The 227,732-nt window shown below is 73.3% G+C and carries 203 protein-coding genes, 1 tRNA gene and 2 pseudogenes (1 of these 206 running past the window's edge); 109 read left to right on the top strand and 97 right to left on the bottom strand.

The features are described 5' to 3' along the window. The 3 genes from ACZ6TV_RS28395 to ACZ6TV_RS28385 all read left to right on the top strand — a co-directional run. Nucleotides 1-1,061: the 3' portion of a ricin-type beta-trefoil lectin domain protein gene (locus tag ACZ6TV_RS28395; RefSeq protein WP_465300331.1), read on the top strand. 550 nt of this gene lie to the left of the window's left edge; 1,061 of the gene's 1,611 nt are visible here — the last part of the coding sequence; its start codon lies beyond the left edge, outside the window; the stop codon is at nt 1,059-1,061. A gap of 38 nt (nt 1,062-1,099) precedes the next feature. Next, a complete protein-coding gene (locus ACZ6TV_RS28390) occupies nt 1,100-2,830 on the top strand; it encodes a carbohydrate-binding protein (protein WP_465300330.1) in 1,731 nt (576 codons plus the stop codon). A 197-nt stretch (nt 2,831-3,027) separates the two neighbouring features. Next, entirely contained in the window at nt 3,028-4,491 is a 1,464-nt protein-coding gene (locus tag ACZ6TV_RS28385; protein ID WP_465300329.1) for an RICIN domain-containing protein, read from the top strand. Nucleotides 4,492-4,526: 35 nt separating this feature from the next. Here ACZ6TV_RS28385 and ACZ6TV_RS28380 read toward each other — a convergent pair whose 3' ends face one another. Further along, complete coding sequence (locus ACZ6TV_RS28380) at nt 4,527-5,552, bottom strand: LacI family DNA-binding transcriptional regulator (RefSeq protein WP_354788585.1); 1,026 nt, start codon at nt 5,550-5,552, stop codon at nt 4,527-4,529. A 146-nt stretch (nt 5,553-5,698) separates the two neighbouring features. Between ACZ6TV_RS28380 and ACZ6TV_RS28375 the strand changes: the two genes are divergently transcribed. The 6 genes from ACZ6TV_RS28375 to ACZ6TV_RS28350 all read left to right on the top strand — a co-directional run bounded on the left by ACZ6TV_RS28375 (nt 5,699) and on the right by ACZ6TV_RS28350 (nt 12,686). Then, a complete protein-coding gene (locus ACZ6TV_RS28375) occupies nt 5,699-7,015 on the top strand; it encodes an extracellular solute-binding protein (RefSeq protein WP_465300328.1) in 1,317 nt (438 codons plus the stop codon). Next, the gene (locus ACZ6TV_RS28370; RefSeq protein ID WP_465300327.1) at nt 7,012-7,902 is read left to right on the top strand and encodes a carbohydrate ABC transporter permease; all 891 of its coding nucleotides are present in this window, start codon (nt 7,012-7,014) and stop codon (nt 7,900-7,902) included. The genes ACZ6TV_RS28375 and ACZ6TV_RS28370 overlap by 4 nt, the downstream gene beginning before the upstream one ends. Continuing rightward, entirely contained in the window at nt 7,902-8,795 is an 894-nt protein-coding gene (locus ACZ6TV_RS28365; RefSeq protein ID WP_465300326.1) for a carbohydrate ABC transporter permease, read from the top strand. Before ACZ6TV_RS28370 ends, ACZ6TV_RS28365 begins: the two co-directional genes overlap by 1 nt. 43 nt (nt 8,796-8,838) lie before the next feature. Then, a complete protein-coding gene (locus ACZ6TV_RS28360; protein ID WP_465300325.1) occupies nt 8,839-10,419 on the top strand; it encodes a glycoside hydrolase family 43 protein in 1,581 nt (526 codons plus the stop codon). 172 nt (nt 10,420-10,591) lie between these two features. After that, nucleotides 10,592-10,849: a hypothetical protein gene (locus tag ACZ6TV_RS28355; protein WP_465300324.1), complete on the top strand. Its 258-nt coding sequence runs from the start codon at nt 10,592-10,594 to the stop codon at nt 10,847-10,849. A 37-nt stretch (nt 10,850-10,886) separates the two neighbouring features. Beyond that, nucleotides 10,887-12,686 (top strand): diguanylate cyclase domain-containing protein, encoded by a 1,800-nt coding sequence (locus ACZ6TV_RS28350; protein WP_465300323.1) that lies wholly within the window; start codon nt 10,887-10,889, stop codon nt 12,684-12,686. A gap of 22 nt (nt 12,687-12,708) precedes the next feature. On the opposite strand, the gene ACZ6TV_RS28345 is transcribed toward ACZ6TV_RS28350, so the two are convergent. Beyond that, nucleotides 12,709-13,122 (bottom strand): ATP-binding protein, encoded by a 414-nt coding sequence (locus tag ACZ6TV_RS28345; RefSeq protein WP_465300322.1) that lies wholly within the window; start codon nt 13,120-13,122, stop codon nt 12,709-12,711. Nucleotides 13,123-13,292: 170 nt separating this feature from the next. On the opposite strand from ACZ6TV_RS28345, the gene ACZ6TV_RS28340 reads away from it, so the two are divergent. Further along, the gene (locus tag ACZ6TV_RS28340) at nt 13,293-13,598 is read left to right on the top strand and encodes an STAS domain-containing protein (protein WP_465300321.1); all 306 of its coding nucleotides are present in this window, start codon (nt 13,293-13,295) and stop codon (nt 13,596-13,598) included. 88 nt (nt 13,599-13,686) lie between these two features. Then, nucleotides 13,687-14,889, top strand: a complete 1,203-nt coding sequence (locus tag ACZ6TV_RS28335; RefSeq protein ID WP_465300320.1) for a PP2C family protein-serine/threonine phosphatase — start codon at nt 13,687-13,689, stop codon at nt 14,887-14,889. A gap of 5 nt (nt 14,890-14,894) precedes the next feature. On the opposite strand, the gene ACZ6TV_RS28330 is transcribed toward ACZ6TV_RS28335, so the two are convergent. Continuing rightward, nucleotides 14,895-15,149 carry a hypothetical protein gene (locus ACZ6TV_RS28330; protein WP_465300319.1) on the bottom strand — a complete coding sequence of 85 codons (255 nt, stop codon included), beginning with the start codon at nt 15,147-15,149 and terminating at the stop codon, nt 14,895-14,897. 22 nt (nt 15,150-15,171) lie between these two features. On the opposite strand from ACZ6TV_RS28330, the gene ACZ6TV_RS28325 reads away from it, so the two are divergent. Then, nucleotides 15,172-15,585 (top strand): ASCH domain-containing protein, encoded by a 414-nt coding sequence (locus ACZ6TV_RS28325; protein WP_465300318.1) that lies wholly within the window; start codon nt 15,172-15,174, stop codon nt 15,583-15,585. Nucleotides 15,586-15,589: 4 nt separating this feature from the next. Here the strand turns inward: ACZ6TV_RS28325 and ACZ6TV_RS28320 are convergent, their stop codons facing one another. Then, nucleotides 15,590-16,183: an HIT family protein gene (locus ACZ6TV_RS28320; protein WP_465300317.1), complete on the bottom strand. Its 594-nt coding sequence runs from the start codon at nt 16,181-16,183 to the stop codon at nt 15,590-15,592. 27 nt (nt 16,184-16,210) lie between these two features. Between ACZ6TV_RS28320 and pyrF the strand changes: the two genes are divergently transcribed. Next, a complete protein-coding gene (pyrF, locus tag ACZ6TV_RS28315; RefSeq protein ID WP_465300316.1) occupies nt 16,211-16,942 on the top strand; it encodes an orotidine-5'-phosphate decarboxylase in 732 nt (243 codons plus the stop codon). Between the two features lie 15 nt (nt 16,943-16,957). Here the strand turns inward: pyrF and ACZ6TV_RS28310 are convergent, their stop codons facing one another. Continuing rightward, entirely contained in the window at nt 16,958-17,728 is a 771-nt protein-coding gene (locus ACZ6TV_RS28310; protein ID WP_465300315.1) for a GAF and ANTAR domain-containing protein, read from the bottom strand. A 141-nt stretch (nt 17,729-17,869) separates the two neighbouring features. Here ACZ6TV_RS28310 and ACZ6TV_RS28305 point away from each other — a divergent pair, with 141 nt between their 5' ends. The 3 genes from ACZ6TV_RS28305 (at nt 17,870) to ACZ6TV_RS28295 (ending at nt 18,982) form a co-directional block, all read left to right on the top strand. Then, complete coding sequence (locus ACZ6TV_RS28305; RefSeq protein ID WP_465300314.1) at nt 17,870-18,217, top strand: hypothetical protein; 348 nt, start codon at nt 17,870-17,872, stop codon at nt 18,215-18,217. An 86-nt stretch (nt 18,218-18,303) separates the two neighbouring features. After that, on the top strand, nt 18,304-18,528 hold the full coding sequence (locus tag ACZ6TV_RS28300) for a hypothetical protein (RefSeq protein ID WP_465300313.1): 225 nt from the start codon (nt 18,304-18,306) through the stop codon (nt 18,526-18,528). 67 nt (nt 18,529-18,595) lie between these two features. Further along, on the top strand, nt 18,596-18,982 hold the full coding sequence (locus ACZ6TV_RS28295; protein WP_465300312.1) for a YnfA family protein: 387 nt from the start codon (nt 18,596-18,598) through the stop codon (nt 18,980-18,982). Between the two features lie 4 nt (nt 18,983-18,986). Here ACZ6TV_RS28295 and ACZ6TV_RS28290 read toward each other — a convergent pair whose 3' ends face one another. Both ACZ6TV_RS28290 and ACZ6TV_RS28285 read right to left on the bottom strand, forming a co-directional pair. Then, nucleotides 18,987-19,214, bottom strand: a complete 228-nt coding sequence (locus tag ACZ6TV_RS28290) for a hypothetical protein (RefSeq protein ID WP_465300311.1) — start codon at nt 19,212-19,214, stop codon at nt 18,987-18,989. Between the two features lie 41 nt (nt 19,215-19,255). Next, complete coding sequence (locus tag ACZ6TV_RS28285; protein ID WP_465300310.1) at nt 19,256-19,771, bottom strand: P-loop nucleotide/nucleoside kinase family protein; 516 nt, start codon at nt 19,769-19,771, stop codon at nt 19,256-19,258. 118 nt (nt 19,772-19,889) lie between these two features. On the opposite strand from ACZ6TV_RS28285, the gene ACZ6TV_RS28280 reads away from it, so the two are divergent. Then, complete coding sequence (locus tag ACZ6TV_RS28280; RefSeq protein ID WP_465300309.1) at nt 19,890-20,846, top strand: NAD(P)H-dependent flavin oxidoreductase; 957 nt, start codon at nt 19,890-19,892, stop codon at nt 20,844-20,846. Here the strand turns inward: ACZ6TV_RS28280 and ACZ6TV_RS28275 are convergent. Both ACZ6TV_RS28275 and ACZ6TV_RS28270 read right to left on the bottom strand, forming a co-directional pair. After that, complete coding sequence (locus tag ACZ6TV_RS28275) at nt 20,843-21,301, bottom strand: hypothetical protein (RefSeq protein WP_465300308.1); 459 nt, start codon at nt 21,299-21,301, stop codon at nt 20,843-20,845. The two genes, ACZ6TV_RS28280 and ACZ6TV_RS28275, sit on opposite strands and share 4 nt — an antisense overlap. Nucleotides 21,302-22,712: 1,411 nt before the next feature. Next, nucleotides 22,713-24,986, bottom strand: coding sequence for an ATP-binding cassette domain-containing protein (locus tag ACZ6TV_RS28270; protein WP_465300307.1), 2,274 nt, complete (start codon nt 24,984-24,986; stop codon nt 22,713-22,715). A 91-nt stretch (nt 24,987-25,077) separates the two neighbouring features. On the opposite strand from ACZ6TV_RS28270, the gene ACZ6TV_RS28265 reads away from it, so the two are divergent. Next, a complete protein-coding gene (locus tag ACZ6TV_RS28265) occupies nt 25,078-25,218 on the top strand; it encodes a hypothetical protein (RefSeq protein WP_465300306.1) in 141 nt (46 codons plus the stop codon). Here ACZ6TV_RS28265 and ACZ6TV_RS28260 read toward each other — a convergent pair. Continuing rightward, entirely contained in the window at nt 25,175-25,909 is a 735-nt protein-coding gene (locus ACZ6TV_RS28260; RefSeq protein WP_465300305.1) for a GNAT family N-acetyltransferase, read from the bottom strand. The genes ACZ6TV_RS28265 and ACZ6TV_RS28260 overlap by 44 nt on opposite strands. Before the next feature lie 71 nt (nt 25,910-25,980). Between ACZ6TV_RS28260 and ACZ6TV_RS28255 the strand changes: the two genes are divergently transcribed. Together ACZ6TV_RS28255 and ACZ6TV_RS28250 are read left to right on the top strand one after the other, a co-directional pair. Then, a complete protein-coding gene (locus ACZ6TV_RS28255; RefSeq protein WP_465300304.1) occupies nt 25,981-26,658 on the top strand; it encodes a DUF4184 family protein in 678 nt (225 codons plus the stop codon). Beyond that, nucleotides 26,634-27,314 carry a DUF4253 domain-containing protein gene (locus ACZ6TV_RS28250; protein ID WP_465300303.1) on the top strand — a complete coding sequence of 227 codons (681 nt, stop codon included), beginning with the start codon at nt 26,634-26,636 and terminating at the stop codon, nt 27,312-27,314. The genes ACZ6TV_RS28255 and ACZ6TV_RS28250 overlap by 25 nt, the downstream gene beginning before the upstream one ends. Here the strand turns inward: ACZ6TV_RS28250 and ACZ6TV_RS28245 are convergent. Next, nucleotides 27,271-28,311 carry a zinc-binding dehydrogenase gene (locus ACZ6TV_RS28245; RefSeq protein WP_465300302.1) on the bottom strand — a complete coding sequence of 347 codons (1,041 nt, stop codon included), beginning with the start codon at nt 28,309-28,311 and terminating at the stop codon, nt 27,271-27,273. The genes ACZ6TV_RS28250 and ACZ6TV_RS28245 overlap by 44 nt on opposite strands. A 115-nt stretch (nt 28,312-28,426) precedes the next feature. Here ACZ6TV_RS28245 and ACZ6TV_RS28240 point away from each other — a divergent pair, with 115 nt between their 5' ends. The 3 genes from ACZ6TV_RS28240 (at nt 28,427) to ACZ6TV_RS28230 (ending at nt 32,579) form a co-directional block, all read left to right on the top strand. Further along, the gene (locus ACZ6TV_RS28240) at nt 28,427-29,503 is read left to right on the top strand and encodes an AI-2E family transporter (RefSeq protein ID WP_465300301.1); all 1,077 of its coding nucleotides are present in this window, start codon (nt 28,427-28,429) and stop codon (nt 29,501-29,503) included. 94 nt (nt 29,504-29,597) lie between these two features. Continuing rightward, on the top strand, nt 29,598-31,103 hold the full coding sequence (locus ACZ6TV_RS28235) for an alkaline phosphatase PhoX (RefSeq protein WP_465300300.1): 1,506 nt from the start codon (nt 29,598-29,600) through the stop codon (nt 31,101-31,103). 60 nt (nt 31,104-31,163) lie between these two features. Beyond that, nucleotides 31,164-32,579: an alpha,alpha-trehalose-phosphate synthase (UDP-forming) gene (locus ACZ6TV_RS28230; RefSeq protein ID WP_465300299.1), complete on the top strand. Its 1,416-nt coding sequence runs from the start codon at nt 31,164-31,166 to the stop codon at nt 32,577-32,579. Nucleotides 32,580-32,608: 29 nt separating this feature from the next. Here the strand turns inward: ACZ6TV_RS28230 and ACZ6TV_RS28225 are convergent, their stop codons facing one another. The 3 genes from ACZ6TV_RS28225 to ACZ6TV_RS28215 form a co-directional block, all read right to left on the bottom strand. After that, nucleotides 32,609-33,358, bottom strand: a complete 750-nt coding sequence (locus tag ACZ6TV_RS28225) for a tetratricopeptide repeat protein (RefSeq protein WP_465300298.1) — start codon at nt 33,356-33,358, stop codon at nt 32,609-32,611. A gap of 215 nt (nt 33,359-33,573) precedes the next feature. Further along, on the bottom strand, nt 33,574-34,857 hold the full coding sequence (locus ACZ6TV_RS28220) for an EAL and HDOD domain-containing protein (protein WP_465300297.1): 1,284 nt from the start codon (nt 34,855-34,857) through the stop codon (nt 33,574-33,576). A 21-nt stretch (nt 34,858-34,878) separates the two neighbouring features. Beyond that, on the bottom strand, nt 34,879-35,088 hold the full coding sequence (locus ACZ6TV_RS28215; protein ID WP_465300296.1) for a hypothetical protein: 210 nt from the start codon (nt 35,086-35,088) through the stop codon (nt 34,879-34,881). Here ACZ6TV_RS28215 and ACZ6TV_RS28210 point away from each other — a divergent pair. Further along, on the top strand, nt 35,072-35,413 hold the full coding sequence (locus tag ACZ6TV_RS28210; protein ID WP_465300295.1) for a VOC family protein: 342 nt from the start codon (nt 35,072-35,074) through the stop codon (nt 35,411-35,413). The two genes, ACZ6TV_RS28215 and ACZ6TV_RS28210, sit on opposite strands and share 17 nt — an antisense overlap. A gap of 62 nt (nt 35,414-35,475) precedes the next feature. On the opposite strand, the gene ACZ6TV_RS28205 is transcribed toward ACZ6TV_RS28210, so the two are convergent. Next, entirely contained in the window at nt 35,476-37,401 is a 1,926-nt protein-coding gene (locus tag ACZ6TV_RS28205) for an amylo-alpha-1,6-glucosidase (protein WP_465300294.1), read from the bottom strand. Continuing rightward, complete coding sequence (locus ACZ6TV_RS28200; protein WP_465300293.1) at nt 37,398-40,001, bottom strand: MGH1-like glycoside hydrolase domain-containing protein; 2,604 nt, start codon at nt 39,999-40,001, stop codon at nt 37,398-37,400. Before ACZ6TV_RS28200 ends, ACZ6TV_RS28205 begins: the two co-directional genes overlap by 4 nt. A gap of 537 nt (nt 40,002-40,538) precedes the next feature. On the opposite strand from ACZ6TV_RS28200, the gene ACZ6TV_RS28195 reads away from it, so the two are divergent. Then, the gene (locus tag ACZ6TV_RS28195; RefSeq protein ID WP_465300292.1) at nt 40,539-44,414 is read left to right on the top strand and encodes a ThuA domain-containing protein; all 3,876 of its coding nucleotides are present in this window, start codon (nt 40,539-40,541) and stop codon (nt 44,412-44,414) included. Nucleotides 44,415-44,489: 75 nt separating this feature from the next. Here the strand turns inward: ACZ6TV_RS28195 and ACZ6TV_RS28190 are convergent, their stop codons facing one another. Beyond that, nucleotides 44,490-45,116, bottom strand: coding sequence for a DUF998 domain-containing protein (locus ACZ6TV_RS28190; RefSeq protein WP_465300291.1), 627 nt, complete (start codon nt 45,114-45,116; stop codon nt 44,490-44,492). Nucleotides 45,117-45,170: 54 nt separating this feature from the next. On the opposite strand from ACZ6TV_RS28190, the gene ACZ6TV_RS28185 reads away from it, so the two are divergent. Both ACZ6TV_RS28185 and ACZ6TV_RS28180 read left to right on the top strand, forming a co-directional pair. Further along, nucleotides 45,171-46,145, top strand: coding sequence for a serine hydrolase domain-containing protein (locus ACZ6TV_RS28185; RefSeq protein ID WP_465300290.1), 975 nt, complete (start codon nt 45,171-45,173; stop codon nt 46,143-46,145). A gap of 23 nt (nt 46,146-46,168) precedes the next feature. Next, the gene (locus tag ACZ6TV_RS28180) at nt 46,169-46,843 is read left to right on the top strand and encodes a hypothetical protein (protein ID WP_465300289.1); all 675 of its coding nucleotides are present in this window, start codon (nt 46,169-46,171) and stop codon (nt 46,841-46,843) included. Nucleotides 46,844-46,952: 109 nt separating this feature from the next. Here ACZ6TV_RS28180 and ACZ6TV_RS28175 read toward each other — a convergent pair whose 3' ends face one another. From ACZ6TV_RS28175 to ACZ6TV_RS28140, 8 genes are all read right to left on the bottom strand, one after another. Further along, the gene (locus ACZ6TV_RS28175) at nt 46,953-48,518 is read right to left on the bottom strand and encodes a TIGR03086 family metal-binding protein (RefSeq protein WP_465300288.1); all 1,566 of its coding nucleotides are present in this window, start codon (nt 48,516-48,518) and stop codon (nt 46,953-46,955) included. Nucleotides 48,519-48,557: 39 nt separating this feature from the next. Next, on the bottom strand, nt 48,558-49,100 hold the full coding sequence (locus ACZ6TV_RS28170) for a uridine kinase family protein (protein WP_465300287.1): 543 nt from the start codon (nt 49,098-49,100) through the stop codon (nt 48,558-48,560). Beyond that, a complete protein-coding gene (locus ACZ6TV_RS28165) occupies nt 49,097-49,471 on the bottom strand; it encodes a hypothetical protein (protein WP_465300286.1) in 375 nt (124 codons plus the stop codon). Before ACZ6TV_RS28165 ends, ACZ6TV_RS28170 begins: the two co-directional genes overlap by 4 nt. A 103-nt stretch (nt 49,472-49,574) precedes the next feature. Beyond that, nucleotides 49,575-50,063 (bottom strand): TolB family protein, encoded by a 489-nt coding sequence (locus tag ACZ6TV_RS28160; protein WP_465300285.1) that lies wholly within the window; start codon nt 50,061-50,063, stop codon nt 49,575-49,577. 97 nt (nt 50,064-50,160) lie between these two features. Continuing rightward, a complete protein-coding gene (locus ACZ6TV_RS28155) occupies nt 50,161-51,321 on the bottom strand; it encodes a GNAT family N-acetyltransferase (RefSeq protein WP_465300284.1) in 1,161 nt (386 codons plus the stop codon). A 99-nt stretch (nt 51,322-51,420) separates the two neighbouring features. After that, nucleotides 51,421-52,296, bottom strand: coding sequence for a septum formation family protein (locus ACZ6TV_RS28150; RefSeq protein ID WP_465300411.1), 876 nt, complete (start codon nt 52,294-52,296; stop codon nt 51,421-51,423). An 81-nt stretch (nt 52,297-52,377) separates the two neighbouring features. Beyond that, on the bottom strand, nt 52,378-53,046 hold the full coding sequence (locus tag ACZ6TV_RS28145; RefSeq protein ID WP_465300283.1) for a hypothetical protein: 669 nt from the start codon (nt 53,044-53,046) through the stop codon (nt 52,378-52,380). Next, nucleotides 53,043-55,835, bottom strand: coding sequence for an AfsR/SARP family transcriptional regulator (locus ACZ6TV_RS28140; protein ID WP_465300282.1), 2,793 nt, complete (start codon nt 55,833-55,835; stop codon nt 53,043-53,045). The genes ACZ6TV_RS28145 and ACZ6TV_RS28140 overlap by 4 nt, the downstream gene beginning before the upstream one ends. A gap of 106 nt (nt 55,836-55,941) precedes the next feature. On the opposite strand from ACZ6TV_RS28140, the gene ACZ6TV_RS28135 reads away from it, so the two are divergent. After that, nucleotides 55,942-56,502, top strand: a complete 561-nt coding sequence (locus tag ACZ6TV_RS28135; RefSeq protein WP_465300281.1) for a DUF4386 family protein — start codon at nt 55,942-55,944, stop codon at nt 56,500-56,502. 16 nt (nt 56,503-56,518) lie between these two features. Here the strand turns inward: ACZ6TV_RS28135 and ACZ6TV_RS28130 are convergent, their stop codons facing one another. Next, nucleotides 56,519-57,025, bottom strand: a complete 507-nt coding sequence (locus ACZ6TV_RS28130) for a GNAT family N-acetyltransferase (RefSeq protein ID WP_465300280.1) — start codon at nt 57,023-57,025, stop codon at nt 56,519-56,521. A gap of 20 nt (nt 57,026-57,045) precedes the next feature. Beyond that, nucleotides 57,046-57,984 (bottom strand): GlxA family transcriptional regulator, encoded by a 939-nt coding sequence (locus ACZ6TV_RS28125; RefSeq protein ID WP_465300279.1) that lies wholly within the window; start codon nt 57,982-57,984, stop codon nt 57,046-57,048. 95 nt (nt 57,985-58,079) lie between these two features. Between ACZ6TV_RS28125 and ACZ6TV_RS28120 the strand changes: the two are divergent. Both ACZ6TV_RS28120 and ACZ6TV_RS28115 read left to right on the top strand, forming a co-directional pair. After that, nucleotides 58,080-58,767: pseudogene (locus ACZ6TV_RS28120) on the top strand (DJ-1/PfpI family protein); the annotation flags it as partial. Beyond that, a complete protein-coding gene (locus ACZ6TV_RS28115) occupies nt 58,757-59,053 on the top strand; it encodes a hypothetical protein (protein WP_465300278.1) in 297 nt (98 codons plus the stop codon). The pseudogene ACZ6TV_RS28120 and the gene ACZ6TV_RS28115, both read left to right, overlap by 11 nt. Here the strand turns inward: ACZ6TV_RS28115 and ACZ6TV_RS28110 are convergent. The 6 genes from ACZ6TV_RS28110 to ACZ6TV_RS28085 all read right to left on the bottom strand — a co-directional run bounded on the left by ACZ6TV_RS28110 (nt 59,034) and on the right by ACZ6TV_RS28085 (nt 63,742). Continuing rightward, nucleotides 59,034-59,846 carry an SIR2 family NAD-dependent protein deacylase gene (locus ACZ6TV_RS28110; RefSeq protein WP_465300277.1) on the bottom strand — a complete coding sequence of 271 codons (813 nt, stop codon included), beginning with the start codon at nt 59,844-59,846 and terminating at the stop codon, nt 59,034-59,036. The genes ACZ6TV_RS28115 and ACZ6TV_RS28110 overlap by 20 nt on opposite strands. 41 nt (nt 59,847-59,887) lie before the next feature. Next, complete coding sequence (locus ACZ6TV_RS28105) at nt 59,888-60,982, bottom strand: ABC transporter ATP-binding protein (protein WP_465300276.1); 1,095 nt, start codon at nt 60,980-60,982, stop codon at nt 59,888-59,890. Then, nucleotides 60,979-61,788: an ABC transporter permease gene (locus ACZ6TV_RS28100; RefSeq protein WP_465300275.1), complete on the bottom strand. Its 810-nt coding sequence runs from the start codon at nt 61,786-61,788 to the stop codon at nt 60,979-60,981. The genes ACZ6TV_RS28105 and ACZ6TV_RS28100 overlap by 4 nt, the downstream gene beginning before the upstream one ends. 13 nt (nt 61,789-61,801) lie before the next feature. Further along, nucleotides 61,802-62,611, bottom strand: a complete 810-nt coding sequence (gene modA, locus ACZ6TV_RS28095; protein ID WP_465300274.1) for a molybdate ABC transporter substrate-binding protein — start codon at nt 62,609-62,611, stop codon at nt 61,802-61,804. Continuing rightward, on the bottom strand, nt 62,608-63,033 hold the full coding sequence (locus ACZ6TV_RS28090; protein ID WP_465300273.1) for a TOBE domain-containing protein: 426 nt from the start codon (nt 63,031-63,033) through the stop codon (nt 62,608-62,610). The genes modA and ACZ6TV_RS28090 overlap by 4 nt, the downstream gene beginning before the upstream one ends. 109 nt (nt 63,034-63,142) lie before the next feature. Beyond that, entirely contained in the window at nt 63,143-63,742 is a 600-nt protein-coding gene (locus tag ACZ6TV_RS28085) for a TetR/AcrR family transcriptional regulator (RefSeq protein WP_465300272.1), read from the bottom strand. 88 nt (nt 63,743-63,830) lie between these two features. On the opposite strand from ACZ6TV_RS28085, the gene ACZ6TV_RS28080 reads away from it, so the two are divergent. Next, nucleotides 63,831-64,778 carry an NADP-dependent oxidoreductase gene (locus tag ACZ6TV_RS28080; protein WP_465300271.1) on the top strand — a complete coding sequence of 316 codons (948 nt, stop codon included), beginning with the start codon at nt 63,831-63,833 and terminating at the stop codon, nt 64,776-64,778. A gap of 3 nt (nt 64,779-64,781) precedes the next feature. Here the strand turns inward: ACZ6TV_RS28080 and ACZ6TV_RS28075 are convergent, their stop codons facing one another. Beyond that, nucleotides 64,782-66,269, bottom strand: a complete 1,488-nt coding sequence (locus tag ACZ6TV_RS28075) for a TerD family protein (protein WP_465300270.1) — start codon at nt 66,267-66,269, stop codon at nt 64,782-64,784. A 92-nt stretch (nt 66,270-66,361) separates the two neighbouring features. On the opposite strand from ACZ6TV_RS28075, the gene ACZ6TV_RS28070 reads away from it, so the two are divergent. After that, nucleotides 66,362-66,967 (top strand): VOC family protein, encoded by a 606-nt coding sequence (locus ACZ6TV_RS28070; protein WP_465300269.1) that lies wholly within the window; start codon nt 66,362-66,364, stop codon nt 66,965-66,967. On the opposite strand, the gene ACZ6TV_RS28065 is transcribed toward ACZ6TV_RS28070, so the two are convergent. Further along, on the bottom strand, nt 66,957-67,598 hold the full coding sequence (locus tag ACZ6TV_RS28065; protein WP_465300268.1) for a maleylpyruvate isomerase family mycothiol-dependent enzyme: 642 nt from the start codon (nt 67,596-67,598) through the stop codon (nt 66,957-66,959). The genes ACZ6TV_RS28070 and ACZ6TV_RS28065 overlap by 11 nt on opposite strands. Further along, entirely contained in the window at nt 67,595-68,176 is a 582-nt protein-coding gene (locus ACZ6TV_RS28060; protein ID WP_465300267.1) for a TetR/AcrR family transcriptional regulator, read from the bottom strand. The genes ACZ6TV_RS28065 and ACZ6TV_RS28060 overlap by 4 nt, the downstream gene beginning before the upstream one ends. Nucleotides 68,177-68,328: 152 nt before the next feature. On the opposite strand from ACZ6TV_RS28060, the gene ACZ6TV_RS28055 reads away from it, so the two are divergent. After that, the gene (locus ACZ6TV_RS28055) at nt 68,329-71,064 is read left to right on the top strand and encodes a beta-L-arabinofuranosidase domain-containing protein (protein WP_465300266.1); all 2,736 of its coding nucleotides are present in this window, start codon (nt 68,329-68,331) and stop codon (nt 71,062-71,064) included. A gap of 93 nt (nt 71,065-71,157) precedes the next feature. After that, the gene (locus tag ACZ6TV_RS28050; RefSeq protein ID WP_465300264.1) at nt 71,158-72,231 is read left to right on the top strand and encodes a DUF2855 family protein; all 1,074 of its coding nucleotides are present in this window, start codon (nt 71,158-71,160) and stop codon (nt 72,229-72,231) included. Between the two features lie 1,129 nt (nt 72,232-73,360). Here the strand turns inward: ACZ6TV_RS28050 and ACZ6TV_RS28045 are convergent. Genes ACZ6TV_RS28045 through ACZ6TV_RS28035 form a run of 3 tightly spaced genes read right to left on the bottom strand, consistent with a single transcriptional unit; the run spans nt 73,361 to nt 80,286 of the window. Continuing rightward, entirely contained in the window at nt 73,361-76,879 is a 3,519-nt protein-coding gene (locus ACZ6TV_RS28045; RefSeq protein ID WP_465300263.1) for a DUF4132 domain-containing protein, read from the bottom strand. A gap of 33 nt (nt 76,880-76,912) precedes the next feature. Continuing rightward, complete coding sequence (locus ACZ6TV_RS28040; protein WP_465300262.1) at nt 76,913-79,252, bottom strand: ATP-binding cassette domain-containing protein; 2,340 nt, start codon at nt 79,250-79,252, stop codon at nt 76,913-76,915. Next, entirely contained in the window at nt 79,249-80,286 is a 1,038-nt protein-coding gene (locus ACZ6TV_RS28035; RefSeq protein ID WP_465300261.1) for a helix-turn-helix transcriptional regulator, read from the bottom strand. Before ACZ6TV_RS28035 ends, ACZ6TV_RS28040 begins: the two co-directional genes overlap by 4 nt. Nucleotides 80,287-80,346: 60 nt before the next feature. On the opposite strand from ACZ6TV_RS28035, the gene ACZ6TV_RS28030 reads away from it, so the two are divergent. Both ACZ6TV_RS28030 and ACZ6TV_RS28025 read left to right on the top strand, forming a co-directional pair. Beyond that, entirely contained in the window at nt 80,347-80,883 is a 537-nt protein-coding gene (locus tag ACZ6TV_RS28030) for a mycothiol transferase (RefSeq protein ID WP_465300260.1), read from the top strand. A gap of 108 nt (nt 80,884-80,991) precedes the next feature. Beyond that, the gene (locus tag ACZ6TV_RS28025) at nt 80,992-82,335 is read left to right on the top strand and encodes a hypothetical protein (protein WP_465300259.1); all 1,344 of its coding nucleotides are present in this window, start codon (nt 80,992-80,994) and stop codon (nt 82,333-82,335) included. On the opposite strand, the gene ACZ6TV_RS28020 is transcribed toward ACZ6TV_RS28025, so the two are convergent. Then, complete coding sequence (locus ACZ6TV_RS28020; RefSeq protein ID WP_465300258.1) at nt 82,332-83,441, bottom strand: hypothetical protein; 1,110 nt, start codon at nt 83,439-83,441, stop codon at nt 82,332-82,334. The genes ACZ6TV_RS28025 and ACZ6TV_RS28020 overlap by 4 nt on opposite strands. Beyond that, nucleotides 83,438-83,941, bottom strand: coding sequence for a SigE family RNA polymerase sigma factor (locus ACZ6TV_RS28015; RefSeq protein WP_465300257.1), 504 nt, complete (start codon nt 83,939-83,941; stop codon nt 83,438-83,440). The genes ACZ6TV_RS28020 and ACZ6TV_RS28015 overlap by 4 nt, the downstream gene beginning before the upstream one ends. A gap of 181 nt (nt 83,942-84,122) precedes the next feature. Between ACZ6TV_RS28015 and ACZ6TV_RS28010 the strand changes: the two genes are divergently transcribed. Next, nucleotides 84,123-86,153, top strand: a complete 2,031-nt coding sequence (locus ACZ6TV_RS28010; RefSeq protein WP_465300256.1) for a UbiA prenyltransferase family protein — start codon at nt 84,123-84,125, stop codon at nt 86,151-86,153. Here ACZ6TV_RS28010 and ACZ6TV_RS28005 read toward each other — a convergent pair. From ACZ6TV_RS28005 to ACZ6TV_RS27995, 3 genes are all read right to left on the bottom strand, one after another. Next, on the bottom strand, nt 86,132-87,583 hold the full coding sequence (locus ACZ6TV_RS28005; protein WP_465300255.1) for a hypothetical protein: 1,452 nt from the start codon (nt 87,581-87,583) through the stop codon (nt 86,132-86,134). The two genes, ACZ6TV_RS28010 and ACZ6TV_RS28005, sit on opposite strands and share 22 nt — an antisense overlap. Then, on the bottom strand, nt 87,580-88,821 hold the full coding sequence (locus tag ACZ6TV_RS28000; protein WP_465300254.1) for a hypothetical protein: 1,242 nt from the start codon (nt 88,819-88,821) through the stop codon (nt 87,580-87,582). Before ACZ6TV_RS28000 ends, ACZ6TV_RS28005 begins: the two co-directional genes overlap by 4 nt. A gap of 522 nt (nt 88,822-89,343) precedes the next feature. Further along, complete coding sequence (locus ACZ6TV_RS27995) at nt 89,344-90,321, bottom strand: LacI family DNA-binding transcriptional regulator (protein WP_465300253.1); 978 nt, start codon at nt 90,319-90,321, stop codon at nt 89,344-89,346. A gap of 242 nt (nt 90,322-90,563) precedes the next feature. Here ACZ6TV_RS27995 and ACZ6TV_RS27990 point away from each other — a divergent pair, with 242 nt between their 5' ends. The 6 genes from ACZ6TV_RS27990 to ACZ6TV_RS27965 all read left to right on the top strand — a co-directional run bounded on the left by ACZ6TV_RS27990 (nt 90,564) and on the right by ACZ6TV_RS27965 (nt 100,285). Continuing rightward, nucleotides 90,564-91,844 carry an ABC transporter substrate-binding protein gene (locus ACZ6TV_RS27990; protein WP_465300252.1) on the top strand — a complete coding sequence of 427 codons (1,281 nt, stop codon included), beginning with the start codon at nt 90,564-90,566 and terminating at the stop codon, nt 91,842-91,844. Further along, the gene (locus tag ACZ6TV_RS27985; protein ID WP_465300251.1) at nt 91,841-92,707 is read left to right on the top strand and encodes a carbohydrate ABC transporter permease; all 867 of its coding nucleotides are present in this window, start codon (nt 91,841-91,843) and stop codon (nt 92,705-92,707) included. Before ACZ6TV_RS27990 ends, ACZ6TV_RS27985 begins: the two co-directional genes overlap by 4 nt. Continuing rightward, nucleotides 92,704-93,525 (top strand): carbohydrate ABC transporter permease, encoded by an 822-nt coding sequence (locus tag ACZ6TV_RS27980; RefSeq protein WP_465300250.1) that lies wholly within the window; start codon nt 92,704-92,706, stop codon nt 93,523-93,525. Before ACZ6TV_RS27985 ends, ACZ6TV_RS27980 begins: the two co-directional genes overlap by 4 nt. Continuing rightward, on the top strand, nt 93,522-96,113 hold the full coding sequence (locus tag ACZ6TV_RS27975) for a laminin G domain-containing protein (protein ID WP_465300249.1): 2,592 nt from the start codon (nt 93,522-93,524) through the stop codon (nt 96,111-96,113). The genes ACZ6TV_RS27980 and ACZ6TV_RS27975 overlap by 4 nt, the downstream gene beginning before the upstream one ends. 38 nt (nt 96,114-96,151) lie before the next feature. Then, entirely contained in the window at nt 96,152-98,929 is a 2,778-nt protein-coding gene (locus ACZ6TV_RS27970) for a discoidin domain-containing protein (protein WP_465300248.1), read from the top strand. Between the two features lie 87 nt (nt 98,930-99,016). Beyond that, entirely contained in the window at nt 99,017-100,285 is a 1,269-nt protein-coding gene (locus ACZ6TV_RS27965) for a WD40/YVTN/BNR-like repeat-containing protein (protein WP_465300247.1), read from the top strand. Here the strand turns inward: ACZ6TV_RS27965 and ACZ6TV_RS27960 are convergent. Then, nucleotides 100,278-101,303 (bottom strand): synaptic vesicle VAT-1 family membrane protein, encoded by a 1,026-nt coding sequence (locus ACZ6TV_RS27960; RefSeq protein ID WP_465300246.1) that lies wholly within the window; start codon nt 101,301-101,303, stop codon nt 100,278-100,280. The two genes, ACZ6TV_RS27965 and ACZ6TV_RS27960, sit on opposite strands and share 8 nt — an antisense overlap. A 57-nt stretch (nt 101,304-101,360) precedes the next feature. Here ACZ6TV_RS27960 and ACZ6TV_RS27955 point away from each other — a divergent pair, with 57 nt between their 5' ends. Then, nucleotides 101,361-101,756: an MmcQ/YjbR family DNA-binding protein gene (locus ACZ6TV_RS27955; RefSeq protein ID WP_465300245.1), complete on the top strand. Its 396-nt coding sequence runs from the start codon at nt 101,361-101,363 to the stop codon at nt 101,754-101,756. Here the strand turns inward: ACZ6TV_RS27955 and ACZ6TV_RS27950 are convergent, their stop codons facing one another. Continuing rightward, on the bottom strand, nt 101,757-101,924 hold the full coding sequence (locus ACZ6TV_RS27950) for a hypothetical protein (protein WP_465300244.1): 168 nt from the start codon (nt 101,922-101,924) through the stop codon (nt 101,757-101,759). Between ACZ6TV_RS27950 and ACZ6TV_RS27945 the strand changes: the two genes are divergently transcribed. Continuing rightward, nucleotides 101,923-102,666, top strand: a complete 744-nt coding sequence (locus tag ACZ6TV_RS27945) for a helix-turn-helix transcriptional regulator (protein WP_465300243.1) — start codon at nt 101,923-101,925, stop codon at nt 102,664-102,666. The two genes, ACZ6TV_RS27950 and ACZ6TV_RS27945, sit on opposite strands and share 2 nt — an antisense overlap. 9 nt (nt 102,667-102,675) lie before the next feature. Here the strand turns inward: ACZ6TV_RS27945 and ACZ6TV_RS27940 are convergent, their stop codons facing one another. Beyond that, nucleotides 102,676-103,809, bottom strand: coding sequence for a hypothetical protein (locus tag ACZ6TV_RS27940; RefSeq protein WP_465300242.1), 1,134 nt, complete (start codon nt 103,807-103,809; stop codon nt 102,676-102,678). An 85-nt stretch (nt 103,810-103,894) separates the two neighbouring features. Next, complete coding sequence (locus ACZ6TV_RS27935; protein ID WP_465300241.1) at nt 103,895-104,695, bottom strand: class I SAM-dependent methyltransferase; 801 nt, start codon at nt 104,693-104,695, stop codon at nt 103,895-103,897. Nucleotides 104,696-104,782: 87 nt separating this feature from the next. Between ACZ6TV_RS27935 and ACZ6TV_RS27930 the strand changes: the two genes are divergently transcribed. Then, nucleotides 104,783-105,238: a tellurite resistance TerB family protein gene (locus ACZ6TV_RS27930; RefSeq protein WP_465300240.1), complete on the top strand. Its 456-nt coding sequence runs from the start codon at nt 104,783-104,785 to the stop codon at nt 105,236-105,238. 74 nt (nt 105,239-105,312) lie between these two features. Here ACZ6TV_RS27930 and ACZ6TV_RS27925 read toward each other — a convergent pair whose 3' ends face one another. Continuing rightward, complete coding sequence (locus ACZ6TV_RS27925; RefSeq protein ID WP_465300239.1) at nt 105,313-106,332, bottom strand: DUF4331 family protein; 1,020 nt, start codon at nt 106,330-106,332, stop codon at nt 105,313-105,315. A gap of 158 nt (nt 106,333-106,490) precedes the next feature. Here ACZ6TV_RS27925 and lepB point away from each other — a divergent pair, with 158 nt between their 5' ends. After that, on the top strand, nt 106,491-107,042 hold the full coding sequence (gene lepB, locus ACZ6TV_RS27920) for a signal peptidase I (RefSeq protein WP_465300410.1): 552 nt from the start codon (nt 106,491-106,493) through the stop codon (nt 107,040-107,042). 7 nt (nt 107,043-107,049) lie between these two features. Here the strand turns inward: lepB and ACZ6TV_RS27915 are convergent, their stop codons facing one another. Next, on the bottom strand, nt 107,050-107,820 hold the full coding sequence (locus ACZ6TV_RS27915) for a hypothetical protein (protein ID WP_465300238.1): 771 nt from the start codon (nt 107,818-107,820) through the stop codon (nt 107,050-107,052). A 287-nt stretch (nt 107,821-108,107) separates the two neighbouring features. Between ACZ6TV_RS27915 and ACZ6TV_RS27910 the strand changes: the two genes are divergently transcribed. Further along, nucleotides 108,108-108,554 carry a hypothetical protein gene (locus ACZ6TV_RS27910; protein ID WP_465300237.1) on the top strand — a complete coding sequence of 149 codons (447 nt, stop codon included), beginning with the start codon at nt 108,108-108,110 and terminating at the stop codon, nt 108,552-108,554. 20 nt (nt 108,555-108,574) lie between these two features. After that, nucleotides 108,575-109,165: a hypothetical protein gene (locus ACZ6TV_RS27905; RefSeq protein WP_465300236.1), complete on the top strand. Its 591-nt coding sequence runs from the start codon at nt 108,575-108,577 to the stop codon at nt 109,163-109,165. A gap of 55 nt (nt 109,166-109,220) precedes the next feature. Here the strand turns inward: ACZ6TV_RS27905 and ACZ6TV_RS27900 are convergent, their stop codons facing one another. The 5 genes from ACZ6TV_RS27900 to ACZ6TV_RS27880 form a co-directional block, all read right to left on the bottom strand. Next, nucleotides 109,221-110,360: an RNA polymerase sigma factor gene (locus ACZ6TV_RS27900; protein WP_465300235.1), complete on the bottom strand. Its 1,140-nt coding sequence runs from the start codon at nt 110,358-110,360 to the stop codon at nt 109,221-109,223. Then, the gene (locus tag ACZ6TV_RS27895) at nt 110,357-110,767 is read right to left on the bottom strand and encodes a YciI family protein (protein WP_465300409.1); all 411 of its coding nucleotides are present in this window, start codon (nt 110,765-110,767) and stop codon (nt 110,357-110,359) included. Before ACZ6TV_RS27895 ends, ACZ6TV_RS27900 begins: the two co-directional genes overlap by 4 nt. Nucleotides 110,768-110,843: 76 nt before the next feature. Beyond that, nucleotides 110,844-111,356 carry a hypothetical protein gene (locus ACZ6TV_RS27890; protein WP_465300234.1) on the bottom strand — a complete coding sequence of 171 codons (513 nt, stop codon included), beginning with the start codon at nt 111,354-111,356 and terminating at the stop codon, nt 110,844-110,846. Next, complete coding sequence (locus ACZ6TV_RS27885) at nt 111,353-112,102, bottom strand: hypothetical protein (protein WP_465300233.1); 750 nt, start codon at nt 112,100-112,102, stop codon at nt 111,353-111,355. Before ACZ6TV_RS27885 ends, ACZ6TV_RS27890 begins: the two co-directional genes overlap by 4 nt. Beyond that, nucleotides 112,102-112,806, bottom strand: a complete 705-nt coding sequence (locus ACZ6TV_RS27880) for an ABC transporter ATP-binding protein (protein WP_465300232.1) — start codon at nt 112,804-112,806, stop codon at nt 112,102-112,104. The genes ACZ6TV_RS27885 and ACZ6TV_RS27880 overlap by 1 nt, the downstream gene beginning before the upstream one ends. A gap of 112 nt (nt 112,807-112,918) precedes the next feature. On the opposite strand from ACZ6TV_RS27880, the gene ACZ6TV_RS27875 reads away from it, so the two are divergent. From ACZ6TV_RS27875 to ACZ6TV_RS27850, 6 genes are all read left to right on the top strand, one after another. After that, the gene (locus ACZ6TV_RS27875; RefSeq protein WP_465300231.1) at nt 112,919-113,761 is read left to right on the top strand and encodes a sensor histidine kinase; all 843 of its coding nucleotides are present in this window, start codon (nt 112,919-112,921) and stop codon (nt 113,759-113,761) included. A gap of 14 nt (nt 113,762-113,775) precedes the next feature. After that, nucleotides 113,776-114,423, top strand: a complete 648-nt coding sequence (locus ACZ6TV_RS27870; protein ID WP_465300408.1) for a response regulator — start codon at nt 113,776-113,778, stop codon at nt 114,421-114,423. A 54-nt stretch (nt 114,424-114,477) separates the two neighbouring features. Next, entirely contained in the window at nt 114,478-115,695 is a 1,218-nt protein-coding gene (locus ACZ6TV_RS27865; RefSeq protein WP_465300230.1) for a sugar efflux transporter, read from the top strand. 63 nt (nt 115,696-115,758) lie between these two features. Further along, entirely contained in the window at nt 115,759-116,439 is a 681-nt protein-coding gene (locus ACZ6TV_RS27860; RefSeq protein ID WP_465300229.1) for a GOLPH3/VPS74 family protein, read from the top strand. A gap of 152 nt (nt 116,440-116,591) precedes the next feature. Then, a complete protein-coding gene (locus tag ACZ6TV_RS27855) occupies nt 116,592-117,749 on the top strand; it encodes a winged helix DNA-binding domain-containing protein (protein WP_465300228.1) in 1,158 nt (385 codons plus the stop codon). 15 nt (nt 117,750-117,764) lie between these two features. Next, nucleotides 117,765-117,911 (top strand): hypothetical protein, encoded by a 147-nt coding sequence (locus ACZ6TV_RS27850; protein ID WP_465300227.1) that lies wholly within the window; start codon nt 117,765-117,767, stop codon nt 117,909-117,911. Between the two features lie 8 nt (nt 117,912-117,919). On the opposite strand, the gene ACZ6TV_RS27845 is transcribed toward ACZ6TV_RS27850, so the two are convergent. The 3 genes from ACZ6TV_RS27845 to ACZ6TV_RS27835 all read right to left on the bottom strand — a co-directional run bounded on the left by ACZ6TV_RS27845 (nt 117,920) and on the right by ACZ6TV_RS27835 (nt 121,542). Beyond that, nucleotides 117,920-119,158 (bottom strand): MFS transporter, encoded by a 1,239-nt coding sequence (locus ACZ6TV_RS27845; protein ID WP_465300226.1) that lies wholly within the window; start codon nt 119,156-119,158, stop codon nt 117,920-117,922. After that, a complete protein-coding gene (locus ACZ6TV_RS27840) occupies nt 119,152-120,345 on the bottom strand; it encodes a cytochrome P450 (RefSeq protein WP_465300225.1) in 1,194 nt (397 codons plus the stop codon). The genes ACZ6TV_RS27845 and ACZ6TV_RS27840 overlap by 7 nt, the downstream gene beginning before the upstream one ends. Before the next feature lie 90 nt (nt 120,346-120,435). Continuing rightward, complete coding sequence (locus ACZ6TV_RS27835) at nt 120,436-121,542, bottom strand: hypothetical protein (protein ID WP_465300224.1); 1,107 nt, start codon at nt 121,540-121,542, stop codon at nt 120,436-120,438. A gap of 117 nt (nt 121,543-121,659) precedes the next feature. Here ACZ6TV_RS27835 and ACZ6TV_RS27830 point away from each other — a divergent pair, with 117 nt between their 5' ends. The 3 genes from ACZ6TV_RS27830 to ACZ6TV_RS27820 are packed head-to-tail and all read left to right on the top strand — an operon-like array spanning nt 121,660 to nt 124,038. Continuing rightward, nucleotides 121,660-122,280: a hypothetical protein gene (locus ACZ6TV_RS27830; protein ID WP_465300223.1), complete on the top strand. Its 621-nt coding sequence runs from the start codon at nt 121,660-121,662 to the stop codon at nt 122,278-122,280. 23 nt (nt 122,281-122,303) lie between these two features. After that, nucleotides 122,304-122,837 carry a SigE family RNA polymerase sigma factor gene (locus tag ACZ6TV_RS27825; RefSeq protein WP_465300222.1) on the top strand — a complete coding sequence of 178 codons (534 nt, stop codon included), beginning with the start codon at nt 122,304-122,306 and terminating at the stop codon, nt 122,835-122,837. After that, entirely contained in the window at nt 122,830-124,038 is a 1,209-nt protein-coding gene (locus ACZ6TV_RS27820; protein WP_465300221.1) for a hypothetical protein, read from the top strand. The genes ACZ6TV_RS27825 and ACZ6TV_RS27820 overlap by 8 nt, the downstream gene beginning before the upstream one ends. On the opposite strand, the gene ACZ6TV_RS27815 is transcribed toward ACZ6TV_RS27820, so the two are convergent. Then, a complete protein-coding gene (locus ACZ6TV_RS27815) occupies nt 124,039-126,270 on the bottom strand; it encodes an ATP-binding protein (RefSeq protein ID WP_465300220.1) in 2,232 nt (743 codons plus the stop codon). A gap of 161 nt (nt 126,271-126,431) precedes the next feature. Between ACZ6TV_RS27815 and ACZ6TV_RS27810 the strand changes: the two genes are divergently transcribed. Beyond that, nucleotides 126,432-126,881 (top strand): carboxymuconolactone decarboxylase family protein, encoded by a 450-nt coding sequence (locus tag ACZ6TV_RS27810; protein ID WP_465300219.1) that lies wholly within the window; start codon nt 126,432-126,434, stop codon nt 126,879-126,881. Nucleotides 126,882-126,892: 11 nt separating this feature from the next. Beyond that, the gene (locus ACZ6TV_RS27805; protein ID WP_465300218.1) at nt 126,893-127,330 is read left to right on the top strand and encodes an iron chaperone; all 438 of its coding nucleotides are present in this window, start codon (nt 126,893-126,895) and stop codon (nt 127,328-127,330) included. A gap of 23 nt (nt 127,331-127,353) precedes the next feature. Here the strand turns inward: ACZ6TV_RS27805 and ACZ6TV_RS27800 are convergent, their stop codons facing one another. Continuing rightward, the gene (locus tag ACZ6TV_RS27800; protein WP_465300217.1) at nt 127,354-127,935 is read right to left on the bottom strand and encodes a hypothetical protein; all 582 of its coding nucleotides are present in this window, start codon (nt 127,933-127,935) and stop codon (nt 127,354-127,356) included. Nucleotides 127,936-127,953: 18 nt separating this feature from the next. Here ACZ6TV_RS27800 and ACZ6TV_RS27795 point away from each other — a divergent pair, with 18 nt between their 5' ends. Both ACZ6TV_RS27795 and ACZ6TV_RS27790 read left to right on the top strand, forming a co-directional pair. Further along, nucleotides 127,954-128,310: a hypothetical protein gene (locus ACZ6TV_RS27795; RefSeq protein WP_465300216.1), complete on the top strand. Its 357-nt coding sequence runs from the start codon at nt 127,954-127,956 to the stop codon at nt 128,308-128,310. Nucleotides 128,311-128,427: 117 nt separating this feature from the next. After that, complete coding sequence (locus tag ACZ6TV_RS27790; protein WP_465300215.1) at nt 128,428-129,237, top strand: phosphotransferase family protein; 810 nt, start codon at nt 128,428-128,430, stop codon at nt 129,235-129,237. Nucleotides 129,238-129,597: 360 nt separating this feature from the next. On the opposite strand, the gene ACZ6TV_RS27785 is transcribed toward ACZ6TV_RS27790, so the two are convergent. After that, on the bottom strand, nt 129,598-130,230 hold the full coding sequence (locus ACZ6TV_RS27785) for a superoxide dismutase family protein (protein ID WP_465300214.1): 633 nt from the start codon (nt 130,228-130,230) through the stop codon (nt 129,598-129,600). Between the two features lie 461 nt (nt 130,231-130,691). Here ACZ6TV_RS27785 and ACZ6TV_RS27780 point away from each other — a divergent pair, with 461 nt between their 5' ends. Beyond that, a complete protein-coding gene (locus ACZ6TV_RS27780; RefSeq protein ID WP_465300213.1) occupies nt 130,692-133,757 on the top strand; it encodes an ExeM/NucH family extracellular endonuclease in 3,066 nt (1,021 codons plus the stop codon). Between the two features lie 53 nt (nt 133,758-133,810). On the opposite strand, the gene ACZ6TV_RS27775 is transcribed toward ACZ6TV_RS27780, so the two are convergent. The 7 genes from ACZ6TV_RS27775 to ACZ6TV_RS27745 form a co-directional block, all read right to left on the bottom strand. Further along, nucleotides 133,811-134,956, bottom strand: a complete 1,146-nt coding sequence (locus ACZ6TV_RS27775; RefSeq protein ID WP_465300212.1) for an endonuclease — start codon at nt 134,954-134,956, stop codon at nt 133,811-133,813. A gap of 101 nt (nt 134,957-135,057) precedes the next feature. Next, nucleotides 135,058-137,064, bottom strand: a complete 2,007-nt coding sequence (locus ACZ6TV_RS27770) for an Hsp70 family protein (RefSeq protein ID WP_465300211.1) — start codon at nt 137,062-137,064, stop codon at nt 135,058-135,060. 97 nt (nt 137,065-137,161) lie between these two features. Next, nucleotides 137,162-137,671, bottom strand: coding sequence for a hypothetical protein (locus tag ACZ6TV_RS27765; RefSeq protein ID WP_465300210.1), 510 nt, complete (start codon nt 137,669-137,671; stop codon nt 137,162-137,164). 240 nt (nt 137,672-137,911) lie between these two features. Beyond that, nucleotides 137,912-141,163 carry a tetratricopeptide repeat protein gene (locus tag ACZ6TV_RS27760; RefSeq protein ID WP_465300209.1) on the bottom strand — a complete coding sequence of 1,084 codons (3,252 nt, stop codon included), beginning with the start codon at nt 141,161-141,163 and terminating at the stop codon, nt 137,912-137,914. An 890-nt stretch (nt 141,164-142,053) separates the two neighbouring features. Continuing rightward, the gene (locus ACZ6TV_RS27755) at nt 142,054-144,438 is read right to left on the bottom strand and encodes an ATP-binding protein (RefSeq protein ID WP_465300208.1); all 2,385 of its coding nucleotides are present in this window, start codon (nt 144,436-144,438) and stop codon (nt 142,054-142,056) included. 258 nt (nt 144,439-144,696) lie between these two features. Beyond that, nucleotides 144,697-147,882, bottom strand: a complete 3,186-nt coding sequence (locus tag ACZ6TV_RS27750; protein WP_465300207.1) for a hypothetical protein — start codon at nt 147,880-147,882, stop codon at nt 144,697-144,699. Next, nucleotides 147,879-149,231: a DprA-like winged helix domain-containing protein gene (locus tag ACZ6TV_RS27745; RefSeq protein ID WP_465300206.1), complete on the bottom strand. Its 1,353-nt coding sequence runs from the start codon at nt 149,229-149,231 to the stop codon at nt 147,879-147,881. The genes ACZ6TV_RS27750 and ACZ6TV_RS27745 overlap by 4 nt, the downstream gene beginning before the upstream one ends. Nucleotides 149,232-149,297: 66 nt before the next feature. On the opposite strand from ACZ6TV_RS27745, the gene ACZ6TV_RS27740 reads away from it, so the two are divergent. Next, nucleotides 149,298-149,372, top strand: a tRNA-Arg gene (locus ACZ6TV_RS27740). 27 nt (nt 149,373-149,399) lie between these two features. After that, nucleotides 149,400-150,947, top strand: a complete 1,548-nt coding sequence (locus tag ACZ6TV_RS27735) for an ankyrin repeat domain-containing protein (RefSeq protein ID WP_465300205.1) — start codon at nt 149,400-149,402, stop codon at nt 150,945-150,947. Nucleotides 150,948-150,953: 6 nt separating this feature from the next. Here ACZ6TV_RS27735 and ACZ6TV_RS27730 read toward each other — a convergent pair whose 3' ends face one another. From ACZ6TV_RS27730 to ACZ6TV_RS27715, 4 genes are all read right to left on the bottom strand, one after another. Next, nucleotides 150,954-151,313 carry a hypothetical protein gene (locus ACZ6TV_RS27730; protein ID WP_465300204.1) on the bottom strand — a complete coding sequence of 120 codons (360 nt, stop codon included), beginning with the start codon at nt 151,311-151,313 and terminating at the stop codon, nt 150,954-150,956. Nucleotides 151,314-151,347: 34 nt separating this feature from the next. Further along, the gene (locus ACZ6TV_RS27725) at nt 151,348-151,827 is read right to left on the bottom strand and encodes a hemerythrin domain-containing protein (RefSeq protein ID WP_465300203.1); all 480 of its coding nucleotides are present in this window, start codon (nt 151,825-151,827) and stop codon (nt 151,348-151,350) included. A gap of 96 nt (nt 151,828-151,923) precedes the next feature. Continuing rightward, complete coding sequence (locus ACZ6TV_RS27720) at nt 151,924-153,108, bottom strand: NAD(P)-binding domain-containing protein (protein ID WP_465300202.1); 1,185 nt, start codon at nt 153,106-153,108, stop codon at nt 151,924-151,926. Between the two features lies 1 nt (nt 153,109). Beyond that, the gene (locus tag ACZ6TV_RS27715) at nt 153,110-153,658 is read right to left on the bottom strand and encodes an OsmC family protein (protein WP_465300201.1); all 549 of its coding nucleotides are present in this window, start codon (nt 153,656-153,658) and stop codon (nt 153,110-153,112) included. Nucleotides 153,659-153,753: 95 nt separating this feature from the next. On the opposite strand from ACZ6TV_RS27715, the gene metX reads away from it, so the two are divergent. The 3 genes from metX to ACZ6TV_RS27700 are packed head-to-tail and all read left to right on the top strand — an operon-like array spanning nt 153,754 to nt 156,742. Further along, on the top strand, nt 153,754-154,956 hold the full coding sequence (gene metX, locus ACZ6TV_RS27710; RefSeq protein ID WP_465300200.1) for a homoserine O-acetyltransferase MetX: 1,203 nt from the start codon (nt 153,754-153,756) through the stop codon (nt 154,954-154,956). Then, a complete protein-coding gene (locus ACZ6TV_RS27705; protein WP_465300199.1) occupies nt 154,953-156,269 on the top strand; it encodes an O-acetylhomoserine aminocarboxypropyltransferase/cysteine synthase family protein in 1,317 nt (438 codons plus the stop codon). Before metX ends, ACZ6TV_RS27705 begins: the two co-directional genes overlap by 4 nt. Then, nucleotides 156,269-156,742: a CoA-binding protein gene (locus ACZ6TV_RS27700; protein WP_465300198.1), complete on the top strand. Its 474-nt coding sequence runs from the start codon at nt 156,269-156,271 to the stop codon at nt 156,740-156,742. The genes ACZ6TV_RS27705 and ACZ6TV_RS27700 overlap by 1 nt, the downstream gene beginning before the upstream one ends. 3 nt (nt 156,743-156,745) lie before the next feature. Here the strand turns inward: ACZ6TV_RS27700 and ACZ6TV_RS27695 are convergent, their stop codons facing one another. Then, entirely contained in the window at nt 156,746-157,012 is a 267-nt protein-coding gene (locus ACZ6TV_RS27695) for a hypothetical protein (RefSeq protein ID WP_465300197.1), read from the bottom strand. 120 nt (nt 157,013-157,132) lie between these two features. On the opposite strand from ACZ6TV_RS27695, the gene ACZ6TV_RS27690 reads away from it, so the two are divergent. Together ACZ6TV_RS27690 and ACZ6TV_RS27685 are read left to right on the top strand one after the other, a co-directional pair. Then, on the top strand, nt 157,133-157,834 hold the full coding sequence (locus tag ACZ6TV_RS27690; RefSeq protein WP_465300196.1) for an ABC transporter permease: 702 nt from the start codon (nt 157,133-157,135) through the stop codon (nt 157,832-157,834). Next, entirely contained in the window at nt 157,827-160,568 is a 2,742-nt protein-coding gene (locus ACZ6TV_RS27685) for a dipeptide ABC transporter ATP-binding protein (protein WP_465300195.1), read from the top strand. Before ACZ6TV_RS27690 ends, ACZ6TV_RS27685 begins: the two co-directional genes overlap by 8 nt. A 25-nt stretch (nt 160,569-160,593) precedes the next feature. On the opposite strand, the gene ACZ6TV_RS27680 is transcribed toward ACZ6TV_RS27685, so the two are convergent. From ACZ6TV_RS27680 to ACZ6TV_RS27655, 6 genes are all read right to left on the bottom strand, one after another. Beyond that, nucleotides 160,594-161,406, bottom strand: coding sequence for an alpha/beta fold hydrolase (locus ACZ6TV_RS27680; protein ID WP_465300194.1), 813 nt, complete (start codon nt 161,404-161,406; stop codon nt 160,594-160,596). Between the two features lie 90 nt (nt 161,407-161,496). Next, nucleotides 161,497-162,192, bottom strand: a complete 696-nt coding sequence (locus ACZ6TV_RS27675; protein ID WP_465300193.1) for a phosphoribosyl-dephospho-CoA transferase MdcG domain-containing protein — start codon at nt 162,190-162,192, stop codon at nt 161,497-161,499. 78 nt (nt 162,193-162,270) lie between these two features. Then, on the bottom strand, nt 162,271-163,179 hold the full coding sequence (locus tag ACZ6TV_RS27670) for a triphosphoribosyl-dephospho-CoA synthase (RefSeq protein ID WP_465300192.1): 909 nt from the start codon (nt 163,177-163,179) through the stop codon (nt 162,271-162,273). A gap of 64 nt (nt 163,180-163,243) precedes the next feature. Next, nucleotides 163,244-163,687: an RDD family protein gene (locus ACZ6TV_RS27665; RefSeq protein WP_465300191.1), complete on the bottom strand. Its 444-nt coding sequence runs from the start codon at nt 163,685-163,687 to the stop codon at nt 163,244-163,246. A gap of 60 nt (nt 163,688-163,747) precedes the next feature. Then, on the bottom strand, nt 163,748-164,497 hold the full coding sequence (locus ACZ6TV_RS27660; RefSeq protein WP_465300190.1) for an SDR family oxidoreductase: 750 nt from the start codon (nt 164,495-164,497) through the stop codon (nt 163,748-163,750). A 23-nt stretch (nt 164,498-164,520) separates the two neighbouring features. After that, entirely contained in the window at nt 164,521-164,928 is a 408-nt protein-coding gene (locus ACZ6TV_RS27655; RefSeq protein WP_465300189.1) for a cupin domain-containing protein, read from the bottom strand. Nucleotides 164,929-165,048: 120 nt separating this feature from the next. On the opposite strand from ACZ6TV_RS27655, the gene ACZ6TV_RS27650 reads away from it, so the two are divergent. Then, a complete protein-coding gene (locus tag ACZ6TV_RS27650) occupies nt 165,049-165,618 on the top strand; it encodes a hypothetical protein (protein ID WP_465300188.1) in 570 nt (189 codons plus the stop codon). Nucleotides 165,619-165,658: 40 nt separating this feature from the next. Further along, nucleotides 165,659-166,447, top strand: a complete 789-nt coding sequence (locus ACZ6TV_RS27645; RefSeq protein WP_465300187.1) for a hypothetical protein — start codon at nt 165,659-165,661, stop codon at nt 166,445-166,447. A 111-nt stretch (nt 166,448-166,558) separates the two neighbouring features. Here ACZ6TV_RS27645 and ACZ6TV_RS27640 read toward each other — a convergent pair whose 3' ends face one another. From ACZ6TV_RS27640 to ACZ6TV_RS27630, 3 genes are all read right to left on the bottom strand, one after another. Continuing rightward, on the bottom strand, nt 166,559-167,329 hold the full coding sequence (locus tag ACZ6TV_RS27640) for a phosphotransferase (RefSeq protein WP_465300186.1): 771 nt from the start codon (nt 167,327-167,329) through the stop codon (nt 166,559-166,561). Between the two features lie 5 nt (nt 167,330-167,334). Continuing rightward, nucleotides 167,335-168,282: a methylenetetrahydrofolate reductase gene (locus ACZ6TV_RS27635; protein ID WP_465300185.1), complete on the bottom strand. Its 948-nt coding sequence runs from the start codon at nt 168,280-168,282 to the stop codon at nt 167,335-167,337. A gap of 68 nt (nt 168,283-168,350) precedes the next feature. After that, on the bottom strand, nt 168,351-170,027 hold the full coding sequence (locus ACZ6TV_RS27630; RefSeq protein WP_465300184.1) for an MFS transporter: 1,677 nt from the start codon (nt 170,025-170,027) through the stop codon (nt 168,351-168,353). Between the two features lie 236 nt (nt 170,028-170,263). Here ACZ6TV_RS27630 and ACZ6TV_RS27625 point away from each other — a divergent pair, with 236 nt between their 5' ends. Further along, nucleotides 170,264-170,974 carry a YcnI family protein gene (locus ACZ6TV_RS27625; protein WP_465300183.1) on the top strand — a complete coding sequence of 237 codons (711 nt, stop codon included), beginning with the start codon at nt 170,264-170,266 and terminating at the stop codon, nt 170,972-170,974. 3 nt (nt 170,975-170,977) lie between these two features. Here the strand turns inward: ACZ6TV_RS27625 and ACZ6TV_RS27620 are convergent, their stop codons facing one another. Further along, nucleotides 170,978-171,493, bottom strand: a complete 516-nt coding sequence (locus ACZ6TV_RS27620) for a hypothetical protein (RefSeq protein ID WP_465300182.1) — start codon at nt 171,491-171,493, stop codon at nt 170,978-170,980. A gap of 68 nt (nt 171,494-171,561) precedes the next feature. Here ACZ6TV_RS27620 and ACZ6TV_RS27615 point away from each other — a divergent pair, with 68 nt between their 5' ends. Together ACZ6TV_RS27615 and ACZ6TV_RS27610 are read left to right on the top strand one after the other, a co-directional pair. Further along, nucleotides 171,562-172,416, top strand: a complete 855-nt coding sequence (locus ACZ6TV_RS27615; protein ID WP_465300181.1) for a LysR family transcriptional regulator — start codon at nt 171,562-171,564, stop codon at nt 172,414-172,416. A gap of 137 nt (nt 172,417-172,553) precedes the next feature. After that, nucleotides 172,554-174,137: a pectate lyase family protein gene (locus ACZ6TV_RS27610; RefSeq protein WP_465300180.1), complete on the top strand. Its 1,584-nt coding sequence runs from the start codon at nt 172,554-172,556 to the stop codon at nt 174,135-174,137. Between the two features lie 68 nt (nt 174,138-174,205). On the opposite strand, the gene ACZ6TV_RS27605 is transcribed toward ACZ6TV_RS27610, so the two are convergent. The 5 genes from ACZ6TV_RS27605 to ACZ6TV_RS27585 form a co-directional block, all read right to left on the bottom strand. Continuing rightward, the gene (locus tag ACZ6TV_RS27605) at nt 174,206-175,552 is read right to left on the bottom strand and encodes a WD40 repeat domain-containing protein (protein ID WP_465300179.1); all 1,347 of its coding nucleotides are present in this window, start codon (nt 175,550-175,552) and stop codon (nt 174,206-174,208) included. Beyond that, the gene (locus tag ACZ6TV_RS27600) at nt 175,549-176,049 is read right to left on the bottom strand and encodes a SigE family RNA polymerase sigma factor (protein WP_465300178.1); all 501 of its coding nucleotides are present in this window, start codon (nt 176,047-176,049) and stop codon (nt 175,549-175,551) included. Before ACZ6TV_RS27600 ends, ACZ6TV_RS27605 begins: the two co-directional genes overlap by 4 nt. A gap of 95 nt (nt 176,050-176,144) precedes the next feature. Then, nucleotides 176,145-177,419 (bottom strand): calcium-binding protein, encoded by a 1,275-nt coding sequence (locus ACZ6TV_RS27595; protein WP_465300177.1) that lies wholly within the window; start codon nt 177,417-177,419, stop codon nt 176,145-176,147. Nucleotides 177,420-177,501: 82 nt separating this feature from the next. Further along, nucleotides 177,502-179,931 (bottom strand): SpoIIE family protein phosphatase, encoded by a 2,430-nt coding sequence (locus tag ACZ6TV_RS27590; protein WP_465300176.1) that lies wholly within the window; start codon nt 179,929-179,931, stop codon nt 177,502-177,504. Nucleotides 179,932-180,068: 137 nt separating this feature from the next. Continuing rightward, on the bottom strand, nt 180,069-180,731 hold the full coding sequence (locus ACZ6TV_RS27585) for a class I SAM-dependent methyltransferase (protein ID WP_465300175.1): 663 nt from the start codon (nt 180,729-180,731) through the stop codon (nt 180,069-180,071). 156 nt (nt 180,732-180,887) lie between these two features. On the opposite strand from ACZ6TV_RS27585, the gene ACZ6TV_RS27580 reads away from it, so the two are divergent. Continuing rightward, nucleotides 180,888-182,612: a S8 family serine peptidase gene (locus ACZ6TV_RS27580; RefSeq protein ID WP_465300174.1), complete on the top strand. Its 1,725-nt coding sequence runs from the start codon at nt 180,888-180,890 to the stop codon at nt 182,610-182,612. Nucleotides 182,613-182,699: 87 nt separating this feature from the next. Here ACZ6TV_RS27580 and ACZ6TV_RS27575 read toward each other — a convergent pair whose 3' ends face one another. Beyond that, nucleotides 182,700-183,488 carry a hypothetical protein gene (locus ACZ6TV_RS27575; protein ID WP_465300173.1) on the bottom strand — a complete coding sequence of 263 codons (789 nt, stop codon included), beginning with the start codon at nt 183,486-183,488 and terminating at the stop codon, nt 182,700-182,702. Nucleotides 183,489-183,552: 64 nt separating this feature from the next. Further along, nucleotides 183,553-183,705: a hypothetical protein gene (locus ACZ6TV_RS27570; protein ID WP_465300172.1), complete on the bottom strand. Its 153-nt coding sequence runs from the start codon at nt 183,703-183,705 to the stop codon at nt 183,553-183,555. Between the two features lie 365 nt (nt 183,706-184,070). Between ACZ6TV_RS27570 and ACZ6TV_RS27565 the strand changes: the two are divergent. Continuing rightward, nucleotides 184,071-185,084, top strand: a pseudogene (locus tag ACZ6TV_RS27565) (extracellular solute-binding protein); the annotation flags it as partial. Here the strand turns inward: ACZ6TV_RS27565 and ACZ6TV_RS27560 are convergent. Then, complete coding sequence (locus ACZ6TV_RS27560; RefSeq protein WP_465300171.1) at nt 184,990-185,235, bottom strand: hypothetical protein; 246 nt, start codon at nt 185,233-185,235, stop codon at nt 184,990-184,992. The pseudogene ACZ6TV_RS27565 and the gene ACZ6TV_RS27560 sit on opposite strands and share 95 nt — an antisense overlap. A gap of 163 nt (nt 185,236-185,398) precedes the next feature. Here ACZ6TV_RS27560 and ACZ6TV_RS27555 point away from each other — a divergent pair, with 163 nt between their 5' ends. Continuing rightward, nucleotides 185,399-186,934 carry a methyl-accepting chemotaxis protein gene (locus ACZ6TV_RS27555; protein ID WP_465300170.1) on the top strand — a complete coding sequence of 512 codons (1,536 nt, stop codon included), beginning with the start codon at nt 185,399-185,401 and terminating at the stop codon, nt 186,932-186,934. 50 nt (nt 186,935-186,984) lie between these two features. Here ACZ6TV_RS27555 and ACZ6TV_RS27550 read toward each other — a convergent pair whose 3' ends face one another. After that, nucleotides 186,985-187,131, bottom strand: a complete 147-nt coding sequence (locus tag ACZ6TV_RS27550; protein ID WP_465300169.1) for a hypothetical protein — start codon at nt 187,129-187,131, stop codon at nt 186,985-186,987. 108 nt (nt 187,132-187,239) lie between these two features. Between ACZ6TV_RS27550 and ACZ6TV_RS27545 the strand changes: the two genes are divergently transcribed. Further along, entirely contained in the window at nt 187,240-189,348 is a 2,109-nt protein-coding gene (locus ACZ6TV_RS27545) for an Hsp70 family protein (RefSeq protein ID WP_465300168.1), read from the top strand. A gap of 69 nt (nt 189,349-189,417) precedes the next feature. Here ACZ6TV_RS27545 and ACZ6TV_RS27540 read toward each other — a convergent pair whose 3' ends face one another. Further along, nucleotides 189,418-190,863: an aldehyde dehydrogenase gene (locus tag ACZ6TV_RS27540; protein ID WP_465300167.1), complete on the bottom strand. Its 1,446-nt coding sequence runs from the start codon at nt 190,861-190,863 to the stop codon at nt 189,418-189,420. Between the two features lie 201 nt (nt 190,864-191,064). Between ACZ6TV_RS27540 and ACZ6TV_RS27535 the strand changes: the two genes are divergently transcribed. From ACZ6TV_RS27535 to ACZ6TV_RS27450, 18 genes are all read left to right on the top strand, one after another. After that, nucleotides 191,065-192,642, top strand: a complete 1,578-nt coding sequence (locus tag ACZ6TV_RS27535; protein WP_465300166.1) for an ABC transporter substrate-binding protein — start codon at nt 191,065-191,067, stop codon at nt 192,640-192,642. Nucleotides 192,643-192,718: 76 nt separating this feature from the next. Beyond that, nucleotides 192,719-193,585 (top strand): ABC transporter ATP-binding protein, encoded by an 867-nt coding sequence (locus ACZ6TV_RS27530; protein ID WP_465300165.1) that lies wholly within the window; start codon nt 192,719-192,721, stop codon nt 193,583-193,585. Further along, nucleotides 193,582-194,586, top strand: a complete 1,005-nt coding sequence (locus ACZ6TV_RS27525) for an ABC transporter permease (RefSeq protein ID WP_465300164.1) — start codon at nt 193,582-193,584, stop codon at nt 194,584-194,586. Before ACZ6TV_RS27530 ends, ACZ6TV_RS27525 begins: the two co-directional genes overlap by 4 nt. After that, nucleotides 194,586-195,491 (top strand): ABC transporter permease, encoded by a 906-nt coding sequence (locus ACZ6TV_RS27520; RefSeq protein WP_465300163.1) that lies wholly within the window; start codon nt 194,586-194,588, stop codon nt 195,489-195,491. The genes ACZ6TV_RS27525 and ACZ6TV_RS27520 overlap by 1 nt, the downstream gene beginning before the upstream one ends. Then, nucleotides 195,488-196,309: an ABC transporter ATP-binding protein gene (locus tag ACZ6TV_RS27515; protein WP_465300162.1), complete on the top strand. Its 822-nt coding sequence runs from the start codon at nt 195,488-195,490 to the stop codon at nt 196,307-196,309. The genes ACZ6TV_RS27520 and ACZ6TV_RS27515 overlap by 4 nt, the downstream gene beginning before the upstream one ends. After that, on the top strand, nt 196,302-197,810 hold the full coding sequence (locus tag ACZ6TV_RS27510; protein ID WP_465300161.1) for a GMC family oxidoreductase: 1,509 nt from the start codon (nt 196,302-196,304) through the stop codon (nt 197,808-197,810). Before ACZ6TV_RS27515 ends, ACZ6TV_RS27510 begins: the two co-directional genes overlap by 8 nt. Continuing rightward, a complete protein-coding gene (locus tag ACZ6TV_RS27505; RefSeq protein ID WP_465300160.1) occupies nt 197,807-198,994 on the top strand; it encodes a CaiB/BaiF CoA transferase family protein in 1,188 nt (395 codons plus the stop codon). The genes ACZ6TV_RS27510 and ACZ6TV_RS27505 overlap by 4 nt, the downstream gene beginning before the upstream one ends. A 19-nt stretch (nt 198,995-199,013) precedes the next feature. Further along, the gene (locus tag ACZ6TV_RS27500; RefSeq protein ID WP_465300159.1) at nt 199,014-200,165 is read left to right on the top strand and encodes an acyl-CoA dehydrogenase family protein; all 1,152 of its coding nucleotides are present in this window, start codon (nt 199,014-199,016) and stop codon (nt 200,163-200,165) included. 83 nt (nt 200,166-200,248) lie between these two features. Beyond that, entirely contained in the window at nt 200,249-200,965 is a 717-nt protein-coding gene (locus ACZ6TV_RS27495; protein WP_465300158.1) for an isochorismatase family protein, read from the top strand. Continuing rightward, entirely contained in the window at nt 200,952-201,836 is an 885-nt protein-coding gene (locus ACZ6TV_RS27490; RefSeq protein ID WP_465300157.1) for a polysaccharide deacetylase family protein, read from the top strand. Before ACZ6TV_RS27495 ends, ACZ6TV_RS27490 begins: the two co-directional genes overlap by 14 nt. A gap of 82 nt (nt 201,837-201,918) precedes the next feature. Continuing rightward, on the top strand, nt 201,919-203,646 hold the full coding sequence (locus ACZ6TV_RS27485) for a thiamine pyrophosphate-binding protein (protein ID WP_465300156.1): 1,728 nt from the start codon (nt 201,919-201,921) through the stop codon (nt 203,644-203,646). A gap of 5 nt (nt 203,647-203,651) precedes the next feature. Further along, complete coding sequence (locus tag ACZ6TV_RS27480) at nt 203,652-205,742, top strand: acetate--CoA ligase family protein (protein ID WP_465300155.1); 2,091 nt, start codon at nt 203,652-203,654, stop codon at nt 205,740-205,742. Further along, nucleotides 205,742-206,797: an LLM class flavin-dependent oxidoreductase gene (locus ACZ6TV_RS27475; protein ID WP_465300154.1), complete on the top strand. Its 1,056-nt coding sequence runs from the start codon at nt 205,742-205,744 to the stop codon at nt 206,795-206,797. The genes ACZ6TV_RS27480 and ACZ6TV_RS27475 overlap by 1 nt, the downstream gene beginning before the upstream one ends. Continuing rightward, the gene (locus ACZ6TV_RS27470) at nt 206,784-207,587 is read left to right on the top strand and encodes an amidohydrolase family protein (protein ID WP_465300153.1); all 804 of its coding nucleotides are present in this window, start codon (nt 206,784-206,786) and stop codon (nt 207,585-207,587) included. Before ACZ6TV_RS27475 ends, ACZ6TV_RS27470 begins: the two co-directional genes overlap by 14 nt. Before the next feature lie 17 nt (nt 207,588-207,604). Continuing rightward, nucleotides 207,605-208,756 (top strand): acyl-CoA dehydrogenase family protein, encoded by a 1,152-nt coding sequence (locus ACZ6TV_RS27465; RefSeq protein ID WP_465300152.1) that lies wholly within the window; start codon nt 207,605-207,607, stop codon nt 208,754-208,756. Then, a complete protein-coding gene (locus ACZ6TV_RS27460; protein WP_465300151.1) occupies nt 208,753-209,580 on the top strand; it encodes an acyl-CoA dehydrogenase family protein in 828 nt (275 codons plus the stop codon). Before ACZ6TV_RS27465 ends, ACZ6TV_RS27460 begins: the two co-directional genes overlap by 4 nt. Next, nucleotides 209,577-210,410 (top strand): enoyl-CoA hydratase/isomerase family protein, encoded by an 834-nt coding sequence (locus ACZ6TV_RS27455; RefSeq protein WP_465300150.1) that lies wholly within the window; start codon nt 209,577-209,579, stop codon nt 210,408-210,410. The genes ACZ6TV_RS27460 and ACZ6TV_RS27455 overlap by 4 nt, the downstream gene beginning before the upstream one ends. A gap of 85 nt (nt 210,411-210,495) precedes the next feature. Then, a complete protein-coding gene (locus ACZ6TV_RS27450) occupies nt 210,496-211,404 on the top strand; it encodes an SDR family NAD(P)-dependent oxidoreductase (protein WP_465300149.1) in 909 nt (302 codons plus the stop codon). On the opposite strand, the gene ACZ6TV_RS27445 is transcribed toward ACZ6TV_RS27450, so the two are convergent. From ACZ6TV_RS27445 to ACZ6TV_RS27435, 3 genes are read right to left on the bottom strand one after another with little or no spacing between them, the layout of a single operon-like run. Beyond that, nucleotides 211,399-212,181 (bottom strand): enoyl-CoA hydratase-related protein, encoded by a 783-nt coding sequence (locus ACZ6TV_RS27445; RefSeq protein WP_465300148.1) that lies wholly within the window; start codon nt 212,179-212,181, stop codon nt 211,399-211,401. The two genes, ACZ6TV_RS27450 and ACZ6TV_RS27445, sit on opposite strands and share 6 nt — an antisense overlap. Then, complete coding sequence (locus ACZ6TV_RS27440; RefSeq protein ID WP_465300147.1) at nt 212,178-213,389, bottom strand: acetyl-CoA C-acetyltransferase; 1,212 nt, start codon at nt 213,387-213,389, stop codon at nt 212,178-212,180. The genes ACZ6TV_RS27445 and ACZ6TV_RS27440 overlap by 4 nt, the downstream gene beginning before the upstream one ends. A 21-nt stretch (nt 213,390-213,410) precedes the next feature. After that, the gene (locus ACZ6TV_RS27435) at nt 213,411-214,658 is read right to left on the bottom strand and encodes a CoA transferase (protein WP_465300146.1); all 1,248 of its coding nucleotides are present in this window, start codon (nt 214,656-214,658) and stop codon (nt 213,411-213,413) included. Nucleotides 214,659-214,742: 84 nt separating this feature from the next. Here ACZ6TV_RS27435 and ACZ6TV_RS27430 point away from each other — a divergent pair, with 84 nt between their 5' ends. From ACZ6TV_RS27430 to ACZ6TV_RS27410, 5 genes are read left to right on the top strand one after another with little or no spacing between them, the layout of a single operon-like run. After that, a complete protein-coding gene (locus ACZ6TV_RS27430; RefSeq protein WP_465300407.1) occupies nt 214,743-215,321 on the top strand; it encodes a flavin reductase family protein in 579 nt (192 codons plus the stop codon). After that, the gene (locus tag ACZ6TV_RS27425) at nt 215,318-216,814 is read left to right on the top strand and encodes a 4-hydroxyphenylacetate 3-hydroxylase family protein (protein WP_465300145.1); all 1,497 of its coding nucleotides are present in this window, start codon (nt 215,318-215,320) and stop codon (nt 216,812-216,814) included. The genes ACZ6TV_RS27430 and ACZ6TV_RS27425 overlap by 4 nt, the downstream gene beginning before the upstream one ends. Then, nucleotides 216,814-218,202, top strand: coding sequence for a UbiD family decarboxylase (locus ACZ6TV_RS27420; RefSeq protein ID WP_465300144.1), 1,389 nt, complete (start codon nt 216,814-216,816; stop codon nt 218,200-218,202). Before ACZ6TV_RS27425 ends, ACZ6TV_RS27420 begins: the two co-directional genes overlap by 1 nt. Then, complete coding sequence (locus tag ACZ6TV_RS27415) at nt 218,199-219,665, top strand: aldehyde dehydrogenase family protein (RefSeq protein ID WP_465300143.1); 1,467 nt, start codon at nt 218,199-218,201, stop codon at nt 219,663-219,665. Before ACZ6TV_RS27420 ends, ACZ6TV_RS27415 begins: the two co-directional genes overlap by 4 nt. After that, a complete protein-coding gene (locus tag ACZ6TV_RS27410) occupies nt 219,662-220,120 on the top strand; it encodes a hypothetical protein (protein WP_465300142.1) in 459 nt (152 codons plus the stop codon). Before ACZ6TV_RS27415 ends, ACZ6TV_RS27410 begins: the two co-directional genes overlap by 4 nt. Here the strand turns inward: ACZ6TV_RS27410 and ACZ6TV_RS27405 are convergent. Then, complete coding sequence (locus ACZ6TV_RS27405; protein WP_465300141.1) at nt 220,114-220,857, bottom strand: maleate cis-trans isomerase family protein; 744 nt, start codon at nt 220,855-220,857, stop codon at nt 220,114-220,116. The two genes, ACZ6TV_RS27410 and ACZ6TV_RS27405, sit on opposite strands and share 7 nt — an antisense overlap. A gap of 81 nt (nt 220,858-220,938) precedes the next feature. On the opposite strand from ACZ6TV_RS27405, the gene ACZ6TV_RS27400 reads away from it, so the two are divergent. From ACZ6TV_RS27400 to ACZ6TV_RS27370, 7 genes are all read left to right on the top strand, one after another. Further along, entirely contained in the window at nt 220,939-221,544 is a 606-nt protein-coding gene (locus tag ACZ6TV_RS27400) for a MarR family winged helix-turn-helix transcriptional regulator (RefSeq protein ID WP_465300140.1), read from the top strand. An 83-nt stretch (nt 221,545-221,627) separates the two neighbouring features. Further along, nucleotides 221,628-223,736 (top strand): MmgE/PrpD family protein, encoded by a 2,109-nt coding sequence (locus ACZ6TV_RS27395; protein ID WP_465300139.1) that lies wholly within the window; start codon nt 221,628-221,630, stop codon nt 223,734-223,736. Next, nucleotides 223,733-224,383: a cysteine hydrolase family protein gene (locus tag ACZ6TV_RS27390; RefSeq protein WP_465300138.1), complete on the top strand. Its 651-nt coding sequence runs from the start codon at nt 223,733-223,735 to the stop codon at nt 224,381-224,383. Before ACZ6TV_RS27395 ends, ACZ6TV_RS27390 begins: the two co-directional genes overlap by 4 nt. Continuing rightward, a complete protein-coding gene (locus ACZ6TV_RS27385) occupies nt 224,383-225,147 on the top strand; it encodes an SDR family NAD(P)-dependent oxidoreductase (RefSeq protein ID WP_465300137.1) in 765 nt (254 codons plus the stop codon). The genes ACZ6TV_RS27390 and ACZ6TV_RS27385 overlap by 1 nt, the downstream gene beginning before the upstream one ends. 11 nt (nt 225,148-225,158) lie before the next feature. Continuing rightward, nucleotides 225,159-226,022 carry a polysaccharide deacetylase family protein gene (locus tag ACZ6TV_RS27380; RefSeq protein WP_465300136.1) on the top strand — a complete coding sequence of 288 codons (864 nt, stop codon included), beginning with the start codon at nt 225,159-225,161 and terminating at the stop codon, nt 226,020-226,022. Further along, on the top strand, nt 226,019-226,819 hold the full coding sequence (locus ACZ6TV_RS27375; protein ID WP_465300135.1) for an HpcH/HpaI aldolase/citrate lyase family protein: 801 nt from the start codon (nt 226,019-226,021) through the stop codon (nt 226,817-226,819). Before ACZ6TV_RS27380 ends, ACZ6TV_RS27375 begins: the two co-directional genes overlap by 4 nt. Continuing rightward, nucleotides 226,812-227,636 (top strand): HTD2 family dehydratase, encoded by an 825-nt coding sequence (locus ACZ6TV_RS27370; RefSeq protein WP_465300134.1) that lies wholly within the window; start codon nt 226,812-226,814, stop codon nt 227,634-227,636. The genes ACZ6TV_RS27375 and ACZ6TV_RS27370 overlap by 8 nt, the downstream gene beginning before the upstream one ends. The last annotated feature ends 96 nt before the right edge of the window (nt 227,637-227,732 follow it).

The following is a 227,732-nucleotide window of genomic DNA, read 5'->3' as shown; positions in this document are numbered from 1 at the left end:
GGCAGGACAACGTCACCTACGTGTTCCACCCGGTCCGCGGCGAGTACGAGCAGATGTACCCCGGCGACGCCGTCACCGACTGGGTCGGCGTGTCCGTGTTCGCCCACGAGCTGTGCATGCCGATCTACGACAACGGCTACCTGTACAACGGGACGCCGCCGCAGAACTACGACACCGCCGCCCTGCAGTGCCGCAACGCCTACATCGGTACCGACTCGTCCGGAAACCAGGCGGCGATCTGGAAAAACTGGGACTACGACGGCAACGTGCTCAAGATGATGAAGTTCAGCAAGGACCACGGCAAGCCGATGATCGTGTCGGAGTCCGGGATGATGAACTTCACCGACAACGGCGGCGACACGGCCGGCATGGAGGAGACCCGCGGCGACATGTGGGTCAAGCGGCTCTTCGGCCTGATGAACTACAACGGCCCGATCCCGAACCTGTCCGGCAACTACGACCTGCGTGACGTCATCAAGGCCGCCGTCTACATCGACCTCGACTTCCGCTACGGCTGGGACGGGATCCAGGACGGAAGTTTCGACTTCCCGGTGAACTCCACCTGGTTCGTCGACGGGCGGCTGTCCCGGTACGGCGCGGCGAAGGCCTCCTTCTGCCAGGGCCTCACCGACCGGAGCTTCGTCACCACCTGCTCCGGCGGCAGCACCGGCACCGTCAACCGGATCATCGGGCAGGGCTCCAACCGCTGCGTCGACGTCAGCGGCGGCCGGACCACCGACGGCGCCGCCGTGCAGCTGTGGGACTGCCTCGGCAACGGCGCGCAGCAGTGGCGCCGCAGCGGCAACACGTTCGTCAACCCGCAGTCGGGCAAGTGCCTCGACGCGGCCGGCGCCGGCACCGCCGACGGCACCGTGCTGCAGCTGTGGACCTGCCTGAACAACAGCGCCCAGCAGTGGGTCGTCAACGGCAACGGCACCATCACCAACCCCGCCTCCGGCAAGTGCATCGACGCCACGGCATGGGGTACCGGCAACGGCACCCGCCTGCAGCTGTGGACCTGCGGCGCCGGCCAGTCCAACCAGAACTGGCGCCTCGCGTAACACACCCCCGAAAACAGTACGAAAGGGAAATCCGCCAAATGTCCCGAAGATTCAAGATCGGCCTGGGCATCTTTGCCGCGACCGTCGTCGCCGTGCCCCTCATCACCGCCGTGACCACGGGCTCCGCCAGCGCCGTGGCCGGTCGCAACCTCCCGCCCAACGGCAAGGTCATGTTCCTCGCCGGTCAGACCACCCCCGACCTGACCGCGTACAAGTCTCAGGTGCTCGACGTCGACGCGTCCTTCCCCCGGCCGGGCGGCGTCACGCTGTACACCAACATCTCGCCGAACGCGTGCAACGGCCTCACCGCCACGTGCAACCTGAACGGCAACATCTTCAACTTCAACCAGACGCTGTCGGAGTACCCCGGTGCCGCGCTCGCCGTCGGCCTGTACCTCGCCGACAACCCCGGCTGCCAGAACCAGCCGCTGCGGGCGATCATCGGCCGGCAGGACGCGGACATCGCCGGCGCGCTGGGCCAGCAGTACCGGCAGAACCTCGACAACCTGATCGTCTACCTGCGCAACACCAACCGGTCGGTCTACCTGCGGGTCGGCTACGAGTTCGACGGCCCGTGGAACTGCTACAACTACGACTTCTACAAGGCCGCGTTCCGCGTGGTGAAGCAGCGCATCGACGCCCTCGGCGCCACCAACGTGGCCACCGTGTGGCAGAGCGCCAGCTACGCCAAGGACGGCGACGCGCAGTACAAGTTCGACTTCAGCAACCCGAGCCACCTGTCCGACTGGTACCCCGGCGACGACGTCGTGGACTGGGTCGCGCTGAGCACCTTCTACTGGGACGCCAACTACCGGCAGTACCAGTGGGCCTGCGACAACCCGACCAGCAGCCCGAAGGTCCTCTACGACCGGGTCCTCAACTTCGCCCGCAGCCACAACAAGCCGGCGATGATCTCCGAGTCGACCCCGCAGGCGTACCGCACCGCGAACCTCGACGCCAGCTGCACCAACGTCAACAACCGGGTGTCGCTCAACGGTGACTGGACGAAGATCGGCACCTGGTACAACGAGTACTTCAACTACATCAACAGCAACGCCGACGTGCTGCGCGGCGCGGCGTACATCAACAGCAACTGGGAGGCCATCGCCCAGTTCGCCTGCCCGCCCGGTGCGTCCTCCGGCCAGCCGGGCTGCTCCGACGGGTACTGGGGCAACAGCCGCATCCAGGACAACGCCAACATCAAGTCGAACTTCAAGCGGGAGCTGCAGAACTCGCTGTTCGTCAACGGCACCATGACCGGTCGCGGCGCCAACTGGGGCGGCGGCACCGGCCCGACCACCCAGCCGCCGACCAGCAACCCGCCGACGTCCGGCGGCCCGACCGGCAACCCGGGCAACCGCAACGCCTTCGCCACCATCGAGGCCGAGTCGTACAACAGCCAGAGCGGCATCCAGAAGGTGACCACGTCCGGCGCCAGCGGCGGCCAGGAGGTCGGCTACACCAACAACGGTGACTGGATCAAGTTCGACGGCGTCAACTTCGGCGGCCGCAACCCCAACCAGGTCGTGTTCCGCTACTCCTCGGCCCGCCCGACGAGCCAGGCGTTCACCCTGGAGTTCCACGCGGGCTCGGCGACCGGCCCGGTCATCGCCGCACCCGGCATCCTCGGCACCGGCAGCTGGACGACGTACAAGGAGATCGCCTTCAACGTCAGCAACCTGCCGGCCGGCACCACCTCCATCACCGCGGTGATCCGCTGCAGCGACAGCGCCGACGTGATGGACATCGACTGGTTCCGCTTCCAGTAGCGGACCAGGCAGGACCCGTGGCGGCCGTCGGCGTCGGCTGCCACGACCCAGCCCGGCGGCGGTGAGCAGGGGTGCCCACCGCCGCCGGACCCTGCGTTCGTGGAAACCACGTGTAAACAATCGAAAATCATCGAAACCGCTCGGTGCGTCGCCCGGCGGAAACCTACCTTGAGGGCCTCAACCCCCAAGGAGGCTCGATGAAGGCAACCGTCCGCCAACGGCGGCCGCTCCTCATCGTCGGATCCGCGCTGCTCATGGCCCTCGCGGGCCTGGGCGGCGCGGCCGACGCGCATGTGCCCGGCGATCAGGCGGCGCAGGTGTCGGTGTTCGGCGCCGGCGCCCGCGCGATCGCGCAACCGGCCGACGACGCGGGCCGCGGACTCGTCCACCGCGGCCTCGTCGCCGACAAGGCCGGCGCGTGCGTCGGCGGCCTGCGGGTCACCGGCGTCAACCCGGTCATGTGCACCCACGGACCCGACGCACCGCCCAACGGGCTCAGCGTCAAGCAGCAGGTCGCCGCCGCTCCGGCCGCGGCCGCCGCCGTCGCCGCGCTGCCCGTCTGCGAGGGCGACGGCGTCTCCGGGCGCCGCGTGGAGATCCTCTACGTGCACGGCAACACCGACCGCTTCGGCCAGTTCCTGGAGACGTTCCGCCAGATCGGCGAGGGCGTCGACGTCATCTACAACGAGAGCGCCAAGGAGACCGGCGGCGAGCGGCACGTCCGCTTCGTCACCGAGAACGTCGGCGGCCAGTGCCGTCCGGTGGTGCGCAACGTGCGGGTCGCGGACTCCGCGCTCGGCGAGTTCGGCGCGAGCGTCAACGCCGTGAAGGCGCTGGGCTACAACCGCACCGACCGCAAGTACATGATGCTCACCGACGCCAACGTGTACTGCGGCATCGGTGGTTTCGCCGGCGACACCCGCAAGAGCGACGACAACCGCTCGAACTTCGGCCCGGAGTTCGGCCGGTCCGACAACGGCTGCTGGAACGCCGCCGTCGCCTCGCACGAGCTCGGGCACAACCTCGGCGCGGTCAACAACAACGCGCCGAACGCGTCCGGCGGCGCGCACTGCACCGACGAGTACGACGTCATGTGCTACTCCGACGAGCCGAACCACCCGCCGATGCGGTACATCTGCACCGACCGCAACCACGAGAACCGGCTCGACTGCGGCCACAACGACTACTACTCGACGAACCCGCCGCCCGGCTCGTACCTGGCGAACAACTTCAACGTCGCGGACAACCTGTTCCTGATCCGCGGCGGGCAGTCGCCGGTGCGCACGATCGTCGGGGTCGGCTCCAACAGATGCCTGGACGTGTCCGGCGGCAGGACCGCCGACGGCACGGTCGTGCAGCTGTGGGACTGCCTCAACAACGGCGCCCAGCAGTGGCGCGTGGACGGCAACGCCCTGGTGAACCCGCAGTCCGGCAAGTGCCTGGACATCGACAGGGCGGCCACCGCGAACGGCTCGAAGGTCCAGCTGTGGACCTGCTACGGCAACACGGCCCAGCACTGGGTGATCCGCGCCGACGGCTCCATCTTCAACCCGCCGTCGGGCCGCTGCCTGGACGCGTCCGGCCGCGGCACCGCCAACGGCACCCCGATGATCATCTGGGACTGCCTCGGCCTGCCGAACCAGCTCTGGTCGGTCCGCTGAACCGTTCGTAGATCGTTGTGAACCGCCGCGGGTCCCTAGTGGGCCCGCGGCGGTGCCGTGCTCTCCCTGACCACCAGGTCGGTGGCGAGCTCGATGCGGGTCGACTCGAGGCGCTCGCCGTTGACGATGCGCAGCAGCGTCCGCGCGGCGACGACGCCCATCTCGTGCAGCGGCTGGCGCACGGTGGTCAGCGGCGGGGCGGTCCACTGCGCGAAGTTCAGGTCGTCGAAGCCGACCACGCTGATGTCGCCGGGGATGGTGAGCCCGGCCCGGCGGACCGCCTCGTAGACCCCGGTCGCCTGCTGGTCGCTGCCGGCGAAGATGGCCGTCGGCGGGTCGGGCAGCTCCAGCAGCGCCTGCGCGGCGTGCAGGCCGCCGTCGTGGTGGAAGTTTCCGTACCGGATCAGCCGACGGTCCACCGGCAGCCCCGCGGACTCCAGGGCGGCGCGATAGCCGGCGATGCGGGCGCGGGTGCACTGGAACTGCTCGTGGCCGCCGATCGCGGCGATGCGCCGGTGGCCGAGCGCGGCGAGGTGCTCGGCGGCGCTGTAACCGCCGGCGAAGTTGGTGGCGCCGATCGCGGGCGTGCCCGGCGGCGGCTGGTTGACGGCGTCGACGATGACGAACGGCAGGTTGCGCCGGGTCAGGTCGTCGTGCTGGCGCTCGGCGAGCTCGGACAGCACGAGGATCGCGCCCTCGGAGCCGCGGGCCAGCAGCGACTCGACCCAGCGGCGGGTCAGCGACTGCCGATTGTGCACGGCGGAGACGACGAGCGCCAGCCCGGCCTCCTCGACGACCTCCTCGACGCCGGTGAGGATCGACAGCCCCCACACGCTGTCGAGCTCGTTGATGACGAGATCGACGAGGTCGTTGCGGCGCCGGCGGCCGTTCTTCGCCGCTCGCGGCCGCTGGTAGCCGCGCTCGGACATGAGCCGTTCGATGGTTTCGCGGGTCTTCGCGGCGACGTCGGTGTGGCCGTTGAGCACCTTGGACACGGTCGAGATGGCGACGCCGGCCTCCTGGGCGATCTCCGCCATGGTCGGCCCGGTTTTCATCGTCATGGGGCACCTGTGTTTCGAAAACGATTGTCGAACCTGCGGGGCGTGGCTTGTGATCGGCACCGTACACCCCACACCCCCATTCCGAAACATTTCCCGAAATATTCGGAAGATGTACGGATTGTTTCGATGGAAGGACGGTACGGCGCATGCGCCGTTCAGCGCAGCTTCGCCGAGTCATCACAGGGATGCTCGCCGCCACCACCGCAGTGGCGCTCACCGCCGCCTGCGGCAGCTCCGGTCCGGGCACCTCGAAGCCCGGTGAACCCAGCAAGGTCTCCGTCTGGGCCCTGCAGGACGCCGCGGTCAACCCGATCGCGACGGCCAGCATCGACGCGTACAACAAGGCCAACAACACCAAGATCGAGCTGGTCACGTACGTCAACGACGCCTACAAGCAGAAGCTCCAGGTCGCGATGGGCTCGCCCGCCGCGCCGGACGTGTTCTTCAACTGGGGCGGCGGCAACCTGGCCGAGTTCGTCAAGGCCAACCAGGTCGCCCCGCTCGACGACGCCCTGGCGAAGAACCCGGAGCTGAAGGCCAAGTTCCTGCCCAGCGTCCTGGACGTCGGCAAGGTCGACGGCAAGCAGTACGGCCTGCCGATGCTCGGCGTGCTCCCGGTCGTGCTGTTCATCAACAAGGACGTCTTCGCCGCCGCCGGCGTGCAGCCGCCGAAGACCTACGCCGACCTGCTCAGCCTGGTCGACACGTTCAAGGCCAAGGGCATCACCCCGATCGCCCTCGCCGGCTCGCAGGGCTGGACCGAGCTGATGTGGCTGGAGTACCTGCTGGACCGCATCGGCGGCGCCGACAAGTTCGCCAACATCGCGGCCGGCAAGGAAGGCGCCTGGCAGGACCCGGCCGTCGTCAAGGCCCTCGGCGAGATCCAGACCCTGGTGAAGCGCGGCGCGTTCGGCACCAACTTCGCCAGCGTCAACTACGACAACCAGGGCGCCTCGAAGCTCTTCGCGACCGGCAAGGCCGCCATGCACCTCATGGGCACCTGGGACTTCTCGGTGCAGAAGGAAGCCAACCCGGACTTCATCAAGAACGGCAAGCTCGGCTTCAGCGCCTTCCCCGCGTACGAGGGTGGCGCCGGTGACCCGAAGTCCGTCGTGGGCAACCCGAGCAACTACTACTCGGTCAACGCCGCGTCGAAGAGCAAGGACGCCTCGATCGACTTCCTGACCAAGGCGCTCGCGTCCGACCAGTACATCAACGGTCTCATCGAGGCCGGTCAGGTCCCCGCGGTCAAGGGCGCCGACACGCTGCTGAAGTCCAAGCCCAACGCGGACTTCACCGGCTTCACCTACGACCTCGTGGCCAACGCGCCCAGCTTCACCCAGTCCTGGGACCAGGCGCTGACCCCGTCCGTGAGCACCGAGCTGCTGACCAACCTGCAGAAGCTCTTCCTGAACCAGATCACGCCCGACGCCTTCGTGGCCAACATGGCCAAGGCGAAATGACGACGTTCAAAGCGGCGGCGCGGCCCGGAATCATCTGGGCCGCGCCAGCGGTCCTGTTCTTCGCAGCGTTCGGCATCCTGCCGGTCTTCGCGGTCGTCTACCTCAGCTTCACGAAGTGGAACGGCCTCGGCGACCCGGTCTGGGTCGGGATGAGCAACTGGACCGCCCTCTTCGACGACAGCGAGCTGTTCAACGGCATCGGCAAGACCCTGATCCTGACCGTCGTATCCTGGATCGGGCAGACCCCACTCGCGCTGCTGATCGGCGTGTGGGCGGCCGGGCCGCAGCGCAGCCGGGCGGTGCTGTCGACGCTGTTCTTCCTGCCGCTGTTGCTGTCCACCGCCGCGATCTCCGTGACCTTCGTGTCGCTGCTCGACCCGAACTTCGGCCTCGCCGCCGACTACGGCAAGTACCTCGGCGTGCCCGACGGCAACTTCCTCGGCTCGCCCGAGAAAGCGCTCTACGTCATCGCCTTCGTCATCGCCTGGCAGTTCGTGCCGTTCCACACCCTGCTGTACCAATCGGCGACCCGGCAGATCCCGGTCTCGCTCTACGAGGCGGCCCAGCTCGACGGCGCGACGGGGGTGCGGCAGTTCTTCTCCATCACGCTGCCGCAGCTGCGCAACACGATCATCGCCTCCTCGGTCCTCATCCTCGTCGGCTCGCTCACCTACTTCGAGATGATCCTGCTGATGACCAACGGCGGACCCGGCACCGCGACGCGGGTCCTGCCCCTGCACATGTACATCAAGGGCTTCGTCGGCTTCGACATGGGCTACGCCAGCGTCCTGGCCGTCCTGCTCGTCACGCTCGGCACCGCCCTGTCGGTTGTCGTCGTCAGGATCACCGGCTACCACCGGATGGCCAGCGACCGGGAAGGTGCCTGATGAGCCTCGACCTCGCCCGCCGGCCGGCGCACCGCAACCGGCCGACCGTCTCGCTGCCACCGCCCGGCCCCCGCCGGCGTGGCCGGCCCAACATCCCGGCCGGGATCGCCGCCACGCTGTGGCTGCTGATCGTCGCGGTCCCGGTGTACTTCGTGGTCATCACCGGGTTCCGGACGCCGGAGCAGTACATCGACCAGGGTCCGCTGGACCTGCCGACCAGCCCCACGTTCGACAACTTCCTGTCGCTGTGGGACCTCGGGTTCACCAGCTACCTGACCAACAGCCTCATCGTCGCGTTCGGCACGGTGGCGCTGGTGCTCGTGGTCGCGCTGCCGGCCGCGTACGCCATCGTGCGCAACCCGAACCGCACGGTCCGCTCGATGTTCAACGTGTTCCTGCTCGGCCTCGCCGTGCCGGCGCAGGCGGTCATCGTGCCGATCTACCTGATCATCACCCGCCTGCAGATGTACGACACCCTGCTGGCGATCGTGCTGCCGACCGCGGCGTTCTCCCTGCCGATCGCGATCGTCGTGCTCACCAGCACGCTGCGCGACATCCCCAACGAGCTGTACGAGGCGATGACGGTCGACGGCGCCACCGCCGGGCGGATCTTCGGCCGCCTGGTGCTGCCGCTGGCCCGGCCGGGCCTGGTCAGCGTCGGCATCTTCGTCGGCCTCGGCGCCTGGAACGGGTTCCTGTTCCCGCTGGTGCTGACGCAGAGCGACGAGCAGCGGGTGCTGCCGCTGGGCCTGTGGAACTTCCAGAGCCAGTTCGGGACCAACGTGCCCGGCCTGATGGCCGCGGTCGTGCTGTCCGCGCTGCCGGTCCTGGCGCTGTACCTGTTCGGCCGCCGTCATCTGCTCAGCGGCCTCGCCGCGGGCTTCGGCAAGTAGCACGCCGCACTTCGGTGCGCACCACGATCACGAGGGACGACCAATGACTGCCGGCTCCATCCGAAACCCGGTCCTGCCCGGTTTTCACCCAGACCCGTCGATCCTGCGGGTCGGCACCGACTACTACCTCGCCACGTCGACCTTCGAGTGGTACCCGGGCGTGCGCCTGCACCACTCGAAGGACCTGGTGCACTGGCGGCCGATCGGTGGTGCGCTGGACAGCGTCCGGCTGCTCGACATGACCGGCAACCCCGACTCCGGCGGCGTCTGGGCGCCCTGCCTGTCCTATGTGGACGGACTGTTCCATCTCGTCTTCACCGACGTGAAGTCCTACTCCGGCTTCTGGGACACCCCGAACTTCCTGGTGACCGCGCCGGCCATCGACGGGCCGTGGTCGGCGCCGGTCCCGCTGCACGCGCAGGGCTTCGACCCGTCGATGTTCCACGATCTCGGTGGTGACGGCCGCAGCTGGCTGCTGTCCAACCGGACGGACTGGCGACCGGGCCACGCGTGGGCCAACGGCATCATCGCCCAGGAGTACGACCGCAACGCCCGCAAGCTCGTGGGCGACCCGGTCGACCTCTACACGGGCACCGCCGCCGGGATGACCGAGGGACCGCACCTGTACCAGCGTGACGGCTGGTACTACCTGGTCACCGCCGAGGGCGGCACCGAATGGTTCCACCAGGCGACCGTCGCCCGGTCCCGGGACCTGTTCGGCCCCTACGAGTCGGACCCGGCGGGCCCGCTCATCACCGCCGTGCACCGGCCCGACCTGGCGCTGCAGAAGGCCGGCCACGGCAGCCTCGTGGAGACCCCGGACGGCGAGTGGTTCTTCGCCCACCTCACCGGCCGGCCGCTCAGCCCGCGCGGGCGCTGCGTCCTGGGCCGGGAGACCGCGATCCAGCGGGTCACCTGGACCGCCGACGGCTGGCCGCGCATCGACGGCGGCGTCCCGCACGACGTCGTCGAGGGCCCCGACCTGCCGGCGCACCCGTGGCCGGACGAGCCGGAGACCGACGACTTCACCGGGCCGGTCCTCGGTCAGCAGTGGAGCACGCTGCGCCGCCCGGCGGACAACACGTGGGTGTCCACCCACGCGCGCCCCGGGCACCTGCGTATCCACGGCGGCCGCTCGGCGGGCGCCACGTCGGGGGAGAGCCTCGTCGCCCGCCGGGTCCAGCACTCCCGGGCGACGTTCGAGGCGACGGTCGAGTTCGCGCCCACGCACTTCCAGCAGATGGCCGGGATCACGGCGTACTACAACAGCCGCAACTGGTTCCTGTTGCGGGTCGGGTTCGACGAGGTCTCGGGCGCGTTCGTCGACGTGCTGTCCAGCGACCGGGGCAGGGTGCTCGCGCACGGCCCGGCCGTCCCCGTCGCCGGTCCGGTCCGGCTGCGGCTCGACCTTGACGGCGGGGTGCTGCGCGCCTCGTACGGCGAGGTCGAGTGGGGCCCGTTCGACGCCAGCATCCTGTCCGACGAGTACGCCCAGGAGTCCGACAACGGCGTACCCCGGGCGTGGGGCTTCACCGGTGCGTTCTTCGGCCTGTGGGTGCAGGACATGACCGGCGGTGGCCGGCCCGCGGACTTCTCCGCCGCGACCTACAAGCCGCAGCGCTGAGCCGTTGTCACGGGGTCCTCCCGCCGCCTGCGGGAGGACCCGGGCAGCGTTACTCAAGCGGTTCCTTCGCGGGGTGATGAGACTACTTCATCTGCCGCTCGACCCCTTCCACTCGGGAATGCGCGCCATAGGATGCATCTGCACGTGCATCTGCGCATGAGAGGGGGTTCGCGTGACCGAAAATGACCAGGCTCTGCTGCGGGAGGCGCCCTCCCTGTTCGGGATCGTCGCCGACCCCGAGGACGACGGCCATCCTTGCGTCGTCGCCTGGGGCCACCAGCTCGCCGACAGGGTCGTGACCAGCTGGTTCCTCGCCGACGGCAGCCTCGAGGTGGCCGTGTTCGGCTCCGCCGAGGCGGCCCTGGAGACGGCCGAGGCGCTGTATCCGGCCAGGCTCGTCTGGGTGCCACCGGGGTGCCCCGCGGTCTGACCGCTTATGCCACCACCGCGCCCGCCGATGGCCCGTCATGGCGACAATCAAGCGGGACCCGGTGCTGCTCGGCTTCGGCGGGCTGACCGTCGCCGTCGTGCTGTGGTTCCTCGCCGGCCCGGGTGACAGCAGGTCGTCCTGGCTGATCCAGACGGGTCTGGACGTGTCGCTGGTGTGGTTCGCCCGGCGCCTCATGCACCTCAACGCCACCAACCGGCCCGCGCGCCGCTTCTGGCGGTCGATGGCGGTCACCGCCCTGTGCTGCGCGGTCGGCGACGGCTACCAGTCCTTCCTGGTGCTGCGGCACCCCGTGGCCGAGGTCAGCATCGTGCAGGCCGGCCTGGTCGTGCTCGGCATGACCGTCATGGTCGTCACGATGCTCCTGCACCCGCTCGGCGCCGCCGGCCGGCAGCGGCTGCGGCTGTGGCTGGACGCCACCACCGTCCTGGCCGGTGTCGCGGTGTTCCTCTGGTACTTCTCGATCGGCGCGCAACTGGGTGCCGGCGACGTCGTGGACCGGGTCACCGCGGCCGCCATCTCGGCGGTCATGCTGGTCATCGTCCTGGGCGTGCTGAAGCTCGTCCTCAGCGACACGGCGCCGTTCACCATGGCGGCCGGCATCGCCGGCAGCGTCGGCACGGCCGGCACCGCCGTCGGCACGTCCGTCGCCACCGTCCTCACCGGCGCGTCGAACCCGGCCCTCATGAGCGTCGCCCAGCTCATCCCCTGCATCCTGGTCGCGTTCAGCCTGCGGCTGCAGGAGCTGCAGACGCTGCGCCGCGACAGCGCCTGGACCGGCGGCACGCGGCGCCGCTTCAGCCTGATGCCCTACCTGGCGGTCCTCGCCACCCAGGTCCTGCTCGTCGCCGCCCTCGTCGAGGTCCGCCCCGACGTGCGGATCTGGGGCGTGACCGCCGGTGTCGTGATCATCACCGTGCTCGTGCTGACCAGGCAACTCGCCGCGTTCCACGACAACGACCAGCTCCTGACCGACCTGGACCGCAGCATGCTCGACCTGCGCAGCCAGAAGGAATGGTTCAGCTCCCTGGTCCTGCACGCCTCCGACGTCACCATCGTCGTCGGCGCCGACGACACCGTCACCTACGCGAGCCCCGCCGCGATCCGCGTCCTCGGCGAGGACCCGTCCACGGCCCTCGGCGCGGTCCTGCGGCAACGCGTGCACCCGTCCGACGTGGCGACGTTCGACGCCTTCGCCGCCGGTTCGTCCGCGGCGTCGGTGCAGATCCGGCTCCGGCACACCGACGGCAGCTACCGGTGGCTCGACGTGGTCGGCGCGGACCTGCGCGACCACCCGAGCGTGCGCGGCGTGGTGTACAACGCCCGCGACATCACCGAGGCCCGCGCCCTGCAGGACAAGCTGCGCCACCAGGCGACCCACGACGCCCTGACCGGCCTCGCCAACCGAGCCCTGCTCGGCGAGCACCTGCAGCGCCGCGCCGATGCCCGCACCGGCGTGCTCGTCATCGACCTCGACGGCTTCAAGGAGATCAACGACGGCCACGGCCACCACGCCGGCGACCACGTCCTGACCACCGTCGCGGCCCGGCTCACCGCCCTGCTGCACCCCGGCGACCTGGCCGCCCGCCTCGGCGGCGACGAGTTCGCGGTGCTGCCCGCCGACCCGGACCGCGCCGAGGCCCTCGCCGCGCGGATCGTGGCCGCCCTGTCCGCCCCCATCGACCTCGACGGCGTGCCCATGCGCATCGGCGCCAGCGTGGGCGTCGCCATCGGCCCCGCCGGCGACCCGGACCGCCTCCTGCGCGCCGCCGACGACGCGATGTACCGCACCAAGCAGCACCGCAAGGCAGGTGTCTGAGCGCCGGGCCGGCGGGGCAGGTCTACCGGTGGTCGGCGGAGGCGGTCAGGCGGACCAGGCGGCCGGTGGCCCGGGAGTCGACGGTGAGCTCGTCGGCGAGGTTGGTCGCGAGCCACAGGCCGCGCCCGTTGACCTGGTCGGGTGGGGGAGCGGCGGTCGGCAGGTCGGGCTGCCACGGCTCGGTGCCGGTGTCGGCCACCTCGACGACCAGCCTGTGCTCCTGCAGGATCAGGGTCACGGCGGCGGTCCCGCCGCCGTGCTCGACCGCGTTGATGACGATCTCGTTGACGGCGACGGTGAAACCGGACACCCGATCGGGTGACAGGCCGACCTGGCGCGCGGCCTCGGTCACCCGGCGCCGGACCTCGGCGACGCCGGACACCGTCACCGGCGGCAGCGCCACCAGGACCTGGGGTGTGTCAGGGTCGTCCCGCATGTCACATCCACAACATCGTGCGTCGCCCGCGGCGGTCCCGTCGGCGGTCAGGGCCGCAGGCGCCGTCGTCGCGCTCTCGTCGAGTCACCATATATGGTCAGCGGGTAGCTGTCGTCTCGCGCCCGGAGCGCTGGGGAAGCGCCGGAGGGCCGGAAGGCCGGGAGGGGCCCATGACGTTGTCGTTGTCCACGACCCGTGACGCCGGGACGTGCACCGTCAGCATTGCCGGCGACGTGGACCTGGCGACCGTCGCCGACCTCGACCGTGCGGTGGCCGCCGCGGTCGGCAGCGACGCCGAGACCGTCGTGGTGGATCTCGCCGCCGTGACGTTCATCGACTCGGCCGGCATCAACGCGCTGCTCAAGGGCAGGCGGATGGCCGACGAGCGGGGTCGGCGCTTCCGGGTCGCCAATCCGGCCGGGGTGGTGCACGACGTGCTCGACATGACCGGCGTCCTGGCGCACCTGTCCGGCTGAGACACGGGCGGGCGGCGCGGGCATTGATCCGACACTGAGCGTGCGAGAGGCAGGGACGCGGGTGCCGAGGCGCGGCGGGAAGGCGTTGGTGGACAGCGAGGAGAAGGTCCGCCGCCTGCAGGCGGTGACCGATGCCGCCCTGTCGCAGCTCGGCCTCGAGGACCTGCTCCACGAGCTGCTCGAGCGGACCCTGGACATCCTGCGCGCCGACAGCGCCGCGGTGCTGCTGCTCGACCAGGACGGCACGGAGCTCGTCGCCACCGCCACCGCGGGCCTCGACCGGGCGCCGCGGCTCGAGGTCCGGGTGCCCGTCGGGCACGGGTTCGCCGGTGCCGTCGCCGTCCGTGGCGAGCCGGTCGCCGTCGAGCGTTTCGACCGGGCCGGCGGCGGTGCCACCGACTTCGACGCGGCGCTGGTGCCGGCGCGGACCGCCTCGCTCCTCGGCGTGCCGATGCTCAGCAGCGGCCGGGTCATCGGCGTCCTGCACGTCGGCACCCTGCGGCCGCGGTCGTTCACCGCCGACGACATCGAGCTGCTGCAGCTGGTCGCAGACCGGGCCGGGCTCGCCACCGAGGCCCGCCGGTCGCACCTGGACCGGGCCGCCGCCGTCGCCCTGCAGCGCAGCCTGCTGCCGGCCCGCCCGCCGACGATCCCCGGCCTGGACGTGGCGGTCCGCTACGTGCCCGGCGCGCAGGTCGGGGTCGGCGGCGACTGGTATGACGTGTTCGACCTGCCGTCCGGTCACGTCGGCATCGTCATCGGCGACATCGCCGGCAGCGGCCTGCACGCCGCGGTGGTCATGGGCCGCATCCGCAGCGCGCTGCGGGCGTATGCGATGGAGACCGACGACCCGGCGGACGTGCTGACCCGGCTCGACCGCAAGGTGCAGCGCTTCGAGCCGGACGCGATGGCGACCGCCGTCTACGCCGTCCTCGCCCCGGGGCTCGACACGGTGACCCTGTCCGTCGCCGGTCACCTGCCCCCGGTGATGATGCGCCCGGACGGGCCGAGCGAGCTGCTCACGATCCGCCCCGACCTGCCCCTCGGCGCATACCGCGACGCCTGCCGGCACAACACGAGCATCCCGCTGGAGCCGGGGCAGGGGCTGTTCCTCTACACCGACGGCCTGGTGGAGCGCAGGGAGCGCGGGATCACGCCCGGACTGCGGCGGATGGTCACGGTCCTGGCCGCGGCCGGCTCCGCCGACGCGACCTGCAACGCGGCGATGAAGCTGCTGGACAACGCCGCCCCCACCGACGACGTCGCCGTCCTGGCCGTCCGCCGCGACTGACGCCGTCAGCCCGCGGCGGCGCGGATCGCTGGGTCGAGCACGCCGGTCGGGTCCCAGCCGTCGCCGGTGCCGGCCGAGGTGGCGGCGAGGAACGCGGTCTCGACCGGGCGCAGGTCCTGGATCAGCTCGCCGACCGGGTGCCGTGCGGTGAAGCGGGCGCCGCGCGGCCGACCAGGAGCACCGCGAGGGGGCCGTCGCCGGTCCGCGACATCGGCATCCGCGTCGCCAGCATGTACGAACGACCACCCACGCCCAGACAACAGCGGCGGCTACGGTGGCAGGGTGACGGAGCTTCCCGCGTTTCAGTTCGCGTTCCCCGGGCCGCTGCGCGACGCGCTGGTCGCCGCGGTCCTCGACGGGACGAAGACGACGACGACCGGCCTGGTCCAGGACTGGGTGCTCGACGGTGACCCGCTGCCCGCCGAGGGCGACCGCGCGGCCGTGGTCGACTCGGACGGCCGTCCCGTCGCGGTGATCGAGCTGACCCACGTCGAGGTCCGCCGCCTCGGCGACGTCGACGCCCGGCACGCCCGCGACGAGGGCGAGGGCCACGACACCGTCGCCGCCTGGCGGGCGGGGCACGAGGAGTTCTGGCACGGGGACGACTACCGGGGCTGGCTCGGCGACCCGGCGTTCACCGTCGACGACGACACGGCCGCGGTCCTGCAACGCTTCCGGGTGGTCGAGCGGCGGTGACCCGTCAGTACACCTTGCCACCGTCGACGGCGAGCGCGGCCGCGACCTCCGAGAGGACCGCGCGCCACTGGGACTCGTCCTGCCTGGGCAGCACGTCGTCCCACAGGACCAGGCAGCTGCCGCGCAGCTGGGTGAGGCCGGCCGGGCGGCCCATGAACCACAGGTGCAGATGCGAGGCGCCGTCACCGATCTTCGACGCGTGGACCCTGGCGATGCCGCCGACGGACATGATGGCCCGCTCGACGCGTTGCAGCATCGGGCCGATCTCCGCGGCCCGCTCCGGCGGCAGGTCGCTCAGGTCGTAGTGGCCGATCGGGCACAGCAGCACCACGACCGGGATCGCGCTGGGCCCGCCGGCGTGCCGCAGCATCCAGTGCTCGTCGGCCCAGACCGCGTTCGCCGGCCCTTCCCGGCAGATCCCGCACGAATCGGGGCCGTCCTCACCGTCGCGCGGCGGCTCGGGCAGCTGCGGCGGGTCGAGCGCGCGCACCCGCAGGTCGCCGTCGAACGGGAACGTGTCCCACCCCGGGATGCCGCTGCCGTCGAACGGCACGGCCGGCCCGCCGATGGGCAGGTGCGTGAGGAAGCGGTCGCTCATGCCGCCGATCATGCCAGGATGACGGTCATGGATCTGTCCCGTCGGGTCGTCGTCGCGCTCGACTTCGACGACGCCCGGGCCGCCGCGGCGGTCGTCGAGCGGCTCGGGGACGCCGCGCGGTCGTACAAGGTCGGGCTGGAGCTGCTGACGGCCGCCGGTCCGGCGTTGGCCGCCGGGCTCGCGGACGCCGGCAAGGACGTCTTCTTCGACCTGAAGCTCTTCGAGATCCCGTCGTCGGTCGCCGCCGCGGTACGGGCCGCCGGCCGCCACGGCGCGACGATGGTGAGCGTGCACGCGACCGCCGGTGCCAGGATTCTCGAGGCCGCGGTGCGTGCCGCCGCCGAGTTCCCCCGGCTGCGGGTCGTCGCCCTGACCGTCGTCACCAGCCTCACCGCGGCGGACCTCGCGGAGGTCGGCGTCGGCGGCACGACCGAGGAGCAGTCGGCGCGCCTCGCGCTGCTGGCCCGGCGCTCGGGCTGCCACGGCGTCATCGCCGCGCCCCACGAGGCGGCGGCGCTGCGCCGGCTGCTCGGCCCCGGCCAGCTGATCGTCACGCCCGGCGTCACCCTGCCCGGCGGGCCCGGGGGCGCCGACCACGCCCGTCCCGCGCATCCGGTGGCGGCGGTGCGGGCCGGCGCCTCGCACGTCGTCATCGGCCGCGCGCTGACCAGGGCCCCGGACCCGGCGGCGGTCCTCGCGGGCATCGTCGCGGACCTGCGGGCAGCCTCGGACTTACCCCTGGACCGACCCTCGGACTGACCGGATTCGAGCGGGTCAGATGCCGGAGATGTCCTCGGGCGGCGCTGGCCTGAACGGGGGCCGGGGCGCGGGCGGGGCGCCGCTGACCTTCGTGATGATGTCGGCCGCGACGTCGCGCAGCTTGCGGTTGCGGTTCTGCGAGGCGCGGCGCAACAGGTCGAAGGCGGTCTCCGCGGTGCAGCGCTGCTGCACCATCAGGATGCCGATGGCCTGGTCGATGACGCTGCTGGACACCATGGCCTCGGCGAGCTGGTCCAGCAGCCGCGACTGCCGGACCTGGCGCACCGCGACGGTCAGCGCTTCGCTGCACCGGGCCCCGAACTCGGCGGCCTGCTCGCGCACCGGGCCGGTGAACGCGGACTCGCGCGTCGCGTACAGGTTCAGCGCGCCGAGGCACTGCCCGTCGACGAGCAGCGGCAGCGACAGCGAGCTGGCCACCCCGTAGGCGACGGCGTGCGGCCGGTACTTGTCCCAGCGCTGCTCGTGCGCGAGGTCGTCGACGACGACGGTCTCGCCGTCGAGCAGCGCGTCCAGGCAGGGGCCCTCGTCCGCGACATACTGGATCTCGTCCACCTGTCCGGCGAGGTCGTTGCTGACCGCCACCGAGAACGGGCGGCCGTCCCTGCGGACCGTGACGCCGCACGCCACCGCGGGGGTGACCACGGCGCCGGCGAGGTGCACGATCTGGTCCAGGAAGTCGTCCAGGTCAGGCGCCTGCACGAGGAGCCCGAGGAGATGTCCCGCGGTCGAGTTGACCGAGTTGATCGTGAGCGGTTCGTCGGCCACGGTGCGTCCGCCTCCCTCGCCGGATCCATCCCAGTATGCCCGCTCGCGGCGGGTCTCACTCGCGACCGCGGTTTCGGGCTTGCATCCGGTACCCGGGTACGGCCCTACCGTCGTGGAGAACCCGACCCAAGGAGGCTCACCATGTCGATGCTGATCCCGGACGCGTGCACATTGCCGACGGCCGAGCGGCCGTTGCGGCTGGCCGAGTTCGACGCGTTGTTCGCCACCGCCGTGCGGGCGGTCGAGCCGGTGTCGCCGACGCACGTACGGCTGCGGCTGGCGGGCCGTGCCGGCGTGGAAGCGTCGGTGCGCGACCTCGCCGCCCGGGAGACGGCGTGCTGCTCGTTCTTCACGTTCACCGTGACGGGGGAGCCGGCCGCGGAGGGGGAGGCGCTGACGCTGGACGTCGAGGTCCCGGCGCAGTACGCGGACGTCCTGGCGTCCCTGGCCTCGCTCGCCACCCGGGCCGCCGCCGGGGACCTGCGGTGAACCTGCCCGTGAAGCCCGTTCCCGGACAGGCCAGTCCGCCGGCCACTCCGCCGGCCAGTCCGCCGACCCGGAGCAAGGTCAGCGGGGTGCTCGCGGCCGTGGCCTGCGCGGCCTGCTGCGCCCTGCCGCTGCTCATCGCCGCCGGGGTCCTCACCACCGCGGGCGCCGCGATCGTGGAGAAGACGCTGCTCGCCGTCTCCGCCGGGCTCGTCGTCCTCGCGCTGGGCATGTGGTGGCAGCACCGCCGCAGTGCCGCCCGCCGTTCCGCTCACAGTGCCGCGGGCGCGAGCTGCGGCTGCGGCGGCTGCTGAGCCCGGTGCGGTGGTGCGGCCCTGCCCCGGCGGTGCCGCACCGCCGCCGCTGTGCTGCCATACGCCCATGACAGTCGTCCGGTCCATCGTGCTGTTCCTCGTCGCCGCGCTCGCCGAGATCGGCGGTGCCTGGCTCATCTGGCAGGGCGTCCGGGAACACCGGGGACTGCTGTGGATCGGCGCCGGGATCGCCGCCCTCGGCGCGTACGGGTTCGTCGCCACCCTCCAGCCTGACGCGAACTTCGGCCGCATTCTCGCCGCCTACGGTGGGGTGTTCGTCGCGGGGTCGCTCGCCTGGGCGATGCTCGTGGACAGGTTCCGTCCCGACCGCTACGACCTCGCCGGCGCCGCCATCTGCCTGATCGGTGTCGCCGTCATCATGTACGGCCCGCGCCCCGCCCCCGAACCGGCCCAGCCGACCCCCGGCGGCCCGGAGTCCGTGGCGCCACGCTAGCCGCTCACCTGCGCCGGTTGCGTGGATGGTCGCGAGCGGTCCGCTCGTTGCCGTGCTTGTAGTTGCCGGTCAGCCGGGCCATCAGCTCCTGCGGATCCTGGTTGTCCACGTCGGCCAGGAAGCGGGCCGCCGCCGCGTCGCGGAGCACCCCCGCGGGGCGGCCGTGGTGCAGCAGCTCGATGTCGCCGCTCTTGCGGACACGGTAGGTGAACCCTTTAGGCGCTCCACTCATCCCCGCATCGTGCCCAAGCCCGGCGGTTTCCACGACCGATTTCAGCAGCTCTTCCCGACGTACGCCAGGGCGCGGGCGACGTTGTCGGGGACGTCGGCGACGGAGTCGAGGACGAGCCGGTCGTCGGTCCAGCCGACGAAGCCCTCTCGGCGCGCCTCGACCGACTCCCAGGTCGGCTCGGCGGCGCCGGCGATGTCGTTGTCGGCGCGCTCGGCGAGGCGCCGGCGGTGCAGGGCCTCGTCGGAGCAGACGACCTCGACGAAGCGGAGCGTGACCTCGTGCCGGGCGGACAGGTCGCGCCACTGCTGCCGGGCGACCTCCGCGTCGTTGACGGCGTCGACGATGACGGTCTGACCGAGCCTGAGCATGTTGCCGGCGAGGGCACCGACGACGACGAACGCGGCGAGGCCCGTCGGCTGGTCCCGGTCGACGCCGGCGGCCCACATCGCGAGCTCGACCGGGTCGACGGGCAGCACCGGCGCCGGCAGCCGCAGCCCCAGCTGCGCGGCGATCGTGCTCTTCCCGGTCCCTTGCAGGCCACACATGACGATCAGCACCCAGACAGCGTGCCACAGCCGTCAGTCGAACGGGTCCCAGTGCCCGGCGTACCGCAGCAGCGCCCGCGCCAGTACCGGCGGTACGCGAACAGCATGGCCGCGACAGTACCGTGCGAGGATGCTATCGACGCCGTTCACGCGCCTCACCGGAGTCCGGCACCCGATCGCCCTCGCCCCGATGGGCGGCTCCGCCGGCGGCGCCCTCGCGGCGGCGGTCTCGCGCGGCGGCGGCCTCGGGATGCTCGGCGCCGCCGACGGCAACCCCGAGTGGCTGGAGCGGGAGGCCCCGACCGTCGCCGGCACCGGCCTGCCGTGGGGCATCGGGTTCCTCACCTGGATGACCACCACCGACGCCGTGCGGCGCTCGCTCATGTACGAGCCGCGCGCCGTCATGCTGTCGTTCGGCGATCCCGGCCCGTACACGCGGATCGTCCGGCAAACGGATGCCCTGCTGATCCTCCAGGTCACCGACCTCGAAGAGGCCCGCCGCGCCGTCGACCTGGGCGCCGACGTCATCGTGGCGCAGGGCACCGAGGCCGGCGGTCACGGCGCCCTGCGGGGCCGCTCGACGCTGCCCTTCGTGCCCTTGGTCGTGGACCTCGCCGGCGACGTGCCGGTCCTCGCCGCGGGCGGGATCGCCGACGGCCGCGGCGTCGCGGCGGCCCTCGCCCTCGGCGCGTCGGGCGCCCTGATCGGCACCCGCTTCCAGGCGACGGCCGAAGCGCTCGTGGACCCGCGCATCACCCGGGCGATCCTCGCCGGTCGCGGCGAGGACACCGAACGCAACCGGGTGCTGGACATCGCGCGCGGTTCACGGTGGCCGTCCCGGTACGCCGCCCGCACGCTCGGCCACCCGTTCCTCGACCGCTGGCGCGGGCGGGAGGACGAGCTCGCCGCCTCCGCCGAAGCCCTCCGGGACTACCAGCAGGACGTGACCAGCGGCGCCGTCCCGCCACTGCCCGTCTGGGCCGGGGAAGGCGTCGACCTGGTCACCGACCTGCCACCGGCCGCCGACCTCGTGTCCGCACTGGCCGCCCAGGCATCGTCGGCGCTCTCCCGCGCCGGCCGTTCCTAGACCGCCACGCCCCAGCTGTCGAGGAACTCTTTGACGGTGAGCTCGTCGAGCTGGCGCCGCACGTACCCCAGATAGTCGGCGTCAGGCTCATCCACCGCCGGCCGCAACGACAGTTCCACCCGCAGCACCGTCTCCCCGGTGTCCCGCCGAGTCACCACCAGAAACCCGTCCAGCGACGGCGTGCGGGGATTGTGACCGAGGTCGTCGAAGATCGAATACAACGTCGCCGCCGCAAACAACCTCACCGCCGCCCACCGTCCGGCTTTCGGCGGCACCACGATCTCAGCCTCAAGCACCTCACCCGCCCGCACACTGAGATCCAGCTCCACGAGCGTCCCTTCCCCCTCAAGCCCGCCGACCGCCGCGCCCAGAGTATCCGCCACCCGCTCCTCGAACTCCCCGGACGATGGCGCCGTCATACAGACCCGAAGCCGCTCGTCATCGCCGTCGTCCACCGCCGGAGCCCACGCGCCGGGTCCGGGCTCGGCATTCTCACCAACGGGCGCCAGGTCCACCGATCCGAAACAGGCGGCGCTCGAACTCCCGGCTCCAATTCCGGAACTCTCGGCATCCGAAGCCCCGAAGGTCCGAAGGTCCGAAACCAAGTCCGTCAATCCGCTGCCCGGACTCCGAACTCGACGCGCCGCTGTTCCCCTGGAGCCGCCACGCCCAGTGCCCTCTCCGGAACCGATACGGTGCCCCTGCGGTCGATGTGCCGGTGTCTCTGGGAGCCGACGTGCCGATCAGCCCGGTGCCCTGGGGCAGCCGTGCCGCCCGGAGCAAGGGGGAGGGCGGCGGACTCACCAGGCCCGTGCCGACGTACTCAGGTGTCTGGAGCCGACGTGCGGAGGCCCGGGCGCACTGAGGCGTCGTGTTCCGAGCCGACATGCCCCCGGTGTCGGGGTGCCCCTGGAGCAAGGCGCGGAGGGTGGTGGACTCACCGGGCCTGCGCTGACGTGCTGAGGTGTCTGGAGCCGACGTGTGGACGCTCCGGCGCGACGTTCCCCGAGCGTCGTGTTTCCGTGCCGCCGTGCCCTGGTGCCCCCTCGGAGCAAGGCGGGGTGGTGGATTCACCGGGCCCGTCCCAACGTGCTGGGTATTTGGAGTCGACGTGCGGAAAACTCTGGCACGCCGAGCCGTTGCGTCCCGAGCCGACGTGCGCCGGTGCCGCCGTGCCCGGGTGGCCCCCTCGGAGCAAAGCGGGGAGGATGGTGGATACACCGCGCCCGTGCCGACGTGCTGAGGTGTCTGGAGTCGATGTGCTCGGTGTTCGGAGTCGACGTGCGGAAATTCCAGCGCACCGGGACGACGTGCCCACGAGCCGTCGTGTTCCCGAGCGGACGTGCCCTCGTGCTTGGGTGCCCCCGGAGCCTGCCGGGGAAAGTGGTGGGCTCGTCGTGGAGTCGTGGAGTCGTGGAGTCGTGCAGTCGTGCAGTCGTGCAGTCGTGCAGTCGTGCAGTCGTTCTCGGAGTGTTCGGAGTCGACGTGCGGAACCCCGGCGCACCGAGCCGTCGTGTCCCGAGCCGTCGTATCCCGAGCCGACATGTCCCCCGTGCCCGGCTGCCCGCCGGAGCAAGGCGGGGAGGGTGGTGGACTCGCCGTGCCGGTCCGAACGTGCTGAGGTGTCTGGAGTCGACGTGCGGAAATCCAGCACGCCGGGGCGACGTGCCCTCGAGCCGTCGTGCCCCGAGCCGACGTGTCGAAATGGGCATGGCGCGTCGAGATGACGAGTCCGGCGCCCCACGGTCGACGGCCGGAGCCGTGGAGCCGTGGAGCCGTGGAGCTCAGACTTCCGGCCCGGGGCCGGCGCGGGGCGGGCGGTCGAGCCGCCCGCCGCACGCAGCAGGCCCGGGACGGAAGGGGTGGTTACGCGCCCACGTAGGTGGCGAGGTGTTCGCCGGTGAGGGTGGAGCGGGCGGCTACCAGGGCGGCGGGGGTGCCTTCGAAGACGAGGCGGCCGCCGTCGTGGCCGGCGCCCGGGCCGAGGTCGATGATCCAGTCGGCGCGGGCCATGACGGCCAGGTGGTGCTCGATGACGATGACGGACTTGCCGGAGTCGACGAGGCGGTCGAGGAGCTTCAGCAGCTGCTCGACGTCGGCGAGGTGCAGGCCCGTCGTGGGCTCGTCCAGGACGTAGATGCCGCCCTTCTCCGCCATGTGGATGGCCAGCTTGAGCCGCTGGCGCTCGCCGCCGGACAGGGTGGTGAGCGGCTGGCCGAGGGTGACGTAGCCGAGGCCGACGTCGGCCATGCGGTGCAGGATGGCGTGGGCGGGGGCCGACTTCGCGTGGCCCGCGGCGAAGAACGCCTCGGCCTCGGTCACGGACATCGCGAGGACCTCGCTGATGTTCTTGCCGCCGAGCTTGTATTCGAGGACGGCCGCCTGGAAGCGTTTGCCCTCGCATTCCTCGCAGACGGTGGCGACGCCGGCCATCATGGCCAGGTCGGTGTAGATGACGCCGTTGCCGTTGCAGTTGGGGCAGGCGCCGGCCGAGTTGGCGCTGAAGAGGGCCGGTTTCACGCCGTTGGCCTTGGCGAAGGCGGTCCGGATCGGGTCGAGCAGGCCGGTGTAGGTCGCCGGGTTGCTGCGCCGGGAGCCGCGGATCGCGGTCTGGTCGACGGAGACGACGCCGGCGCCCTTGGGCACCGAGCCGTGGATCAGTGAGCTCTTGCCCGATCCCGCGACGCCGGTGACGACGACCAGGACGCCGAGCGGCACGTCCACGCTCACGTCCTGCAGGTTGTGCCGTGTCGCGTTGCGGATCGGCAGGGCGCCGGTCGCGGTGCGGGGCTCGGCCTTCAGGGTGGCCCGATAGTCGAGGTGGCGCCCGGTGAGGGTCCCGCTGGCGCGCAGGCCGTCGACGGTGCCCTCGAAGCAGACGGTGCCGCCCGCGCCGCCGGCGCCGGGGCCCAGGTCGACGACGTGGTCGGCGATCGCGATCGTCTCGGGCTTGTGCTCCACGACGAGGACCGTGTTGCCCTTGTCCCGCAGCCGGACGAGCAGCCCGTTCATCCGCTGGATGTCGTGCGGGTGCAGGCCGACGGTCGGCTCGTCGAAGATGTAGGACACGTCGGTCAGGCTCGAACCGAGGTGCCGGATCATCTTCGTGCGCTGCGCCTCGCCGCCGGACAGTGTGCCGGAGGGCCGGTCGAGGGACAGATAGCCCAGGCCGATCTCCACGAACGAGTCCAGCGTCTGCTGCAGCGTCGCCAGCAGCGGCGCGACCGCCCGGTCCTTGATGCCGCGGACCCAGTCGGCGAGGTCGCTGATCTGCATCGCGCACGCGTCGGCGATGTTGATGCCGTCGATGCGGGAGTCGAGCGCGGCCTTGTTGAGCCGGGTGCCGCCGCACTCGGGGCACGCCGTGAACGTGACGGCCCGCTCCACGAACGCCCGGAGGTGCGGCTGCAGCGCTTCCTTGTCCTTCTGCAGGAACGACTTCTGCACCCGGGGGACGAGCCCCTCATAGGTCATGTTGATGGAGTCGATCTTGATTTTCACCGGCTCCTTGTACAGAAAGTCGTGCAGCTCCTGCTCGGTGTAGTCGCGGATCGGCTTGTCGGCGTCGACGAACCCGGACGCGGCGAAGATCCGCACCAGCCACCCGTCGACGCTGTAACCCGGGATCGTGATCGCACCCTCGGACAGCGACTTGTCCCGGTCGAACAGCTCGTCGAGGTCGATGTCGTTGTTGGTGCCCATGCCCTCGCAGCGGGGGCACGCGCCGGCGGGCACGTTGAAGCTGTAGTGGAACGACGGCCCCGCGCTCGGCACGCCGAGGCGGCTGAACACGATCCGCAGCATGGCGTTGGCGTCGGTGGCGGTGCCGACCGTGGACCGGGAGTTGGCCCCCATCCGCTCCTGGTCGACGATGATCGCCGTGGTGAGCCCTTCGAGCAGGTCGACGTCGGGCCGCCCCTGGCTCGGCATGAACCCCTGCACGAACGCGCTGTAGGTCTCGTTGATGAGTCGCTGCGACTCCGCGGCGATCGTGCCGAACACCAGCGAGCTCTTGCCCGACCCCGACACGCCGGTGAACACCGTCAGACGGCGCTTGGGGATGTCGACGCTGACGTCCTTCAGATTGTTTTCCCGGGCCCCGTGGACCTTGATCAGGTCATGACTGTCTGCGACATGCACCGGGCAACTGTAGAGGACACGTATGACACTTTCGGCCGTTCACGCGGGGACGGCGCCGCCCGGACGATCACGGTTGTGACATCGTTGCGTGATGTACGAGGACATGGTGTGGGACTCGGTGCGGCTGCCGGACGGGCACCGCCCCACCGACGAGCAGGCCGAGGCGCTCGGCGAGTCGTGGTGGTACCTCACCCTGTCGACGACCGCCACGTCGACGGCGCCGCCACGGTGAAGCCCAGGGACTCGTACAGCGGCACGCCGAGCCGCGACGCCGTGAGCGTCACCGGCAGGTCCGCCAGCGGCGCGAGGGAGCCGAGCATCACGGCCCGCCCGACGCCACGGGACCGGAACGCGGGCGGCGTCCCGACCCAGTAGTGGCTGCCGAGCCCGTCGTCGACGACCGTCACGCACGCCCCGGCGACCTCGCCGTCGAGCCGGGCGACGTACACCTCGACGCCGGGCTGCTCGATCAGCGCCGCCGGGAACAGCTCGCCGCCGCGGTGCGGCTCGAAGCGGGTCAGCCCGAACCCGCCGATCACGGCCCGCTCCGCCGCGTGCAGGTCCGCCTCGTCGCGGGCCCGGGTCACCGCCATCGCCGGCGCGTCCACCGGGGCGGGCGGGCGCAGCATGACCGGCATCTGCCAGGTGCGCATGCCGAGATGGGCCAGGTCGGTCGCGCTGAACGGGTCCTCGATGTCCACGGGCCCGGCGGCGCCGCCCACCAGCGCGGTGACCTCGGCGACCTCGCCCGCGTCGAGGCCGGCCCGCTGGATCAGGACGCGCAGGCCCGCGCGCTCGTCGCCGGCCACGGCGAGGTACCCGGGGCGGCGGATCACCTCGTGGCCACGCGCGACACCGGTCGCCGCCCAGAACGCGGCGGAGTTGCGGGCCTGGCGCAGCGGCGCGTCGGCGATGCTCGTCATGGTGGCCATCCTCCCCGTATCTCCACGCCGGCGGCACCCGCCCCCCACGGGCCGCCGTTAGCGTTGCCCCGGTGCCCCTGACGTTCCCGTCCCATCCCGCCGCCGTGCTGCCGCTGAAGGTGTGGCGGCCACGCTGGTTCGACGGCGTCGCGCTCGTGGCCGGCTCGACGGCGCCGGACCTCGCATACATCCTGGACGGCTCCGGCCTGCCGGTCTGGCCGCTGTCCCACCAGTGGCCGGGGCTCGTCGCCTGGTGCCTGCCGGTCACCGTCGCCGTCGCGTGGCTGACCCGCCGGGCGGCGCCGGTCCTCGCCGCGCACCTGCCGGGACTCGCGGCCTTCGGTGCGCTCGGCCGGTGGCCCGCCTGGCCGGTGACCGTGTCGTCGGCGCTGCTCGGCGCGGCCAGCCACCTCGCCCTGGACCGGGTCGAGTTCGTCCTGCCGTGGTCCGAGTACGTCATGCACGCGCTGGGGGCGTTCGGCTTCGTCGCGGCCGTCGCGCACATCGGCCGGCGGCGGCTGCTGCGCGCCTGGCACGGCGACCCGCCGCCGCGCGCCCGCCACCCGGCGTTGTTCTGGACCGTCGCCGCCGCCGTCACGCTGCCCCTGATCGCGGTCACGCCGTTCCTGCCCGGCGCTGAGCCGGCCCACACCACCGGCGTGCGGCTGCTGTGCGCGGCCGCCGGGGGCCTCCTCGCCGCGTCGTGGGCGGTATCTTGCCGGTCATGGCTTCGCTCCGGCTCCTCATGACGACGCCGGCGGGTGTACCGGTGTGGGGCTTCCCCGCCGGCGACGACCCCCTGCTGTGCTGGTGGCGGCTGCGCGTACAGCACGACGGCACCGGGCTGTGGCCGCTGCTGATGCCGGCGGCCGCCCCTGAGGAGTTGCGACCGTGCCCGCTGGACGAGGCGGCCCCGCGGCTCGACGGCGCGTCCGTTCTGGCCGATCGCATCGCGGCCCGGCTCAGGATCTACGGCGCGCACGCCGACACCGTCCGTGCCGAGCTGCGTGGTGAGGGGGAGTGGCGGGCCCGGCCCGAGCCGCCGGGCTTCGGCGTCGCCCACTACGACGAGGTGGTCGTCGCGCTGGTCCCCGCCGCCGCGCCGTGGCAGGTCCCGCTCGTGCTGCAGCACGGCGGCTGGAACGAGTACCCGTCGCCGGCCGAGCACGCGGCGATCCTGCGGTACTTCCACGCCCGCTACGGCGCCGAGCTGGTCGCGATGACGACGGACAGCGCCGAGTTCACGGTGCGCCACCCGCCGCTGGACCGGGCCGCGGCGCTCACGCTCGCCATGGAGTACCAGGTGTACAACGACGGCGCGTACGACAACTACTTCGCGGACACGCTGACCGACCTGGCGGTCAGCCTGGGCGGTGAGCCGGTGTGGCGGGTCTGGTGGGACTGAGCCCCGTGCGCGGCACGGTCAGCACGACCCGGCCGATCTGGCCGCCGGCCTCGAACCCGCGCAGCGCCGCCGCGGCGTCCGTCAGCGGGTGGGTCGCGGCGACGTAGGGACGCAGGCGCCCCTCGGCCGCGGCCGCGAACAGTCCACTGAGGACGGTGTTCGCCGGCGGCCCGTCCGTGAACAGGCCGGCGGTGACTGCCCGCCGGCCCGGCGACGCGGCCATCCACGCGCCGAAGCGGTCCCGCAGCGCGGCCGGGTCGGCGACCGTGTCCCGCGTCGCGTTGTTGCCGTACGAGACCAGGATTCCGGACGCGTTGAGCTGCTCCCACGAGTCGGCGAGGTTGGGCCCGCCGATGTTGTCGAAGACGGCGTCGGCGCCGCCGGGCGCGAGCTGCAGCACCCGCGCGGTGACGTCCTCGGTCCAGTGGTCGACCGGGGCGAAGCCGAGGTCCGTGGTCCCGGCCAGCTGCCGGGTGCTGGAGATGCCGATGACCCGCGCGCCGGCCTGCCGGGCGAGCTGCACGAGCGTCGTGCCGGCCCAGCCGGGCGCGCCGGGCACGACGACGACCTGCCCGGGCCGGACGCCGGCGACGTCGTGCAGCAGATGCGAGGCGAGCACCCCCGGATAGGCCAGGGCGACCGCCTCGACCGGGCCGAGCGCCCCGGGCACCGGCGTGAGCGCGTCCACGGCGACGGTGACGTGCGTGGCCCACGCGCCACCGGGCACGACGGCGGCGACGCGCCGGCCGACGAGTCCCGGGTCGGCGGCGGCGCCCACGGCGGTCACGACGCCGGCCAGGTCGCGGCCGGGCACCATCGGATACGTGCGCCGGTCGAGGCAGGCGCCGCGCCGCATGAGCATGTCGTCGAAGGACATGCCGGCCGCCTCGACCTCGACGAGCGCCTCGTGCGGCGCCGGCACGGGCACCGGCTTCCGTTGCGCCAGCAGGCCTTCGGGCTCGACGGGACCGGGCAGGACCATCTCGAGGGCGGGCACGCGGCCACCGTACGCGAGTGGCATCCGTCCGGAAAGCGCCCTCCATCGATACTCCAGCGCCGCTGTAGTGACCGTGACGTGTGTGCCGCGGAACCCGCCCGGGTACAGACCGGCCATGACGCCGGATCGTGGCACGGGAGTTTGGCGGGCGCTGCCCTGGTCGCTCAGGTACGCGGCGGCCGCGGCGGGCTGCGCCCTGGTGGTCGCCGCCGCGGTGTACCTGGCGCTGCGCCTCGCGGTGCTGGTCGCGCCGCTGACCCTCGCGGTGGTCGTCGCGCTGCTGCTCACCGCGCTGCTCCAGCCGGTCACCGAGTTCGTCTGCCGCCGCGGCGCGCCACGGGCGGTCGGCGCGCTCGCCGGCGTGTTCGTGCTGCTGGTCGTGCTGGTCGTGCCGGTACTGCTGATGTGGCAGGCGGTCGCCGCCCAGGCCGGCGAGCTGCCCGGCGAGCTCGGCCAGGGCTGGGAGCGCACCCGTGACTGGATCGCGAGCACGACCGGGGTCAGCGACCGCCAGCTCGACGCCGCCGTCGAGCAGGGCGGCGAGCGGGTCCGCAAGGCCGTCGCGCCGAACGCCGCGGCGTACGCGATGAGCGCCGTCGAAGCGTTCGGCTCGGCGCTGCTCGCCCTGATCCTCGTGTTCTTCCTGCTCAAGGACGGTCCGTCGATCGCCGGCTGGACACGGGACCGGCTGCCGGAGCACAGCCGCGACCGGTGGAGCGAAGCCGCCGGCAACGGCTGGCGGGCGCTGTCCCGCTACGCCCGCGGCACGGTCGCCGTCGCCGCCATCGACGCCGCCGGCATCGGCGCGGCGCTGTTCATCATCGGCGTCCCGCTGGCGCTGCCGCTGACCGTGCTGACGTTCGTCGCCGCGTTCGTGCCGGTCCTCGGCGCGACCGTCGCCGGGGCCGTCGCGACCCTGGTCGCCCTCGCCGCCGGCGGACCGGTCGACGCGCTGCTCGTCCTGGCCGCCGTCATCGTCGTCCAGCAGGTCGAGGGCAACGTCCTCGAGCCGCTCATCATGGGCAAGGCGCTGCGCCTGCACCCCGCGGTCGTCCTGGTCGCGGTCACCGCCGGGGCGCTCACCGGCGGTGTCGCCGGCGCGGCCGTCGCCGTCCCCCTCACGGCCGTGGTGTACCAGGTCACCCGCACCGCCCTGCGAGATCGTAGGGACGCGGACGTCAGCTCAGCGTGAGCTGTACGCCCCACGTTTGCCGGATATTCACCGACGTCTCAGAGGCTCCTGGATGACCGCGCAATGCGTTCATCATCCAGGGAGTGATGTGAGCATGACCGTTTCCCGTCGGCAGATTCTCGCCGGTGGCACCGCGGCAGGTGTCGGCCTCACCGTCGCCGGCGCGCTGCCGAGCCTCGCCGAGCCGGCCGCCGCGCACGAGCAGGGCCGTCCCGGTGGCGGTGGCTCGGGCGGCGGGCGTCCGTTCCCGCCGCTCAAGGACGACCCGAACGGCATCCTCGCGCTGCCCGAGGGCTTCTCGTACACGATCGTCACCCGCGAGGGCAGCACGGAGATGTCGGGCGGCCAGGGCAAGACGCCCGGCTACCACGACGGCGCCGGTGTCGTCGCCGACGGCCACAACAAGCTGGTCCTGATCCAGAACCACGAGCTGAACCCGCACCAGCTCGTCTACGGCGTGCCGCACATCGAGGGCACCGTCTACGACCCGGGTGCGCCCAACGCGGGCGGCTGCACCGTCATCACCACCGACGGCCGCGGCCGCCGGACCGGCGAGTGGGTCGGCATCTCCGGCACCGTGCGCAACTGCGCCGGCGGCGTCACCCCGTGGGGCACGTGGCTGACCTGCGAGGAGACCACCATCAACGCGGGCGCCACCTGGAGCGCGGGCGGCCAGACCGGCACGTACCAGAAGAACCACGGCTACGTCTTCGAGGTCTTCCAGAGCGAGTCGAAGAAGCAGCTGCCCAAGCCGATCAAGGCGTTCGGCCGCTACGACCACGAGGCCCTCGCCGTCGACCCCGACCTGCGGCACGTGTACCTGTCGGAGGACGCCAGCGGCCCGAACGGCCTGTTCTACCGGTGGAGCGCCACCGACGGCAAGCGGCTCGGCCCCGGCATCGCCAACACGCTCAGCGACACCGCGGGCAAGCTCGAGGCGATGCAGATCCGCCTCGACGACGGCAGCATCCTGCCCGACGTCGCCTACCTCACCTCCGCCCAGATCGGCCGGCCGTTCAAGGTGACCTGGATCGAGGTCCCGGACCGGGAGGCGACCACGAAGTCCGTCCGCACCCAGTTCGCCGACGGCGAGGTCACCCGCGGCAAGAAGTTCGAGGGCGTCTGGAGCACCCGCAAGGGCTGCTACATCGTCAACAGCTTCGCCTTCGGCGCCAACGACCTGCCCGCCGACGCCACCAAGCACGACGGCATGGTCTGGTTCTACGACTACAGCGACCAGACCATCACGCTGGTCACCTACTTCCCGCACAACGCGGCCGCCGAGGGTGAGGGCCCCTCGCCGAAGTACGCCGACCTGACCTTCGACGGCCCCGACAACGTCACGGTCACCCCGTGGGGCACCCTCGTGCTCGCCGAGGACGGCGTGCGCGCCTCGCACGTGCTCAGCTCCGTCCCCGGCGGCCCCACCTACGCCATCGCCCGCAACATGCTCAGCAACGGCACGTCCAACGGCGCGCCGACCTACTCGGAGTTCACCGGCCCGACGTTCTCCCCGGACGGCAAGGTCCTGTTCGTCAACATCCAGGTCCCCGGCATCACCCTGGCCATCACCGGCCCGTGGGAGAAGTACCTCGGCTGACCTGCCCGGCGTCAGCCACACCCTTTGGTTTGTCTCGGTGCCGCTGGGTAACCCGAGGGTGTGGCTGACGGATACTCCTTTGTCGTGGTGGCGAACCGGCTGCCCGTCGACCGCACCACCGACGACAACGGCGAAGCACAGTGGACCCGCAGCCCAGGCGGGCTGGTCAGCGCCCTCGAGCCGATCGTGCGCAGCTCCGGCGGCGCCTGGGTCGGCTGGACCGGCGCGCCCGACGACGACACCGGACCCGCCGAGGTCGACGGGATCCAGCTGCAGCCGGTCCCGCTGAGCTCCGGGGACATCGACCGCTACTACGAGGGCCAGTCCAACTCGACGATCTGGCCCCTGTTCCACGACCTCGTCGAGCCACCCGTGCACAAGCGGGAGTGGCGGCGGGCGTACGAGGACGTCAACCGCCGCTTCGCCGAGGCCGCCGCCACAGTGGCTGCCGAGGGCGCGGCCGTGTGGGTGCACGACTACCAGCTGCTGCTCGTCCCGGCGATGCTGCGCGCGCTGCGGCCCGACCTGCGCATCGGGTTCTTCCTGCACATCCCGTTCCCGCCGGTGGAGCTGTTCATGCAGCTGCCCCGCCGGGCCGAACTGCTGCGCGGGCTGCTCGGCGCCGACCTCGTCGGGTTCCAGCGGCCGCTCGCCGCGCAGAACTTCCTGCAGCTGACGGGCCGGCTCCTCGGCCTCTCGCCGCAGGACGACTCGGTGGTGTACGAGAACCGCACCGTCGTCGCACGCGCCTTCCCCATCTCGATCGACGTCGCCGAGATCGACCGCATCGCCGCCTCGCCGGAAGCGCAGCGGGAGGCCGAGCGGCTGCGCGCCGAGCTCGGCGGCGACCGGCGGCTGCTGCTCGGCGTCGACCGGCTCGACTACACCAAGGGCATCGAGCAGCGCGTCGAGGCGTTCGGCGAGCTGCTCGCCGAGGAGGCCGTCTCCAACGACGAGGTCGTCCTCGTGCAGGTCGCCACCCCCAGCCGGATGCGGGTCGCGCAGTACCAGCAGCTGCGCGAACGCGTCGAACGGGAGGTCGGCCGGATCAACGGCGAACACGGCGCCGTCGGCAAGGTGCCCGTGCACTACCTCTTCCAGTCCCGCTCACGCGAGGAGCTCGTGGCCCTCTACCTCGCCACCGACGTCATGCTCGTCACCCCGCTGCGCGACGGCATGAACCTCGTGGCGAAGGAGTTCGTCGCCGCCCGCCGCGACGAGCTCGGCGCCATGGTCCTCAGCGAGTTCACCGGCGCGGCCGCCGAGCTCGACGACGCGTTCCTCGTCAACCCGCACGACGTCGAGGACCTCAAACGCGCCATGGTCGCCGCCCTCGCCGCCCCACCCGACGACCGCTCCGCCCGGATGCGCCGCATGCGCGCCCACGTCCAGGCCCACGACGTCGACCACTGGGCCCACGAGTTCCTCGACGCCCTCGGCGTCCCCGTCACCACCGGCTCGGCGTCAACCGGCTGACCGCCACCAGCGCGTGGCGGGCGACACGGTCAGGCCCGTCCCTTGCCGTCCAGGAGGTCGCCGAGCGCCGACATGGCGCGGACGTTGCCTGCCTCGGCGGCGCGGCGGAGCCAGGGCTCGGCGCCGGCGGGGTCGCCGTGGTCGCGGAGGAGCTCGCCGAGGCTGCACATGGCGAAGTCGTTGCCCGCGTCGGCGGCGCGGCGGAACCACTGCTCCGCCTCGGTGAGGGCGCCGCGGGCCTGGAGCAGGTCGCCGAGGCTGTCCATGGCGTACGTGCTGCCGGCGTCGGCCGCGCGGCGGAACCAGGTCTCGGCCCGGGCGGTGTCGCCGAGGCGGGCGAACAGGCTGCCGAGGCGGCTCAGCGCGTATTCGTCGTCGTCCGCGCGCCGGTACCACGCCTCGGCGCCGGCCGGGTCGTCGCGGGCCAGGCACAGGTCGCCGAGGTTGCAGATCGCCACGACGTAGCCGGTTTCGGCGGAGCGGGCGTACCAGGTCTCGGCGCCGGGCAGGTCGCCGCGGTCGCGGTGCAGGTCACCGAGGGTGCTCATGGCGAACTGGTCGCCGGCGCCGGCGGCGCGGTGGTACCAGAACTCGGCCTCCTCCAGGGCGCCTCGCCCGCGCAGCAGGTCGGCGAGCCGGACCATCGACAGGGTCCGGGCGGGGTCGGCGGCGACGGCCCGGCGGTGCCATGCCTCGGCTTCGTGCGGGTCGGCCGGCGGCTGCCCCGGGCCGGTGGGGGCGGCGGGCCGCCGCCAGGGGCGCCAGAAGGATCGGCTCACCCGGCCATGGTCGCGCAGCCGCGCCAGCCCCAGCGCTCCCGGGCGACGCGGCCCTGCACGAACGGCCCTGCACGAACGGCCCTGCACGGCGCGGTCCTAAACGGCGCGGTTCTAACGGCGCGGTCCGGGGCGGCGCGGTCCGAAGCGGCGCGGTCCGAAACGGCGCGGTCCGAAACGGCGCGTTTCGAAGCGGCGCGTTTCGAAGCGGCGCGGTCCTACAAGGCGAGGTCCTGGGCGGCGCGGTCCGGCGCGGGCGGGCGCAGTTCGGTGGACAGGTCGCTCAGGGTGGCGTTCGCCCAGCGCACGGCTGCCAGGTAGTGCGATGCGAGCGCGCCCGGATCGGCGGGCGGGTGCCCGGCGGGTTCCGCGGACGGTGCGGTGTAGGCGCGGACCGCGGTGAGCACCTCGCCGAGCGGGCCGCTGCCGGTGACGAGCGCGTCGGTCAGGGTCCGGTCCAGGGGTACGCCGTTGAGGATCCGGTCGGTCGGCTCGCCGAACAGGTCCGCGACGGCCGACAGCAGCCCGCCGATGTAGGCGGGCTCGCCCGGCAGCGCCGCGGCCTCGGCCAGCAGCTGGCAGCAGCGGGCCCGGATCAGCAGCCGGCTCAGCTGCTCCGGGTCGGCCTCGGTGATGTCGGCGACGACCATGAGTGTCACCCACTGCCGCAACCGGCCCAGGCCCAGCGCCACGACCGCGTCGCGGATCGACGACACGGTCCGGTTGAGGCCGAACGACGCGGCGTTGGTGGCGCGCAGCAGCCGTACGCTGAGGGCCGCGTCCTGGCCGACCATGGCGACGAGCCCGTCGATGTCGACGTCGTCGGTGCTGAGCTCTGCCATGATCCGCAGGCGGGTGAGGCGCGACGGGGCGAGCGCCACGGTCGAGCTGACGTGCGGGCGGCCCAGTACGTGACCCTGGAAGAACTCGAAGCCCAGCGACATCGCCAGGTCCAGCGCCTCCGGGGTTTCCAGGCGCTCCGCGACGAGCTGCAGGTGCGCGTGCCGCCGGCAGCGGGTGACCGTCGCGCGGACGTCCTCCTCGGTCGCGTCCAGCATGTCGATCTTCACGTACGTGGCGACGTCGAGCAGCCGCTCGTGACTGGCGCCGAACACGAAGTCGTCGAGGGCGATGGTGTACCCCTGCTCCGCGAGGGACGCGACCCCGGCCAGGACGTCCTCGTCGACGTCGGTCGTCTCCAGCACCTCCAGGACCGCCTGGCTGCAGTCGAACGGCAGCGGCAGGTGCCCGGTGAGGAAGTCGCGGGTCAGGTTGATGAAGCAGACGTGCCCGTCAGCGATCTCCTCCAGCCCGAACTCCGTGAACGCCGCGACCAGCACCCGGGCGGTGGCGTGCGCGTCACGGCGGGATGCGGTGGCGGCGGTCGCCCCGGCGCGGAACAGCAGCTCGTACGCGATCACGACGCCGTCGCGGTCGTAGATCGGCTGCCGCCCGACGTGGACCACGTGATCGTCGTCAGGCCCTCCCGTTTCCTGGCTCACACGGAAATGATCGCCCGAAAATCACCCGACTACCGCAAAACGGCGGAATTCGGACCTCCGGTGGCCTGCCAGATCCGCTCGCCCTCGACCATCCGGTCGCGACGAGATCTGCGGCACGAGCCGCGGCGTCGAGAATTCGCCCCCGGCATCCGTCACATCGCCGCCGCGGGCCACGTCAGTACCGATGAGGACCCACAGCGAAAGGGAGCGGACGATGAAGATGAGCAGCATCTCGGGCGTGGTCTGTCACGTCAAGGACCTGGACGCGACCGCCGCGTTCTACGAGAAGCTGGGCTTCCGTCTCAAGCGCGAGCCGGCCCAGCTGACCGCCTACGTCAACTGGTTCTGGATCATCTTCCGCCCGCAGGAGGCCGGCGCCGTCACGCACGCCGGCAGCCACCTGTACATCAAGGTCGAAGACATCCAGGCCTTCTACGAGGGCGTCCAGGACCTCGGCCTCAAACCCGCCACCGAACCGACGAAGAAGTCCGGCATGATCGAGTTCGAGCTCCCCGACCCCGACGGCTACATTCTGGTCTTCTTCTGGAAGAAGTGACCCACGACCTACGATCCGCCGCCGGTCAGCGCCATGGCGGCCGGCGCGGGCCGGTAGGACGGTCAGGTCGACCGCTTCCCCGGCATCGCGGGTGCCGGGTCCGTGTGCTGGAGCGCGCGGGCGCGGAAGAGCTCGGCGACGGACCAGGCCTGGAACGGGCAGCCGGTGGCCGTGTGCGGGGCGTCGCCGTCGGTGGTTTCGGAGACCGAGCCGAGCCCCCATTCGCCGAGGTGGAGTTCGAGGCCGTCCAGGACGCCGGTGGTGTCCGCGCCGACGCGGCGGGCGGCGTCCACGAAGGGGCCGATGAGCCATGGCCACACGGTGCCCTGGTGGTACGCGTGGTCGCGGTCGGACGAGCTGCCGCGGTGCACGCCGCGGTAGCCCGGTGAGCCGGGGGCCAGCGAGCGCGGGCCGAGGGACGTGAGCAGCGTGGCACGGCAGAGTTCGACGATGCGTGGATCCGCCGCCGGCACGGACGGCAGCGCCGCCGCCAGGAGCTGGTTGGGCCGGATCGACGGGTCGTCGCCCGCGGGGCCGTCGACGACGTCGTAGAGGCCGAGGCCGTCGGGGCGGGGGAAGCGGGCCGAGAACGAGGCCGCCGCGCGGGCCGCGAGGGACGCCCAGTCGTTGCGGCGGGCGATGCGGTCGAACAGCGCGGCGGTGCCCGCCAGGCCCGAGATCCACAGGGCGTTGATCTCGACGGGTTTGCCGTGCCGGTCGGTGACGGGGATGCCGTCGACGCGGGCGTCCATCCAGGTGAGGGCGAAGCCGGGTTTGCCCTGGTTGAGCAGGGCGTCGGCGGGGTCGGCGGCGATGCCGTAGCGGGTGCCGCGCAGGTGGTGGTCGAGGACCTCGTGCATGGGTTCGGCGAGCGCGGCGACGACGTCCAGGTCGCCGGTCACCGCGACGTACCGCCCGGCGGCGTGCAGGAACCAGAGCGCGGCGTCGGCGGTGTTGTACTCCAGCGTGCCGGTGTCGGCGGTGTTGGCGAGCATCCCGTCGGACACGGTCGCGCCGGCGCGGAGCAGGACCCTGCGGGCCTCGTCGTGGCGGCCCGTGGTGAGGAACAGGCCTTCGAAGGACGTCATCAGGTCGCGGGACCACTCGCCGAACCACGGGTAGCCGGCGACGGCCGACGGGCCCGTGGGCGTGTCGATGACGAACTGGTCGGCGGCGACGGCCAGCTGCCGGCCGATGGCGTCGCCCGCGCCGGCGAGCCGGCCGAGCGACCGGGCGCGCTCGCGGGCGGCGGCGACGATGTCGACGCCCGTCGACGTCTCCTCGCCGACGGAGGCGGTCACGGCCGTGGCGGCGCCCGGCGCGAGCGTGGCGGTGAAGCGGCCCGCGGCGAAGAGGTCCTCGGTCGGGTTCAGCCCGCGGGCGGCCTCCTCACGGGCGTACACCCCGCGGAACCATTCACCGCCCGGCTGCCACGACGGGCCGGTCACCCGGTAGGCGCCCTCGAACTCGAAGCCGCCCGCGACCGGGGTGAGCTGCGGGGCGCCGTACGCGTTGCGTTCGCCGTGCGCGTCGCGCCACGTGCACAACGGGGTGAGGTCGAGCGAGATCGGGTGCGGCGCGCGCAGGACGCGGAACACCACGCCGACCGCGGACCGGCCGTGGGCCATCGCGATCTCCCGCTCCAGCACCACGTCGCCGAGGTCCCAGCGCCACGACGGTACGCCGTCGGACAGGCTGAACTCGGCGAGGTGCACGTGCCCGGCCGGGTCGACGGTGCCGCCGGCCCACTCGTCGGTGGCGAGCCGGACCACCCGGTCGCCGATCCGCACGACGGGGTCGAGGGCGGCGAGGCCGAGCCGGCGGGATGCCGCGCCGGGCAGGGCGACCACGAGCAGCCCGTGGTACCGGCGGGTGCGCAGCCCGGCGACGGTGCCCATCGCGTAGCCGCCGAGCCCGTCGGTGACCAGCCACTCGCGGCTGGCCGCCGACTCCAGCGAGCCGCACACCTGGCGGCCGAACGTGATCATCGGGCCACCGCCGGGCGCGCGACGAGCTCGGCCAGCAGGCCCGTCCAGCCGGTCTGGTGCGTGGCGCCGAGACCGGCGCCGTTGTCGGCGTGGAAGTACTCGTAGAACAGCAGGTTGTCCCGCCAGTGCCGGTCGTTCTGGAAGCGGTCGATCCACCCGAACGCCGGCCTGCGGCCGTCCGGGCCCCGCCGGTACAGCGACAGCATCCGCTGCCTGAGGTCCTCGGCGATCTCGCCGGCGGTGCACTGCCGCCCGGAACCCGTCGGGTACTCGATCTTCACGGCGTCGCCGAGGTTGGCGTGATAGTCCTCCAGGGTGCGCACCACGAGGTAGTTCAACGGGATCCACAGTGGACCGCGCCAGTTGGAGTTGCCGCCGAACATGCCGGTGGTGGACTCGGCGGGCTCGTAGCCGACCGTCGCCGTCCAGCCGGGCAGCTGCACACTGAAGGGGTTCGAGGCGTGCCATTTCGACAGGGCGCGCAGCCCGTACGGCGAAAGGAAGCTCTCCTCGTCGAACAGGTGCGGCAGGATGCGGCGGGCCCGGCCGTGCGCGGCCACACCGACGCCGACCATCCCGTCGGTCCCGCCGAGCACCTGATGCTCGGGCATCGCGGCGAAACTCTTGCACAGCCGGCGGACGCGGGCGAAGTCCTCCTGCGACAGCACCTTCGTGGCGAACAACGGGATGATGCCGACCATCGACCGCACCCGCAGCGGCGCACTGCTGCCGTCGGGCCCGCGCAGCATGTCGTAGTAGAACCCGTCCTGCTCGTCCCACAGGTCGTTGCCCTGCATCGCCTCGGAGATGAGGGCGAAGTGCTCGAGGAACTTCACGACGAGGTCGTCCAGCGCCGAGTTGTGCGCCGCGAGCTCGCGTGCCATCTCGAGCAGGTTGAGGCAGTAGAACGCCATCCAGGCCGTCGCGTCGGACTGCTCCAGCCGGTACCCCGGCGGCAGGTGCGAACGGTCGATGGGGCCGATGTTGTCCAGGCCCAGGAACCCGCCCTCGAACAGGTTGCGGCCCTGGGCGTCCTCCCGGTTGACCCACCAGGTGAAGTTCAGGACCAGCTTCGAGAAGACCCGGGTGAGGAACGCGAGGTCGCGGCGACCGTCCACGTTGTACACCTGCAGGGCGGCCCACGCCTGCACCGGCGGGTTGAGGTCCTCGAACGCCCACTCGTAGGCGGGGATCGCGCCGTTGGGGTGCTGGAACCATTCGCGGCACAGCAGGACCAGCTGGTACTTCGCGAACGCCGGGTCGAGGCGGGCGAGCGCGACCGCGTGGAACGCCGAGTCCCACGCGGCGAACCACGGGTACTCCCACGGGTCCGGCATCGACATGATGTCGGAGGCGTCCAGGTGCCGCCAGCCGGCGTTGCGGCCGTGCTGCCGCCCGGGCGGTGGCGGCGGCTGCGCGGGATCACCGGCGAGCCACCGCGCGACGTCGTAGTTGTAGAACTGCTTGCCCCAGATCATGCCCGCGAACCCCTGCCGCATGATCATGGCGTCCTCGGCGCTGGTCCCGGCCGGGGTCAGCTCGGCGTAGAACGCGTCGGCCTCGGTCCGGCGCTGCTTGAGGACCTTCTCGAAGCCCGGCCCGAACGCGCGCTTGTCGACTTTCGGGGCCAGCCGCAGCGACAGCTCCACCGTCTCGCCGGGCTGGACGGTGCACTCGTACCAGAAGGCCGCCTTCGTGCCCTCCTGGGCCGGGTTCACGGTCGCGGTGCCGTGCACCACGTGGTCGTTGATCCCGTCCTTCGGGAACGGCGTGACCGGCGGCGCCCCGAAGAGCCGTTCCGCGTTGGTCTCGTTCTCGCAGTACACCTGCCGCGGCATCGACCCGTCGGGGCCCGGCGCCGCCTGCAGCACCATCGACCCCAGGCCCTCGTGCTCGATGCCGATCGAGTCGTCCTTCCTGGCGAGCCGCGGCTTCGTGCCGCCGCCCTCCCACGACCAGGTGTTGCGGAACCAGACGGTCGGCAGCACGTGCAGCGTCTCCGCCTCCGGCCCGGGGTTGGTGACCCGCAGCCGGATGCGCAGGTCGTCGGGGTCGGCCTTGGCGTAGTCCGCCTCGACGATCCAGAACCGGTCCTCGTCGAACACGCCGGTGTCCAGCAGCTCGAACTCCGGCTCCTCCCGCGAGCGCCGCCGGTTCTCGCCGACGAGCTGCTGGTAGGGGAACGCCCGCTGCGGGTAGTGGTACCGCCAGCGCAGCCACGCGTGGCTCGGCACCGCGTCGAGGTACCACCAGTACTCCTTGGCGTCCTCGCCGTGGTTGCCCTCGTTGCCGGTGAGGCCGAAGATGCGTTCCTTGACGATCGGGTCGCGACCGTTCCACAGCCCGAGGCTGAAGCACAGCCGCTGCTCCGCGTCGCTGATGCCCGCCAGGCCGTCCTCGCTCCACCGGTACGCCCTGGACCGTGCGTGCTCGTGCGGGAACGCCTCCCACGCGGTGCCGTCGCCGCTGTAGTCCTCGCGGACCGTCCCCCAGGCGCGCTCACTGAGGTACGGTCCCCACCGGTACCACGGGGTGGCGTCGGCGAGCCCGTCCTCCGGCCGTCCGAACGACTCCACCCGCTCCCGCTCCGGATTGCTCATGCCGCCAGCCCACCACCGTCCAGGGCGACAGAACGTCACCCGGGCCGCATGACCGGTCGCCGGCGGATTCGTGCCGTGAAACGGCAGGCTGTCGTGGGCGGCGGGGCGGGGGTCACGCACGTGATCGTGGTGCTCGATTGCTCGGATAAATGGTGGTCGATGCTGAGACCGTTGCCAGCGGGTGGGGAGTCTGCTTAACTGGTCGGCACCTCGATGAGAGAGCGCTCTCTGGAGTTGCTGGTCGAGGTGGAAGGAGACCCCGCCCCCGCCCCCGCCCCTGAAATGCCCGGATGCCGCCGCCAACGGTGCCGGGCCGCCGAACGGCACCGCGCGACCTTCGGCGAGGCGCGCGACGCCGCACATCCGCGTGGCACCGAAGCCCGCGCGACATCCCCCATCCACCCGCCGGAGCGGGCGGCGCACAACCGTGCCCGCGTCCGGGACCCGACCGCGGGGTCACCAGACCGCGGCCAACGATCGGACGTGATCGGCGCACGTCGTTCGCTGCTTTCTTCCGTAGGAGAGGTGCAACCGATCATGTTCCGCAGAGTGCTGCTCTGCGTCGCCCTCGTGCTGGCCGCGGCAGGCTTCAACATTGCCCCGGCGTTCGCGGCCGACTTCTCGGTGCTGATCTTCAGCAAGACCGCGGGGTTCCGGCACGACGCGATCCCCGCCGGGATCACCGCGATCCAGCAACTGGGCACGCAGAACAACTTCACGGTCGAGGCGACCGAGGACGCGACGCAGTTCAACGACACCAACCTCGCCAGGTTCAAGGCGGTCATCTGGCTGTCGACGACGGCCGACGTGCTCGACGCCAACCAGCAGGCCGCGTTCGAGCGCTACATCCGCGCCGGTGGCGGCTACGTCGGTGTGCACGCCGCCGCCGACACCGAGTACGACTGGCCCTGGTACGGCAACCTCGTGGGTGCCTACTTCTCCAGCCACCCGGCGATCCAGCCGGTGACGGTCCGTATCGAGGACACCGCGCACCCGTCCAACGCGGGCATCCCGGCGAACTGGAACCGCACGGACGAGCTGTACAACTACCGCACCAACCCGCGCTCGCAGGTGCACGTCCTGGCCAACCTGAACGAGGCCACGTACACCGGCGGCACCATGAACGGCGACCACCCGATCTCCTGGTGCCGCGCGTATGACGGCGGGCGCTCCTGGTACACCGGCCTCGGCCACACCCAGGAGAGCTACGCCGAGGCGAACTTCCGCACCCACCTGCTCGGCGGCATCAAGTACGCCGCGCAGAACATCGGCAACTGCTCCGTGCAGTCCGCCGTCGGCACGTTCAACCAGGTGAACCTTGCCAAGGGCGTGGCGGAGACCGGCGAGCCGATGGGCCTCACCGTCCTGCCGAACCGCGGCGTGCTGCACACCTCGCGCGACGGCGTCGTGCGGTACACCGACGTCAACGGCAACACCAAGGTCGCCCTGACGCTGCAGGTCTACACCCACGACGAGGAGGGCCTGCAGAGCATCAAGGCGGACCCGAACTTCGCCACCAACAAATGGGTGTACATGTACTACGCGCCACCGTTGAGCACGCCGGGCGGCGACGCGCCGTCCACCGGCACGGCGGCGCAGTTCGCCCCGTTCAACGGCTCCAACAAGCTGGCCCGCTTCACCGTGCGGGACGACAACACGATCGACCCGAACTCGATGGTGACGATCCTCGACGTGCCGACCAGCCGCGGGCTGTGCTGCCACGTCGGCGGTGACATCGACTTCGACGCCGCCGGCAACCTGTACCTGTCCACCGGCGACGACAGCAACCCGTTCGACTCCGGTGGCTACGCGCCGCTGGACGAGCGGGCCGACCGCAACCCCGCCTACGACGCGCAGCGCACCTCGGGCAACAGCAACGACCTGCGTGGCAAGGTCCTGCGGATCAAGCCCGGCGCGACCGGCGGCTACACCATCCCGGCCGGCAACATGTTCGCCCCGGGCACGGCCAACACCAAGCCCGAGGTGTACGCCATGGGCTTCCGCAACCCGTTCCGGATGAGCGTGGACAAGGCCACCGGGGTCGTCTACCTCGGTGACTACGGCCCCGACGCCGGCTCCGCCGACCCGAACCGCGGGCCGGCCGGCACGGTCTCGTTCGAGCGGATCACCAAGCCGGGCTTCTTCGGCTGGCCGTACTGCTCCAACTACAACACCCCGTACCAGGAGTACACGTTCCCGAGCGGGCCGTCGTCCGGGGCGTACAACTGCGCCGGTGGGCCGACGAACAACTCGCGGAACAACACGGGCATCACCACCCTGCCGGCGTCGCAGGCCGCCTGGCTGCCGTACGGCGGTCAGGGCCCGTGGCGGCCCGAGCTGGGCGGCGGCGGTCCCATGGCCGGCCCGGTCTACAACTTCAACCCGAACCTGGTCTCCGACGTGAAGTTCCCGGCCTCGTACAACGGCCAGGTCATGCTCGGCGAGTTCACCAGCCGCTGGATCAAGGCGGCCACCATCAACGCCAACGGCACGGCGGGCACGATCACGCCGATCCCGTGGACCGGCACCGCCATCATGGACATGGAGTTCGGTCCGGACGGCGCCCTGTACGTGCTCGACTACGGCACCACCTGGTTCGGCGGCGACGCCAACTCGGCGCTGTACCGCATCGAGTACAACAGCGGCGGCAACCGGGCACCGATCGCCCAGGCCGCGGCGACCCCGTCCTCCGGGGCGGCACCGCTGACCGTGCAGTTCAGCTCGGCCGGCAGCAACGACCCCGACGGCGACGCGATCACGTACGCCTGGGACTTCACCACCAACGGCAGCACCGACTCCACCGCGGCCAACCCGACGTTCACGTACCCCACGAACGGCGAGTACACCGCGACGCTGACGGTGCGGGACACCGGCGGCAGAACCGCGACGGCCAGCGTCGTCGTCGGGGTCGGCAGACCGACGATCCAGCTCATCGCCCCGGCCGACGGCTCGGTGTTCCAGTTCGGCGACCTGGTGCCGTTCGAGGTGCGGGTCACCGACCCGAACGCCGGCACCATCGACTGCAACCGGGTCGTGGTCAACTACGTCCTGGGCCACGACAGTCACGGTCACCCGATCACCAGCAAGAACGGCTGCACCGGGTCGATCCAGACCACAGTGGACGGTGAACACGACCCCAGCTCGAACATCTTCGGGGTCATGGCCGCCGTCTACACCCCGGTCAGCGGCACCGCGGTCCAGGACCAGCACCAGCTGCAGCCGCGCACCCGGCAGGCCGAGCACTACAACACGATGAACGGCGTCCAGCTCGCCGCCAAGCCCAGCGCACACGGCGGCAACGCCGTCGGGTACATCGAGAACGGCGACTGGATCTCGTTCAACACGTACAACCTGGCCGGCGTCAACAGCTTCAAGGCGCGGGTCGCCTCGGCCGGCACCGGCGGCACGATCACCGTGCGGACCGGCTCGCCGACCGGCCCGGTGGCCGGCACGGTGCAGGTCGCCCCGACCGGCGGCTGGGAGACCTGGGCCGACGTGACCGGGTCGATCAGCCCGCCCGCCGGCACGTCTTCGCTGTACCTGGTGTTCACCGGTGGCGCGGGGTCGTTGTTCGACATCGACGACTTCACGTTCAACTCCGGCACCACCCAGCCGCCGTCGTCGAACCTGGCGCTGAACAAGCCGGCGACGGCCTCCAGCGTCGAGAACGCCGGCACCCCGGCGTCGGCGGCCGTGGACGGCTCGGGCACCACCCGGTGGGCGAGCACCTTCTCGGACCCGCAGTGGATCCGGGTCGACCTCGGCCAGTCCTACGCCATCAACCGGGTCAAGCTGACCTGGGAAGCGGCGTACGGCTCCGCGTATCAGATCCAGACCTCGGCCGACGGGACGAACTGGACGACGATCAAGACGGTGACCGGTGAGAACGGCGGCGTCGACGACCACACCGGGCTGACCGGCACGGGCCGCTACGTACGCATCAACGGCACGGCGCGCGGCACCGCGTACGGCTACTCGTTGTGGGAGTTCGAGGTGTACGGGGGGACGAGCACCCAGCCGCCCGCCACCAACCTCGCGCTGAACAAGACCGCGACGGCCTCCAGCGTCGAGAACGCCGGCACCCCCGCGTCGGCGGCCGTGGACGGCTCGGGCACCACCCGGTGGGCGAGCACCTTCTCGGACCCGCAGTGGATCCGGGTCGACCTCGGCCAGTCGTACTCCATCGCCCGGGTGAAGCTCACCTGGGAAGCGGCGTACGGCTCGGCGTATCAGATCCAGACGTCCGCCGACGGGACGAACTGGACGACCATCAAGACGGTGACCGGCGAGAACGGTGGCGTCGACGACCACACCGGGCTGACGGGCACGGGCCGCTACGTGCGCATCAACGGCACCACCCGAGCCACCGGCTACGGCTACTCGCTGTGGGAGTTCGAGGTGTACAGCAGCTGACCCACTGAACGGCACAACAGGGCGCGGGGATCGTCGGCGGTCCCCGCGCCCACCCGTGTCAGCAGGGTCATCGCGTCAGCGGGTGCGGGGGGTGCGGGCGGCCCACCATGCCAGCAGCAGTACCGTCGCGACCTCCGCGAGGCCGAGCAGCCGCTCCACCCCGCCGAGCGGGATCGCCCGCCACCAGCGCACGCCGGTCCACGGCTCGGACACCAGCGCCCACAGGATGGGTGAGAAGCACAGCAGCGACACCACCCCGCCGAGCGCGACGAGCCGGGCCGGGGTCGCGCGCAGCCACGGCGCCGCGGCCAGCAGCGCGCCCGCCGGCAGGCTCAGGAACGCGACCAGGCTCGCGACGCGGTGGATGTCGCCGCTCATCGACGGGCCGGCCGCCCAGTTGTGCTTCTCGAACCAGACCACGCCGACCAGGCCGGCGACCCACAGCAGCAGCGCCACCGTCGCGCCCGGGCGGAGCAGCAGCCCGGCCGACCGCAGCGCGGCGACCACGGTCAGGGACCCGGCGGCGAGCAGCAGCGTCGCCACGTCGAACACCCAGCCGTTGGACAGCAGCGCGTACTGACTGATCGTGCGGCTCGTCCAGTCCAGCTGCGCCGACGGCTGGAGCACGTGCAACAGGCCGTACATGACGATCGACACCGCCACGCACAGCACACCGACACCGGACAACGCTCTGCTGTTCATCCCGTCCAGACTGCCACGTCGCGGACGGCGGCGGATTTGTGCTAGTCAGGAGCGATGACGGACGGGTTGCGGGGGCGGCTGGACGAGGCGATCGCGGCCGGGCACCTCGACGGGCTGCACGGGGTCGTGGCGGTGCGCGGCGGTGAGACGGTCCTGGAGCACTACGGCACGGGCCCCGACTGGACGTGGAACGTCCCGCTCGGCGTGGTCGAGTTCGGGCCGGACACGCTGCACGACCTGCGGTCGGTCACGAAGAGCGTGACGGCGCTGCTGTACGGTGTCGCGCTCGGCGAAGGGTGCGTGCCCGACCCGGCGGCGCCGCTGCTGGAGCAGTTCCCGCAGTATCCGGACCTGGCCGCCGACGCCGCCCGCCGCGAGCTCACCGTCGGGCACGCGCTGACGATGTCGCTCGGTCTCGAATGGCGCGAGGAGATCCCGTACGACAGCCCAGACAACGCCGAGATCGCCATGGAGCTGGCCGCGGACCGGTACCGGTACGTGCTGCAACGGCCGATCGTCGAGGAGCCCGGCACCCGGTGGAGCTACTGCGGCGGCGCCACGGCGCTGCTCGGCAAGCTGATCGCCGACGGCACCGGGTGGTCGCTGCCGCAATACGCGCGCGCCAGGCTGTTCGAGCCGCTGGGCGTCGAGCACTTCGGGTGGATCGAAGGCGCGGACGGGGTCGCGTCGGCGGCGTCCGGGCTGCGGCTCGCCCCGCGCGACCTGGCCCGCATCGGCTCGGTGCTCCTCGCGGGCGGCCCGGACCTCGTCCCCGCGGACTGGATCAGCGCGATGCTCACGCCGCGCCTGACGACCGACTGGGACGCCATGTACGGCTACCAGTGGTACCTGGAGACGCTGGCGGGGCGTCCGATCGTGATGGCCGCCGGCAACGGCGGGCAGCGTCTCGCCGTCGTGCCCGAGCTCGACCTGACGGTGGCGGTCACCGCCGGCAACTACGACGACCCCGAACAGTGGCGGACCCCCGTCGCCGTGCTGGAAGAGGTGATCCTGCCCGCCCTGGCGTGACGGACCCCGGCTATCCTCCGGCTGTGTCGGAGCGTCACGTCATCGGTTTCCTGGTCTCCACCGAGCTGCTGTGGGACCTTGTCGGGTCCGGCCTCGCGCCGGGCGACCTGCTGCTCGACGAGTCGGCCGGTGAGGTCGTCGAGCTCGACTTCCACCTCGCCCGCAGCTGGCCGGGCATGACCGTGGAGCGGCTCGCGCGCGACGTCCTGGCAGGGCAGCTGGACGAGGCGAACGCCACCGACGTGGTCCGCCTGCTGGCGCCGCTGCTCGACGCCGTCGCGCTGCCGGTGCACGGCGAGCAGGCCATCTGGATCCAGGAGACGATGGCGCTGGACTGGACGCCGACGCTGACGGCGCTGGGCCTGCCGACCCTCGCCGCCCACTGGGAGCGGAGCAGCATCGCCTGGCCCTGGCCGCGCGGCAGCGCACCCCGGGCGTCGTGGCCGATCGTGACCGAGCTGCCGCCCGCCGTCCTCGATGCCGTGCGGGCCGAGTTCGCGGCGTCCGGCTGGCGCTCGGCCCTGGAGAGCCTGCCCTATGACGCACTCGACGTCGACGACCCCGAAGACGTCCAGGAGGAGCTCGCCGAGAACCTCGAGCAGCTGGCCGCCTGGCTCCTCGTCGCCCCGGAGCCCGGCCACCGCTGCGTCGCCCCGGACGGCAACTCGCTCGTCCTCATCATGGACGGCGATCTGTGACGGCGCGACCGAGCAAGGCGGCATCACCGACGGCGACCTGTGAGGGCACGACCGAGCAAGGCGGCATCACCGACGGCGACCTGTGAGGGCACGACCGAGCAAGGCGGCATCACCGACGGCGACCTGTGACGGCGCGACCGAGGTAGGCGGCGAGCCGGTCCGCTGCCGTCGCCGTGCCCGGCCAAGGCTGTTCCGGCCCGAACGACCCGCCGGCGGTCCGGGGAAGCGTGCCGTAGATCGCCCGCACCGCCTCCAGCGTGCGCCTGGCGACGTCCGGGACGAGGTCCGTGCCCGCCCCGGTCGCCGTGGCCAGGTCCCAGCCGTGCACCAGCATCTCGATGACGACCTGCTCGACCATCCGCCACCCCGGCGCCGGCCCGAACCGCTCCCGCAGCAGACCCGGCCGCCGGAACGCCGCCAGCGTCGCCGCCGCCGCGGCCCGGAACGCGGCCACATGGTCGTCGCCGAGATGATCGGCGTCGAAGTCACTCCGCGGCGCGCCCGTGGCCAGGCCGGTCCACAGCAGGTTCTCCCAGACGAGATGGTTCAGCAGCTCCCGTACGTCCCAGCCGGCGCACGGCGTGGGATCGCCGAACCGGCCCACCTCCGTGGCGGCGACGAGCGCCCCCACCGCGGCCAGGACCCGCTCGCAGTCGGCCAGCACCTGCTCGGGATCGCCGCCGTCGTCGGCCATCGCGGCGATCCCGGCGGCCCGGCCGCCCGGCACCGGGTTCGCCCGCAACGCCGTCATCAGCCAGGCGCCGGGTTCGGCGAGGCTCGGCCGGACGGGCCAGCCGTTGATGACGCACAGCAGCTGCCAGTACCGCTCGACGCCCCGGTCCGAGGCGACCTCCAGCTGCTCCAGCAGCCTCCGCCGGGCCTCCGCACCGTCCCGCTCGAGCCCCAGGTCCGTGCCGTGCTGGGTCGGGATCCACGCCTCGACGATGCCCGCCACGACCGGGTCCGCCGCCGGTGAGTCGGGCATGACGCCCCGGTCCGCGGCCTCGGTGACCCGCCGCACCCACAGGTCCGTGAGCCGCTCGACCGCCGCCACGTCCCGGTCGCCGGGCTCCCCGGGCGCGTGCTCGGCGGCGTACCCGGCCATCCGCTCGAACGCGGCCCGCAGCCGCGGCTCCCGCACCAGCCCGGCCAGCTCGATCCACGCGTCGAGCTGCTCGTCGGTCGGCCGCTCCGGCAGGTCCGGCGTCGCCGCCAGCAACCCGTCCCGGTACGCCGGCACGTCGAGATCCCCGACCGCGTCCACCACGAACCGCTGCACGATCGCGGTGCGCTCCTGCGCCGACAGCCGCGCCAGCCGGGTCAGCTCGGCCAGCTCCTCCGCGGTCGCGTCCCGCCGCGCCACCGACCGCAGCACCGCCTGCTGCAACCGCAACGCCCGGACCTGCGCCTCGATCGCGTCCGCGTGTACCGCCGCCGCCTCACCGAGCCCACGCTCCCGCTGGACCACCTCCCGGATCGCCGCCATCCCCAGCCCCAGCTCCCGCAACGTCCGCGCCAGCTCGAGCCGCGCCAACGCCCGCGCGTCGTACCGCCGGTACCCGCCCCCGCTGCGCTCCGTGGGCGGCACCACCCCGATGTCCGACCAGTGCCGGATCACCTTCACCGGCACCCCGGTCCGCCTCGCCAGCTCCCCGATGCTCAACAGCTCGTCCACTCGCACACCCCCACCCTGGCGTCTCCCACCATGGGAGAGTCAACTCCCCGGCGGTTGCGAAAGGTGCCGGGCGATCCGCTCGGCGGAGGCGGTGACCGGGGCGGTGCCGTCGAGGATCAGGTCGGCGAGGTGCCTGGTCGGGGCGATGTGGCCGGTGTACGCGCCGCGACCGTGCTCCAGATAGCCGCGCAGCACGAGGGCCGGGTCGCGGCCTTCGGTGATCTTGCGCAGGGTCTTGCGGGCGATGGCGACGTCCGGGGGAGTGTCGACGTAGACCTTCCAGCGGGCGGTGGCCAGCGGCGGCAGGGCGAGGGCGAAGATGCCCTCCACGACGACCAGCGGCACGTCCCGGTGCGCGGCGAGCCGGCGCCGGAGCCGGTCGGGGTCGATGGCGGCCGGGTCGCTGACGTTGACGACGCGGCCGGGGCCGTCGTACCGCGGCAGGCTCGGCGCCAGCGCGGGATCGTCGTGGTAGCAGTCGTCGAGGTGCACGACCGGGGCGCCGAGGAGGGCACCGAGGGCGGCGGCGATGCTGGTCTTGCCGGAGCCCGCCGGGCCGCCGAGGGCGAGGACCGCGGTCAACTCTCCACGGCCACGCTGTCGACGGTGCCCGTGGCGTCGAAGGTGACCGCGACGACGTGGTCGGTGAGGTGCCGGCCGAGCGTGTAGTCCAGGACCGCGCGGGTGCCGGTCTCGCCGGGGTACAGGCCGACGCGGGCCAGCCGCAGCGCCGCGACGAAGGTGGCGGTGTCGGCGTGGAACAGGGCGCCAAGCACGTCGGCGGCGCCGTCGAAGTCCAGGTAGTCCTCGCGCGGCGAGTCCTCGCGCATCGCGTGCCGGGCGCGTTCGTCGAAGCGGGCCAGGTCGCCGGCGACCGCGGTGACGTCGTCCGGCGTGCCCCCGTCGAACTCGACGGTGCCCAGCACGGGATGGTCGGCGCTGCGGGCGGTCACAGGTCGGAGCCGTCGTCGCGGGTGGGGCGGACCAGGTCGGGCACGTCGGCGACGGTACCCGATGCGGGTGGCCACAGCCGGGGTAGGGCCGGGGGTGGGGAGCTTACCGCGCGGGGGTGTCCTCGCCGGGGACGTCGGTGATGTAGCCGACCTGCGGGGCGGCCTGGTCGCGGCACGCGGCCGGGGTCATCGGCTCGGAGGTGGCGCCGCCGCGGGTGCCGACGCGGAACGTGCCGGGCGCGCCGGTGCAGGACTCGGCCGTGTAGGTGATCGTGGTGCCGTCCGGTGACCAGACGGGTGCGGTTCCGGTGCGGTCGCTGACCTGGTGCTTGCCGGCGCCGTTCGCCTTCATCACCCAGACGGTGTTGTTGTGCACGTACGTGATGCGCGTGCCGTCGGGGGAGAGGCTGGGCTGCGAGTTGACCTGGTCCTCGGTGAGCCGGACGGTGCGGTCGCCGTCGACGGAGTAGATGACGCCGCCGCGGGCGTAGACGTCGGTGCCGGAGGCGTGGGCGGCGGTCCCGCAGAGCAGGCCGGCGACGGCGGTGCAGCCGGCGAGCGTGAGCGCCTTCGTGATCGTCGAGCGGTTCATCCGTGCCCCCTGTGGTCCGTCGCGTCCGTGTGACGCTGAGACCATCGGCGCAACCGTCCGGCACCTGAACGGTTCCCGGCCGGAAATTGTGCGGGGTTCAGGGCAGGTAGAACGTGAGCAGGTCAGCGGTGACGGGTGGGAACAGCGCCCGCATCAGGTCGGCGTTCGGGCCCGGGTACACGTCGGGGTGCCGCGCGGTCAGGCCGGCGATGCCGTGCGGGCCGAACAGCAGCGGCGCGACGAGGTCCGGTGCGACGCCCGCACCGCCGTGCGACGCCGGCGCCTGCATCGGGCCGCCGGCGACGACCTCGGTCACGACACCGCCGGCGCGCCGGAGCCGTACATGGTGACGGAAGAACGAAACGACGACGTCGTCGTCGGAGGCGAAGCCGGACAGCCGCGCCGACAGCAGGGGGCGCAGGTGCGTCAGCAGCGCCGGCACGTCGGGGACGCGCACGTAGTACTCGGCGGCGCCCGGCTCCGGCGGTGCCAGGTGCGCGGCGAGCAGCTCCTCGCGGTCCTTCGCCTGGAACTCCTGGCCACCGGCCAGCCCGGCGGCGTGGGCGAGCAGCGCCGCGACCGCGGCCGGCTCGTCCGCCGCGACCTCGGCCAGCACGACGCCCTCGGCGGGTGGCGTGACCCTGCCGGTGCCGATCGGCCGGCCGGCCCGCTCCACGACGACCTGGGTGCTGCCGGAGCGGGCGACGAGCGCGCGCCAGCACATCGGCGAGTGCGGCATGCTCAGCTCGTGCCGCCGCTGGACGGCGTCCTGCAGCCCGGCCATCGCCTCGATGTCGTCCGGCCCGGCGGCCCGCACCGTGCAGCCGTCGGGCATGTCCGGCACGGTGTGCACGGCCCTGTTCTGCGGGATCGGGATGGCGTACTGGTAGCCGAACTGCCGGTAGAAGTACGGGATGCCGACCATCACCTGCATGAGGTGCCCGCGCCGGGCGGACCGCTCGTGCGCCCACTCCATCAGGGAGCGGACCAGGCCGCGGCCCTCGTAGGCCCGGTCGGTGGCGACGAGCTCCACCTGCCCGGCGGGGATCGGCACGCCGCCGAGCACGACGGTCTCGTCGAGCAGCGTCGCGGTGGACACGACCCGGTCACCGTCGACGACGACCGCGCACGAGTCATAGCCGCCGCCGGGATCCCCCACGACGAGCCGGTGGTCCTCGGCGTCGGCGGCCTCGCCGCGGTCCGTGAGCAGCGCCCCGATCTGGTCGAGGTCGGCGGGCCGCGCCGCGCGCAGTTCCATGCCGCGATTGTCCACAGCCGCGCGCGGGCCGTCGAAGCATTTTCCGGTCCACACCGGCGACGCGTCCGGCTGTTCCAGCTCGGCGTCACGGACTGACCGTCAGATCGGCGCGGACCCCAGCCCGCGCAGCGACTTCGTGACCGGGCGGTGGAAGATGACGACGCAGCGGGCGGAGCGTTCACCGGCGTCCCAGTTGATCGTCGACACCCGCCACCAGGTGATGCCGGACCCCTGGCGCCTGGTCAGCTCGGCGAGCGGCTGGTTCACGTAGGCGGCGGCGGCCCGCTGGCAGCCGTCGAGGAACGCCTTGTCGCTGCCGGTGCCCACGGCCGATCCGGCCGGCGCGCGGAACGTGCCGACGTATTCGGCGTTGTGCTCCTGCTCGCACGCCGCCGGCAGCAGCAGGCGCGGGTTCTTGTCCGTGTTGAACTCCGCGGTGCCGCACCCCAGCCCGACCGGCCGGGTGCCGCGCAGCCCGTCCTTCAGCGAACCCGACCGCGGCAGCGCGTCGCCGAGGACACCGCGCAGCTCCACGAGATCGCAGCGGAACGTGCGTGTCCCCTCGGCCCACTGCGCGGCCGTCGGCGGCAGGAACAGCAGGGCGAGCCGGCCGTCGTGCCAGTCCGCGCCGAGGAAGTCGCCGGCCCGCTGCTCGCACTCGGCGTAGGCGGCCTGCCGTCCGGCGGGTGCGGGCGGTGCGGCCGCCTGCGCCTGCGCGCCGGTGAACGTGCCGACGTGGACCGTCTCCGTCAGGTGCCTGGCCGAGCAGTCCGCGACGAGGTGCAGCTCGCTGACGGTGAGCCCGGAGACGGTGTCGTACCCGTACGTGGTCGTGTACGTCGACGAGCACGTCCCCGCCGTGGCGGCCGCCGGCAGTGTCGCCGACGCCGAAGGGCTCACGGACGCGGACGGCGACGGGGCAGGGGGCGGGGCCGGCTTGTCACAGCCGGCCAGCACCGCACCGGCCACGAACATTGTCAGCACACGCCAAATCCACGTCATCGACGCCACCCCCGTGACGCACCACAGTGCCCGATGTCGATCGGTTGTGCAAGGTCAGCCGACCTTGAACCAGGACCGCAGCAGGGGGTCGTCGGTGCGGCGGTCGACGAGGGCGCGCCAGGCCCGCCACGCCTCGGCGCCGGCGGTCTCCTTCAGCGCGGCCGACGGGGTGCCGTCGGCCCACCACCGCTCGACGGGCACGGCGGCGCGCACCTCGCCGGTGAAGGCGTCCAGCAGCGCCGGGTCGTCCGTCAGCAGCAGCCCGAGCGTGAGGAACGGCCGGGATCCGGGGTTGTCCCGCCAGCCGCCGGGCTCGTGCAGGCGGCACCAGGCGAGGAAGCGCGCGGCGAGGGCGGCCGGCTCGGGGCCGAGGTCCAGCGCCGACCCGACCAGCCCGGCGACGGGCCCGGCCGGGTGGACGGCGTCGCCGGTGCGGGTGAGCGCCAGGCAGGAGAAGAGCCGCGCGACGTGGCCGCGCCAGCCGGCCGACCCCGGCACCGGATCGTGTTCGGTGACGACCGTGTGCGCCGACAGCTCGAGGACCTCGCGCGGCGTCCAGTCGAGCGCGTCCGGCAGCCGCCGCGCGACGAGCAGCTCCTCGATGGCCCGGCGGTGCTCGTCGACCCGCATGCCGTAGTCGAGGCTGGCGAGGTCCCGCACGATCGAGGCGTTGAGCCGGGTCCGCACCCAGTCCCGCAGCGCGAGTTCCGAGGGCTCCGTCACGGCAGGGCCGCGATCAGCTCGTCGAGCACGTCACGCATGTACCGCAGCGCCTCGTGATCGTCGATCCGGGGTCCGTCGTGGACGGTCAGCCGGGCGGCCCGCGGGATCAGGGTGCGGGCGGCCATCGCGCCGAAGTCGTTCGCGGCCGAGAGGTAACCGAACATGTGCGACGCCTCGGCGGTCCGGTCGAGGGCGGCGGTCATGTTGACGAACTCGATGCAGACCACGCTGGCCGCGACGGCGTTGCCCGTGTCGATGAGCTCGCTGACGTACGAGCGCAGCAGCCGCAGCGCCCGTGGCCGCTCGCCGCGCCGGAAGGCGGCCCGGGCCTCGGCGGTCGTGTTCGCCGACAGCGTGCCGGGTGGGACGTCGACGCTGGCGGCCTCGTCGAAGCGGCGTTCGGCGTCGGTGGAGCGGCCCTGGAACGCGGCCGAGTACGCGAGGGTCTGCAACGCCCAGTGCAGCAGGGTCGGCGGCCCGCCGGCGCGGTGCCGGTCCGCGAGCGCGCCGACCGCGGCGTCGACGTGCGCGAAGCCCCCGATGCCCAGCAGCGTCCCCGCCGACGCCAGCTCCAGGAACGCCGCCAGGTCGGGCTCGCCCTGCCGGTGCAGGTCCGCGACCGCGCCGGGCAGGCACCGCCGCAGCGTTTCGCCGTCGCCGCCGCAGTACGCGTCCGCCCAGCGGCGCAACGGCCCCTCGGCCGCGCCGTAGCGGTCGGCGACCTCGCGGTAGCCGCCCGGGTTCGCGTTCTGCGTGTGCCGCTCCGCGACCCACAGCAGCCAGAACGCGCGCAGGTCCGGGTCCGCGGCGGTCGTCATCGCCAGGATCAGCTCGGCCCAGTCGCCGAGTTCCTGCCGGCCCCGCAGCGGCAGCTCGGTGACGAGCGGCCGGACCAGCGCGTCGGCGAGGTCGGCGTCCCCGGTCGTTCGTGCCCACATGACCGCGGCGCGGAGGTTCGGCCACAGCTCGGCGAGGCGTTCGACGCCGCCCGCCTCGCCGGGACCGGCGAGCATGCCGTGGATGCGGGCCACCTCGCCGGTGCACCACCGGGCGTGCCGGCCGGCGACGACGTCGGCGGCGCCCCGCTCGCGCAGGTGCCCGGCGGCGAACTGGCGCACGGTCTCCAGCAGGCGGAACCGCCGCCCGGCCGGCCCGAACGCGACGGTGACCATCGACCGGCCGACGAGGTCACCGAGCACGCCGTCGGCGTCGGGCACCCCGGTGACGGCCTCGGCGGCGCGCAGGTCGAAGGGGGCGGCGAAGACCGACAGCTCCCGCAGGAGCGTCTGCTCGTCCTGGGTGAGCAGGTCGTACGACCACTGGATCGCCGCCCGCAGCGTGCGGTGCCGTGCCGCGCCGGCCCGGCGGCCGCCGATCCCGAGGAGGTGGTCGTCGAGGCGGGCGACGAGATCCTCCGGGCGGTGGCTGACGGTGCGGGCCGCGGCCAGCTCGATGGCGAGGGGGATGCCGTCGAGCCGGCGGCACAGTTCGCCGACGGCCGCCCGGTGGGCCGTGGGGTCATAGGTGCGGTCGGCGGCGGCGGCCCTTGCGTCGAAGAGCTCCGCGCCGGCGGCCGCGTCGAGGGGCCCGACGACGAGGACCTGCTCACCGGCGACGGCGAGCCGCTCCCGCGCGGTGGCCAGGACCGTGACCTGCGGGCAGCCGGCGACGACGGCCTGCGCGAGGGCGGCCGCGCCGTCGACGACGTGCTCGCAGTTGTCGAGGACCAGCAGCGCCGGCCTGGCCCGCAGGGCGGTGACGATCGACTGGGTCACGCTGTGCCCCGGCCGGTTGGCGGCGCCGATCGTGTCGGCGACCGCGACGGGTACGTCCGACGGCGCCGCGATCCCGGCCAGCTCGACGAACCACGCCTCGCGCTCCTGCCTGCGGGCGGCGGCGAGCGCCAGCTGGGTCTTGCCGATCCCGCCCGGCCCGACGAGGGTCACGACCGGCGCCCGCGCCTCGGCGACCGCGCGCAGGTCCGCGTCGCGGCCGATGAGCCTGCCGGCGGCCAGCGGCAGCGCCGGACCGGGTGCCGCGGGCTCGTGCGGGACCGGACGGGCCGGCTCCTGCGCGGCGGCGGGTGGCGGGTCGAGGAGGGTGGCGTCGTGGCCGAGGATGCGGGCCTCGAGGTCACGCAGGGCCGGTCCCGGCTCGACCCCCGCCTCGGCGACGAGGTGGTGGCGGGCGCGCCGGTACGCCGCGAGTGCGTCCGCCTGACGGCCCAGCCGGTACAGCGTCGTCATCAGCAGCCCCCACGCGCTCTCCCGCAGCGGGTGCTGCTCGGCGAACTCGGCGAGCGCCCCGGCGGTCCCGCGCGGGTCGGCCCCGGCGCGGCGCTCCAGGTCGGTCTCGACGGTCGCCAGCCACTGCTCGGTGAGCCCCGCGACCGCGGCGGCCAGCCCCGGCGCGTCCAGGCCCGCCAGGGGAGCCCCGCCCCAGTGGGTGAGCGCGGTGCCCGGGTCGCCGTCGCGGGCGTGCCGCTGGAACCGGGCCACGTCGACCGAGTCGGGTGCCACGTCGAGCCGGTACGCGTCGCCGACCCGGGCGATCGCGCCGGCGCCGAGGCCCTTGCGCAGCTGGGCGATGTGCCACTGCAGGGTCTTGTGCGCGGTGCGGGGCGGCTCGTCACCCCAGACGAGGTCGATCAGGCGGGCCTGCGGCAGCGGCGTGCCCGGGGACAGCGCCAGGGCGGCCAGGAGCGTCTGCGTCTTCGCCGAGCCGACGTCGACCGGCGCGCCGTCACCGGTGGTGACGCGGACACCACCGAGCAGCCTGATCCGCACCACAGCGCGAGCTTGGCACGCCCCGCTCACCGCGGGCAAGCCCGTTCCCAACCAGCCGCACACCGGCGGCGGCTCTACTCGGTGCCTGCATCGGACAGAGGGAGTGGACATGGACCGAACGACCGCGCGGGTGACCGGCGGCCTCTTCATCACCGCGACGGTCGCGGGCGTGCTCAGCGCCGCGCTGCTGGACCGCTCCGCCGGTGGGAGCGCGCTGATGGTGCTGGTGATGGGCGCCGCGATCGTGATGATCCCGCCGGTGCTCTTCCCGGTCCTCAAGGCGCACGGCGAGGCCCTGGCGGTGGGCTACGTCGCGGCGCGGGCCGTCGAGGTGGTCCTGCTGGTGCCCGCGACGCGGCCGGACTTCGACTACGCGCCGCACGCGTTCTTCTTCTGCCTGAGCGCGCTGCTGCTCAACGTCCTGCTGTTCCGCTCGCGCCTGGTCCCCCGGTGGATCTCGGGCTGGGCGGTGGTCGCGGTGGCACCGTACCTGGTGGACGCGGTCCTCGTCCTGCTCGGCGTGCTCACCCCGGACTCGACCGTCCACGGCCTGCTGGTCGCCCCGCTCGGGCTCAACGAGATGGTCCTCGCGGTGTGGCTGCTGGCGAAGGGTTTCCGCGCCCGGCCGGCCGGGCAGCCGCGCCGCGAGGAGGTGCCCGCCGCCCGGTAGCCGGTGCGGGGCCGGGTCACCGCAGCTCCTTGCGGAACACCACCTCCCGCGGGGAGTAGCCCATGCGCTCCCCGTAGAAGGGCACCGACGTCGGGTTGGCGAGGTTCGTCTCCAGCGTCACCACCGTGGCGCCCTGCTCGACGGCCCACCGCTCGACCTCGGCCATCAGCGCCGCCCCGACCCCGGTGCGGCGGGCGGCGCCGATCACGGCGAGGGCGTCGACGTGGACCCTGCGGTGCGCCAGGTCCCGCTGCAGCTGCCAGCGCGCGGACGGCAGCGGCTCGTGGACCTGGGCCACCACCGTCCCGACGATCTCCCCGGCGGTCTCGGCGACCAGCATCAGCACCGCCGGGTCCGCCGCGTGGCGCTCGCAGAGGTCCTCGTGCCACTCCACGAGCCCGTCCGGATGCGGCTCCTGCGCGATGCCGGGCTCCAGGGCGGCGAAGAACGTGCCCGCCTCCTGCCACACCCTGGCCCGTCCCGGCCCGTCTCCCGCCCGCACCGGGCGTATCACTGTCGACATCGTCCCATCCTGCACCCGTGTCAGCTGAACGAGTGGCGGTAGGCCTGCGGGCTTACGCCGGTCGTGCGCTTGAAGCGGTCGCGGAACGCGGTCGGGGAGCCGAAGCCGACCTGGGCGCCGATCTGCTCGACGGACTGGCGGGTGGTCTCCAGCAGGTGCTGGGCCCGGCGGACGCGGGCACGGTGCAGCCACTGCAGCGGGGTCACGCCGGTCTGGTCGCGGAAGCGGCGGATCAGGGTGCGGGTGCTCATCCCGGCCTCGGCGGCGATGCCGGCGAGGGTCAGGTCGAGGTGCAGGTTGGCCCGCAGCCAGGTGAGCAGCGGCTCGAGTTCGGCACCTTGCGGGGTCGGCTGGTGGTCGTGGGCGATGAACTGCGCCTGGCCGCCCTCGCGTTCCAGCGGTACGACGGACAGCCGGGCCGCCGCGGCGGCGACGGCCGAGCCGTGGTCCCGGCGGATCAGGTGCAGGCACAGGTCCAGCCCGGCGGCCGCGCCGGCGGAGGTCAGGATCTGTCCATTGTCGACATACAGCACGCCGGGGTCGACGTCGACGGCCGGGTGGGTGGCGGCGAGCAGGTCGGCGGCGACCCAGTGGGTGGTGGCCCGCAGCCCGTCGAGCAGCCCGGCCGCGGCCAGCAGGAAGCTGCCCGAGCAGATGGAGGCGATCCGGGTGCCGTTCGCGGCGGCGGTACGCAGGGCGGCCCGGACGGCGGGGGTCAACGCGGCGTGGAGGACGGCGGTGCCGGGCACGATGATCGTGTGCGCGTCGCGCAGCGTGTCGAGCCCCCACGGCGCGCGCAGCGTGAACGCGCCCGCGTCGACCTCGGGGTGCTCGGCGCAGACGCGGACCTCGTAGCCGGGGCGGCCGTCCGGCAGGGTCGTGCGGGCGAACACCTCGATCGGGGTGGCCAGGTCGAAGGGGATCACCTGGTCCAGGGCGAGCACGGCGACGATGTGCATGGCGGGAACCGTACCCGCACGGTTGGCGATTTCCCGTTGGAAGTGGTCACGAATGCCACTGGGGCCCGTCCGCGGACCCGCTTAGCGTGAGCGGCATGCACGCGCAGATAGTCCTGTTCGACGGCTTCGACCCGTTGGACGTCATCGCACCGTACGAGGTGCTGCACGCGGGCGGGGCCGCCTCCGGCGGTGCCGTCACCGTCGAGCTGGTGTCGGCGGAAGGGCCACGCGAGGTGGTCAGCGGCACGGGCGGGCTCGCGCTGCGGGCCACCGCCGCGCTCGACCCGGGCCGCGCCGGTCTCGTCCTCGTCCCGGGCGCCTCCGGCCGCGTCGGGGAGCCCGACCTCGACGCGGGCGAGGGCGACGACTTCGTCCCCGTCCTGCTGGGCCGCACCCTCACCACCGAGCTGCCCGCGCTGCTGAAGGCGGCGATGGACAACCCGTCGGTGACGACGGCCGCGGTGTGCGGCGGCTCGCTCGTGTACGCCCTCGCCGGCCTGCTGGAGGGCCGCCACGCCACCACCCATCACCTGGGCCTGGACCTGCTCGACGCCACCGGGGTCACCGCGGTCCGCGCCCGGGTCGTCGACGACGGTGACTTCGTCAGCGGCGCCGGCGTGACGTCCGGCCTGGATCTCGCCCTGTACCTGCTGGAACGCGAGGTCGGCCCGCGGATCGCGCACGCCGTCGAGGAACTGTTCGCCCACGAACGGCGCGGCACCGTGTGGCGCGCCGCCGGGCCGCCGCCCACCGACTTGTGAAAGGGCCCGCCATGTCCGCGGAAGGCACCTGGGACCTCGTCATCGCCACGCCCATCGGGCGGATCGACGCCACCACCGTGATCCGGCGGGAGGGCGGCGTCCTGACCGGCACGGCCGCCGGCGCCGGCGAGGAGGTCCCGCTCACCGACGTCACCCTCGACGGCGACCGGATCACCTGGCGGCAGGCCGTCACCAGGCCGATGCGCCTCAACCTCGCCTTCGACCTGACCGTCGACGGCGACACGCTGACGGGCACCGCCCGGGCCGGCCGGCTGCCCGGCTCGAAGGTCACCGGCCGGCGCCGCTGACCGCCTCGACGATCGCCGGCAGCAGCTCGGCCGCGGTGCCGCGCAGGTTGACGGTGCAGACCACGTCGAGCTGGGTCGGCTCCGGGTTCACCTGGATGACGGTGGCGCCGGCGCGGGCGGCCAGCCGGGGGAGCTCGGCCGCCGGGTACACCACCCCGGACGTGCCGACCGTCAGCAGCACGTCGCAGCCGACGGCGGCCTCCACGGCGGCGGCCAGCGCGGCGCTCGGCAGCGCCTCGCCGAACCACACCACGCCGGGCCGGACCAGCGCGCGGCACACGTCGCAGCGCGGCGGCGGGATCCGGCCCGTGTCCCCGGCCCCCGTGTCCCCGGCCCCCGTGTCCCCGGCCCCTGTGTCCCCGGCTTCGGGGTCCGGTGCCGCGAACGGGTGGGCGCCGGTGCCGATGCAGCGGGGCGCGAACAGGCTGCCGTGCAGGTGGACCGGCGCCCGCGAACCGGCCCGCTCGTGCAGGTCGTCGACGTTCTGGGTGACGATGACCGTGCCGGGGACCAGCTCCTGCAGGGCCGCCGCGGCCAGATGCCCGGCGTTCGGGGAGGCTTTGCGGACGCGGGCGCGGCGCCACTCGTACCAGCCCCAGACGAGGTCCGGGTCGGCGTGGAACGCCTCGGGCGTGGCGAGCTGGTGGGCGTCGAACCGGGACCACAGGCCGGTCAGGTCGTCGCGGAACGTCGGCACCCCGCTCTGCGCCGACATCCCCGCCCCGGTGAACACGACGATGCGGGTGGCGGCGGCGACGCGCTCGGCGACGTCGGGTGGCAGGACCGGCTGCATGCGCCGGATCCTGCCACGCCCGCGCTGTGGTCGCGGTCCGGTCAGGCGGGATACGCGTGGGTCTCCGCCGCCTTGACCGCCGCCCACACCTGCTGGCCGGGGGACAGCTGCAGGTGCGCGGCGGCGGCCGGGGTGACGTCGGCGGCGGCGGTGACCGGGCCGGTGAGCTGGATGCGCAGGTTGTCGCCGTGCCGCTGGACACCGGAGACCGTCGCGCTCCACGTGTTGCGCGGGCTGCCGTCCGGGCGGCTCGGGTGCAGGGCGACCGCGGACGGGCGGAACACGACGAACGCGTCGCCGTCGTGCCGGTCGGCGGCCTCGAGGCTGAACCCTCCGGCGAGGTGGACGGTGTGGCCGTCGGCGCGCCCGCGGTACAGGTTGAGGCCGACGAGCCGGGCGACGTAGTCGGTGCGGGGGCGCGCGGTGATCGTGGCGGCGTCGCCCTCCTGCACGACCCGGCCGTCCTCGACGATGACCAGCCGGTCCGCGAGCACCAGCGCGTCGAGCGGGTCGTGGGTGACGAGCAGCGCGGCGCCGGCGTGCTCGGCGAGATGCCGTTGCAGCTCGGCCCGGGTGTCGAGCCTGGTCCGGGCGTCCAGGGCGGCGAGCGGCTCGTCCAGCAGCAGCAGCGCCGGGTGTACCGCCAGCGCCCGCGCCAACGCGACCCGCTGCGCCTGGCCGCCGGACAGCTGGCGGGGCTTGCGCCGGGCGTGCTCGGCGAGCCCGACCCGGGCGAGCCAGCCGGCGGCCTCCTCACGCGCGGCGCGCCGGTCGGCCCCGTGCCGGCGCGGGCCGAACGCGACGTTGTCCAGCGCCGACAGGTGCGGGAACAGCAGGTAGTCCTGGAACACGACGCCGATCGGCCGCCGCTCCGGTGGCGTGAACCGGCGCCGGTCGGGCCGGTCGAGGTCGGCGCCGTCGACGGTGACGTGCCCGGCGGTGAGCGGCTGCAGCCCGGCCAGGGCGCGCAGGGCGGTGGTCTTCCCGGCGCCGTTCGGCCCGAGCAGCGCCACGACCTGCCCCGGGTCGATCCGCAACTGGACGTCGAGGCGGAACGCCCCCCGGTCGACGACGACGTGCGCGTCCACGAACGCCTCGCCGTCCGGCTTGCCCAGCTGGACCTCGGGCGCGGTCATGGGCTGGTGATCCAGCGGTCGCGGAGGCCGGCGAGGATGCCGACGGACACGGTGAGCAGGATCAGGCTGAGCACGATCGCGGCGTCCAGGTCGGTCTCCAGGGCGAGGTACACGGCCAGCGGCATCGTCTGGGTCGTGCCGGGGTAGTTGCCGGCGAACGTGATGGTGGCGCCGAACTCGCCGAGCGCCCGCGCCCAGCACAGGATCGCGCCCGCGGCGACGCCGGGCGCGACGAGCGGCAGCGTCACGTGCGTGAACGTGGTCCACCGGCCCGCGCCGAGGGTCGCGGCGGCCTCCTCGTAGCGGCTGTCGGCGCCGCGCAGCGCCCCCTCGACGGCGATGATGAGGAACGGCATCGCGACGAACGCCTCGGCGATGACGACGCCGGTCGTGGTGAAGGGCAGCGTGATCCCGAACGTGGTGTCCAGCCACTCGCCGAGCAGGCCGCGCCGGCCGAAGACGAGCAGCAGCGCCACGCCGCCGACGACCGGCGGCAGGACGAGCGGGACGGTGACCAGCGCCCGGACGAGGCGCCGGCCGGGGAACTCGGCCCGGGCGAGCAGCCACGCGAGCGGCACGCCGAGCAGCAGGCACAGCAGGGTCGCGAGGGTGGCGCACTGCAGCGACAGCAGCAGCGCGGTCAGCACGCCGGGCTCCGTCATCCGCTGCGGCAGCGTCGACCAGGGTGCCCGCACCAGCAGCCCGAGCAGCGGCAGGACCAGGAACAGCAGCCCCAGCCCGGCCGGCACCAGCAGCCCGGCCGGGACACGGTGACGCAGGGGCGCGGCGGCCCCTGCGTCCTTCACGATCGGCATGGTCCTACGGTGCCTGGAATCCGGCCTCGGTGAGCACCGTCTTGCCCTTGTCGGACAGGATGTAGGCGACGAACGCCTCGGCACCGGCCTTGTTCGGGGCCTTCTTCAGCACGATGATCGGGTAGTCGTTGATCGCGCCGGCCGACTCGGGGAACTCGACGCCGTCGACGTCCGTCGCGGCGGCCTTGGCGTCCGTGCGGTAGACCAGTGCCGCGTCGACCTCGCCCAGCTTCACCTTCGACAGCGCGCCCTTGACGTCCTGCTCCAGGGTCACCGGGGTCACCTTGGCCTTGGCGGCCTCGATGGCCTTCTTCGCGGCGGCGCCGCACGGCACCTGCTCGGCGCACAGGGCGACCTTGATGCCGGGCTGCGTCAGGTCCGTCAGGGACTTGATGCCCTTCGGGTTGCCCTTCGCCACGGCGATGACCAGCTGGTTCTTCACGAACGTGGTCGCGGTGCCCTCGCCGCCGCCCGCGTCGGTGACGGTCTTCATGTTGGCCGGCGCCGCGGACGCGAACACGTCGGCGGGCGCGCCCTGGTTGATCTGCGTCGCGAGGGCGGAGCTGCCGGCGAAGTTGAACTTGACGGTGGAGCCCGGGTTGGCTGCCTCGAACTCCTTGCCGAGCTTGGTGAACGACTCCGTCAGCGACGCGGCCGCGAACACCGTCACGGTGCCGGTCACCTTCGCGGCGGCGGCGCTGCTGGCGCCGCTCGTCGCCGGTGGTGTGGTCGCGGTGTCCGAGCCGCTGCCGCAGGCGCTGACGGCCACGGCGACGATCGCGGCCAATGGGACATGTATCCAACGGGCTCTCACGAGCTGGTCCTCCCCTTGTGCACAACGGACGGGGTGGAACGCTCCACCACGACCGTGGTCGATTTGATCACTGCGATGGCCACCGACCCGACCTGCAGGTCGAGCTCGTCGACGGCCTCCCGGCTCATCAGCGACACGATCCGGAACGGGCCCGCCTGGATGTCGACCTGTGCCATGACCGTGTCCTTGACGACCGCGGTGACGATGCCGCGCAGCCGGTTGCGCGCCGAGGACTCCTCGGCCCGGCCGTCCGGCTCGGTGCTCTGCGCCCGGACGAACTGGGCGAGGTCGACGCCGTCGACCAGGCGGTGGCCGTGCTCGTCCCGGGTGGCGGGCAGCCGGCCGGCATCGACCCAGCGCCGGACCGTGTCCACGCTGACGCCCAGCAGCTCGGCCGCTTCACTGATCCGGAACACGGTCACGCGGTCACGGTAGCCTGCCGCACCTGCCGCCCGAAACCGCCCATCGGGCTCGCTTCCGCGAGACTCTGGTCTCAATCGGGCCGCATCTGCGTGACGGACACCGGGCGGCTCAGAGCGCGGCGGGCGGTGGCTCGGGGAGCGGGTGGGCGCCCTGCGGGCGGAGCCCGTCGAACAGGATGCCGAGATAGCGCCGCCACAGGTCCGGTGACGCGCCCGGCGCGTAGCTCGCCACGTAGTTCGGCGCGCACATCAGCAGGACGACGTCGGTGCCGGTGACGTCGTCGCGCAGCGCGCCGTGCTCGCGCGCCCGGGCGACCAGGTCGTCGACGGTGCGGTGCATCCGGTCGCGGGCCTCGGTCACCGCCGGATCGACGTCGCCCGCGCCGTGCAGGAACGACAGGTCACGCTGCTGCCGCTGATGCGCGGCAATAGTCAGGAACTCCAGCAGCGCGGCGCCCGGATCGGCCGCGTCGCGGAGCCGCTCGCCGGCGGTCGTGAGCTCGCCGACCCGGTCGAGCACGATCGCCGCGATCAGCTCGTCCTTCGTCGCGAAGTGCCGGAACACGGTGCCCTTGCCGACGCCCGCCCGGCGCGCGATGTCGGCGACGGAGGCGTCCAGCCCCCGCTCGGCGAACTCGTCGGCGGCGGCCGCCAGCAGTGACGCCCGGTTGCGCGCGGCGTCGGCGCGCAGGGGCCGGCCGGTCGTCATGACGCCCATCCTACAAGTTGACCGCGCGGTCCGTTTATGGCAGCCTCGACGCAGAACATGACCGACCGGTCCGTTTAGGGGAGGCGCAGTGCGCGCAGTCGTCGTCGGTGACTACGGCCCACCGGAGCAGTACACGGTGGGCGACCTTCCGGTGCCCAGGCCGGGACCGGGGCAGCTCCTGGTGCGCGTCGCCGCCGCCTCGGTCAACCCCGGCGACATCGTCATCCCAGGCGGCCGGTTCCGGGACTTCGCCGCGCTGTCGTTTCCGCACGTACCGGGCAACGACTTCGCCGGCACGGTCACCGAGGTCGGGCCGGGCGTGACCGGCTACGCCGAGGGCGACGAGATCTTCGGCTTCGCCGCGCCGCGGGCGATCCGCGCCATGCTCGGCCCGCGGCCGTCGATGAGCACCGGCGCCTTCGCCGAGTTCACGGTCGTCGAGGCGGACACGCCGTTCGTCGCGCACCGACCCGCGGGACTGCCGGTCGAGCAGGCCGCGGCGCTGCCCACCGCCGGGCTGGCCGCCCGCGCGCTGATGGCCACCGCCGGGGTGCACCCCGGCGAGCGGGTCCTGGTGGTCGGGGCGACCGGCGGCGTCGGCACGACCCTCCTGCCGCTGCTCGCCGCCGCGGGGGCGAGCGTCGTCGCGACCGCCACGGCCGAGGACGCCGACCTCGTCCGGCGGCTCGGCGCCACGGACGTCATCGGCTACACCGGCTACCCGGAGGGCGTCGACGCGGCCTTCAACCTCACCCTGCCCGGCGACCGGCTCACCGGCGTCGCCGCCGCGGTCCGGCCCGGCGGGCGCCTGCTCACCATCACGTATCCGGTGCCGGAGCAGGCCGGGATCGGCCGCGACGACGTCGAGCTCAGGTTCGTCCTCGACATGGAGGGCGCCCACGGCGGCGTGCGCGAGCTCGCCGAGGACGGCCTCCGGGCGACGGTCGGCCGCCGCTACACCCTGGAGGAGGGCGCGCGGGCATGCGTCGACTTCGAGCGCCGGCACACGACCGGCAAGCTCGTCGTCGTCATGTGACCGTCAGGTCTTGGGCGCCGCGGCGACCCACTCCAGACCCCAGTTGTAGGCGAGGTCGACGGCCTGGTTCCGGAACTGGCCGGGCGCCGGGATGATGTAGCGCGACTCGCGCCGCACGACGAGCTCGCCGTTGATGTTCTCGATGAGGAACAGGACACCGGCCCGCGACATCACCGTGCACTCGTCGAGCCGCATCTCGATCGGGGCGCCGTGCTGCGGATACAGGGTCGCGACCGCGTCGAGCCCGGCGAACGAGTCGGCGCCGTCGTAGATGTTGGCGTAGATGAGGATCCGGCGGAACTTCGCCGTGTGGTCGAGGTTGATCGTCAGGTTCTCGCCGGCCTCGTTGGCGCCGGTGCGGTCGTCGCCGTCGAGCATGATGTACGGCGCGTCGTTGAGCTGCCCGAACATGTTGTCGAGCGGGTGGACGATGCCCTTGCGGCCGTCGACGAGCTCCCACAGGCAGCACAGGTCGAGGTCCAGGTCCGGCAGGTGGGCCGTCTTCTGCTTGCCGAACAGGCCGCGCTTGCCGAGCGACCGCATGCTCCAGTTGAGGTTGACCCGCATCGCACCCGACGAGCCGCCCTGCTTGGCGAGGGACACCGTCGGCGCCTGCTTGGTGAGCGTGACCTTGGACAACCGCACCGGCCCGGTCGGCGCCGGCGGGGCCATCGGCAGGTTCGACGTGGGCGGGGCCATCGGCGCGGCCGGCGGTGCCATGGGGGCGGCGTGGGGCGCGACCGGAGGGGCCATCGGAGGGGCGGGATACGAGACCGGCGGTGGCGGGACCGCGGCGGGCGGCACCGGCGGGGCCATGGGCGGCGGGGCGACCGGCGGGGGGACGGTGGCGGGCAGCCCGATCTGCTGCGGCTGCCCGTTCGGGCCGGTCACGGTCACCGACGGCCACCCCTGCGTGGCCGCCGGTGCGGGTGCCGGTGCGGGTGCCGGTGCGGGTGCCGGTGCGGGCGCGTCGTCGACGGAGATGCCGAAGTCGCGGGCCAGGCCCGCCAGGCCCGAGTCGTAGCCCTGGCCGACCGCGCGGAACTTCCACTGGCCGGCTCGCCGGTACAACTCGCCGAAAATGAACGCCGTCTCGGTCGTGGCACCGGGGCTGTCGAAGCGCGCGACCTCGGCGCCCGTCGCCGCGTCCAGGAGCCGGATGTGCAGGCCGGGGACCTTGCCGAACGTCCCGCCGTCGGCGGACGCGGCCAGGACGATGCGCTCCACCGCCGGCTCGACCCGGCTCAGGTCGACGAACACCGTGTCCGTGACCAGGCTGCCACTGGTGGTCTTGCCCTCGTGCCGGACCGCGCCGGCCGGATGCGCGGGCTGGTTGTAGAAGACGAAGTCGTCGTCGTTGCGGACCTTGTTGCTGACCAGCAGCAACGCCGACCCGTCGGCGTCGGGCACCCCGGGCCCGGTCTGCCATCCCAGCACTGCCCGGACCACCGGCGCCTGCACCGGCAGGTTCGCACCCTTGAGCATCGACATACGACCATCCTCCCCGTCAATGCCCCACAATACGGCGCGCCCGGTCGGGTGGGGGACGGTAGATGTGCCCCGGAATGGGCAGTGAGCCGCCCATGGTGGACCTGAAGATTGAGATCGTCGTGCTGCCGGTCGCCGACGTCGACCGGGCGAAGGCGTTCTACCGCGGGCTCGGCTTCCGGGAGGACGCCGACTTCTCCGGCGAGGGTGGCTTCCGGGTCGTGCAGGTCACCCCGCCGGGGTCGACCACGTCGATCATCTTCGGCAGCCGGGTCACCGACGCCGCGCCCGGCTCCGCGCGGGGCGTGCACATGGTCGTCGACGACGTGGTCGCCGCGCAGAAGGAACTGGCGGCCCGTGGGGTGGCCGTCAGCGAGGTGTTCCACGACGCGGGCGGCGTGTTCCACCACGCGGGCGACGAGGCGCGGGTGCCGGGACCGGACCCGCAGCGGCAGTCCTACGCGTCGTTCGCCTCGTTCACCGACCCGGACGGCAACCTGTTCGTCCTGCAGGAGATCACCCGTCGGCTGCCGGGCCGGGTCGACCACGCCATCTACGGCTCCGTGGGCGAGCTCGAACAGGCGCTGCGCGACGCGGCGGCGGCACACGGCCGGCACGAGCAGGAGCTGGGCCACGCCGACGAGAACTGGCCCGCCTGGTACGCCCGGCACATGGCGGAAGCGGCCGGCCTCAAAAGCTGAGGCGTTCGGTGAGGGCGGCGGCGCCGTCGCCGGACAGCTGCGGCAGCGCGGTCAGGCGCCCGCAGACGAGCAGGAGCAGCGCCGCCATCGGCGCCCGCACCTGCGGGCCCTCGCCGGCCGTCCACGACGTGTCGGTGGCGGTGAGCCGGAACCCCGCGACCCGCTTCACCGACGGCAGCGGTGGTGGAAATTTCATCGTCAGCATCCGGGTGGCCGCGATCGCCGCCGCGTCCACCGGCGTGTCCAGCTGCCGGCCGAGCGGCACCGCGATGTCCTGGCCGTGCACGAGGATGTCGGTGAGCGTCTCCAGGTGGGTGACGCCGAAGTTGTGCCTGCGGGATCCGGCGGCACCGCGGACGCCGGCGACGATCTGCGCGGTGGTGAGCGCGGCGGCGCGCCGGACGGCCGCGTGCTGGATGGTCCGGTCCATGCTGCCGCGCCAGTGCCGCAGCATCCCGAGCGCGGCGGCGGGTCCCATCTCCTGCAGCGTCAGGTGCGCGGCGACGTCGCGGACCGTCCAGCCCTCGCACAGCGACGGCTGCCGCCACTGCTCGTCGGTCAGGGTCCCCAGCAGCGCGGCGACGGCCGTGCGCTGGGCGTCGATGGCGAGCCGGATCCGGTCACGGTTCATGATGCCGGCACCTCCGCGGCGCGGGGACGGATGACGGTGGTGACGAGCGCGGTGATCTGCGCGGACGGGTCGAAGGCCGGGTCCGGCACGGCGAGCTGGTGCAGCACGACGCCGGTCCAGTGGTTCATGATGATCGGCGCGTCGCGCCCGGGGTCGGCCGAGCCGGCGGTGCGGATCCAGTTGAGGAACCAGGCGTTGACCCGGCCGCCGGTGGCGAGGAGCTGGGCGCGCAGCGAAGGGCGGATCGCGGCCTCGACGAGGATCACGTGCCGCGCCAGGGTGAGCGTGCGCTGCGGCCCGGTCTGCCGGTGCGCGAACTCGGTCAGCGCCCGGGCCAGCTCGAGCGGGGTGGTGGGTGCCACCCGGGACGCGATGTCCTCCCAGTCGGCGCGCTCGCGGGCGGCGAACCGCTCGACGACCGCGTCGAGCAGCGCGTCCCGGGTGCGGAAGTGGTTGGACGTGGAGCCGGTCGGCAGTCCCGCGGCCGTGTCGACGGCGCGGTGGGTGAGCGCGTGGATGCCCCGCTCCCCGAGCACCGTGATGGCGGCGTCGAGCAGGTCTTCGCGGCGGCTTCCCATGCCCGGATACTACGATGGTAGTGCCTAGAACTACAACTGTAGTTCCTCTTGAACTGCCGGGGCTTCTCTGGCACGCTCTGCCGAAACATGTGAGCGCTAACACTCCCCGCCGTTGATGTGAGCGCTAACACGCCTGAGAGGACCACACCCCCATGGCCCACCACCTCAGCCGCCGCCGGCTGCTGCAGACCACCGGCGCCGTCGCCGCGGCCACCGCGGCCGCGCCCCTGATCGGCGAGGTCACCGCCGCCGGCGCCGCCCTCGCCCCGGCCCGCGCCGACATCGGCGTCTCCGCCTACGCGTTCGACCTCGGGCAGGTGCGGCTGACCACCGGCCGCTGGCTGGACAACCAGAACCGCACCCTCGCGTACCTGCGGTTCGTCGACGTCAACCGGCTCGTCTACAACTTCCGGGCCAACCACCGGCTGTCCACCGGCGGCGCCGCCGCGACCGGCGGCTGGGACGCGCCGACCTTCCCGTTCCGCACCCACATGCAGGGCCACCTGCTCACCGCGTGGGCCCAGGCCTACGCCGTCCTCGGCGACACCACCTGCCGGGACAAGGCCAACGCCATGGTCGCCGCCCTCGCGGCCTGCCAGGCCAACAACGCCACCGCCGGCTTCAGCACCGGCTACCTGTCCGGCTTCCCGGAGTCCGACTTCACCGCCCTGGAAGCGGGCACCCTGAGCAACGGCAACGTCCCCTGGTACTGCATCCACAAGACCCTCGCGGGCCTGCTCGACGTGTGGCGGCTGATCGGCACGACCCAGGCCCGCGACGTGCTCCTCGCCCTCGCCGGCTGGGTCGACTGGCGCACCGGCCGGCTCAGCGCCGCGCAGCAGCAGACCACGCTGAACGTCGAGTTCGGCGGCATGAACGCGGTCCTCGCCGACCTGTACCAGCAGACCGGCGACAGCAGATGGCTCACCGCGGCGCAACGTTTCGACCACGCCGCGGTCTTCAACCCCCTGGCCTCGAACTCCGATCAGCTCAACGGGCTGCACGCCAACACGCAGGTGCCGAAGTGGATCGGCGCCGCCCGCGAGTACAAGGCCACCGGCACCACCCGCTACCGCGACATCGCCGTCAACGCCTGGAACATCACCGTCGGCGCGCACACCTACGTCATCGGCGGCAACAGCCAGGCCGAGCACTTCCGCGGCCCGAACGCGATCGCCGGATTCCTGACCAACGACACGTGCGAGCAGTGCAACTCGTACAACATGCTGAAACTGACGAAAGAGCTCTGGCTGCTCGACCCGGGCAACGCCGGCTACTTCGACTTCTACGAGCGCACCCTGCTCAACCATCTCATCGGCGCGCAGAACCCCGCCGACAGCCACGGCCACGTCACCTACTTCACGCCCCTGCGGCCCGGCGGGCGGCGCGGCGTCGGCCCCGCCTGGGGCGGCGGCACGTGGAGCACCGACTACGACAGCTTCTGGTGCTGCCAGGGCACCGGCGTGGAGACCAACACGAAGCTGATGGAGTCCATCTACTTCCACAACGGCACCACGCTGACCGTGAACCTGTTCACGCCGTCGGTGCTGACCTGGTCGCAGCGCGGGATCACGGTCACCCAGACCACCACGTACCCGGTGAGCGACACCACCACGCTGCAGGTCACCGGCAGCGTCAGCGGCTCCTGGACCATGCGGATCCGCATCCCGTCGTGGACCTCGGGGGCGACGGTCAGCGTCAACGGCACCGCGCAGGGCATCGCGACCACGCCCGGCACGTACGCGTCGCTGACCCGGTCGTGGACCTCCGGCGACACGGTCACCGTGCGGCTGCCGATGGCCGTCGCGGTCCGCCCCGCCAACGACAACGCCAACGTCGTCGCCGTCACCTACGGCCCGGTCGTCCTCGCCGGCAACTACGGCAACACGACCCTGTCCGCGCTGCCCGCGCTCACCACGTCGTCGGTCACCCGCACCGGCAGCGGGTCGCTCGCCTTCACCGCCACCGCCGGCGGCGCGACCGTCGCGCTCAACCCGTTCCAGGACGCGCACGGCTACAACTACACCGTCTACTGGAGCGCGAACGGCGCCGCCTCGGGGTCGAACTACCGCCTCGTCAACGCCGCCAGCGGCCTGGTCCTCGGCATCCAGAACATGTCCACCGCCGACGGCGGGCTCGCGCTGCAGTGGACGGACAACGGCACCCCCGACCACAACTGGGAGCTCGTCGTCGACGGCACCGCCGTCCGCCTGCGCAACCTCAACAGCGCCCGGGTGCTCGGCATCCAGAACATGTCGACCGCGGTCAACGCCGTCGCCCTGCAGTGGGCCGACAACGGCACCGCCGACCACCGCTGGACGATCGTCGACAACGGCGACGGCAACCACAAGCTCCGCAACGTCAACAGCGGCCTGGTCCTGGGCATCCTGAACAACTCCACCGCCAACGGCGGCCAGGCCGTGCAGGCCGCCGACGACGGCAGCACCGACAACCTGTGGCGCCTGCTGCCGGGCGGCGCCCGCCGCATCCAGAACCTGGGCAGCGGCCTCGTCCTCGGCGTCACCGACATGTCCACCGCGAGCGGCGCGCTGGTCCTGCAGTGGGGCGACACCGGCACCGCCGACCACCTGTGGACCGCCGTCGCCGACTCCGGCGGCTACCTCCGGCTCCGCAACGCCAACAGCGGCCTCGTCCTCGGCGTCGAGAACGCCGGCACCGGCAACGGCGCCCGAGCCGTCCAACTCGCGGACACGTCGTCCGCCGATCGTCGCTGGCGGCTGCGGTACGGCACAGGAGGCTACTTCCGGATCCAGGCCGCCAACGGTGGACGGGTCCTCGGCGTCAACGGCGCGTCGACCGCGCAGGGTGCCCAGGTCCTCATCTGGGACGACAACGGCACCAACGACCACCTCTGGCGCTTCGTGTAGTTGGTCTCACCGCGCCCCCACGGAGTCCCTTTCCGGGCGGCGGGATGGCACATGTCACCCGCCGCCCCGCCGTTTCGTTGCTACCGTCGCGCCATGTCAGGTTGGACGCTTGCCGTGGCCCGTGACGACCTCGCCCGCACGACGCTGTCCTCGGATCCGGACCCTTCGGCCGCCTCCGCTGCCTCCGCCTCCCTCGCCGGCGGCGAGGCGTTGCTCCGGGTGGACCTGGTCGGGATGACCGCCAACAACGTCACCTACGCGGTCCTCGGCGACGCGATGCGCTACTGGCAGTTCTTCCCGACCTCCCCGGGCCTGGGCCTGGTGCCGCTGTGGGGCTTCGCGTCGGTGGTGGCGTCGACGGTACCGGGCGTCGAGGCCGGACAACGCGTCTACGGCTACCTGCCGCCGGCCAGCCACCTCGTCGTGCGGCCCGTCCGCGTCGACGGCACCGGCTTCCGCGACGGCTCCCCGCACCGCGCCTCGCTGCCGTCGCCGTACAACGCGTACCGGCTGACGACCGGCGACCCTGTCCACCGCGCCGACCAGGAAGACCTGCTGGTCCTGTTCCGGCCGCTGTTCTTCACCTCGTTCATGCTCGCCGACCGGTTCCTCGACAACGACTGCTACGGCGCGACCTCACTGTTGTTCTCGTCGGCGTCGAGCAAGACCGCGTACGCCGCCGCATTCGAGCTGCGCGGCCGCGGCCCGCGCCTGATCGGCCTGACGTCGCCGGGGAACGTCGCCTTCACCGAGTCCCTCGGCTGCTACGACCGGGTCGTGCCGTACTCCGGCATCGCCACGCTCGACGTCGAACCCGCCGCCTACCTCGACCTGTCCGGCGCCTCGGCCACCCGGGCCGCGATCCGGTCGCACTTGGGCCCGTCGCTGGTCCGGGACGTCGCCGTCGGCCTCACCAGCCAGGTCCCCAACGCACTCGCCGCCGGCGAGGTGTTCTTCGCCCCCGACCAGATGCGCAAGCGCGGTGCCGACTGGGGCCGCGACGGGCTCGAACAGCGCTTCGCCGAGGCGTGGCAGCGCTTCGCGGCCGTGGTCCGGGACTGGGTCGACGTCGAGACCGGCGAAGGCCCAGAGGCGCTGCGCGCCGCCTGGCTCGACGTCCTCGCTGGCCGTACCCCGCCCCGGGTGGGCCGCGTCATCCGCTTCTGAGACCCATTTTGCGGCTTTTTGTTTGCGGTGCATCGTTTGCGCTCACTCTTTTCGGATCAGGGTTACGCCGTCGTCCAGGGCTCGGCCGTCCCGCGCGGCGCTGACCTGCTCCGTCGCTCCACCAATTGATGAGGTGGCGGTTGTTCCCCGTGCGCGGCCGTCTCGTCCGCTGCTGTCGAGTCCGCGGTGTTTCCGTGCCCGGCCGTCCCGCGTGTCGTTGTTCCGGCTTCACTGCTCTGCGTGCCGTGGCGCCGATCCGTTGTTCGTCTGCCGTCGACCCTCGCGATTGTTCCGGGCATGGCTGTCGCACCCGCCCGATTGCGTGCACAGTCCGCCGCTGCTCCGTGCACAGCCGCTCCGCGCGTGGCAGCGTCGATCCGGATCTCGCCCACTACCGAGCCATCCACGGCCGAGCCGCGCGCTGGTGAACCGCCGCGTTGGACTGCAGATTTGACCGCATGGTTGGACCGCGGCGGTGGACCGTGGTGCACGACCGTGCGACGCCGTTCCGCAGGACCTTGGGCTGGACGGTGGTGCTTTGCCCGCGCGGTGCTCGACGTGGTGCTTGACCGCGTGGTGCTCGACGGTGGTGCTCGGCCGCGTGGTGCTCGACGGTGGTGCTCGGCCGCGCGGCGTCAGGGCGTGGGGCCGGGTCGCGCGGGTGCTCGATGGTGGTGCCGAGCCGCGCGGCGTTGGACCGTGGTGCGGTGCCGCGCGGCGCTCGACGGTGGTGCGATGTCAGTGGTGGGCACCTCCGCGGACGGCCGCTGCCCGGTGGGTCGTGCTGCGTCAGGGCGCTGTGCCGGTTCGCGTGGCGTCAGGGCATGGTGCCGGTTCGCGCGGCGTCAGGGCTTGGTGCTGGGTCGCGCGGGTGCTTGATGGTGGTGCCGAGCCGCGCGGCGTTGGACCGTGGTGCGGTGCCGCGCGGTGCTCGACGGTGGTGCGATGTCAGTGGTGGACACCTCCGCGGACGGCCGCTGGCCGGTGGGTCGTGCTGCGTCAGGGCGCTGTGCCGGGTCGCGTGGCGCTCGGCGGTGGTGCTGGGCCTTGTCGGTGCAGGGCCGAGCGGGCGTTGGACTGTGGTGCTGGGGCGGTGGCCGGGGGGCGGTGGCCGGGGGAGGTGGGCAGGCTACGGCGTGAGGATGTCGGTCAGGTCGCGGAGCATTTCCGAGGCGGTGACGTCGTCGAGGGCGCCGAACGTGCGGGTCGGGTGGCGCGGATGCCAGGTGCCCCAGGGGTGGTCGTTGAGCCAGACGGTGGTGATCTCCTGTTCGCTGAAGATGTCGTGGGCGCCGATCGGGATGCCGGGGTTGAGGTCGATGACGATGGCGCGGCCGTCGCCGGTGGGGCGCCAGATCCAGCACTGCACGCCGGCGTCCTGTGGCTCGCCGCGGTGCCAGCCGCGGCGTTCGAGGCCGAGGAGGGTCTTCGTCGGTGCCTTCAGTCCGGCGAACCTGGCCAGGCCCGGTGCTGCCTTCTCGGCCGCGGTGAGCGTGTGGACCTGGCGGCTCAGCTGGGCGAACGGCTGCAGGATCTCGTAGTCGGCGAACACCTCCGCCCAGGCGGGCAGGTGCGTGCCGAGCAGCCGGGGGTGGGCGAGGCCGACGAGCGCGGTGGGCGGCAGGGTGAAGGTGTCGTCGTCGACGTCGGCGAACGTGCCGTCCTCCGCCACCCGGAATGCCACGGGGGCGCCGCCGTCGGTGTCGGCGGTCCACACCAGGCGCCGGGCGATGTGCCGCAGCAACGGGTGCGCCACGATATGGTCCTGGAACGACGACGCCGTCCACCGCCGCTGGGTCACCATCGCCGTCTCCAGGCGGCGGATCTGGTCGCCGGCGATGGTGCGGACGTCCTTCTTCAGGGCGCTGTAGCGCTGATAGGCCGCGGGCGCCAGCTCCTGGTCGTCCCGCACCCCCGGCTTCGGCAGCTCCTTCCGCCGCCCACCGCCCGCTCCACGCCCACGCCCCGCACCGCCCCCGCCGGGCGAAGCCGCCGCACCGGCCGCACCGTGCTCGCCCGCTGAAGCCGCCGCGTCGCCCGCTGAAGCCGCCTCGTCGGACGCTGGAACCGTCGCTCCGGACGTTGAAGCCGCCGCGTCGGACGCTGAGGTCGCCGCGTCGGACGCACCGTGCCCGCCCGGCGAAGACGTCGAGGTCGCCGTGCCGGTCGGGGGTGCGTCCAGGACGAAGGGCTTGAGCTGCTCGTCGAAGCCGACCACGAACTGGCGCGGCCCATAGTCCAGCAGCAGGGAGCCGGAAGCGTCGAGGCCGAGGTCGGGCACGAGGCGGTCGGCGAGCTGCTCCGCGGTCAGGTCCAGGGCGGCGGCGACCTCCGCGACCTTGTCCGTGGCCCTGTCCTTCAGGCCCTTGAACTTGGCCTTCTGCGCGATGCCGCTCAGATGTGTCAGCGCGAGGTCTGAGCCGATGCCGGCCAGGACGTCGAGGCCGGTGACGGCCTTGGCGTGGCCGCCCTCGCCGGGCCAGGCGCGGATCACCGGGGACAGCCGCCGGACCGTGTCGTCGTCGCCGAGCCACTGCAGCGAGACCAGTGGCCACGGCTCCTTCGGCGGGGCGCCGACCGACTGCCACTGGGTGAACATCGCCCACGCGAACTCGGCGAGCGACCGCCGGTCGAGCTCGTCGACGACCAGGGGCACGCCGGCATAGATCTCGCCCTGGCGGGAGATGGCCAGCATCGTGCACAGGTGCCGGGTCGGCTCGTCGCCGAGCGCCGCGGAGCGGTCCTTGAGCAGGATGCGCGGCATGAGGCTCGGGTCGGCCCAGGGCGGCAGCGAGGGCATCTTGGCCGGCAGGACGTCGAGGGTGCTGCCGCCGAGCAGCGTCTCCAGCGCGGCCTTCGCGGCGGGGCCGTGCGCGTCGCCGGCGGCGAGGACCGAGGAGCGGTGCCGGACCGCGACCAGTCGCAGCGCCTCCTCGGCGGCCTTCCGCGCGGGTCCCGCCGGGCCGACCGCCGCGGGGGTCAGCGCCGACGCCACGTATGCCGGGTGCCGGTCGAGCCAGGCGAGGACGACGGCGCGCAGCGACTTCAGCTTGACCAGCGAACGCGCCATGTGGGTGGCGACCTCGGGACCGGCGAACGGCAGCAGCAGCCCCGTGCAGCCCGCGGGGTCCTTCGTGGCCAGGTGCAGGGCGGCCGGCAGTGCCGCGAGCCCGAAGCGGGCGGCAAGCTGCGGGAACCATTGCGGCGCGTCCCAGATCCGCCTGGGGCGCCAGTCCGGCAGGAGCGCGGCGACGACGTCGTCGGGGGCGGTGCGCATGAGGGTGACCTCATGATGGCCCTGCAGGTGGCCGGCCCGGTAGTGCTCGAGCGCCGTCCCGATCGGCGTCTCGAGCTCCCACCACTTCGCGTTGGGCGCGCGCATCGCCGCCCACGCGTCCTGCTCGCCGGGTGCCCAGACCAGCAAGGGTGGGGCGGTGAACGTGAGGCCGGGCACGACCGGCGGGCGGGTCTGTGTGCGGCCCTTGGACCACGGCGGCGTGACCAGCAGCGGCGGCAGCGCCGACGGTGGGGCTTCGGGCACGGCGCTCTGGTCGGTCAGGATCGCCTCGACCCGCTCGCGCGACGCCGGCGGCAATGCGGCGGCGACCACGGCGGCGAGGTCCCGGTCGGCGAGGACGTGGACCCGCAGCAGCTCCCGCGCGGCGCGGCTGTCGGAGGCGGCGAGCAGCCGCAGCGCGCGCTCGGGGAAGCGGCGGGCGGCGTCCAGCGCGGCGAGCGGCACGTATTTGCGGTCGAGGCGGTCTATCAGCGCCCCGAGCGCCTCGTCGGTCGGGAAGAGGGCGAGGGCGCCCAGGAACCGCTGCTGGACGTCGGCGACGAGGTCGCCGTCGAGCCGGGCGACGATGAGCGGGATGACGGCGGTGCCGACGCCGTCGACGACGGTCGCGAGGGACTCGACGTCGTAGCCGAGCCACCATGCGCCGGCTGGGGCGACCTGGGCCAGCTGGTCGGCGGTGGAGACCGACGACCACAGCAGTTTGCCCAGCGAACGATCGGTGGAGCCGGCCAGCTCGGCGCAGTCGTGCTCGACCCATGCGCGCTGTGTCGGGACGAGGAAGGACGTGGCCGCCCGCCGCTGCTGCGATCCCGCCCGGTGCTCGGCGAGCATCGCGACCGCGGCGGAATAGTCGTCGTCGGACGCGACGGCGAGGGCGGCCCGGACCCGCCCGGCGAGCGCCACCCAGTGCGGGAAATAGCCCCAGGCGCTGCCGGCGCGCCACGTGAGCCGGGGCGGGACCTGCCGGCCGTGCTGCCGATGGCCGCCGGTGTCCAGGCCGACCGCCTCCACGGCGGCCGCGGCGGCGAACACGACACCGCGCGACGCGATCCACAGGTCGGCCAGCTGCGCCGTGCGGCTCAGGTCCTTCCACGGCAGATAGTCCGCCACCAGGGCGGCGACGACCCCCGCGCCCGCGACCGGGCCGGACGAGGGGTCTGCGAGATAGGCACGGGCGGCCGCGACGAGCCCGGGATCGCTGTCAGGATGCTCCAGCCGGGACTGGATCACAGGAGCCGCCGAGGCCACCAGCGCGGTGCCCTTCGAAGCGTCGTGCTTCAGTGCCGGCCCGGGTGCGCCGTTTCGCCGCGGGATGAAGACCTTGCGCCAGGCAACCGGGAAATCGTCCACGGCGACACTGTAGCCACGACCACCGACAAAAAATCATGCTCCGACGTAGTCGGCCAGGTGCGTGCCGGTGAGCCCGGACCGCGAGGACACCAGGTCGGACGGTGTCCCGGTGAACACGACCTGACCGCCGTCGTGACCCGCGCCCGGCCCGAGGTCGATGATCCAGTCCGCGTGCGCCATGACGGCCTGGTGGTGTTCCACCACGATCACCGACTTGCCCGCGTCGACGAGCTGGTCGAGGAGCCCGAGCAGGTGCGCGACGTCCGCGAGGTGCAGGCCCGCGGTCGGCTCGTCCAGGACGTACACGCCGCCCTTCTCGCCCATGTGCATGGCCAGCTTCAGCCGCTGCCGCTCACCGCCGGACAGCGTCGTCAGGGGCTGACCCAGCGTGAGGTACCCCAGCCCGACGTCGACGAGCCGGGTGAGGATGGCGTGCGCGGGCGGGGTGTGCGCAGGGCCTTCGCCGAAGAACGCCGCAGCGTCGAAACAGGACATCGCCAGCACCTCGCTGATGTCCTTCCCGCCGAGGTGGTGCTCCAGGACCGACGCGTCGAAGCGCTTGCCCTCGCAGACCTCGCAGACGGTGGCGACGCCCGCCATCACGACCAGGTCGGTGTAGATGACGCCGTTGCCGTTGCAGTTGGGGCACGCGCCTTCGGAGTTCGCACTGAACAGTGCGGGCTTCACCCCGTTGGCCTTGGCGAAGGCCTTCCTGATGGGTTCGAGGAGGCCGGTGTACGTGGCGGGATTGCTCCGCCGGGAGCCGCGGATCGGGCCCTGGTCGACGGACACCACGCTCTCCGACGCCGGGATCGACCCGTGCACGAGCGAGCTCTTGCCCGACCCCGCCACCCCGGTGACCACGACCAGCACGCCGAGGGGGATGTCGACGTCCACGGAACGCAGGTTGTGCGTGTCCGCCCCGCGGATCTTCAGGTGCCCGCGCGGTGCGCGCACGGACGGCTTCAGCGAGACCCGGTCGTCGAGGTGCTTGCCGGTGAGGGTGCCGCTGCGCCGCAGCCCGGCGAGGGTCCCCTCGTAGCAGACCTCGCCGCCCCCCGCGCCCGCGCCCGGGCCGAGGTCGACGACGTGGTCGGCGATCGCGATCGCCTCCGGCTTGTGCTCCACGACCAGCACCGTGTTGCCCTTGTCGCGCAGCCGCACCAGCAGGTCGTTCATGCGCTGGATGTCGTGCGGGTGCAGGCCGATCGTGGGTTCGTCGAAGACGTAGGTGACGTCGGTCAGCGGCGAGCCGAGGTGCCGGATCATCTTGACCCGCTGCGACTCGCCGCCGGACAGCGTGCCCGACGTCCGGTCCAGGGAGAGGTAACCGAGCCCGATCTCCACGAACGAGTCCAGGGTGTGCCGCAGCGCCGCCAGCAGCGGCGCCACCGACGGCTCGTCGAGGCCGCCGACCCACGCGGCCAGGTCGCTGATCTGCATCGCGCACGCGTCGGCGATGTTCTTGCCGTCGATCTTCGAGGAGCGGGCCTCCTCGCTGAGCCGGGTGCCGCCGCACTCGGGGCAGACCCCGAACACGACCGCCCGCTCCACGAACGCCCGCACGTGCGGCTGCAGGGCGTCGACGTCCTTCGACAGCATCGACTTCTGGATCTTCGGGATGATCCCCTCGTACGTCAGGTTGATCCCGTCGACCTTGATCTTCGTCGGCTCGCGGTGCAGGAGGTCGTTGAGTTCGCGCTTGGTGTACTTGCGGATCGGCTTGTCCATGTCGAAGTAGCCGCTGCCGCTGAAGATCCGGCCGAACCAGCCCTCCATGCTGTAGCCGGGGATGGTCAGCGCGCCCTCGCTGAGGGACTTGCTGTCGTCGTACAGCTGGGCGAGGTCGATGTCGTTGACCCTGCCCCGGCCCTCGCACCGCGAGCACATGCCGCCCGTGATGCTGAACGTGCGGCGCTCCTTGACGGTCTGGCCGGCCTTCTTGACCGTGACGGCGCCCGCGCCGCTGATCGACGCGACGTTGAACGAGAACGCCTGCGGCGAGCCGATGTGCGGCTGCCCGAGCCGGCTGAACAGGATGCGCAGCATCGCGTTGGCGTCGGTGGCGGTGCCGACGGTCGAGCGCGGGTCGGCGCCCATCCGCTGCTGGTCGACGATGATCGCGGTGGTCAGCCCCTCGAGCACGTCGACGTCGGGCCGGGCGAGCGTGGGCATGAAACCCTGCACGAACGTGCTGTAGGTCTCGTTGATCAGCCGCTGCGACTCCGCGGCGATCGTGCCGAAGACCAGGGAGCTCTTGCCCGAGCCGGACACGCCGGTGAACACCGTCAGCTGCCGCTTCGGGATCTCGATGCTGACGTCCTTGAGATTGTTCACGCGCGCGCCCCGCACGCGGATCAGCTCGTGGGTCATCGTGTCTCCGTCCTCGTCCGGTTGCCGTCCACGCTATCCGGCGGGCGAGGACCGCTGCTTCTTGATTCGTGATCACCCGCCGGAAGAGCCCCGCCGGCGGCGGCGAGCAGGCGCCGGCCGACGGCTCCGGCGGTGTGCCGCAGCTCCGGCCCGCCGACGATCCGGAACGCGCACGGCAGCGCGGCGAGCTGTTCCGCGGCCCACCACGGGTTGCCGGTCGAGCCCACCAGGCGGCACGAGGTGTCGTCGACGGCCTCGAGTTTCCCCAGCGTCGCCGGTACGCACGCGGCCACGCGGGACAGCGGCGCGTCCAGGACGAGCTCGACGGTGTACTCCCAGCCGGCCGCGAGGTGTTCCTCCAGCACTGCGACCGGGTCGAAGGCCGCCGGCGGCTCGAACCCCGCAGGCAGCGCGGCGACGGCGCGCACCCGGTCGACCCGGTACGCCCTGCGCTCGCCCGACGCGTGCGACCAGCAGATCAGATACCACCGGCCGTGCCGCACGACGACCGCCCACGGGTCGACCTCGGCGTCCCACTGGGTGCCGGACTCCCCGCGGTACGACACCCGCAACCGCCGGAAGTCGGCGCAGGCCTGCACGAGGGCCGTCGTGATCTGCGGGTCCGGCCGGGCGGCGGCGCGGTCGGGGGCCGGCGCCGTTGTGCGCCGCACCGCCTCGGCCTGCGCGGCGACGTGCTCCGGCAGCGCCCGCACCAGCTTGCCGAGCGCGGCGCCGACCGGGCTCGCCGGGTCGCCGGCGGCGTGGTGGCCGTCCAGCACCGCCATGACCAGGGCCAGGGCCTCCGCGGCGGTGAACGTCAGCGGCGGTAGCCGCAGTCCCCGGCCGGCCCGGTAGCCGCCGTACGGCCCGCGGACGGACTCGATCGGGATGCCCGCGTCGCGCAGCACGCCGATCGAGCGACGGGCGGCGCGCTCCGACACGCCGAGCCGCGCCGCCAGCCGCTCGGCGGTGATGCCGGGGCTGGCCTGCACGATCTCCAGCGCGAGCAGCGCCCGCGCGGCGGGACTGTCCATCGGCGCCCTTCCGGAGGTTCCGGACGCGAAACGTCCGGAACGCAGCCTAGCGTGGCCGGCATGATGTCGAATGAGCCGTCGGCGACCGCCGGCGAGGCCGAGATGCTGTTGTTCGCTCTCGAACGGTCCCGGGCCCAGTTCATCTGGAAGTGCGGCGGCCTGGACGAAGCGGGCCTGCGCCGCCCCCAGCCGCCCTCGGCGCTGACGATCGCCGGGCTGCTCAAGCACATGGCGCTGGTCGAGGAGCTGTACACCATCGACTTCAGCGGCAAGGCGCCCGGCCCGCCGCTCGACGCGCCCGAGGCGGCCACCGACCTGGACTGGGTGTGGCGCAGTGCCGCCACCGACTCCGCCGAGTACCTGTACGGGCTGTGGCACGGCGCGGTCGAGCACTCCCGGCAGGCGATGGCGGCGGCCCTGGCCGACGGCGGCCTCGACCAGCCGGCGAAGTACCGCAGGTTCGACGACGGGGTCGCGCCGAACCTGCGGCGGATCGTCGTCGACCTGCACGACGAGTACGCCCGCCACGTCGGCCACGCCGACCTGCTGCGCGAGGCGATCGACGGCCTGGTGGGGGAGGACCCGCCGCTTTCCTGATCCTTTGGTCTTCCTGAAGACTTCGCAATGCGCCGTCACATGAGTTGCCGAAAAGGTTTTCAGGCGCGAGTGTGTTCGGACATGCGGATCACAGCAAGGCGTCGCCTGATGGTCGGTGTCGTCGCCGGTACGGTGGCGGCCGTCGCGCTCACCGCGAGCGCGTGCGCACTGAAGGGCGGCGACGCGCAGCGGCCGCCGGTCCAGGCCGCGCAGCAGGGCGACGGACCGCCGACCTCGGCGGACGCCGCCGGCCAGGGCGCAGGTCAGGGCGCTCTGGGCAGCGCTCCGGCGTCCGCGAGCGGTCCGTGCGCCCGGCCGGCCGGCGCGTCGCCGGTCGTGAAGGTCACCGACGTCGCCACCGGGGTCCGCGTCACCGGGTACGGCCGTGAGGGCGACACCGACCCGCTGCCCATGGCGATCGCGGCGGCCCCCGACGGCGGCTCGTGGCTGGCGTGGCTCGGCACCGACGGCCGCGTTTACCTGGGCCGGCTCGGCTGCGACGACAAGCTCGTCGGCACCCCGACCAGCTTCACCGGCATCGACCTGCAGGACGTCGCCGCCGACGCGAACGGCGGGGTCCTGCTGCTCACCCGCAAGGGCAACTGTGGCGGCGGGACGCTGTGCGGCGGCTCGTCCAGCCCGTGCAACACCATGCACATGATCCGCTTCGACACGTCCGGCAAGCAGGTGTGGGAGCGGCAGGTGACGAACCTGACCGGCACCCGCACCGGCTACGACGACGGCGCCAGGTTCGTCTGGTGGTACCAGCACCACGGCCGCCTCGCGTACGACGGCACGAACTACGCGGCGTACTTCGGCGTCGCGATCACCGTCAGGAACGGCGCCTGCGTCGACATCCACGAGGGCGACCGGATGCAGGTCGTCGGCCCGGGCGGGGCGCTGGTGCCCGGCAACGGCAGCTTCGAGGTCGGGTGCAGCCACAGCTGGACGACCCGCATCACCTGGGACCCGCGGGTCAAACGCTTCGCGATGGTCTGCGCCACCGACAACGCGTGCCGGATCGCGCAGCCGAGCCCGTACAGGACGGTCGCCTCGGGCACGTGCGACGGCACCCTCTTCGGCGGTGACCTGGTCCTCGCCGCCTCGAAGGGCTACTGGACGGCGTGGAGCCAGGGCGGCAAGGCCCGCCTCGACCGCTTCAGCACCGGCGCGTCCGAGGCGACCGTCACCACCGCGGCGAAGACCGGCCACCCCCACCTCGTCGCCTACGGCGCGGGGCGCATGCTGCTCGCCTGGGAGGCCGGCTCGTCGATGCAGGCCCAGGTGTACGACACGAGCGCCGCGAAGACGGTCGGCGGGTCCTTCACGGTCGCCGCGAAGGACCACGCCTATCAGGCGTTCAAGGCGTACGCCGACGGCAGCGTGGCCTACGCCGCCGCCGGCGCCGACGCGACGACGATCAGGATCGCCCGCGTCCTGCCGCTGCGCTAACCGACCGCCCGGACGGGCCAGGAGGACAGGTCGGCGAGGTCGTCGCTGAACTGCGCCGAGCCGGCCAGCGCGAGCGCGTCCTGATCGGTGGCGCTCTCGCCGTGGACGCCGACGAACAGGTTGCGCCGGCCCTCGCCGGGCACCGCGAGCTGCCACCCGTCGCCCTCGAACCACATCGCGGGCCGGCCGTTGACGGTGCGGTTCGGCACGAACTTGTCGCCGTCCGCCGCGTCGTCGCTGTAGTTGCCGTAGTGCAGGCTCAGCGTGCCGCCCTCGGCGTTGCGGAAGGACAGCGCCGCCGTCTGCCACGACCGGCCGGTCGCGTCGGCGGGTTCCAGGCCCGTCTCGCAGCCCTCCCATTCGAACCCGGCGGGCGGCCGCGCGATCCGTACCGGCACCGCGCACCGCTGCGACCGGTCGAACCGCACCGCTTCGGCGGCGGCGACCACCTCGGCCTGGTCCGTGGCGTCGATCGTCAGGACCGCCCACAGACCGTCGACGGGCTGCCACGACAGCTCCCACATGGACCTGTCGACGGCCTGCACACCGGGGAACTCCTGCACCTGCCCCGCGCGGCCGCCGACGCTCACCGCGACGGGTCCGGACCGCGCCGGCGAGCCGGACCTGCTGATCGCACGTTCCTTCGCGGTGTCCTGGCTCTGGCTGATGACCACCGACGCGGTGTTGCGGGACTCGGCGCCGAAGCCCGTCCAGATCTCGCCGCGTTCGACCCCGGGGCCGGTCCGCCACCACGTGCCGGTGGCCCCGAACGCGGCCAGGTCGACGTCGAAGTGCAGCACGGCCGGGTCCCCGCCCACCGTGTCGGGCCGCTGGGCGGCGCCCGGCGCGTCCGACGCCGGCAGCGCCGTCGCCCGGGTCGTGCTCGGCGGCGCGCCCGCCTCCGGCTTCCGCCCGTCCGCGGGCAGCAGGTTCGCGACGATCAGGCCCACCGCCACCACGACGGCCGTTCCCGCCGCGACCCTCCTGCGCCGCGCGGCCCGCACCCGGGTCATCGTGCCGGCCCGTAGCGCCGCCACGTCCACGTCGCCCTCGCCGCGCGGGCGCAGCGCCCCGGCGACCTCGTCCGCGAACTCGGTGTGGTTCACGTCTGCGTCCTCCCCGTCAGTGCCGGCTCGGCCACACCGAGCCGGATCCGCAGCGTCTGCAACGCCCTGGCCGCGTGCGTCCGCACGGTGACCTGGCTGCAGCGCAGGATGTCGGCGATCGTGGCGTCGTCGAGGTCCTCGTAGTACCGCAGGACCAGCACGGCCCGCTGCCGGTCCGGCAGGCGGCAGATCTGCCGCCACATCGCGTCCCGCTCGACGGCCTCGGCCGCCTGGTCGCCGGCGGCGGGCCCGTCCACCGGTTCACCGACCGGTGGCTCCCGGTTGCTCCGCCGCCGCCACCATGAATGCGACGCGTTGGCGATCACGCGCCGCACGTACACGTCGGGCTGATCACTGCGCAGGATCCGCCCCCACCGCGGGTACGCCTTCGCCAGCGCCTCCTGCACCAGGTCCTCGGCTCTGTGCGGATCCCCGGTCAGCACCCTCGCGAACCTGATCAGGCCCGGCCCACGCACCGCGATGTACTCCTCGAACGTCACGCTGGGAACCCCCCTTCCCGGGTCCAGACGCCCCCGGCGCCCCACCCCGTTGACACGACTTTCCCCAAACGCGAGCGGCCCGCCGGAGTGGAAAGATACGGGTGGACCAATGCCGGACGATTAGTCTGTCGGCGATGTTCAGCCAATGGATCTGCGCTCGAGGATTTCGATGGGTGGTCACATGCTGACCGGTCTGCTGCGCAGGAACCGCCGCGCGGCGCATGAGGATCCGGCCCGGGCCGCCGAGGAACTCACCAGAAACCTCCGGAAGGAGTACAAGGCGGAGTTCACCAAGCTGATTCCGGGGGCGACGCCGATGAACGTGACGCTGGAGTCCGAGTACAGCGCACAAAACTCCAGCGGAATGCGAGGGGCGACGTTCAGTGAGCTGGGATCGTCGTTCCTGCGGATCAGCTCCAGGCGAATGGTCATTCTCGGCGCGGGCGGGTCCGGCAAGTCGGTCATGCTCCTGAAGCTCGCGCTCGACCTGCTGGAGGCTCGGGACAATGACCCGCTCGTACCGGTTCCGGTGCGACTTTCGCTGCCGAACTGGGACGTGATGCGCCAGCCGTTCGACAAGTGGGTGATCGCCGAGCTGGAAGCGGTCAAGTTCGCTCCGGCACGCACGCGGCTGCTGCTCGACGCCGGCCTTCTGCTACCCCTGCTGGACGGACTGGACGAGATGGATCCGCCGTCCGGGACCACAGAGCTGGCCGGTCCCCGTTCCAGGGCCGCACTCGTCGACCTGCGCAGCAAGGTGCGGCCGCTGGTGCTGACCTGCCGGAGCGCCGTCTACGAAGAGATCACCGCCGAGCAGGGAGAGCTCCAAACGGCATTCACCGGACGTATCGCCGATCTGACGGAGGGGGAGATCGTCAACCGCCTCACCGGCAATCATGACGTCCCGCCGGGCTGGTGGGACCCGGTGCTGTTCGCGCTCTCCCGACCAGACAGTGACGTGGTGACCGAGCTGGCCACTCCCTGGCGCTTGGCGATCGTGATGGAGCTGTACGGCAGCCCCAAGCACCCGGAACGCAGTCCAAAGACACTTGTCGACGACATTCGCGAGCCCGAGCGGCTGGTCGGCCGCTTCGCCGAGCAACTGCTCGCGAACAGCCGGCGCCCTCGAAGGCTGGGCCGGACGCTGCACACGATCGGGCGTCATCTTGCCGAGAACCAGGATGCCGGTCGGCGAGCTCTGCCGGAGATCGCCGGCAGAGCGCTCTCGGCGACTGATTTCGTGACTCATCAGATGTGGCCCATCAGCGGACGCCACTTGCCACGCGTGGTCAGCGTCCTGCTCGCCGTTGCCTTCTGGCTGCCGAGCCTCGTCGCGACCGTCTGGGTGCTCGCACATACCGACTTCGGCGCTCCGCTGCGGATCATCGCGTTTCTGTTCATTCTCGGGTTGGCGGTCGGGTCGGCATACACGGGCTCGGTCCCCTGGACACATCCCCGCCGCATCGAGCTTTCCCGCTTCACGACCGCGCGAGGCTGGATCCGGATCGCCGCTGCCGCCGGGACCGCGATCGTGCTGGCATTGGAGACAAGCATCCTCGGTCAACCGTCATTCGGGTTCGGCCTGGCGATCGGTTTCCTGGTCTCCTACGGGATCGGCTCGTGCCTCGCGGTACGCGACACATTGGCGCCCCAGGCGCTGGTGCTGGTCTCCACCGTCATCGGCATGATTCTCACCCTGGCCGGGTGGGCCCTGGTCGGCGCCCGCGGAACGCAGATCGGCGTGGTGGCCGGTCTGGCGGTCGGCGGGTTCACATTGGTCACATCCGTGCCGTTTGCCCTTCGCAGGACCGGTGCGCCGCCCGGGTACGTCGCGAATCCGGTGTTCCGCGAGTTCGTCCGGGACGACTGGGTGGTGGGACTGTTCAGCGGGGCGTTCTCCGCTGCGGCCATGTACCTGCTGCTGACGTCGCCGCACGGCTTCGACCTCGACTGGGCCGAATCCGCATGGGCCGCGCTGGCGGTCTGCGTCTCGATCGGATTCGGCACGGTGGCGGAGACGTCGCGGCGATACCTGGCCATGTGGCTGTGCCGCCCGCGCTCACTGTCGCTGTTCCTCGAACCGACGCTGAGGCGCGCCTACGATCACGGTCTGCTGCGCCGGAGCGGGATCGCCTATCAGTTCCGGCACGTCGAACTGCGGAACTATTTCGCGGGTGGGCGGACCGAGCTCTACGGCCGGCGCGCCTCATGAGCATGCTTGGTGGCGATCCGAGCCGCGAGTTCGGCACCGACTGTGCCGGTCGAGTCCGTCAGCGATCGCCACGAGAGCGTGTCTTCGCCGGGCACCCGCACGGAGGGCGGGAATTGCGGCCCGAACGGGGAGTGGCCGTCACCGAGGACCGCGACGAGCTGCGCCGGTTCCAGGCCGATCGCCAGCGCGACACGCTCGGGGTGCGGCGCCGGCAGTGCGGTGAGCAGGCGGATCAGGTCGCGAACCTGCCTGGTGATCTCGTCCCGGTCCAGTACCCAGACGTTGTCACGCCGGCCGAGCGGTCCCCAGGCCGAGCGTTGTCCCCCACGGGTCACCGCCAATCCCGGGACCTGGCCGAGCATGTCACCGACGACCAGGCATCGCACGTCGTCGACGCTGGTGAGCGGCGGCGATGCCGTGGGGAGCAGTCCGGCATCCCGGGCCTGCCCGGCCAGAACGTCCTTGAGTCGCTCGAGCTCCAGCATCGACAGGCGTACCGGGTCGTCAGCGGTCGGCACCAGGTGCACTTCGAGCGCCGGCGGTCCACGGCGGGTCACGTTCCGATCCAGTTCGTCCCGCCAGAGCACCGCGGGCTGTACCGTGACCGGCCGCCAGTCCGGTCCGGTCGCACCAGCGGGGGCGATCAGCCTGGTGACTGAAGCGCCCTGGTCGTCCTCGTACCGCACCTCGATGGGCTGACCCGCGTCGGGAATGTCCGGGGCCGACCGGCGGATGTGCTCTTCCACCCGGCGCGACAGGGTGGTGAAGTCCGGCGGCCACCGGTTGTGGGGTTCCTCGGCCAGCACGCCGAGCAGTGCGGCGGTGAAAACGCCGCCGCCCAGTTTGGCGAGGTGCACGGCGCGCCGGCCGCGGGGTGAGGCGAAGAGCACGTGCGGTGCGGAGCCGGGTATGAGCGAGGTACCGACCGGCACCGGGATGGAGTCCGGCAGCCGCATCCGCCGGTCGGCGTACGTCTGGCACGCGTCGATGGTGAAGACCTTCCGGCCCAGTCGGCCCGCGAGGTGCGAGCCGTACAGCGTGGCGAGCCGGTCCAGGTTGAGGTTGCGCAGGTTCCCGGCGGTGGCGTTGGTGAGGAACAGCCGCCGGCCCTGCTCGTCGACCTGGCCGTGGCCGGCCCAGTGCAACCAGAAGAGGTCGCCTTCACGGGTGAACATCTGCTCGTGCAACAGGTCCTCGACCGCGGAGGTCGAGGCGAGCAGGTTCGTGAACCCATCGGGTTCGGCCAGCAGCGGCGCGGTCAGCAGCGTGATGTTGGCCGCCGGCACACCCCGGCCGCGAAGCCACCGCGCAAAGGCGAGTGCCTGGGCTGCCAGGCCGGCACGATCCGAGCCGAACCCGTACTGGTCCACGCCGACCACGACCGCGTGTGTCCGGGCAGGGTCTGCCCGGCGCGCGTCGTCCGATCTCACCGCGGCAGCTTCTTTCCCAGTTGCTCGTAGAAGGCCTTGTTCGTGAAGTAGGCGCTGTGCGAACGGGGGAACGGCGCACCACTGGGCACGGGCAGGTCGGTGACCGCCGCACCGAAGACCGGCTCGGCGACATACGAGAGCAGGTCCTTCGGGTCGTAGACGTTGATCCAGTCGGGTAGACGACCCGCGGTCACGACACCGTCCGGCGCGCTCGGCAGCGCACCGAGGCCATGGAGGTACGCGCCCTGCGAGCCGACGGTGACGAGCAGGTCCGCCTCGGCCATGCCCAGGTGCAGCAGATCCAGGCACGCGATCCCGCCGAGGCTGTGGCCGAGCAGGACGACCGGACCCGGGACCGATCGCACAGTTTCGGCGATGAACGTCCGTACAGCGTCGCCGTGGGCCAGGTAGCGCAGGACGTCGCCGGCGAACGGGGTGACCCCGTCCATGATCATGCCGCGGCGCCGCTCGACCGCCCCGGCGATACCCATACGCAGGACGAGTTCGCCGCTGACCTGCAGCAGGCGCTTGCCGAGACCGAGGTTGCCGCCGTACAGCTCGTCGAGCACCGCGGCCGTGATCCGGTCCCGGCCGACCGCGTCGAGCGGGAACGCGCCGGGCTCTCCGTCGTCGGCGGCGATGAGCGTCGCCGCGATCACCGCACGAGCCAGCGCCTCGCGGAGCTCTTCGTCACCGTCGCCGGTCCCGCCGGTGACCTCGACAGCGTGCTGGACCGTCGTCGAATCGAACACCGTCCGGACGCCTGCGGTGAATGCGTCGCGGGGCACGCCCACCTGGTCCAGGGTCTCAGCGAGCGCGGCCGCCGTCTCGAACTTGCCGGGCAGCGTCAGGTACCGCTTGATCCGTTCGGGCCCGCTTTCCTGGCCGGGCAGCACCACCACTTCGCGTTCGGCGTAGGTCACTTCGATCAATCGAATTTCGTACAGCGGGTCTGCCTCCAGCAGGATCCATCGCTCGTCGCGCCAGTCGTCGACCGGCCGGTGGCCACCACCGGTCATGTCGTAGTCCGGGACGGATGCGGCCGCCGCATCGACCGGGACTCCCAGCTGGTCGCCCCAAAAGCACGGCCGCACATCGATTTCCCCCCAGTGCTTCGTGGCCATGCGCCGGATCAGCTCGTATTGATCCGCGTAGCGCTTCTCCCGAACTCCGGTGCCGTGCACGAAGATCACTGTGGTCACGGGCGATAACCTGCCTTTGTCGTCGAGGAGGGCCATCCACACATGTACGGCATGAAGGTACAGCGATCGAATAGACCGCTGGACCGATTTTCGGCCTGAAAGCGCTATGGCACTCCGTGCCGGTGGATCAACGGCGGTTGTTGTATTGATTGATGGCGATGAAATTGGAGTGCGTGACGTGCCCCGGCGCGTGATCGCGCGGCGGTGGACCTCGTTGAATGCGTGCATCGACATAGGTGCAATTCAATTGATGCGCGGCCGGTGCAGATTTGCTTCCCCGACCACGACGATCGTCAGGTCGGCACCGCCCCGGCCGGCCAGCGGCACCGTTCCGAGGTCAGGGAGTTTCGTCTGTGGGGCGGTGCGCGGGCAGCTGAGACTTGCGGCATGAGCACCAGTCGTCCGGCACGCGGTGCGGGCGGAGTCGCACGGCGGCGACATCGCGGCGGCCGGTGCGGTCAACCTGCTGGGCGTCACCACACCGCCCAGTGGACGGTCGAGAAGGCGCAGGCCGCCGACACCTTCACGCACTCCGGGCAGACCCGCTGACCCGCGCCGCTACGTCGCCGGTGGCCGCTCGCCGGAGCCGCGCACGACGAGCCGCACGCCGACCGTGACGGTCTGCACCGGCCGGGTGTGGTCGGTCATGCGCTCCCGCAGCAGCTCGACGGCGGTGCGGCCGATCGTGTCGCTGTCCTGGGCGACGACCGTCAGCGCGGGCCGGAGCAGGTCGGCGAGCGCGAAGTCGTCGAACCCGACGATGGCCAGGGTCGCGGCCGCGGCGCCGAGGTGGCGCAGCACCTCCTGCGTGGTGGCGGCGTTGCCGGTGATGAGCGCGGTGGCGGGATCGGGACCGTGCAGGACCGCGTCGAGCGCGGCGGCGATCCTGCCGGGCGCCACGACGCCGGGATGGACGAGGCCGGTGACCGGCTCCCCGCTCGCCGCCGTGCACGCGCGGAACGCGGCCGCCCGCTCGTGGCCGGTGAAGATGCGCTCCTCGTCGCCGAGGTAGGCGATCCGCCGGTGCCCGTGGCCGCGCAGGTGCCGGAACGCGGTGCCGATGCCGGCGGCGTTGTCGGAGACGACCGTGTCGACCATGATCCCGCCGGCGGGCCGGTCGAAGGCCACGACGGGGGTCCCGGCGGCGAGCTCCGGGGTCAGGTACTGATGGTTGTCGCCGACCGGCTCCAGGACGATGCCGTCGAGGTGGCGGCCGCACATCGAGAGCACGACCTCCCGCTCCCGGTCCTCCTCGTCGGCGGTCGCGGTGGCGAGGACCGTGAGCCCGTGCCCGCGCGCCACCGCGTCGAGGGCGCCGAGCACCGGGTGGCCGGCGGAGAGGTTGCGCACGGCGGCGCCGACGAGTCCGCTGCGGCCGGCGCGCAGGTGCCGGGCACGCTCGTCAGGGGTGTAGCCGAGGGCGGTGATGGCGGCCTGGACCCGGTTGGCGAACGCGGTGCCGACGGTCGGGTCGTTGTTGACGACCCGTGACACGGTGCGCAGCGCGACGCCGGCGTGCTCGGCTACGTCGATCATGGTCGGCCGCTTCCGGCGCGTCATGCCACTCCCTCCGGCCCGGCAACCGGTGTCAGCCTACCGGGCGGGCGCATTCATCCCATGACTGTGTGCGGGGCCAGAGCATAGCCCGAGTCGAGTCGATCGAGATAACGTTATTCCGCGCCTTCTGAAGTGTTGACATCCGATGTTTGGCGGTCGTATGGTCGGCGCCACCAACCGCCGGGTCCATCGTTATCTCGCCCTTCCGCCAGGAGGCCCCCGTGCACCGCACCCGCCGCTCGGCCCTGCTCTGCGCCATCTCCACGGCCGCCTTACTCGCCGTCGCCGGCTGTTCGCCCGGCGAGTCCGGCAACGGCGGCGGCACCACGCTGACGTTCCTCACCTTCGAGACCCCCGCGCTCACCGCGAAGTTCTGGGACGACTCGATCACCGACGCCACCAGGCAGCTCGACGGCGTGACGGTCAGGAAGATCGTCGCGCCCACCAGCGACCGCAACGCCTACGCGAAACAGCTGCAGGCGTCCGGGCAGTTCCCGGACGTTCTGGCCTCCATCAACCCCAAGGACTTCCTCGACGCCGGGCTGCTGCAGCCGTTCGACCAGGCCTGGCTGGACGCCAACTTCCTGCAGCCCGGCGGCAACGCCATCGACGGCAAGACCTACATCCCGCCGACCAACTCGCAGATCCTGCCGATGGTCTTCTACAACAAGGACATCTTCGCCAAGCACAACCTCACGGTGCCGACCACCTGGGCGCAGTTCGCCGACGTCGCCGGCAAGCTCAAGGCGGCCGGCGTCACCCCGATCCAGCTGGCCGGCGCCGAGCCCTGGTCGGCGAGCATGCCGCTGGTCGGCCTGGTCAGCGCCGACGTCCTCGGGCGCAACCCCAACTGGATCAAGGACCGCTACGCGGGCAGGGTGAAGTTCACCGACCCCGACGTCGTCGCCGCCGTCACCAAGCAGCGCGACCTGGTGAAGGCCGGCGCGTTCGGCAGCGGCGCGCTCGGCGTCAACTACGCCGACGCCAACAAGCAGTTCCTCGACGGCAAGGCCGGCATGTACCTCATGGGCAGCTGGTTCATCGGCCAGATCAGCGCCGCGCAGGCCAAGAGCTTCGGCGGCTTCCTGCTGCCCACCGACGACGGCAGGCAGATCGTGCCGTTCAACGTCGGCGGCACCACCAGCGTCAACGCGAAGTCGCCGAACGCCGCGAAGGCCGCCGAGTTCGCCAAGGCATGGTCGCTGTCGCCGGCCAACCTCAAGACGCTCATCGAGACCGACGGCGCGTTCCCGATGCTCAAGACCGTCAAGCTGGAGGACTTCGGCGCGACCGTCACGCCCGTGTTCACCGACTGCTACCAGTACGTGCAGGCCAACAACACCAAGGTCAGCTCGATCGGCTGGGTCAACAACGACGACGCCCTGCCGCCCGGGGTCGCCGACCTGTTCTACGCGCTGTCGCAGCAGCTGTTCACCAACGACGACGTCAGGACCCAGCTCGCCGCGCTCGACACGGCCTGGGACAAGGCCGTCAAGAAATGACCAGGCGATCCGGCCTCGCGCCGATCGCCTGGCTCGCGGTCCTGCTCTACGTGCTGTTCCTGCTGTACCCGCTGGGCCGCAGCCTGGTGCTGAGCTTCACCGACCGCAACCCGCTCAAGCCCGGGAGCTCGTTCGTCGGGCTCACCAACTACATCGACATGCTCGACGATCCGCGGCTGCTGGGGACGCTGCGCTTCACGATCCTCGTCGTCGTGGCGGTGACCGCCGTCGCCAACGTGTTCGGGCTCGCGTTCGCGCTGCTGCTCGACCGGCAGAGCACCGGCTTCCGGGTGATGCGCACGCTGGTGTTCATCCCCCAGGTGCTGTCCGGGGTCATCGTCGCGTTCATCTGGCGCAGCATCCTGACGCAGAACGGCCTGCTCAACGCGGCGCTCGCCCGGACCGGCATGACGCCCGGCACCGCGTGGCTCGGCAGCACGGACCTCGCCACCTTCTCGATCTGCGCCGTGGTCAGCTGGATGACGATCGCGTTCGCCACCGTCGTGTACTCCGCGGCGCTGCGCACGGTGCCGCCGGAGCTGTACGAGGCCGCGCGGGTCGACGGCGCCGGCGCGGTCGGCCGCTTCCGCGCCGTGACGCTGCCGATGATCGCTCCGGGCGTGACCATCAACGTCGTCCTGTGCCTGATCACGACGTTCAAGCTGTACGACGTCATCGCCGTGCTGACCGGCGGCGGGCCGGCGAACACGACCCAGTCCACGGCCTACTACCTGCTCGAGGTCGCGTTCACGCAGAACCTCTTCGGCTACTCCTCGGCGATCGCGATGCTGCTGCTCGCGCTCACTGCCGGGATCGCTTACACCGTCACGTTCCTGCTGCGCAAAAGGGAGGCCCGGCTGTGATCCGCGGACGGCTCCACACCGGCCTCGCCTGGCTGGCGACGCTGCTGTTCTGCCTGCCGATCTACCTGGCGCTCGTCAACGCGTTCAAGGACCAGCGGCAGATCCTCGCCAACCCGGCCGCGCCGCCGGTGCCGTTCACGCTCGGCAACATCACCCGCGCGCTGCAGCGGCCCGACATGCTCGTGCAGGCCGGCCTGATCAACTCGGTCGTCGTCACGGCTGCGTCGGTGCTCGTCCTGGTGCCGCTGTCCAGCGCGGTGTCGTTCTACATCTCGGAGCGCTCGCCCCGGTGGAAGGCGGCGCTGCTGGCCATGTTCGCGCTCGGGCTCATGGTGCCGCCGCAGGTGGTGCTGCTGCCGATCGTCGGGCTGCTGCAGACCGCCGGGCTGCAGCACACGTACACCGGGCTCATCCTCGCCAACGTCGGCGGCGGGTACCTGTCCTTCGCCGTGTTCGTCTACGTCGGCTTCCTGCGCGGCGTGCCCCGCGAGATGGTCGAGGCCGCCCGCGTCGACGGCGCCTCCGACCTGCGCGTCTGGTGGCAGGTGGTGTTTCCGATGGTGCGTCCCGCCACCGCGACCGTCGCGATCTTCCTCGGCCTGTGGGTGTGGAACGACTTCCTCAACCCGCTGTTCATCCTCGGACCGCTCAAGGGCCAGACCATCACCACCGGGGTCTACCTGTCCGTCGGCACCTACTCCACCGACTACGGCCAGCTCTTCGGCATCATGTTCCTCGCCGCGATCATCCCGGTGGTCGGCTACCTGGTCAGTCAGCGCGAATTCATCCACGGACTGATGTCAGGAGCCTCCAGGTGATCCCCCCGCTGGACGACCTCGCCGGTGACTGGCTCGACCGCGGCGAGCTGGCGCACCTGCCGTCGCTGCGCAACCAGTGGGGGCAGGCGCACGTCAACGACGACCTCACCTCCGTCTCGTGGCTGGCGATGCCGCCGTACAGCGGGGGCTACCACACCGGCGTGCTGCGGGTCGACGGCCGTGCGGTCCGCGCCGACCGGCTGCGGTGGGCGCCGTGGGGCGTGCGCCGCGCCGGCACCGCGAGCGGCCTCACCGTGGAGACCGACACCCGTCTCGGCTACGAGCAGCACGCCGTGTACTGGCGGACCCGGCTGGTCAACCGGTCCGCGGCGCCGGTCACCGTCACCGTCGAACAGGAGCTGTTCGCCCCGATCGCGGACAGCCCCGTCGACTGGGGCTGGCTCTACGGCACGCCGTGGAGCGCCGGGCACCACCACGACTACTTCACCACCGAACGGATCCGAGCCGAGGTCCTCGCGTGGGTGCCGCGGCACGTGCACCTCCTCGCGGCGGACCCGCGCCGGATCCGGCTCGGCAGCCCGCGGATCCCCGGAATCCAGCGCGACGAGGACACCGCGCCGATGCTCCTGGAGTCGGAGCTGCCGGACCACTCCACATCGGACAGCGGCCGCACCCGCGCCCCGTCCGCGCTCGGCACCGTCCGCGGCATCGCCGTCGAGGTGGACGGCGGCGCCCCGACGGGCGTCGCCGGGGCGTTCGAGCTGACCGGCCCGTCCGCGGAGCACCGGCTCGAGGCGGTCGCGCTCGGCGCCGGCGCGTCGCTGCGCCTGGAGTTCCGGCCCGCCACCGCGGAGCAGACCGGCGTCGTGCTCACCCACGGCAACCACCCGGACTCCGTGCAGGTGGGGCTGACCGGCGGCCGGCCGTGGCTGCGCGTCGCCGGGGAGCTCGTCACCGCCGGCCCGCCGCTGCGCGCCGGCCACTGGCACCGGCTCGAGGTGCGGATCACCGGTGACGGCGCCTCGCTGACGGTCGACGGCGCCCGGCCGGCGTGGACGCAGCCGTGGTGGGGCGCGCACCGCTGGACGTCCACCGTGGACGCGGGCCGGGTCGTCGTCACCGACCGGTCCAGTCCCGCCGTGTCCGTCTACGCCTTCGCGGCGCCGCCCGACGAGCTCGAACCGCACGGCGGTGGCGCGGTCGCCAGGTGGACCCGCACCATCGCCCCGGGGGCCGGCCTCGAGCTGGGTGTCGTGCTGGCGTTCTCGTCGGACGGCGCACCGGCGACGGCCGACTTCGACTTCGACGAGGCGTTCGAGGCGGTCGCCGACCGGTGGCGGGCCACGTGGGCGAGCGCGTTCACGCCCGGCAACACCGAGTTCTCCGGGCACCTGCCGGTGCTGCGCGACGCGCCCGAGGGGCTGGCCCGCACCTACCACCTGGGCGTGCTGCTGGCGATCTACCTGCGCAACACCGGGGTCAGCCCGATCGGCCCGGTGTTCCTCACCGGCGGCCCGCGGCTCGGCCCGACGACCACGTACTTCTGGGACCAGTCGGAGTGGGCGCACACCGCCGCGATGCTGGAGCCGGTGGGGGTGCGGGCGTGGATCCTCGCCGCCCTCGCCCAGCCGTACGAGCACTGCCACTCCTTCGACACCCGCAACCTGCTGCCCGTCGGCAACCACTACGCCGCCAACGACCACGCGCTCTTCCGGACCGTCCGGGCGTACCTCACCGTCACCGGCGACCTGGACCTGCTCGCCGAGAAGGCCGGGACCGCCACCGTCCTCGACCATCTGCGGGCCATGGCGTACCGGCCCCGCGAGCGGCGGGCCGGGTTCGGCGCCGGGGTGCTGGCGGACCTGGGCCGCGACGCGTGGGAGCTGCTCGAGTGCGTGCCCAACTACCGCGACGCGGTGGTGTCGTTCAACGCCGGCTACGCCGGCATGCTGCGCTCCCTCGCCGGGCTGCTGCGCCGGCTCGACCCGTCGCTGGCCGAGGAGGCCGGCCGGGCCGACGCCGACGCGGACGCGCTGACGGCGGCGGTCCTGGGCCAGTACGCCGGCGGTGGCCGCTGGAACATCGCGCACCCCGAGGGCGACGAGACCATCGGCCACGTCCTCGACTTCGTGTTCGTCGCCGCGGAACTCGCCGAACACCTCGGCGAGGACGTGCGGGCCGAGATGGTCGAGTTCGTCACCGGGCACCTGCTGGACGGCGACTGGATGCGGGCCCTGGCCCCCGACGACCCGGTCGCGCCGCGTTCGGACCGGCCCGACCACGGCGCCGCCGGCGCGTTCGGCGCGTGGCCCGGCGCCACCGCCTACGGCCTGTGCCGGCTCGGCCGGCCGGACCTCGCCGCGGACCTGCTGTCCCGCATCCACGCCAGCGCCTCCGGCGCCGTGTGGGGGCAGGCGATGGAGTCGGTCGGCGGTGGCCGCTTCCGGGTCGCCGAACGCGGCGTCGCCAACCGTGACAGCCTCGCCGGCGCAGCCGCCACCGAGGCGATCCTGGTCGGGCTCTTCGGCCTGTACGCCGGCGGCCACCACGGCCCGCCGGCCAGGCCCGCGACGCCCGGCATCGGCACCCTGCACCACGTGGCCCGTCCTCGTCACCCCGCCACGTGACCATCCCGTCATCCCGCCAGATGAAAGGATCGACGCACATGACCAGAACCCGGGGCGGCGCGACTCTCGCCGCCTTGCTGACCGCCGCGGTCGCCGCGGTGGTCGTCGTCGCCGCGTCCCCCGACGCGCGTGCCGCGACCCCGACGCCGGCCCAGCAGTGGACCGACGTGCAGAACCTGATCGGCCCCATCCGGGGCGTGTGGACCAACCAGAACTACCCGGGGGCGGTCAGCCGGTCGATGCCCGACACGGCGCTGCTCGGCAACGGCGACATCGGGGTCACCTCCGGCGGCGGCCCCGGCTACAAGACCTTCCACGTGTCCAAGGGCAACTTCTGGGCCGGCAACCCCAACCCGTCGTTCGTCGCGCTCGGCGGCGTCACCATCGCACCCGCCGGCAGCACCCCGACGGGCAACCTGGCGCTCGGCGCGGCCGCCACCGCCTCCAGCTCCCACGGGGACTTCCCGCCGCCGCGGGCCGTCAGCGGCCAGTGGGGTCCGGGATACGAGGGCTGGGTCTCGCAGATCGGCAAGCCGCAGACGCTCACCCTGGACCTGGGCGCGGCGAAGACGTTCAACCGGTACCTGGTCCGGCACGACGCCGCGGCCCGCCCGGCGGAGACGGCGAACAACACGAAGAACTTCACGCTGCAGGTGTCCGGCAACGGATCCAGCTGGTCCACCGTGGACACCGTCACGAACAACACCGCGGCGACGACCGACCGGACCGTCGCGTCGCAGAACGTGCGCTACGTGCGGCTGAACATCACCGAACCGACCCAGGGCACCACCGCCGACTCGCAGACCAACCCCCGCGCCCGGATCGGCCAGATCGAGCTGTACGGGCCGGGATCCGGGCCGACGACCCCGCCAACCGGCGCGTTCCGCGAGGAGCAGAACATCCTCAAGGGCGACGTCGACACCACCATGACCATCGGCGGGCAGCCGGTCACGATGAAGACCTGGACCGCCGCCAACGACAACCTCGTCGTCACCCAGCTCCGGTCCACCGGCACCGGCACCGTCGCGCTGAAGGCCGAGACGTACGCCGGTGCCGCCGACGCGCGCGGCGGCTTCACCAACACCGCCGGCGCCAACGGCCAGACCACGTGGGCGACCCGCCGCACGCCGTCCGGCGGGCGCTGGGTGTCGGAGGCGTCCCTCGCCACCCGGCTGATCGGCGCCACCGGGACGGCGAGCGCCGCCGGCGCGACCGCCAGGCTCACCTTCGACCTCGCACCCGGCCAGACCGTCCAGATCGTCACCGCCGTCGCCGGCGGCGGGCAGAATCCCACCGGCACGGCCGGCCCGGCCCAGACGCTCGCGAACGCGCAGACCGGCGCGACCGTCGACACGCAGTACAACAGCCATGTCGAATGGTGGAAGCAGTACTGGCTGAGGTCCTACCTCAACGTCGGCGACGACGTGCTGCACCGCTACTACTACGGCGCGCTCTACCTTCTCGGCTCCTCGATCCGCGCCGGCAAGATGTCGCCCGGCCTCTACGGCATCTGGGCGACCAGCGACTCACCGCAGTTCAGCGGCGACATGCACCTCAACTACAACTTCATGGCCAACTTCTACGGCGTGTACTCCACCAACCGCACCGACCTGGCGCTGCCCTACTTCGACCTGATCGGCGCGTACGTGCCGGAGGCGCGGCGGCGCGCGCAGCAGGACCTGAACCGCGTCAAGCCCGACTACGTCGGCCGCCGGTTCCCCTCCGGTGGCGTGCCCGGCGGGCTGCTGTTCCCGGTCGGCATCGCACCCTACGGCTCGACCGCCGACGACAACTACCACCAGCAGGTCGGCAACTCGCTGTTCGCGGCGACGCAGTACATCGCCTACTACGACTACACGCGCGACCGGGCGTTCCTGCAGAACACCGCCTACCCGTTCCTGAAGGAGGTCGCGGCGTTCTTCCAGCACTGGCTCGAGCTCGACCCGGCGACGCAGCGCTACCACCTGTGGTCCGGCCCGCACGAAGGACTGTGGGGGCGCAACTCCAGCCCGGACCTGGGCCTGCTGAAGTACGTGCTGTCGGCACTCGTCGACGCCTCGGCGGAGCTCAACACGGACGCCTCCCTGCGCGCCACCTGGCAGAACATCCTGTCCCGCCTGCCGGCGACGCCGACGACCGTCGTCAACGGGCAGACGGTGTACGCCCTCGCCGACCCCGGCACGATCGCCGGCTCCGACACCCGGCCGATCCACCCGGGCGACAACACCGTCAACCTCGAGTTCGTCCACCCCGGCGAGGTGCTCGGCATCGGCTCACCCGCGGCGGACCGGCAGATCGGCGTCAACACGCTCAACGCCATGAACTCCTGGGGCCAGGACAACAGCTTCCCCAAGGTGTTCACCCAGGCGGCCCGGGTCGGCTACCCCGCGCAGAACCTCATCGACCAGCTCAAGAACCAGATCAACCAGAAGCTCGGGCCGAACCTGCGCATCGTCGACCCGTTCCACGGCCTGGAGAAGTCCGGCGCGGTGGAGGCCGTCGACAACCTGCTGCTGCAGAGCGACAACGGCGTCATCCAGGTCTTCCCGGTCTGGCCGGCGGCCCGCGACGCCCAGTTCGTGAACCTCCGCGAGAAGGGCGCGTTCCTGGTGTCCAGCCGGATCACCGGCGGCCAGGTCAGCTACGTCGACGTCGTCAGCCAGGCCGGCCGCCCGGTCGCGCTGCGCAACCCGTGGCCCGGGCGGACGGCGACGGTCACCCGCGTCGGCGGCGGCACCGTCGGCCACACCACCCCCGACGGCACCATCTCCTTCCCCACCCAGGCCGGTGCCGCGTACCAGATCACGCCGAACTGACCCGCGCGCGCCGCGGGCGGGTCGGTCCCCGCCCGCGGCGCCCCGCACGGGGCAGTGGGGTTTCCGCCGGCCTGGGAGGATTCGGGGATGTACCGGGCCGTGCGGGGTGTCGTGATGGTGGCGTTGCTGGCGGGTGTCGCCGCGTGCGGGGCGAAGGGCGGCGACGGCGGCGACGGCGGGTGGTCGGCCGACACGGACGGGCGCAGAGGGCTGGGCACGGTGCCGGCGACCACGCTCGGGTTCGTGCGGCACGCCGGGGCGGTCGACTGGCCGGCGGTGTCGGACTGGATCCCGCAGGGCAGCGGGCTGAAGGTGCTGCTGCCGGTCGGGGACTGCGTGCTCGGCATCGGCAACTACCAGAACGGCTTCCGGTCGGTCGGCGCGAACTGGACCGGCGACGCCGCGTGCGACCGGCTGCGGCTGGACCCGGCGCCGAAGGATGGCGACGGCAAGGACCGGGTGCCGAAGGGCAACGGCTGGGACGGCGGCGGGGTCGGCGGCGAAGGGTTCGTCGTCGAGGCGGAGGGCAGCATCCTCGCGGCGGGCGGCTCCGGCCTGTACCGCTACCGCGACGGCGAACCGGAACAGCTGGCGAGGATCGACCTGTCCACCACCGGGTTCGAGGGGCAGGGGTCGCGCAGCCTGGTGAAAGGCATGGTCAGGACGGGCAGTGGACGGATCGTCGTCAACGCCGACCTGACCACGGAGCCGGCGCGGCCGCCGGCGGTGCTGGTGTCCGACGACGCGGGCAGGACGTTGCGCCGGGTGGACCTTCCGGCGGCGCCGCGGCAGAGCGGGACCGGGCGGCAGCTGCTGGCCGTACTGGCGGCGGACGGCGACACCGTGGTGGCGATCGGCTACGGGACGGACCGTCCCGGCGCGTGGCGATCGACGGACGCGGGCCGGACGTGGCAGGTGTCCACAGTGGACGGCCTGCCGCCCGGCGTCATGCTGACCCGGCTGGTCCGCGCGCCCGACCGGTGGCTCGCGTTCGGCGGGGTGGAGTCCGGCGGCGGCACGGCGCAGGACTCCACGTTCGTGCTCGCCAGCACCGACGGGCTGGCGTGGACGGCGGCGCCGGCCGAGGGCATGGGCGCCGGGCGGGTCTCCGACGTCACCGTCGACCGGGACGGGACCGTCGTGGTGACGGGCATCATCGACGACTCCCGGCCATACGTCGAAGGTCGCCGCACCGACTACTGCGGCGTCGTGTGGGTCCTCGGCGACGGGCGGTGGTCGCGCGGCGAGCTCGGCTGCGGCGACGCCCCGCCGCAGGCCGTCGCGACGCTGCGGGACGGCCGGGTGGTCATCGCCGGGAACCGTGACCTGTGGGTGCGCGGCGCCGGCGTCACGTAGCGGGCACCAGCAGCACCTTGCCGACGTTGCGGCGCTCGCCGAGGCGGCGGTGGGCGTCGGCGGCGCGGTCGAACGGGTACACGCCGTCGATGCGGGGCCTGATGTCGCCGGCGTGCCACAGGTCCATGAGGGCCGCCAGCTCCTCGCGGAGCAGATCGGGGCGGTCCCACAGGTGGCCGAGGTTGACGCCGCTGACGGTGCGGTTGTCGCTCATCAGGCCCAGCGGCGTGAGCAGTGGCACGCCGGACGCCTGCCGGGCGAGCCGGACGACGCTGCGCCGCTCGCCGCCGGCCAGGTTCGCGAAGCCGTACGCGATGAGCTGCCCGACCGGGCGCAGCAGCCGCAGGCCGCGTTTCCAGTCGCGCCCGCCGAGCGGATCGAGGACGAGGTCGACGCCCTCCCCGCCGGTGAGCGCACGGACCCGGGCGGCGTAGTCCTCCGTGCGGTAGTCGACCGGGTGGGTGCAGCCGTATTCGCGGAGCACGTCGTGCTTGGCGGCCGACGCGGTCCCGAAGGTCACCACGCCGGAGACCGTGCGGCACAGCTGCAGCACCGCCAGCCCGACCCCGCCGGCCGCCATGTGCACGAGGACCCGCTGCCCGGCGCGGAGGTTCGCCACGCGGAAGAGCATGTGATAGGCGGTGAGGTAGTTGAGCGGGATGGCGGCGGCCTCCTCGAAGCCGAGCCCGTCGGGCAGCTCGACGACCTGCGCCACCGGTGCGCACACCAGCTCCGCGTGGCCGCCGAAGTGCACGAGCGCGAGCACCCGCGTGCCGGCCGCCGGGCCGGTGACACCGGCGCCGAGCGCGTCGACGACGCCCGCGACCTCGTAGCCGACCACGCACGGCAGCCTCGGCGCGTCGGGATACAGCCCCTGCCGCGCCATGACCTCGGCGAAGTTGAGACCGGCGGCGTGCACCCGGATGCGGACCTCGCCCGGCCCGGGCGACGGGTCGGCCGTCGTGCGCACCTCGAGGACCTCCGGCCCGCCCGCCCTGGTGATCCAGACCGCTCGCATGCATCGACTCTAATGTTTTCGGGTCGGGAGGCGGTGGAGCGCCGCTATGGTGCTGGGGTGGCACATCCCATCATGTTCGACGACACCGACCCGGTCCTGGCCCAGGTGCGGACCCTGGCGCTCGCGCTGCCGGACGCCGCGGAGAAGATCTCCCACGGCCACCCCGCGTTCTACACGACGAAGGTCTTCGCGTATTACGGCGGGTCCGTCAAGGTCGACGGCGTCTACCAGCAGCACGAGCACTCGGTGATCGTGCTGGTCGACCCGGCCGAGCGGGAGGCGCTGCTGGAGGACGCCCGCAGCTACGTCCCGGCGTATCTCGGCCCGAGCGGCTGGATCGGGGTCGACCTCGGCGACGACACCGACTGGGCCGAGATCGGCGAGCTCCTCGACGCCAGCTACCGCCGGACCGCCGGCAAGCGCAGGGTCGCCGCCCTCGACGCCCGGGCCTGATCAGGCCGTCTCGAAGATGCGGGTGCTCGGGTCGCCCGCCAGCGCCGGCGCGTTGCGCGGGCTGGACCACACGCTCGTGCGCAGGAACCGCAGGAACGCCTCGGCGGCGTCGGTGGTGGGGAAGTCCAGGTCGACCGCGACGTAGTGCTCGTCGTCGACGGGGCGCATGACCACCGCCGCCCGGCTCGCGGTGCCCGGCGACAGCGTCATGTGGCGGGAGCTGCTGTCCGGGCACGGCGTCACCGACATCGCCTCGACGGTGTTCCGGGACCGGCACGGCTGCTGGGCCTTCCTGGACCTGTGGCGCACCGGCGGCGCGTTCACCGGCGCCGAGCTCGCGTTCCTCGACGACGTCACCGGACAGCTGACCTCGGACCTGCGCCGGTGCCAGGCGGCCACGTTCACGCCCGGCGCCGGACCGAGGTCGCCCGGCCCGGTCGTGCTGCTGCTCACCCAGGACCTGCGGGTCGTCGAGCAGACCCCGCAGACCCGCGAACACCTGCTGCGGCTGCTGCCCACGGACGCCGGCAGGGACCCCGTCCCGGCCGCCGCCTACAACGTCGCCGCGCAGCTCCTCGCCGACGAGGCGGGGCCGGCGTGGGCGAGGGTGCACCTGGCCGGCGGGCGGTGGATGACGCTGCGCGCCGCCCGGCTCGGCGCGCACATCGCCGTCACGATCGAGGAGTCCTCACCCGGCGAGCGGACCGCGGTCTTCGCCCGCGCGTGCGGCCTGACCCCGCGCGAGACCGAGCTGCTCACGCACCTGGCGGCCGGCGCCGACACCCGGACGGTCGCCGCGGGCATGGTCCTGACCGCGAACACCGTGCAGGACCATCTGAAGTCCGTCTTCGCCAAGACCGGCACCAACAGCCGCCGCGCCCTGCTGTCCCGCGCGCTCGGCACCGGCTGACCGGCGACCTCACGACGAGCGGAGCCACAGGGTCGTGCCGCCGGCCGCGGCGACGCGGCCGTCGGCCAGCTGGGCCAGCGCGGCCGGGACGCCGTGGCAGCCGAGCGGTTCCGCGACCCAGGCCGCCGCGGTGCGCCGCCACACGGTCGCGCAGTCACCGTCGGCGCTCACCGCGTAGACCGAAGGCGGCGGCGCGGGCGGACCGCCGAAGTCGAGGCCGCGGGCACGCTGCGGGCGCAGCGCGAACAGCGAACGGAACGGTGCCGCAGCGGCCGGCCGGGGATCCCGCTGCCAGGCAACCCCGTCCGCCGACGTGAGGACCACACCACCGCCGGTGGCGACGAACGCCGAGCCGTCCCAGACGACGTCGACCAGCTCGGTCGCCTCGGGATGCGTCTGTACCGTCCAGGTGCCGCCGCCGTCGGCGCTCGACCAGGTCACGGCGACGCCGCCCGCCCGGCCGACCACGACGGCGGGCCCGGTGCCGAGGACGAAATGGCCGTCCGGGGAGACGGTCAGCGGGTCCGGGGCGCCGGCGACACCGAGCGGCTCGGCCGTGCCGCTGCCGGGCACCGGCAGCGCCCGGTCCCACCACGAGCCGTAGCCGGGCGACAGGTACACCGTCGCCTCGCCGCCGTGCAGGCCGGCGACCACGAACTGGTTGTGCACGACGCCGATGGCGACCGGCACGTCACCGCGGTCGTCGAGCGGCTCGCGGAGCCTCCCGGACGTCCCGCCCGCCGGGCCGCCGCGCACCGTGTCGCCCCACGGGCGGCCGCCGGCGGTGCTGGCGATCACCGTCATCCAGGTGCCGTCCAGGTCGGCGGCGTCCACGACGGTGTTGCGCTCGGTGATGTCGGGGTTCGTCGGTGGTACCTCGACAGGCCACTCGAGCCGGACCGTGTCACAGGCTCCGGTGGCGACCCAGGTGCCGGTGTGCCGGCGGATCCCGGCGTCGACGGTGCCGCTCGCGGTGAAACAGCCGTCCGCCGACGGGTAGAGCAGCACCGCGGCCACCGTGGCACCGGGCGGCGCCGCGAACGCTCCCGGGACGCGCCGCCACAGGGGTGCCGAGGGCTGGGCGGCGCAGCCGGCGAGGACCGTCAGCGTCGCCGCGCCCACCCCCGCCAGTCGCCATCGCATACCCGACGGTACCGGCAGATCAGGCGACGAAGGTGCGGAAACGGTTGACCGGCCCGGGGCACCGCCTCGTCCACTGTGGACCCGCTCAGGTGGGCCGGGCGGTGCGGCGGGCGACGAGGTGCCGGGCGCTCGGCCGGTGCCGCAGCTCGCCGCCGGGGGAGCGGCGCACGAACTCGGCCCGCAGCCGCGCGGTGAACGCCTCGCCGCGGGCGGTGGCCAGAGGCCGCATCGGCCCGTCGCGGGTGTGGGCGGCGAAGAAGGTGGCCGCGTCCGGGTGGGACATCGGGTGAGCCAGCGGCGCGTCCCGCTCGACGGCGGCGCCGGCCGCCGTCAGCGCCGGGACGAGCCGGTCCTGCCAGGTGTCGTCGCCACCACCCGGCACGAGCGAGCCGATCAGGGCGAACGGCCCCTCGTCCTCGGTGTGCCGCGGCCAGAACACGACCGACAGCAGGCCGCCCGGGCGCAGCGCCGCCGCCCAGGACGCGACGGCGGCGTCGGGCTCGGGGAGCTGCTGCAGGCCGAACACGGACACGACCGCCGCGCACCGGCCCGTCCACCGCGGGTCGAGCGTCGACGCGTCGCCCTGCTCGACGGTGACCCCGGGCCTGCCGGCGGCCCGGCGCCTCGCCAGGCCGACCATGCCCGCGGACAGGTCGATGCCGGTGAGGTCCCGGCCGGGCAGAGCGGCGGCGAGCGCGTCCAGCTCGGGGAACGTGCCGCAGCACGGCACCAGCACCGGCCCGTCCGGCAACGGCTCAACCGTCACGGCGGCCACGGCCGTCGCGACCCACGGGGCGAAGCGCGGGACGTAGTACGCCTCGTATCCCTCGGCCGCCTCATCCCACCCACGGGCGGTCCGGGCGAGCCGCTCAGGCAGCGCGTTCACAGCTGATGTCCAGGCGGCGCGGGTAGGCTTGCCGCGCGGGTCGCTCTGGTGGGGATCGGGCGTCCGCCCACGTGATGGGGGAATGACATGGGCTTTTTCGACCAGCTCAAGAGCCGGACACAGGAGATGAGCGGCCAGCTCAAGACCCGGGCCGGCCAGTTCAAGAGCAAGGAGTTCGCCAACGCGAGCATGGCGATGTGCGCGCTCATCGCCGCGGCCGACGGCAGCATCGACCCGGCCGAGCGGCAGCGGACCGAGGGTGTGATCACGAGTAACGACATCCTGTCCATCTTCCCGCCCGACGAGCTGCGGCAGAAGTTCGCCTTCTACGCCGACCGGCTGATCCGCGACTTCGAGTTCGGCAAGGTCGAGGCGATCGCGACGATCGCGAAGCTCAAGTCGAAGCCCGACCACGCCCGTGCGGTGATCCAGATCGGCATCATCATCGGCGGCGCGGACGGCAACTTCGACGACAACGAGAAGAAGGCCGTCCGGGAGGCGTGCTTCGCCGTCGGCATCGCGCCCGGCGAGTTCGACCTGTAGACCGCCGCGGCGCTCCGTGCCCCCGTTCAGGTGTCTCTGTTCAGGTGCCTTCGCTCAGGTGCCGGAGCGCCGCGCTACACGGTGGCGGTCGGGCCGGCGGCCTCGGGCATGTAGGGGAACTGCCGCCGCGGCGGACTGGTGACCGACTCCCGGCCCAGGCCGATCGTCACCGGCGTGTTGGTGGCGAGGGAGAACATCACGTCCGGCGCGTTGTCGGTCAGCGCCCGGCCGTTGAAGCCGTAGTTCGCCGCAGTCCCGACCGTGTAGGGCAGCACGTCCGGCAGCAGCCGCGCCGCGACGGACGCCCCGTAGGCACCCGGATCCGTCGCCGTGCCGTAGGCCGCGACGACCGCCGCCACCGCGTCGGCGAAGAGCTTGCCGTAGCCGGCGGCGTCGTCGGCCGGCTCGGCGGCGTTGAACTCGTCGCCCAGATCCTCGTTGAACTGGGTGAACAGCGGATGGATCATCGGGTGACCGGCCCGGTTGACCTGCCGCCAGCCGCCGGCGTCGGTCGCGAGGTTCGTCCGGGCCCAGACGTTCACGCTGTGCGGATACGGCAGCTGCCGGTCCGGTAGCTCCAGCACGATGCTGTACACCGTGTGACCGGCGAACAGGTTCCGCGCCTGCGCCGGGCCCGGCAGGTCGGCGCGGGTGCCGTCGGTCAGGGCGTGGCCGATCGCGTGCAGGACGCCGGGCTCGATCCAGAACGGGTCGCCGGCCCTGCCCGTCCACAACCGCAGCCCGTCGGGGCCTTCGACGGCCGTGCCGACGACGCCCTCGGCCAGCAGGGTTCCCCGCGCCTCGGGCTGCGTGGCCTGCGCACCGGCGAGCCCGCGCAACTGCAGCGCCCGGCCGTCGAAGGTGAACCGGAAGGTGAGGTCCTCGATCGCGTCGCCGTTGGTGTCCACCTTGAAGTCGTACTGCGCGTCCGGGTGGAACCCCGCCGGCACCTGGTGGCCGGTGACCTCGGTGGCGATCGAGTGGTTGACGTTCATGACGAACACGGTGCCGCGCTCGCCGCGGAAGACGTACAGGTCGCTGATGTCCAGGCGGACGTCCCGCCTGGCGGCGGGGGAGTCGAGATGGTGCGACATCGCGATCGCTCCTTGGTCCGGGGCTCTTGCGGGACCCGGTCAGATGCCCGCGCCCGCGGGCTCTACACCATCCACTGGCATCGACGATGTACGCTGCGTGCGTGCCTGCAACGGGGAATGTGAAGAGCGGGCGGTCGCGCTGGACGTCGAACCTCGTCATGCTCGTGGTGGCGGCGCTGATCGCGGTCGTCGTGAGGACCTTCCTGATCCAGACGTTCTTCATCCCGTCCGGCTCGATGGAGCAGACGCTGATCATCGACGACAAGGTCATCGTCAACAAGGTGCTCTACCGCTTCCGTGACCCGGCCCGCGGCGAGATCATCGTCTTCCGCCCGCCCGCCGAATGGTCCGCGGGCACCGACGAGGACTACATCAAACGCGTCATCGGCGTCGCCGGCGACCGCGTCATCTGCTGCGACGACCAGCACCGCATCACCGTCAACGGCGCCGCCCTCGACGAGGACTACCTCTACCCCGGCGACGTGCCCTCCACGACCCCGTTCGACGTGACGGTCGCCGCCGGCCGCCTCTTCGTCATGGGCGACCACCGCAGCGCCTCCGCCGACTCCCGCGCCCACCTGCCCGCCGCCAACGGCACCGTCCCGGTCGACCGCGTGGTGGGCCGCGCCTTCGTCACCTGCTGGCCGCTGTCCAGATGGCGCAGCCTCTCGGTCCCGTCGACGTTCGCGGGTGTGCCGGACGCCCACTGACCGTCTGTCAGGGCTGGCCTTCGGTCGCCGCGTACGACCGGCACACCCACCCGATCCGCTCCCGCAGCGCGTCCATGTCCGCGCCGGGGCGGTGCCGGGCACCCCAGATCTCCGCCTCCAGCGCGACGGCGACCTGCTCCCATGGCCGCTCCACCGTGTTGTTGACGCTGCGCCCGATTCGCCGCCCGTGGGCGTGCCACGCGACCCCGTAGAAGCCGACGACCTCGCGCCACGGCGATGCGTCAGGGTCGATCCAGGTCGGCTCCGGCTCGGTCGCCGCCGCCAGCCCGAACGCCGGCAGCAGCCACAGTGGCACCACGTCGTGACCGAAAACGCCCCGCAGGCGGAACGTCGCGACCGTCCGGACCGCCTCGAGGTCCGGCACCAGTCCGGCCGCGCGCGCCCACCGTACGAGATCCGCGGTGACCGCCCCGACCGACCGGGCCTCCGGTTGGGGCCGGTGCTCGTAGCCGCATTCCGACAGGTCGGTGGGCAGGTGGAACGACGTCGGCGGGCCGTCCGGCGTCAGGCCGTGCACGCCGTGACAGTGGTTGTCGCTGACATACGCGGCGAGCACCGCCCGCCCGGTGGCCGCGACGAACCGTTCGGCGGCCTCGGCGAGGTCCGGCGGGTCGAGCAGTCCCCTGGTCACCAGCAGCTGCCACTCGCCGCCGACACGGAACAGCCGGTCGTGCTTGAACCCGAAGCCGAGCACCGCCTCCTCGTCGGTGAGCGGGCGCGCCGACCGCGCCAGCAGGTACGTGCCGAAGAAGCCCATCCAGGGACTTTAGGGCCCTCGGCCGGGTCCGATGATCCGCGGGCGGCTGTCGCGACGGGGGTCGGTGGGCGGCTGTCCGGTTGCGGCGCTTTTCGGTTGAGTGGTTGCATCGTGTGGCGTGAATCACATCGATGGAGAGGTCTACTCCGATGCGGCGTCACGTGCTCGTTCTCCGTGACGTGGCCGTGACGGTCGGCGGCGGGTGGAGATCGCGGCATTGCCAGTTGCCGATGAGCGGCTCTAGGTTGCGGTCACCAACGTTTCGATGATCACGGGGGATCGACCCGATGCGTATTCTGGTTTGGCGTCAGCGTGCCCTTTTCGCTGCCGCCGCCTTACTGCTGGCCACGTCCGCCGCGGTGCTGCCCGCGGTCTCCGCCGCCGCCGCACCCGTCCAGCAGCAACAACCCGACTGTCCGGCGAACGCGGCCACCACCGCCGCCGCGACCGCCGCCGCCCGGGCCTGCGGGCGCCGGGTCGAGGCGATGTCGGAGCGCACCGAGCACACGCAGGTGTTCGCCAACCCGGACGGCACGTTCACCAACGAGCAGTCGGTCCGGCCGCGGTTCGCCAAGACCGGCGGCGGGGAGTGGGTCGACGCCGACGCCACGCTGCGCCGTAACGCCGACGGCAGCATCGCGCCCGTCGCGCCGATCTTCCCGATCGCCCTGTCCGCCGGCGGCGCCGCCACGCCGCTGGTCTCCGCGAGCAACGGTGCGGCCGGCTGGAGCTGACCTGGCCGGGGACCCTGCCGGTGCCGGTCCTGTCCGGCAGCACCGCGACCTACCGCGACGTCCTGCCGGGCGCCGACCTGGAGGTCACCGCCTCCGTCGACGGGTTCAGCCACGTCCTGGTGGTGCGCAACGCGGCCGCCGCGGCGAACCCGGCGGTCCGCGCGCTGAAGTTCGGGCTGCGCGGCACCGGCGTGCGGGTGGTGGCCAACGCGAACGGCAGCATCACCGCCACCGACGCGGGCGGCAAGGAGCTGTTCGCCGCGTCGTCGCCGCTGATGTGGGACGCGCGGACCGTGTTCGGCGCGAAGCTCAGCACCGGGCGCCTCCTGGACGCCGAGCCCGCCGCGCCGAGCACGGCCGGCGGCATCGCCATCGACTACTTCTCCGGCAAGCTGATTCCGGGCATGCGGCTCACGCGTCAGACGAGGTCCGGCGCGGAGGTCAACATGACCTGGGCGCAGCAGATGTTCAACAAGCAGAACATGGGGGCCGGATACAAGGCGCTCGGCGGTCAGGCCGCCTGGTACGCGGCGTCCGCTCCCGGCACCTACTCGCCGTGGCAGAAGGCTGTGCCGCTCACCGACCCCCAGGAATGGAACTGGCTGGACTGATAACCGGCGCGTCATCATCGAGGGCCCGGCGCGCTGTGCGCCGGGCCCTCGTGCGTCAGTGGTGCCGGACGCGGGCGGCCTCCCGGGTGAGGTGGTCGCGCTCCGGCACGCTGGTGGCGAGGCGGGCGGCCGCGGCGTACAGCTCGGCCGCCCGTCCGGTGTCGCCGGCCCGTTCGTGCAGATACGCGGCCGCCGCGGCGTACCGGGGGACGGCGGGGTCCACATCGGACAGTGCGGCGAGGCCGGCGCGCGGGCCGTCCGCCTCGCCGACCGCGACCGCCCGGTTGAGCCGCACCACGGGACTGTCGCCGCTGAGGGGGAGCAGCTCGTCGTACCACTCGACGATCTGGACCCAGTCGGTCGACTCCGTCGTGCGGGCGTCGGCGTGCAGGGCGGCGATCGCGGCCTGCGCCTGATACTGGCCGAGCTGGTCGCGGGCCAGCGCCGCCTGCAGGATCGTCACGCCCTCGGCGATCAGGGCGGTGTCCCAGCGGGACCGGTCCTGCATGCCGAGCGGCACCAGGCGGCCGCCCGGTCCGGTCCGGGAGGCGCGCCGGGCGTGGTGCAGCAGCATCAGCGCGAGCAGGCCCGCGACCTCGGGGGCGTCGGTGAGCGCGGCCAGCTGCCGGGTGAGCCGGATCGCCTCGGCGGCCAGGTCGACGTCGCCGCTGTAGCCCTCGTTGAACACGAGGTACAGCACGCGCAGCACCGTCGCGAGGTCGCCGGGGCGGTCGAGCGGATCGCCGGCGATGCGGCGCTTCGCGCGGCTGATCCGCTGCGCCATGGTCGCCTCGGGGACGAGGTAGGCGGAGGCGATCTGCCGCGTGGTGAGCCCGCCGACCGCGCGCAGCGTGAGCGCGACCGCCGCCGCGGGCGCCAGGTCGGGGTGCGCGCACAGGAAGTAGAGCCGCAGCGTGTCGTCGGTCTCCGGCGCCGGCCCGGCGGGCGGCTCGACCTGCACGGCGACCTCCCGGCCGCGGCGGGACGCCTCGGCGCGGGCGGCGTCGACGAACTTGTGCCAGGCGGCCGTGACGAGCCACGCCTTCGGGTCGCGGGGCGGGTCCTCCGGCCACACCTGCAGGGCGCGGATCAGTGCCTCCTGCACGGCGTCCTCGGCCGACGCGAAATCCGCTCCGCGCCGGACGAGGACCCCGATGACCGCGGGCACGAGCTCCCGCAGCAGCGACTCGTTCATTCGGTGGCGTTGAAGGACTCGGAGAACAGCGGCCGGACCTCCAGCCACTCGCGGACCGGGCGGCCGCGGTACCCGGGCGCGGCCGACAGCTCGCCGGCCAGCTCGACTGCCCGGTCCCACGACGCCACGTCGATGATCATCCAGCCGGCGATGAGGTCCTTCGTCTCGGCGAACGGCCCGTCGGTCACCGGCGGGCGGCCCTCCCCGTCGTGGCGGACGAAGGCGCCCTCGGCGGTCAGCGCCCGCTCGTCGACGAACTCGCCGGACTGCTGCAGCCGGTTCGCGAAGTCGCGCATGTACTGGATGTGCGCGTCGACCTCGTCAGGTGCCCACTGGTCCATGGGCGGGTAGTCCTCGACCGGGGTGGGACCGCCACGGTAGTGCTTCAGCAGCAGGTACTTCACGATGTGCTCCTTCGGTGTCGTGACCGTGTTGTCCCGCTGGGACGGAGCCGACACCACATTCTCGACAGGCTCGCCGAAATTATGCGTCGCGCCGGTGGAACACGTACCCCGCGAGGGTGACGGCGCCGGCCGTGCAGGCCGCGGTGGCCGTCGACGACGGCGGCCAGCCGCGCAGGAGCAGGCCCGGGACGTAGCACCCGGCGAGGACCAGCACCGTGGCCGCCTCCGCGCGGCGGAGCAGGGTGCCGGCGGCGCTGCCGAGCAGTGTGGCGAGGACCAGGTGGCCCGCGTGCCGGGGGTCCGCGAGCAGCGCGACCGGTGCCGTTGCCAGGATCAGGGCGGCGATCTTCGCGGCGTACAGGCGGAATCGGCGCGGCACGGCGAGCAGCGTCGTGCGGATCTGGTCGCCGCCCTGGTGCTCGGACGCCGCGGCGAGGACGCCGAGGACCAGGAACCCGGCCTGGACGTATCGGAGCGGTTGCGGCGCGTCCAGGTACGCCAGCAGCAGTGCGGCCAGCAGCGTCAGCAGCGCCGTGAGCCGCAGCGACGGCAACGTCACCAGCTTGCGCAGCTCGGCGTGCAGCGGCGTCACGCGTCGCGCCGCTGGAACAGGACCGCGCCCACGGCGAGCAGCGCGGCGATCCACGCCGTCATGACCAGGCCCGCGGTGACGGGGGCGATGCGGACGGGGAAGTCCGGCGTGTGCAGGAACATCTGCGCGCCGACGATGTCCGGCAGGTACGCCGCCGCGTCGGTGACCTTCGTCAGCAGGTATGAGACGGACACCACGGTGCTGTTCACGATGAGGAACGTGAGCGGCACGACGCCGTTGCGGGTGATGAGCGTGATGGCGAACGAGAGCAGGGCGATCAGCGTCCAGTACAGGACGGCGGCGGCGACCCGTCCCGGCGCCGGCGCGGCCACGCGGTCGCCGTGCAGGACCTCGGTGAGGGTGAGGGCGGCCGTGGCGGTGACCGCGGCCTGGACCGCGGCGACGAGCACGAGGGCGGCGGTCTTCGCGGCGAGCAGGCGCAGCCGGCCGGGCATCGCGGCGAGGGTCGCGGTCAGCTGGCGGGCCCGCGGCGCGTCGTGGCCGGTGTTGGTGTACTCGCTGCTGATGACGACGACGCCGAGGACCATCGGGCCGATGAGGCCGACGCCCAGGTCCTGCAGGCCCAGGTCCGACGTGTCGGTGATGGTGCCGTCGTCGATGCCGCGGCGGATGTACGGCGCGTTGAGCAGCACGACCGCCGGGGCGAGCAGGGTGCCCAGGACGATGCCGATCCAGGCGGTCGGCAGGCCGAGCAGCTTGCGGAGCTCGGCGTGCACGCCGGTCATCACGGCGCACCGCCGGTGGTGAGGGCGAAGAACGCGTCCTCCAGAGTGGCGTGCTCACCGGTGACCTCGGCGAGCCCGCCCTGTGCCACGATCCGGCCCTGGTGGATGACGACGACGTCGTCGGCGGTCTCGGCCAGCTCGCCTATGAGGTGGCTGGACAGCAGCACGGTGCGCCCCCGCGCGGCCTGGTCGCGCAGGAACTGCCGCATCCAGCGGATCCCGGCGGGGTCGAGGCCGTTGACGGGCTCGTCGAGGACGAGCACCGCCGGGTCGCCGAGCAGCGCGGTGGCCAGGCCGAGCCGGCGGCTCATGCCGAGGGAGTAGCGGCCGGCCCGCTTGCCGGCCGCGCCGGTCAGCCCGACGGTCTCCAGGACCTCCGCGACGCGGGAGCCCGGCAGGCCGTTGCTGGCCGCGACCCAGCGCAGGTGGGCGCGGGCCGTGCGGGCGCGGTGCGCGCCGCTGCCGTCCAGCAGGGCACCGACGGTCGTGAGGGGGCGGTCCAGGTCGCGGTACGGCCGCCCGCAGACGAGCGCGGCGCCGTGCTCGGGCCGGTCCAGGCCGAGCAGGACGCGCAGCGTCGACGTCTTGCCGGCGCCGTTCTGCCCGAGGAACCCGGTGACCCTGCCGGGGCGGGCCTCGAACGTGACGTCGTGCAGGATGCGCGTCCCGCCCTTGCGTTTGCTGACGCGATCGATCGTGATCATAGGGGGAGTCAACCGGCGTCCGTGCGCGCGGGCATCGGCCCGGGCTCCGATCGTCGGGGCGGGCTACGACCGTGGGCCGTCAGACCCTGGTCCGAGAACTACAGTCGGCGTGATGAGCGCCCATCCGCGTCCGTCGGGACGTCCCAGCGCCCTGCCGGTGCTCGTCGCCGTGGGCGTGGTCCTGCTCGCCGCGATGTGCACGATCGGCGGGGACGGGCCCGGCGCGGTCGTGCTGCCGTGGGTCCTGGTCGCCGGGGCACTCGCCGCCGCCTGGTGGGCGGTGCGCCGCTCGCGGGCCGACCGGGCCGCATACGAGTCGCGCCTCACCGCGTGGGCGGCGGCGGAGGCGGTGCTCGCCGAGCGGCTGCGGATCGCCGGCGACCTGCACGACATCATCTCCCACGGGCTCGGGCTCATCACGGTCCGTGCGGCGTCGACCCGGCACCTGCCGAAGCCCGCCGAGGTGGAGGCGGCGCTGACCGACATCGAGGACGCCAGCCGGCACGCGACCGCGGAGCTGCGCCGGATGCTGACCGTGCTGCGCTCGCCGACCGCCCGGGCGCCGCTGGACGGCCTCGGCGACCTGCCGGCGATCGTGGCCGGCGCGGCGGTCGCCGGGCTGCGGACCCGGCTCACCGTCGACCCGCACCTCGGCGAGGTGTCGCAGGGCGGGCAGGTCGCCGTGTGCAAGACCGTGCGGGAAGGGCTCAGCAACGCGGCGCGGTACGCGGGCCCGACCGACGTCCAGGTGACCGTGCACCGGGACGGGCGCTTCGTCGTGGTGGCGGTGACCGACGCGGGCCCGTCCGATGCCGGGTGGCGGGCGGCGCCAGGTGCCGGGCACGGCCTCGCCGGGCTGCGGGAGCGGATCCGCGGTCTCGGCGGCGTCCTCGTCGCCGAACCGGTCGACGGGGGCTTCCGGGTGACCGCCCGCATCGCGGACGACGCCGCGTGAGCGCCGTCCGGGTCATGCTGGTCGACGACCAGCCGCTGCTCAGGCACAGCCTCGCGATGATCATCAACAACGAGCCGGACCTGCTGGTCGTCGCGGAGGCCGGCGACGGCGCCGACGCCGTGCGGCAGGCGAGGCCGGCCCGCCCCGACGTGATCCTGATGGACGTGCGGATGCCGCGCCTGGACGGCCTCGAGGCGACCCGCCGCATCTGCGCCGATCCCGCGCTGGCCGGCGCGCGGGTGCTGGTGCTGAGCATGTTCGAGCTCGACGAGTACGTCTACGAGGCGTTGCACGCGGGCGCGTCCGGCTTCCTGCTCAAGGACGCCCGCCCGGCGGAGCTGCTCGAGGCGATCCGCCGCACGCACCGCGGCGAGTCGCTCTTCGCGCCGTCGATCCTCACCCGGCTCGTCGCGCACTACGTCGCCGCGCCCCGCCCGGACCGGCCGACGGCGGCGCTGCGCCGCCTCACCGGCCGGGAGGTCGAGGTGCTGACCCTCATCGGCGGCGGCCTGTCCAACGACAAGATCGCCACCGCGCTGATGATCTCCGTGAAGACGGTGAAGTCGCACATCACGCACCTGCTGGCGAAACTTTCGGCCCGCGACCGGGCCCAGCTGGTGATCGCCGCGTTCGATGCCGGTCTCGTGCGGCCCCGCCCGTGAAAGACGCGTGAAACCGGGTCGCGCGACACGGATCTGTAGCGGTACAGTGCCGCCATGACCTTGGCCGCACCGCCGCGTCAGCGGCCGCTCGTCGCCGCCCTCGTGCCGCTCGGGCTGATGTTCCTCGCCGTCGGCATCTCCGTCGCCGTCGTCTTCCCGTTCCTGGCGCTGTTCCTCAGCACCGCCGTGCACGCGAGCCCGGTCCAGGTCACCGTCTTCCTCGTCGCCTCGCCGCTCAGCGGCGTGCTGGTGGCCTCGGTCATCGGCCGGGCGTCGGACCGGTGGCCGATCCGCCGCAAGCTCCTCATCGCCGGTGCGGCCGCCGGCATCGCGGGCAGCCTGGCGGCGATGTTCGTCCGCGACTACTGGGTGCTGCTCGCAGGGGTCATCCCCGCATACGCGGTCGCCGGCTGCCTGTTCCCGCAGTCGTTCGCCTACGCGCGGCAGATCCTCGAACGCGACATCCCCGGCCGCGCGGCCATGGGCATCAGCGCCATGCGGACCGTCTTCTCCCTCGCGTGGGTCGGTGGCCCGGCCCTCGCGGCCGTGCTGCTCGACGTCGGCGGCTTCCGTCTCGTGTACGGGCTGGCCGCCGTCACGTACGCCGTGGCGGCGCTGATCGCGGTGCTCTGGCTCGACGACATCGACACCCCCGCCACGGTCGCGGAGGTGCCCGCGACCGCACAGGACGCCGCGGCGGTGCCGGCCCAGCCGCCGCACCGGTGGGTGCTGCCGCTCACCATTGTCGCATTCGTCCTGGTACAGGTGCCGATGACGCTGGGCGTCCAGGCGCTGCCGCTGTTCGTCGACCAGGACCTGCACAGCGACGCCTCCAACGCGGGGCTCATCCTCGGCCTCTGCGCCGCCCTGGAGATCCCGCTGATGCTCGGCCTGGGCGCGTTGACGACCCGCTTCCGCCTGCGGCCGCTGATCCTCATCGGCGCAGCGTGCGGGGTCGCCTACTATGCGATCGCCTTCGTCGCGCCGAACATCTGGGTCCTCGCCTCCGCCCAGATCATCAACGCGCTGTTCATCGCCGCGATCTCCGGCGTCGCCATCACCTACGTGCAGGACCTGCTGCCCGGCGAACCGGGCCGGGCGACGACGCTCTACACCAACACGTTCCCGATCGGTGCGATCATCGCGGGCCCGCTGTTCGGCGTGGCCGCGCACTTCGGCTACCGGTCCGCCTACGGCATGGGCGCCGCCCTCTGCATGGCGGGCCTGCTGCTCCTGCTGGCCACCGGCACCCGGTCCCGCGTCCGACCCTAGCGCCGTGCAACCTGACCGACACGGTAATGCGGGACGAGCGCACGCGCGCTACCGTTCCGAGCCATGAGCTCCGTTGCACTGGCGGAGGAGCTGCTGCTCCTCGCCTACGATGACGACACCGGCAAGGCCACCGGTTCCCACATCGGCCTTGACCTGGGCATGGCCGCCGCGGTCCTGGTCGATCTGGCGCTCGCCGGACGGCTGGCGTACGCCGGCGGGATGATCGTGGTCGTCAAGGACACGCCGACCGGCGAGCCGATCGCCGACGAGGTGCTCACGCGCGTCGTCGCCGACACGCCGCACACGCCGTCGTCGTGGCTGCAGCGGCTCCGCCACGGGCTGCGCGACCGGGTCCTCGCCGACCTGTGCGGCCGCGGGATCCTCGTGGACATCGACGAGACGACGCTCGGCTTCATCCACATCCACCGGTATCCGACCGCCGACGCCACCGTCGAGACCGAGCTGCGCGCCCGCCTCGGCCGCGCGCTGACCGGGGACGACATTCCCGACGAGCGCACCGCGGCACTCGCGGCGCTGGTCGCGGCGGTGCGGATGGAGCCCGCGCTCGGCCTCAGCGGCGCCGAAGCGGCCGCGGCCCACGACCGTCTGCAGCAGATCAGCGACAATGCCGGCTTCACGGGCGCGGTCAGCATGGAGGAGTCCTCGATCCGGCCGTCGGTCGCCCTGGTGGTCAGCGTTCTCGTCCAGGCCATCCAGACCGCCCTCGGCACCGCCCGCGCCTGACGTCCCGACCGTCGCCGCGTGGGCCGTCCCGCGCGGCGGCGGGCCTGGTCCGCCGTCCTGGTCCGCCGTCCTGGTCCGCCGTCCTGGTCCGCCGTCCTGGTCTGCCGTGGCGGCGGGCGTCGTGTCCGCCGCGCTGTGGCAGCATGTCCGGGATGCGCCACGTGTCCGACGACCAGCGCCGCGCCAGGCTGGCGGTCCGGCACGCGCTCGCGCCGGCGTTCCGGGCCGCCTCGCCCGAGGCCGTCACCGAGGCGATGACGGTCCTGCACGCCACCGAGCCGGCGACCGTCCACCTGTCCTGCCACGCCCGGTCGGCGTCGGTGCTGCCCGCCGACGTGGACCGCGCGCTCTATCGGGACCGGTCCCTGGTCAAGCAGCTCGCGATGCGCCGGACACTCTTCGTGTTCCCGCGCGACCTGCTGCCGGCCGTATGGCCGAGCGCCTCCGCTCGCGTCGCCACCGGCGAGCGGACCCGCCTCGTGAAGGACGTCGTCACCGCGGGCCTCGACACCGACGGCGGTGCCTGGCTCGACCGGGCCCGCGCCGCCGTCCTCGACCTCCTCGCCGGCGCGCCCGACGGCCTGCAGGCCACCGAGATCCGCCGCGCGGTGCCGATGATCGACGTCACGATGGAGATCACCACCGCCGACCCGCGCGCGGCGACCCGCGTGCTGACCTACCTCAGCGCCAGTGGCGACGTCGCCCGCGGGGTCAACACCGGTGGCTGGCACGTCTCCCGGCCACGCTGGACACCGATGCGGACCTGGCTCGCCGCCGATCCCGCGTGGTGGACGGCCGCCGACGGCTACCGCGAGCTCGTCCGGCGCTGGCTCTTCACCTTCGGCCCCGGCACCGAGGACGACCTCGTCTGGTGGTTCGGCGCCACCAAGGCCATCGTCCGGGCCGCCCTCGCCTCCCTCGGCGCGGTCGCCGTGTCCCTCGACGGCGGCGGCACCGGGTGGCTCCTGCCGGACGACCTCGACGACGTCCCCGACCCGGGCCCGTGGGCCGCGTTGCTCCCGGTCCTCGACCCGACGGTGATGGGCTGGCAGCACCGCGACTTCTACCTCGCTCCGCACCGCGCGGAGGTCTTCGACCGGCGGGGCAACGCCGGCACGACCGCCTGGGTCGACGGCCGCGTCGTCGGCTGCTGGGTCCAGGACCCGGCCGGCGTCGTCGAGGTCCGCCTGCTGCAGGACGTGCCGCCCGCCGCCCGCCGTGCCCTGGACCTCGAGGCCGCCCGGCTCACGGACTGGTGCGCCGGCTTCCGGGTCCCGTCGGTGTACCACTCACCGGCCATGCGCGCCTGAACCCGCTTCGATACGGTGTGCCGGTGGACGAGCCGGCCGCTGCCGGTCGGGCTGTCGGCGGTCACCGCGGACGGTGTGCGGCGCCCGGTGACGGCGGCGATCGAGGTCGGCGGCAGCTCCTGGTCCGAGCTGGTGCGCCGGGTCCGCGGGCGGTCCGTCTGAACGGGAGGTCAGTGACCGGCTTCCGCGTTGCCCGTTGAGCCGTGCCGCAGCGGCGACAGCGTGAGCCACAGCGTCGACGCCGCGAGTCCGGCCGCGCCCGCGAGGAGCGCGCCGCGCGGTCCGGCCGAGGCGCCGACCGCGCCGCCGAGGAGCCCGCCGAGCGGCATCGTGCCCCAGGCGAGGAAGCGGTTGCAGGCCTGGACCCGGCCGAGGAGATGGTCGGGGACCGCCGCCTGCCGGTAGCTGACCTGGGTGACGTTGTACAGCGCGCTGCCGAAGCCGACGACCAGCCAGCCGGCGCCGGCCAGCAGCAGGAGCGCGCCCGGGCCGGCGAGCGGCAGCAGCAGCGCGAACGGCTGCGTCACCAGCAGCGACAGCCAGATGGTGCGCGCCTGGCCCAGCGCGGCGACCCAGCGCCGGGCGGTCGCCGCGCCGAGGATGCCGCCGGCGCCGGACGCCGCCACGAACAGGCCGACGGCGAGCGGCGGGAGCTCCAGCACCCGGACGAGGAACACCACGAGCTGGCTGACGATCGCCATGACGAAGAGGTTGGCGCTCGCCGTGCACAGCGCGATGGCGCGCAGCACCGGGTCGGTGAGGACGAGCCGCATGCCCTCGCCGATCTCGGTCACCATGCGCCGCAGCGGCGCCGGCGGCACGGCCGGCTCGGTGTGGCGGATCCGGCGCAGCGTCGAGAACGACACCACGTACGTGCCGCAGGTGAGCAGCACGGTGCCGGCGGCGCCGAGGACGCCGGCCAGCCCGCCGGCGATGCCCGGCCCGGTCGTGACCGCGACGGCGTTGCCGGTCTGCAGCCGCGAGTTCGCCTCGACCACCCGGCCGGTCCCGACCAGCCGCGGCAGGAAGGCCTGCTGGGCGAGCTCGGCGCACGCGGTGGCGACGCTGAGGGCGAGCACCAGCGCGAACAGCGCGCCGAGGGTGAGCAGGCCGGTGAACGCGCCGATCGCCACCACGGCGAGCAGCGCCGCCCGCGCGGCGTCCGCGCCGATCATCAGGCGCCGCCGCCGGACCCGGTCCGCGAGTGCGCCGACCGGCAGGCCGACCAGCAGGACCCCGGCGCTCTGGGCGGCGTTGAGCAGGCCCATCTCCCACGGCGACGCGGCCAGCGTGCCGACGGCCAGCAGCGGCAGCGCCACGGTGCCGATCCGCGTGCCGAACTGGCTCGCCGTGCCGGCGGTCCAGAAGAGGCGGAAGTCGACGCGCTCCCGCCCCGCCGCGATCACCATGTGACCGGCAGCTCTGCCGGCGCGCGGGCGAGCAGTCCCGCTTTCCAGCGCAGCCGCGTGGCGGGTCTGGCCAGCCGGAGCGCCGGCCAGCGGCGGGCGACCGCGCCGATGACGATCTGCAGCTCGGCCCGCGCCAGCGAGGAGCCGAGGCAGTGGTGCGTGCCGGGGCCGAACGCGAGGTGCGGGTTGGGGTTGCGCGACAGGTCCAGCGTCTCCGGCTCGGGGAACACGGCGGGGTCCCGGTTGGCGGTCGGCAGCGAGACCACGACCGGCGCGCCGGCGGGGATCTCGACCCCGGACAGGGTCACGGCGCCGGTCGTGACCCGCGCGAAGCTGACCCCGGTGCCCTGGGCGAGGTACCGCAGCAGCTCCTCCACCGCGTCGCCGACGATCGCCGGCTCGGCGCTCAGGCGGGCCCAGTGCCGCGGCTCACCGAGCAGCGTGACCAGCGCGTTGCCGATCATGTTCGCGGTGTTCTCGTGGCCGGCGATGAGCAGGGTCCCGGCGAACGTCACCAGCTCCAGCTCGCTGAGCCGGCCTTCGACGTCGTGTGCGTGGACCAGCGCGGAGAGCAGGTCGCCGGACGGGCGGGTCCGGCGCTCCTCGATGAGGTCGCAGATGTAGTCGGAGAAGTCGTCGAGGGCCTGCCGGATCTCCGCCGGTGGGTAGGCCGTGCTCGACATGATCGGGTCGACCCACCGGCGGAACGTGGCGCGGTCGCCGGCCGGCACGCCCAGCAGCTCGCAGATGACCAGCAGCGGCAGCGGCAGGGCGAGCAGCGGCACCAGGTCGGCCGGCGGCCCGGCCGCCTCGGCGGCGTCGAGCAGCTCCTCGGTGATCCGGGCGATGCCCGGCCGCAGCCCCTCGACCCGGCGCGCGGTGAACGCGGTGGCGATGATCCGCCGGAGCCGGTTGTGCTCGGGCGGGTCGGTCATCAGGATCGAGGCGTCGCTGCCGGGCTCGGGCGTCATGCGTGGCACGCCCGCGCCGCACGCGGCCGCCCGGCTGAAGCGCGGGTCCGACAGGACGTGCCGGACGTCGTCGTACCGGGTGACCAGCCACGCGTCGTCCGTGCCGTACGGCAGCCTGATCCGGCACACGGGCGTCGAGTCCCGCATCCGGCCGAGCCCGGGATCGAGTGTGTTGCCGGGCGCGGCGCTGAAGGGGTACATCGGCGGCGACGCCATCGTGGGTCTCCTTCCGGTGTGGCCGGGGGCGCCCTCGCGGCCGCCCCCGGGTTGCTCACTTCGCCTCGGTGGCCGGTGCCGGCCTCGGCTTCACGCGGAACGTGCCCGCGGCGAGATGACGCATGGTGCCCTCCTCTCCTGGACGGGTGTGGCCGTCAGCGCTCGAGCGAACTCGAGCGCCGAGGTCAGGTGGTCCTCCTGGACGACCAGCCGCCGCGTCAGGAGGCAGTGGCCCACCGGCGTCGCCGCGATGTCGCCGTCGTCGCGTGGGTGGACCCGCACGGTCTCGCCGGCGGCGGCACTGTCCAGCGGGTAGCCGAACCGGAGCCGGTGCACGCCGGGGCGGCCGCGCCTGCGCCGGGCCTCCTCCTCGCGGGCGAGCGGGCCGAGGGCGCCGAGGACCTGTTGCCAGCGGGCGGACAGGGGCACCCAGGCGTGGGTGCCGTTGACGAGCCGCCGCAGCTCCGGGGCGAGCGCGTAGGCCGAGGTGTGGTCACGGACCGCGTCGACGAGGTCGTCGCGGAGGCGGCGCTCGAGCGCCGCGGCGAGGCAGAGCAGGTCGAGCCGGTCCTTGACGCGGAACTTGCGCTGGAACCGTTCCTCGGCGACGGCGAGGAGGCCGGTCAGGTCCTCGTCGTCCGGTGCGGTGGCGCGCAGCGGCACGGTGCGGAAGTCGCCGCCGAAGGCGAAGGTGGTGATGTCGACGCCCATGGGCTTGTCGAGGAACGGCTCGTCGGCCGCCCATTTCAGGGCCACCATGAGATGCGGTCGCGCGGCGCCGCGGTCGAGCACGCTGACGCCTTGCACGACCGCGTCGAACCGGGACCTGAGCGCGTGCACGCACGCCCAGAGCGACCGCTCGTCGGGTGCGACCAGGTCGACGTCGCCCGACTGGCGCAGCAGCGGCGCCGGCAGGTGCCGGGCGATGCGTTCGCCCTTGATGACCGTCAGGCCGTGCGCGGCGGAGAGCTCGGCACCCAGCGCGTGCAGGGTCGCGGTGCGCCGGCGGACGCGGTCGAGGTATTCCCGTGCCTGCCCGCTCAGCGGGTGCGCGCGGGCCTGCGCGGCCGACAGCCAGGTCGCCAGGATCCGGCCACGGCCGGCCAGTTCGGCGACGCGCCAGGCCGGCAGGTCGGACGGCGCGCCCAGCAGGCGGTCCACGACGTCCAGGTCGACCGTCATCGATGCGTCCCGCATCAGCGTCACGATATCGACGCACTACGATGACAGCAAGAGTGATTGACCGGTGACGGCGCGGGCCGTACGTTGCCATGAGCGGAACTATGTTTCTACCAGTGAAACGGTGGACGGCTCATGGTGTCCCTGATCTACGCGGCGCTGGCGGCGGGCATGCTCCTCGTCGGGGTCACCGCGGTCCGCCTGCGGGCCTGGACGGTCACGGTCGTCGCGGCCGCCCTCGTCTACGACAACGCGGTGATCGCGGCCGGCCGCCTGGCCGGTGAGAGCGCCGCGCTCGAAGCGCTCAACGCCGGGCGGTACCTCGGCCACGCCCTGTTCACGCCGCTGCTCATCGTCGTCGGCGCCGGGCTCGCCCACGGCGGGCGCAAGGTCCTGACGGTGCTCGCCGGGCTGCTGGTCGCGCTCGGGATCTGGACGGACGTGGTGCGGCTGCGGCTGGTGCCCGAGCGGTACGCGGACACGCTGCGCTACGTCAACGACAACGCGGCCGGGCCGCCGGTGCCGGCGATCGTGGCGATCCTCGTGCTCATCGGCGTCGGCGTCGTGCTGTGGCGCCGCGACGGATGGCCGTGGCTGTTCGTGGGTGCGGTCGCCATGTTCGCGGCGGCGGCGGTCGGGTTCGCCGTGCCGTGGCTGGGCAACCTCGGCGAGCTCGTCCTGCTGACCACCGTGGTGCTGAGTGTCCGGACCGCGACAGTTCCCGCGAAACCGGCGGTGGCCGCCGCAACCGGATAGACGGGCATAGCGTGTGACGTGACATGCCCGAGTACGACCGCCGCGCCACCGACAGGCCGCCGCCGGCCGCGGCCGACTTCGACGCGCTCTACGACGCACGCTACGGCGACGTCGTCGCCATGGTGTACGCGCTCACCGGCGACCTCGCCGAGGCCCAGGACCTCGCCCAGGAAGCGTTCTGCCGCGCCTGGCAACGCTGGCGCGACGTGTCCCGCTACGACGACCCCCTCGCCTGGATCCGCCGGGTCGCGGGCAACCTCGCCACGTCCCGGTGGCGGCGGAGCAGGGTCGCCCGCGCGTACCTCGGCCGGGAACGCGGCACCGACGTCCCGCCGCTGAGCCCCGACCACGTCGCGCTCGTCGCCGCGCTGCGCCTGCTGCCGGCCGACCAGCGGCGGGCGGTCGTCCTGCACCACCTGATCGACCTGCCCGTCGCCGACGTGGCGCGGGAGATGGACGCCGCCGTCGGCACCGTCAAGTCGTGGCTGCACCGTGGGCGTGCGACGCTCGCCGCCCAGCTGGCCCACACCACCGAGGAGGTGACCCACCGTGACTGACGACCTGACCCAGGCACTGTCGCGACTGCGCGCGGACGTCGGCAGCGCCGTCGCGCCGCCCACGGGCGCCCAGGTGCGCCGCCGCGCCGAGCACCGCCAGCGCACCCGCCGGACCGCCACCGTCCTGGTCTCCGCGGGCGTGGTGGGTGCCGTCCTCATCGGCGGCGGCCTGATCTGGAAGGGTGGGGCGGCCACCACACCGCCGCCGGTGCCGGGCGGCTCGGACAGCCCGGCGCAGACCGGTACACCATCCGCCGCAGTCAGACCGAGCCGGCCGGTCACCACCAGGCAGACCCCGCAGCCACCCGCGGCCTGGGCGGGGGTGGACTGGGCGACCGCGACGGTCACGCTGCCCGCGCAGCAGGGCTGCCCGTCCGGTCCGGTTACCCTCCGCAAGCAGGACTTCAAAGGAGTCGCGGACGTGATCGTGGGCCCCGCGACGGGATGGCCGAAGCTCTCGCTCGATCCGCGGCCGGTGGTGTACGGCGACCTCACCGCCGACGGGCAGCCCGAAGCGGTCCTGCACGCCACCTGCTGGCAGACGGCGGAGGACTCCGGCGACGGGCAGGGCCAGCTGCTCGTCGTCCGCCGCGACGGCGCGACGCTGCGCGCGGTCGGCTGGGCCGGTCCACGCGGCGCGCTGTACGCCGACCGCTGGATCGACGACGGACGGCTCGTCACCGACGTGAAGCCGTGGCACACGGGCTGGGACTACGCGCTCGGCGCCGCCCGCGCGTTCCGGTGGACCGGCCAGGCGTTCACCGAGGTGGACTCCGGCCTGCCGGGAATCCGGGGGCCGCTCGACCTGCGTCCGGTCGCCGGGCTGACCGGCTGCCCCGCGCCGCCGGAGCCGGTGCGGTTCGACGCGGAGCAGCGCGCCACCGCGGCCGGCACGACCTGGGACCTGTTCCAGCCGCACGCGCCGGACCCGGACCAGCACCTCGTCGACCTCGACGGCGACGGCACGCGGCGGCTGCTGGTGGCGGTCACCTGCGGCCGCACCGACAAGGACCCGGGCCACACCTTCGTGGCGGTGCTCGACGGGTCGCTGCGCGCGGTCGACGCCGTCCGCCCGCCGCAGGGCACGGCCGTGACCGGCTGGACCTACGTCAACGGGCTGCTGACACTGCTGGTGGCCCGCCCCGGCGAGTCGAACCAGCAGGTGCCGTACACCTGGAACGGCGACTACTTCCAGCGCTGATCAGCCGGTTTCCAGCAGGGCCTGCCTGGCCGCACGCGCGAGCCGCTCGTCGTGCGGCCGGTCCAGGTCCCGCGCCAGGGCGATCGTCCGGTCCAGCAGGGCCAGCGCGTCGTCGCGGCGGCCGGCGGCGCGGCACGTCTCGGCGTAGGCGTGCAGGGCGTCGATCTCCAGCTGCACCTCGGCGAGCGGCTCGAGCAGCTCGGCCGCGCGCCGGTGATGCTCCAGCGCCTCGTCCGTGGCGCCCTGGACCCGCAGGACGACGCCGAGGTAGGTGTGGCACATCGCCTGGTTGTGCGCGAGGTCGTGCTCCTGCGCCAGCCGCAGTGCCTCCCGGAGGGGCGCCGTGTCGGTCAGGGCCACGCCGAGAGTGACAAGGCCGGTGATTCTCGCCGGGCCGGCGGCGAGGGCGACCGACGCGCGGGCCAGCTCGACGGCCTCGGCGGGCCGGCCCAGCCGCAGCGTCACCCAGCCGTCGAACGCGAGCGCCTGCGACCGGCCGGGGGCCCGGCCGAGCTTCTCGAACAGGTCGTGCGCCCGGCGGAACTCCGTCTGCGCCTCCTCGAGGTCGCCGAGGTCGCGGCGGGCCAGGCCGATGCGCAGCGCCAGCCCGGCGGCGAGCTCGTCGTCGGGTGCGCAGGCGCGCTCGGCGAGCTCATACGCGGCGAGCGCGCCGGTCAGGCGGCCGGCGGCGGCCCGCGCGTAGCCGAGGTCGGCGAGCAGCGCCGCCCGCTCCTGGTCCCGGCCGAGCCGACCGGCCGCCGCTGCCGCCGCCGCCAGCAGGCGGGCCTGGTCGTCGGTGCCGCGGTGCCGGAAGAACCAGACCCGCATCGCCTGCGGCAGCCCGGCGGCGACCTCGTCCGCGCCGAGCCGCACGGCGGCGTCGACGCAGGCGACCAGGTTCACGTATTCGAGGTCGAACCACTCCGTGGCCTTCGCCGGGTCGCCCGGCTCCGGCCGCGGCCGCTGCGGCGACGGCAGCGTCCGGTCGTGCGCGACGGCCTGCGCCAGGTAGTGCTCCAGGACCCGGCGCAGCGCGGCGTCCGCCTGCGGCTCCTCGTCGGCGGCGAGGTCGGCCGCGTACTGGCGGATCAGGTCGTGCATCCGGAACCGGCCCGGCGCGAGCTCCTGCAGCAGGTGCGCGTCGACGAGCTCGTCCAGCGCGTCGCCGACCCCCGCCCGGGTGCCGGTGAGGGCGGCCGCGACCGGCGCGTCGAAGTCGGCGCCGGGCAGCACGCCGAGCAGCCGGAACATCCGCCGCTGCGGCGGGTCGAGCTGGTGCAGCGACATGCCGAACACCGCGTCGAACCGGCCGGTGGTGTCCCGCAGCCGCTCGGCGAGCACCGCGACGGTCCAGCCGGGCCGGTGCCGCAGCCGCGCGCCGGCCATCCGCAGCGCGAGCGGCAGCCCGCCGCACTGCCGCAGCACCTGCCCGACGGCGTCGTCGTCCTCCGTGGTGGTGAGCCCGGCCGCCCGGCCGAACAGGCTCGCCGCGACACCGTCGGCGAGCGGCTCCAGGGACACCGGCGGCACCCCGTCGAGGGTGACGAGCCGGCTGCGGCTGGTGACGAGGACCGCGGACCTGCCCGCCCCGGGCAGCAGCGGCCGGACCTGCTCCGCGTCGACGGCGTTGTCGAGCACGACGAGCGCCCGCCGCCGCGACAGCTCCGAACGCCACAGGGCGGCCCGTTCGGTGGCACCGGCCGGCGGGTGGTCGACGCCGAGCGCGGCGAGGAGCCGCCCCAGCGCCGCGGGCGCGTCGAGCGGCTCCTGGCCCGGGGTGAAGCCGTGCAGGTCCAGATACAGCCCGCCGTCCGGATACGCGGGAGCGAGACGGTGCGCGACGTGCACGGCCAGGCTGGTCTTGCCGACGCCGCCCATGCCGTCGATCGCGACCGCGCCGGCGGTGCGCAGCAACTCCTCGACGAGCGTGGACTCCGCCTCGCGGCCGGTGAAGTCGAACAGGTCCGCGGGCAGGTCGTTGCGGCGCGGCGGGGGAGCCGCGCCCGCCTTCGAGGCCTCCGCCCACACCGCGCGCAGCGGCCGCGGGTCGCGTCCCACGGCCCGGCACAGCGCGACGACCGCCTCCCACGGCGGGACCAGCTGACCCGACATGTACCGCGACAGCGACGAACTGCTCAGGCTCGCCTTGGCGGCGAGGGCACGCAGGCTGAGCCCGCTCAGGTCCTTGATCCTGGCGAGCTGCGCCACCAGCTGTTCCTGCGCCCCCGACACGTGCAACACCGTACCCCGTCCCGCCCCACGGCCCCGGATCGCCGTCGCGTCCTCGCAGGTCAGGGGCGTTTCTCGTGTCCCACGGTGTCCCACGGCCGTCGTGCGGCGGGGTACGCCGCTGATCAGATGGCTCCTGTCAGCAGTTCTGGAAGGAGCCGCACATGTCGACCGAACGCATGCCGAACCCGGCGGTCCTGATCCCCGGCGCGATGGACGCCCTGATGGCGCTCAACGGCGCGATCGCCGGCGCCGGGGTCGGCGACGTGGTCCTCGCCCTGAGCCACCTGCGGGCCAGCCAGATCAACGGCTGCGCACCGTGCGTCGCGGCCGGCGCCGCCCGGGCCCGCCGGCACGGCGCCACCGACGCGCAGGTCGACGCCGTCGCCGCCTGGCGGGAGACGCCGTGGTTCAGCGGGCCGGAGCGGGCGGCGCTCGCCCTCACCGAGGCGGTGACCCGCCTGTCCGACCGCGCCGACGCCGTGCCGGACCAGGTGTGGGACATGGCCGCCAAGCACTTCGACCAGAAGGAGCTGGCCGCGCTGCTGCTGAACATCGCCGTCACCAACGCCTACAACCGACTCAACGCCCCCACCCGTCAGCAAGCCTTCTGAAAGGGATCGTCATGACCGCGAAGAACGAGAAGTACGACGGCTTCACCACCGAGGAACGCGGCGCGATGAAGGAGCGCGCCAAGGAGCTCAAGTCGACCGCCCGCCGCGGCGCCAAGGCGGACACCGAGAGCGAGGTGCTCGCGAAGATCGCCGAGATGTCCGACACCGACCGCGCCCTCGCCGAGCGCCTCCACGCCATCGTCAAGGACAGCGCCCCCACCTTGACGTCGAAGCTCTGGTACGGCATGCCCGCCTACGCCCGCGACGGCAAGGTCGTGTGCTTCTTCCAGAGCGCCGCGAAGTTCAAGACCCGCTACGCGGTCCTCGGCTTCAGCGACGAGGCCGCCCTCGACGACGGCACGATGTGGCCGACGTACTTCGCTCTGACCACCCTCGCCGCCGCCGACGAGGCCCGCATCGCCGCGCTCCTGAAGCAGGCCGTCGGCTGATCCGTGCCGCCGCCTCCCGCGCCCTACCCGCCGGCGAGCCCGGCCAGGTTGGCGGCCGCCATCGTGTCCTGAGGGCGGATCGCGAGCAGCGCGCGGAGGCGGCGCTCGGCCTCGGCGCGCCAGGTGGGGTCGAGGACGTCGAGGTCCTCGAGGTCGGCGGGCTCGGCCTCGCCGGTGTAGTAGACGAAGTCGTCGGACGTGGACAGGTCGAGCACCAGCAGCGCCATCCCGTTGGCGGCGGCGGCGTGCGCCGGGTCCGCGTCGAGGGCCCGGCGGTAGAGCTCGAAGGCCTCCGCGCGGCGCCGCCACAGGCTCCGCAGCCAGTCGGTGCGGCTGGTGCCGGGTGCGCCGCGGCCGTCGTACAGCGGTGACGTCTCCAGCATGGTGCGCACCTGGCGCAGCAGGAGACCGGCGAGCAGGGTCGCGGTCACGGGGTCGTCGGCGCCGGCGTCCAGCGCGCGGCGCAGCCACAGCTCCGCGTCGCCCACGAAGTCGGGGGACTCGAGCCATTGCGCCCCTTCCAGGACGCACAGCCGGTGCCCGAGCTCCCGCGCCGCCCCGGCGTCGCCGCCCGCGGCCTCCTGCCGCAGCTCGTCCAGATCCACGGCGCTACGGTACCTGCCATGTACAGCTGGTACTTCGTGCGCCGCGACGGGATGGCCAACAACAACGACACGATCAGCGACTGCTTCGTGCTCGGCGACCGCGACGACCTGCTGCGCGTGCTGGCGACCCTCGACGTGAACCCCGGCTGCACCGATGCCTGCGTGCTGCGGGTGTACCGCGACGGCCACCCAGACCTGACCGTCGACCTGCTCGCCACGGTCCCCGACGACGGCTCGGACGAGTTCGAGTGCCGCCCGCCCGACCTGACGGGGATCACCGTCCCGGCGCTGGAAGGCGTCGTCCTCCCGCCGGGCCACCCGGTCCTCGTCGACGGCGAACCGCTGCACTACGGCTGCACCAGCTTCTACAACTGACCTCCCACGCGGCTCAGCCCCGGGCGGCGGCGCTTGACAGGTACCCGTCCCCGCCGCACAGTCGTCCGGTGCGGGAAAGCAGTCCTGGCCTGGGTCGAGGCGCAGTTCGGCGGGCGGGTGACCGTGGTCCGGTCGCTGCACGGTGGGGAAAGCCCGTGGTGGATCGAGGTGGCCGGCCGGTGCGTCGTCCTGCGCTGCCCTAGCAGCCGGATCGGCGCCGGGCAGATCGCGACGAATGCGGCGGCGCTCATCGTCGCGGAGCGGCACGGCCTGCCGGCGCCACGGCTGCTCGCGGCCGAGCCCGGCGGGCGGGTGGCGGGAGTGCCGGTGAGCCTGGAGACCGTCGTGCCGGGGACCAGTGTGTGGCCCGCGGTGCCGTCCACCGGTTTGCTCATGGCGGCGGGTGCCGCGATCGCCCGGGTCCACACCGTCCGTGCGGCCGTCGACGTCGTCGGTGGGCAGTGGCAGGATCTGCCGTTGCGGCAGCGGCCCATCGCCGTCGACGACTTCGCCGCGGACCGCAGGGCCGGGCGGATGCCGACGACGGCGTTGCTCCGGCTCGCCGACGAGCGGGTGCGGGCCGTGCAGGCTCCACGCACGCCTGTCGTCTTCGTGCACGGCGACGTGTGGCCCGGCAACACGGTCCTCGGCGGCGGCGAGGTCCGGGCCCTGATCGACTGGAAGACCGCCGGGGTCGGCAACCCGGGCGTGGACATCGGCGAGCTGCGCAAACAGGTCGCCATGCACTACGACGCCGGCGCGCCCGCCCACGTACTGGCAGGGTGGGAGCGGGCGGCCGGGGTGCGAGCGGCCGACGTGCCCTACTGGGACGCGGTGGCCGCGCTCAACACGCCCACCGCGTCGTACAGCAGGGAGGCCACGCTCCGCAGGGACGACTTCCTCCGCGCCGCCCTCGCGCAGCTGTGACGGCGGCGGCCGGTCCGTTCACCTGAGCGTGCCGCCATCTCGCGTGCCGGAGGGCGCCTCCGGCGACCACGGTCTCGGGCTGCTCGAGCACGACGGGGCGGATGCGCAGCTCCTGGCCAGTCGAACTCGATCTCGGCGTCCTGGTTGACCGGGCAGCGCATCGGCCGGCCGGCCGATGCGTCCTCGATGCCGGCGGTCCATGGCGGACCGGTCGGGACGGCCGGCGGCCCGGCGGGCGTCCTGGACCCGGGTCGCTCGTAGATCAGGTGGTCGGGCACAGCGAGCATCTTGCCGCGCACCCGAGGGTGCCGCACAGCCAATTTCGCGCGGGAATGAGAGCACCCGCCCCGGCCGGTGAGGTCAGGCGGGCAGGGTGAGGCAGGCGAGCCGGGTACCGGCGGCGCCGGCCACGCCCGGGGCGGTCTTGGTGGCCTCGGTGTGGATGATCAGCGACCGTGGTGTGCGGGGCGGGTCGAAGGTCCAGGGCTGGGTGGCGGTGCTCACGGCGTTGCCGCTGCTGTCGGTGGTGACGTCCAGCCAGACCTCGTTGCCGGGGTTGGCGTAGCTCGGGTCGACCGACGGCGGGGAGGCGGACGCGGCCGGGTCGGGATGGTGCTGGTAGTGCGGGCCGGCCGCGTCGCCGGTGGGGCCGCATGGCTTGACGTGCAGGTGGGCGCCGTAGGTCCGGCCGGGCAGCAACCCGGTCACCGCCAGCCGCACGGCGGTGGTGCCGCCCGACGGGGTCAGCGTGACCGCGGCCGTCGCCCCGGCCGGGACCAGCGCGGGGTCGTAGGTGACGGCGGTGGCGTCGGCGGCGTACGGCGCGAACGTCCCGGTCGTCGTCGCGGCGGACCCGCTCGGCGTCGGTGCCAGGGCGAACGAGGGCGCCGGCAGGCCGGGCGCGGCGCCGCCGGGGGCGTCGGCGTCACCGCACCCGGCGAGCGCCGGCAGGAGCAGGAAGGCGGACAGCAGGGCGGCACGGCGGCGGCGCATGACAGTTCCGATCGTCGGGGGCTTCACGCTCAGTGATACCGGTCGTCGCCGCCCCGCACCGCCGGCATCGGGGGTGGGACACCCGAAAGGTGCGCTTTCCCGCCGACCGGGCGGCGGAGGGCCCTGTCGATCAGCTGATCACGGCCGATAGTCGGAGCCGGGTGACCGGCGGGCGACCTAGGTCGCCGAGGGCGCCCTGCGCCACGCGAAGCAGCCGCCGCCCGGGGCCGTGACGGCAACCGGTGGGGTTAACCCTTGATTGATACCGGTACGGGCGTCAATCACGGAACGCTGCCATAGGCTGTCACACGCCGTTCAGCTTTCGTCCGCCGTCAGGCCGCGAGAAGTGGCCGTCGAGCGCCTAGCGTCCGTAGGTCGGCCTCCGCCAGTGACGGGGCCGAATCACGCCCACCTGGAGGTCCGGGTCTATGTCCCGTGCGGTCGTCCGACGCTGCACAATCGTGCTGTCCCTCACCATGGCCGGTGCGAGCTGGCCATTACTCGCCGACCCGGCCGCCGCCAACCCGGCCGGCACGGGTCTGGTCATCAGCGAGGTCTACGTCAACGGAGGCTCGACGGGTGCGAGCTACCTGAACAAGTTCGTCGAGCTCTACAACCCGACGTCCAGCCCGATCTCGCTCAGCGGTGACACGTTGCAGTACCGGGCGCCCACCAGCACCGTCGTGCCGAGCGGGTCGCAGGTGTTCGCGCTGTCCGGGACGGTGGCCGCGCACGGGCACTTCCTGATCCAGCTGCCCAGCAACAACGCCTCGACCAACCCGGGCGCGCCGCTGCCCACGGCCGACCTGAGCACCGGCACCAGCGTCAACCCGGGCGCCGGTGGCGGCACGCTGTACATCGCCGCCAGCGCGACCGGGGTGCTGCCGACCGACGCGGCCGTCATCGACCGGGTCGGCTGGGGCACCAGCAACGCGCCCGAGGGCACGGCCGCCTCCGGCAACTCGCTGGTCCTGAGCTACCAGCGGGACGCGGCCGGCGCCGACACGGACAACAACGGCACCGACTTCCGCACGGCCGCGCCGGAGCCGCAGAACGCGGCGTCCGACGGCGGCACGACCACGGTCACGGTGACCAGCCCCGGCAACCAGAACGCGACGACCGGCACGGCGATCGCGCCGCTGACCCTGGCCGCGTCCGGTGGCACCGCGCCCTACACGTGGGCCGCGACGGGCCTCCCGGCCGGTCTGGCGATCTCCGCCGGCGGTGTCGTCGACGGCACGCCCACCGCGGCGGGCACCGCTTCGGTGACGGTCACCGCGACCGACGCCGGCGGCGCGAGCGGATCGGCGACGTTCACGTTCACCGTGACGGCCACGACGACCGTCGTGCCGATCGCCGCGATCCAGGGCACCGACACCGACACGTCGCCGCTCGCCGGGCAGAACGTGACGACCGAGGGCGTCGTGACCGCCGTGTACGCCAGCGGCGGGTTCAACGGCTTCTACCTGCAGACGGGTGGCTCCGGCGGCAGCGAGGCGGCGGACGCCACGCCGGGCGCCTCCGACGCGGTGTTCGTCTTCGGATCCACCTCCGCGGGCCAGGTCAGCATCGGCGACAGCGTGCGGGTGACCGGCAACGTCGTCGAGTTCCAGAGCATGACCGAGATCTCCGCGCCGACGGTCACGAAGCTGGCCACCGCGCTGCCGCCCGTCGTGCCGGGCACGATCCCGTGGTCCTCGCTGACGAGCGGTGCGCAGAAGGAGGCGCACGAGGGTGAGCTGATCGCGCCGCAGGGCACGTTCACCGTCGCGGACAACTACGACGCGAACTGGTACGGCTCGTTCACCCTCGCGGCCGGTGACACGCCGCTGCGCCAGCCGACCGACGCCGGCCGGCCGGGCAGCGCCGAGGCCCTCGCCGCGGTCGCCGACAACGCCGCCCGCATGGTCACCCTCGACGACGGTGCGAGCGTCAACTACAGCGGCGCCGCGAACACCGGCACGCCGCTGCCGTGGTTCACCTCGGCCAACGCGGTCAGCATCGGGTCGAAGGTCAGCTTCCACCAGCCGGTGATCCTCGAGTACCGCTTCTCGCTGTGGAACTTCCAGCCGACCCAGCGGGTCACCGACAACGGTGCCGCCGTCGCGACGTTCAGCGACACCCGCACCGGCAACCAGCAGCCCGCCAACGTCGGCGGCACGGTGCGTCTCGCCACGTTCAACGTCGAGAACTACTTCCCGACGACCGGCGAGCTGTACGTGCAGCAGGGCCTCGGCACGTGCACCTACTACAACGACCGGGCCGGCAACCGCATCGCCGTCAACCAGTGCACCGGACCCGGCAACACGGCCGGTCCCCGTGGCGCCGCGAACGACGCCAGCTTCCAGCGGCAGCAGGCGAAGATCGTGACCGGCATCAACCGGCTCGGCGCCAGCGTCGTGTCGCTGGAAGAGGTCGAGAACTCGGCGAAGTTCGGCAAGCCCCGCGACGCCGCGCTCGCCACGCTGGTCGACGCGCTCAACGCCGCCGCCGGCGCCAACGTGTGGGCGTACGTGCCGTCCCCGGCCGTGCTCCCGGCGATCGCGGACGAGGACGTCATCCGCAGCGCCTTCATCTACAAGCCGGCGGACATCGCGCTCGTCGGTACCTCGGCGATCCTCACCACGGCGTCGGGCCCGGGCCAGCCGTTCTCCATCGCCCGTGAGCCCCTCGCGCAGGGCTTCAAGAAGGCGGGCGCGACCGACGCCGACGCGTTCCTGGTCGTCACCAACCACTGGAAGTCCAAGGGGTCCGGCACCCCGCTGTACCCGGGCGACGCCGAGGACACGTCGTCGCCGGCGGTGAACCAAGGCTCGTTCAACGCGACCCGCGTCCGCGAGGCCGAGGAGACCGTCGCGTTCGCCTCGCAGGTCGCGCAGGGGCTCGGCACCGACCGGATCTTCATCGTCGGTGACCTCAACTCCTACACGCACGAGGACCCGCTGCACGTCCTGTACGACGCCGGCTACACCGACCTGGGTGCCACGTTCGACCCGAACGAGTCGACGTACTCCTTCGACGGCATGCAGGGCTCCCTCGACCACGTGCTGGCCAACGCGGCCGCCCGCGCGATGGTCACCGGCGCCGACGTGTGGCAGATCAACGCGCAGGAGGCGATCGCCTACTCCTACAGCCGGTACAACTACAACGCGACGCTGCTGTTCAACGGCAGCGACCCGTTCGCGGCCTCCGACCACGACCCGGTGGTCATCGGCCTGAACCCGCCGGTGACGCCGCCGGTCCCGGCGTGGAACGCCTCGACCGTCTACAACAACGGCGACAAGGTGTCCTACCAGGGCTCGGTGTGGCAGGCGACCTGGTGGACGCAGAACCAGAAGCCGGGCGACCCCTACGGTCCGTGGCAGCAGATCTCGACCGCCCCGGACGGCACCGCCATCTGGACCGCGTCGCGGATCTTCACCACCGGCGACGTGGTGCTGTACCAGGGCAAGAAGTACGAGGCGAAGTGGTGGACGCGCAACCAGGCCCCGGGTGACCAGTACGGTCCCTGGAAGCTGCTGCCGTAACGTCGCATGAATCGGGCCGCCCTTCCTCCGAAGGGCGGCCCTTTTCGTCGCGGTCAGCTCCAGATCGCCGCGGCCCACTCGGGGTGGTCGATGAACGGGTTGCGGTTGTGCTGCCAGGCGGCGTAGATCCGCTCGTTGCGGCGCTTCTCGAAGGCGTCCGGCGGGTCCTGCTGGTGCCACTGCAGCAGCACCGACAGCTTGCCGATCCGCGGCGCCGACCCGTTGCCGACCGAGTTGTTGATCTCCAGGTCGGGCCAGCCGTCGTCGCCCTCGTACCGGATCGCCATGTACATGATCATGCGGGCGACGTCGCCCTTCACGGCGGCGCGCGGCTCGAAGGAGTCGCTGTCGGTGAGGCAGCCGGGCGCCTCGCTGACCGCCGACCCGCCGAGGTCGAAGTCCTTGTTGCCCCGTGCGGAGTTCACCGACACGTCTTCGGGCCGCAGGTGGTGTACGTCCGTGCCGGGCCCTGTCGCGGTGCCGAAGTCGCCGTGGGACTTGGCCCAGACGTGCTCACGGTTCCAGTCGTTGGCGCCGCCGCCGTTGGTGGACTTGCTCTGCGACCTGCCGGAGTAGAGCAGGATCACGTTGTTGCTGTTGTTCGGGTCCTGATCGGTGTCCTTCAGGGCGTTCCACACCTCGTCGTACGAGATCTTCGTCTGCACCTTGATGATGTTGTGCAGCGCCGTGCGCAACGCGGTGCCCGTCTTGCCCGCGGCCGCCGCGTAGTAGGCCTCGACCGGCCCCGACGAGACCGTCGGGCTGGTGGTGGGCGTCGTGCCCGCCAGGCTCATCGCGGTCGGCGACTTGAGTCCCGCGTGCGAGAAGTACGCCGTCAGCTGCCCGGCGACGACGAGCCGGCGGCCCATCAGCGACGGGTTGGACTGCAGCCCGAACTGGGCCCGGTACGCCGCGGTGATCTGCACGTACAGCATCCGGGTGGTGCCGGTCTCGCTCGCCGAGTCGGCCAGGGCGAGGGCCGTGTCGCCGGTGAACCCGGACCGCAGGACGGTGCTGGTGGCGGTCGGCTGGCCGACGACGTAGCCCACGACGGACGCGGACCGGCCGTCCTGCGCCGCGATGGCCTGGCTCACCGAGAGGTCCGCGGCCACCGCCGCGGTCGAGGACATGACGACCGCGGCGCCCGCCGCGGTCAGGGTCAGGGCGAGCGCTACCGCGATCCGCCGGGTTCTCCACATGGCAAATCTCCATTTCGCCGTTGTGGAGACATCGTAGGTGGCCTATGTGTCGGCTCGGATTGACCGCGAGGGGCGGGCGGGTGACGACTAGGGTGCGGCGGCTATGACCGGTACTGCCCGGCGGCGGCGGGGACGGCGGCCGGGTCCGCCTTGAGGGTCTTGAGGTCCACGACGCGCGCCGCGCCGTCGGAGGCGAGCCGGGTCCGCCAGAACGGATCGTCGCGGAGGCTCTGCCGCGGTACGGCGGTGAGCACCGGCCTGCGGTTGAGGCCGCGGCGGCGCACCTCGAGACCGGCCACCTGGGACCAGGGCAGGACGTACTGGCGACCCTGGACGGTGATCGCCAGGCCCGTGTGGTCGAGGTGCAGGCGGGTCGGCTGGCTGCCGGCGGTCACCATCCGCGCGATCGAGGTCCCCAGCCAGAACAGCGTGTACGCCCAGACCAGCAGCACGACGAGCCACACGACGGCGGGGACCGGCACGATCTCGTGCACCACCCGCCCGGCGAACAGGCCGAGGTAGGCGAGCACCGGCACGAGCAGCAGCCGCAGGGCCGCCCGGCCGGCGATCGAGCCGGTCGTGGTGGTGAAGTCCGCCGGTCGCTGGTCCGGCCACAGCGGTACGGGCGGCGGCGTGACGTACGGACTGACCGGCGCGGCCGGAGGCGTGGACACCGGGAAGGCTTGTGCCACCGCCGGGCTGACCGGAGCCGCACTGACCGGCACCTGACCGGTCTGCGCCGGGGCCGGCGCCGGGGCCTGCCAGGTCGCGGCGGCGGGGACCGGGCCCGTGGGGATCTGGACCGTCGGGATCGGGCTCGTGGGGATCGGGCCGGTGGACGGCGCCACGGGCGGCGACATGGGTGCCGCGGGCGGGGCCATCGGTGGTGACATGGGCGCTGCGGGCGGGGCCATCGGTGGTGACATGGGCGCTGCGGGCGGCGCTACCGGCGGTGACACGGGCGCTGTTGGCGGCGCCACCGGCACGGCGACGGTCGGCGGCAGCGGCGTCGGATGCGTCGCGGTGCTGGCCGGGTCGACCAGGGACTCGATGAGCAGGGCGCCCTCGGCGACGACGAGCTCCGGCTGGTCCAGGACGGTCGGCGCGATCGCCGTCGCGCGGTGCAGTTCCGTGGCGACCAGCGGCATCCGGGTCGAGCCGCCGACCAGGAACAGCCCGGTGATGTGGTCGCGGGGCGTGCGGGCCGCCTTCATCGTCGCCACGGTCACCGCGACGGTCTGGGCGACCAGGGCGAGCGCCTTGCCCTCCAGCTCCGCGCGGGTCACGTGCAGGTCCCGGTCGACGATCGGCACCAGGATCGCCGCCGACGACTCGCGGGACAGGCGTTCCTTGAGCATCCGGGCGTCGTCGCGCAGCTGCCGGGCGGCCCGCCGGTCGGCCATCGTCTCCGGCGCGACCAGCCGCGCCCACTCGGCCGGCGCGGCCGGCTCGACCACCCCGCCGAGGAGCTGCACCACGAGGTCGTCGACGTCGACGCCGCCGATGTCGTCGAGGCCCCGGTACGCGAGTGTCTCGAACCCCGCGGCGGTCCGGCGCACGACCGCGGCGCCGAAGGTGCCGGCGCCCAGGTCGTACACGACGATGCTGGAACCCTCGGGGACCTTGAGGCCGAGGACGGTCGTGAAATAGGTGCCGGCCGCGACCGGCTCCGGCACGAGCGTCGGCTCCGGCAGCCCGGCGGTGCGGGCCGCGTCGATCAGCACCTGCCGCCGGGCGGCGCCCCACTCGACCGGGTGGCTCATGATGACCTCGCCGACCGCTTCGCCCGCGACGTGCCGGGCCTCCTGCGCGATCCTGCCCAGCGTGGCCGCCACGATCCGGGTGAGCGGGACCGTGGTGTCGCCGAGCAGCAGGTCGAGCTCGTCGACGTGCCGCTTCGGGTTCGGCTCGTACCGTGTCGGGTCCAACCGGGCGCTGTTGACCGCGTCCCGCCCGGTCGACAGGTGCCCTTCGGGCGTCGCGTACACGGCGGACGGCAGCAGCGGCGAACCGTCGAACAGCAGCGGCCGCGTCTTCCCGTCGGGCCACCGCAGGACGGCGACGGTGTTGGACGTGCCGTAGTCGACCGACAGTGCGTAGGCGCTCACGCCGGGAACGGTAGGGACTGCCCGCGCCCCGCACATCCGGCTTTCGGACGGCGTGGACAGCCCTCAGCGCCAGACGGCCGCGCCGCGACCGTTTCGGCTACGCCGCGGCCGCGTACCGGGGTCCCGCGTACGTCGCCAGCGACTGGGACACCTCGGCCGGGGACTGCAGGATCTCGTCGAGCGCCAGCAGCACGACCGAAGGCCGGCCGTCGGTCCGGTTCGGGTACTCCGCGGGCACCCCCAGCTCGGCGCCGGCCGCCGGCACCACGACGAGGCGCAGCGTGCGCGAGTCGTCGCCGGGGTTGACGTACGGCTCGAGGAACACCGCGTCGATCGCCGCCCACGGCACGGCCCGGTCGATCCCGGCCACCCGCAGCCGCAGCCCACCCTGCTCGATGACCACCGGGTCCGGCCGGAACGCCTGCCGCAGGCTCCACAGCACGAACAGGATCGGCAGCGCCCCGAACACCAGCATCGCCGTCGAGCCCAGCGGGATGAACAGGAGCGTCAGCTCATACCCGGTCCGCGACATCCAGATGATCGCGCACCCGGCCAGGAAGTAGAGCCCGAGCAGCAGGAAGTTGGGCCGTCGGTAGCGCAGCGTCATCGTGTCTCCGTCGTGCGTCGTCCCCCATGAGCGGCGACAGTCTCGCACAACCGGCCGGACCGCGATGCCCCGTCGATCACGCCTGCGAGCGCAGCTGTGGCGCGGCCCGCTCCAGCCAGGCGTCGACCATGCGGCGGTCGTAGCCGCGCAGCCCGACCGGCAGGACCAGCTCCGGCATGGGTTCCATCTGCGTCATGCAATGCACCGTCGGCCATCCGGCGGTACCGCGGCGGCCGCAGCTCAGGCGTCCGGCTCGTGCTTTCGGAGCTCGCCGGCGACGCGCAGCGCGTCCGGCAGGTCGAGGGCGGTGTAGATCGCGGCGGCCTGCCGCCAGTGCCCGACCGCCCCGCCGGTGTCGCCGCCGGCGAGACGGATCCTGGCCAGGCCCTCGTGCGCGGCCGCCTGCTCGTGCCGGTCGCCGTTGCGCACCGCGAGCGCCAGGGCTGCCGTGTAGGTGTCCCCGGCGGAGCGCGGGTCGCCGTCGGCGAGCTGCGCGGCGCCGAGCCAGTTGAGGACCTCGGCCTCGAAGCTGTGCTCGCCGATCTCCCGGCACACCACCAGCGCCCGCCACTGGTGCTCGACGGCGACGGCGGCCCGGCCGGCCCGCAGGTGCGCGCGGCCGAGGCTGTTGAGCGCCACCGCCTCGCCGGGCTGGTGCCCGATCTGCCGGAACAGGGCCAGCGCCCACTGGTGGCAGTCGATCGCCCGCTCGAGGTCGCCGGTCTGCTGGTGGCACAGGCCGAGGTTGTTGAGCACGTCCGCCTCGCCGAGGCGGTGGCCGAGGCCGCGCAGCAGTTCGAGCGCCTGGGTGTGGAACTCGATCGACTCGGCGTGGTTGCCGTTCTGCCGGTTGCCGATGCCGAACATGTTGAGCTGCCCGGCCTCGCCGACCTGGTCGCCGATGGCGCGGTAGATGTCCAGCGCCTCCTGGTGCTGGTCCTGCGCGGCCTGGTAGTCGCCGAGCCGCCAGGAGATGGCACCGAGCTGGCTCAGGGACCGGGCCACGCCGGAGTCGTCGCCGACGGCCCGGGCGACGGCCAGGGCCTGCGCGTGGTGCTCGCCGGCCTCCACGTACTGGCCGGAGCGGCGGTACGTGGCGCCGATGTGGTTCAGCGCGGCGCTCTCGGCGGTGCGGTCACCGAGCCGGCGGGCCGCGTCGAGGGCGTGACTGTGCAGGATGAGCCCGTCGGCGAAGTGGCCGCTGTCGAGGTACCGGCGGGCGGCCGCGGCGAGCGCCGTGGTGTGCGCGGCCCAGCCGTGCCGGGCGCCGTGCCCGGCGAGGGCGACGATGTTGCCGCGCTCGGCGTCCAGCCAGACGCGCGCCGCGCCCGGGTCCATCGCCTCGGTGCCGGGCGGCGCGGCCGGCGCGGCCGGGTCGTCGTTGGGGAACAGCGCGCGGGTCGCCGCCTCGAGGGTGGCGAGCTGATGGTCGAACAGCCGGTCCAGCGCCGCCCGCCGGTCCGGCTCCGGGTCCTCCTCGGCGGCCAGGTCGGCGGCGTACGCGTGCAGCAGGTCGTGGAACGCGTACCGGCCGGGTGTCGCCTCCGCCATCAGGTGCGCGCCGGTCAGCTCTGCTAGGAGCCGCCGGACCCCCGGCAGCGGCAACCCCGCGAGGGCCGCCGCGCCCGCCGCGGACAGGTCGCCACCGGGATGCAGGCCGACCAGGCGGAACAGCCGCGCCGGCTCGGGCCGCAGCGTTCGGTACGAGCACGACAGGACCGCCCGGACGTCGGTGCCGGGGTCGCCGGTGCTGAGCGCGTCCAGCCGGGCCTGGCTGTCGCCGAGGTCGGCCGCCAGGTCGGCGAGCGACGCCTCCGGCCGGGCACCGGCCCGGGCCGCGGCGACGGCCAGCGCGAGCGGCAGCCGGGCGCAGCGTTCGGCGATGGCGTCGACGGCGTCGGGTTCGGCGGCGGCCCGCGCGGCGCCGAGGCGGTGCACCAGCAGGTCCCGGGCGTCGGCGTCGCTGAGCAGGTCGAGCGGCACCTGATGGGCGTCCTCGGTGGCGACGAGCCCGGTCAGCTCGTGCCGGCTGGTGATGACGACGAAACAGCCGTGCGCGCCCGGCAGCAGCGGCCGTACGTCGTCGGCGTCGCGGGCGTTGTCGAGCACGATCAGCATCCGCCGGTCCGCGAGCAGCGTGCGCAGCAGCGCCGACTGCGCGTCCTGGGCCGCCGGGACCCGGTGCGGCTCCAGCCCGAGCGCGAGCAGGAACCCGTGCAGCGCCTCCCCGGCCGACAGCGGCGCCGCGACCGCGTGGAAGCCGCGCAGGTTGACGTGCAGCTGCCCGTCCGGGAACCGGTGCTGGACCCGGTGCGCCCAGTGCACCGCGAGCGCGGTCTTGCCGACCCCGGCCGTCCCCGACAGGACCACGACCGTGACGGACGGCGTCCCGTCGTGCCCGTCGAGCAGCCCGTCGAGCAGCGCGAGGCTGGACGCCCTGCCGCTGAACCTGCGCACGTCCGCGGGCAGCTGCGCGGGCCGCCGATCCGGCTCGGCGGCCGGGGCATGCTCCTGCCGCAGCACCCGCCGGTGCGCGTCGACGAGGTCGGGGGACGGCTCGATGCCGAGATCCTCGACCAGCCGGCGGCGGATCCCCGTGTACGTGTCGAGCGCCGCCGCCTGCAGGTTACCGGCCGCGAGCACGGCGATGAGCCGGGCGTGCACCGGCTCGTGCAGCGGGTGCGCGGCGGCGAGGGCGCGCAGCTGCGGCAGGCACCGGTCGGGCCGGCCCGCGGCGATCGCCAGGTCCGCGAGGCGGAGCACCGCCGCGATCCGCTCCTCGGCGAGCGCCGCGACGAGCGGATGCGCCGACAGCTCCGGCACGTCCTGCAGCGGCTCCCCGCGCCACAGCATCAGCGCGCCGTCGAGCAGCTCCAGCGCCGCCGCCTGGTCGGTCGCCTCCCGCGCCAGCCGGACCCTGTTGCGGAAGTCGGCCAGGTCCAGCTGCCCGTCGCCGAGGTTGAGCCGGTAGCCACCGCCGGCGACCGCCCGCTCCGGCCCGGCGGGCTGCAACGCGGACCGCAGCCGGGACACGTACGTCTGCATCGCGTGCGCGGGCACCGGCGGCAGCCCGTCGTCCCAGAGCAGGTCGACGAGCTCTGACACGGGCACCACGTCGTTCGCCGACAACGCCAGCCGCGCGAGCACGGCCCGCCGCCGCCCCCGGCCGACCGGCACCGGCAGCTGTCCACGATGGACCCGCAGCGGCCCGAGGATCTCCACCCGCACCGGCTCGTCGTCAACGGCCGGCCGGGCCGCGCCCACGGGTCCCCGGCCGCCCGCCCGGCGGAGCTCGGCCTCGGCACCGCCGCTCAGCCGCAGCGCGGCGACGACCGCGTCCACCAGCGCCGGGCGCGGCACCCGCGTCCGCCCCTGCTCCAGGTCCCGGATCGTGCCGACGCTCACCCCTGCCCGGTCGGCGAGCTCCCGTTGGCTGATCCCGGCGGCCCGCCTGCCCGCACCCAGCAGCTCCCCGAACCCCCCGTCGCCCACGGTCGAGGATCGTAGTACGGGTTCGGTACGGGTATCGCACTGACAGCGCCCGGCAAGTCCCGCACGACACGATCTCCGTGGTTCACGCGTTCAAGGGCACCAACGGGGGAACGACGTGCCGCCCGGGGCGGCGGCCACCACAGTGGTCGCCGCCCGGCCCTACCGCGCCGCCCTGGCCACGAGCGCGCCGATCCTCGCCTCGTCTTCGGCGGTCAGCTCGCGCCCTGAACTTCGCCGCAGGCGGCAGGAAGCACACGACCTTGCCGTTCCTGTCGTCCTTGGCGTACGCGGGCATCCCGTGCCACGACCGCGGCGTCAACCCCGGCGCGCTCTTCTTGGTGGCCCGCTGCCTGACGCCATCGTCGAACTCCTCGCTGAGCGTCGTGCCTGATCACCGCCGTCGTACGGGGAACTGCGGCACCCCGCGGCGCGTCCGGACCGGCACCCGCCACCGGCGCGTCGGCCCGCGTCGGCCGCGTCGGCCCGCGTCGGCCGCGTCGGCCCGCGTCGGCCGCGTCGGCCCGCGTCGGCCCGCGTCGGCCCGCGTCGGCCGCGTCGGCCCGCGTCGGCCCGCGTCGGCCCGCGTCGGCCGCGTCGGCCCGCGTCGGCCTCGGTGACGAGTGCCCTGCTGCGGCGGGCGGGGTGTGAGACCTGCACCGGCCTGTTGCGGCGAGCCGAGCGTTCATTCCTGACCGGCTGTGACAACCGAGGCGTCGACATGTGACCGGCTGCCGACCGTCTGCATCGTCGTGATGCCGCGGCTGCGGACCTCATGCCGTGGCTGCGGACGTCATGCCGTGGCTGCGGACGTCATGCCGGGGCGGGCGAGGCGTGGACTGGTCCGGGTCTGCTTCAGGTCTGCGGCGGCGGGCCAGGCAGGCACCCTCCTGTCAGCCGCCGGGCGGGCGGGGGTTGAGGCGGGCGCGGAGGGTGTCGGCCTCGGGCATGCCGAGGTCGGTGAACAAGGCGACCGCCTGGTCGTGGTGGGCTCGGGCGCGGGCGGGGTCGTGCATGGCCTCGTGGGTGTCGCCGAGGCCGAGGTGAGCGCGGGCCTGCTGGTCGCGGGCGTCGACGATGGTCGCGGCGGCGAGGGCGGCGGTGTGGTGGGCGAGGGCGGCCGCCGGGTCGCCGAGCGTCAGCGCCGCCTCGCCGAGACCGTTGCGCGCCCACGCCTCGCCGAGCCGGTCGCGGCCGTCGAGGAACAGCGCCAGGGCCTGCCGGTGATGCTCGGCGGCCTCGTCCGTCCTGCCCAGCCGGTGCGCGACGATGCCCAGGTCGGTCAGGGCGGCGGCCACGCCCAGCGGGCTGCCGAGCTCCTCGAAGGCCAGCAGCGCCTGCCGCTGGTGCTCCTCGGCGGGACCGTAGGCGCCCATCCGCTCCTCGACCAGCCCGAGCGCGTTGAGCGTGCGGGCCTCGCCGGTGCGGTCGCCGAGCTGCCGGAACAGTCGCAGTGCGTGCTCGAGGCGGCCGGCGGCGGGGGCGAGGCGGCTGAGACCGGCGTCGAGGAGGCCGTGGTTGACGGTGGCGCGGGCCTCGCCGGCCGGGTCGCCGAGCTCCGCGAACAACGCCGCCGCCCGCTCCAGGTGCGCGGCGGCGGGCGTGGTGCTGCCGTGCCGCAGCAGCGCAGCGCCGAGCGCGGTGCGGGTCTCGGCCTCGGCGACCGGGTCGGCGATGGCCAGGGCCGCGTCGAGGGCGTGGCCGTGGACGGCGACCGCGTCGGACGGCTGCCCCGCCGCGAGAAACCGCAACAGGATCCACGACAGGTGCACCGCGTGCTCCGGCCAGCCGCCGGTGGCCGTCTCGGCGACGACCGCGAGCAACGCGGCCCGCTCGGCGTCGAGCCAGGCACCGGCCGCGGCGCGGTCGGTCAGGTCCGGCGACGGCGTCGCGGCGGCCGGCACGGGACGGTGGTCGGCGGGGAACAGCGCGTCCCTGGCGGCCGCGGCGGTCGCGCGGTAGTAGTCGAACATGCGCTCCCGGGGGCCGGTCGCCGGTCGCTCGACGCGCTCGGCCGCATATGCCCGCAGCAGGTCGTGCATGCCGAACCGGCCGGGACCGGTGCGGTGCACCAGGTGCGCACGGGCGAGCAGCTCCAGCGTCCCGCGGGCCTGCACCGGGCTGTCGCCGGTCAGGCTCGCGACCGCGTGCGCGTCGACGTCCGGACCCGGGTGCAGGCCCAGCAGGCAGAACGTGCGCGCGGCGTCCGGCGGCAGGTGCTGGATCGACCACGACAGCACTGCCGGCACCGACGCCCTGGGGTCCTCGCCCGCGGCGAGCGCGGCGAGGCGCCGCCGCTGGTCGCGCAGCTCGTCGACGAGGTCGTCCAGTGCCGTGTCGGGCCGAGCCGCGATGAGCTCGGCGGCGACCCGCAACGCCAGCGGCAGCCGCGCGCACTGCTCGGCGAGGGTGGCGACGGCGGTGGGCGCCGACCTGGCCCGCGGCCCGATCAGCCGCCGCAGCAGGGCGTGCGCGTCGCCGGGCGACAGCAGGTCGACCTCGACCCGCTGGGCGCCGTCGACGGCGACGAGGCCGGGAAGCGTGTCGCGGCTCGTGACCAGGAGGGTGCTGGACGCCGTGCCGGGCAGCAGCGGCCGGACCTGCTCGGTCGACGCCGCGTTGTCCAGCAGGACCAGCACCCGGCGGTCGGCCAGCTCGGTGCGGAAGCGGGCCGCCCGGTCGTCGACGTCGACCGGCACGTCCTCCGCGGGCACGCCGAGCGCGGTCAGGAACCGGGCGAGCACGTCATCGGCCGTCATCGGCCGGGCAGGGTCATAACCGCGGAGGTTGACGTGCAGCTGCCCGTCGGGGAACCGGTCCCGGACGTGATGCGCCCAGCGGACGGCGAGCGCCGTCTTGCCGACCCCCGCCGGCCCGGTGACGACGGCGACGAACACCGCGGTCGGCTGGTCCGCGGCGGCCGCGGCCATCGCGTCGAGCTCCGCCAGCTGGGCTTGACGCCCCGTGAACGTGGACACGTCCGGCGGCAGCTGCGCCGGCACCCGCCCGGCCGCGCGGGTGCTCCCGGTGCTCCCGGTGGTCACCCCGGCCGCGCACCGGTGGAACTCGTCGGCGTCGGCACCGGTGAGCCCGAACACCAGAGCGAGCAGCCGCACCGTCGGCGGGCGCGGCACCGCGACCCGGCCGCTCTCCAGCTTGACGATGCTGCGGGTGCTCAGCCCCGCCTTCGTGGCCAGCTCCTCCTGCGTGAGGCCGAGCCGCCGCCGGTGGGCGCGCACGAGCGCACCGAACGCCTTGGAGCCATCGACCTCGACCATCGCCGCCCCTCACACCCGTGTTGCTGCAGGCAACGCTACGCCCTCGGCACGACAAGTTCCGATGAAGTGCCGGTCAACGTCCTGGAGCTGCGCTGCCGCGTCCGGCACGATGAAATGACCAGGCCGGCACCGGTGGCACGAGGGCACCGGTGCCGGCGCAAGACATTTCCGGACGTCCGCGCCGGACCCTGAACCCCGCGCTGACAGGGGCCCATGAGCCGCGCCAGGTCCCGGCGCGGGCGCCCGCTGGGGTGGAGGTCAGCCAGGGTCCAGGGTCCGGCGCAGACGCTTCGCTTCGACGACGAGCCGGGTCGAGCCCTTCCTCGCGGCCAGCTCGGCCAGGCCCGGCACCTCACCCCGCGACCCGGACGCCGCCGCCGCGGTCGAGGCGAGCGTCAACAGGTCAGGAAGACCCCGGGGCGTGACGTGCGCCTTACCGTCGGTGCCGTCCTTCGCCGCGCCCGCCGAACCCCCGGAGACACCCCCGGAAAGGCCCCCGCCCGCCGCGGCCCTGGCAATCCGGGCGGCGACGCGGGTCATGGGACCGGCGAGCGTGCTCATAGGACCGGCCGGGGTGGTCGCGGGCCCGGCAGGGGTGGTCGCGGGCCCGGCAGGGGTGGTCGCGGGCCCGGCCGCGGATTTGGCGTGTTCTGCCGGTAGCAGCCCACCGAGCGCACCCGCCGCCACCTGCCAGGTCAACGCCGGGGCGATCCGAGCCGCGTCCTCGAGCTGCGTGACGACGCGGCTCAGCACGATCAGCTTCGTGCTGACCATGCGGGCGAGCTGAGCACCGAGTGCCCGACCGTCAAAGCCACCGGCCCCGCCCTCGTCGGAAGCCCCGCTCTCGTCTGGAGCGCTGCCCTCGTCTGGAGCGCCGAGGCCGCCGTGGGACGCAACAGCACACGCCGGGGTGGTCAAGCCGGCGACGTCCAGAGCGGCGACGTCCAGAGCGGTGGGGGAGTCGCCGACGCCGGAGACGGCGGAACCGGAACTGACCGGGACACCGGCGCCAGCCGTGCCAACCGACACGCCGGTGTGAGCGGTGCTGACCGAGACACCGGTCTGAGCGGGGCTGACCGAGACACCGGTCTGAGCGGTGCCAACCGGGACGCTCGTGTGCGCAATGCCAACCGAGATGCTGGTGTGAGCCGGGCTGACCGAGACGCTGGGGTGAGCGGGAGCTGGTGCCGGTGGCAGGGCGGCGAGGGCCATCAGCGCGTCGAGGGCGGCGATGCGTTCGTCGGGCTGGGAGGCGGCCAGGCCATACGCGACGGCGGTGAGGGTCGCGGGCCCGACCGGTCCGGTGACCTCGGCGAGCAGCGGCAGGAGGCGGGCGTCGCCGCGGCTGCTGTCGAGGTCGGCGGAGCCGGCGATGAGCGGCAGCAGGCACGCGGCGACGACCTCCCGCTGCGTCGGCAGCACCGCCGGCCACAGGGCGGCCCAGCTGCGCGACTCGTGGTCGGCGTTGACGACCGCGGGTGGGGTGAGCTCGGTCAGCCAATAGGGGTCGAGGCCGGACCGGGCGGGGGTCGAGGCGGCGTAGAAGCGGGACTCGGGGAGCCAGTCGAGGTAGCGGCCGCGCTCGGAACGCTGGCGGTGGACGCGGACCACGCGGACGTCGGGGGTGCCGACCCCGCCGGCCTCGAGCCAGTCGACCAGGGTCAGGCCCGCTTCGGACCGCAGGGTGCGGGCCTGCCGCAGGGTGGCGGGGTCGACGTCGGCGGGCAGGCGATACAGCGCCTGGCGCAGGTCGCGCTTCCAGGGCTGCCAGCCTTCCCGCTCGGCGCGGGCGAGGCGCTCGACCAGGGCGGCCGGGTCGAGCAGCCCGTTGACCTGGGTGGGGGTCGCGACGAGGGCGGGGACCGGCTCGGTCGACAGGCGCACGACGATCTCGGCGATGCGGAGCATCAGGACGCCGTGCAGCTTCGCATAGGAATTGCCGAGCTTCGCGTCGGCGGGTGTGCCGCGCAGCACGCGGGTCGCGCCGTCGAGGAGGAACGGCAGGCCCGCGGCCTTGTTGAGGGCGGCGGTGAGCAGCGAGCCCGCGTGCCGGTGCGTGTCGCCCGCCCACCAGGTGTTGCCGATGCGGTTGCCGGTGCGCTGCATCACCGGGGCGATCGCGGCGCGCAGCCCGACGGGGTCGGCGGCGTGCATGCGGACGAGCGCGGCGAGGACCCGCTCGAACGGCACCGTCTCCCAGTCGGACTGGTCGAGGACGGCGATCTCCTCCGCCAGCTCGTCGGGCGACGCGATCGGGTCGGGCATGTCGGCGACCGCGACGGCGGTCAGCAGGTCGGGCACCGGAGTGGACACCTGCACGCCGGCGGAGGACTCGGGTGTGCCGTGCTTGGCGAGGAACGCCGCCGCCCGGTCGCGGGACTGCACGTCGGGGTGGTCGGTGGCGACGGCGACGACCTCGGCGATCTCGGCGGCGCGGGCCGGGACCCGCTTCGCGAGCTTCTCCAGCCAGATCAGCTGGGCCTTGACGAGCCCCTTCTCGCTGCGGGTGAGGACGGTGCGGGACGCGTCGAGCAGCGACTCCAGCTCCAGGGTGCCGGCAGTGTCGGCGGTCTTCAGCACCTTCTGCGCCATCGTCGCCACCGATCCGGCGGCGTCGGTGAGGAGCTTCAGGTAGATGGTGGCGCGCTCGGCGATCTCGGAATCGGTCGGTGCGAGCGCGTCGTGGAAGCGGACGAACGCATGCAGGACCGCGGTGGGGCGGCTGCCGAGCAGGGCGTCCAGGCAGCGGTCGAGGGCGTCGGCGCGGGGGAACCGGCCCTCCACGGTGAGCGCGGCGACGGCCAGCAGGATGTCCGGCGAGGTCTGCCACTTCCCGGTCGCCTGGTCATACGCGCCGCCGAGGGCGGCGATCCCGTCGCGCTCGAACGCCACCGGCAGCAGCGTGTCGGTGAACGGGCTGTCCCGCATCGCGTCGAGCACCGCCTTGTCCCGCCGCGACGCCTGCACCGACAGCAGCCATCCGTCGACGAACCGGTCGCCGGTCGGCGCCGGCACCCCGGCGGCCAGGAGCAGGTCGGAGGCGAAGCGCCACGGGAAGAGCCCCGCGTCGCGCGGCAGCTTGTCGGCCATGCGGGTGGCGAGCTCACCGAGCCAGGGCACGCCGCGGTCGGCGGCGGCGCGCAGCACGGGCTGGGTGCGGATCGACGACCACGGCCAGCCGTGCCGGGTGATCACGGTGACGGCCTTCGCCGCGGTCGAGGCGCACCCGACGGCGGCGACCGCATATGCGGTGGCCTGCTGCTCGTTGAACCAGGTGCCGGCGTCGCGGCGCAGCGCGGCGAGCTCCTTGCCGAGCTCCGCCCGCTGCGGCTCGTCGAGGTCGCGCAGCGCGTCGACGGTGGCGGCGAAGCTGCCCTTCTGCAGCATGCTCTGCAGGGCCGGCCAGTCGATCGGGCCGGAGCGGCGCGGGCCGAACAGGCTCACCGGGCCACCGCCGGGGCGGCGGCGCGGGCCAGGTCGGTGGCGAGGGCGTGCTTGCACGGGCCGCGGCCGCCGCGATACTTCGCCCACCACGGGCACGTGCAGTGCAGGGCGCCGTCCGCGGCACGGACCCGATAGACCTCGTCGCCGCTGCGCACGGTCGCCCCGGTCTCGTCGAGCGTCACGGCGCCGGTCTCCAGGAGTGCCCGGGCGCCGACCAGCCGCGGGTTGTGCCGCTCGGCGCGCTGCGCGTCATAGGGCAGGACCCGGTGGAAATAGGCGGCCTCGGACACGTCGAAACCGACCTGCCCGGCGGTGCCGAGCTGGGTGAGCGCCGCCCGGACCCGGGCCGCCGGCATCGCGGCCTGCTCGGCGAGGGCGTCGACGTCGACGGTCGGGTCCCAGGCGAGCAGCGTGCCGATCAGCTCGGCGTCGTCGGTGACGTCGTCGCCGGCGAGCGCGGCGAGGACGGCGCCCTCGCCGGAGAAGCCGCGGCTCGGCTGCGGGGACAGGGTCAGCGACAGGCGCAGCTCGCCGGTGTCCAGCTCCCACGTGCTCGACACCGGGCCGCTGCCGGCGGTGACGGGCGGGCCATAGACCCGCAGGTGCTTGGCGAAGCGCAGGACCGGCCGCAGTGCTGCGAGCCGGCCCGGGCCGGGCAGGCACACCGCGCCGGGCACCGGGCGGGACGTGAGCCGCAGCGACCGCCCGGCCGGGACCGCCCACAGCACCGAGCGGTCGCCGCCGGCCGGCAGCCGGCGCAGGAACGCGGTCGCGTCGGCCGCGGACAGCTCCGCCCGCGGGTCGAACGCGGACGCGATCACCTGCACCTCGGCGAACCCGCGCAGCCAGCGGGACGGCAGTGGCACCTTCTTCTCCACGACGGCACCCTCCATCGTGGACACCGTCAGGTCGTCGGGGCCGACGCTGACGTGCAGCGGGTCGGCGCCGACGAGCCGCTGCAACGCCTGCCGCAGCGGCGTGTTGACGTCGACGTTGGTGGTGCCGTGGTCGACGATGTCACCGTCGAGGCCGGCGGGCAGCACGTCGAGGCGGGCATAGACGCCGCAGCAGCCGGAGAACGACTCGAACCGCAGCCTGTCGCGGCTGCCGGTGACGACCGGGTCCAGGCTCGCCGGGCTCAGCGGCTGGAAATACCGGGTGCGGGCCACCTCGGCCACCGCGAGCAGCCCGGCCGCCGCCGCGGCGGGCGTGGTCAGGAACCCGGTGAAGAACCGTGGATTGGCGGTGGCGGCGCGCTGCGCCACACCACCGGCGGTCTGCAGCCGCAGCCCGTCGTCGAGGAGCGCCGACGGGGCCAGATAGCTCAGCGACTGCACGGTGTTCGTCATGCCCGAGAAGGTAGCCGCCGGGTACGACATTTTTCCGGGACCGCCCGTGGACTACGCTCGCGGGCGGCAGGTCGTAGTGCAGAGGTCGTCACACCACCTTGCGAAGATGGAAGACGCCGGTTCGAATCCGGTCGGCCTGCCGCTCATCCCGTGGGGACGGAGGGTGGAGTGCGTCCTGACCTGCCGCAGTGGCGCCGGATCCGGGCCGAGTCGCCGCCCCGCTCCGATGTCGACGCGGCGGCCGTGCTGCGGGCCGCCGGTGACTGGCGCGGCGCCGCCGCCCTCGCGCGGTGCGACGTCGACGTCAGCTACGACCCGGCCAGGTTCGACGCCGCGGCGGTCGCCGCGCTGGAGGACGACCTGCGGCACCTGAGCCTGGACCTGCTGCGGTGGCACCTGCCGCGGCACCGCGGCGGGATGAGCACGCTGCAGCCGATGGTGAGCGCCGTCCTCGCGCCCAGGGCCGGTGCGGACAGGGCGCCGCTGCTGAAGGTACGCCTGCCGAAGTCGCCGACCGGTCCGCAGCGCCTGCGGCTGACCGTCGCCACCCTGGACGAGCTGGAGCACGAGCGCTGGTATGTCGCGCCCCGCCACACCTGGGACGTCCGGGAGTCCGCAGGTGTCCGGGCGGCGTGGGGCGGCTCCGCGCACCGGATGCCGTTCCTGGATCCGGAGCGCTTCGGCGTCGGCGGCGACGAGGCCGCCGCCACGGAAAGGACCTGGCGGCTCCTGGTCGAGGGCGACCTGGTCGGTGCCTGGAAGGCCTGCGGCATCGACGTGTCCGGGGTCGAGACCGAGGCGCTGCAACGGCCTTCGGCGCCGCCGACGCTCCCGGCCGGGGTCGCGGAGGAGGCCCGGGCCGCCGCGGCCGCGTTCGGCGTGGACCAGGTCGCGACCCTGTACGGCGCGTCGCTGACCCTGAGTGTCCACACGATGACCGCGGAGGCGCTGGACGTCAGCGAATACCTGGAGGTCCAGACGCGGATCCTGACCGGGTCCGTCCCGCCGGACCTCGCCCTCATCGCGGCCGACCCGCAGCACGCCGACGCCCTGCACCCCCTCGTCCACCAGGCCCTGTTCCCAGGATCGATGGCCGATCACGGCCAGGCCGCGAAACAGACCGTGCGGCACCCGCCGGGCCGGCAGACCCAGGTCCGCTGCCAGGGCGTCTGGCACAAGGTCGGCGTCACCGGCGGCCGATTGAGCCTGCCCGACCACGACGAGGAGGAGCAGCTGCGCGAGCGGGCGCTGCGGTCTCTCGGCGGCACCAGCTCCGGCTGCTACGCGGTGCAGGAGACGTGGACCACCGGCGCCGGCCGCCTGCCGCACGAGCTGGCCGGGCAGTGCCGGCTGGTCAAGCACCGCATGCAGCACGGCGACACCGACTGGCTGCTCGACGGCCTCGACCGCGGCGTGATCGACCCCCACATGCGCGACGCCAACGGCTGGTCGCTGCTGCACCTGACGATGTGGGTCGACTTCGAGCGGGTCCTGCCCGTCCTCCTCGCCGCGGGCGTGCCGGTCGACGCCCGGGACCGGATCGGCCGGACGCCGCTCTACCTCGCGGTGATGAACGGCGGTCCGCCCGGCCTGATGCGCCGCCTGCTCGCCGAGGGCGCCGACCCGCGGGCCGAGACGGTCCACGGGTCCTGGCCGGCGTACGTCGCGCGCTCGCGCCAGTACTGGCAGGACCTCACCTTTCTTTTCGAACAATGACGCAGGTCAGATCGCCATGTGCAGATAGCCGAGCAGCACGATCAGCAGCGGGCCGACGACCGCCGCGACCGTGCCCGTGACGGCGGCGGGCCACGTCCACCCCGAGGTGAGCCGCAGCACGACCCACGACACGACCAGGCACGTGGCCAGCAGCACCGTGCTGACCAGGACGATCACCACGGCCAGCGGCCCGTCGGAGCCGCCGCACTCCATGGCGTTGCCCCGGCACGGCGTGACGAACTCCGGATATGACAGGTTGCTGAAATACCACGCCACCAGCGCGATCAGCGCCACCACATATGCGGCATACCACCACAGCATGACCTTGCGGCCAGCCTTGTACCGCGCCCCCGCGCCAAGATCCATGACGGTCACGGTACCCGCGGCCTTCCGGCGGCTGTCAACGGCCGAAGACCTGGGCGGACCAGCCGGCGGAGGGGACACCGGTGTCGAGGGCGGCGCTGATCGCGCGTTCCTCGAACGCGAAGTGCGACTCGATGATCGCGGCGAGCCCGTCGAGCTCGGCGCTGATCGCGTCGAGGGCCTCGCCCCGCGCGCCGGAGGCGGACGCGGCGAGGTCGGTGACGCGGGACAGGATCCAGGAGATCATCCCGTGGTCCTCGACGAGCTTGGCGATCGTGCCCTCGAGGTCGGGGCGCAGCCGCAGCAGCTCGGCGAACATGCCGGTGTCCTCGCCCTCGTGGTGCCTGGTCACCGCGGCGCAGAAGGCGAGGCAGTGGGTCGTGAGCGCGCCGGCGTCGTCGGGGCGGCGGCGGCCGAGGTCGGACTTGAGAGTGGTGAGCTGCCGGCGCAGGTCCTGATGTGCCTGGGCGAGCTGCCGGCTGAGCGCGACCGCCCGGTCGCTGTGCTGGGTTGCCACGGAGATGGCGGCCCTTCGGTCCCGCACCTCCATGCCTGACGCAGACCGTCACCGGCACGCGATGCTGCCCTTATCCGATCACAACCCGGGCGGATGTCAACCGGCGAGATAACCGGCCAGGTGGTCGACGATGTCGCGGGCGTCGTCCTCGATGCCGTGGATGAACGTCGACTTGCGGCGGCGCAGCACCGGCAGGCCCAGTGCGTACAGGCCCGGGCTGGCGAGGACGCCGCCGTCGTGCTCCAGGTGTCCTTTGGCCGAGACGACGGGCACGTCGAGCCAGTCGTACACCGGCCGGAACCCGGTCGCCCAGACGACGCTGCGGATCTCGCCGGAGGAGAGGTCGAGCTGCAGCCGCGAGGAGGCCGGGACCCGCGTCGGGGTGACCGGGGAACCCCCGTCGAAGGTCTCCAGGAGGCGCTGCAGCTTCAGGTCGGCGAGCGCGAACACGTTGCGCAGCCCGCCGGAGAACAGCGCCCGGCCGTCGCGGACCGCGGCCCACCGGCCGACCAGCTGCACGCCGAGGTCGCTGAGCGTGTTGAGGTCGAGCGTCGACGGCGTCCCGGCCAGCTGCGGCGCAGGCAGCCGCCGCGCGCGGGTGAGGTCGTCGATCTCGTCGTAGCGCTGGTCCCAGATGCCGGACGTCTCCATCCACCAGAGGATGTCCTTGTCCCGGTACGTGCGGGGCAACCGCGTGTGCTCCCCGACGGACAGCGTCACCGGCCGCCCGGACCGCTGCAGCTCGGCGGCGAGCTGCACGCCGGTCGCCGACGCCCCGACGACCAGGACGCCGCCCTCGGGCAGCTTCGCCGGATCCCGGTAGTCGAACGGCGTGAACTGCTCGACGGACGACGGCAGCGCCGAGGCGAACGCGGGCACCACCGGCCGGTTGCAGGCGCCGCTGGCGATCACCACGGTCCGGCACCGGAATGGCCCGTCGCTGGTGGAAACCAGATAACCCTCGTCGACCCGCCGGACCGAGGTCACGGCGCACGACGTGCGGACGGGTGCGGCGGTGACGGCGGCGAAGCGTTCGATGAACTCGACCACTTCGCCCATCGTCATGTACCCGTCGGGGTCATCTCCCTCGTAGCGGTGCCCGGGCAGGCGGGACTGCCAGTTGGGGGTGAGCAGCCGCAGGGAGTCCCACCGCTCGCGGCGCCACGAGTTGGCGACCTCACCGCGCTCCAGCACGACGTGGTCGATCGACCGCGCGCTCAGGAAGTGGCTCGCGGCGAGGCCGGCGTGCCCGGCGCCGATGACGACGGTGGTGACGTCCAAGTCAGGCCACTTCGACCGTGACGTCGGTGGGGTTGGTGAGCGCGTCGAAGACCGCGGAGCGCTTCTGCGACTGGGCGACGAGCGCCTCGATGTCCGCCTTCGACGCGTCGGCGTCGATGGTGAAGGTCACCTTGATGTCGTTGAAGCCGTTGCGGACGTCGGCGTCGGCGCCGAGGATGCCGCGGATGTCGTGCTTGCCCTCGACGACCGCGTCGACGGAGCGCAGCTGGATGCCGCGGTTCTGCGCGACGGACGCCACCCCGGCGGTGAGGCAGCCGGCGAGGCCGACGAGCAGGTATTCGATCGGGGTGATGCCGTTGTCCTCGGCGGCGAAGACGGCCGGGTGGTCGGCGTCGAACACCGACTCGGTCTTGTGGCTCTGCTCCTGGCCGAGGCCGTAGAACTGCTGGACGCGCGTGGTGCTGTGCACGCCGTGGTCCCACTTGGACGTGGCGCGCCAGGTGAACTGCGCGGCCTCCGGTGCGCTCTGCAGCGCGGTGCGCGCCTCGAGCAGCGCCTGCACGTTGACGCCGTTCTCAACCGTGGTCATGAAGGTGACGCCCCTCTCAAACAGCAAACAGCCATAATCCCCATCGGGATGGTTGACAGTACATCGGCTTCCTGGCGACGGCTATGATCGCCATCATGAGTTCAGCCTCGACCCGCGCGGCCGGCTCGGTCGGCGTCGTCGAGACACAGTACGCCGACCTGCCGTCGCCGGTCCCGCTCGACTGCGGCCGGGAGCTGCTGGTCCGTGTCGCATATGAGACTTACGGCCGGCTGTCCGACGCCCGGGACAACGTGATCCTCGTCTGCCACGCGCTCAGCGGCGACGCGCATGCGGCCGGCCGGTCGGCGAAGCCGGGGGAGAGCACCCGCGACGGGTTCGGCGCCGAGGACCGTGACGGCTCCGCCGGCAAGGGTCTCGGCTGGTGGGACGGAATGATCGGGCCGGGCAAGGCGTTCGACACGGACCGTTACTTCGTGGTGTCGACCAACCTGCTCGGCGGCTGCGGCGGCACCACCGGCCCGTCGTCGCCCGACCCCGCGACCGGCCGGCCGTATGGCGCGGACTTCCCCGTGATCACCGTCGCTGACATGGTACGGACCGAGCGGGCGCTGCTCGACGTGCTCGGCATCGAGCGTCTGGCCGCCGTCGCCGGTGGCTCGCTCGGCGGGATGCAGGCCCTGCAGTGGGCGGTGTCGTATCCGGACCAGGTCGACGCGATCGTGGTGATCGCCAGCACGCACGCGCTGCACCCGCAGGGCCTGTCGTGGAATGCGATCGCCCGCGACTCGATCATGCGGGACCCCGACTGGCAGGACGGCCACTACTACGGCACCGGCCGGCGACCCGACGCCGGGATGGGCGTGGCCCGGATGGTCGGGCACGTCACCTACCTGTCGGCGGCGTCGATGGGCGACAAGTTCGGCCGGCGGCTGCAGTCGTCCGACGACATCCGCTACACGATCACCGACGCCGAGTTCCAGGTGGAGAGCTACCTGCGGCACCAGGCCGAGACGTTCGTGCGCCGGTTCGACGCCAACACCTACCTGTACACGTCGCGCGCCCTGACCTACTTCGACCTGGCCCGCCAGCACGGCGACGGGTCGCTGCGGCAGGCGCTGGAAGGCGTCCGGGCGAAGGTACAGCTGATCGCCTTCACCTCCGACTGGCTGTACCCGCCGGAGGCGTCGCACGAGATCCACGACGCGTTGCTGGCGGCCGGCAAGGCCACCGAGCTGCACGTCATCGACGCGCCGTACGGGCACGACTGCTTCCTGCTGGAGGAAGCCCGGCAGACGCCCCTGATCCGCGCATTTCTGAACCTGGAAGAGGCACCGTGAGCGACACGCCCATCCGGGCCGAGGAGGCCCGCGAGTTCGGCTTCGAGACCCGGCAGCTGCACGCCGGGCAGCGACCCGACCCCAACACGGGCGCGCGGGCCGTGCCGATCTTCCAGACGACCAGCTACGTCTTCGAGGACCCCGAGTCCGCCGCCGCGTACTTCAACCTGCAGGAGTACGGCAACACGTACAGCCGCATCATGAACCCGACCGTCGCGGTGTTCGAGGAGCGGATCGGCAACCTCGAGGGCGGCAGCGGCGCGGTCGCGTTCGCCAGCGGGATCGCGGCACAGGCGGCGGCGCTGTTCACCCTCCTGCAGCCGGGCGACCACGTGGTGTCGTCGTCGGCGTTGTACGGCGGCACCGTGAACCAGTTCAAGCACCTGCTGCGCAAGATGAGCGTCGAGGTGACCTGGGTCGACCCGGACGACACCGACGCGTGGGCGAATGCCGTCCGCGACAACACGAAGGCGTTCTTCGGCGAGACGATCGGCAACCCGTCCGGCAACGTCCTGGACATCGAGACCCTGGCCCGGATCGCGCACGAGCACGACCTGCCGCTGATCGTCGACAACACGTTCGCCACGCCCTACCTGTGCCGCCCGATCGAGTGGGGCGCCGACATCGTCATCCACTCGGCGACGAAGTTCATCGGCGGGCACGGCACCAGCATCGGCGGCGTCGTCGTGGAGGCCGGCACGTTCAACTGGTCCAACGGGCGCTTCCCGGTGATCGCGGACCCGTCGCCGGCCTATCACGGGCTGCAGTTCCACGAGACGTTCGGCACGTACGGGTATCTGATGAAGCTCCGCGCGGAGACACTGCGCGACCTCGGCGCGGCGCTGTCGCCGTTCAACGCGTTCCTGTTCCTGCAGGGCCTGGAGACGCTGTCGCTGCGGATGGACCGGCACGTCGCCAACGCGCTGCGGGTCGCGCGGTTCCTGGAGTCGCACGAGCTCGCCACCAACGTCACCTACCCGGGGCTGCCGGGCAGCCGATACCGTCCGCTGGTGGACAAGTACCTGCCGCTCGGCGCGGGCGCGGTGTTCTCCTTCGAGTGCGCCGGCGGCCGCGAGGGCGGGCAGGACCTGATCCGCGGCGTGCAGCTGTGGTCGCACCTGGCCAACGTCGGCGACGCGAAGAGCCTCATCATCCACCCGGCGAGCACCACGCACCGCCAGCTCAGCGACGCCGAGCTGGCCGCGGCGGGGGTCGCGCCGGGCACCGTGCGGCTGTCGGTCGGCACCGAGTCGGTCGAGGACCTGATCTGGGACCTCGAGCAGGGATTCGCCAACGTCAAGGCAGGCAGCTGATGGAGCAGTACCAGGACCCGCTGACGATCCAGCGCGTGCTGCACGGCGCGAAGACCATCGCGATCGTCGGGCTGTCCGGCAACGAACTGCGGGCCAGCCACTTCGTCGGCTACTACCTCAAGCGGCACGGCTACACCGTCATCCCGGTCAACCCGCGTGAGCCGCGGATCCTGGGCGAGACGAGCTACCCGAGCCTGACCGACGTGCCGTTGCCGGTGGACATCGTCAACGTGTTCCGCGCGCCGGACGCGCTGCCGGGCATCGCCCGGGACGCGGTCGCGATCGGGGCGAGGACGCTGTGGACCCAGTTCGGCGTGATCAACGCCGAGGGCGCGCAGATCGCCGTGGACGGCGGACTGACCGTGATCATGGACAGGTGCCTGAAGGTCGAGCACGCCCGGTACGTGGGCCGCATGCACTGGCTCGGCTTCAACACCCAACGGATCACCGCCGTCCGCGGCGGCCTGCAGTAGGGTCTACGAGGTCCAGCCGACGTCCACGTACTGGCGGTCGCCGCGCAGGCCGAAGGCGCCGAAGTTGGCCAGCCCGGGCCGCACCACGGAGATCTGCGGCGTCTGGAACAGCGGCACCGAGTGCCCGGCCTTCCACAGCAGCACGTCGGCCTGGTTGAGCAGGTCGACCGCCTTGCGCCGGTCGGTCTCCGCGCCCGCCTGGTCGAGCAGCTTGTCGATCTCCGGCGCGCCGACCTTGCCGTAGTTCTGCTCGCCGTCGCCGCGGTACACCGGGAACAGCAGCGACGGGTAGATGTTGTCGACCTGCCGGAAGTACGTGAGGTCGAAGGCGCCCTCGGCGTCAGCATCACCGGCACGTCGGTCAACGCCGAGTTCGGCCGCCGGATCGGGGTGAGCCTGCGGCTGCTCGTGATCGGCACGGTCCTCGGCATCGGCGCGGGGGTCGCCGCCGGCGCGTGGACCGCCGTGCGGCAGTACCGGCTGCCCGACCGCGCGTTCACGCTGGTCGCGTTCCTGCTGCTGGCCATGCCGACGTTCCTCGTCGCGCTGCTGCTGAAGATCGCCGCCCTCGCGCTGGACCAGGCGAGCGGGCGGCAGCTCATCGCGTTCACCGGCGAGTCGACGCCCGGCCTGACCGGCTCGACGCTCACGCTGCTCGCGGACCGGGCCGTGCACCTGCTGCTGCCGACGCTGTCGATCGGGCTGGTCGCGCTCGCCACCTACAGCCGGTACCAGCGCAGCGCCATGCTCGACGTGCTCGGCGCCGACTACCTGCGCACCGCCGAGGCCAAAGGGCTGTCCCGCCGGGCCGCGCTCGTGAAGCACGGGCTGCGCACCGCGCTGATCCCGATGTCGACGTTCTTCTCGTTCGGGTTCCTCGGGGTACTGACCGGCGCCACGTTCACCGAGAAGATCTTCGGCTGGCACGGGATGGGGGAGTGGTTCATCGACTCGGTCAACAACAACGACGTCAACGCGGTCGTCGCGGTCAACCTGTTCGCCGCCGTCACCGTCCTGTTCGCGGGGCTGCTCGCCGACGTGCTGCACGCCGTCCTCGACCCGCGCGTCCGCCTGGGCGGCCGCCGTGGCTGACGCCCTGGCCGCCGAGCTCGTCGACGAGGCGGGGCAGGCGCCGCCGACCCGGCTGCGGGTGGTCGCCGCCCGGTTCCGCCGCGACCGGACCGCGCTCGCCGGCGCCGCGGTGGTGTTGCTGCTGTTCGTGCTCGCGTTCGCCGGGCCGTACCTGACGCACTGGTCCTACGACGACATCGACTACACCGCGCTGCGCACCGGACCGTCGGCGGCGCACTGGTGGGGCACCAACGGCATCGGCCAGGACGTGTACGCGCAGACCGTCCGCGGGCTGCAGAAGTCGCTGCTCATCGGGCTCGCCGTCGCCGTCGTGTCGACCGCCCTCGCGGCCGCCGTCGGCGCGGTCGCGGGCTACGTCGGCGGCTGGACCGAGCGCGGCCTCGTCCTCGTCGTCGACCTCCTGCTGGTCTTCCCGTCCTTCCTCATCATCGCCGTCGTGTCGCCGCGGCTGCGCTCCGGCGGCTGGGTCGCGTTCGTCGGGCTGCTCGCCGTCTTCGGGTGGATGGTGTCCGCCCGGGTCGTACGGTCGCTGACGATCTCGCTGAAGGAGCTCGAGTTCGTGCGGGCGGCCCGCTTCATGGGCGTGTCCGCGCCGCGCGTCATCGTGCGGCACGTCCTGCCGAGCACCGCGTCGTTCCTCATCATCGACGCCACCCTGGCCGTCGGCGCGGCCGTCATGACCGAGACGTCCCTGTCCTATTTCGGGTTCGGCGTCCAGCCGCCGGACGTGTCCCTCGGCACGCTCATCGCCGCCGGTACCGCGTCCGCCGTCACCTACCCGTGGATGTTCTTCTACCCGGCGGGGCTGCTCGTCGTGTTCGTCCTCGCCGTGAACCTGGTCGGCGACGGCCTGCGCGACGCCGTCGACCCACGGTCCCGCCCGCCCCGCCCGCCCCGCCAGTCGCAGTCCCGCCCCGCGCCGGCACCGTCCACATCGGACGACGACGCCGTCCTGACGATCCGCGACCTGCGGGTCAGCTTCGGGGACGCGCCCGCCGTCGACGGCGTCGACCTCACCGTCCACCGTGGACAGGTGCTCGGCGTCGTCGGCGAGTCGGGCTCGGGCAAGTCCGTCACCGTCCTCGCCGCGCTCGGCCTGCTCCCCGCGGCGGCCACGGTCTCCGGCAGCGTCGTGCTCGACGGCACGCAGGTCGTCGGCGCCGCGCCGAAGACGCTGCGCCGGCTGCGCGGCAACGTCGCCTCGGTCGTCTTCCAGGACTCGCTGTCCGCGCTCACCCCCGTCTACCGGGTCGGTGACCAGCTCGCCGAGGCGATCACCGCGCACCGCGACGTGTCCCGTGCCTTCGCCCGGCGCCGCGCCGTCGAGCTGCTGCGCCTCGTCGGCATCCCCTCGCCGCAGCTGCGCGCCCGGTCGTTTCCTGACGAGCTGTCCGGCGGCATGCGGCAGCGGGTGATGATCGCGATGGCGATCGCGAACGACCCCGACCTCATCCTCGCCGACGAGCCGACGACCGCCCTCGACGTGACCGTCCAGGCGCAGATCCTGCGGGTCCTGCGCGACGTGCGCGAGGCCACCGGCGCCGCGCTCGTCCTCGTCAGCCACGACCTGGGCGTGGTCGCAGGGATCGCGGACACGGTCGCGGTGATGCGCGACGGCCGAATCGTCGAGCAGGCACCGGTGCGGCAGCTGTACGAGCGGCCGGGTGACCCGTACACCCGCGGCCTCCTCGACGCGCAACCCCGGCTCGACGCCGCGTCCACACCACGACGGCCACCGCGGGGGACGCCGGTGCTGCGGGTCGAAGGACTGCGCCGCACCTTCGGCGTGCACAGGGGACGGGTCTTCCGCCGCCGGGTCGGCAGCGTCCACGCCGTCGACGGCGTCGACCTCACCGTCCACCCCGGGCAGACGCACGCGCTCGTCGGCGAGTCGGGCAGCGGCAAGTCCACCACCCTCCTGGAGATCCTCGGCCTGCGACCACCCGAGGGCGGCACGATCGAGCTGTTCGGCCGCACCGTCGACGGCGGGCTCACCGCCGCGGACCGGTCCGCGCTGCGCGCCAGGATGCAGCTGGTGTTCCAGGACCCGTTCGCCAGCCTCGACCCGCGGCTGCCCGTCGGCGACGTCATCGCCGAGCCGATGCTCGCCCAGGGGGTCGCGCCCGCCAGGGCCCGCGCCCGGGTCACGGAGGTGCTGCGCCTCGTCGGCCTCGACCCGGCGGTCGCCCGGCGCTTCCCGCACGAGTTCTCCGGCGGGCAGCGGCAGCGGGTCGCGATCGCCCGCGCGATCAGCGTCGCGCCGGACCTGCTCGTCCTCGACGAACCGGTGTCGTCCCTCGACGTGACCGTGCAGGCCGCGATCCTGGACCTGCTCGCCGCGCTGCAGGCCGACCTCGGCCTCGCCTACCTGTTCGTCACCCACGACCTGGCCGTCGTCGCCCGGATCGCGGACGTCGTCAGCGTCATGTACCTCGGCCGCACCGTCGAGACGGGTCCCGTCGGCGACGTGCTCGGCCGGCCGCTGCACCCCTACACGCGGGCGCTGCTGTCCGCCGTGCCGGTGCCGGACCCGGTCGCCGAGCGCGGGCGCGAGCCGATCCTGCTGCCCGGCGACCCGCCCGCGGCGGACGAGCGGCACACCGGCTGCCGGTTCCGGTCCCGCTGCCCGCTCTACGCCACCCTGGAGGCGTCGCTGCGCCCGGTCTGCGAGACGACCGAGCCCGCGCCGGCCGGCGGCGCGCACCGCGCGGCCTGCCACCACACCGGCGGGTGAACGCGGTGCACCGCCCGCCGGTGGGTCACGACGGCGGGCAGGTGGCTTCCGCGGCGGCCAGGATGTGATCGGCCACGGGCTGCGGCCGCGAGACGAGCGTCAGGTGCGAGCCGCCCGGCACGTCGAGGACCTTGGCGTGGGCACGGGCGGCCATCGTCCGCTGCGACTCCGGCGTGATGATCCGGTCGGCGGTGCCGATGACGTACCACGACGGGATCCTCTGCCACGCCGCCGCCTTCGACGGGGTGGTGAAGGCGCTCTTCGCCGCGGGCCGCTGCCCCGCCCACAGGGTGCCGGCGACGGGCGCCGGAAGGTCGGGTCCGAACGAGTTGAGGAACACGCTCTTCTTCAGGTAGAGCTCGGGGTCGGTGCCGGCCGGCACCTGGTCGTAGAGCGTCGCCGGGTCCGCGCCGAGCGCGGAGGCCTTGCCGCTGAGCTGGCCGGTGTTCTCGCCGACGGCGGGCGCGGCGGCGTCGACGTAGACCAGCTGCTTGACGTCGGGGTCGTTCGCGGCGGCGTTGGTGATGACCGACCCGCCGTAGGAGTGCCCGACCAGCACGATCGGGCCGTCGAGGGTCTTGAGGAACGCGGCCAGGTCCGCGGCGTCGCCGGTGAGGCCGCGCAACGGGTTGGCGTACGCGCGCACCTGGTACCCGTGCTGCTGGAGCCGTTCGAGCACCCCGGTCCAGCTGGACGTGCCGGCCCAGGCGCCGTGGACGAGCACGACGACGGGTTTCGCGGCGCACGCCCGCACGGGTGCCGGCGCGGCGGCCGGGCCGACGGACAGGCCGAGGCTCAGCACGGCCATCAGCGTCGCGAGCGAAGCGAGGGTCTTCATCACGTACCTCCTGCGGGCGGGGAGCCATGGCGGAGCCGGTGCCAGGTGCCGCAGCATGCCCGGGGCGCCGGGCGCCCTACGGCCTGCCGCTCAAGGCGCTCGCACCAGGCGGGGACCGTCGCCGGTGCGCAACGCCACCGTGGCCGGACCGGCGGCGAGCTCGGCCAGCGCGACGCCCCCGGCCGGGGTCTCGATCAGGCAGTCGACACCGACGGGCAGCCGGCCGCGCAGCTCGGCGGCCCACGCCGCGGTCGGGATGGTGCCGAGGCGGACGATGACGTCGAGGTCGCTGGTGTCGGTCGTGGCGGGATGGCCGGTGGCGAGCTCGAACCCGGCGCTGCCGGTCGGCCCCCAGCCGAGCCCGGTGTCGGCGGCGCTCAGGTCGACTCCGGTGTCGGTGGCGCTCAGGTCGAGTCCGGTTGCGGCGAGGTCGAGTTCGGTGTCGGCGACGGGAGGCCGGCCGGGGGCGGACGCGTCGAGGACCGGGCGGATCGCGCGGAGCGCGGTGAGGGCGGGCGTCCGGTCCCGTCCCGGGTCGTCGTCGGGCCGCAGCTGCTCCGGCCGGACGACGCGGCGCACGTCCGCCGCACGGACCCACGCGGCGTGCCGCTGATGCCGTCCCGGCCCGCGCACCCCGACGGGCAGGTGCCCGTTCGGGGCGGCGCCACGGCGGACGACCACCCACGGCACGGCTTCGAGCGCCTCGGCGACCCACGGCGGCGCGGCGGCGGGGACCACGGCGGCGGGGCCGGCGAGCCGCAGCAGGTCGTGCGTGCGGGCGGTCATCGCGCCTCCCCCCGCCGCGCGGCGTCGGTGCGGCCGGCAGGTGCCGTCGCCGGAAACGTGCAATGCGGGGTCCGCACGTCAGTGTCGCCCTTTCTCTCGGTGGTGCCATGCCGCGTCGACGAACAGCGCGGCCGCCAGCGCGTCGCCGCTGCCGCCGGGGGACAGTCCTTCCAGCCGGCAGTGCCGGTCGAGCCGGTCGAGGGCGGTCGCGCCGGCGCCGGTCCCGGTCCCGCCGGCGGACAGCACCGCCGCGGCGCCGGCCCGCACCGCCCGCAGGCCTTCCGGTCCGCCCCGGTGCAGCAGGCACGTGTCCTCGAGCCGGCACACGCAGGCGAGGAGTGCGTCGCGGCGGGCGGTCGCCTCGTCGAGTCCCGCCGAGCGGGCCGCCCACAGCGCCGGCAACGCCACCCGGACCGCGTGCGGGAAGCCCCGGCGGGCCTCGCCGGTCGCCCCTTCCGCCCCGAACCGCCGCCGGGCGTCCTCGCCGTGTGACGGCGGCCGCCGACCGGCCGCGGCGCCGGGCGCACCGTCCTGCGCCGCCGGGCTCGCGGCCGGGTCGTCGATCGCGGCGAGCCGCGCCGCGAACCCGGATGCCCCGGCGATCGTGCCGGTGGCGGCGAGCCCCGCCGCGAGGAGGCCGAGCGCCCAGAGCGCGCCGCGGTGGGTGTTGACGCCGCCCGTCGTGTCGAGCATCCGCCGCTCGCCGTCCCGGCCGATCACGCCGAGCTCGGCGCGCAGCTCCGGGCCGAGCGGCAGCGCCACGGCCGCGGCGGCGCACGCGGCGACCGGCGCGGCGAGCACCTCGGCGGACGCCAGGAGCATCGGCAGGTTCATGTCGCGGTGCGCGCCGCCGCCGCGCCGGTCGACGAGGCCGGGCTTCGGGGTCAGCAGCGCCTCCTCACGCAGGGCGAGGCAGGCGAGCCGGCCCAGCGGCTCCGGCCCGGCGGCGACGACATCGCAAGCCTCGACGGCCATGGCAGCGGTCACCGGTCCCAGATCCTGTCCATCGGCTCTCACCGTACTGCGCGGATTCCGTTGCGCGGCACCATCTTCAGCGGGTGGACACCACCACGGTGGACGCGGCCGTGTCGTGCCAGCCGCGCTTCCACGGCCCCGGGTCGAACACCGGCGACAGGTAGCACAGGAACCCGCCGATGCCGCACGACAGGCAGCCGGCGATCGCCGGGATGAACGCCCGCCCGAACGCGGCACCCCAGCCGGCCTCGTCGCCGTCCTCCCGCACCACCCGCAGCTTCATGGCCCGCTTGCCGAAGGTTTCGCCGTACGCGCCGATCATGAAGAACTCGTAGCCGCACAGGACCGCGACGGCCGGCAACGCCAGGATCACCGCCAGCGGGCTGCCCCCGCCGACCAGTTGCAGCGCGAGGACGAGCACGAGCACGGCCCCGGCGAGCACCCCCGTGTCGATGAGCCGCGCCACGAACCGGTCCCCGATGGTCGCCGGCTCGCCCGCCGGGCTGGTCGTGCCCTCCACGACGTGGATTCTCCCAGGCGTTGCCCCGCCGTTGGGGGAACCTGGCCGCCGGTCCCCGGTTCAGCGGGCGCCGACGCGGGCCGACCAGTCCTGGAACCGGGTGGGTCCGACGACGGCGCCCGGCCCGGGGATGAGCGCGTCGCCCGGCACGGCGGCGAACAGGCCCGCGGCCGGGTCGACGACGACGGTGCGGTCGTCGTGGTTCGCGGCGAGCGCGATCCGCCCCAGCTCGTCGAGCGTGAAGACGTCGGGTCCGGCCACGTCGACGGTGCCGCGCAGCGGGGCGGCCATGCTGACGTCCGCGACGGCCCTGGCCACGTCGGCGGCGGCGACCGGCCGGATCGGGGTCGCGGGCAGCCGCACGACGCGGTCGTCGCTGGTGGTCCACGACAGCACCGTGTCGACGAACTCGAAGAACTGGGTGGCGCGGACGATCGAGTACGGCACCGGGCCCGACTTCAGGATCTCCTCCTGCAGCGCCCTCGCCCGGTAGTAGGGGATGTTCGGCATCCGGTCGACGCCCACGATGGACAGGACGACCGCGTGGCCGACGTCCGCGGCGACGGCGCCCATCAGCAGGTTGTCCGTGGTGGTGCGGAAGAACGCGGCCGACGCGTCGTCGAACGTCGGCGAGCTGATCAGGTCGACCACCACGTCGGCGCCGCGCAGGCCTTCGGTGACGCCGTTGCCGGTGAGCAGGTCGAGACCGGTCGCCTTGGAGTGCGGCACGGCACGGTGGCCGCGCGCGGTGAGGATGTCGACGACCTGGGAGCCGATGCGCCCGGTCCCGCCGATGACGGCGATGTGCATGATGTATCCCCGCTTTCCCGTGCTCAGGCGCGGCGGTCCGCGCGGTGGGCGAGCTCCTCGTCGTCGACGAGGGTGAGCATCGGCTGTCCCGGCGCGCAGAACATGGTGACGAGGAAACGGACCGGGACGTCGTGACGGTGGTTGCCGTCCTGGTAGTGGATGACGTCGCCGCCCGGCTCCCAGAACGCGTCGCCGGCCTTGAGGATGCGCGGCGGCTCGCCCTCGAGCTCGAACACCATCTCGCCCTCGAGGACGTATCCGAACGCGGGCCCGGCGTGCCGGTGCGGGGGAGCGCCGGGGTCTCCGGGCGGGTACTCCACGACGACCGTCATGGCGTGCGAACCGGCGGGAGCGGCGGGCGCGTGCGCCTCCTGGACCACGGTGACCGCCGACCGCCAGGCGTCGGACCTGATCTGCTGTCGAGTGCTCATGCCGCGCGTCTACCCGGCCGTACCGCGCCCACACCCGTCTTTCGGCCAGGGTCAAAAGGGTGAGGTCGTGACTTCGGGGGCGCAGTAGCGTCGGGCGTGGCTCCTTCGGAAGGATCAGTGATGTCCTCAACCGCAGCCCTATTCGCCATCATCGTCCTCGTCCTGATCGTCCTCGCCCTCGTGGCCACCGCGATCGGGCGGCACCGCCGCACCGCGGCGCTCCGGCAACGGTTCGGACCCGAATATGACCGGGCCGTCGGCGAGCAGCCCAGCCGCCGGGCGGCCGAGCGAGACCTGCAGCGGCGGGAGCGGCGCCACGCCGAGCTGCAGCTGCGGGAGCTCGACCCGCAGCAACGTCAGCGGTATGCCGAGCAGTGGGAGCGCATGCAGGCGCACTTCGTGGAGGAGCCGGAGGCCGCGACCCGCGAGGCCGACGAGCTCGTGACGAAGGTGATGCACGAGCGCGGGTATCCGACCGGGGACTTCGACGAGCAGGTGCAGGACCTCAGCGTCGACCACGCCGAGACCCTCGGTCACTACCGCGACGCACACGAGATCAACAAGGTGAACGAGCGCGGGCAGGCGTCGACGGAGCAGCTGCGTCAGGCGCTGATGCACTACCGCACGCTGTTCGCCGAACTGCTCGGCGACTCGTCGGGCGGCGGCCGGCCGATCCCCCGGCCCGGCTGAGACAGGCGCAGTCAAAGGACCCACACAGGAAGGCGCGATCGTGATGCGTGACGACAGCCCGATCGATCCGGCCGCAGCCGAGCAGCGACGGCAGCAGGCGCGCGAGGCGTCCCAGACGTCCCAGACATCCCAGGCGTCCGAGGCGTCCGAGGCGTTCCAGACGCCACCGGCAACGCCGCAGACCACCCCCGGCACCCCCGGCCCCGAGGCCCGCGACTACCAGAGGGACGCCACCGGCGGGGACACCCGCGGCTACACGGGTGGCGCTCCTGGCGAGGGCACCCGCGGCTACCAGGGTGGCACCACCGGTGAGGGCGCGCAGGAATACCCGGGCGGTGTCCCCGGCGGGGATGCCCGCGGCTACCAGGGTGGCACCACCGGTGAAGGCACCCGGGAATACCCGGGCGGCGCACCCGGTGAGGGCACCCGCGGCTATGCGGGTGACATCACCGGTGAGGACGCCCGCGGATACGCGAGCGGGGGCGCGAAGGACGTCGCGGCCCAGCGGGAAGGGGGCATCCAGCAGCCGCGCGGGCAGGGGCAGGACGTGCCCGGCGTCCGGGATCTGAGCATCTGGGACACCGCGAAGGCCGACGAGTTCCGGCACCGCTGGCACGACGTGCAGACGCACTTCGTGGAGGACCCGCACGGCAGCGTCACCGAGGCCCGGCAGCTAGTCGACGACGCGGTGCGGTCGCTGTCCGACAGCGTCCACGACCGCGAGGAGCAGCTCGAGCGGGCCGGCGCCAGGTCGTCGGACAGCACCGAGGGCATGCGCGACACCGTGTTGCAGTATCACCACCTGCTCGACCGGATCCTGGCCGTCTGATCGCCTGCCGAGGATCCGGAAGATCGTTGGCGGGGAAGGCCGTGCCCCGTGCGGCTTGCTGAGAAAGGCCTTCCCCGTCCTGCTCCTGCGGCATTGCGGCCCGGTCTGGGCTCAGAATGTCAGGAGTTCGTCGGCGGCTGTTCGCAGTGTGGCGTCGACCCCGTGCTCCAGCATCCGTGCGAACGTGGCGTCGCCGGCCGCCGCGGTGCGCCGCATGGTGTCGATGCCGGCGAGGACCCGGCGGCGGACGACCGCGACGAAGTCGGTGGCAGGGCCGGAGTGGCCGTAGGCGTCCAGGAAGAGGCGCAGCCGGCGCGGCCGGTCCGCGAACGCCGTGAAGCCCTCCGCCGCCACGACGTGCCGGGCGTGCAGCGGCACCCAGGCGAACGCCGCCGACGCCAGGTCGTCCTCGGCGGTGGCGGGCGCGGCGAAGTCCCAGTCGAAGAACCCGGTGAGCCGGCCGCCGGCCCAGGCCGCGTTGTAGGGTGCGGCGTCGTTGTGCCCGATGACGAGGCCCGGCCGCCAGGTGGAGCCGTCACGCCAGATCGCGCCCGCGGGCGGGACGAACGACGCGGCGGCGCGGTGGAAGTCGCGCAGCCACCCGGCGACCTGCCGCAGCGCGTCGTCGCTGTGCACCCACGCCGGCCACGGCCGCGCCGCGCCGACCACCTCGCCGGGCAGGAACGACAGCACCTCCCGGCCCTGGTCGTCGATGCCGAGCGCGCGCGGCGCACGATCGAAGCCGGCGTCCTCGAGATGCCGCAGCAGCAGATGTACCGCCGGCGTCCACACCCCCGCGGCGCGCCGGACGGTGTCGCCGACCCGCACCGCACCACCGTCGAACCCACCGGCGAGACGCTGCTCCCCGGTGGGTCCGGACAAGGCGGTCACCGGATGTCGCGCAGCAGGGTGGCGACGTCGGACGCCAGGCGGATCGTGGCGTCGATCTCGGCGCGGCGGATGGAGACGCTCTCGACGTTGAAGCCGAACGGCATGCCGAGGTGCCCGCAGAAGTCGGCGAGGTCCGTGGCGATCGCCATCGCCTGGCGGTAGGACTCGGCGAGCGGGTCGTTCGCGAAGCGGATCGAGTTCTCCAGCCAGCGTGGCACGTCGACGCCGAGCCACCGGACGAACTCCAGCGTCTTCAGCGAGCCGCACAGCGACAGCGTGAAGACGACCGTGCGCGGCGCGATGCCACGGTCCCGGCACTCGTAGAAATAGTCGGAGATCAGGTTCTTGGTCTCGTTGACGTGGTACACCACCTGCGAGACGAAGAACGTGCAGCCGCGCTCCTGCTTGGCCAGCATGCGCAGGTGCTCGTCGCCGCCGCGGGTGTGCCGCTCGCCGATGACGACGGCGCCGAGCGGCAGGTCGGGGCGGACCTCCTGCCGGACGGCGTGGGCGCGACGCATGTCGGTGCGCACCGACTTGTCGCCCGAGGACGCGCCGACGAAGACGCTGAGGACCCGGCGCGGGTCGGCGTTTCGCAGCCAGTCGGCGAGGTCGTCCTCGTGATACTTGCCGACGCACCGGTAGATGACCGCCGGCCGGTCCCACGCCCCGAGGTGCTCCGCGTGGTAGCGGGCCGGGTCGATCGTCGGCAGGTAGGGGAACGGCCGCGCGTCGGGGTTGCGGTCGGACTCGTCGTCGATGTCGTAGAGGATGAGGCCGTCGAGGTCGAGCCTGGCGAGCCGGTCCAGGGTGACCGCGGCGATCTCCTTGACCCGCTCCTCGGTCTCGCTGCGCCTCGGCGGCGTCAGGCTGAACAGCAGCACGCCGGGCCGGGCCTCGGCGAGCAGCTGCTGCAGACTGGGGCGCGGCACGGTTCCAGACATGCCACCACCTTACGAGCCGGGCTCCGCGCGCACGACGTCATGCACCTCACGGCGCAGCCCGTGCGTGGTCAGTGCACCAGCGGCAGGGCGGACGGTGGGTGCCGCTGAAACGGGATGAGGCCCTCGACCCGGTCGGGGCTCAGCTGGAGCACCTGGTCGGCCTTGACCGCGTCCGCGAGCAGCATCGCGGTCGCGGTCGGGTCGGAGCCGGCGACCAGGATGACCGGGATCGTGCCCATATTGATCATGTCGGCGATCGCGGCCGTCTCGTCCGGGTGCGGTGGGGTCTCGGCGATGAGGCACAGCACGGTGTGCGCCGGAAGCTGCCGGCGCAGCCCGGCGATGAGCTGGAAGCCGAGGCCCGCGCCGCCCGTCGGGTTGGGGTCGGCGCAGACGACGGCCACCTCGTGCCGGGTCGCGAGGGCCGCGAGGGACACGGTGATGTCGCCGAGGTGCGCGCGGATCCGCGGTCCGGTCAGCGACACGATCGTGGTGGCGGCCTGCGACGCCTCGTCGGCGGGGACGGGGAAGGTGACGGCGGCACCGATCCAGGCGCGGCGGGCGCGGAGGCTGCTGGCGCTGCTGACGGCCGCCCCGGCGAGGAGGACCAGCCCGATGGAGTACGAGCCGTGGATGCCGTGGACGGTGTTGAGCAGCAGCGCCGGGAACAGCCCGACCGCGCTGCCGAACGCGCTGACCACGCCGATGATGGTGCCGGCCTGCGCGGGCGGCGCGGTGCGGCCGATGAGCGCGAGGACGCTGCCGAACGCGGTGCCCAGCACGACCGCGAGGGCCGCCAGCGACGGGGCCGCGACCCAGGTCAGCGGCGGGTCGAACGCCAGGACCAGCAGCAGCCCGGCGAGCGCGGTGAAGCACGTGCCCAGCACGGTGGTGGGGGCGTGCCGGCGGCACAGCCAGCCGCCGAACGGCCCGGCGGCCGCGCCGACGCAGGCCACGGCGGCCGACCCGAACAGCGCCTGGGTCATGCCGACGCCGTACATGCGGTGCAGGTGCGCCGGCAGGTACAGGTCGAGCGCGATGATCCCGCCGCACGAGACGCCGTACCAGACGGCGAGGTAGCGGGTGACGGGCCGGCGCAGCAGCGCGGTGACCACCGGCCACCCGCCGGCCGGTGGCGCCTTCGGGGTGGGCCGGTCGCGCAGGACGGCGGCGGCCAGCGCGGCGTAGGCGAGCAGCGAGCCGGCGAGGATCAGCAGCCCGTGTTCACGGTCGACGCGCAGCGTCGCCTGGGCGGCGATCCCGCCGGCCGCGGCCAGGCACATGCCGGCCGCGAAGACGCTGAGCGCGAAGCCCCGGCGCCCGGCCGGGACCGCCCGCACGACGGCCGCCGCGGCCGGTGGGAGCACGGCGCCGGCGACCCCGATGGCGCACGCCACGACGATCAGGGCGGGCAGCCCGCTCTCGGCGGCGGCGGCCAGCGCGAGCACCGCGAACGCCGAGGCGACGCTGACGACGGGCAGCACCACCCGGGCGCCGACGCGGTCGGTGAGCACGCCGGCCGGGATCCGCAGGGCCACGCCGACGACGAGCGGGGCGATGCCGAGCAGGCCCCAGGTGCCGGCATCCATGCCGAAGCGCTCTCCGAGCTGCGGGCCGATCGGGCCGATCAGCATCCAGGTCAGGTAGTGCAGGACGTATCCGGCGACGGCGACCGTGAGGGTCAGACCCGGCCTGACCTTCGGCGGCACCGCCGCGCCCGAGGGTGCGGCCCGTCGCATCAGCATCGACGGTCCTCGCTGCCCGCTGGTGTCCATCCGCCCCGATCCCCCCACCCAACGCTGGCACGGTCCTGATGGACCTCACCCCGTCAACGACCGGGCCGCGGGGCGGTTACGCGCCCGCCCCGACCCCACCGCGCCGCCGGCATGGGCCGCGGGAGCGGTGAAGTTCCCGGGAACTTCACGGGCCCGTGCGACGACTACCCGATGCCCCACTCCGCCGACCCGAGGACTGCCGAATCATGCGTCTCATCCGCCCGGCCCGCGCACTTGCCGCCCTGGTCGCCGCCGCCGCTGCCGGCGCGCTCGCCCTTCCCGCCGCCGCGTCGGCGCACGTGACCGTCAACCCGGGCACCGCCACGCAGGGCGGCTACACGAAGGTGACGTTCCGGGTGCCCAACGAGAAGGACGCCGCGAGCACCACGAAGGTGGAGATCGCGATCCCGACCGACAAGCCGATCGCGTCGGTGTCGCTCAAGCCCGTCCAGGGGTGGACCGCCGTCGCGGAGAGCTCCAAGCTCGCCACCCCGATCAAGACCGACGACGGCGAGATCACCGACGCCGTCTCGAAGATCACCTGGACGGCGACGGCCGGCGCGGAGATCAAGCCGCACCAGTTCCAGGAGTTCGACGTGTCGCTCGGGCCGCTGCCGGTCGCCGACCAGATCGTGTTCAAGGCGCTGCAGACGTACTCCGACGGCGAGGTCGTGCGCTGGATCGACGAGCCCGCCGCCGGCGCGGAGGCCGAGCACCCCGCGCCGGTCCTGAAACTGGCGAAGAAGGACGCGACGGCGCCGGCGGCCGGCACGGACGCCGCCCAGGACGCCGCCGCCACGGCGAACGACGGCCAGACCGACGGCACCGCGATCACCCTCGGCGTCGCCGCCCTCCTCCTCGGTCTGGCGGCGCTCGTCGCGGCCGTCCTCGCGTACCGCCGGACCGCCCGGACCTGACGGCTAGCCCACCGTGACGCCGAGGCTGCGCAGGATCGCGGCCTCGGCGTCAGACCAGCCCTCGACGTGCTGGACCCACGCCGGTGCCGGTGCCGGTGCCGGCTGCGGACCGAACAGGAACCGGTGCGCCACGATGCCGCGCAGCGCCTGGTGTACGTCGAGCTTGTCGTCGACGAAGTGGGTGATGCCGAGCTCGGCGCAGTGCCCGGCCTTGTCGGACCGCTTCAGGCAGAAGCGGAGGTGCTCGCGCGGGATGCCGGTGCGCGCGGCGAAGTCGTGGTGGTCGAGCCACTGGCGGGTGTGCCGCTGGACCCGCTCGCCGCACTTGGAGACCAGCCACACCTGCTCGAACCGCGGCGCGAGCCGGGCCAGTGCCTCGAACGCGCCGGGCACGGCCGGCGTGGCGAGCATCTTGGCGGTGTCGCCGCTGAAGAACTGGGTGTCGCCGCCACCTGGGGCGGTGCCGCCGATGATGACCCGGCCGATGTCGACCCCGAGTCGGATGCGTCCTGCGTTCATGCGTCCAGCCTGGCCGCGGCGGCGATAGAACAGAACTATTCTCGCTGCCGCTTCTATAGTTTCTGCCTATGACCGTCTCGCCGGACGCCCTCGCCGCGTTCGTGGTGTTCGCCGACCACCTCAACTTCACGCGAGCCGCGGCGCAGCTGCGGATCTCGCAACCCGCCCTGCACGTGAAGATCGGCAAGCTGGCGCGGTCGCTGGGGCGGCCGCTGTACCACCGGGTCGGCCGGCGGCTCGTGCTCACGCCGGACGGCGAGACGGTGGCACGGTTCGCCCGCGCGCACGACGAGCGGCTCGCGCAGTTCCTCGCCGAGTTCGCCGGCGACACGCCACGGCGGCCGGTCGTGCTCGCCGCCGGTCAGGGCGCCTACCTGTACCTGCTGGGCGACACCGTCCGGGCCGTCCTCGCCGAGGAGCCGACCCGGCTGCGCCTGATCAACTGCGACCACCGGCAGATGCTCGCCGCCGTGCGCACCGGCCTGGCGCACGTCGGGGTGAGCGTCCTGGACGTGCTGCCCGAGGACCTGACGGTCGCCGAGCTGGCGACCTTCCCGCAGATGCTGTTCGTGCCCGAGGGGCACCGGCTGGCCGGTCGGCGTGCGGTCGCGCTGCGCGATCTGCAGGGGGTGGCGCTGGTCGTACCGCCGCAGCACCGGCCGCACCGGGTGCTGCTGGAGCAGGCGTTGCGGGCCGCCGGGACCGACTGGACGGTCGCCGTGGAGGCGGAGGGATGGCCGCTGATCGCGCAGTTCGTCGCGCTCGGCGTGGGGCTGGCGGTGGTCAACGGCTGCGTGCCGCCGCCGGCGGGGGTGGTCGCCAGGCCCGTCACGGACCTGCCGCCGATCACGTATCACGTGGTGCATCAACCAGCGGCGACGGCCGATCCACGGGTGGCGGGCCTGCTGGAGCGAATCCTGTAAATTTCACGATTCCGAAATCCTGCAACAAACCTGCACATCAGAACCCTTGTCGCGGAGGAAAGCGCTTTCCTAGTATCGGGTTCCGTCGATGCTGAGCGGCGCCGCCCCGCCCTCGCACTTTTTAACGGAGGTTTCGCATGACTCCCAAAGGAACCCACCGCCGACAACGGCTCGCGCTGCGGGCCGGTGTGGCCGCGGCCGCCACCGCGCTCGCCGGCACCGCGATCGGCGTGGCCCTCTCGGCACCCGAGGCGGCCGCGGCCACCGGTGGCGTCACCGGCTACGCGACCCAGAACGGCGGGACGACCGGCGGTGCGGGCGGGCAGACGGTCCGGGCGACCACCGGCACCGCCATCCACGCCGCCCTGTGCAACCGGGCCAGCAGCAGCACCCCGATCATCATCCAGGTCGAGGGCACGATCAACCACGGCAACACGACCAAGGTCTCCGGCAGCAGCTGCAACACCGCCGCCGACAAGATCGAGCTCAAGGAGATCAGCAACGTCACGATCATCGGGGTCGGCGGCGGCGCGGTCTTCGACCAGCTCGGCATCCACATCCGCGACTCGAGCAACATCATCATCCAGAACGTGACGGTCAAGAACGTGAAGAAGTCCGGCTCGCCCACGTCCAACGGCGGCGACGCCATCGGCATGGAGAGCACCGTGCGCAACGTCTGGGTCGACCACGTGTCCCTCGAGGCGTCCGGCGGCGAGTCCGAGGGCTACGACGGCCTGTTCGACCTGAAGGACGACGTGCAGTACGTGACGCTGTCCTACAGCACGCTGCGCAACTCCGGCCGTGGCGGGCTCATCGGCTCCAGCGAGAGCGACCGCGGCAACAGCTTCATCACCTTCCACCACAACGGATACTCGAACCTCGACTCGCGCACGCCCCTGCTGCGCGGCGGCATCGCGCACATCTACAACAACTCCTACGTGAGCCTCAACGAGTCCGGCATCAACTCCCGGGCCGGCGCCCGCGCGCGGGTCGACAACAACTACTTCAAGAACTCCAAGGACGTGCTCGGCACGTTCTACACCAGCGAGGCCGGCTACTGGCAGGTCAGCGGCAACATCTTCGACAACGTGACCTGGTCGGCCAAGGGCACCGACAACAACCCCGCGGGCCCGAACCCGACGTCGAACACCAGCGTCAGCATCCCGTACAGCTTCGCCCTCGACCCGGCCAGCTGCGTCCCCGACGTGGTGAGCCGCACCGCCGGCGCCAACAAGGGCCTGCAGGTCTCCAACGGCAGCTGCACCCCCACCAGCCCGACGGGCGGCCCGACGTCCGCCGGTCCCACCTCGCCGCGCCCGTCCTCGCCCGGACCGTCCTCGCCCGGACCGACGCAGGGCGGCACCAACCTCAGCATCGGCGCCGGCTCCGACGGCTCCAGCAAGGGCGGCGGCACCAGCTACGGCGACGTCCGCGACGGCGACATGAGCACCTTCTGGTCGCCGAGCGGCACCACCGGCTCCATCTCCATCAAGTGGGGCACCGCCACCGCGATCTCCCGCATCAACATCCGTGAGGCATCCGGCTCCACCGGCGTCATCCGCAACTGGCGCGTCCTCAACGGCGACACCGGCTCGGTCCTCGCCTCCGGCACCGGCGCGGGCGTCATCACCTTCACCCGCACCTCGATGAAGAAGGTGACCTTCGAGATCACCAGCGCCACCGGCACCCCGAAGGTCGCCGAGTTCGAGACCTACGCCTGACGTTCCCAGCGGGGGCCGGCCCGACCGGCCCCCGCCCCGGCGTCTGCGGGTCCCGTCCCGGGCCCGTATCAGTCTTCCCCAGGGGCAGGCCGCATCCGGGGGCGCGTGACCCGGCGGTACACGAGGAACACCACGGTCAGCAGGAGCACGCCGCCGCCGGCGACCGTCACGACGAACCACCCCGGCCACGGCCCGCGGTCCGGGTCGGCGCGCCGCACCACCAGCGACGGCAGCAGCCCGGTCGCCATCCGGATCTCGTACGCCTGGCAGGTCTGGGTCCCGAACTCGCAGCTGCTGCCGGCGTCGAACCGGCTCAGCAGCGTGCCCGGCAGGCCGCCGTCGAGCGGCACGTCCCGGATCTCGCCCGGACCGTCACCGGCCGCGACCTGCGCGATCACCCGGCGCGCGGACCGCCAGCCGAGCATCTCCTCCGCCGCGATCGGCGCCGCGACGGTCCCTTCGCCGGTCGCGTCGACGAACACGATCCGCCGCTGGTAGTGGGTGACGCTGCCCTCGCTGCCGGAGGTCGTGGCGCCGGTGACGGCCAGCAGCCGACCGTCCGGCGACCACGCCGCGTTGTCCGTGAGGACGTGCTCGCCGGGCACGGCGACGGTGCGCACGACCTGGCCGTCGAGGTCGACGATCTCGACCTGCGGGCCGGTCTGCACCGCGATCCGCTGCCCGTCGGGCGCGAACGACGCCGCGAACACCGGAGTCACGCCGCTGAGCGTGCGGTGCCGGCCGGTGGCGAGGTCCACCAGGACGAGCACCCCGGTGCGCCGCGACTCGGCCGCCATGTCGTTGTACGGGTCGCCCAACGGTGTCGGCACCGCCGAGTACGCCAGGGTCCGCCCGTCGGGGGAGAACGCCAGGGGCACCGCACCCGTCGGCGCCGGCAGCCGCACCTGCCGCCGGTGCCCGGTGCGCAGGTCGACCAGCGTCAGCGCGTCGACGGCCTCGAGGTCGTCGGCGACGACGGCGGTCGTCCCGTCCGGCGACAGCTGCCACGACCGGATACCGCGCCGCCCCTCGGCCGCGTCGAGCTGCCGGTACGTGTCCCGGTCGGCACCGAGCGCGAGCGGCTGGAACTGGTTGAACAGCTCGCCGCTGCCGAACTGGTACAGCATGACGGCCCGCCCGGCCGGGGAGCCGCTGACCGTGCCCGTCAGCGACGAGAACGGCGCGATACGGTCGGGCAGGCTCGGGGTCGTGTCCGGCGCGGCGGGCACCGCGGGCGGCGCCTTCAGCTGGACCAGCCCGGCCGTCCCGGCCACCAGCACGAGGGCCGCGACCAGGGCCGCCGCCACCCGGCGCCGCCGCACGGACCGGCGACCCGCGGTGACGAGGCCCTCGACGTACTGGACGGGCAGCGGCGGCTCGTCGAGCGGCACCGACCGGAACAGCTTCTCGCTCACCGCGCCTCCCAGGCGTAGTCGGGCATCAACCGGCGCAGCGCCGCGAGGGCGTGGGACGTCTGGCTCTTCACCGTGCCCGTCGAGCACCCGAGGACCCGGGCGGTCTCGGCGACGTCGAGCCCTTCCCAGTACCGCAGCACGAGCACCGCCCGCTGCCCCGGCGCGAGCTTGCCCAGCGCCGCCCGCAGGTCGATCCGCTGCTCGGTCGCCTGCTCCGGGGTCTTCCGCTCGGCCAGTTCCCCGAACGGCCGGACGTTGCGTGCCCACCACGACCCGCGATGCTGCAGGAACACGTTGACGAGGACCTGCCGCACGTACGCGTCGGGGGAGTCCGCGGCGTTGACCCGGCCCCAGTGCCGGTACAGCTTGATGAACGTCGCCTGCACCAGATCGTGTGCCTCGTGCCAGTCACCGCACAGGTGATAGGCGGTCCGGCGCAACGCGAGCACCCGGCTGCTCACGTACTGCGCGTAGGCGTGCTCCTCGTCGGCCCGCATGCGGCTCCTCCCTGCTCACCTCCTGGATCGCAGCACGCACCGCTTCGGTTGTGCCCGCCCGCGGAAATTCTCCACGGGATTCTCTCCGCGGGCGGTCAGGGCAGGAGGCCGGGGAACTCGCAGCCGGTCTTGGCGGCGCCGCCGGTGTCGGCGTGGCACCAGTCGGCGTCGGCGCCGCCGTCGAGGGTGTCGTAGCCGGCGCCGCCGGACAGGGTGTCGGCGCCCTGGTCGCCGTGGATGGTGTCGGCGTCGGCGCCGCCGCTGAGGGTGTCATTGCCGAAGCCGCCGTAGATCGTGTCCGCGCCGCCGCTGTCGGTCACGGTGTCGTCGCCGCCGAGGCCGTACGTGATGTCGTTGCCGCCCAGCGGGTAGATGGTGTCGTCGCCGCCGGTGATCGGCAGCCAGTTGCCGGTCGGGTCGCCGCGCAGCACGTTGGCGGAGTCGTTGCCGTACAGGACGTCGTCGCCGGAGCCGCCGGTGAGGTTCTCGACGGCGGAGCCGATGGCGTCGCCCTCCCCGGGCGCGCCGTCGTTGCCGGCGCCGTCGAGGCTGGCGGTCACCGGACCGGTGTGGTCGGCGTAGCTGGCGGTGTCGACGCCGGTGCCGCCGAACATCGTGTCGGCGCCCTCACCGCCGATGAGCGTGTCGTTGCCGCCGCCCGCGCTGAGCAGGTCGTCGCCCGCGCCGCCGGCCAGCGTGTTCGCCCCGGCGTCGCCGATCAGCGTGTCGTCGCCGGGCGAGCCGGTCACCGACTCGACGGACACCAGCCCGTCGTGCTCGGGGCCGCCGTCGCCGGTGGACAGGTCGACGGTCACCGGCCCGGGGTGTCCCGCGTAGCTCACCGTGTCGGTGCCGGCACCACCGTCGATCTGCTCGCCGTACGTGCTCGACGTGATCGTGTCGTTGCCGTTGCCGGCGGCCACGTTGGACCCGGCTATGGTCACCCCGGTCAGGTCGACGGTGTCGTCGCCGTCGCCCGTGCCGATCAGCCAGTGCACCGAGCCGCCGCCGACGATCCGGACCCGGTCGCCGCGGTCGCCCGGCTCCACGTGGACGTCCGGCGACATGGACACGGTGCACTGCGCGAGCGTGTCGTCGGCCGCCACGGGATGGACGCAGTCGCCGGCGACCGCGACCGGGTGCACGTCGTCGACCGTCACGGTGGTGCCCGACTTCGTCACCACGACGTCGTTGGCGAAGCCGGCCGCGCCGGTGAACGTCATGTTGTGGGCGATGTCGGTGCTCACCGTGCCACCGGCGAGCCCGCCCGCGGCCGCCGGCTCCGCAGTGCCGGTGACCGTGCCGGCGACGGTGGCCAGCACGGTGCCCGCCATCGCCGCCACCGTGAACGCGCTCAGCCGCTGCCTCATCCTGCCGTGGTAGCAGCGCCCCGGCCCGCCCGCCGCTCGCGGTCGCCTACCCGACAGGCATCAGGCACACCGCGGGTGCCCGTCAGGCCCGCGGCAGGTCGAACCAGACGAGCTTGCCGCCGGTGGGGACCAGCTCGGAGCCCCAGGTGGTGGCGAGGTGCTCGATGATGTGCAGGCCACGGCCGTTGTCGCTGTCGGCGTCGGTCGGTGACGTGCGGCGCTCCGGCGGGCGGATGCTGGTGTCGTGGACGGTGACCCTCAGCCGCTCGCCGAGGCGCAGCTCGACGGTGACGTCGCCGACCGTGTGCTGGATGGCGTTGGTGATGACCTCGTCGAGGAGCAGCAGCGCGTCGTCGACGACCTGCGGCTGCTGCCAGGCGGTGAGCACGTCGGCGGCGAAGCGGCGGGCCGCGGACGCGCTGATCGCCTCGCCGCGGAAGCGCCGCCGGGCGGTCGGCGGGCCGGTGGGCACGGCGTCGCTGGTCAGGCACAGCACGGCGACGTCGTCGCTGCGCGGCTGCGGGCCGACGTCGCTGGTGAGGATGTGGTCCAGGATCACGTCGGGGTCGCCGGCCGGCGCGCCGGCCAGCGCGGCGAGCAGCTCCCGCAGGCCCCGGTCGATCGGGTGCCGGCGGTCCTCGACGAGCCCGTCGGTGTAGAGCAGCAGCGTCGCCGCGGCCGGGAGCAGCAGCGTCGTGTCGAGGTAGACGGCGTCCGGGGTGACGCCGAGCGGCGGGCCGGGGCGCAGCCGCAGCCGGTGGACGCCCTCGGCGGTGCGCAGCATCGGCGGCGGGTGCCCGGCGGTGACCGCGGTGGCGGTGCCCTCCTCGAGGTGCACCTGCAGGTAGCAGCAGGTGGCGATGGTGTCCGGGTGCATGTCCAGCAGCAGCTGGTTGACGTGGTGCACGACGCTGGCCGGGTTGTGCCGCTCGCTCGCGTAGGCGCGCAGCGCGTTGCGGACCTGGCCCATCGTCGCCGCCGCCGACGCGCTGTGCCCGGCGACGTCGCCGATGACGACCCCGACGACCCCTTCGCCGAGGTCGATGATGTCGTACCAGTCGCCGCCGACGTCCGCGCCGTGGGTCCAGGGCAGATACCTGGCCGCGTGCCGCAGACCCGGCACGTGCGGCAGCGTCGCCGGCAGCAGCGCGCGTTGCAGCGCCGACGCGAGGGTGGTGCTCGCCTCGAAGAGCAGCGCCCGCTGCAGCGCCTGCGCGCCGAGCCCGGCCAGGGCCATGAGCATGGCCTGCTCGTCGTAGTCGAACTCGCGAGGTTTGCGATACCCGACCACGAGGGTGCCGAGGACCTCACCGGCGACGGTCAGCGGCAGGAACGCCCACGCCTGCCGTTCACCGGCCGGCACCGCGATCCCGGGGTCCGGTTGCGTGGCCTGGAACTGGGCGAGCGACGTCAGGTATAGCGGCTGCCCGGTGCGCGCGACGGCCGTCGCCGGATACGGGTGGTCCAGCGGCAGCTCCCGCAGCCGGGCGACGACGTCGGGCTCGTAGCCGTCGTGGAAGCGCAGGTGCAGCTTGTGGTCCTCGAGCAGCAGCAGCGCGAGACCCTGGCCACCGGCCGACGGGCGCAGCACCGAGCCGATCGCCGCATACACCTCGGCGGTCGTGCTCGCCGCGACCAGCGCCGTCGTCGCCGTCTGCAGCGCCGTGGCGCGCGCCGCCGCCTCCGTGGCGCGGGCGGCGGCCTGCTCCGCCTCGGCGGCGATGGCGGCGAGGTGCCGCTGCTGCTGGACCTGGTCGGTGACCTCGCGGAACGACACCGCCACCGCGGGGGTGCCGGCGTCGGCCCGGGCCCGGGCGATCTTCACCTCCCAGACCTGGCCGATGTGCGGATACGTGCGCTGCTCCAGCCACGGCTCGCCGGTCGTGGCGACCTGGCGATAGCGGTCGAACAGGCCGTCGGCCCAGCTCTCGGGCAGCACCTCGCTCAGGCGGTGGCCGATGACGTCCTCGGCGGTGCGGCCGGTGAGCTTCGCGCCGAGCTGGTTGACGTAGTCGCAGACGAAGTCGACGATCGCGCCGTCGCCGTCGGTCACCGCGCGCAGCAGGGTGAAACCGTCGAAGGCGGCGTCGAGCGCGTCATACAGCCGGGTCCCGCCGGCCGACTGCGGCGCCACGGTCACCTGGCGCAGGTCGACGAACCGGACCCCGAACCCGTCGCCCCACGGGCTGACCCGCAGCTCGAAGTGCCCGGCCAGGTTGGGCCGGTCGTAAAACACCGTGCGGGTGACCGGCTCGCGGGTCTCCACGACGCGGCGATACAGCGGGATCGTCCCGTCGTGGACGGTCTCCGGCCACAGCTGCCGATATCGCCCGCCGACCAGCTCCTCGCGGGGGCGCCCGGCGAAGCGGCAGCCGGCGTCGTTGATGTAGACCAGCTCGAAGTCGACGATCTGGCCGTCCTCACGCACCGCGGTCGCGAGGACCCAGCCCTGCCGCTCGTCATCGAGCATCGCCAGCAGCCACGCGTCAGGGAGCGCGACGGCGTCGACCAACGAGCCACTTCCCTCCGGACCGCGTCCCCGTGACGCCCTTCGAGCCTCCCTACCAGTATTTCGCATGGACGGACCGGCGTCGAACGCGTCCCCTCGCCTCGGGGTCAGGCCGTCGTGCCGGGCCGACGGTCGGCTGATCAATGCGTGCTGAGCAGCAGGTACCGCTCATCGGTGATGGTCCTGCCCCACAGCCGGTCGGCGCGCAGCGGCCGCACGTCGGCGTCCCGGCCGTGCCGGCGCACCAGCGCCTCGCACTGCGCCGCGGACAGTCCGGCCCCGGTGTCCCATCGCCCTTCGATGAGGACGAGCCTGCCGTACCGGCGCAGCAGCCGGATCCACCGGCCGACGGTCGCGTGCGGGTCGGGCACCGCCCACAGCACGTGCCGGACCAGCACGACGTCGAAGGACCCGGCGGCGAACGGCGGCAGGCTCGCGTCCCCCCGCACCAGGGTCACGCCGGCGCCGCGCTCCGCGGCCTTGCGCCGGGCGACGCCGAGCATCTCCGCCGACGCGTCGAGGCCGGTGAGGCGGTGCCCGGCCGCGGCGAGCAGGACCGCCAGGCTCCCGGTCCCGCATCCGATGTCGACGATCGACGCGGGCGCGGCGGGCAGCACCTGCGCCAGCAGCTCGGCCCATGCCCCGCGCACGGCGGGATCCCTCAGCCCGTGGTCCGGCTCGTCGTCGAACGTCGCCGCGTGCCGGTCCCAGATCGTCCCGCCCATCATCGTCCCGCCCGTCATCGTCCCGCCCGTCATCGTCCCGCCCGTGATCGTCCCGCTCGCCTCGGAAGCGTTCCACACGGCGGGTCCGGGTGCGGCCCGGTTGCGGGACGGGTGCGAGACCGGTCGATGTGGCACGGGTTACGCGAGCCGGGCGGCGGACCGGCCGATCAGGGGACAACAGGCGTCCGACGGGCGCCGCACGATCGAATGACCGCAGCACGCGATGGAGGTTTGATGCGTTCAGGTTCCCTGCTCAAGGCAGCTGTTGCCGCGACCGCGGCGACGGGTCTGCTGGCCGGGCCGCTCACCGGGCCGGCGGCCGCCGCCGCACCCGCCGGGCAGACCGCCGCACCGGCGGTGGCGGTGATCGTCAGGCACGACGGCAGCGGCGCCGCGGAGGCGGCCGTGACCCGCGCCGGCGGCACGATCGGGCAGCACCTCGACCTCGTCGGGGCGTTCACCGCGCAGCTGCCCGCGGGTGCGCTCGCCGCCGTGAGCCGCGCCCCGGGCGTCCAGGCCGTCACGCCCGACGGTCAGGTGCGGATGCAGGGCGAGGAGTGGAACGCCGACGAGGACCAGCACTCGATGGCCGGCCTGACCCAGTCGATCGGGGCGCAGCAGGTGTGGGCGGCCACGGACGCGTCCGGCGCCAAGCTCACCGGACAGGGCATCGGCGTGGCCGTCATCGACTCCGGCATCGCGCCGGTCGAGGGCCTCGACGCGCCGGGGAAGGTCATCAACGGGCCGGACCTGTCGTTCGAGTCGCAGACGCCCGCGCTGCGCAATCTCGACACGTTCGGTCACGGCACGCACATGGCCGGCATCATCGCCGGGCACGACAGCCAGGTGAAGGCCGGCCGGAAGCCGTTCACCGGGGTCGCGCCCGACGCGCACCTGCTCAACATGAAGGTCGCCGCGGCCGACGGGGCCGTCGACGTGTCGCAGGTGATCGCCGCGATCGACTGGGTCGTGACGCACCGCGACGACCCGGGCCTCAACATCCGCGTCCTCAACCTGTCCTTCGGCACCGACTCCACCCAGGACCCGCGGCTGGACCCGCTGTCGTACGCGGTGGAAGCGGCCTGGAAGAAGGGCATCGTGGTCGTGGTCTCCGTCGGCAACGACGGCCTGGCCGAGACCCGGGTCGGCATGCCGGCCGCGAACCCGAACGTCCTCGCCGTCGGCGCGGCCGACCCGCTGACCACCGCCGACCGCTCCGACGACGTCGTCGCCGACTTCAGCACCGGCGGCAACCAGACCCGCCACGCCGACCTCGTCGCACCCGGCAAGTCGGTCGTGTCGCTGCGCGTGCCCAACGGGTACATCGACGCCGCCTACCCGGAGGCCCGCATCGCCGACGACCCGGCGCAGCGGTACTTCCGCGGCAGCGGCACCTCGCAGGCCGCCGCCGTCGTGTCCGGCGCCGCCGCACTGCTGCTGCAGCAGCGCCCGGACCTCACCCCCGACCAGGTGAAGAAGCTGCTGACGAGCACCGCCGACGCCATGCCCGCCGGCGACCAGCTCGCTCAGGGCGCGGGCCAGCTCGACATCGCCGCCGCGGCGCAGGCGCCGACCCCGGTCGCCTCGACGCAGACGTACCTGCCGGCGACGGGCCTCGGCTCGCTGGAGGCCTCGCGCGGCACCTCACACGTCGCCGACCCGGACACCGGCGCCGAGCTCACCGGCGAGTTCGACATCATGGGCCAGGCGTGGACCCCGGCCGGCTGGGCGCAGGTCTGCACGACCGGCGCGGCCTGGTCCGGCGACACGTGGAACGGCCGCACCTGGTCCGGCCGCACCTGGTCGGGCAGCAACTGGGCGGGTCGCACGTGGTCCGGCCGCACCTGGTCCGGCGCCGTGTGGGACGGCCGCACCTGGTCGGGCCGCACCTGGTCCGGTCGCACGTGGTCCGGTCGCACGTGGTCGGGCCAGGCCTGGTCGGCCGCCGACTGGGGCTGATCACCACCGGGGTTGTGCCGTGCGAGGACGGCGTCGATGTCACCCGACATCGGCGCCGTCTTTCGTCTCCCGGGCACTTCGTGGGCGCTATTCGAAGAGCCTGGCCTGGGCGTTGGGGACGCCGATCGGATGGAGACCCTCCGCCAGGTGGCGGGTGATGTCGAGGTCGGGCAGCGACCGGCCGACGACCTGCTCGTCCCGGACGACGACCTCGCCGCGGAAGCCGCCCCCGCGGAACGTCTCGCGCAGGTAGTCGACGAAGTGGTCGCCGAAGAGCGTCCGCTCCGAGACGATCATGCCGTAGATGCGGAAGTCGGCGTTGTCGTCCGGCAGCAGGACGTTGTAGTTCATCCCGCCGCCGTAGTTGGCCTTGTGACACTCGTCAGGCGCGATGGACCAGGAGCGTCTCCTGTGCTCGGCGTCCCAGGTCGCGTACTCGCAGAGCAGTGGCTCGACCATCAGCGGGTCGTATTCGCCCAGACGGTCGATGGGATCGGTCGGCGTCCCGCGGCGTTCGCGTTCGCGCTGGCCGGCGAGCTGATCCCACGACTGCCTGAAGTCGACCGTCCCGACGACCTCGTGGAACGCGCGCAGCGACAGTGGCAGCGGCCCGTGGCGGTGCTCGAAGTCGTCGAGTCGCTCAGCCGCGTCCTCCGCCGGTGGCACGTGCACGGCGGCCGGGTCCTGGAAGCGGTAGCCCGCGTCGTCGAGCCGCTGTCGCACGACCTCGACATTGGCGCGGACCCGGCGCATCGTCTCCGCCGCCACGGCTCTGGCGTCGTCGAGGACGTCACCGCGGACCGCCGGGCCCAGGTCCCGTAGGTCCGCCCAGACCTGCTCGTGCTCGCCCCGGAGGTACCGCTGCAGAAAACCCACCCGGCGATCCTCCTGGGCGCACCGGCGCGTCGCAACGCGGGTGGTGGCCCGCCCGGCCCGCGGGTCATCGGTGGCGGGGCTGGAGGCGGAAGACGAGCGGGGGTGCGACGTCGTCGGGCGGGCCGCCCGGGACGGGGACGGCGACGACGACGTACTCGGAGTCGTAGCGGTGTTTGTCTACTGTGGACGGACGCTTGCGGGTGCGCGGAGCTGACATCACGTGTTCCTCAATGGTGGGAGGTCGCCGAAGGGAGCTGGTGTGTGTCAGGCGGGACAGGAGGTCCGCAGCGGCGTGCGTGTCATGTCCCCAGTGCAGCAGCGTCGGTGCGGCACGGTCAACGCCGGGTCGGCATCGTCACGAGTCGTGGACTAATTGCTATCTAGACAGTAGGATTACTAGAAAGTGTGTTTCGGCTCAACCGGCGGCCGGGGCCGGTCGATCTGGTGGGGGTGCTGAGACTCCTGGCGGTCGCCGCCGTCGCCGTGCTGGCCGTGTCCGGCTGCGCGGGCGGCGACGTGGGCGCGCCCGAGAGCGTCGGATACGCGAAGGACCGGCCGCCGGTCACGATCGACTTCTGGTACATGCCGTCGGTCGGGCCGCTGCAGGAGAAGGCCGTCGCCGAGGAGGCCAAGGAGTTCCACGCCGCGCACCCGAACATCACCGTCAACCCGGTGCGGGTGGTGTGGGAGGACGCGCTGACCAGGCTGAGCACCGCGTCGGCCAGCGGGGAGGGGCCGGACGTCACGCAGCTGGGCACCACCTGGGTCGGTGGGTTCAGCCGGCTGGGGGCGTTGCGGCCCTACACGGCGGCGGAGATCGACGCGGTCGGCGGGCAGGCCGCGTTCACCGCCGCGAGCTGGAGCTCCAGCCACCTGATCGGCTCCCCGGACACGACCGCGATGCCGTGGCTGGTCGACGTGCGGGCGCTGTTCTACCGCACCGACGTGCTCGCCGCCGCCGGACTGGACCCGGCCACGGCGTTCCGGACGTGGGAGTCGCTGGAGGCGACGCTGCAGCGTATCCAGGTCGCGGGCGGCGGGGTCGCGCCGCTGGCGATCGGCAACGAGAACACGTTCGGGATCATCCACAACGTCGCGCCGTTCGTCTGGAGCGCGGGCGGTGACCTGCTGGACCCGGCGGGCATGACGTCACGGCTGGCCGAGCCCGCCGCGGTCGACGCCGTGCACTTCTACCAGCGGCTGGTCGCGAAGTACAACGACCCGCAGGTGGCGCGGCTGGTGTCCAACGACGTGCCGCCGCGTTCGCGGCGGGGCGGGGCGCGGTCACCATCGACAACTCGCAGTCCGTCGGCGACTTCCTCGCCGACCCGGAGCGGCCGGGGCTGAAGGCCGGCTGGGCGACCGCGCCGCTGCCGGCGGGCAAGGCCGGCCGGTGCGGCTTCCTCGGCGGCTCCAACCTGGCGATCCTGAAGGAGGCGAAGCACCCCGGCGCCGCGTTCGAATGGGTCCGGTTCCTCACCGGCAAGCAGAGCCAGCAGCGCTACGCGGTGAGCACCGGGCTGTGGCCCGCCCGCTCCGAGGCGTTGGCCGGCACGAAGCTGGAGACGGAGCCCGCGTACGCCGCGTTCCGGGAGATGATCGGGCACGGCCGCATGTACCCGTCGGTCGCCGCCTGGATCGTCGTGGAGAGCGTGATCGCCAAGGACTTCGCGGACCTGTGGCACGCGCCGGGGGAGCTGACCCGCGACCAGGTGCGGGCGATCCTGGACCGGACCAGCGCCGACATCGACGAGACCCTGGCCGACCCCGGCAACACCGGCATCGGAGGGTGACCGGCGCCCCGGCGGCTTCCCGTCAGTGAGGATCCGAGTTGTCCTCAGGTGCGGCGCCGGGTTGCCGATGGGTTGTCAGACCTATCGCGCCGAACCCGAGGGGAAACGTTGGGCCTCTTGCGCGCACGCAGCCGAACCGAGGAACGGCACGCCGAGATCCCGAGAGACGTCGAGTCGTTGGAGCAGCTGATCGTCGACCTCGAACGGGCCACCGACGAGGCCTCCACCTGGAGGATCACGGCCGAGTCCCTCGTCGCGTCGTACGGGTTCATGTACGGCGCCGTCTGGCTGCCCGGCCCGCCCGGCGAACTGCGGATCGCCTTCGAGACCGGCCGGCTCGCCGGTGACCTGCGCGCGGCCATGGGCGGGCGGAACCTGCCGATGTCTGCGGGCCTGGTCGGCCGTGCCCACCAGTCGCGGCGGCCGACGTACATCGAGCACACCCCGGACGTGCACGACTGCCTGCGCTGCGAGACGGCGACCCGGGCCGGCGCGGTGTCGGCGGTGGTGATCCCGGTGGTGAAGGCCGGCGAGGTCGTCGCCGTGTTCGAGTACTACTCGCCGCACGAGCTGCGCGTCGACGGGCCGCGGACCGAGAAGTGGAACGCGATCGCCCGCATCGCCGAGCAGGCCCGCAACCAGGCGCTCGCCGCGGTCCAGCTGCAGCAGCTCGCCGACGACCGGCTCGCGGTGACCACGGTCGTCGCGGCGCTCGGCGAGGCGCACGACACGCCGAGCACGATCCGCGCCGCGCTCGACACCGTGCGCAGCGCGTTCGGCTGGGCGTACGGCTCGTACTGGGAGATCGAACCCGGCGGGCACGAGCTGCGCTTCAAGTTCGAGTCGGGCTCGGCCGGCGACGAGTTCCGCGAGGTCACCCTGGCGGCGACGTTCGCCGAGGGCGTCGGGCTGTCGGGCCGTGCGTGGCGGGCCCGCGACCTGGTGTTCATCCGCGACCTCGCCGAGCTGACGGATTGCGTACGCGCACCGGCGGCCCAGCGGGCGGGCGTCCGGTCCGGCATCTGCTTCCCGATCATGAGCGGCGGCCGGGTCGTTGGCACGATGGACTTCTTCACCACCGAGTACATCGAGCTGAGCGAGTCCCGGTCGTCGGCGCTGCGCAACGTGCAGCAGCTGGTCTCGCAGCGCCTGGACATCTGCCGCGCGCAGGAGACCGCGGCCAGCAACGCCCGGCAGCTGCTCGAGTCGATCTCACGGCTGCGCTCGGCGAGCCAGGACGCGACCAGGGTCGCCCGGGAGGCGGTGTCCCGCGCCTCGGAGATGACGGCGAACGTCACCGCGCTCAGCGAGTCGTCGACCGCGATCGGCGACGTCATCAAAATCATCTCGTCGATCGCGGACCAGACGAACCTGCTCGCCCTCAACGCCACCATCGAGGCCGCCCGTGCCGGCGACGTCGGCAAGGGCTTCGCGGTCGTGGCCGGCGAGGTCAAGGACCTGGCCCGGGAGACCGCCACGGCGACGCAGAAGGTCGCCGACCAGATCGCCGGCATCCAGACCAACGCCCAGTCCGTCACCGACGGCATCCACGTCACCAGCGAGACGATCGGGCAGATGGACGCCGTCCAGGCGCGCATCAACGAGGTCCTGGAGGACCAGGCGCGCATGGCGCAGCTGCTCGAACGCGGCTGAGGCACGGCGAAGGGCCCGGCCGGATCCCGGCCGGGCCCTTCGGCTGTACGTCACCTGCCGGAGTCGTCCTTCGGCGCCTTCTGCGACAGCGCGCTGCCCGCGGCCTGCTTCTCCTCGGTGGACGCCTTCGGGTCCCGCAACACGTCACTGGCCGCGGTCGCCGCCTGCTCGCTGGTCTGCTTGGTGTTCTCCGCCATCGATCCGCTCCTCACAGTCATCAAAGAACAAAGGCTGCTCCTGCGTGGTTGCCCGCTTCGACAGGGTTTAATCGCCCGGCCCTTGACGGCGGCCGATATGTTGCCGCCATGCAGCCGTGGCAGACCTCGCTCGGGGTCGATCTGGGCACCTCCCACACCGTCGCGGTCCTCGCCACACCGGACGGTCGTGACCAGCCGCTGTTGTTCGACTCCAGCCCGTTGCTGCCGTCGGCGGTGTACGGCGCCGCGGACCGCCGGCTGCTCGTCGGGCGGGACGCGCTGCGCGAGGGACGGCTCGCTCCGCAGCGCCTCGAACGGCATCCGAAGCGCCGCGTCGACGACGGCGCGATGCTCCTGGGCGGCGAGGAGTTCCCGGTCGTCGACGCGCTCGCCGCGCTGCTGCGCCGGGTCGGCGAGGAGGCCGTACGCGTGGCGGGCACCCCGGCACGGGTCGTGCTCACCCACCCGGCCACCTGGGCGGCGCCGCGCCGGCAGATCCTGGCCGACGCTGCCGCGGCCGCGGGCTTCCCATCGGTGACGCTGGTGCCGGAGCCGGTCGCCGCGGCCGTCTACTTCACCACCGTGCTGCGCCGGGACGTGCCGCCCGGGCACGCGCTGGTCGTCTTCGACCTCGGGGCCGGCACCTTCGACACCAGCGTCGTCGGCCGCCGGCCCGGCGGCGGCTGGGACGTGCTGTCCGCCGACGGGTCCGACACGCTCGGCGGCGTCGACCTCGACGCGGCCGTCGCCGACCTCGTCGGGCGGCCCCTGGCCGAGCGCGACCCGGCGCTGTGGGGCCGGCTCACCGCGGACCCCGGCCACCGGCAGCAGCTGTACGACGAGGCCCGCGTCGCGAAGGAGCAACTGTCCCGGCAGGCCACGGCGACGGTCAGGGTCCCCCTCTTCGACGCCGACGTGCAGGTGACCCGGGAGGAGCTGGAGCGGCTCGCCCGCCCGCTGCTGGAGCAGGCGGTGGCGCTGACGGCGGCGACGGTGCTGCGGGCCGGGCTGCGCGCGGAGCAGATCGCCGGGCTGTTCCTGGTCGGCGGGTCGAGCCGGATCCCGCTCGCCGCGACGCTGCTGCACCAGCGGCTGGGCGTGGTGCCGACGGTGATCGAGCAGCCGGAGCTCGTCGTCGCGTACGGCAGCCTCCGGACCCTTGCCCCGCCGCCGGTGCATGCGCCGGCTGAGCACCGGCCGGCTGAGCACCGGTCGGCGGCGCCCGTCCCACCCCCTTCTGGGGCGCGGCCCGCACCGGTACCGGCGCGGCGCCCACAACGAGGAACGCGGACCCGGTTGGTGGTGCTCGCCGCAGTCCTGGCCGTCGTGGTCCTGGCGGGCGCCGGCTACGCGATCCAGCGCCGGACGAAGGACGCCGCCACGGGCCGCACGACCAGCAGCGGCGCACCGGCGGCCGGAACGCAGTCGGTCACGGTCCCCACCGTCGTCTGGTACGCGGCGGCGAAGTTCACCTTCGGCACCGTCACCTACCGGCCCGGTGACGGCAAGCTCACCGCCGAGGTGAAGGTCGAGAACCTCTCGCCGAGACCGCTGACCCGCAACGTGTTCGCCGTCTACACCAACGGCGCCGGGCAGACCTTCAACGGGCGGCTGGCCGACGCCGGCCAGGTACCGGCGAAGACGACCGCCGCGGGCACGTTCCAGTTCGCCGTCGACCCAGCCAAGGTCGGCGACCTCAAGACCGGCGCCATCACCATCGGCGAGGGCACGGAGGCGAAGGCCGTCGTCCCGTTCGGCGGCGGGCCGGCCACCGCCTTGGAGCCGCGCGAGGTCCTGCCCGCCACGTCGAAGACCGTCGGGAGGCTGCAGTTCGAGCGGCTGGCCTGCACGCTGCGCGCCGACCTGCTGGACGGCGACGGCCTCAACGACGCCCACGAGCAGGTCAAGGACGGCTACCGGTTCCTCGTGTGCCAGTTCGACGTGCGGGCGCCGAGCAAGCTCGGCTACGGCGGCCAGGACGTCGGCCCGCTGAACTTCCGCCTCCAGGAGCCCGGCGGCGCCGTCCTCGCCCCGGTGAACGTCGCCGCCAGGGCCCTCGGCCCGGACGAGGTGTGGCGCGACCGGTGGACGTGGTTCGAACTGCGGACCCCGCCGCAGCCCGGCGCGTACGTGCTGCAGCTGCGCTACCTCGGCGAGTCCAACAAGGACGCCCCGACGGCCGCGAACACCGTGACGCTCGACCTGTCCCTGACCTGAACTGCGGGTTCCAAGCGTGATGGTGCTCTGCCCGCCCGGACCGAGCACCGGGCGGCCGGGCGGCGGCGGTCAGCCGCGGGTCGGGGCGTCGTCCGGGGCGCCGTAGATCGCCTTGTAGGTGACGTACGCCGTCAGGCCCTCCGGGCCCAGTTCGCGGCCGAAGCCGCTGGCCTTCACGCCGCCGAACGGGGCGGCGTGGGAGGTGCCGTACATGTTGATGCCGATCGAGCCGGTCTCGATGCGGCGGGCGACGCGCAGCGCCCGGTCGACGTCCTCGCTGAAGACGCAGCCGGCGAGGCCGTATTCGGAGTCGTTGGCGATGGCGACCGCCTCGGCCTCGTCGGTGTACGGGATGACCGCGACGACGGGGCCGAAGATCTCCTCCTGGGCGACCCGCATGCTGTTGTCGACCTGGTCGAAGACGGTCGGCTCGTAGTAGTAGCCGCGGTCCAGGCCGGCCGGGCGGCGGCCGCCGAGGACGACCCGGGCACCCTGGTCGCGGCCGGTGGCGACGGCCTGCTCGACCCGTGAGCGCTGGGCGGCGGAGATGAGCGGGCCCATCGTGGTCTCCTCGAGCCGCGGGTCGCCGGTGACGGTCGCGGCGAGCGCGGCGGCCACCGCCTGGACCGTCTCGTCGTAGCGGGCGCGGGGAGCCAGGACACGGGTGTGGGAGAAGCAGACCTGGCCGGTCTCGGGTGCGCAGAGCCGGGCCGCCTTGCTGGCGAACAGGTCCATGTCGGCGTCGTCGAGCAGGATCGCCGCGGACTTGCCGCCGAGCTCGAGGGTCACCGGCTTGAAGGTGGCGGCGCACGCCTGGGCGATCGCCCGGCCGGCCGCCGTCGAGCCGGTGAAGCCGACCTTGTGCACGCCCGGGTGCCCGACGAGCGCCGCGCCGGTGCCGGCGCCGCCGGTGACGACGTTGAAGACGCCGGGCGGGAAGCCGGCCTCGGCGACGGCGTCGGCCAGCAGGAACGCGTCGAGGCTGGTCTGCGGCGCGGGCTTGAGCACCACGGTGCAGCCGGCCGCCAGCGCCGGGGCGATCTTGAACGCGGCGAGCGGCTGGGGGCCGTTCCAGGGGGCGATCAGGCCGGCGACCCCGGCGGGTTCCTGGCGTACGAGCGTCGTCGCGCCCCGATACGTACGGACTTGTTCGAATTCGTACCCGCGGGCCACGCCGGCGTAGTACCGGTAGAGGTTGGCGGCGCCCATGACGTGCAGTCGTTGCATCCCGACCGGGAACCCGTTCTGCGGCAGGAGGGCCTCGACGAACTCCGCGGCGCGCCGGTCGAGCACCGCGGCCAGGGTGTCGAGCAGGTCGGCACGGTCGCCGGGGGCCAGGTCCCGCCAGGCTGAGCCGGTCAGGGCGGCACCGGCGGCGCGCACGGCGGCATCGACGTCGGTGGCGTCGCCGTCGGCGATCGAGCCGAAGCGCTCCTCGGTCGCCGGGTCGACGATGTCCAGCCGGGTGCTGCTGTGGGCGGGTTCGCGGCGACCTGCGACGTAAAGGTGGTTCACGTGGGTTTCCAAGAGGCGCTCCTGCCAGCACGGATTACGAGTCAGTTAACGCTGGTAGTGTACTCCGGTACATGAGTGTAGTGTCTGTACTCATCTTCGGCAGCGACTCCACGGGGGTCGGGACGGGTCGCCGCGCGAGGAGTGGCAGCACCCGCGTCACAGCCCGGTCGCACACACCTCTTGCTACATAAAGGAGACCCGGTGACCCGTTTGAAGACGGCTCTGACCTGCTCAGTCCTGGCCCTGACCACCGCGCTGGCCGCAGCCTGTGGCCCCACCACCGCGAGCTCCGACCCGTCCACCGGGGCGTCGGCCAAGCCCGACGAGGCGAAGAACGCCGCCGCCACGCTCCGCGTGGTGGTGCCCTCCATCTCGCAGTTCCTCGGCAATCCCTTCCAGGCTGCCTCGCCGCCGCGGGCCGAGTCCACCTCGGCGATCTTCGACGCGCTCACCCGGGTCGACAACGAGGGCAAGCTCGTGCCGTGGCTGGCCACGTCCTGGAAGCGGGTGGACGACAAGACCTGGCAGTTCGCGCTGCGCACCGACGTGACGTTCTCCAACGGCGAGAAGGTCGACGCGGACGCCGTCGTCGCCACCGTCACCACGCTGCTCAGCCCGGCGGGCGCCGGCAGCGTCGCGAAGCTCTACAACCCGTCGCTCGCCGGCGCGACCAAGGTCGACGCCGCGACCGTCAACATCAGCACCGCGACGGCCGACGGCGTGCTGCCGCAGGAGATCGCCGCGCTGTACATCGCGCCGCCGAAGTACCTCGCCGAGGTCGGCATGGACGGCTTCGCCAAGGCGCCGATCGGCACCGGCCCCTACACGGTCACCTCGATCAGCAGCACCGAGATCGTGATGAAGGCCAACCCGACGTCGTGGCGCAAGCCGATCGTCGGCAACCTGCAGATCAAGCAGGTGGCAGACCAGGCCGCCCGCACCAACGCGATCCTCTCCGGCGCGGCCGAGATCAACACCGGGCTCGACCTCGACCAGATCGACGCCGTGAAGGCCAAGGACTTCACCGTGTACCCGCTGAAGAACCAGGCCATCTTCCTGCTGCAGTTCACCGGCGCCACGGGCGGCTCCAAGCCGCTGGACAACCCCCTCGTGCGGCAGGCGATCAACTACGCCGTGGACAAGGAGGCGGTGGTCAAGTCGGTCTTCCAGGGCCTGACCACCGTCGCCAGCCAGGGCACCGCCCCGGGCACCTCCGGCTACGACGCGAGCATCCAGCCCTACCCGTACGACCAGGCCAAGGCCAAGGAGCTGCTCGCGCAGGCCGGATACGCGGGCGGCCTGGAGCTGACCGGCGTCTACTCCCTCGGCGCCTTCGCCGGTGACAAGGACTTCCTGGCGCAGACCCAGAGCGACCTGGCCAAGGTCGGCATCAAGCTGACCATGAAGCAGGAGACCACCGCGAACATGACCAGCTACCTGCTCAAGGGGCAGTGGCCGGCCGACATGTTCACCACGGCGTACCTCACCGCGCCGACCCAGGACGCCACGAAGGCCTACTCCTTCAACAGCTGCCTGCGCAAGCCCGGCTCGTGGTGCGACCAGACCCAGGCCGACCTGATCAGCAAGGCGCTGACCCAGACGGTCGGCACGCCGGAGCGCGAGGAGACCCTCAAGGCGCTCGCCAAGGCCATCCACGACAACCCGCCGGCGCTGTTCTTCAACAACGGGCTGAAGGTCATCGCCTACACCAACAAGCTCGCTGGTTACACCATCGACACCTCCACGAACACGACCTGGGAGACGGTGTACTTCAAGTAGCCGATCTTGTACACCTGTTCATAGGTGCCGGCACCAGGGCAAACGGTGCCGGCACCGGAGCGGAGGAACGAAACGTATGGACGGTACCGTAACCACTGAAACCCCCTCAGCCGCCGCGCTGCGCTCACTGAGTGTCACGTACCGGCGCGGCTCCCGGCAGGTCCACGCCGCCCGCGACGTCAGCATCGACATCCCGCGGGGCCGCATCGTCGGGCTCATCGGCGAGTCGGGCGCCGGCAAGTCGACCGTGCTGCGCGCCCTGCTGGGGTTGACCAAGCCGAGCAGCGGCGTCGTGGAGATCGCCGGCACCGACCTGTCGACCGTGCCGGCCAAGACGGCGCTCGCGCTGCGCAACCGCATCCAGGTCGTCATGCAGAACCCGTACGCGAGCCTCGACCCGCGCTGGTCGGTCGCCGACTCCATCGCCGAGCCGCTGCGGGCCATGCGGGCCAGGCAGGCCCGTCAGCGCGGCACCGAGCCGATGAGCAAGGCGGACATCACCAAGCGGGTCGGCGAGATGCTCGACCGGGTCAAGCTGCCCACCAGCAAGCTGCACTCGCTGCCCCGCCAGCTCTCCGGCGGCGAGCGCCAGCGCGTCGCCATCGCCCGGGCGCTGACCGTGCGGCCCTCGATCCTCGTCGCCGACGAGCCCGTCACCGCGCTGGACAACGCCACCACGGCGGAGATCCTCACCCTGCTGGAAGACCTGCACGCCGAGGTCGGCCTGGCCATCCTCATCGTGTCGCACAGCATGTCGGTCATCGCGCAGCTCGCCGACGACGTGCACGTCATGCAGGACGGGCGGCTCGTGGAGTCCGGGCCGGCGGAGTCGGTGCTGGACGACCCGCAGCACCCGCACACCGCCATGCTCATCGCGGCGAGCCGGTACCTCGACGAGTGGGACGGCTCCGGCCCGCAGCTCACCCCGGCGGCGGCCCGATGACCCAGCTCGCGTCCCCGCCCGTGACGGCCGCCGCGCAGGCCGAGCCGCGCGACCCGGTGCTGCGCAGGATCGCGGTCCGGCTGGCGGTGCGGGTGGCCGAGCTGGTCGGCTTCCTCGTCCTGCTGGTCACCGTGCTGTTCTTCCTGGCCCGCGTGCAGGGCGACCCGGCGGTCACCCTCGCCGGTCCCGAGGCGACCCCGGAGGACGTGGCGCAGATCCGGGTGCTCTACGGCCTGGACAGCCCGCTGATCATCCAGTACCTCAACTTCCTGCGGCACTTCCTGCTGTTCGACTTCGGCACCTCGATCACCGAGAAGGTGCCCGCGCTGGACCTGGCGACCGGGCGGCTGGGCACCACGCTGATCCTGTGCGTGATCGCCACGGTCATCAACGTCCTGGTCGCCACCCCGGTGGGCATCTACATCGGCGGCGGCGCCCCCGGCGGCAAGCCCCGTCCGGTGCGCCGGTTCATCAGCGGCGTCGTGCTGGCCACCCAGGGCATCCAGTACTACGTGGTCGCGATCCTGCTGATCACCGTCTTCGCGATCAACCTGCAGCTGGTGCCGGCGATCGGCTTCGACCGGGCCGACTCGTGGATCCTGCCGAGCGTCAGCCTGGCCTGGCTGGCCGCGCCGCGGCTGGCCAGGGTCGTGCAGAGCGCCGCCCGCCAGGTCTGGTCCTCGGAGCTGGTGCATACCGCGACCGCCTACGGGCTGTCCCCGTCGACCATCCGGACCAGGTACGTGCTGCCGAACGTGCTGGTCCCGCTCATCGCCACCGCGGGCACGCAGTTCACCCTGCTGCTGTCCGGCGCGGTCATCGTCGAGCAGCTGTTCGGCATCAACGGGCTGGGGCAGCTGCTGGTGGTCAGCGTGCAGAACGCGGACTTCCCGACGCTGGCCGCCGGCGTCACCCTGATCGGCCTGGTCGTCTTCGCGGTCACCGCGCTGTCGGACGTGCTGTACCGGATCGCCGATCCCCGGCTGCGGAGGAACGGCTGATGGCCGCCACGGGCACCAGACGCCGGCGGTGGCTGCCGCGCGGCGTGAAGAACTCCCTGTTCTGGCTGATCAGCCTGGGCATCCTCGGCCTCACCGTGTGGAAGCACGGCGCCGGGCACGCCGAGCAGAACGTCCGCGACCGGCTGCAGGGCCCGAGCGCCGAGCACTGGCTGGGCACCGACGGCGCCGGCCGGGACAACCTGCAGGAGCTGCTGCACGGCCTGCCCTGGTCGGTGGAGGTGGCGCTGCTGGCCACGCTCATCGCCGCGGTGCTCGGCACGGTCGTCGGGGTCGTCTCCGGCTGGTACGGCAACTGGTGGGCGCGGGCCATCCTGCGCCTCGTCGACTTCGAGGTCGCCTTCCCGTTCGTCGTCATGGCGGTGGTGCTCATCGGCGTGCTCGGCCGGGGCACCCTGCAGATCGCGTTCGTGCTGGGCATCGCGCTGTGGCCGCTGGTCGCCCGGGTCGTGCACAGCGAGACGCTGCAGCTGCGCGAGCAGGACTACGTCGTCTACAGCAACATCGTGTGGGGCGGCGGGCCGCGGGTCATCCGCGAGCACCTGATCCCGGCCCTGCTGATCCGGATCTCGGTGGTCAGCGCGTTCGTGTTCGGCGACGTCCTCGGCGCGGCGGCGGCGCTGTCGCTGCTGGGCATCGGACCGTCGCTGGAGACCTCGTCGTGGGGCAACATGCTCGCCGACGGGCAGCAGTTCCTCAACCGTGACCCGTGGATCGCCTTCAGCTCGGCCCTCGCGCTGGTCACCCTGCTGGTCTTCGTCAACCTCCTCGCCGACCGGCTGGCCGCCAGAGCGTCCCGCACCGGCACCGCGGCGTCGATGAGCGACCTGCTGGCCCCGGCCGAGACCGAGCAACCTGACACCGCCGGCGCCGGGGGGAACCGATGAGCGAACACACCGACCCAGTGGTGGACATCCGCGAGTTCAGCGTCGAGCTCGGCGACCCGGACGACGGCACCGGGGTGCGGATCGGGCCGGTCGACCTGCGGGTGGGCAGGGGCGAATGCGTGTGCGTCGTCGGCACGTCGGGCGCCGGCAAGAGCACGATCGGCCAGGCGATGCTGGGCATGCTCGCCCCGGGCGGCCGGGTCACCGGCGGCTCGGTGCGGGTGGCCGGCACGTCGCTGTTCGAGGCCGACGAGCGGACGCTGCGCGGGCTGCGCGGCGCCACCGTGACGATGATCTTCCAGGACCCGACCGCGGCGCTGAACCCGGTCCGCCGCCTCGACAAGATCTTCGCCGACGTGCTGAAGGCGCACGGGACCACCGGCAAGGCCGAGATCGAGGCCCGGACCCGGCAGGCGCTGACCGCCGCCGAGCTCGACCCGGACGTCGCGATGCGGCACTACGCGCACGAGCTGTCCGGCGGTATGCGGCAGCGGGTGATGGTGGCCCTCGCGCTGGTCAACCTGCCGGCGGTGATCGTCGCCGACGAGCCGACCACGGCGCTGGACCCGACCACGCAGAAGGAGGTCATCGAGCTGTTCGGGGTGTTGAAGCAGACGAACACCCTCGTGGTGATCACCCATGACCTGCGGGTCGCGCGGCGGCTGGCGGACCGGATCGTGGTCATGAGCCTCGGCCGGATCGTGGAGACCGGCACCGTCGAGGAGATCATGACCGCGCCGCAGCACCCGGTGACGCAGGGCCTGGTCGCGAACCAGAAGGCCACCCGGGTCGCCAAACGGGTGACACCGCATGCCTGAGACCGAGTTCGACACCGTCGTCGTCGGTGGCGGCACCGCCGGGTGCGTGCTGGCCAACCGCCTGTCGGCGACCGGGGAGCGGGTCGCGCTGGTGGAGGCCGGCCCGGACCTCGGGCACTCGCAGGGCGGCGGCTGGCCGGCGGAGCTCAACCGGGCCGCCTACGTGCCGACGCCGTTCGACTGGGGCTACCACGTGGCGCCGTACGGCGAGACCATCCCGCTGCTGCGCGGCAAGGTGCTCGGCGGCTCGTCGGTGATCAACGCCGCCGGGATCAACTGGGGGCTGCGCGAGGACTACGCGCGCTGGGTGGAGCTCGGCGCGAAGGGCTGGGGGTTCGACGACCTCGAGCCGTACCTGCGCATGGCCGAGGGGCTGCGCGGCGACGACGCCCCGGGCCGCGGGCACGACGGCGCGGTGCCGGTCACCCGGGACGTGGCCACCTCGCCGTTCCTCGCCGACCTCAGCCGGTCCTACACGGCGGGCGGCCTGCCCGGCCCGGTCGACGCGTCCGGCCCCGACGCCGTGGAGGGGTGGGGGCACGGCACCCGCAACGTCGTCGGCGACGAACGCTTCCACGCCGCCCGCGCGTACCTCGACGACGTCCGCGCCCGGCCCAACCTGACGATCCTGGGCGACACCCTCGCCGACCGGCTCCTGTGGCGCGACGGCACGGTGACCGGCGTCGCGGTCGTGCGCCACGGCGTGCCCGTCGAGCTGCGCGCCCGGCGGGTCGTCCTGGCCGCCGGCGCGATCGGCACCCCGGCCGTGCTGCAGCGCTCCGGGATCGGCGACGCCGCGGTCCTCGGTCCGCTGCTGCACCCCGGCGCGCCGCTGCACCACCTGCCGGGCGTCGGCCGGAACCTGCGCGACCACTACGGCACCCGGCTGTTCCTGCGGACCGCACCCGGCTTCGCCGAGCGGCTCGCCGCCGGCGGTCAGGTGCCCCGGCAGCGGCAGTCGCTGTTCGCCAGGGTCCGCAGCGACCCGGGACTGCCCGCCTACGACCTGAGCATCGGCGTCTCCCACGGCGACGACCGCCCGGCGGACGACCTGCTGCCGGTGACCGTGTTCCTGGTCCACCTGGCGGCCGAGGGCTCGGTGACGATCCCGGACGCCGATCCGCGCTCGCACCCGGTGGTCGACCTGGACATCGGCCGCGCCGAGGACCTCGCCGCCATCGCCCGCGGCGTCGGCTGGGTGCGGGACCGCGTCGCCGACCCCGCCGTGAGCGACTGGTTCACCGGCGCCGACGAAGCGGCGGGCGACCCGGTCGAGCGGATCCGGCGCAACATCTTCCTGTTCCACCACGCCACCGGCACCGCCCGGCTCGGCCCGGCCGGCGACCCGGGCGCGGTCACCGACCTCGACGGGCGGGTGCACGGCTTCGGCAACCTGTACGTCGGCGACGCCAGTCTGATGCCGGCGATCCCGCGCGGCATGATGATCCTGACCGTCTACGCGATGGCGGAGAAGATCGCGGCGGGGCTGGTGTCCCGATGACCGGTCAGCTGCCCCTCGCGGGGCTGACGGTGGTCAGCCTGGAGCAGGCGGTCGCCGCGCCGTTCGCCACCCGGCAGCTCGCCGACCTCGGCGCCCGGGTGATCAAGATCGAGCGGCCGGGCACCGGCGACTTCGCCCGGCGCTACGACGAGGCGGTGCACGGCGAGTCGAGCTACTTCGTGTGGCTCAACCGGTCCAAGGAGTCGATCACCCTCGACTTCAAGCACCCCGACGGCCGGCAGATCCTCGACGAGCTCCTCGAATCGGCGGACGTACTGGTGCAGAACCTCGGACCGGGTGCCTCCGCGCGCCTCGGGCTCGACGCGGCCGGCCTGGCCGCCCGCCTGCCGCGGCTGGTGGTCTGCGACATCACCGGCTTCGGCGCCGACGGGCCGTGGTCCGCCCGGAAGGCCTACGACCTGCTCGTGCAGTTCGAGACCGGGCTCGTGTCGCTCACCGGTACCCCCGGCGAGGTGGCGAAGGTCGGCATCTCGGTGGCCGACATCGCCGCCGGGATGTACGCCTACAGCGGCATCCTCACCGCGCTGTACACCCGGGCCACCACCGGCGTCGCGCACCCGGTGTCGGTGTCGCTGTTCGAGGCGCTCGCCGAGTGGATGGGCCAGCCCGCCTACTACACCGCGCACGGTCCGGGGCAGCCCGCCCGGGTCGGCGCCGCGCACGCCACCATCGCGCCCTACGGGCCGTACCGGACCGGGGACGGCGGCACGGTCCTCGTCGCCGTGCAGCACGACCGGGACTGGGCGGTGCTCTGCCGCGAGGTGCTGCAGCGCCCCGAACTGATCGACGACCCGCGCTTCGCGCGCAACTCGGCCCGCGTGGCGCACCGCGCGGAGCTGGACGGCATCGTCACCGACCGGTTCGCCGCGCTGGACGCCGGCACGGTCCGGGCGCTGCTGGACCGGGCCGGGATCGCCAACGCGCGGCTCAACTCCGTCACGGACTTCCTGGCCCACCCGGTGCTCGGCGGGCGGGACCGCTGGCGCGACGTGGCCACCCCCGGCGGCCCGGTCCCGGCGCTGCTGCCGCCCGCGGTGCTGCACGGCACCGGGGTGGTGATGGGCCCCGTGCCGGCCCTCGGCGAGCACACCGACGCGGTCCTCGCCGAGCTGGGCCGCACCCCCGAACAGATCGCCCTGCTGAGGGCGGCAGACGTCATCTAGGACTGAAGGAGGTGGCGTAGTGGCGGACCTCAGTGCCGAGGAACGCGCCGTGGTCGACCTGGTGCGGGACTTCGTCGACCGGGACGTGCGCCCGGTCGCCCGCGACCTGGAGCACGCGAACGAGTACCCCGAAAAGCTCATCGACACGATGAAGGAGATGGGGATCTTCGGGCTCGCGATCCCCGACACGTACGGCGGCAACCGGGTGTCGATGGGCTGCTACGTGCGGGTGACCGAGGAACTGGCCCGGGGCTGGATGAGCCTGGCCGGCGCGATGGGCGGGCACACGGTGGTGGCGAAGCTGCTGCTGGCGTTCGGCACCCCGGAGCAGCGGCGGCGCTACCTGCCGGCGATGGCCTCCGGCGAGATCCGGGCGACGATGGCGCTGACCGAGCCCGGCGGCGGGTCCGACCTGCAGGCGATGACGACCACGGCGCGCCGCGACGGCGACGGGTACGTCGTCAACGGCGCGAAGACGTGGATCACCAACGCGCGCCGGTCGGGGCTCATCGCCCTGCTCTGCAAGACCGACCCGCAGGCCGTGCCGAAGCACCGCGGGGTGAGCATCCTGCTGGTCGAGCACGGCCCGGGGCTGACCGTGTCGCGGGACCTGCCGAAGCTCGGCTACAAGGGCGTCGAGAGCTGCGAGCTGTCCTTCGACGACTACCGGGCGCCAGAGGGCGCGGTGCTCGGCGGGGTCGAGGGGCAGGGGTTCGCGCAGATGATGACCGGCCTGGAGACGGGACGGCTGCAGGTGGCCGCCCGGGCCCTCGGCGTCGGGCGGGCCGCGTTCGAGGACGCGCTGCGGTACTCGCAGGAGCGGCACTCGTTCGGCAAGCCGATCTGGCAGCACCAGTCGATCGGCAACTACCTCGCCGACATGGCCACCCGGCTCACCGCGGCGCGGCAGCTGGTGCTGTACGCGGCGGAACAGGCCGAGGCCGGCCGGCGCTGCGACCTGGAGGCCGGGATGGCGAAGCTGTTCGCCTCGGAGACGGCGATGCAGATCGCGCTGGACGCGGTGCGGGTGCACGGCGGGTACGGCTACTCCACCGAGTTCGACGTCGAGCGGTACTTCCGCGACGCCCCGCTGATGATCGTCGGCGAGGGCACGAACGAGATCCAGCGCAACGTGATCGCCCGCCAGCTGGTGGAGCGCGGCGGCGTCTGACCGCCTCAGGTGAGAAACTTAACCTTAGTAGTTCACTTGAGTAAGTGATATGGTGCAACGACCTTGAGCGCGGCGGAGGACATATGAGCGGGTGGGACCGGTTTCTGACCGAACACGACCGGGAGATCGCCGCCCAGGCCGGCTACGGCGCGAGAATGGGGCTCGGCAGCAAGGTCGCCCTGCTGCTCATCGACGCCACCTACCTGTTCTGCGGTGACCCGGAGCTGAGCGAGGCCGAGTCCCTCGCGATCTACCGCAACTCCTGCGGCCCGGCCGCCTGGCAGTCGGTCCAGGCCATGCAGGGCCTCGCCGCCGCCGCCCGGGAGCAGGGCCTGCCGGTCGTCTACACCCGGCCGGTGCGCCCCCGCCCCGACGGGCTCAACCGGGGCCGCTGGCTGGACAAGAACCGCCGCGGCCGGGAGGACATGCGCCCGGCACCGCGCGCCTTCGACATCGTCGACGAGATCGCGCCGCACCCCACCGACGTGGTCCTGGACAAGGAGAAGCCCAGCGCGTTCTTCGGCACCCCGCTGTCGGCCTACCTCACCGACTGGGGCGTCGACTCGCTCCTCGTCGGCGGCGGCGTCACCAGCGGCTGCATCCGGGCCTCGGTCCTCGACGCGTTCTCGCTCAACTACCGCGTCGGCGTCGTGCGGGAGCTGACCTTCGACCGGATCGAGGCGTCGCACTGGATGAACCTGTTCGACCTGGACCAGAAGTACGCCGACGTCATCGGCATCGACGAGGCCCACGACTGCGTCGCGCGGGCCGAGAAGGGACCGTTCCGTGCGGCTGCCTGACTCCGGCCGATACCCGTTCCGCCCCATCACCGACCGGCCCGCGTTCACCTGGCCGCACGGCACCGGGCTCAGCGCCTACATCGCGATCAACGTCGAGTGCTTCGCCTACGGCGGCGGCGGTGCCACCCTCACCCCCGGCATGGACCCGCCCAACAGCGAGCACCGCCGCTACGGCTGGCGCGACTACGGCATCCGGGTCGGCCTCTGGCGCCTCCTCGACGAGCTCGCCGAACGGGACCTGCCGGCCGCGTTCCTGCTCAACGCCTGGGTCCCGGAGCTGTACCCGGCGGTCGCCGACGCGCTGAAGGCCGCCGGCGGCGAGATCGTCGGGCACGGCCGCACCAACTCCGAACTGCAGGGCGGCATGGCACAGGACGAGGAACGCACCCTCATCGACGAGTCGACGGCACTGCTCACCGAGGCGTTCGGCGCCCGGCCCGCGGGCTGGATGTCGCCCGGCGCCACGCAGAGCGCGCACACCCCCGATCTGCTCGCCGAGGCCGGCTACAGCTACACGCTCGACTGGCCGATCGACGACCAGCCGGTGTGGCTGAGCACCCGCGGCGGGCCGCTGCTCAACGTGCCGTACCCCCTCGAGACGAACGACTACCCGCAGGTGCTGTCCCGCGGGCACACCGGGCGCGAGTTCGCCGACATCGCCCACGACCACCTCACCGAGATGCTCCGCCAGGCGGAACGCACGCCCCTGGTCTACGCGCTGTCGCTGCACCCCTTCACCGCCGGCCAGCCGCACCGGCTGCACGCGCTGCGCCGGGTCCTCGACCTCCTCGCCGAGCGGCGCGACGACATCTGGCTCACCACACCCGGCGCCATCGCGTCGCACTATTCGGCGGCGGTACCGGCGGCATGAGCGGCCAGCGGAGCGGCTCGGGCCGCGAATCATGTAACAGCATTGGCTCGGGCCGACGCTGGAGCGCAGCGGAGGCGGCGGCATGAGCGGAACGTATGGCAGCGACGTCATGGTGCAGGTGCTCGCGCGGCTCGGGATCACGCACCTCGCCATCAACCCCGGCGCCACCCTGCGCGGGCTGCACGAGTCGCTCGTGCACGCCGGCGCGCCCGAGATGGTGCTGACCCTGCACGAGAACGTGGCCGTCGGCATGGCGCACGGCTACGCCAAGGCGACCGGCCGGCCGATGGGCGTCGCGCTGCACAACCTCGTCGGCCTGCAGACCGGGTCGATGGCCCTGTTCAACGCGTTCCTCGACCTGGTGCCGATGCTCGTCGTCGGCGGCAGCGGCCCCGCCGACGCGGCCCGCCGCCGCCCGTGGATCGACTGGATCCACGCCTCCCGCGACCAGGCCGCCGCCGTGCGCCCCTACACCAAGTGGGACGACCAGCCGGCCAGCCTCGACGCCGCCGTGCACAGCCTCGCCCGTGCCCACCAGATCACCACCGCCTACCCGCAGGCACCGGTCTACGTGGCGCTGGACGCCGGGCTGCAGGAAGACCAGGTCACCGGCGACCCCCGCAACCCGCTGTGGTCGCCGGCGACCGCCCTGGCCAGGCACAGCACCCCGACGGTCGCCGACAGCGACCTGCTGCCGATCGCCGAGGCCCTCGCCGGCGCCGCGCACCCGCTGATCCTCGCCGACACCGCGGGGCGCAGCGAGGCCGCGTACCGGGCGCTGATCGACCTCGCCGAACGGCTCGGCGCGGGCGTCGTCGACCTCGGCGCCCGGCACAACTTCCCCAACACCCACTGGGCCGACCGCACCTGGCGGCACCACGCCGAGCTCGCCGAGGCCGACGTGGTCCTCGCCGTCGACGTGCGGGACCCGTACTTCGCGCTCGGCCGCACCGACGTGGCCAACCGCGACTTCACGTGGCTGCCCCGGTCCGGCGCGCGGGTCTTCGTGCTCTCCGGCGCGGCGCTGCTCGAACGGGCGCCCGTCGACCGGTCCGCCGCCGCCTGGGACCGGATCGAGACGGTCCTCACCGGCGACGCCGGCCTCGCCCTGCCCCGGCTCGCGGAGATGGTCGCCGCCATCGAGGTCGACCGCGGCGAACGGATCGCCGCGATGCGTGCCGCCGCGCGGACCCCGGCGCAGTTCCGCGCCGCCCTGGACCGGGGACCGGGCGCGTTCGGCCCGGCCCGGCTGGCGGCCGAGACGTTCGAGGCGGTGTCCGGCGGGCCGTGGCAGCTGGCGTTCGGCGCGCTGTACGGCAACTCCCGCCGGGCGTTCGACATGGACGAGTTCAACTGCTACCTCGGCGTCTCCGGCGGCGGCGGGCTCGGTTACGGCGTCCCCGCCGCACTCGGCGCCGCGCTCGCCCACCGCGACGACGACACGCTCGTCGTGGACATCCAGCCCGACGGCGACTTCCTCTACACCCCGCAGGCGCTGTGGACCGCCGCCCGCGAGCGGCTGCCGCTGCTCGTGGTGATGGCCAACAACCGCACGTACAACCAGGACCGGATGCACCAGAGCGAGATCGGCCACCAGCGCGGCCGTGCCACGGACGTCGCCGTGGGCATCGACATCACCGACCCCGACGTCGACTTCGCCACCCTCGCCCGCGCGCAGGGCGTCGAGGGTCTCGGCCCGGTCACCGACGCGGCCGACCTCCCGGCGACGCTCGCCCGCGCGGCGCGCATCGTCCGCGAGGAGCGCCGCCCGGTGCTGGTCGACGCCGTCATGAACCGCGATCGGAGCTGACCCATATGAGTACCGGACCCACCGCAGAACGACCCGGTGTCGCGATCGTCGGGGCCCGCGACGCGAGCCTCTGGACCTACCTGCTCTTCGACAACCTGCGCACCTTCGGCGACGTGGACATCTGGCCGGTCAGCCGCACCCGGCCCCAGGTGCGGGACCTGCCGACGGTCGCCGACCTCGGCGACGTGCCGCGGACCCCGGACGTGGCGGTGCTGATCGTCAACTCCGGCGTCGCCAACGCGGTCGTCGCGCAGGCGGTGGAGATGAAGGTGCCGCACATCGTGCTCATCTCCGACGGGTACGCCGAACGCGGCACCGCCGAGGGCATCGCGCTGCAGCAGCAGCTGGTCGAGCTGGTCAGCGGCACCGGCAGCCGGCTGTACGGACCCAACGGCGTCGGGTTCGCCGACTTCCGCGCCGGGATCGTGCCGCTCGGCGCGCCGATCCCGGCCGGCCTGCGGCCCGGCGGTGTCTCCGTGGTGTCGCAGAGCGGCTCGCTCACCTGCACCATCCTCGGCGGGCTGGCCGAGGACGGGGCCGGCGCCGACCTGGTCGTGTCGATCGGCAACGGCGCGGTCTTCGACCCGGTCGACGCGATGGAGGTGATGCTCGACCGGGACACCACCACCGTCATCGCCGCCTACCTGGAGTCGTTCGGCGGGGACCGGGCCCGGCTCGAACGCACCCTGACCCGGGCCCGCGAGCGCGGCGTCACGATCGTCCTCGCGAAGTCCGGCGGCTCGGCGATCGGCGCGGCCATCGCCCGCTCGCACACCGCCGCCCTTGCCGGGCCGGACCGGCTCGTCGACGAGGTCCTCGCCGCGCACGGCGTCATCCGGGTGCGCACCATGGAGGAGCTGACCCGGGCCGCCTCGATCGCCGACTACCTGAGCCGCCGGGCCGCCACGAAACCGGCCACCGCCGGGTCCGGGGTCGCGGTCATCGAGACGTCCGGCGGCGCCGCGGCGCTCACCGCCGACCTGCTCACCGCCGAAGGCGTTGGGCTGGCCGTGTTCGGCGACGCGACGACCGCGGCGCTGCGGTCGGTCGCCCCCGACGGCGCCTACGTGAGCAACCCGATCGACCTGACCGCCTCGCCGAAGCCGTACGAGGAGGTGACCGCCGCCTTCCACGCGGTGTACGCCGACCCGGCCGTGCGCGCCGTGGTCATCCCGTACGCGCTGACGTTCCCGGACGCGGACGACGAACGCATGGTGCACCGCCGCTCGCTGGACCGTTACGCGGACCTCGGCGCCGCCGCCGGTACCCCGACGATCGTGTCGACGCTGAACACCTTCGCCTGGACCGGCTGGGCGGAGGAGTTCCGCGCCCGGCACCCGGAGACCCTGCTGGTGCGCGGCATCGGCACCACCGCCCGGATGCTCGCCCGGCTCTACCCGCCGCAGGCGGCCGAGCCCGCCGCGACCGGACCGGTGCGGGCCGCCGACGTCCTCGGCGACGCCCCGGACGGCCGGACCGCCCGCGACCTGCTCGACGCGATCGGGGTGCCGATGCCGAAGGCGGCGTTCGTGCCGGCCGCCGAGGTCGACACCGACGGTGCCGTCGGCGCGGCGGTGACCGGCCTGGCCTACCCGCACGTGGTGAAGATCGTCGCGGACGGGTTGCTGCACAAGGTGAAGGTCGGCGGGGTCGTCCTCGGCTGCGACAGTCCACAGGAGACGGAGGCGGCCGCCCGGCGGGTCCTCGCCTCCGCGGCCGGTGCCGGCCTGCCCGGCGTCCGCGGCGTGCTCGTCGAGGAGACCGGCACCGGCGTGGAGCTGTTCGTCGCCCTCAACCGCGACCCGTGGTACGGCCCGTACCTCATCGTCGGCAGCGGCGGCGGCGACGTGGAGAGCAAGGACGACTCGTCGCTCGTCGCGTTGCCCGCCACCGCCGACGACGTGGCCGCCGCGCTGGAGCGGCTGCCGGTGCCCGCCGCGCAACGCGCCGCCACCGTCGACCTCGTCACCCGGCTGGCCGCCGAGTTCACCGAGGGGCGGCTGCGGGACTGGTCGATGGTCGAGCTCAACCCCGTCATGGTCGACGCCACGGTGGGACCGCAGGTGCTCGACATCGTGCTGCTGCCGGTGCGGTGATGGCCCCCCGCATCTCGGTGGCCCTGGCCACCAGCCACCTCGGCCCGCTGCTGGACATCACCCGCGCCGCGGAGACCGCCGGTCTGGACCGGGTGTGGACGACCGAGGGCTTCGGCGGTGACGGCCTGACCCGCGCCGGGCACCTCCTCGCGCACACCGACCGGATCGGCGTCGGCACCGGCATCGCCTACTCGTTCACCCGGGCGCCCCTGGCCGTGGCGATGGCCGCCGCTGACCTCGCCGAGCTCAGCGGTGGCCGCTTCACCCTCGGCCTCGGCGCCGGCACCCGCGGGGTGCGGACGAAACGCTTCGACGTGCCCGGCTACGACCATCCCGCGCCGCGGACCGCCGAATACGCGACCCTGGTCCGGGCCGCGCTGCACAGCACCGGCGGGCTGCGCTTCGAGGGCCGCTTCTACCAGTGCGACTTCCCGCAGCTCGAACTGCCGCAGGACCTCGCGACAAGGCGGGGGGTGCGGCTGTACGCGGCGGCGCTCAACCCGGCGATGCTGCGCGCCGCGGCCCGCTCCTGCGACGGGATCGCCCTGCACAGCCTCGCGACCGCACCGTCCTACCTGCGGGACGTGGTCACCCCGGCGCTGTCGCCGGGCGTGTCGATCGCCGCGTGGAAGATCTGCGTCGTCGACCCAGACCCGGTCGCCGCCGCCGACGCGGTCCGCCGCCAGCTGGCGTTCTACTTCTCCACCCCGAGCTACCACCCGGTCCTGGCCGGCACCGGGTGGGAGGACGTGGCGGTGCGGATCCGGGACCTGGCCGCCGAGCTGCGGTTCAAGGACTGGGCGCCGGTCGCCCGGCTCGTCCCCGACGAGATGGTGGCCGCCTACTCGGTCGCCGGCGACGAGGACTCGTGCGCCGAGCAGATCACCGCCACCGCGCAGCGCTTCGCCGCGGCCGGCATCGACGAACTGGTGCTGCAGCTGACCACCGGCGCCACGCCGGAGCAGACCCGCACCAACGGCCTCGCGCTCGTCGCCGCCGCGGCGACAGCGATCCAGCACCGAGAAACGGAAGTGGCGGGCAATGCGCACCTGTGACAGCCAGATCCATCTCTTCCCCGCCGGCCACGAGGAACGGGCGGCGAAGTTCGGCCAGCGAGTCATCCCGCTGGCGCAGATCCTCGCCGACATGGACGCCGCCGGCATCGACCGCGCGGTGCTCGTGCCACCGTTCCCCGGCGCCATGCAGATCAGCCTCGACGCGGTCGCCGCGCACCCGGACCGGTTCCGCACCACCGCGCACCTCGCCCTGGACAAGCCCGAGGCGCGGGAGCAGGTCACCGCCTGGCCCAGCGCCGAGATCGTCGCCGTGCGGGTCGCGTTCCCGCCGTGGCACAAGGTCTCCTGGCTCGACGACGGCACCGCCGACTGGTTCTGGCCCGTCGCCGAGCGGCAGGGCCTGCCGGTCATGGTGTGGGCGCCGCAGCAGCTGGAGAAGCTCGGCCCGATCGCCGCCGCCCACCCCGGCCTCAACCTCATCGTCGACCACCTCGGGCTGTTCGTCGACGACAAGGACGCCGCCGTCGACCCCGTCCTCGACGCGCTGATCACCCTGGCCGTGCACCCCAACGTGTCCGTGAAGGCGTCGGCGGTCCCGTGCGCGACGGACGATCCCTACCCGTACACGAGCATGATCCCGCGACTCGAGCGCGTCTTCGACGCGTTCGGCCCGCAGCGCATGTTCTGGGGCACCGACGCGACCCGCCTGCCGTGCACCTACGCCGAGGCGGCCGCGATGTTCACCGACGAACTGCCCTTCCTCAAGGGCGACGACCTCGACCTGGTGATGGGCGGGGCGCTGCTGCGCCGCCTGGGCTGGGACAGCTGAAGCAGGAGGTGGCAGGAGTGCCGGCAAGATCATTCGCCGACCCCGCGGTGGAGGAGTTCCGCCGCGAGGTGACGGCGTGGCTGACCACCGCGATCCCCGCCGAATGGCGCGCGCGCCGCGACGAGCTCACGATGGACGAGGAGATCGAGATCCGCCGGGACTGGGACCGGCAGCTCTTCGACGCGGGCTACGCCGGGCTGTCGTGGCCCGAGCAGTTCGGCGGGCGCGGTCTCGGCGTCATCGAGGACTTCACGTTCAACGACATCGCCGCCCGGATGGACGCCCCCGAAGGGCTCGGCCGGGTCGGCCGGCTGCTCGCCGGGCCGGCCATCATGCACCACGGCACGCCCGAGATGTGCGCCCGCTTCCTGCCGGCCATCCTCAAGGGCGAGGAGCTGTGGTGCCAGGGCTTCTCCGAGCCGGGCGCCGGCTCCGACCTCGCCTCGCTGCACACCCGCGCGGTCCGCGACGGCGACGTCTACCGCATCCAGGGGCAGAAGGTGTGGACCACCTACGCCAACTTCTCCGACTGGTGCCTGCTGCTGGCCCGTACCGGCGCCGCCGACTCCCGCAGCCGCGGCCTGTCGCTGATGCTCGTGCCGATGCGCCAGCCCGGCATCGAGGTGCGGCCGCTGATCAACATCACCGGCACCCACGAGTTCAACGAGGTCTTCTTCGACGGCGCGGAGACCGGCACCGACCTGCTCGTCGGCGCCGAGGACGAGGGCTGGGCGGTGTCCGGCACGATCCTCACGCACGAGCGCGGCGTCGGCTTCGGCGCGATCGCGCTCAACCAGCTGCACGGCTACCTGCGGCTGTTCAACGAGCACTGCGCCGAGCACTCACCGGCGATCGCGGCCCGGCTGCCCGAGTTCACCACCCGGGTCGAGCTGCTGCGCTGGCAGATGATGCGCTCGCTGGAGAAGATGGCCGGCGGCGACCCGTCGCCGCGGTCCAGCTCGGTGCTGAAGGTGACCTGGAGCGAGACCGTGCAGGAGATGGTGCACCTGGCCGCGTTCGCCGGCTGCCCGCAGCACACCGACCTGTACCGCATGCGCCTGCTGTTCCATCGCGCCTCGACGATCGTGTCGGGCACCTCGGAGATCCAGCGCAACATCATCGGGGAGCGGGTCCTCGGCCTGCCACGCGAAGGGAGCTCGAAGGCGTGAGCACGACGTACCTGCCCAGCCCGCTGGGCCTGGAGGTCACCGAGGCCGTCGGGCAGATGGCCGTGGAAGGCACCGCCGGCGACGAACGCTGGGCACCGCCGCAGCTGTGGCGGGAACTGGTCGCCGGCGGCTGGACGGAGATCGCCGACGGCGACACCCCCGGCGCCGACGGCGAGGTCGGCCTGCTCGACCTGTGCGTGATGGCCGAGGCGTGGGGCCGCTCGATGGTCGGCCTGCCGCTGCTGAGCACCCTCGCGGTGCGGCGCTGGCAGGTGGACCGGCCCTCCGCCGGCACGCCGCTGACCGTGGTCGTGCCGGAGCACGGGCGGTTCCTGCTGCCGTACCCGTCGTCCACCGACGCCGCCGTCGACGACTACGCGCCGTCGCTGCCGGTCGGCCGGTCCGACACCGCGCCCGCGCCGGCCGCGCACCCCGGCGCGCTGCGGGACTTCGCGCTGCTGCTCACCGCAGAGGCCGTCGGCGCCACCGACAAGGCGCTGCAGGACACCGTCGACTACGCCAAGACCCGCTTCCAGTTCGGCCGGGCGATCGGCTCGTTCCAGGCGGTCAAGCACACGCTCGCCGACATGCACCGCGACGTCGAGCTGGCCCGCAGCGGCTACACCTGGTTCAGCAACGACCCCTCGGCGCTCGGGTCCGCGCCGTACGTCCTGCAGATGTGCGCGTCGGTCGTCGAGCGGGCGATCCAGGTGTACGGCGGCATCGGCTACACCTGGGAATGCGACCTGCACTGGTCGCTGCGGCACGTCACCCAGGCGCACCGCGTGGTCTCGGCCGCGCTCGCCGCGGGCGGTGCCGAATGACGGAGCTGCTGGAGGTCTTCTCCAAGGACCGGGTCGGCTACCTGCGGTTCAACCGGCCCGACAAGCTCAACGCGCTCAACCAGGAGATGCTCGACGGGTTCGTCGCCGGGCTCACCGCGCACGAGGCCGACCCGGACGTGCGGGTCGTCGTGGTCTGCTCCACCGGCCGCGCGTTCAGCACCGGCGGCGACATGTCCGGCCCCGGCCGGGCGGCGTCGTCGCAGCGCTCGTCGTACACCGACTGGCAGAAGCAGCGCGTCAGCCTGGCCCGCTGGCTGCGGATCTGGGACTCCCCGAAGCCGGTGGTCAGCGCGGTGCAGGGGTACTGCCTGGGCACCGCGACCGTGATGGCGGTGATGTGCGACCTGACGGTCGTCGCCGACGACGCGGTCATCGGCTGGCCGCAGCTGCCGGTCGGCGGTGGGCTGCTCTCGCCGGTGGCGAGCTGGTTCGTCGGCCCGAAGAAGGCCCGCGAGCTGTCCTACATCGCCGGCAGCCGGTTCACCGCCGCGGAGGCCGTCGAGCTGGGCTGGGCCAACAAGGTGGTGCCGGCGGACACCCTCGCCGGCGCGGTGCACGACCTCGCCATGAAGGTCGCGAACACGCCGAGCGACGTCCTCGCGGTCAAGAAGTACGCGCTGAACCGCACGATGAACATGCAGGGCTTCCGGGAGGCGGTCCTGGCGGGCGCGGAGTTCTCCGCGGTCGCGCACCAGGCGCCGGGCGCGGAGTTCATCGCCGCCCGCCGCACCGAGCTCGGCATGAAGGAGACCATCGCGGCGGTCCAGCAGGGCCTTCTCGCGGACGAGTACCCGGAGGTATTGGCGTGAGCGGGCAGCGGAGCGTCTCGGGCCGCTCACCGGGTGGTCAGTTCGAGGTCAGGCAGACGCCTGGAGCGAAGCGGAAGGTGGCGGCATGACCCTGGTGGGCAAGGTTGTCGCGATCACGGGCGCCGGGCACGGCCTCGGCAGGTGCGAGGCCCTCGAGGTCGCCGCGCTCGGCGGCAGTGTCGTCGTCGCCGAGTTCGACGAGACCGCCGGCGCCGCCGTCGTGGAGGAGATCCGCGCCGGCGGCGGGCAGGCGACCCTCGTCGTCGGGGACGTCGCCGAGATCGAGGTCGCCGACGCGATCGTCGCCGCGGCCGTGGACACGTTCGGCCGGCTCGACGCGGTCGTCAACAACGCCGGGTTCCTCCGGGACCGCACGTTCGTGAAGATGTCGGCGCAGGAGTGGGACGACGTCATCCGGGTGCACCTGCGCGGGCACTACGCGGTCGCGCACGCCGCCTGCGTGCACTGGCGCGACAACGGCGCACCGGGCCGGCTGGTCGGCACCGCGTCGACCGCCGGCCTGCTGGGCAACTTCGGCCAGGCCAACTACGGCGCGGCGAAGGCCGGGATCGTCGCGATGTCCTCGATCGTCGCGCAGGAGATGGCCCGCTACAACGTGGTCAGCAACGTCGTGTGTCCCGCGGCCCGCACCAGGATGACCGCCGGTGCGTACGGCGAGATCGGCGACGGCTCCGAGGGCTGGGACTTCTGGGCACCGGACAACGTGGCGCCGATGGTGGCGTTCCTGTGCGGCGACGCGGCCGGCACGATCTCCGGCAAGGTGTTCGGCGTGCAGGGCGACGTGGTCGAGCTGTACGAGCCGTTCACCAGCGTCGCCTTCGTCCGCAACGGCGAGCGCCGCTGGACCCAGGACGAGCTCGGCGCGGCGGTCCCGGACCTGTTCACGCAGGCGGGCCGGGACCCCGAGGTGGAGAACATGATGGCCCGCCTGCGGTTCTCGATGACGGACCGGACCCGCCGCGCCCGCTCATAGTCCGTTGAAGTCGGGCGGCCGCTTCGCGAGGAACGCGGCGGCCGCCTCAGCGGCGTCCTGCGACCGGGCGGTGGAGACCTGCCGCCGCGCCTCGGCCACCAGGTGCTGGCCGAGCGTCGCCCCGGCCGCCCCGGCGAGGTTCTGCTTGATCGCCGCCACGGCCAGGGGCGCCTTCGCCGCGCACCGCCGCGCGAGCTCGTCGACGGCCGCTTCGAGGTCCGGCACGACCCGGGTCAGCAGGCCGAGGCGCAGCGCGGTGGCCGCGTCGAGCTTGTCGGGCAGCAGCATCAGCTCCCGCGCGCGGGCCTCGCCGAGCAGGGTGGGCAGCAGCCAGGTGATGCCGTAGTCGCCGCTGACCCCGGCGTCCAGGTAGGCGGTGCGCAGTACCGCGTGCTCGGCGCCGACCCGCAGGTCGCAGGCCAGGGCCAGGGCCAGCCCGGCGCCGGCGCAGCCGCCGTTGACCGCCGCGATGCTCACCTGCGGCAGCGCCCGGATCCGCTCGGCGAGCCGCCCGCGCTGCACCTGGGCGGCGATGTCGTCGTCGAGGGGCAGGTCGCGGCGGGCCGTGGCGAACGCGTCGCCGGACAGGTCGCCGCCGACGCAGAAGTGCCGCCCGGCGCCGGTCAGCACGACGACCCGCACGTCCCGGCGGTCCGCCACCGCGGCGACCACCGAGTGCAGCTGGGCGGCGAGCTCGTAGGTGACGGCGTTGCCGCGGTCGGGACGGTTGAGCGTGATCCGGGCGACCGGCCCGTCGACGTCGAGCAGGACGGTCACGGTGCCACCCGCTCGAACAGCGCGGCCAGGCCCTGCCCGCCGCCGATGCACATCGTCTCCAGGCCGTAGCGGGCCTCCCGGCGGTGCAGCTCGTACGCGAGGGTGGTGAGGATCCGGGCGCCGGTGGCGCCGACCGGGTGGCCGAGCGCGATGCCGGAGCCGTGCACGTTGAGCCGGGCGAAGTCGCCCGGCGCGAGGTCCCATTCCCGGGTGACGGCGAGGACCTGCGCGGCGAACGCCTCGTTGAGCTCGATCACGTCGACGTCGGCGAGGGTGAGCCCGTGCCGGTGGAGCAGCCGCCGGGTGGCGGGCACCGGCCCGAGGCCCATGGTTTCCGGTGCGACCCCGGCCAGGGACCAGCCGGCGAGCCGGACGAGGGGCGTGAGGCCGAGCTCGGCGGCGCGCCGCGGGGTGGTCACGACGCAGACGGCGGCGCCGTCGTTCTGCCCGCTGGAGTTGCCGGCGGTGACCGTCGCCGCGGGGTCGTCCCGCCCCATGACCGGTCGCAGCCGGGCGAGCGCCTCGAGGGTGCTGTCGCGGCGCGGGTGCTCGTCGGTGTCGACGGTCTGCGGGCCGCCCTTCGCGGGCACGGTCACCGGCACGATCTCGGCGGCGAACACGCCGGCGTCCTGCGCGGCGACGGCCCGGCGGTGCGATTCGAGGGCCAGCTCGTCCTGCTCGCCGCGGGGGATGTCGTACCGCCGGCGCAGGTTCTCCGCGGTCTCCACCATCCCGCCCGGGACGGGGTGGTCGCGGCCGCCGGCGGTGGTGCGGGCGCGGGCCAGCCGGTCCAGCAGCCCGACCTGCTCACCTGCGCCCCAGCGCAGCCCGGGGGCGTAGTGCTCGACCTGGCTCATGCTCTCCGCGCCGCCGGCGAGGACCAGGTCGCTGACCCCGGTCTGCACCTGCATCGCGGCGGTGAGGACGGCCTGCAGGCCGGAGCCGCAGCGGCGGTCGACCTGGGTGCCGCCGGCGGTGACGGGGAGCCCGGCGTCCAGCGCCGCGACCCGGCCGATCGCGGGTGCCTCGCCGCTGGGGTTGCACTGGCCGAGGATGACGTCGTCGACGGCGGCTGGGTCCAGGCCGGTGCGTTCGACGATGGCGCGGATGACGGTGGCGGCGAGTTCTGCGGCGGTCACGGCGCGCAGCACGCCGCCGAACCGGCCGATCGGGGTGCGCAGCGGTGCGCAGATGACGGCGTCGAGCATCGAGCCGGTCTCCTCACTCAGTCAGGCGACGATGCCGCCGGCGAACAGGGTGTCGATGGTGGCCCGGTCGCGGCCGAGCTCGGTGAGCACGGCGCGGGTGTGCTCGCCGAGGCCGGGGGCCGGCCGCGGCCCGCCGAGGGTGCGGCCGTCAGGCCCGCCGGTCAGCGGCGACCCGGGCGCCAGGTGCGGGCCGAGGCCCGGCTGGTCGAGCACGTCGAAGACGCCGCCGGCGAGCAGGCCGGCCCGTCCGGTGGTGACGATGTCACGGAAGGTGCGGAACCGCGACCACAGCACCGACGCCGGGCGCAGCGCCGCCTCGACGCCGTCGGTGTCCCGGGCCGCGAACCACGGCTCCAGCAGCGCGTCCAGCAGCCGCTGGTGACCGTACCGCTGCTCCTCCTGGGTGAAGTCGGCGCCGAGCGCGGTCTCCACCGCCGCGACGGCCGCGGTCAGCCCGGTCGCGTCGAGCAGGTCGCGCCAGTGCCGGGCGGTCAGCGCGACGATCATCACGTACCCGTCGCGGGTGGCGAACGCGTGCCCGTACGTGCCGTAGACGGCGTTGCCGATCCGTGGCCGGTCTGCGCCGCACACCTCGGCCTCGGCGAGGTAGCCGAGGTTCCCGGCGGTGGCCAGGGCCACGTCGTCGAGCGACACGACGAGGTGCGCGCCGCGGCCGGTCTCCCGGCGGGCACGGTGCGCGGCGAGCAGCCCGGTCGTGGCGTAGAGCCCGCAGGCCACGTCCCAGGCCGGCAGGACGTGCCCGGTCGGGGTGGTGGTGTCGGCGGTGCCGGTGGCGAGCGGGAACCCGGCGGTGGCGTCGGCGGTGTAGTCGACGGATCCGCGGCCGTCCCGCGCGCCGGTGACCTCCACGTAGATCAGGTCGTCGCGGACCGTGCGCAGGTCGTCGTAGCGCTGCCCGGCCCGCCCGCCGGCGTTGGTGAGCACGATGCCGGCCTCGGGGCCGCCGGAGCCGACCAGGTCGGCGAGCAAGTCCCGGCCCGCCTCGGTGCGCAGGTCCAGGGCGATGGAGCGCTTGCCTTTGTTGAGGCCGCTCCAGTACAGGCTGACCCCGCTGGGCGCGAGCGGCCGGCGCCGCCGGTCGGGTGTGCCGCCGATCGGGTCGACGCGCAGGACGTCGGCGCCGAGCTGGGCGAGGGTCATCCCGCCGAGCGGTGCGGCGATGTAGCTGGCCAGTTCGATCACGCGCAGCCCGGCAAGCGGTCCCTGCGCGGCGTCGTCGGTGTGGTCCATTGCGGTTTCCTCGCTCATCGAGCGGATGGAGAAGAGACTTGGTTACTGTACTTAAGTAAGATAGTCTTATACCAGACCTAGACTACAGGAGTCGTTGTGACGATGACGCCGGCCGGCTGCACGCCGGAGAGTTTCAAGGAAGCGATGGGCCGCTACGCGTCCGGGGTCACGCTCATCACGGTGCACGACGCGCAGGGCGACCCGGTCGGCATGACGGCCACCGCGTTCAGCTCGGTGTCCACGGAGCCACCGCTGGTGCTCATCTGCATCCACAGCGCCACCCGCACGTACGAGCGGGTGCTGCGCTCCGGCTACTTCGGGGTCAACCTCCTCGGCGCCGGCGGTCAGGCGATCTCCGACTACTGCTCCCGTCCCGGCGGCACCAAGGTCCTGCCCCCGGACTGGCTCCTGCCCGCTCCACAGTGGACGGCGCCGGCGGTGGCCGGGTCGCTCGCGTTCGTGGACTGCGAGACCTACCGGCACTTCCCGGCCGGCACCCACCACGTCGTCGTGGGCCGGGTGCGGGGGATCGGCCTGGCCCCCACCGCCGACCCGGGCACCGGCCCGCTGGTGCACTACCGGCGCGGCTACCACGACCTGTCTCCAGCCGAACCGCACGTACAGGAGATGACGCGCATGTCCTTGACCGCACCGCTCACCGCGAACGGCAGTCCCCGATGACCCGCAGCGGCGCAGAGTATCTCGAAGGGCTGCGCGACGGCCGGCAGGTGTTCATCGACGGCGAGCTCGTCGGCGACATCACCCGGCACCCGGCGTTCAAGGGCGCCGTCCGCTCGGTCGCGGCCCTCTACGACACCGTCGACGACAAGGCCAACCGCGACCAGCTCACGTTCGCCTCGCCCACGACGGGTGAGCCGGTGAGCCTGGCACATCTCATCCCGCGCTCGGCGGCCGACCTGACCCGCCGCCGGATCGCGCTCAAGACGATGGCCGAGCAGACCTACGGGCTGATGGGCCGCGGGCCGGAGCACGTGGCAGGGTTCCTCGCCGGGTTCGCCGGGCACGCCCACGTCTTCGCCGCCGGCGGTGAGCACTTCGCCCGCAACCTCACGGACTTCCACGCCAAGGCCCGCGACGAGGACCTGTACATGACGTACACGATCCTCCCGCCGCAGATCGACCGCTCGAAGCCCGCGCACCAGCAGGCCGACCCGCACCTCTACGCGGGCGTGGTCGCCGAGCGCGACGGCGGCATCGTGGTGCGCGGCGCGCAGATGCTCGGCACCGGCACCGCGATCTCCGACTACGTGTACCTGAGCAACATCGCCCCGCTGCAGCCCGGCGACGAGGCGCACGCGCTCGCCGCGATGATCCCCGTCGGCGCGCCCGGCGTGAAGATCTACGCCCGGCGTTCCTACGCCGCCGCGTCGTCGAGCCTGTTCGACTACCCGGTCAGCGCCCGCTTCGACGAGACCGACTCGCTGCTCGTGTACGACGACGTCTTCGTGCCCTGGGAGCACGTCTTCGCCTACCGCAACCTCGACGTGGTCAAGAAGCAGTGGTTCGCCACCGCCGGGCACCTGCTGGGCAACAACCAGGCGCAGATCCGCTTCTGGACCAAGCTGGAGTTCCTCGCCGGCCTCGCGCACCGGGTCGCGGAGATGAACGGCTCGGTCAACCTTCCCCCGGTCAAGGGGGCGCTGGGCGAGATGGCCGCGCAGGTCGCCACCGTCGCCGGCCTCGTGCTCGCCCAGGAGCAGCACGCCGTCGTCGACGAGCACGGGGTGGCCTGGCCCGGCCGCGCGGAGTGCTTCGCCAACATGACGCTGCAGCCCGAGCTGTACTCCAAGCTGCTGGTGATGATCCGCGACCTGTGCGGCGGCGGGCTGATCCAGCTGCCGTCCTCGGCGAACGACTTCGCCAACCCGGCCATCGCCGCCGACGTCAACCGCTTCGTGCAGTCGCCGGGTTTCCCGGCCGTGGAGCGGGTGAAGCTGCTGAAATTGGTGTGGGACATGGTCGGCTCGGAGTTCGCCAGCCGCCACCACCAGTATGAGATGTTCTACGCGGGGGCCCCGTTCGTGGTGAAGATGCGGATGTACGACGCCTACGACTTCGGCGCGGGCCGCAAGCTGGTGGACACCATGCTGGACAGCTACGACCTCGGCGGCCTGAAGGACCCGGCCGGTCCGCTCGACGCGGCCCGCGGCTGATGGTGGCGCAGGACCTCCGCAGCGCGTTCGCCGCCCTGGAGGAGCACGGCCGGGCCGTCACCGTCACCGAGCCGGTGAGCTGGGAGTACGAGGCGGCCGCCGTGCTGTGGGAGCTGGCGCACGGCCCGGCGGTCCGGTTCGCCGACGTGCCCGGCTACCGGGTGCCGCTGGTCGGCAACCTGCTCAACACCCGCGACAAGCTCGCCTGCGTGCTCGGGGTGCCCGACGACCGGCTCGGCGAGGTGATCGCCGCCGCGCTCGACACCCCCGTCGCGCCGCGGGTCGTGCCCCGCGAGGAGGCGCCGTGCCAGGAGGTCGAGATCCGCGAGGGCGTCGACCTCACCGGCCTGCTGCCGATCCCGGCGATCAGCGAACGCGACGGTGGGCGGTACCTGTCCGCGGGTGTGCTGCTGTGCTCCCCACCGGACGGCGGCCGGCAGAACCTGGCCATCGCGAGGCTCCAGGTGCAGGGCCCGGACCGGCTCGGCGTCAACTTCGCGCCCACCCACTCGTGGCAGTTCCTGCAGCAGTGGTGGGCGCGCGGCAAGCCGATGCCGGTCGCGGTCGCGCTCGGCTGCCACCCGGCCGTGGTGGCCGCCTCGCAGCTGCTGGTGCCGTTCGACGAGGCGCACGCGGCCGGCGCGCTGCTCGGCGAACCGCTGCGGATGGTGCGCGGGCGCACCGTCGACGTGCTGGTGCCCGCCGAGGCCGAGATCGTGATCGAGGCCGAGCTGCACCCGGGCGACACCGCCCCCGAAGGGCCGTTCGGCGAGTTCCCCGGCCTGTACGCGCCGCTGCGGGACAACCCGGTGCTGCGGGTCACCGCGATCACCCACCGCCGGGACCCGTGGCTGAGCATGATCGTCGGCGGCAACCATCCGGAGCATCTGGTCACCGGCGCGGTGGCCCGGGAGGCGACGCTGCTGCGGGCGGTCCGCGCGGTCGTGCCCGGCACCCGCCGGGTGGTGCTCACCGAGGCCGGCAGCTGCCGCTTCCACGCGGTGCTGTCGATCGAGCAGCGCAGCCCCGGCGAGGCGCGCCTCGCCATGCTCGCCGCGTTCACCTGCCAGGACCTCATCAAGCACGTCACCGTCGTCGACGACGACATCGACCCGGCCGACGCCCGGCAGGTCGAGTGGGCGGTGGCGACCCGGATGCGGGCGCACGAGGACGTGCTCGTGGTGCCGGGCATGAAGTCCAACCCGGTCGACCCGATGTCGGTCGGGCGCACCATCTCCAAGCTCGGCATCGACGCGACCCGCCCCCTCGGCACGGATCCGGAGCGCGGGGTGGTCGCCGACGTGCCGGCCGAGGTCCGCGCCGCGGTACGCGCCCGCTGGGCGGCGCTGCTCGGCGAGCGCGCCACGACCCTCGGAGGAGACCGTTGATCGACGCACCGGCCGTCAGGGACCGCCTGGCCACGCATCCGCCGCGGATCCACATCGGCGGCGCGCCCGTCGCCGGCCTGGCCACGGCGCCGACCGTCGACCCGTCCACCGGCGAGCGCCTCGCCGACGTGCCCGTCGCGGACGCCGCGACGGTCGACGCCGCCGTGCGTGCCGCCGCGGCCGCCCAGCCCGCCTGGCGCGACCTCGGCGTGCCCGGCCGGCGCCGGCTCCTCGAAGCGCTCGGCGCCGCGGTCCGCGAGCACCGGCACGAGCTGGCGATGCTCGACGCGATGGACGGCGGCAACCCGTTCCAGGCGATGCTCAGCGACGTCGAGCGCTGCCTGCACCAGTTCGTCACCTGGCCGGCGGTGGCCGGCATGACCGGCGGCACGACCGTGCCGATCGACCCGCAGGACCTGCACTTCACCGAGTACGAGCCGTTCGGGGTGGTGGCCCGGATCGTCGCCTACAACCACCCGGCCTACTTCGCCATCAAGGCGATGCTGCCGCCGCTGGTGATGGGCAACGCCGTGGTGCTCAAGCCCGCCGAGCAGACACCGCTGTCCGCGCTGCGGCTGGCGGAGATCGCGCAGGAGGTGCTGCCGGCCGGGGTGTTCACCGTCGTCACCGGCGGCGCGGAGGCCGGCGCCGCGCTGGTCGGGCACCCCGCGGTGCGGCGGATCGGCTTCACCGGCAGCGTGGCGACCGGCCTGGCGATCCAGCGGGCGGCCGCGGCGGACGCGGTCAAGCACGTGTCGCTGGAGCTCGGCGGCAAGAACGCGATGATCGTCTTCCCGGACGCGCCGGTGGACGCGGTCGCCGACGCGGTCGTCGCCGGGATGAACCTGGACAGCTGCGGCGGGCAGTCCTGCGGCTCCACGTCGCGGGTCTTCCTGCACGAGGACGTCCACGACGACGTGGTCGAGGCGGTGGCGCACCGGCTGGGCCGGTTCGTCCCCGGGGTCGCCTACGCCGCCGGTACGACGATGGGACCGCTGGTGTCCGCGGCGCACCGCGACCGGGTGGCCGGATTCGTCGCGGCGGGCAAGCAGGAAGGCGCCCGCCCGGTGTACGAGGGCGGCCTCCCGGACCTGCCCGGCGGCGCCTACCTGCCGCCGGTGCTGTTCGACCGGGTCGAGCCGCGGATGCGCATCGCCCGGGAGGAGATCTTCGGCCCGGTCCTGTCGATGCTGCGCTGGTCCGATGTGGACACCGTCCTGGCCGCGGCCAACGCGGTGGACTACGGGCTGACCGGCGCGGTGTGGACCAACGACCTGCGGCAGGCGATGCGCGTGGTGCGTGGCCTGCACACCGGCTACGTGTGGGTCAACGACGTGAGCCGGCACTACTGGGGCATGCCGTTCGGCGGGGTCAAGGACAGCGGCCTGGGCCGCGAGGAGACCCTGGACGAGCTGTACACCTACGCCGAGGTGAAGGCGGTCAACATGAGGACCCGCTGGTGACCGTCACGCTGCTGCGCGCCCCGGTCGCCGCGCTGCCGCCGGGGGAGCGCTGGACCGACGAGTCGGGCGAGGGCCTGGCCCTGCTGCCCGGCGCGGTCCCCGGCGGTCTCACCTGCACCGTCCGCGCCGACTCCGGCACCGGCCGCGGCGCGTTCCTGCTGATGGTCGCCTTCGCGGTGCCACCCTCGGAGCTGGGGCGCTTCGACGACTGGTACGACACCGAACACTCCCCGCTGCTGCTCGCGGCACCGTCGTGGCTGCGCATCCGGCGGCTGCACGCGCCCGAGGTGCCGGCGGGGGAGCGCAACTGCTTCGTCCTGCACGACCTCGCCGACCTCGACGTGCTCGACGGCCCCGAACGCGCCGCCGCGGCCCGCGGTCCGAAGCGCGCGGAGGTGGCGGCCCTTCCGTGGTACGCCACCTCGAAACGCTGGCTTCATACCCCGGTTCAGTAGTCGCGCAGCAGGAACCCCGCGTCGGGGCGCTGGTCGGTGATGCCGGACTCGCGCAGCGCGTGCCACACGGTTGCCGCGTTCATCGCGATGGTCGGCACGCCCAGCCAGCGCTCCGCCTCGGCGGCCAGGGCGACGGCGCCGAGGTTGGTGCCGACCTGGACGAGCGCCTCGACGCCGTGGCCGGCCAGCCCGCGCAGCCCGGCGACGATCCGGTCGGGGGTGACCTCGGCGATGTCGGTGGCCGAGGTGCAGCGCAGTCCTTCGGCGTGCACGACGTCGAAGCCGCAGTCCTGGAAGTATTGTGTGGTGAGCCGGTCCGACTCGGGCTGGTAGGGGGTCAGCAGGCCGATGCGGGTCGCACCGAGACGCCGCAGCCCGGCGATGACCGCGTCCGGGCCGGTGCTGACCGGCAGGCCGGCCCGCTGGGCGACGTCGTCGACGAATTCCGCGCCCTCCTTGACGCCGCGGCGCATGACTTCGGCCGACATGGCGATGACGATGCGGTCCGGGCGCAGGGTGAGCACGTCGCGCAGCGCCGCCCCGAAGGAGGCGTCCATCTGGTCGAGCAGCGCCTTGGCGTCGGCGTCCGAGGCCATCGACGGTTTTGCGATGTATGCGCGGCCGGCGTGGAAGGTCACACCGTACGGGCACAACATGGCAAAGTCGTGTTCGACCATGATGTTCGTCGACGGAATGATGACGCCCCACTTCGCGCGGAACTGTGCTGGAGGTACCATGGCCGCCAGCATAATGATCCTGAGTACTTATTCCTAGTGCTATACTTGAGGCCCTAACCGGGCTGATCCGAGGGGACCCACGTGAACGAGACCGAGATCGCGCTCGCGGCCTGGGAGCAGAGCGGCCAGCCCGAGGCCACCGACCAGAAGACCTACGTGCAGGCGGTCGCCACCGCTCGCTACGTGATCCGCAAGGTGATCCGCATCGTCGACGACGCGGCCCGCGAGCACGGCTTCGATCCCCTCGCCCATCAGGCGCTGATCCAGATCTTCGGGGTGGCCGACGAGCCGCTGACCGTCAGCCAGCTCGCCGAGCGGCTCGACGTGGTGCCGGCGTTCGCCTCGCGGCTGGTGCGCGACCTGGAGCGGCAGGGCCTGGTGGAGCGGCAGCGCACCGACCAGGACCGGCGGATGACCCGGGTGGTCGCCACCGACGCCGCCGCGCCGGTGCTGGCCGAGATCAACGACCAGGTGCAGGCGCACGCGGCGCTGTTCCACCGCCAGCTCAGCGACGACCAGCGGCAGGCGGCGCTCGTCGTCCTCGCGTTCTTCGTCGGCATCAAGAGCGGATCGCCGGTGGGCGAGAGCCTGCGGGCGAGCCTGATGCCGGGCTCCGGCGCGGCGGCGGAGCGCCCCGCGGCCCGGACCGCCAAGGCGCGCAAGGTCAGGGCCGACGCCACGGCCTGACGACGTGATCTACCCGGCCTGGACTTGGTGATCCTAAGTAGTTAACCTTACTTAGGCACTTTAGTCGAAGACTGGGGGCGGTCGTGTTCGCGTCATCGTTCGCCGGGCTCGCGTTGCGGGTCCGCACCTCGGGCGTCGAGCCGTCCGTGCGCTCCCGGGCCGAGGGCGCTCTCGCCGCGGCCCGCCCGCTGTCACCGGACCCGGCCGCCGCCCGATACCCGGCCGGATACACCGACGACGGCAGCGACGCGCTCACGGCCGCGCTGCTGACCGGTGCGCCGGGTGCGCCGGATGTGCCTGGTGCGGCGGATGTGGTGAACGGTCCGGGCGCGTGGGTCTGGCGGGTTTGCGCCGGAGCGCTGGACGGCACAGAGGACGCCGAGCGGGCCACGGTGGCCGCACTCGTCGGCGCCGAACTGGCCTGGCGGCTCCACACCGCGCTCGGCCCCGGCCACACGGCGGTGTGGGACCCGGCGGGCAGCGCCGGCGTCCTCGGCGCCGCCGCCACCGCCGCCCTCGCCCGGGGCGCCGACCACGACCGGCTCGCCACCGCCGTCAGCATCGCCGCCAGCCTCACCTGCGGCCACCGGGTGCATGACGGCACCCCGCTCGGCGACCTCACCCCGGGCTTCGCCTCGGCCGCCGGGGTGCTCGCCGCCACCCTCGCGAAGCACGGTCTCACCGCCTCGCCCACCGCCCTCGAAGGCCCGCGCGGGCTGCTCGCCGGCTACGGCGACCGCACCGCCGCCGAGCACCTCCTCGACGGCTTCGGCGTGACCTGGACCGTCCTCGACGATGCCCCGGCCGCCGCGTCACCCGCCGCGTCGCCGGCTCCGGCCGCCGCGCCGGCACCCGCCTCCGGGGCTCCGGGTGCCGACCTCGCGGCGCGGCTCGCCGAGTTCGGCGCCGGTCTCGATCTCGCGGCCGTGCCCGAGTCCGCCAGGCACGCCGGGCGCCGCGCCGTCGCCAACGTCGTCGGGCTCGCCGTCGACGCCGGCGGGCACCCCGCGGTGCGGACCGTGGCCGCCGCCCTCGACGACCTCGGCCTGCGCGGCGCCGTGCCGGTGCTGGGACAGGGCGCCACCGCGTCGGCGTACGGCGCGGCGCTGCTCATGGGATACGCCATGCACGTCGAGGACTTCGACGACACCCACCTGCGCACCGTGCTGCACCCGGGCGCCCCGGTCGTCGCCGCCGCCCTCGCCGCGGGCGCGGCCACCGGCGCCACCGGGACCGAGATCCTCGCCGGGGTGGTGGCCGGCATCGAGATCGGCAGCCGGACCGCCGTCGCGCTCGGCACCGGGCACTTCGACCGTGGCTGGCACGTCACCGGCACCGCCGGGCACGTCGGCGCCGCCGCGGCCGCCGCCCGGATCCTCGGCCTCGGCGCGGCGCAGACCCGGCACGCCCTCGCCATCGCCGGTGCCCTCGCCGCCGGCGTCACCGAACAGCTCGGCTCGATGACCAAGGCGCTGCACGCCGGTCGTTCCGCGGCCGGCGGGCTGCAGGCGGCGCTGCTGGCCCGGGCCGGCGTCACCGGCGCCGCGGACGCGTTCGGGGGCGCGGGCGGCCTCGGCGACGCGTTCAGCCCCGCCTACGACGCCGATGCCGCCCTCGCCGGGCTCGGCAGCGAGTGGGAGATCGAGCGCAACGCCTTCAAGCCGTACAGCTGCGGCATCGTCAGCCATCCGGTGATCGACACGGCGATCGCCGGCCACGAGGCCGGGCTGCGGGCCCAGGACGTGGAGCGGGTCGTGGTCACCGTGCGCCCGGTCGTGCTGGAGGTGATGGGCGTGCAGGAGCCCCACACGGGACTGCAGAGCAAGTTCTCGGTCTACCACTGTTTCGCCGTCGGGCTGATCGACGGCGGCGCCGGGCCGGCGCAGTACACCGACGCGCGGGCGACCGACCCCGAGGTGGTCCGGTTGCGCCGGACGGTCGAGGCGGTCACCGACCCGGCGATGCCGAAGGACGCCTGCCGCACCCAGGTGTGGCTGCGCGGCGGCGTCACCCGTACGTTCACCGTCGAGCACGCCACCGGCAGCGTCGACGCGCCCATGACCGACGAGCAGCTCGCCGCCAAGTTCACCCTCCTCGCGGCGCCGGTGCTCGGCGAGGACGGCGCGGCCGGGTTGTGGCAGGCCGCGCTGCGGCTGGACACCGACGCCCTGTTCCGGGCGGTGCGGGCGTGACCGCGCCGGAGGTGCTCGGCACCCTCGCCGCGAAGGCCGCCCCCGCGCACACCGCGCTGGTGCTGGTCGACATGTGCAACGACTTCCTCGACCCGGCAGGGAAGACCGCGACCCGCGGCGGCCGTTCACTGGAGCACGGCCGCCGCGTCATCCCCGCCATGCGCCGCCTGCTCGACGCGGCCCGCGGCGCCGGCCTGCTCATCGTGCACGCGCAGCACACCACGCTGCCCGGCCACGCCAGCGACTCCGGCCCGTGGCTCGACGCGCGGTCGCGGGCCACGTTCTCCGTCACCGACCTGTGCGTGCAGGGCAGCTGGGGGCAGCAGATCATCGACGAGCTGGCACCCGGATGGGACGACGTGGTGGTGCAGAAGTACCGCTACAGCGCCTTCGCCGGGACCAGCCTCGACCTGGTGCTGCGCTCCGCCGGGGTGCGCACCGTCGTGTGCGCCGGGGTGTCCACCAACGTCTGCGTCGAGGCGACCGCGCGGGAGGCGTTCAGCGCCGACTACTACGTCGTGCTGCCCGAGGACGCCTGCGGCTCGTGGTCGGTGCCGCTGCACGAGGCGGCGCTGGAGACGGCCCGGCACCGGTACGCCACCGTCTGCACCACCGCCGAGCTCGTCGCCCTGTGGGAGGAAGCCTGATGGACCTGCGACTCACCGGCCGCCTGATCGCCGTCACCGGGGCGGGTGCCGGCATCGGCCGGGCCGCCGCCCTGCTTCTGGCCGCCGAGGGCGCCCGGCTGGTGCTCGCCGCGCGCGACGCCGGCCGCCTCGCCGCGGTGGCCGAGGAGGCCCGCGCCGCCGGCTCGCCGCAGGTCGCCGTCGTCGCGGCCGATATGACCGCGCCCGCAGGAATCGCCGAGCTGGTCGCCGCGGTCGACGGGCCGCTGTGGGGGCTGCTCGCGTGCGTGGGCTCCACCCCGATCGGCACGTTCGACGAGATCGACGACGACGCCTGGCAGGTGGCGTTCACCACGAAGTTCCTCGCCTCGGTCCGTGCGGTACGCGCCGCCGCCGCGCTGATGGACGGCGGCCGCATCGTCGTCGTGGCCGGCAACGCCGCCGCCGACGCGCCGCCCGGCATGGTCACCTCGACCGCGATCAACGCCGCGCTCGCCGGCCTCGTGGCCAGCACCGGCCGGCTGCTCGCACCCCGCGGCATCGGCCTGGTCGGGCTGCACCCCGGCCCGACCCGCACCGGCCGGTACGCCGCCCTGCTGGCCCACCGTGCCGCCGCCGCTGGTGTCGACGAGGACACCGCGGCGGCGACCCTCGCCGCGCAGATCCCGGCCGGGCACCCGGCCGAGCCCGACGACGTGGCCGCGGCCGCCGCGTTCCTGCTCTCCCCGCGGGCGGCGCACCTGGTCGCCACCTGCGTCACCGTCGACGGCGGACAGACCCGGTAACGGAGGCGATCATGACCTGGATACCGCACCGGCTGCCGGCGGACCTGCCGCGGCTGACCGGGCTGCGCGGCGGCACGCTGATCGTCATGCCCGTGCTCAACGTGGAGTCGTGGCCGTTCGACCGGCCGATGCCGCGCAAGCTGCTCACCCCGCCGCACGGCAAGGACAACGTCCCCGACGTGCCCAACTACAGCTGGGTCGAGTACGGGCTGCGGGCCGGCGTCGAACGGCTCGTCACCGGCTTCGCCGAACGGGACCTGCCGGTCGGGCTGAGCGTCAACGCCGCCGTGCACACCGACTACCCGGCCGTGTTCGAGCTGCTGCTGGACACCGGCTGGGACTTCATCGCGCACGGCGTGCGGCAGGAGGCGCTCACCGGCGCCGCCGACGAACGCGCCGCGATCACCGAGTCCTTCGAACTGCTCACCGCGAGCACCGGCCGGCGGCCGCGGGGCTGGATGGGGCCCGGGCTGGCGGAGACCGTCCGCACCCCGCAGGTCCTCGCCGAGCTGGGGGTGCAGTACGTGCTCGACTGGGCGCTCGCCGACCATCCACTGTGGATGAGCACCGATCCGCCGCTGCTCGCCCTGCCGTACAACCTGGAGCTCAACGACAGCGTCGTGGTCGCGGTCGAGCACCAGCCGATGCCGGAATACGTGCGCCGGCTGCGGGACACCGTCGCGGTGCTCAAGGCCGAGGCCGCCGAGCGGGGCGCCCGGGTGCTGGCGCTGCCCATGCACCCGCACCTGCTCGGCGTGCCGCACCGCGTCGGGGGACTCTTCGGGGTCGTGGACGAGCTGGCCGCGGACCCGGCGGTCACGTTCGCCGGGCCCGACGCGGTCGCCGACTGGTTCCGCGCGCAGGTGCCGGCATGAGGGGCGGCAGCGCCGTGCTGTTCGTGCCCGGCAACCGGCCCGAACGCTTCGACCGGGCCGCGGCCACCGGCGCCCTCGTCGTGATCGACCTCGAGGACGCCGTCCACCCGCCCGACAAACCCGCCGCCCGTGCGGCGGTGCGCGAGTGGCTCGCCGCCGGCCATCGCGCCGTCGTGCGGATCAACGGCGCCGGCACCGAGTGGCACGACGCCGACCTCGCCATGATGTCCACTGTGGACGACGCCGCGGTGATGGTACCGAAGGCGGAGGACCCGGCGGCGATCGGCGCGCTGGGCCGGTGGGCCGCGGTGATCGCGCTCGTCGAGACCGCCGCCGGGGTGCTCGACGCGGGCCGCATCGCGCGGGCCACGGGGGTGCGCCGGCTCGCGTTCGGGCACCTGGACCTGGCCGCGCAGCTCGGCGTCGACCCGGCGGACCGCCCGGCGCTCGCCGCGTCCCGCGCCGCGCTGGTCCTCGCGAGCGCGGCGGCCGGGCTGCCGGGCCCGATCGACGGGGTGACCACCGACCTGTCCGACGCGGCGCTGCTGGCCTCGGACACCGCGTACGCGCGCGGCCTCGGGTTCACCGGCAAGCTGTGCATCCACCCCCGCCAGGTGCCGGTGGTCACCGAGGCGTTCCGGCCGGCGCCGGAAGAGCTCGCCTGGGCCGCGCGGGTCGTGGCGGCGGCGGAGGGCGGGGCCGCGGTGGTGACCGTCGACGGCCGTATGGTGGACCGGCCGGTGGTGGAACGCGCCCGGCGCCTGCTCGACCTGTCCGGGGACGGTGCCAATGCCTGAGGTGGTCCTGCGAGCCGGTCCGGTGCGGGCCCTCGCCGCGCTGTTCGACGACGGGTTGCCGGCGCCGGCCCCCGGCGACCCGCTGCCGCCGCTGTGGCACTGGGTCGCGCTGCCGACCTGGCCCGCGGCCGGTGACACCGGCCCCGACGGCCATCCGCGGCACGTGACACCGCCGCATCCGCCCGGCTTCCCGCGCCGGATGTTCGCCGGCGGCACCGTGCGCCTGCTCGCCCCGCTCACCGTCGGCTCGACCGTCGACCGCACGGTCGAGCTGCTGTCGAGCGAGTCGAAGTCCGGCCGGCAGGGCGAGTTCGTGCTGTCCACCGTGCAGACCCGGCTGGTCCGCCAGGACGGGGTGCTCGCGGTCGTGGAGACCCAGGACATCGTGTACCGCCGCCCGGCCGCACCCGCCGAGCCCGCGGCCGGCGTCGTGGTGGAGCCGGCCGGGGACCTCGCGGGGGCGCTGCTGACGGCAGGGCCCGAGGCGGGGGAGTGGACGCTGCGCACCGACCCGATGCGGCTGATGCGGTTCAGCGCGGCGACCGCCAACGGTCACCGCATCCACTACGACCTGCCCTACGCGACCGGCGTGGAAGGCTACCCGGGCCTGGTGGTGCACGGCCCGCTGATGACCCTGTCGCTGCTGGAGACCGTCCGCCTGCGCGACGCCGGTCCGGTCCGCGAGGTGCGGCACCGCAACCTCCGGCCGCTGTTCTGCGGGCAGCCGGCCCAGGTGCGGGGCAGCACCGACCTGTCGCTGTCCACTGTGGACCCGGACGGCACCCCGGCGGTGCACGTCCGGGTGCAGGTCAGCTGATCCCGTATTCCTTGAGCAGGCCGCGGCTGATGATGGTCTTCTGGATCTCGCTGGTGCCTTCGCCGATGAGGAGGAACGGGGCTTCGCGCATGAGGC

The sequence above is a fragment of the Dactylosporangium sp. NPDC051087 genome, from assembly GCF_055586325.1.
This window is presented reverse-complemented; position numbering and strand designations above follow the sequence as displayed.

Coding starts and splice junctions, on each gene's coding strand:
- ACZ6TV_RS28210 (WP_465300295.1), top strand. CDS start 35,072: ATGAAGATGAGCAGCATCTCGGGCGTGGTCTGTCACGTCAAGGACCTG.
- ACZ6TV_RS27680 (WP_465300194.1), bottom strand. CDS start 161,406: ATGAAGACCCTCGCTTCGCTCGCGACGCTGATGGCCGTGCTGAGCCTC.
- ACZ6TV_RS27915 (WP_465300238.1), bottom strand. CDS start 107,820: ATGGGCTTCTTCGGCACGTACCTGCTGGCGCGGTCGGCGCGCCCGCTC.
- ACZ6TV_RS27730 (WP_465300204.1), bottom strand. CDS start 151,313: ATGGATCTTGGCGCGGGGGCGCGGTACAAGGCTGGCCGCAAGGTCATG.
- pyrF (WP_465300316.1), top strand. CDS start 16,211: ATGGATCTGTCCCGTCGGGTCGTCGTCGCGCTCGACTTCGACGACGCC.
- ACZ6TV_RS27655 (WP_465300189.1), bottom strand. CDS start 164,928: ATGAGCACTCGACAGCAGATCAGGTCCGACGCCTGGCGGTCGGCGGTC.
- ACZ6TV_RS27875 (WP_465300231.1), top strand. CDS start 112,919: ATGAGCGCCCATCCGCGTCCGTCGGGACGTCCCAGCGCCCTGCCGGTG.
- ACZ6TV_RS28215 (WP_465300296.1), bottom strand. CDS start 35,088: ATGCTGCTCATCTTCATCGTCCGCTCCCTTTCGCTGTGGGTCCTCATC.
- ACZ6TV_RS27930 (WP_465300240.1), top strand. CDS start 104,783: ATGGGCTTTTTCGACCAGCTCAAGAGCCGGACACAGGAGATGAGCGGC.
- ACZ6TV_RS28115 (WP_465300278.1), top strand. CDS start 58,757: ATGTCCGCGGAAGGCACCTGGGACCTCGTCATCGCCACGCCCATCGGG.
- ACZ6TV_RS28265 (WP_465300306.1), top strand. CDS start 25,078: ATGTACGAGGACATGGTGTGGGACTCGGTGCGGCTGCCGGACGGGCAC.
- ACZ6TV_RS27855 (WP_465300228.1), top strand. CDS start 116,592: ATGCGCCACGTGTCCGACGACCAGCGCCGCGCCAGGCTGGCGGTCCGG.
- ACZ6TV_RS28060 (WP_465300267.1), bottom strand. CDS start 68,176: ATGGGAAGCCGCCGCGAAGACCTGCTCGACGCCGCCATCACGGTGCTC.
- ACZ6TV_RS28280 (WP_465300309.1), top strand. CDS start 19,890: ATGCTATCGACGCCGTTCACGCGCCTCACCGGAGTCCGGCACCCGATC.
- ACZ6TV_RS28260 (WP_465300305.1), bottom strand. CDS start 25,909: ATGACGAGCATCGCCGACGCGCCGCTGCGCCAGGCCCGCAACTCCGCC.
- ACZ6TV_RS27650 (WP_465300188.1), top strand. CDS start 165,049: ATGTCCTCAACCGCAGCCCTATTCGCCATCATCGTCCTCGTCCTGATC.
- ACZ6TV_RS27775 (WP_465300212.1), bottom strand. CDS start 134,956: ATGTGGAGAACCCGGCGGATCGCGGTAGCGCTCGCCCTGACCCTGACC.
- ACZ6TV_RS27830 (WP_465300223.1), top strand. CDS start 121,660: ATGGTGTCCCTGATCTACGCGGCGCTGGCGGCGGGCATGCTCCTCGTC.
- ACZ6TV_RS27370 (WP_465300134.1), top strand. CDS start 226,812: ATGCCTGAGGTGGTCCTGCGAGCCGGTCCGGTGCGGGCCCTCGCCGCG.
- ACZ6TV_RS27545 (WP_465300168.1), top strand. CDS start 187,240: ATGCAGCCGTGGCAGACCTCGCTCGGGGTCGATCTGGGCACCTCCCAC.
- ACZ6TV_RS27970 (WP_465300248.1), top strand. CDS start 96,152: ATGACCAGAACCCGGGGCGGCGCGACTCTCGCCGCCTTGCTGACCGCC.
- ACZ6TV_RS28125 (WP_465300279.1), bottom strand. CDS start 57,984: ATGCACATCGTCGCCGTGCTCGCCCTGGACCAGGTGATCCCCTTCGAC.
- ACZ6TV_RS27470 (WP_465300153.1), top strand. CDS start 206,784: ATGCGCACCTGTGACAGCCAGATCCATCTCTTCCCCGCCGGCCACGAG.
- ACZ6TV_RS28010 (WP_465300256.1), top strand. CDS start 84,123: ATGCTGACCGGTCTGCTGCGCAGGAACCGCCGCGCGGCGCATGAGGAT.
- ACZ6TV_RS27700 (WP_465300198.1), top strand. CDS start 156,269: ATGGAGCAGTACCAGGACCCGCTGACGATCCAGCGCGTGCTGCACGGC.
- ACZ6TV_RS28360 (WP_465300325.1), top strand. CDS start 8,839: ATGACTGCCGGCTCCATCCGAAACCCGGTCCTGCCCGGTTTTCACCCA.
- ACZ6TV_RS27530 (WP_465300165.1), top strand. CDS start 192,719: ATGGACGGTACCGTAACCACTGAAACCCCCTCAGCCGCCGCGCTGCGC.
- ACZ6TV_RS28160 (WP_465300285.1), bottom strand. CDS start 50,063: ATGAACCGCTCGACGATCACGAAGGCGCTCACGCTCGCCGGCTGCACC.
- ACZ6TV_RS27485 (WP_465300156.1), top strand. CDS start 201,919: ATGAGCGGAACGTATGGCAGCGACGTCATGGTGCAGGTGCTCGCGCGG.
- ACZ6TV_RS27610 (WP_465300180.1), top strand. CDS start 172,554: ATGACTCCCAAAGGAACCCACCGCCGACAACGGCTCGCGCTGCGGGCC.
- ACZ6TV_RS27805 (WP_465300218.1), top strand. CDS start 126,893: ATGACCGCGAAGAACGAGAAGTACGACGGCTTCACCACCGAGGAACGC.
- ACZ6TV_RS28385 (WP_465300329.1), top strand. CDS start 3,028: ATGAAGGCAACCGTCCGCCAACGGCGGCCGCTCCTCATCGTCGGATCC.
- ACZ6TV_RS27675 (WP_465300193.1), bottom strand. CDS start 162,192: ATGACCGCCCGCACGCACGACCTGCTGCGGCTCGCCGGCCCCGCCGCC.
- ACZ6TV_RS27480 (WP_465300155.1), top strand. CDS start 203,652: ATGAGTACCGGACCCACCGCAGAACGACCCGGTGTCGCGATCGTCGGG.
- ACZ6TV_RS27925 (WP_465300239.1), bottom strand. CDS start 106,332: ATGTCGCACCATCTCGACTCCCCCGCCGCCAGGCGGGACGTCCGCCTG.
- ACZ6TV_RS27900 (WP_465300235.1), bottom strand. CDS start 110,360: ATGAACGAGTCGCTGCTGCGGGAGCTCGTGCCCGCGGTCATCGGGGTC.
- ACZ6TV_RS27510 (WP_465300161.1), top strand. CDS start 196,302: ATGCCTGAGACCGAGTTCGACACCGTCGTCGTCGGTGGCGGCACCGCC.
- ACZ6TV_RS28110 (WP_465300277.1), bottom strand. CDS start 59,846: ATGCAGCCGGTCCTGCCACCCGACGTCGCCGAGCGCGTCGCCGCCGCC.
- ACZ6TV_RS27950 (WP_465300244.1), bottom strand. CDS start 101,924: ATGCGCCCCGTCGACGACGAGCACTACGTCGCGGTCGACCTGGACTTC.
- ACZ6TV_RS27550 (WP_465300169.1), bottom strand. CDS start 187,131: ATGGCGGAGAACACCAAGCAGACCAGCGAGCAGGCGGCGACCGCGGCC.
- ACZ6TV_RS27845 (WP_465300226.1), bottom strand. CDS start 119,158: ATGGTGATCGCGGCGGGGCGGGAGCGCGTCGACTTCCGCCTCTTCTGG.
- ACZ6TV_RS27450 (WP_465300149.1), top strand. CDS start 210,496: ATGACCCTGGTGGGCAAGGTTGTCGCGATCACGGGCGCCGGGCACGGC.
- ACZ6TV_RS27580 (WP_465300174.1), top strand. CDS start 180,888: ATGCGTTCAGGTTCCCTGCTCAAGGCAGCTGTTGCCGCGACCGCGGCG.
- ACZ6TV_RS28035 (WP_465300261.1), bottom strand. CDS start 80,286: ATGGACAGTCCCGCCGCGCGGGCGCTGCTCGCGCTGGAGATCGTGCAG.
- ACZ6TV_RS28370 (WP_465300327.1), top strand. CDS start 7,012: ATGACGACGTTCAAAGCGGCGGCGCGGCCCGGAATCATCTGGGCCGCG.
- ACZ6TV_RS28130 (WP_465300280.1), bottom strand. CDS start 57,025: ATGTCGACAGTGATACGCCCGGTGCGGGCGGGAGACGGGCCGGGACGG.
- ACZ6TV_RS27755 (WP_465300208.1), bottom strand. CDS start 144,438: ATGGTCGAGGTCGATGGCTCCAAGGCGTTCGGTGCGCTCGTGCGCGCC.
- ACZ6TV_RS28380 (WP_354788585.1), bottom strand. CDS start 5,552: ATGACGATGAAAACCGGGCCGACCATGGCGGAGATCGCCCAGGAGGCC.
- ACZ6TV_RS27570 (WP_465300172.1), bottom strand. CDS start 183,705: ATGTCAGCTCCGCGCACCCGCAAGCGTCCGTCCACAGTAGACAAACAC.
- ACZ6TV_RS27520 (WP_465300163.1), top strand. CDS start 194,586: ATGGCCGCCACGGGCACCAGACGCCGGCGGTGGCTGCCGCGCGGCGTG.
- ACZ6TV_RS27595 (WP_465300177.1), bottom strand. CDS start 177,419: ATGAGGCAGCGGCTGAGCGCGTTCACGGTGGCGGCGATGGCGGGCACC.
- ACZ6TV_RS28390 (WP_465300330.1), top strand. CDS start 1,100: ATGTCCCGAAGATTCAAGATCGGCCTGGGCATCTTTGCCGCGACCGTC.
- ACZ6TV_RS28085 (WP_465300272.1), bottom strand. CDS start 63,742: ATGACGACCGGCCGGCCCCTGCGCGCCGACGCCGCGCGCAACCGGGCG.
- ACZ6TV_RS28075 (WP_465300270.1), bottom strand. CDS start 66,269: ATGTCGATGCTCAAGGGTGCGAACCTGCCGGTGCAGGCGCCGGTGGTC.
- ACZ6TV_RS28350 (WP_465300323.1), top strand. CDS start 10,887: ATGGCGACAATCAAGCGGGACCCGGTGCTGCTCGGCTTCGGCGGGCTG.
- ACZ6TV_RS28295 (WP_465300312.1), top strand. CDS start 18,596: ATGACAGTCGTCCGGTCCATCGTGCTGTTCCTCGTCGCCGCGCTCGCC.
- ACZ6TV_RS27870 (WP_465300408.1), top strand. CDS start 113,776: ATGCTGGTCGACGACCAGCCGCTGCTCAGGCACAGCCTCGCGATGATC.
- ACZ6TV_RS28375 (WP_465300328.1), top strand. CDS start 5,699: ATGCGCCGTTCAGCGCAGCTTCGCCGAGTCATCACAGGGATGCTCGCC.
- ACZ6TV_RS27635 (WP_465300185.1), bottom strand. CDS start 168,282: ATGTCTGGAACCGTGCCGCGCCCCAGTCTGCAGCAGCTGCTCGCCGAG.
- ACZ6TV_RS27475 (WP_465300154.1), top strand. CDS start 205,742: ATGGCCCCCCGCATCTCGGTGGCCCTGGCCACCAGCCACCTCGGCCCG.
- ACZ6TV_RS27435 (WP_465300146.1), bottom strand. CDS start 214,658: ATGAGCGAGGAAACCGCAATGGACCACACCGACGACGCCGCGCAGGGA.
- ACZ6TV_RS28305 (WP_465300314.1), top strand. CDS start 17,870: ATGTCGATGCTGATCCCGGACGCGTGCACATTGCCGACGGCCGAGCGG.
- ACZ6TV_RS28030 (WP_465300260.1), top strand. CDS start 80,347: ATGATGTCGAATGAGCCGTCGGCGACCGCCGGCGAGGCCGAGATGCTG.
- ACZ6TV_RS28190 (WP_465300291.1), bottom strand. CDS start 45,116: ATGAACAGCAGAGCGTTGTCCGGTGTCGGTGTGCTGTGCGTGGCGGTG.
- ACZ6TV_RS28055 (WP_465300266.1), top strand. CDS start 68,329: ATGGCCCACCACCTCAGCCGCCGCCGGCTGCTGCAGACCACCGGCGCC.
- ACZ6TV_RS28320 (WP_465300317.1), bottom strand. CDS start 16,183: ATGAGCGACCGCTTCCTCACGCACCTGCCCATCGGCGGGCCGGCCGTG.
- ACZ6TV_RS27440 (WP_465300147.1), bottom strand. CDS start 213,389: ATGCTCGACGCCGTCATCTGCGCACCGCTGCGCACCCCGATCGGCCGG.
- ACZ6TV_RS28240 (WP_465300301.1), top strand. CDS start 28,427: ATGACGCCGGATCGTGGCACGGGAGTTTGGCGGGCGCTGCCCTGGTCG.
- ACZ6TV_RS28185 (WP_465300290.1), top strand. CDS start 45,171: ATGACGGACGGGTTGCGGGGGCGGCTGGACGAGGCGATCGCGGCCGGG.
- ACZ6TV_RS27985 (WP_465300251.1), top strand. CDS start 91,841: ATGACCAGGCGATCCGGCCTCGCGCCGATCGCCTGGCTCGCGGTCCTG.
- ACZ6TV_RS28065 (WP_465300268.1), bottom strand. CDS start 67,598: ATGAACCGTGACCGGATCCGGCTCGCCATCGACGCCCAGCGCACGGCC.
- ACZ6TV_RS28025 (WP_465300259.1), top strand. CDS start 80,992: ATGGTCGGTGTCGTCGCCGGTACGGTGGCGGCCGTCGCGCTCACCGCG.
- ACZ6TV_RS28105 (WP_465300276.1), bottom strand. CDS start 60,982: ATGACCGCGCCCGAGGTCCAGCTGGGCAAGCCGGACGGCGAGGCGTTC.
- ACZ6TV_RS27430 (WP_465300407.1), top strand. CDS start 214,743: ATGACGCCGGCCGGCTGCACGCCGGAGAGTTTCAAGGAAGCGATGGGC.
- ACZ6TV_RS28050 (WP_465300264.1), top strand. CDS start 71,158: ATGTCAGGTTGGACGCTTGCCGTGGCCCGTGACGACCTCGCCCGCACG.
- ACZ6TV_RS27960 (WP_465300246.1), bottom strand. CDS start 101,303: ATGCGAGCGGTCTGGATCACCAGGGCGGGCGGGCCGGAGGTCCTCGAG.
- metX (WP_465300200.1), top strand. CDS start 153,754: ATGAGTTCAGCCTCGACCCGCGCGGCCGGCTCGGTCGGCGTCGTCGAG.
- ACZ6TV_RS27660 (WP_465300190.1), bottom strand. CDS start 164,497: ATGCACATCGCCGTCATCGGCGGGACCGGGCGCATCGGCTCCCAGGTC.
- ACZ6TV_RS27745 (WP_465300206.1), bottom strand. CDS start 149,231: ATGACGAACACCGTGCAGTCGCTGAGCTATCTGGCCCCGTCGGCGCTC.
- ACZ6TV_RS27380 (WP_465300136.1), top strand. CDS start 225,159: ATGACCTGGATACCGCACCGGCTGCCGGCGGACCTGCCGCGGCTGACC.
- lepB (WP_465300410.1), top strand. CDS start 106,491: ATGCTCGTGGTGGCGGCGCTGATCGCGGTCGTCGTGAGGACCTTCCTG.
- ACZ6TV_RS27840 (WP_465300225.1), bottom strand. CDS start 120,345: ATGGCGTCGCCGCCGATGTACCCCTTCAGCGCCGCGCCCGGCAACACA.
- ACZ6TV_RS28345 (WP_465300322.1), bottom strand. CDS start 13,122: ATGCGGGACGACCCTGACACACCCCAGGTCCTGGTGGCGCTGCCGCCG.
- ACZ6TV_RS28205 (WP_465300294.1), bottom strand. CDS start 37,401: ATGATCACGTTCGGCCGCCAGGTGTGCGGCTCGCTGGAGTCGGCGGCC.
- ACZ6TV_RS27965 (WP_465300247.1), top strand. CDS start 99,017: ATGTACCGGGCCGTGCGGGGTGTCGTGATGGTGGCGTTGCTGGCGGGT.
- ACZ6TV_RS27455 (WP_465300150.1), top strand. CDS start 209,577: ATGACGGAGCTGCTGGAGGTCTTCTCCAAGGACCGGGTCGGCTACCTG.
- ACZ6TV_RS27835 (WP_465300224.1), bottom strand. CDS start 121,542: ATGCGGGACGCATCGATGACGGTCGACCTGGACGTCGTGGACCGCCTG.
- ACZ6TV_RS27630 (WP_465300184.1), bottom strand. CDS start 170,027: ATGCTGATGCGACGGGCCGCACCCTCGGGCGCGGCGGTGCCGCCGAAG.
- ACZ6TV_RS28040 (WP_465300262.1), bottom strand. CDS start 79,252: ATGACCCACGAGCTGATCCGCGTGCGGGGCGCGCGCGTGAACAATCTC.
- ACZ6TV_RS27785 (WP_465300214.1), bottom strand. CDS start 130,230: ATGCGCCGCCGCCGTGCCGCCCTGCTGTCCGCCTTCCTGCTCCTGCCG.
- ACZ6TV_RS27860 (WP_465300229.1), top strand. CDS start 115,759: ATGAGCTCCGTTGCACTGGCGGAGGAGCTGCTGCTCCTCGCCTACGAT.
- ACZ6TV_RS27420 (WP_465300144.1), top strand. CDS start 216,814: ATGGTGGCGCAGGACCTCCGCAGCGCGTTCGCCGCCCTGGAGGAGCAC.
- ACZ6TV_RS27405 (WP_465300141.1), bottom strand. CDS start 220,857: ATGGTACCTCCAGCACAGTTCCGCGCGAAGTGGGGCGTCATCATTCCG.
- ACZ6TV_RS28195 (WP_465300292.1), top strand. CDS start 40,539: ATGTTCCGCAGAGTGCTGCTCTGCGTCGCCCTCGTGCTGGCCGCGGCA.
- ACZ6TV_RS27715 (WP_465300201.1), bottom strand. CDS start 153,658: ATGACCACGGTTGAGAACGGCGTCAACGTGCAGGCGCTGCTCGAGGCG.
- ACZ6TV_RS28290 (WP_465300311.1), bottom strand. CDS start 19,214: ATGAGTGGAGCGCCTAAAGGGTTCACCTACCGTGTCCGCAAGAGCGGC.
- ACZ6TV_RS27940 (WP_465300242.1), bottom strand. CDS start 103,809: ATGCGATGGCGACTGGCGGGGGTGGGCGCGGCGACGCTGACGGTCCTC.
- ACZ6TV_RS27810 (WP_465300219.1), top strand. CDS start 126,432: ATGTCGACCGAACGCATGCCGAACCCGGCGGTCCTGATCCCCGGCGCG.
- ACZ6TV_RS27560 (WP_465300171.1), bottom strand. CDS start 185,235: ATGTCGGCGCTGGTCCGGTCCAGGATCGCCCGCACCTGGTCGCGGGTC.
- ACZ6TV_RS27910 (WP_465300237.1), top strand. CDS start 108,108: ATGCGTATTCTGGTTTGGCGTCAGCGTGCCCTTTTCGCTGCCGCCGCC.
- ACZ6TV_RS28235 (WP_465300300.1), top strand. CDS start 29,598: ATGACCGTTTCCCGTCGGCAGATTCTCGCCGGTGGCACCGCGGCAGGT.
- ACZ6TV_RS27885 (WP_465300233.1), bottom strand. CDS start 112,102: ATGACCGGCGTGCACGCCGAGCTCCGCAAGCTGCTCGGCCTGCCGACC.
- ACZ6TV_RS27795 (WP_465300216.1), top strand. CDS start 127,954: ATGTACAGCTGGTACTTCGTGCGCCGCGACGGGATGGCCAACAACAAC.
- ACZ6TV_RS27995 (WP_465300253.1), bottom strand. CDS start 90,321: ATGATCGACGTAGCCGAGCACGCCGGCGTCGCGCTGCGCACCGTGTCA.
- ACZ6TV_RS27600 (WP_465300178.1), bottom strand. CDS start 176,049: ATGCGGGCCGACGAGGAGCACGCCTACGCGCAGTACGTGAGCAGCCGG.
- ACZ6TV_RS28340 (WP_465300321.1), top strand. CDS start 13,293: ATGACGTTGTCGTTGTCCACGACCCGTGACGCCGGGACGTGCACCGTC.
- ACZ6TV_RS27825 (WP_465300222.1), top strand. CDS start 122,304: ATGCCCGAGTACGACCGCCGCGCCACCGACAGGCCGCCGCCGGCCGCG.
- ACZ6TV_RS27425 (WP_465300145.1), top strand. CDS start 215,318: ATGACCCGCAGCGGCGCAGAGTATCTCGAAGGGCTGCGCGACGGCCGG.
- ACZ6TV_RS28135 (WP_465300281.1), top strand. CDS start 55,942: ATGGACCGAACGACCGCGCGGGTGACCGGCGGCCTCTTCATCACCGCG.
- ACZ6TV_RS27620 (WP_465300182.1), bottom strand. CDS start 171,493: ATGAACGCAGGACGCATCCGACTCGGGGTCGACATCGGCCGGGTCATC.
- ACZ6TV_RS27945 (WP_465300243.1), top strand. CDS start 101,923: ATGACCACCGCCGCCCGGCTCGCGGTGCCCGGCGACAGCGTCATGTGG.
- ACZ6TV_RS27615 (WP_465300181.1), top strand. CDS start 171,562: ATGACCGTCTCGCCGGACGCCCTCGCCGCGTTCGTGGTGTTCGCCGAC.
- ACZ6TV_RS28155 (WP_465300284.1), bottom strand. CDS start 51,321: ATGGAACTGCGCGCGGCGCGGCCCGCCGACCTCGACCAGATCGGGGCG.
- ACZ6TV_RS27525 (WP_465300164.1), top strand. CDS start 193,582: ATGACCCAGCTCGCGTCCCCGCCCGTGACGGCCGCCGCGCAGGCCGAG.
- ACZ6TV_RS27515 (WP_465300162.1), top strand. CDS start 195,488: ATGAGCGAACACACCGACCCAGTGGTGGACATCCGCGAGTTCAGCGTC.
- ACZ6TV_RS27385 (WP_465300137.1), top strand. CDS start 224,383: ATGGACCTGCGACTCACCGGCCGCCTGATCGCCGTCACCGGGGCGGGT.
- ACZ6TV_RS27865 (WP_465300230.1), top strand. CDS start 114,478: ATGACCTTGGCCGCACCGCCGCGTCAGCGGCCGCTCGTCGCCGCCCTC.
- ACZ6TV_RS28070 (WP_465300269.1), top strand. CDS start 66,362: ATGGTGGACCTGAAGATTGAGATCGTCGTGCTGCCGGTCGCCGACGTC.
- ACZ6TV_RS27765 (WP_465300210.1), bottom strand. CDS start 137,671: ATGACGCTGCGCTACCGACGGCCCAACTTCCTGCTGCTCGGGCTCTAC.
- ACZ6TV_RS27495 (WP_465300158.1), top strand. CDS start 200,249: ATGAGCGGGTGGGACCGGTTTCTGACCGAACACGACCGGGAGATCGCC.
- ACZ6TV_RS27880 (WP_465300232.1), bottom strand. CDS start 112,806: ATGATCACGATCGATCGCGTCAGCAAACGCAAGGGCGGGACGCGCATC.
- ACZ6TV_RS27375 (WP_465300135.1), top strand. CDS start 226,019: ATGAGGGGCGGCAGCGCCGTGCTGTTCGTGCCCGGCAACCGGCCCGAA.
- ACZ6TV_RS27505 (WP_465300160.1), top strand. CDS start 197,807: ATGACCGGTCAGCTGCCCCTCGCGGGGCTGACGGTGGTCAGCCTGGAG.
- ACZ6TV_RS28200 (WP_465300293.1), bottom strand. CDS start 40,001: ATGAGCAATCCGGAGCGGGAGCGGGTGGAGTCGTTCGGACGGCCGGAG.
- ACZ6TV_RS28150 (WP_465300411.1), bottom strand. CDS start 52,296: ATGTTCGTGGCCGGTGCGGTGCTGGCCGGCTGTGACAAGCCGGCCCCG.
- ACZ6TV_RS28365 (WP_465300326.1), top strand. CDS start 7,902: ATGAGCCTCGACCTCGCCCGCCGGCCGGCGCACCGCAACCGGCCGACC.
- ACZ6TV_RS28000 (WP_465300254.1), bottom strand. CDS start 88,821: ATGGCCCTCCTCGACGACAAAGGCAGGTTATCGCCCGTGACCACAGTG.
- ACZ6TV_RS28250 (WP_465300303.1), top strand. CDS start 26,634: ATGGCTTCGCTCCGGCTCCTCATGACGACGCCGGCGGGTGTACCGGTG.
- ACZ6TV_RS27625 (WP_465300183.1), top strand. CDS start 170,264: ATGCGTCTCATCCGCCCGGCCCGCGCACTTGCCGCCCTGGTCGCCGCC.